The 228,947-nt window shown below is 70.6% G+C and carries 199 protein-coding genes, 3 tRNA genes and 7 pseudogenes (2 of these 209 cut by a window edge); 111 read left to right on the top strand and 98 right to left on the bottom strand.

Annotation, left to right across the window (positions count from 1 at the left end; translation table 11 throughout):
* From ACQ9ZG_RS15550 to ACQ9ZG_RS15535, 4 genes are all read left to right on the top strand, one after another.
* Positions 1-244 carry the final stretch of a sensor histidine kinase gene (locus ACQ9ZG_RS15550; RefSeq protein ID WP_499280680.1) on the top strand. It extends 1,256 nt beyond the left edge of the window, so only the last 244 of its 1,500 coding nucleotides appear in the window; its start codon lies beyond the left edge, outside the window; its stop codon occupies positions 242-244.
* Positions 226-945 carry a response regulator gene (locus ACQ9ZG_RS15545; RefSeq protein WP_219995571.1) on the top strand — a complete coding sequence of 240 codons (720 nt, stop codon included), beginning with the start codon at positions 226-228 and terminating at the stop codon, positions 943-945. The genes ACQ9ZG_RS15550 and ACQ9ZG_RS15545 overlap by 19 nt, the downstream gene beginning before the upstream one ends.
* 313 nt (positions 946-1,258) lie before the next feature.
* Positions 1,259-1,630 carry an RNHCP domain-containing protein gene (locus ACQ9ZG_RS15540; RefSeq protein ID WP_109914070.1) on the top strand — a complete coding sequence of 124 codons (372 nt, stop codon included), beginning with the start codon at positions 1,259-1,261 and terminating at the stop codon, positions 1,628-1,630.
* A 26-nt stretch (positions 1,631-1,656) separates the two neighbouring features.
* Positions 1,657-2,076 (top strand): RNHCP domain-containing protein, encoded by a 420-nt coding sequence (locus tag ACQ9ZG_RS15535; protein ID WP_109914069.1) that lies wholly within the window; start codon positions 1,657-1,659, stop codon positions 2,074-2,076.
* A 427-nt stretch (positions 2,077-2,503) separates the two neighbouring features.
* On the opposite strand, the gene ACQ9ZG_RS15530 is transcribed toward ACQ9ZG_RS15535, so the two are convergent.
* Positions 2,504-3,265, bottom strand: coding sequence for an SDR family NAD(P)-dependent oxidoreductase (locus tag ACQ9ZG_RS15530; protein ID WP_109917015.1), 762 nt, complete (start codon positions 3,263-3,265; stop codon positions 2,504-2,506).
* Positions 3,266-3,351: 86 nt separating this feature from the next.
* Positions 3,352-3,936, bottom strand: coding sequence for a TetR/AcrR family transcriptional regulator (locus tag ACQ9ZG_RS15525; protein ID WP_109917016.1), 585 nt, complete (start codon positions 3,934-3,936; stop codon positions 3,352-3,354).
* Positions 3,937-4,108: 172 nt separating this feature from the next.
* On the opposite strand from ACQ9ZG_RS15525, the gene ACQ9ZG_RS15520 reads away from it, so the two are divergent.
* On the top strand, positions 4,109-4,321 hold the full coding sequence (locus tag ACQ9ZG_RS15520; protein WP_028415968.1) for a DUF4287 domain-containing protein: 213 nt from the start codon (positions 4,109-4,111) through the stop codon (positions 4,319-4,321).
* A gap of 342 nt (positions 4,322-4,663) precedes the next feature.
* Here ACQ9ZG_RS15520 and ACQ9ZG_RS15515 read toward each other — a convergent pair whose 3' ends face one another.
* The 8 genes from ACQ9ZG_RS15515 to ACQ9ZG_RS15480 form a co-directional block, all read right to left on the bottom strand.
* Positions 4,664-4,873, bottom strand: a complete 210-nt coding sequence (locus ACQ9ZG_RS15515) for a hypothetical protein (protein WP_109917018.1) — start codon at positions 4,871-4,873, stop codon at positions 4,664-4,666.
* A 378-nt stretch (positions 4,874-5,251) separates the two neighbouring features.
* Positions 5,252-5,740 carry a hypothetical protein gene (locus ACQ9ZG_RS15510; RefSeq protein WP_109917019.1) on the bottom strand — a complete coding sequence of 163 codons (489 nt, stop codon included), beginning with the start codon at positions 5,738-5,740 and terminating at the stop codon, positions 5,252-5,254.
* Between the two features lie 20 nt (positions 5,741-5,760).
* Entirely contained in the window at positions 5,761-10,494 is a 4,734-nt protein-coding gene (locus tag ACQ9ZG_RS15505) for a putative T7SS-secreted protein (protein ID WP_109917020.1), read from the bottom strand.
* A 3-nt stretch (positions 10,495-10,497) separates the two neighbouring features.
* Complete coding sequence (locus tag ACQ9ZG_RS15500) at positions 10,498-11,142, bottom strand: hypothetical protein (RefSeq protein ID WP_109917021.1); 645 nt, start codon at positions 11,140-11,142, stop codon at positions 10,498-10,500.
* The gene (locus ACQ9ZG_RS15495) at positions 11,139-11,570 is read right to left on the bottom strand and encodes a hypothetical protein (protein WP_109917022.1); all 432 of its coding nucleotides are present in this window, start codon (positions 11,568-11,570) and stop codon (positions 11,139-11,141) included. The genes ACQ9ZG_RS15500 and ACQ9ZG_RS15495 overlap by 4 nt, the downstream gene beginning before the upstream one ends.
* 376 nt (positions 11,571-11,946) lie before the next feature.
* On the bottom strand, positions 11,947-12,348 hold the full coding sequence (locus tag ACQ9ZG_RS15490; RefSeq protein WP_109917023.1) for a DNA-binding protein: 402 nt from the start codon (positions 12,346-12,348) through the stop codon (positions 11,947-11,949).
* Complete coding sequence (locus ACQ9ZG_RS15485; RefSeq protein ID WP_093811914.1) at positions 12,345-12,593, bottom strand: type II toxin-antitoxin system CcdA family antitoxin; 249 nt, start codon at positions 12,591-12,593, stop codon at positions 12,345-12,347. The genes ACQ9ZG_RS15490 and ACQ9ZG_RS15485 overlap by 4 nt, the downstream gene beginning before the upstream one ends.
* A gap of 131 nt (positions 12,594-12,724) precedes the next feature.
* Positions 12,725-13,471, bottom strand: a complete 747-nt coding sequence (locus tag ACQ9ZG_RS15480) for a hypothetical protein (RefSeq protein ID WP_109917024.1) — start codon at positions 13,469-13,471, stop codon at positions 12,725-12,727.
* Positions 13,472-14,096: 625 nt separating this feature from the next.
* Between ACQ9ZG_RS15480 and ACQ9ZG_RS15475 the strand changes: the two are divergent.
* A pseudogene (locus tag ACQ9ZG_RS15475) lies at positions 14,097-14,298 on the top strand (DNA-binding protein); the annotation flags it as partial.
* Between the two features lie 108 nt (positions 14,299-14,406).
* On the opposite strand, the gene ACQ9ZG_RS15470 reads toward ACQ9ZG_RS15475, so the two are convergent.
* Positions 14,407-15,285, bottom strand: a complete 879-nt coding sequence (locus ACQ9ZG_RS15470) for an SMODS domain-containing nucleotidyltransferase (protein ID WP_146225843.1) — start codon at positions 15,283-15,285, stop codon at positions 14,407-14,409.
* A 2-nt stretch (positions 15,286-15,287) separates the two neighbouring features.
* A complete protein-coding gene (locus ACQ9ZG_RS15465) occupies positions 15,288-15,809 on the bottom strand; it encodes an SLATT domain-containing protein (RefSeq protein WP_109917026.1) in 522 nt (173 codons plus the stop codon).
* An 818-nt stretch (positions 15,810-16,627) separates the two neighbouring features.
* Here ACQ9ZG_RS15465 and ACQ9ZG_RS15460 point away from each other — a divergent pair.
* Positions 16,628-17,575 carry a DUF4365 domain-containing protein gene (locus tag ACQ9ZG_RS15460; protein WP_181398230.1) on the top strand — a complete coding sequence of 316 codons (948 nt, stop codon included), beginning with the start codon at positions 16,628-16,630 and terminating at the stop codon, positions 17,573-17,575.
* A gap of 669 nt (positions 17,576-18,244) precedes the next feature.
* Here ACQ9ZG_RS15460 and ACQ9ZG_RS15455 read toward each other — a convergent pair.
* From ACQ9ZG_RS15455 to ACQ9ZG_RS15430, 6 genes are all read right to left on the bottom strand, one after another.
* Positions 18,245-18,640, bottom strand: a complete 396-nt coding sequence (locus tag ACQ9ZG_RS15455; protein ID WP_258312152.1) for a MazG-like family protein — start codon at positions 18,638-18,640, stop codon at positions 18,245-18,247.
* The gene (locus ACQ9ZG_RS15450; RefSeq protein WP_109915345.1) at positions 18,601-19,923 is read right to left on the bottom strand and encodes a UDP-glucose dehydrogenase family protein; all 1,323 of its coding nucleotides are present in this window, start codon (positions 19,921-19,923) and stop codon (positions 18,601-18,603) included. The genes ACQ9ZG_RS15455 and ACQ9ZG_RS15450 overlap by 40 nt, the downstream gene beginning before the upstream one ends.
* Before the next feature lie 107 nt (positions 19,924-20,030).
* The gene (locus ACQ9ZG_RS15445) at positions 20,031-21,263 is read right to left on the bottom strand and encodes an SIR2 family protein (RefSeq protein WP_109915350.1); all 1,233 of its coding nucleotides are present in this window, start codon (positions 21,261-21,263) and stop codon (positions 20,031-20,033) included.
* Between the two features lie 97 nt (positions 21,264-21,360).
* Entirely contained in the window at positions 21,361-21,570 is a 210-nt protein-coding gene (locus ACQ9ZG_RS15440; RefSeq protein WP_257136495.1) for a hypothetical protein, read from the bottom strand.
* Positions 21,567-21,785, bottom strand: a complete 219-nt coding sequence (locus ACQ9ZG_RS15435; protein WP_097981590.1) for a hypothetical protein — start codon at positions 21,783-21,785, stop codon at positions 21,567-21,569. Before ACQ9ZG_RS15435 ends, ACQ9ZG_RS15440 begins: the two co-directional genes overlap by 4 nt.
* A gap of 283 nt (positions 21,786-22,068) precedes the next feature.
* A complete protein-coding gene (locus ACQ9ZG_RS15430; protein ID WP_109915346.1) occupies positions 22,069-23,298 on the bottom strand; it encodes a helix-turn-helix domain-containing protein in 1,230 nt (409 codons plus the stop codon).
* Positions 23,299-23,597: 299 nt separating this feature from the next.
* Between ACQ9ZG_RS15430 and ACQ9ZG_RS15425 the strand changes: the two genes are divergently transcribed.
* On the top strand, positions 23,598-24,440 hold the full coding sequence (locus ACQ9ZG_RS15425; RefSeq protein ID WP_109915351.1) for an NAD(P)-dependent oxidoreductase: 843 nt from the start codon (positions 23,598-23,600) through the stop codon (positions 24,438-24,440).
* Positions 24,441-24,523: 83 nt separating this feature from the next.
* Here ACQ9ZG_RS15425 and ACQ9ZG_RS15420 read toward each other — a convergent pair.
* Positions 24,524-24,594 (bottom strand) — tRNA-Gly (locus ACQ9ZG_RS15420).
* A gap of 699 nt (positions 24,595-25,293) precedes the next feature.
* On the opposite strand from ACQ9ZG_RS15420, the gene dcd reads away from it, so the two are divergent.
* Positions 25,294-25,869 (top strand): dCTP deaminase, encoded by a 576-nt coding sequence (gene dcd / locus ACQ9ZG_RS15415; RefSeq protein WP_019765741.1) that lies wholly within the window; start codon positions 25,294-25,296, stop codon positions 25,867-25,869.
* A 6-nt stretch (positions 25,870-25,875) separates the two neighbouring features.
* Positions 25,876-26,376 carry a phosphoribosyltransferase gene (locus ACQ9ZG_RS15410; RefSeq protein WP_028415993.1) on the top strand — a complete coding sequence of 167 codons (501 nt, stop codon included), beginning with the start codon at positions 25,876-25,878 and terminating at the stop codon, positions 26,374-26,376.
* 69 nt (positions 26,377-26,445) lie between these two features.
* On the opposite strand, the gene ACQ9ZG_RS15405 is transcribed toward ACQ9ZG_RS15410, so the two are convergent.
* The 3 genes from ACQ9ZG_RS15405 to ACQ9ZG_RS15395 form a co-directional block, all read right to left on the bottom strand.
* A complete protein-coding gene (locus ACQ9ZG_RS15405; protein WP_109915347.1) occupies positions 26,446-27,402 on the bottom strand; it encodes a Yip1 family protein in 957 nt (318 codons plus the stop codon).
* 322 nt (positions 27,403-27,724) lie between these two features.
* On the bottom strand, positions 27,725-29,992 hold the full coding sequence (locus tag ACQ9ZG_RS15400; RefSeq protein ID WP_109917337.1) for a (Fe-S)-binding protein: 2,268 nt from the start codon (positions 29,990-29,992) through the stop codon (positions 27,725-27,727).
* A gap of 141 nt (positions 29,993-30,133) precedes the next feature.
* Positions 30,134-31,051, bottom strand: coding sequence for a sugar transferase (locus ACQ9ZG_RS15395; protein ID WP_499280677.1), 918 nt, complete (start codon positions 31,049-31,051; stop codon positions 30,134-30,136).
* 303 nt (positions 31,052-31,354) lie between these two features.
* On the opposite strand from ACQ9ZG_RS15395, the gene dnaK reads away from it, so the two are divergent.
* The 4 genes from dnaK (at position 31,355) to ACQ9ZG_RS15375 (ending at position 35,611) form a co-directional block, all read left to right on the top strand.
* Positions 31,355-33,208, top strand: coding sequence for a molecular chaperone DnaK (dnaK, locus tag ACQ9ZG_RS15390; RefSeq protein ID WP_018489591.1), 1,854 nt, complete (start codon positions 31,355-31,357; stop codon positions 33,206-33,208).
* Positions 33,205-33,867, top strand: coding sequence for a nucleotide exchange factor GrpE (gene grpE / locus ACQ9ZG_RS15385; protein ID WP_018489590.1), 663 nt, complete (start codon positions 33,205-33,207; stop codon positions 33,865-33,867). Before dnaK ends, grpE begins: the two co-directional genes overlap by 4 nt.
* Positions 33,868-33,963: 96 nt before the next feature.
* On the top strand, positions 33,964-35,154 hold the full coding sequence (gene dnaJ, locus ACQ9ZG_RS15380; protein WP_018489589.1) for a molecular chaperone DnaJ: 1,191 nt from the start codon (positions 33,964-33,966) through the stop codon (positions 35,152-35,154).
* A 1-nt stretch (position 35,155) separates the two neighbouring features.
* Positions 35,156-35,611 (top strand): heat shock protein transcriptional repressor HspR, encoded by a 456-nt coding sequence (locus ACQ9ZG_RS15375; RefSeq protein WP_018489588.1) that lies wholly within the window; start codon positions 35,156-35,158, stop codon positions 35,609-35,611.
* Between the two features lie 148 nt (positions 35,612-35,759).
* On the opposite strand, the gene ACQ9ZG_RS15370 is transcribed toward ACQ9ZG_RS15375, so the two are convergent.
* Both ACQ9ZG_RS15370 and ACQ9ZG_RS15365 read right to left on the bottom strand, forming a co-directional pair.
* Complete coding sequence (locus ACQ9ZG_RS15370) at positions 35,760-36,749, bottom strand: helix-turn-helix transcriptional regulator (protein ID WP_109914322.1); 990 nt, start codon at positions 36,747-36,749, stop codon at positions 35,760-35,762.
* A gap of 172 nt (positions 36,750-36,921) precedes the next feature.
* Positions 36,922-37,767 (bottom strand): hypothetical protein, encoded by an 846-nt coding sequence (locus ACQ9ZG_RS15365; RefSeq protein WP_018489586.1) that lies wholly within the window; start codon positions 37,765-37,767, stop codon positions 36,922-36,924.
* 148 nt (positions 37,768-37,915) lie between these two features.
* Here ACQ9ZG_RS15365 and ACQ9ZG_RS15360 point away from each other — a divergent pair, with 148 nt between their 5' ends.
* Positions 37,916-38,221: a hypothetical protein gene (locus tag ACQ9ZG_RS15360; RefSeq protein ID WP_229865776.1), complete on the top strand. Its 306-nt coding sequence runs from the start codon at positions 37,916-37,918 to the stop codon at positions 38,219-38,221.
* Positions 38,218-38,538: a Rieske (2Fe-2S) protein gene (locus ACQ9ZG_RS15355; protein WP_015609572.1), complete on the top strand. Its 321-nt coding sequence runs from the start codon at positions 38,218-38,220 to the stop codon at positions 38,536-38,538. Before ACQ9ZG_RS15360 ends, ACQ9ZG_RS15355 begins: the two co-directional genes overlap by 4 nt.
* Before the next feature lie 143 nt (positions 38,539-38,681).
* Here the strand turns inward: ACQ9ZG_RS15355 and ACQ9ZG_RS15350 are convergent, their stop codons facing one another.
* A complete protein-coding gene (locus tag ACQ9ZG_RS15350) occupies positions 38,682-39,083 on the bottom strand; it encodes a pyridoxamine 5'-phosphate oxidase family protein (protein ID WP_018489584.1) in 402 nt (133 codons plus the stop codon).
* 231 nt (positions 39,084-39,314) lie between these two features.
* Between ACQ9ZG_RS15350 and clpB the strand changes: the two genes are divergently transcribed.
* Complete coding sequence (gene clpB, locus ACQ9ZG_RS15345) at positions 39,315-41,921, top strand: ATP-dependent chaperone ClpB (RefSeq protein WP_109914319.1); 2,607 nt, start codon at positions 39,315-39,317, stop codon at positions 41,919-41,921.
* A 395-nt stretch (positions 41,922-42,316) separates the two neighbouring features.
* The gene (locus ACQ9ZG_RS15340; protein WP_018489582.1) at positions 42,317-42,868 is read left to right on the top strand and encodes a YbjN domain-containing protein; all 552 of its coding nucleotides are present in this window, start codon (positions 42,317-42,319) and stop codon (positions 42,866-42,868) included.
* Positions 42,869-42,940: 72 nt separating this feature from the next.
* Here ACQ9ZG_RS15340 and ACQ9ZG_RS15335 read toward each other — a convergent pair whose 3' ends face one another.
* Positions 42,941-44,116: a pyridoxal phosphate-dependent aminotransferase gene (locus ACQ9ZG_RS15335; protein WP_109914412.1), complete on the bottom strand. Its 1,176-nt coding sequence runs from the start codon at positions 44,114-44,116 to the stop codon at positions 42,941-42,943.
* Between the two features lie 231 nt (positions 44,117-44,347).
* Here ACQ9ZG_RS15335 and ACQ9ZG_RS15330 point away from each other — a divergent pair, with 231 nt between their 5' ends.
* The 17 genes from ACQ9ZG_RS15330 to ACQ9ZG_RS15250 all read left to right on the top strand — a co-directional run bounded on the left by ACQ9ZG_RS15330 (position 44,348) and on the right by ACQ9ZG_RS15250 (position 62,563).
* Positions 44,348-44,611, top strand: coding sequence for a hypothetical protein (locus tag ACQ9ZG_RS15330; protein ID WP_386699019.1), 264 nt, complete (start codon positions 44,348-44,350; stop codon positions 44,609-44,611).
* 355 nt (positions 44,612-44,966) lie between these two features.
* Positions 44,967-45,488, top strand: a complete 522-nt coding sequence (locus ACQ9ZG_RS15325; RefSeq protein WP_109917632.1) for a DUF2617 family protein — start codon at positions 44,967-44,969, stop codon at positions 45,486-45,488.
* Positions 45,489-45,608: 120 nt separating this feature from the next.
* The gene (locus ACQ9ZG_RS15320) at positions 45,609-47,222 is read left to right on the top strand and encodes a polyamine aminopropyltransferase (protein ID WP_499280672.1); all 1,614 of its coding nucleotides are present in this window, start codon (positions 45,609-45,611) and stop codon (positions 47,220-47,222) included.
* Between the two features lie 259 nt (positions 47,223-47,481).
* Positions 47,482-48,645: an SRPBCC domain-containing protein gene (locus ACQ9ZG_RS15315; protein WP_499281606.1), complete on the top strand. Its 1,164-nt coding sequence runs from the start codon at positions 47,482-47,484 to the stop codon at positions 48,643-48,645.
* A 34-nt stretch (positions 48,646-48,679) separates the two neighbouring features.
* Positions 48,680-49,474: an aldose epimerase family protein gene (locus ACQ9ZG_RS15310; protein WP_084994087.1), complete on the top strand. Its 795-nt coding sequence runs from the start codon at positions 48,680-48,682 to the stop codon at positions 49,472-49,474.
* A 70-nt stretch (positions 49,475-49,544) separates the two neighbouring features.
* On the top strand, positions 49,545-50,084 hold the full coding sequence (pyrE, locus tag ACQ9ZG_RS15305; protein WP_070204355.1) for an orotate phosphoribosyltransferase: 540 nt from the start codon (positions 49,545-49,547) through the stop codon (positions 50,082-50,084).
* Positions 50,085-50,236: 152 nt separating this feature from the next.
* A complete protein-coding gene (gene fbaA, locus ACQ9ZG_RS15300) occupies positions 50,237-51,268 on the top strand; it encodes a class II fructose-bisphosphate aldolase (RefSeq protein ID WP_028416005.1) in 1,032 nt (343 codons plus the stop codon).
* A 105-nt stretch (positions 51,269-51,373) separates the two neighbouring features.
* Positions 51,374-52,558 carry a MalY/PatB family protein gene (locus tag ACQ9ZG_RS15295; protein ID WP_109916210.1) on the top strand — a complete coding sequence of 395 codons (1,185 nt, stop codon included), beginning with the start codon at positions 51,374-51,376 and terminating at the stop codon, positions 52,556-52,558.
* A 208-nt stretch (positions 52,559-52,766) separates the two neighbouring features.
* Positions 52,767-54,317, top strand: a complete 1,551-nt coding sequence (locus tag ACQ9ZG_RS15290; RefSeq protein ID WP_499280670.1) for an MFS transporter — start codon at positions 52,767-52,769, stop codon at positions 54,315-54,317.
* Positions 54,318-54,320: 3 nt separating this feature from the next.
* Positions 54,321-54,734 carry a DUF3151 domain-containing protein gene (locus ACQ9ZG_RS15285; RefSeq protein WP_499280669.1) on the top strand — a complete coding sequence of 138 codons (414 nt, stop codon included), beginning with the start codon at positions 54,321-54,323 and terminating at the stop codon, positions 54,732-54,734.
* Between the two features lie 127 nt (positions 54,735-54,861).
* A complete protein-coding gene (locus ACQ9ZG_RS15280) occupies positions 54,862-55,710 on the top strand; it encodes a tryptophan 2,3-dioxygenase family protein (protein ID WP_018489570.1) in 849 nt (282 codons plus the stop codon).
* Positions 55,703-56,932 carry a kynureninase gene (gene kynU / locus ACQ9ZG_RS15275; RefSeq protein WP_109917114.1) on the top strand — a complete coding sequence of 410 codons (1,230 nt, stop codon included), beginning with the start codon at positions 55,703-55,705 and terminating at the stop codon, positions 56,930-56,932. The genes ACQ9ZG_RS15280 and kynU overlap by 8 nt, the downstream gene beginning before the upstream one ends.
* Positions 56,933-57,136: 204 nt before the next feature.
* Positions 57,137-58,039, top strand: a complete 903-nt coding sequence (locus ACQ9ZG_RS15270) for an alpha/beta hydrolase family protein (RefSeq protein WP_499280667.1) — start codon at positions 57,137-57,139, stop codon at positions 58,037-58,039.
* An 89-nt stretch (positions 58,040-58,128) separates the two neighbouring features.
* The gene (locus tag ACQ9ZG_RS15265) at positions 58,129-58,950 is read left to right on the top strand and encodes an SDR family oxidoreductase (RefSeq protein WP_109914538.1); all 822 of its coding nucleotides are present in this window, start codon (positions 58,129-58,131) and stop codon (positions 58,948-58,950) included.
* Positions 58,951-59,216: 266 nt separating this feature from the next.
* Entirely contained in the window at positions 59,217-60,569 is a 1,353-nt protein-coding gene (locus ACQ9ZG_RS15260) for a sensor histidine kinase (RefSeq protein WP_109916427.1), read from the top strand.
* Positions 60,566-61,228: a response regulator gene (locus ACQ9ZG_RS15255; RefSeq protein WP_109916428.1), complete on the top strand. Its 663-nt coding sequence runs from the start codon at positions 60,566-60,568 to the stop codon at positions 61,226-61,228. Before ACQ9ZG_RS15260 ends, ACQ9ZG_RS15255 begins: the two co-directional genes overlap by 4 nt.
* 129 nt (positions 61,229-61,357) lie before the next feature.
* Positions 61,358-62,563 (top strand): cytochrome P450, encoded by a 1,206-nt coding sequence (locus ACQ9ZG_RS15250; protein ID WP_109916429.1) that lies wholly within the window; start codon positions 61,358-61,360, stop codon positions 62,561-62,563.
* Between the two features lie 40 nt (positions 62,564-62,603).
* Here the strand turns inward: ACQ9ZG_RS15250 and ACQ9ZG_RS15245 are convergent, their stop codons facing one another.
* The 3 genes from ACQ9ZG_RS15245 to ACQ9ZG_RS15235 all read right to left on the bottom strand — a co-directional run bounded on the left by ACQ9ZG_RS15245 (position 62,604) and on the right by ACQ9ZG_RS15235 (position 64,447).
* The gene (locus ACQ9ZG_RS15245; RefSeq protein ID WP_109916430.1) at positions 62,604-62,942 is read right to left on the bottom strand and encodes a hypothetical protein; all 339 of its coding nucleotides are present in this window, start codon (positions 62,940-62,942) and stop codon (positions 62,604-62,606) included.
* Positions 62,943-63,220: 278 nt separating this feature from the next.
* The gene (locus ACQ9ZG_RS15240; RefSeq protein WP_109916431.1) at positions 63,221-63,508 is read right to left on the bottom strand and encodes a DUF1876 domain-containing protein; all 288 of its coding nucleotides are present in this window, start codon (positions 63,506-63,508) and stop codon (positions 63,221-63,223) included.
* Between the two features lie 57 nt (positions 63,509-63,565).
* Positions 63,566-64,447: a diacylglycerol kinase family protein gene (locus tag ACQ9ZG_RS15235; protein WP_499280665.1), complete on the bottom strand. Its 882-nt coding sequence runs from the start codon at positions 64,445-64,447 to the stop codon at positions 63,566-63,568.
* Between the two features lie 186 nt (positions 64,448-64,633).
* Between ACQ9ZG_RS15235 and ACQ9ZG_RS15230 the strand changes: the two genes are divergently transcribed.
* The 6 genes from ACQ9ZG_RS15230 (at position 64,634) to ACQ9ZG_RS15205 (ending at position 69,524) form a co-directional block, all read left to right on the top strand.
* A complete protein-coding gene (locus ACQ9ZG_RS15230; RefSeq protein ID WP_026237801.1) occupies positions 64,634-65,917 on the top strand; it encodes an adenylosuccinate synthase in 1,284 nt (427 codons plus the stop codon).
* Positions 65,918-66,151: 234 nt separating this feature from the next.
* Complete coding sequence (locus ACQ9ZG_RS15225) at positions 66,152-66,808, top strand: DsbA family oxidoreductase (RefSeq protein ID WP_109917250.1); 657 nt, start codon at positions 66,152-66,154, stop codon at positions 66,806-66,808.
* A gap of 1 nt (position 66,809) precedes the next feature.
* Positions 66,810-67,925 carry an oxidoreductase gene (locus ACQ9ZG_RS15220; RefSeq protein WP_499280664.1) on the top strand — a complete coding sequence of 372 codons (1,116 nt, stop codon included), beginning with the start codon at positions 66,810-66,812 and terminating at the stop codon, positions 67,923-67,925.
* 125 nt (positions 67,926-68,050) lie between these two features.
* Positions 68,051-68,530 carry a nucleoside deaminase gene (locus ACQ9ZG_RS15215; RefSeq protein WP_018489557.1) on the top strand — a complete coding sequence of 160 codons (480 nt, stop codon included), beginning with the start codon at positions 68,051-68,053 and terminating at the stop codon, positions 68,528-68,530.
* A gap of 175 nt (positions 68,531-68,705) precedes the next feature.
* Entirely contained in the window at positions 68,706-69,026 is a 321-nt protein-coding gene (locus tag ACQ9ZG_RS15210) for a DMT family transporter (protein WP_018489556.1), read from the top strand.
* Between the two features lie 81 nt (positions 69,027-69,107).
* Positions 69,108-69,524, top strand: a complete 417-nt coding sequence (locus ACQ9ZG_RS15205) for a DMT family transporter (protein WP_109917535.1) — start codon at positions 69,108-69,110, stop codon at positions 69,522-69,524.
* A gap of 152 nt (positions 69,525-69,676) precedes the next feature.
* Here the strand turns inward: ACQ9ZG_RS15205 and ACQ9ZG_RS15200 are convergent, their stop codons facing one another.
* From ACQ9ZG_RS15200 to ACQ9ZG_RS15190, 3 genes are all read right to left on the bottom strand, one after another.
* The gene (locus tag ACQ9ZG_RS15200; protein WP_028416018.1) at positions 69,677-70,429 is read right to left on the bottom strand and encodes an SDR family NAD(P)-dependent oxidoreductase; all 753 of its coding nucleotides are present in this window, start codon (positions 70,427-70,429) and stop codon (positions 69,677-69,679) included.
* A gap of 107 nt (positions 70,430-70,536) precedes the next feature.
* The gene (locus ACQ9ZG_RS15195) at positions 70,537-71,283 is read right to left on the bottom strand and encodes an HAD family hydrolase (protein WP_109916849.1); all 747 of its coding nucleotides are present in this window, start codon (positions 71,281-71,283) and stop codon (positions 70,537-70,539) included.
* A gap of 226 nt (positions 71,284-71,509) precedes the next feature.
* Complete coding sequence (locus tag ACQ9ZG_RS15190) at positions 71,510-72,142, bottom strand: ScbR family autoregulator-binding transcription factor (protein ID WP_018489552.1); 633 nt, start codon at positions 72,140-72,142, stop codon at positions 71,510-71,512.
* 254 nt (positions 72,143-72,396) lie between these two features.
* Between ACQ9ZG_RS15190 and ACQ9ZG_RS15185 the strand changes: the two genes are divergently transcribed.
* On the top strand, positions 72,397-73,362 hold the full coding sequence (locus ACQ9ZG_RS15185) for a ScbA/BarX family gamma-butyrolactone biosynthesis protein (protein WP_109916848.1): 966 nt from the start codon (positions 72,397-72,399) through the stop codon (positions 73,360-73,362).
* A gap of 99 nt (positions 73,363-73,461) precedes the next feature.
* Here ACQ9ZG_RS15185 and ACQ9ZG_RS15180 read toward each other — a convergent pair whose 3' ends face one another.
* The 10 genes from ACQ9ZG_RS15180 to ACQ9ZG_RS15135 form a co-directional block, all read right to left on the bottom strand.
* Entirely contained in the window at positions 73,462-74,208 is a 747-nt protein-coding gene (locus tag ACQ9ZG_RS15180) for a 4'-phosphopantetheinyl transferase family protein (RefSeq protein WP_109916847.1), read from the bottom strand.
* 55 nt (positions 74,209-74,263) lie between these two features.
* On the bottom strand, positions 74,264-74,506 hold the full coding sequence (locus ACQ9ZG_RS15175; RefSeq protein WP_018489549.1) for a DUF6253 family protein: 243 nt from the start codon (positions 74,504-74,506) through the stop codon (positions 74,264-74,266).
* Positions 74,503-75,318 (bottom strand): maleate cis-trans isomerase family protein, encoded by an 816-nt coding sequence (locus tag ACQ9ZG_RS15170; protein ID WP_018489548.1) that lies wholly within the window; start codon positions 75,316-75,318, stop codon positions 74,503-74,505. The genes ACQ9ZG_RS15175 and ACQ9ZG_RS15170 overlap by 4 nt, the downstream gene beginning before the upstream one ends.
* A gap of 189 nt (positions 75,319-75,507) precedes the next feature.
* Complete coding sequence (locus ACQ9ZG_RS15165) at positions 75,508-76,227, bottom strand: transglutaminase-like domain-containing protein (RefSeq protein WP_109916846.1); 720 nt, start codon at positions 76,225-76,227, stop codon at positions 75,508-75,510.
* A gap of 15 nt (positions 76,228-76,242) precedes the next feature.
* Complete coding sequence (locus ACQ9ZG_RS15160; protein ID WP_028416023.1) at positions 76,243-77,373, bottom strand: acyl-CoA dehydrogenase family protein; 1,131 nt, start codon at positions 77,371-77,373, stop codon at positions 76,243-76,245.
* A gap of 92 nt (positions 77,374-77,465) precedes the next feature.
* Positions 77,466-77,840, bottom strand: a complete 375-nt coding sequence (locus tag ACQ9ZG_RS15155; protein WP_109916845.1) for an ectoine synthase — start codon at positions 77,838-77,840, stop codon at positions 77,466-77,468.
* Positions 77,841-78,027: 187 nt separating this feature from the next.
* Complete coding sequence (locus tag ACQ9ZG_RS15150; protein ID WP_028416024.1) at positions 78,028-78,288, bottom strand: acyl carrier protein; 261 nt, start codon at positions 78,286-78,288, stop codon at positions 78,028-78,030.
* Entirely contained in the window at positions 78,285-79,733 is a 1,449-nt protein-coding gene (locus ACQ9ZG_RS15145) for an AMP-binding protein (protein WP_109916844.1), read from the bottom strand. Before ACQ9ZG_RS15145 ends, ACQ9ZG_RS15150 begins: the two co-directional genes overlap by 4 nt.
* A gap of 341 nt (positions 79,734-80,074) precedes the next feature.
* Complete coding sequence (locus tag ACQ9ZG_RS15140; RefSeq protein ID WP_018489542.1) at positions 80,075-80,518, bottom strand: MarR family winged helix-turn-helix transcriptional regulator; 444 nt, start codon at positions 80,516-80,518, stop codon at positions 80,075-80,077.
* A 130-nt stretch (positions 80,519-80,648) separates the two neighbouring features.
* Positions 80,649-81,752 carry an IS701 family transposase gene (locus ACQ9ZG_RS15135; RefSeq protein ID WP_499280661.1) on the bottom strand — a complete coding sequence of 368 codons (1,104 nt, stop codon included), beginning with the start codon at positions 81,750-81,752 and terminating at the stop codon, positions 80,649-80,651.
* Between the two features lie 121 nt (positions 81,753-81,873).
* On the opposite strand from ACQ9ZG_RS15135, the gene ACQ9ZG_RS15130 reads away from it, so the two are divergent.
* The gene (locus tag ACQ9ZG_RS15130) at positions 81,874-82,833 is read left to right on the top strand and encodes a TetR family transcriptional regulator (RefSeq protein WP_499280660.1); all 960 of its coding nucleotides are present in this window, start codon (positions 81,874-81,876) and stop codon (positions 82,831-82,833) included.
* Between the two features lie 165 nt (positions 82,834-82,998).
* Here ACQ9ZG_RS15130 and ACQ9ZG_RS15125 read toward each other — a convergent pair whose 3' ends face one another.
* Both ACQ9ZG_RS15125 and ACQ9ZG_RS15120 read right to left on the bottom strand, forming a co-directional pair.
* A complete protein-coding gene (locus ACQ9ZG_RS15125; RefSeq protein WP_499280659.1) occupies positions 82,999-84,243 on the bottom strand; it encodes a serine hydrolase domain-containing protein in 1,245 nt (414 codons plus the stop codon).
* 63 nt (positions 84,244-84,306) lie between these two features.
* Positions 84,307-85,260, bottom strand: coding sequence for an aldo/keto reductase (locus tag ACQ9ZG_RS15120; protein WP_109916684.1), 954 nt, complete (start codon positions 85,258-85,260; stop codon positions 84,307-84,309).
* 442 nt (positions 85,261-85,702) lie between these two features.
* Here ACQ9ZG_RS15120 and ACQ9ZG_RS15115 point away from each other — a divergent pair, with 442 nt between their 5' ends.
* A complete protein-coding gene (locus ACQ9ZG_RS15115; protein ID WP_109916685.1) occupies positions 85,703-86,596 on the top strand; it encodes a glycoside hydrolase family 19 protein in 894 nt (297 codons plus the stop codon).
* A 124-nt stretch (positions 86,597-86,720) separates the two neighbouring features.
* Here the strand turns inward: ACQ9ZG_RS15115 and ACQ9ZG_RS15110 are convergent, their stop codons facing one another.
* Positions 86,721-87,995, bottom strand: a complete 1,275-nt coding sequence (locus ACQ9ZG_RS15110) for a DNA polymerase III subunit beta (protein WP_499280657.1) — start codon at positions 87,993-87,995, stop codon at positions 86,721-86,723.
* A gap of 443 nt (positions 87,996-88,438) precedes the next feature.
* On the opposite strand from ACQ9ZG_RS15110, the gene ACQ9ZG_RS15105 reads away from it, so the two are divergent.
* On the top strand, positions 88,439-89,956 hold the full coding sequence (locus tag ACQ9ZG_RS15105) for a helix-turn-helix domain-containing protein (RefSeq protein ID WP_499281605.1): 1,518 nt from the start codon (positions 88,439-88,441) through the stop codon (positions 89,954-89,956).
* Here ACQ9ZG_RS15105 and ACQ9ZG_RS15100 read toward each other — a convergent pair.
* The 3 genes from ACQ9ZG_RS15100 to ACQ9ZG_RS15090 all read right to left on the bottom strand — a co-directional run bounded on the left by ACQ9ZG_RS15100 (position 89,946) and on the right by ACQ9ZG_RS15090 (position 93,770).
* Entirely contained in the window at positions 89,946-91,961 is a 2,016-nt protein-coding gene (locus ACQ9ZG_RS15100; protein ID WP_258312313.1) for a YncE family protein, read from the bottom strand. The two genes, ACQ9ZG_RS15105 and ACQ9ZG_RS15100, sit on opposite strands and share 11 nt — an antisense overlap.
* Positions 91,962-92,392: 431 nt before the next feature.
* Positions 92,393-92,938 carry a TetR/AcrR family transcriptional regulator gene (locus tag ACQ9ZG_RS15095; RefSeq protein ID WP_028416033.1) on the bottom strand — a complete coding sequence of 182 codons (546 nt, stop codon included), beginning with the start codon at positions 92,936-92,938 and terminating at the stop codon, positions 92,393-92,395.
* Between the two features lie 151 nt (positions 92,939-93,089).
* The gene (locus tag ACQ9ZG_RS15090) at positions 93,090-93,770 is read right to left on the bottom strand and encodes an MFS transporter (RefSeq protein WP_109914035.1); all 681 of its coding nucleotides are present in this window, start codon (positions 93,768-93,770) and stop codon (positions 93,090-93,092) included.
* A gap of 266 nt (positions 93,771-94,036) precedes the next feature.
* Between ACQ9ZG_RS15090 and ACQ9ZG_RS15085 the strand changes: the two genes are divergently transcribed.
* A complete protein-coding gene (locus ACQ9ZG_RS15085; protein ID WP_499280654.1) occupies positions 94,037-95,422 on the top strand; it encodes an MFS transporter in 1,386 nt (461 codons plus the stop codon).
* Positions 95,423-95,427: 5 nt separating this feature from the next.
* Here ACQ9ZG_RS15085 and ACQ9ZG_RS15080 read toward each other — a convergent pair whose 3' ends face one another.
* The 3 genes from ACQ9ZG_RS15080 to ACQ9ZG_RS15070 all read right to left on the bottom strand — a co-directional run bounded on the left by ACQ9ZG_RS15080 (position 95,428) and on the right by ACQ9ZG_RS15070 (position 98,901).
* Positions 95,428-97,188 carry a serine/threonine-protein kinase gene (locus tag ACQ9ZG_RS15080; protein WP_499280653.1) on the bottom strand — a complete coding sequence of 587 codons (1,761 nt, stop codon included), beginning with the start codon at positions 97,186-97,188 and terminating at the stop codon, positions 95,428-95,430.
* A gap of 512 nt (positions 97,189-97,700) precedes the next feature.
* Positions 97,701-98,150 (bottom strand): MarR family winged helix-turn-helix transcriptional regulator, encoded by a 450-nt coding sequence (locus tag ACQ9ZG_RS15075; protein ID WP_258312044.1) that lies wholly within the window; start codon positions 98,148-98,150, stop codon positions 97,701-97,703.
* Between the two features lie 142 nt (positions 98,151-98,292).
* Entirely contained in the window at positions 98,293-98,901 is a 609-nt protein-coding gene (locus ACQ9ZG_RS15070; RefSeq protein ID WP_499280651.1) for a DJ-1/PfpI family protein, read from the bottom strand.
* A 157-nt stretch (positions 98,902-99,058) separates the two neighbouring features.
* Here ACQ9ZG_RS15070 and ACQ9ZG_RS15065 point away from each other — a divergent pair, with 157 nt between their 5' ends.
* The 3 genes from ACQ9ZG_RS15065 to ACQ9ZG_RS15055 all read left to right on the top strand — a co-directional run bounded on the left by ACQ9ZG_RS15065 (position 99,059) and on the right by ACQ9ZG_RS15055 (position 102,246).
* Entirely contained in the window at positions 99,059-100,432 is a 1,374-nt protein-coding gene (locus ACQ9ZG_RS15065; protein ID WP_109917325.1) for an aspartate aminotransferase family protein, read from the top strand.
* A 142-nt stretch (positions 100,433-100,574) separates the two neighbouring features.
* A complete protein-coding gene (locus ACQ9ZG_RS15060; protein WP_028416039.1) occupies positions 100,575-101,267 on the top strand; it encodes a GntR family transcriptional regulator in 693 nt (230 codons plus the stop codon).
* A gap of 328 nt (positions 101,268-101,595) precedes the next feature.
* The gene (locus ACQ9ZG_RS15055) at positions 101,596-102,246 is read left to right on the top strand and encodes a putative DNA-mimic protein (RefSeq protein WP_018489526.1); all 651 of its coding nucleotides are present in this window, start codon (positions 101,596-101,598) and stop codon (positions 102,244-102,246) included.
* A 264-nt stretch (positions 102,247-102,510) separates the two neighbouring features.
* Here the strand turns inward: ACQ9ZG_RS15055 and ACQ9ZG_RS15050 are convergent, their stop codons facing one another.
* A complete protein-coding gene (locus tag ACQ9ZG_RS15050; protein ID WP_499280650.1) occupies positions 102,511-103,500 on the bottom strand; it encodes an SLATT domain-containing protein in 990 nt (329 codons plus the stop codon).
* 322 nt (positions 103,501-103,822) lie between these two features.
* On the opposite strand from ACQ9ZG_RS15050, the gene ACQ9ZG_RS15045 reads away from it, so the two are divergent.
* The 3 genes from ACQ9ZG_RS15045 to ACQ9ZG_RS15035 all read left to right on the top strand — a co-directional run bounded on the left by ACQ9ZG_RS15045 (position 103,823) and on the right by ACQ9ZG_RS15035 (position 105,617).
* A complete protein-coding gene (locus ACQ9ZG_RS15045) occupies positions 103,823-104,164 on the top strand; it encodes a YbaB/EbfC family nucleoid-associated protein (protein WP_078562485.1) in 342 nt (113 codons plus the stop codon).
* A 101-nt stretch (positions 104,165-104,265) separates the two neighbouring features.
* Positions 104,266-104,865, top strand: a complete 600-nt coding sequence (gene recR, locus ACQ9ZG_RS15040) for a recombination mediator RecR (protein WP_019762627.1) — start codon at positions 104,266-104,268, stop codon at positions 104,863-104,865.
* A gap of 92 nt (positions 104,866-104,957) precedes the next feature.
* Positions 104,958-105,617, top strand: coding sequence for a DUF5063 domain-containing protein (locus ACQ9ZG_RS15035; RefSeq protein WP_018489522.1), 660 nt, complete (start codon positions 104,958-104,960; stop codon positions 105,615-105,617).
* Between the two features lie 60 nt (positions 105,618-105,677).
* Here the strand turns inward: ACQ9ZG_RS15035 and ACQ9ZG_RS15030 are convergent, their stop codons facing one another.
* Positions 105,678-106,520, bottom strand: coding sequence for an NAD(P)H-binding protein (locus tag ACQ9ZG_RS15030; protein ID WP_109914933.1), 843 nt, complete (start codon positions 106,518-106,520; stop codon positions 105,678-105,680).
* 420 nt (positions 106,521-106,940) lie between these two features.
* Here ACQ9ZG_RS15030 and ACQ9ZG_RS15025 point away from each other — a divergent pair, with 420 nt between their 5' ends.
* The 6 genes from ACQ9ZG_RS15025 (at position 106,941) to ACQ9ZG_RS15000 (ending at position 113,652) form a co-directional block, all read left to right on the top strand.
* Complete coding sequence (locus ACQ9ZG_RS15025) at positions 106,941-107,459, top strand: SgcJ/EcaC family oxidoreductase (RefSeq protein WP_109914934.1); 519 nt, start codon at positions 106,941-106,943, stop codon at positions 107,457-107,459.
* Positions 107,460-107,590: 131 nt separating this feature from the next.
* Complete coding sequence (locus tag ACQ9ZG_RS15020; protein WP_258312081.1) at positions 107,591-108,442, top strand: DUF1838 family protein; 852 nt, start codon at positions 107,591-107,593, stop codon at positions 108,440-108,442.
* 252 nt (positions 108,443-108,694) lie between these two features.
* Positions 108,695-109,966, top strand: coding sequence for an aspartate kinase (locus ACQ9ZG_RS15015; RefSeq protein ID WP_018489518.1), 1,272 nt, complete (start codon positions 108,695-108,697; stop codon positions 109,964-109,966).
* Positions 109,963-111,045 (top strand): aspartate-semialdehyde dehydrogenase, encoded by a 1,083-nt coding sequence (locus tag ACQ9ZG_RS15010; RefSeq protein ID WP_109914935.1) that lies wholly within the window; start codon positions 109,963-109,965, stop codon positions 111,043-111,045. Before ACQ9ZG_RS15015 ends, ACQ9ZG_RS15010 begins: the two co-directional genes overlap by 4 nt.
* A 415-nt stretch (positions 111,046-111,460) precedes the next feature.
* Entirely contained in the window at positions 111,461-112,036 is a 576-nt protein-coding gene (locus ACQ9ZG_RS15005; protein WP_026237792.1) for a SigE family RNA polymerase sigma factor, read from the top strand.
* A complete protein-coding gene (locus tag ACQ9ZG_RS15000) occupies positions 112,033-113,652 on the top strand; it encodes a hypothetical protein (protein WP_499280647.1) in 1,620 nt (539 codons plus the stop codon). Before ACQ9ZG_RS15005 ends, ACQ9ZG_RS15000 begins: the two co-directional genes overlap by 4 nt.
* Positions 113,653-114,345: 693 nt before the next feature.
* On the opposite strand, the pseudogene ACQ9ZG_RS14995 reads toward ACQ9ZG_RS15000, so the two are convergent.
* Both ACQ9ZG_RS14995 and ACQ9ZG_RS14990 read right to left on the bottom strand, forming a co-directional pair.
* Positions 114,346-115,233: pseudogene (locus tag ACQ9ZG_RS14995) on the bottom strand (SURF1 family protein); the annotation flags it as partial.
* A gap of 62 nt (positions 115,234-115,295) precedes the next feature.
* Positions 115,296-117,089 (bottom strand): S9 family peptidase, encoded by a 1,794-nt coding sequence (locus tag ACQ9ZG_RS14990; RefSeq protein WP_109915596.1) that lies wholly within the window; start codon positions 117,087-117,089, stop codon positions 115,296-115,298.
* Positions 117,090-117,248: 159 nt separating this feature from the next.
* On the opposite strand from ACQ9ZG_RS14990, the gene ACQ9ZG_RS14985 reads away from it, so the two are divergent.
* A complete protein-coding gene (locus ACQ9ZG_RS14985; protein ID WP_109915590.1) occupies positions 117,249-118,091 on the top strand; it encodes a class I SAM-dependent methyltransferase in 843 nt (280 codons plus the stop codon).
* A 130-nt stretch (positions 118,092-118,221) separates the two neighbouring features.
* Positions 118,222-118,632: a nuclear transport factor 2 family protein gene (locus ACQ9ZG_RS14980; RefSeq protein ID WP_018489511.1), complete on the top strand. Its 411-nt coding sequence runs from the start codon at positions 118,222-118,224 to the stop codon at positions 118,630-118,632.
* 109 nt (positions 118,633-118,741) lie between these two features.
* Here the strand turns inward: ACQ9ZG_RS14980 and ACQ9ZG_RS14975 are convergent, their stop codons facing one another.
* A complete protein-coding gene (locus tag ACQ9ZG_RS14975) occupies positions 118,742-119,548 on the bottom strand; it encodes an SGNH/GDSL hydrolase family protein (protein ID WP_028416049.1) in 807 nt (268 codons plus the stop codon).
* 684 nt (positions 119,549-120,232) lie between these two features.
* Between ACQ9ZG_RS14975 and ACQ9ZG_RS14970 the strand changes: the two genes are divergently transcribed.
* The 6 genes from ACQ9ZG_RS14970 to ACQ9ZG_RS14945 all read left to right on the top strand — a co-directional run bounded on the left by ACQ9ZG_RS14970 (position 120,233) and on the right by ACQ9ZG_RS14945 (position 127,130).
* A complete protein-coding gene (locus ACQ9ZG_RS14970; protein ID WP_258312182.1) occupies positions 120,233-120,859 on the top strand; it encodes a Crp/Fnr family transcriptional regulator in 627 nt (208 codons plus the stop codon).
* A 93-nt stretch (positions 120,860-120,952) separates the two neighbouring features.
* Positions 120,953-121,762, top strand: coding sequence for a hypothetical protein (locus ACQ9ZG_RS14965; RefSeq protein WP_109915588.1), 810 nt, complete (start codon positions 120,953-120,955; stop codon positions 121,760-121,762).
* Positions 121,755-124,034 (top strand): hypothetical protein, encoded by a 2,280-nt coding sequence (locus ACQ9ZG_RS14960; RefSeq protein WP_109915587.1) that lies wholly within the window; start codon positions 121,755-121,757, stop codon positions 124,032-124,034. The genes ACQ9ZG_RS14965 and ACQ9ZG_RS14960 overlap by 8 nt, the downstream gene beginning before the upstream one ends.
* Positions 124,031-125,104, top strand: a complete 1,074-nt coding sequence (locus ACQ9ZG_RS14955) for a hypothetical protein (protein WP_099217493.1) — start codon at positions 124,031-124,033, stop codon at positions 125,102-125,104. The genes ACQ9ZG_RS14960 and ACQ9ZG_RS14955 overlap by 4 nt, the downstream gene beginning before the upstream one ends.
* Positions 125,097-126,506, top strand: coding sequence for a DUF4407 domain-containing protein (locus ACQ9ZG_RS14950; protein ID WP_109915586.1), 1,410 nt, complete (start codon positions 125,097-125,099; stop codon positions 126,504-126,506). The genes ACQ9ZG_RS14955 and ACQ9ZG_RS14950 overlap by 8 nt, the downstream gene beginning before the upstream one ends.
* 84 nt (positions 126,507-126,590) lie before the next feature.
* A complete protein-coding gene (locus ACQ9ZG_RS14945; protein WP_240799984.1) occupies positions 126,591-127,130 on the top strand; it encodes a Pycsar system effector family protein in 540 nt (179 codons plus the stop codon).
* A 410-nt stretch (positions 127,131-127,540) separates the two neighbouring features.
* Here the strand turns inward: ACQ9ZG_RS14945 and ACQ9ZG_RS14940 are convergent, their stop codons facing one another.
* Positions 127,541-128,494 carry an SEC-C metal-binding domain-containing protein gene (locus tag ACQ9ZG_RS14940; RefSeq protein WP_219995614.1) on the bottom strand — a complete coding sequence of 318 codons (954 nt, stop codon included), beginning with the start codon at positions 128,492-128,494 and terminating at the stop codon, positions 127,541-127,543.
* 646 nt (positions 128,495-129,140) lie between these two features.
* On the opposite strand from ACQ9ZG_RS14940, the gene ACQ9ZG_RS14935 reads away from it, so the two are divergent.
* A complete protein-coding gene (locus ACQ9ZG_RS14935; RefSeq protein WP_143673651.1) occupies positions 129,141-130,265 on the top strand; it encodes a hypothetical protein in 1,125 nt (374 codons plus the stop codon).
* Positions 130,266-130,679: 414 nt separating this feature from the next.
* Here ACQ9ZG_RS14935 and ACQ9ZG_RS14930 read toward each other — a convergent pair whose 3' ends face one another.
* The 3 genes from ACQ9ZG_RS14930 to ACQ9ZG_RS14920 all read right to left on the bottom strand — a co-directional run bounded on the left by ACQ9ZG_RS14930 (position 130,680) and on the right by ACQ9ZG_RS14920 (position 136,469).
* Entirely contained in the window at positions 130,680-134,444 is a 3,765-nt protein-coding gene (locus tag ACQ9ZG_RS14930; RefSeq protein ID WP_099217476.1) for a caspase, EACC1-associated type, read from the bottom strand.
* Complete coding sequence (locus ACQ9ZG_RS14925; RefSeq protein WP_258047160.1) at positions 134,441-134,677, bottom strand: hypothetical protein; 237 nt, start codon at positions 134,675-134,677, stop codon at positions 134,441-134,443. Before ACQ9ZG_RS14925 ends, ACQ9ZG_RS14930 begins: the two co-directional genes overlap by 4 nt.
* 385 nt (positions 134,678-135,062) lie before the next feature.
* On the bottom strand, positions 135,063-136,469 hold the full coding sequence (locus tag ACQ9ZG_RS14920) for a hypothetical protein (protein ID WP_146225713.1): 1,407 nt from the start codon (positions 136,467-136,469) through the stop codon (positions 135,063-135,065).
* Between the two features lie 291 nt (positions 136,470-136,760).
* Here ACQ9ZG_RS14920 and ACQ9ZG_RS14915 point away from each other — a divergent pair, with 291 nt between their 5' ends.
* Entirely contained in the window at positions 136,761-137,459 is a 699-nt protein-coding gene (locus ACQ9ZG_RS14915; protein ID WP_258312181.1) for a restriction endonuclease, read from the top strand.
* Between the two features lie 41 nt (positions 137,460-137,500).
* On the opposite strand, the gene ACQ9ZG_RS14910 is transcribed toward ACQ9ZG_RS14915, so the two are convergent.
* From ACQ9ZG_RS14910 to ACQ9ZG_RS14875, 8 genes are read right to left on the bottom strand one after another with little or no spacing between them, the layout of a single operon-like run.
* Positions 137,501-138,094, bottom strand: coding sequence for a histidine phosphatase family protein (locus ACQ9ZG_RS14910; protein WP_109915583.1), 594 nt, complete (start codon positions 138,092-138,094; stop codon positions 137,501-137,503).
* Complete coding sequence (locus ACQ9ZG_RS14905) at positions 138,087-138,848, bottom strand: SDR family NAD(P)-dependent oxidoreductase (protein ID WP_109915582.1); 762 nt, start codon at positions 138,846-138,848, stop codon at positions 138,087-138,089. The genes ACQ9ZG_RS14910 and ACQ9ZG_RS14905 overlap by 8 nt, the downstream gene beginning before the upstream one ends.
* Complete coding sequence (locus tag ACQ9ZG_RS14900; protein WP_109915581.1) at positions 138,833-139,969, bottom strand: hypothetical protein; 1,137 nt, start codon at positions 139,967-139,969, stop codon at positions 138,833-138,835. Before ACQ9ZG_RS14900 ends, ACQ9ZG_RS14905 begins: the two co-directional genes overlap by 16 nt.
* Complete coding sequence (locus ACQ9ZG_RS14895; protein ID WP_099217482.1) at positions 139,966-141,126, bottom strand: glycosyltransferase family 9 protein; 1,161 nt, start codon at positions 141,124-141,126, stop codon at positions 139,966-139,968. Before ACQ9ZG_RS14895 ends, ACQ9ZG_RS14900 begins: the two co-directional genes overlap by 4 nt.
* Entirely contained in the window at positions 141,123-141,698 is a 576-nt protein-coding gene (locus tag ACQ9ZG_RS14890) for a phosphoribosyltransferase domain-containing protein (RefSeq protein WP_109915580.1), read from the bottom strand. The genes ACQ9ZG_RS14895 and ACQ9ZG_RS14890 overlap by 4 nt, the downstream gene beginning before the upstream one ends.
* Positions 141,699-141,745: 47 nt before the next feature.
* On the bottom strand, positions 141,746-143,545 hold the full coding sequence (locus tag ACQ9ZG_RS14885; protein ID WP_109915579.1) for a DUF4254 domain-containing protein: 1,800 nt from the start codon (positions 143,543-143,545) through the stop codon (positions 141,746-141,748).
* The gene (locus ACQ9ZG_RS14880; protein WP_099217485.1) at positions 143,542-144,189 is read right to left on the bottom strand and encodes a hypothetical protein; all 648 of its coding nucleotides are present in this window, start codon (positions 144,187-144,189) and stop codon (positions 143,542-143,544) included. The genes ACQ9ZG_RS14885 and ACQ9ZG_RS14880 overlap by 4 nt, the downstream gene beginning before the upstream one ends.
* A gap of 3 nt (positions 144,190-144,192) precedes the next feature.
* Complete coding sequence (locus ACQ9ZG_RS14875; RefSeq protein WP_099217486.1) at positions 144,193-144,660, bottom strand: NUDIX hydrolase; 468 nt, start codon at positions 144,658-144,660, stop codon at positions 144,193-144,195.
* A 207-nt stretch (positions 144,661-144,867) separates the two neighbouring features.
* Between ACQ9ZG_RS14875 and ACQ9ZG_RS14870 the strand changes: the two are divergent.
* The 5 genes and pseudogenes from ACQ9ZG_RS14870 to ACQ9ZG_RS14850 form a co-directional block, all read left to right on the top strand.
* A pseudogene (locus ACQ9ZG_RS14870) lies at positions 144,868-144,996 on the top strand (helix-turn-helix domain-containing protein); the annotation flags it as partial.
* A 162-nt stretch (positions 144,997-145,158) separates the two neighbouring features.
* Complete coding sequence (locus ACQ9ZG_RS14865; protein ID WP_258312184.1) at positions 145,159-146,004, top strand: hypothetical protein; 846 nt, start codon at positions 145,159-145,161, stop codon at positions 146,002-146,004.
* A gap of 22 nt (positions 146,005-146,026) precedes the next feature.
* Positions 146,027-146,596, top strand: a complete 570-nt coding sequence (locus ACQ9ZG_RS14860; protein ID WP_099217487.1) for a cysteine hydrolase family protein — start codon at positions 146,027-146,029, stop codon at positions 146,594-146,596.
* A 4-nt stretch (positions 146,597-146,600) separates the two neighbouring features.
* On the top strand, positions 146,601-147,515 hold the full coding sequence (locus ACQ9ZG_RS14855) for an FAD-dependent oxidoreductase (protein WP_109915578.1): 915 nt from the start codon (positions 146,601-146,603) through the stop codon (positions 147,513-147,515).
* A gap of 53 nt (positions 147,516-147,568) precedes the next feature.
* Complete coding sequence (locus tag ACQ9ZG_RS14850) at positions 147,569-147,973, top strand: NUDIX hydrolase (protein ID WP_099217489.1); 405 nt, start codon at positions 147,569-147,571, stop codon at positions 147,971-147,973.
* A gap of 195 nt (positions 147,974-148,168) precedes the next feature.
* Here the strand turns inward: ACQ9ZG_RS14850 and ACQ9ZG_RS14845 are convergent.
* The 4 genes and pseudogenes from ACQ9ZG_RS14845 to ACQ9ZG_RS14830 all read right to left on the bottom strand — a co-directional run.
* Positions 148,169-148,480 (bottom strand): annotated as a pseudogene (locus ACQ9ZG_RS14845) (ATP-binding protein); the annotation flags it as partial.
* 253 nt (positions 148,481-148,733) lie between these two features.
* On the bottom strand, positions 148,734-149,393 hold the full coding sequence (locus tag ACQ9ZG_RS14840; RefSeq protein ID WP_219995613.1) for a DUF1883 domain-containing protein: 660 nt from the start codon (positions 149,391-149,393) through the stop codon (positions 148,734-148,736).
* A gap of 1,026 nt (positions 149,394-150,419) precedes the next feature.
* A complete protein-coding gene (locus ACQ9ZG_RS14835; protein WP_499280643.1) occupies positions 150,420-151,022 on the bottom strand; it encodes a hypothetical protein in 603 nt (200 codons plus the stop codon).
* Positions 151,023-152,893: 1,871 nt separating this feature from the next.
* Positions 152,894-154,897 (bottom strand): protein kinase domain-containing protein, encoded by a 2,004-nt coding sequence (locus tag ACQ9ZG_RS14830; RefSeq protein ID WP_181398252.1) that lies wholly within the window; start codon positions 154,895-154,897, stop codon positions 152,894-152,896.
* A 348-nt stretch (positions 154,898-155,245) separates the two neighbouring features.
* Here ACQ9ZG_RS14830 and ACQ9ZG_RS14825 point away from each other — a divergent pair.
* A pseudogene (locus tag ACQ9ZG_RS14825) lies at positions 155,246-155,462 on the top strand (site-specific integrase); the annotation flags it as partial.
* A 510-nt stretch (positions 155,463-155,972) separates the two neighbouring features.
* Here ACQ9ZG_RS14825 and ACQ9ZG_RS14820 read toward each other — a convergent pair.
* From ACQ9ZG_RS14820 to ACQ9ZG_RS14810, 3 genes and pseudogenes are all read right to left on the bottom strand, one after another.
* A pseudogene (locus ACQ9ZG_RS14820) lies at positions 155,973-157,075 on the bottom strand (radical SAM protein).
* Positions 157,076-157,128: 53 nt separating this feature from the next.
* On the bottom strand, positions 157,129-157,581 hold the full coding sequence (locus ACQ9ZG_RS14815; protein WP_109915575.1) for an ATP-binding protein: 453 nt from the start codon (positions 157,579-157,581) through the stop codon (positions 157,129-157,131).
* A gap of 22 nt (positions 157,582-157,603) precedes the next feature.
* Entirely contained in the window at positions 157,604-158,017 is a 414-nt protein-coding gene (locus ACQ9ZG_RS14810) for a hypothetical protein (RefSeq protein WP_258312178.1), read from the bottom strand.
* A gap of 154 nt (positions 158,018-158,171) precedes the next feature.
* Here ACQ9ZG_RS14810 and ACQ9ZG_RS14805 point away from each other — a divergent pair, with 154 nt between their 5' ends.
* Genes ACQ9ZG_RS14805 through ACQ9ZG_RS14795 form a run of 3 tightly spaced genes read left to right on the top strand, consistent with a single transcriptional unit; the run spans position 158,172 to position 160,696 of the window.
* Positions 158,172-159,275 carry a helix-turn-helix domain-containing protein gene (locus ACQ9ZG_RS14805; protein WP_109915574.1) on the top strand — a complete coding sequence of 368 codons (1,104 nt, stop codon included), beginning with the start codon at positions 158,172-158,174 and terminating at the stop codon, positions 159,273-159,275.
* 16 nt (positions 159,276-159,291) lie between these two features.
* A complete protein-coding gene (locus ACQ9ZG_RS14800; protein WP_109915593.1) occupies positions 159,292-159,960 on the top strand; it encodes a YdcF family protein in 669 nt (222 codons plus the stop codon).
* A gap of 46 nt (positions 159,961-160,006) precedes the next feature.
* Complete coding sequence (locus tag ACQ9ZG_RS14795) at positions 160,007-160,696, top strand: WbqC family protein (protein ID WP_109915573.1); 690 nt, start codon at positions 160,007-160,009, stop codon at positions 160,694-160,696.
* Positions 160,697-160,726: 30 nt separating this feature from the next.
* Here the strand turns inward: ACQ9ZG_RS14795 and ACQ9ZG_RS14790 are convergent, their stop codons facing one another.
* From ACQ9ZG_RS14790 to ACQ9ZG_RS14775, 4 genes are all read right to left on the bottom strand, one after another.
* Positions 160,727-162,418 (bottom strand): relaxase/mobilization nuclease domain-containing protein, encoded by a 1,692-nt coding sequence (locus ACQ9ZG_RS14790; protein ID WP_109915572.1) that lies wholly within the window; start codon positions 162,416-162,418, stop codon positions 160,727-160,729.
* Positions 162,418-163,080, bottom strand: coding sequence for a MobC domain-containing protein (locus ACQ9ZG_RS14785; protein WP_109915571.1), 663 nt, complete (start codon positions 163,078-163,080; stop codon positions 162,418-162,420). Before ACQ9ZG_RS14785 ends, ACQ9ZG_RS14790 begins: the two co-directional genes overlap by 1 nt.
* Positions 163,081-163,181: 101 nt before the next feature.
* Positions 163,182-164,249 (bottom strand): DUF2637 domain-containing protein, encoded by a 1,068-nt coding sequence (locus tag ACQ9ZG_RS14780; RefSeq protein WP_109915570.1) that lies wholly within the window; start codon positions 164,247-164,249, stop codon positions 163,182-163,184.
* 212 nt (positions 164,250-164,461) lie between these two features.
* Positions 164,462-165,739 (bottom strand): DUF3631 domain-containing protein, encoded by a 1,278-nt coding sequence (locus tag ACQ9ZG_RS14775; protein ID WP_181398254.1) that lies wholly within the window; start codon positions 165,737-165,739, stop codon positions 164,462-164,464.
* 248 nt (positions 165,740-165,987) lie between these two features.
* Here ACQ9ZG_RS14775 and ACQ9ZG_RS14770 point away from each other — a divergent pair, with 248 nt between their 5' ends.
* The 3 genes from ACQ9ZG_RS14770 (at position 165,988) to ACQ9ZG_RS14760 (ending at position 168,587) form a co-directional block, all read left to right on the top strand.
* A complete protein-coding gene (locus tag ACQ9ZG_RS14770; RefSeq protein ID WP_375138310.1) occupies positions 165,988-166,545 on the top strand; it encodes a helix-turn-helix domain-containing protein in 558 nt (185 codons plus the stop codon).
* A gap of 126 nt (positions 166,546-166,671) precedes the next feature.
* Positions 166,672-167,049 carry a helix-turn-helix domain-containing protein gene (locus ACQ9ZG_RS14765; protein ID WP_109915568.1) on the top strand — a complete coding sequence of 126 codons (378 nt, stop codon included), beginning with the start codon at positions 166,672-166,674 and terminating at the stop codon, positions 167,047-167,049.
* A gap of 32 nt (positions 167,050-167,081) precedes the next feature.
* A complete protein-coding gene (locus tag ACQ9ZG_RS14760) occupies positions 167,082-168,587 on the top strand; it encodes a LacI family DNA-binding transcriptional regulator (protein WP_109915567.1) in 1,506 nt (501 codons plus the stop codon).
* A gap of 70 nt (positions 168,588-168,657) precedes the next feature.
* Here ACQ9ZG_RS14760 and ACQ9ZG_RS14755 read toward each other — a convergent pair whose 3' ends face one another.
* The 4 genes from ACQ9ZG_RS14755 to ACQ9ZG_RS14740 all read right to left on the bottom strand — a co-directional run bounded on the left by ACQ9ZG_RS14755 (position 168,658) and on the right by ACQ9ZG_RS14740 (position 171,670).
* Positions 168,658-169,794 carry a hypothetical protein gene (locus ACQ9ZG_RS14755; RefSeq protein WP_109915566.1) on the bottom strand — a complete coding sequence of 379 codons (1,137 nt, stop codon included), beginning with the start codon at positions 169,792-169,794 and terminating at the stop codon, positions 168,658-168,660.
* 1 nt (position 169,795) lies between these two features.
* Positions 169,796-170,299, bottom strand: a complete 504-nt coding sequence (locus ACQ9ZG_RS14750; protein ID WP_109915565.1) for a DUF4365 domain-containing protein — start codon at positions 170,297-170,299, stop codon at positions 169,796-169,798.
* Positions 170,300-170,567: 268 nt separating this feature from the next.
* A tRNA-Pro gene (locus ACQ9ZG_RS14745) sits at positions 170,568-170,641 on the bottom strand.
* Between the two features lie 90 nt (positions 170,642-170,731).
* Positions 170,732-171,670, bottom strand: coding sequence for a metallophosphoesterase (locus tag ACQ9ZG_RS14740; RefSeq protein WP_028416053.1), 939 nt, complete (start codon positions 171,668-171,670; stop codon positions 170,732-170,734).
* 79 nt (positions 171,671-171,749) lie between these two features.
* Between ACQ9ZG_RS14740 and ACQ9ZG_RS14735 the strand changes: the two genes are divergently transcribed.
* A complete protein-coding gene (locus ACQ9ZG_RS14735; protein WP_018489479.1) occupies positions 171,750-172,214 on the top strand; it encodes a GatB/YqeY domain-containing protein in 465 nt (154 codons plus the stop codon).
* A gap of 465 nt (positions 172,215-172,679) precedes the next feature.
* Here ACQ9ZG_RS14735 and ACQ9ZG_RS14730 read toward each other — a convergent pair whose 3' ends face one another.
* Positions 172,680-174,932 (bottom strand): transglycosylase domain-containing protein, encoded by a 2,253-nt coding sequence (locus ACQ9ZG_RS14730; protein WP_499280639.1) that lies wholly within the window; start codon positions 174,930-174,932, stop codon positions 172,680-172,682.
* 663 nt (positions 174,933-175,595) lie between these two features.
* Here ACQ9ZG_RS14730 and ACQ9ZG_RS14725 point away from each other — a divergent pair.
* On the top strand, positions 175,596-175,946 hold the full coding sequence (locus ACQ9ZG_RS14725; protein WP_018489477.1) for a WhiB family transcriptional regulator: 351 nt from the start codon (positions 175,596-175,598) through the stop codon (positions 175,944-175,946).
* Positions 175,947-176,092: 146 nt separating this feature from the next.
* Here the strand turns inward: ACQ9ZG_RS14725 and bagB are convergent, their stop codons facing one another.
* Both bagB and bagA read right to left on the bottom strand, forming a co-directional pair.
* A complete protein-coding gene (gene bagB, locus ACQ9ZG_RS14720; RefSeq protein ID WP_258311958.1) occupies positions 176,093-177,676 on the bottom strand; it encodes an ATPase BagB in 1,584 nt (527 codons plus the stop codon).
* Positions 177,673-178,665: an ATPase BagA gene (gene bagA, locus ACQ9ZG_RS14715; protein ID WP_109914382.1), complete on the bottom strand. Its 993-nt coding sequence runs from the start codon at positions 178,663-178,665 to the stop codon at positions 177,673-177,675. Before bagA ends, bagB begins: the two co-directional genes overlap by 4 nt.
* 72 nt (positions 178,666-178,737) lie before the next feature.
* Here bagA and sp36 point away from each other — a divergent pair, with 72 nt between their 5' ends.
* The 4 genes from sp36 to ACQ9ZG_RS14695 all read left to right on the top strand — a co-directional run bounded on the left by sp36 (position 178,738) and on the right by ACQ9ZG_RS14695 (position 181,362).
* Positions 178,738-178,896, top strand: coding sequence for a Sp36 family protein (gene sp36, locus ACQ9ZG_RS14710; RefSeq protein WP_003967454.1), 159 nt, complete (start codon positions 178,738-178,740; stop codon positions 178,894-178,896).
* Positions 178,896-179,366, top strand: coding sequence for a RidA family protein (locus ACQ9ZG_RS14705; RefSeq protein WP_018489474.1), 471 nt, complete (start codon positions 178,896-178,898; stop codon positions 179,364-179,366). Before sp36 ends, ACQ9ZG_RS14705 begins: the two co-directional genes overlap by 1 nt.
* 257 nt (positions 179,367-179,623) lie before the next feature.
* Positions 179,624-180,535, top strand: coding sequence for an NUDIX hydrolase (locus ACQ9ZG_RS14700; protein WP_109914383.1), 912 nt, complete (start codon positions 179,624-179,626; stop codon positions 180,533-180,535).
* A complete protein-coding gene (locus ACQ9ZG_RS14695) occupies positions 180,532-181,362 on the top strand; it encodes an MBL fold metallo-hydrolase (RefSeq protein ID WP_028416058.1) in 831 nt (276 codons plus the stop codon). The genes ACQ9ZG_RS14700 and ACQ9ZG_RS14695 overlap by 4 nt, the downstream gene beginning before the upstream one ends.
* A gap of 203 nt (positions 181,363-181,565) precedes the next feature.
* On the opposite strand, the gene ACQ9ZG_RS14690 is transcribed toward ACQ9ZG_RS14695, so the two are convergent.
* The gene (locus ACQ9ZG_RS14690; RefSeq protein ID WP_003967450.1) at positions 181,566-182,240 is read right to left on the bottom strand and encodes a Crp/Fnr family transcriptional regulator; all 675 of its coding nucleotides are present in this window, start codon (positions 182,238-182,240) and stop codon (positions 181,566-181,568) included.
* Positions 182,241-182,685: 445 nt separating this feature from the next.
* Here ACQ9ZG_RS14690 and nth point away from each other — a divergent pair, with 445 nt between their 5' ends.
* The 3 genes from nth (at position 182,686) to ACQ9ZG_RS14675 (ending at position 185,911) form a co-directional block, all read left to right on the top strand.
* Complete coding sequence (gene nth, locus ACQ9ZG_RS14685) at positions 182,686-183,549, top strand: endonuclease III (RefSeq protein WP_441350821.1); 864 nt, start codon at positions 182,686-182,688, stop codon at positions 183,547-183,549.
* 345 nt (positions 183,550-183,894) lie between these two features.
* The gene (locus tag ACQ9ZG_RS14680) at positions 183,895-184,620 is read left to right on the top strand and encodes an NUDIX hydrolase (protein WP_499281604.1); all 726 of its coding nucleotides are present in this window, start codon (positions 183,895-183,897) and stop codon (positions 184,618-184,620) included.
* 91 nt (positions 184,621-184,711) lie between these two features.
* Positions 184,712-185,911, top strand: coding sequence for a MarP family serine protease (locus tag ACQ9ZG_RS14675; RefSeq protein ID WP_018489469.1), 1,200 nt, complete (start codon positions 184,712-184,714; stop codon positions 185,909-185,911).
* 114 nt (positions 185,912-186,025) lie between these two features.
* On the opposite strand, the gene ACQ9ZG_RS14670 is transcribed toward ACQ9ZG_RS14675, so the two are convergent.
* The 6 genes and pseudogenes from ACQ9ZG_RS14670 to ACQ9ZG_RS14645 form a co-directional block, all read right to left on the bottom strand.
* Complete coding sequence (locus tag ACQ9ZG_RS14670) at positions 186,026-186,259, bottom strand: hypothetical protein (protein WP_078562486.1); 234 nt, start codon at positions 186,257-186,259, stop codon at positions 186,026-186,028.
* A gap of 115 nt (positions 186,260-186,374) precedes the next feature.
* A complete protein-coding gene (locus tag ACQ9ZG_RS14665; protein WP_499280635.1) occupies positions 186,375-187,397 on the bottom strand; it encodes an alpha/beta fold hydrolase in 1,023 nt (340 codons plus the stop codon).
* Positions 187,394-187,927 carry a phage holin family protein gene (locus ACQ9ZG_RS14660; RefSeq protein ID WP_028416062.1) on the bottom strand — a complete coding sequence of 178 codons (534 nt, stop codon included), beginning with the start codon at positions 187,925-187,927 and terminating at the stop codon, positions 187,394-187,396. The genes ACQ9ZG_RS14665 and ACQ9ZG_RS14660 overlap by 4 nt, the downstream gene beginning before the upstream one ends.
* 40 nt (positions 187,928-187,967) lie before the next feature.
* Entirely contained in the window at positions 187,968-189,380 is a 1,413-nt protein-coding gene (gene nhaA / locus ACQ9ZG_RS14655; RefSeq protein ID WP_109917269.1) for a Na+/H+ antiporter NhaA, read from the bottom strand.
* A 237-nt stretch (positions 189,381-189,617) separates the two neighbouring features.
* Complete coding sequence (gene acs, locus ACQ9ZG_RS14650; RefSeq protein WP_028416064.1) at positions 189,618-191,615, bottom strand: acetate--CoA ligase; 1,998 nt, start codon at positions 191,613-191,615, stop codon at positions 189,618-189,620.
* A 267-nt stretch (positions 191,616-191,882) separates the two neighbouring features.
* Positions 191,883-193,292 (bottom strand): annotated as a pseudogene (locus ACQ9ZG_RS14645) (carbonic anhydrase); the annotation flags it as partial.
* A 451-nt stretch (positions 193,293-193,743) separates the two neighbouring features.
* Here ACQ9ZG_RS14645 and ACQ9ZG_RS14640 point away from each other — a divergent pair.
* Entirely contained in the window at positions 193,744-195,078 is a 1,335-nt protein-coding gene (locus tag ACQ9ZG_RS14640) for a polysaccharide deacetylase family protein (protein ID WP_018489463.1), read from the top strand.
* Positions 195,079-195,307: 229 nt separating this feature from the next.
* Here ACQ9ZG_RS14640 and ACQ9ZG_RS14635 read toward each other — a convergent pair whose 3' ends face one another.
* Entirely contained in the window at positions 195,308-196,303 is a 996-nt protein-coding gene (locus ACQ9ZG_RS14635; protein ID WP_084994190.1) for an ATP-binding protein, read from the bottom strand.
* A 102-nt stretch (positions 196,304-196,405) separates the two neighbouring features.
* Here ACQ9ZG_RS14635 and ACQ9ZG_RS14630 point away from each other — a divergent pair, with 102 nt between their 5' ends.
* Positions 196,406-197,230, top strand: coding sequence for a Fic family protein (locus ACQ9ZG_RS14630; protein WP_028416067.1), 825 nt, complete (start codon positions 196,406-196,408; stop codon positions 197,228-197,230).
* Between the two features lie 427 nt (positions 197,231-197,657).
* Here ACQ9ZG_RS14630 and ACQ9ZG_RS14625 read toward each other — a convergent pair whose 3' ends face one another.
* Positions 197,658-198,497 carry an HAD family hydrolase gene (locus ACQ9ZG_RS14625; protein ID WP_028416068.1) on the bottom strand — a complete coding sequence of 280 codons (840 nt, stop codon included), beginning with the start codon at positions 198,495-198,497 and terminating at the stop codon, positions 197,658-197,660.
* A 502-nt stretch (positions 198,498-198,999) separates the two neighbouring features.
* Between ACQ9ZG_RS14625 and ssd the strand changes: the two genes are divergently transcribed.
* The 7 genes from ssd to ACQ9ZG_RS14590 all read left to right on the top strand — a co-directional run bounded on the left by ssd (position 199,000) and on the right by ACQ9ZG_RS14590 (position 204,524).
* Positions 199,000-200,145, top strand: a complete 1,146-nt coding sequence (gene ssd / locus ACQ9ZG_RS14620) for a septum site-determining protein Ssd (protein ID WP_109917270.1) — start codon at positions 199,000-199,002, stop codon at positions 200,143-200,145.
* Entirely contained in the window at positions 200,142-201,290 is a 1,149-nt protein-coding gene (locus ACQ9ZG_RS14615; RefSeq protein ID WP_499280634.1) for a TadA family conjugal transfer-associated ATPase, read from the top strand. Before ssd ends, ACQ9ZG_RS14615 begins: the two co-directional genes overlap by 4 nt.
* Positions 201,287-202,198 carry a type II secretion system F family protein gene (locus tag ACQ9ZG_RS14610; protein ID WP_499280633.1) on the top strand — a complete coding sequence of 304 codons (912 nt, stop codon included), beginning with the start codon at positions 201,287-201,289 and terminating at the stop codon, positions 202,196-202,198. Before ACQ9ZG_RS14615 ends, ACQ9ZG_RS14610 begins: the two co-directional genes overlap by 4 nt.
* 32 nt (positions 202,199-202,230) lie before the next feature.
* Entirely contained in the window at positions 202,231-203,103 is an 873-nt protein-coding gene (locus ACQ9ZG_RS14605) for a type II secretion system F family protein (protein WP_499281603.1), read from the top strand.
* Positions 203,104-203,187: 84 nt separating this feature from the next.
* A complete protein-coding gene (locus tag ACQ9ZG_RS14600) occupies positions 203,188-203,415 on the top strand; it encodes a DUF4244 domain-containing protein (protein ID WP_234017975.1) in 228 nt (75 codons plus the stop codon).
* A 106-nt stretch (positions 203,416-203,521) separates the two neighbouring features.
* Positions 203,522-203,878 carry a TadE family type IV pilus minor pilin gene (locus tag ACQ9ZG_RS14595; RefSeq protein ID WP_018489454.1) on the top strand — a complete coding sequence of 119 codons (357 nt, stop codon included), beginning with the start codon at positions 203,522-203,524 and terminating at the stop codon, positions 203,876-203,878.
* A 214-nt stretch (positions 203,879-204,092) separates the two neighbouring features.
* Positions 204,093-204,524: an Rv3654c family TadE-like protein gene (locus ACQ9ZG_RS14590; protein WP_499280632.1), complete on the top strand. Its 432-nt coding sequence runs from the start codon at positions 204,093-204,095 to the stop codon at positions 204,522-204,524.
* A 14-nt stretch (positions 204,525-204,538) separates the two neighbouring features.
* On the opposite strand, the gene ACQ9ZG_RS14585 is transcribed toward ACQ9ZG_RS14590, so the two are convergent.
* Complete coding sequence (locus tag ACQ9ZG_RS14585; protein ID WP_109917626.1) at positions 204,539-207,019, bottom strand: DEAD/DEAH box helicase; 2,481 nt, start codon at positions 207,017-207,019, stop codon at positions 204,539-204,541.
* Between the two features lie 79 nt (positions 207,020-207,098).
* Here ACQ9ZG_RS14585 and ACQ9ZG_RS14580 point away from each other — a divergent pair, with 79 nt between their 5' ends.
* From ACQ9ZG_RS14580 to ACQ9ZG_RS14530, 11 genes are all read left to right on the top strand, one after another.
* A complete protein-coding gene (locus ACQ9ZG_RS14580) occupies positions 207,099-207,452 on the top strand; it encodes an STAS domain-containing protein (protein ID WP_003967428.1) in 354 nt (117 codons plus the stop codon).
* A gap of 237 nt (positions 207,453-207,689) precedes the next feature.
* Positions 207,690-208,139 carry an ATP-binding protein gene (locus ACQ9ZG_RS14575; protein WP_109917627.1) on the top strand — a complete coding sequence of 150 codons (450 nt, stop codon included), beginning with the start codon at positions 207,690-207,692 and terminating at the stop codon, positions 208,137-208,139.
* 451 nt (positions 208,140-208,590) lie between these two features.
* Positions 208,591-211,041 (top strand): sodium-translocating pyrophosphatase, encoded by a 2,451-nt coding sequence (locus ACQ9ZG_RS14570; RefSeq protein ID WP_109917628.1) that lies wholly within the window; start codon positions 208,591-208,593, stop codon positions 211,039-211,041.
* Positions 211,042-211,425: 384 nt separating this feature from the next.
* Positions 211,426-212,103, top strand: coding sequence for a hypothetical protein (locus ACQ9ZG_RS14565; RefSeq protein ID WP_028416078.1), 678 nt, complete (start codon positions 211,426-211,428; stop codon positions 212,101-212,103).
* A 126-nt stretch (positions 212,104-212,229) separates the two neighbouring features.
* Positions 212,230-213,768, top strand: a complete 1,539-nt coding sequence (locus ACQ9ZG_RS14560) for a DUF7059 domain-containing protein (RefSeq protein ID WP_109917629.1) — start codon at positions 212,230-212,232, stop codon at positions 213,766-213,768.
* 830 nt (positions 213,769-214,598) lie between these two features.
* A complete protein-coding gene (locus ACQ9ZG_RS14555) occupies positions 214,599-214,796 on the top strand; it encodes a hypothetical protein (protein ID WP_026237775.1) in 198 nt (65 codons plus the stop codon).
* Positions 214,797-215,076: 280 nt separating this feature from the next.
* A complete protein-coding gene (gene topA / locus ACQ9ZG_RS14550; RefSeq protein ID WP_109916180.1) occupies positions 215,077-217,941 on the top strand; it encodes a type I DNA topoisomerase in 2,865 nt (954 codons plus the stop codon).
* A 181-nt stretch (positions 217,942-218,122) separates the two neighbouring features.
* Positions 218,123-221,524 carry a dTMP kinase gene (tmk, locus tag ACQ9ZG_RS14545; RefSeq protein ID WP_109916181.1) on the top strand — a complete coding sequence of 1,134 codons (3,402 nt, stop codon included), beginning with the start codon at positions 218,123-218,125 and terminating at the stop codon, positions 221,522-221,524.
* Positions 221,525-221,632: 108 nt separating this feature from the next.
* On the top strand, positions 221,633-222,847 hold the full coding sequence (locus ACQ9ZG_RS14540; protein ID WP_028416082.1) for a DNA polymerase III subunit delta': 1,215 nt from the start codon (positions 221,633-221,635) through the stop codon (positions 222,845-222,847).
* A 79-nt stretch (positions 222,848-222,926) separates the two neighbouring features.
* The gene (locus ACQ9ZG_RS14535) at positions 222,927-224,459 is read left to right on the top strand and encodes an alpha/beta hydrolase (RefSeq protein WP_109916182.1); all 1,533 of its coding nucleotides are present in this window, start codon (positions 222,927-222,929) and stop codon (positions 224,457-224,459) included.
* 118 nt (positions 224,460-224,577) lie between these two features.
* Positions 224,578-224,651 (top strand) — tRNA-Thr (locus ACQ9ZG_RS14530).
* A 138-nt stretch (positions 224,652-224,789) separates the two neighbouring features.
* Here ACQ9ZG_RS14530 and ACQ9ZG_RS14525 read toward each other — a convergent pair.
* Positions 224,790-226,463 carry a tyrosine-type recombinase/integrase gene (locus ACQ9ZG_RS14525; protein WP_109916183.1) on the bottom strand — a complete coding sequence of 558 codons (1,674 nt, stop codon included), beginning with the start codon at positions 226,461-226,463 and terminating at the stop codon, positions 224,790-224,792.
* Positions 226,460-227,161, bottom strand: a complete 702-nt coding sequence (locus tag ACQ9ZG_RS14520; RefSeq protein WP_109916184.1) for a helix-turn-helix domain-containing protein — start codon at positions 227,159-227,161, stop codon at positions 226,460-226,462. The genes ACQ9ZG_RS14525 and ACQ9ZG_RS14520 overlap by 4 nt, the downstream gene beginning before the upstream one ends.
* A gap of 94 nt (positions 227,162-227,255) precedes the next feature.
* Here ACQ9ZG_RS14520 and ACQ9ZG_RS14515 point away from each other — a divergent pair, with 94 nt between their 5' ends.
* Entirely contained in the window at positions 227,256-227,486 is a 231-nt protein-coding gene (locus tag ACQ9ZG_RS14515) for a hypothetical protein (protein ID WP_037630553.1), read from the top strand.
* Between the two features lie 233 nt (positions 227,487-227,719).
* A protein-coding gene (locus ACQ9ZG_RS14510) for a DUF3631 domain-containing protein (RefSeq protein WP_109916185.1) crosses the window boundary here: on the top strand, positions 227,720-228,947 show its 5' portion. 71 nt of this gene lie beyond the right edge of the window; 1,228 of the gene's 1,299 nt are visible here — the first part of the coding sequence; its start codon is at positions 227,720-227,722; its stop codon lies beyond the right edge, outside the window.

The raw sequence follows: 228,947 nt of genomic DNA, 5'->3' as shown, positions 1-228,947 counted from the left end.
GCTCCCGAACCTGGACGCGGGGCCGGGCGGCGAGCCGGGGACGGGGGCGGGGCCGTACGGGTTCCCGGGCGGTGAGCCGGGATCGTGTCCGGACGCATCCGCCACGGCGGGGTACGGTCTCATCGGCCTGGAGGAACGCGTCACCGCCGAGGGCGGCGTCTTCCGCGCGGGCCCGGACAGCAGCGGCCACTGGCGGGTGAGCGCCCGGATCCCCTTGGAGAGCGCGTGGAGGGACGGCCCGTGATCCGGGTGCTGCTCGCCGACGACCAGGAGATCGTCCGCACCGGCATGGCCATGATCCTCTCCGCCGAGGACGACATCCAGGTGGTGGCCCAGGCCCGGGACGGCCTCCACGCCCTGGAACTGGCCGCGTCGCACCGGCCGGACGTGGTCCTCATGGACATCCGCATGCCCCGCCTGGACGGGCTGGACGCCCTGCGCCACCTCACCCGGCCCCACGCCGCGCACCGGCCGCAGGTCGTGATGGTCACCACCTTCGACGACGAGGACTACCTGACCCGCGCGGTGGCGGCGGGGGCGGCCGGGTTCATCCTCAAGGACTCCGGCCCCCGCCTGCTGGCCGAGGCGGTCCGGGCGGCGGCGGCCGGTGACTCCCTGGTGAGCCCGTCGATCACCGTACGGCTGCTGAGGCGGCTCCGTACGGCTGCTCCCGCCCCGGGCTCCGCTCCCGCCCCGGGCTCCGTTTCCGCCCCGGGGGCCGCTGCCGCCCGGCCCGGCGCCGCCCACCTCTCACCGCGCGAGCGGGAGGTGGTCGTGCTGCTGGCCGAGGGGCTGACCAACGCCGAGATCGCCACCGCCCTCTCCATCACCGTGGGCACGGTCAAGACCCATCTCACCAACGTGCAGGCCAAGCTCGGCGCGCGGAACCGGGTGGAGACCGCGGCCTGGGCGTGGCGCAACGGGATTGCGGGACAAGGGACTTGACCAGGATGGGCGGGCGCCGTGGCGTCGGCCCGCGGAAACTCCGTTGACGCCCCCGAGGGGCACGCTGTTAGCGTTCGGACCTCGTTCCACCGGATTCCGTACATCTCCGGGCTCTCCGCCCCGGAGGAGAGGGTGTTCTATGACCCGGCCCGCGCCGAGTGCGCCTCACCGCACCGCGTAACCGTCCGCCGTTTCCCGCTGCCCGCCCGTCGTCCGGGGGGCCGCTGCCGGACGTGCCCTCCGGTGCCCTGAACCGAGGCCACTCGGCCTGCTCTTGCTGTCATGACCCATTCCCCAGCAAGGAGCACCCCGGGTGTCCAGCCACACCGACCGCACCAGCACCGCCCTCGGCCTCACCACCTTCGCCTGCACGTGGTGCGGGCTGACCGTGTCCGCGTACGCCGCCGACGGCGAGCCGCGCAACCACTGCCCGTCCTGCCTGCACTCCCGGCATGTCCTCGACCACGTCGAGGGCGGCCCGAGCGACTGCGAGGGCCGGATGCCGGCGATCGCCATCGCCGTGCTCCGCACCGGGGACTGGATGGTGATCCACCGCTGCGTACGCTGCGACGAACTGACCTCGAACCCGGTCCGCACCGACGACAACCAGCTCATCCTGATGCGCATGGCGGTCCGGCCGCTGGCCCAACCGCCGTTCCCGCTCGAAGCGTTCGGAACTCTCTGACCGCCCGACCGGAAGGGAACACCGCCATGTCACGCCGTAACACCAGCCGGGGCCGGTCCCGGCGCCCGCAACGCCACAAGGACGTCCTGCACGCCCGGGGCGGCCACCGGGCCGCCGACTTCCGGTGCGCGTCCTGCCGTCTGGACGTCCCGCTGACCGCCCCCGGCACCGCTCACCGCAACCACTGCCCCACCTGCCTGGCCAGCCTGCACGTCGACCGCCGGATACCCGGGGACCGGGATGCGGACTGCCGTGGCCGGATGGAGGCGCTGGGGCTGTCCGTCCGCCCGGACGGAGAGTGGATGATCATCCACGAGTGCGTCTCCTGCGGCGAGTTGAGCGTCAACCGCATCGCCGGTGACGACAACCCGCTCGCCCTGGTCCGCCTCGCCCTCCGCCCCCTCGCCGACGCCACGGCCGCCGGGCGCGCCCTGCTCACCCTGTGAGCGGGGCCCGGGCGCGGGGCGAGCAGCCGCACTCCCCGCGCCCGGGCCCCGCGCCGGAAGGGCCCCGACCACGGTCGTGAGCGGCTCGACCGGCCGCCGGGGCGGTCCGGCAACCACGTCGGGCGGCCCGACCGGCCACCGGAAGCGGCGAGCTGGCCACCGGGCCGCGGCCGATCGGCCACCGGGCGCGCCTACCAGCCGAACAGCCACCGGGCGCGGCGAGATGGCCACCGAGAGGAGGCGGCGGCCCGACAACCACCCTGACGGCCGACCGGCCACCGGAAGCGGCGGGACAGCCACCGGGCCGCGGCCGACCAGCCACCGGGCGCGGCCGACCAGCTACCGGGCCGCGGCACCGACCCGATGGCGCCGCCCGGCTCGGCACGGTGGCGTAACGGTCCACCGACACCCCATGGAGGCCGGGCCGTCAGGCGGACGCACCGCTGTCGACGACGAGGTCGGTCCCGACCGCGGCACCGGCAGCGTCCGAGGCGAGGTGGAGCACCGCGGCCGCCACCTCCTCGGCCTCCGCGACCCGGCCGAGGGGGTTCTCCGACTTCACCCGCTCGGCGCGCTCGGCCTCGGTCTCGCCGGGCAGCAGGGACATGGGCGCGGCGGAGGCCCCCGGGCTGACCGCGTTGATGCGGATGCCCTGGTGGATGTGGTCGAGGGCGGCGGACCGGGTCAGGGCGGAGACGGCGGCCTTGGAGGTGATGTAGGCGGCGGCGTTCTGGATCCGCAGGTGCGCACCGAGGTTGGAGGAGATGTTGACGATGACACCACCGCCGTTCTCCTTCATATGGGCGATCTCGTGCTTCATGGCCAGCCAGACACCGGTGACGTTGGTCCGCAGCACCGCGTCCCAGTCCTCCTCGCTGACCTCCCCGACCGGCCCGGCGCCGCGGAATATCCCGGCGTTGTTGACGGCGATGTCGAGCCCGCCGAAGCGGCTGACGCTCTCGCGTACGAGATCACGGACCCGCCCGGAGTCGGTGACGTCCACCGTGACCGCAGCGGCTCCACCACCGCCCGCCTCGATGAGCCGGACCGTCTCGTCGAGGGAGGCGGCGGTGCGGCCGGCGGCGACCACGGAGGCGCCCTCGGCGGCGAAGGCGAGCGCGATGGCGCGGCCGAGACCGGAGCCGGCGCCGGTGACGAGGACGGTCCTGCCGGTGAAGCGGCGGTTCATGAGCGGAACTCCTTATGACTGAGGCAAAATACTGGACTGATCGATCCACTATCCGGGCAGACGGCCTCCATCTCAGGGTGTGCCCCTCACTCCAGCAGGCTCAGGGCCTGCTCGACCGCGTCCCGTACCCGGGCGGTGTCGCCGGACGCCTTGCCGACCACCCGGACCCCCTGCAGCAGGACGAGCACCATACGGGCCAGCGCGCGCGGATCACGCCCCTCGGCCAACTCGCCCTGGGCCTGCGCCCGTACGAGAGCGGAGTGCAGCAGCGTCTCGAACCGGTCCCAGCTCGACCCGACCCGCCGGGCCGACGCCGCTTCGTGCGGGGCCAGTTCGACGGCCGTGTTGGTGACCAGGCACCCCTTCAGCCGCACGTCCTCCGATCCGGCCTCCACCGCGAACCGCCGCACCACCGCCCGCACCGCGGGCAACGCGTCCCCCGGCTGCGACAACTCGTCGAGCAGCACCGCGTCCCGCCCCTCGGCGTACCGGTCCAGCGCCTTCAGGTACAGCTCGTGCTTGTTCCCGAAGGTGGCGTAGATGCTGGCCCGCCCGATGCCGAGGTGCTCGACGAGATCGGCGATCGACGTCGCCTCGTAACCGCGCCGCCAGAACAGCTCAAGGGCCGACTGCAACGCGGCATCCGGATCGAACTCCTTGGTCCTGGCCACACCGAGGACCGTAGTCCAATCAAGAACGATCGATCAAGAAAACCTCACGGAGACGCGATGTGACCCACAACACGCACACACGACAGATGACTTCGCCTCCCCCTCCCGGTCACCCCTTCGAGGAAGCATCACTCCCGTCCGACGACGACCCGACCAGGAACCGGAGACCCTCATGACCGACGCAGTGAAGGGCCCCGCCAGCTACTTCCCGTCCATCGAGAAGAAGTACGGCCGCCCGATCGCCGAGTGGAAGGACCTCATCCGCGCCTCCCCGCTGACCAAGCACATGGAGCTGGTCAACTGGCTCAAGTCCGAACACGCCCTCGGCCACGGCCACGCCAACGCCCTCGTCGCCCACACCCTCGCCGAGGACAAGGCCGGGTGACCTGACCCGCTCACCCATTCCCGTAGTCCTCGATCAGTCGGGCCACGAGCCGGTGGAGCGCCGGAGGATCGTCGAGGACCACGAGGTCCCGCAGGCGGGTCGATTCCGCCGCCTCGGGGCCGCAGTACAGCACCGTCGTCTGCGCGAGGGAGAAGTCGCTCGCCTCATCGACGCCGACGTCCGCAGCCGGCCCACGCCTGCGTCCCGGTACCTGGTTGGTGGTACGACAGCCGTCGTCCGCAAGCTCCCGACCCCGCCGCCGGCCTCCGATGGATCCGCCCGAGAGAGGCAGTGACGTAGACAGGGCCCCTGTTCGAAAGCCGGACCCTGTCTGCTGACGCCCTAAGAACCCGAGACGTGCTCGTGGAACTCGGGGGCATCCCACTGGCCGAACGGGGTGCCCACGGCATTGTTCTCGAAGTCGAGGGGCACGTCGTTCGACAGGCCGAGGGGGTTGGTCGGCTCGGGGTCGGCTGCGGCCGCCAGGCCGGCGCTGCCGAGAAGGGCAGTGGCCGCGAGGGCGGTGGTGATGAGGGCGGTGCGTACGCGCATGCTCGCCTCCAGGCCGGAAGGATGGCTGCGCACGGCCAACGGCGCCGCCGTGCAGACGGTTACGGACGATCCCCCCCCCCCGCATGGCCGACGGCACGGTCACGCCACACTCTGGTGAACCATCCCAGGCCGAGCGATGAGCCGAACAACGAGCAAGCCCCGGATCTCTGATCCGGGGCTTCTTCGTGGAGCGGGTGACGAGAATCGAACTCGCGCCCTGAGCTTGGGAATCAGCGGTCCTTACGTTGCTGCAGAGGCTCCGACATGCGATTTCGGGGTGGGCAGATCAATGGCTCCCGGTCTCTGGGAGCCATATCCGACCGCTGTTGTCCGCTCCGCTGGGCACGGATGGGGCACGAGCAGAGGGGCAAGGGGTCCTCATGACCAAGCCGAGCAGTCCTCCAGCGAGATCTCCGCGATGGCCGCGTCCGTCACAGTCTCCAGGTTCGGGACGTAAGGGCGAACATCAGGAAGAGGGGTGCAGAAGGTGACGTTCGAGGTGAGCAGGGCCTCCTCGGTATCGGCGAAGGAGAGGGAGACATACGCCTTGACCTGAGTGTCGCGGAACTCCTCCTGTGCCTTCCTGAGGCAGGCGCACGCATACGCCAGGCATCTCCGGACGAGAAGGGGCGTGCGTTCACCCGGTGCGGCCGGGAGGTCGTAGTCGGTCATTCCCCTCCCGTTGATCGTTGTCTCCTCCGCGAGCCGGTCGACGTAGGTGCCAGATGTTTCCGGACGGAGATCGGTCAGTACGCGCCCACCGGCGGCTGTGACGGACCACCCGCGCTCCACAACTTCACGGAACATGGGGGGGATATCTTGATCGCTCAGGTTGGTGATCTCTGTCGTCCGCAGGATCTCCCGCATCCGAGGGTTACTCCGCATGCTTATCCCTCGCCGAGTGCGGCGAGCCCCTTTCTGATCCCTGCGATGAAGCCCGGATTGTTTCCGACGGCTTTCTCGACGCTGCGTGGAAGCCCTTCGAATTTTCCGGTCTCGAAGTCGTACTGGTACTTCGCGCCCTTGTTGCTCTGGTCCTGGAAGTGGAGCTGCCCCGGTCGTCCGCCGGGGTCCGGGTTTTCCACGTCGATCCGGTACGGCCCGTGGTTCCACAACGTCTTGCTGGTGATCTGCGTGCCGTTGGCCCCGATCATCCCCTTGGCGTCAGGGTCCTTGACGCCGTAAAGCTCGCGATTCCCCTCGATTCGCCTCTCGACGACGTCAGGGTGATAGGGGTCCCTCTCAAAGCCCGGTGACGAGGTGTAGCCCTCGCGGAGAGGGTCGTACGGGGCGAGGCCGAGCGGGTCGCACCACCGATAGGGGTTGTGGACGTAGGCGACCGGGTTGGGAGCGGGTCCGAGACCGAGCGGGTCCGGAGTGAGGTAGCGGGCGGTTTCCGGGTCGTAGTGGCGGTTGACGTTGTAATGCAGACCCGTTTCCGGATCGTGGTACTGGCCGGGAAGGCGCAGTGGGGTGTGAGCGGTGCTGTCCCTCGCCCAGGTGGTCGTTCCCCAGAGAGAGCTCCGCGTGCGCCAGGCGAGATCGCCGGACTCGTCGATCAGCTCCGTCGGTGCGCCGATCAGATCGGTGACGATGGCGAAGTACCGTTGATCGATGGTCGACTGGGCGGCGTCCCCGGCCAGGATGCGCTCGCTCTGTGCCAGTGGCCGCACTCCTTGGTGGTCCCACGTCAGGGCGACGGTGTGGGGCATGTCCGTCGAGGTGGTGGTCTGCTCGCAGAGGGTGAAGCCGTCCCAGGTGAACCTGGTCTCCTCGACCACGGTCTGCCCGTCGTCGCCCAGCCGCTGCTTGCGGGTACGCCGCCCCAACGCGTCGTACGCGTAGCGCCAGCGAGTGCCGTCCGGGGTGACGGCCTCCGTGAGGCGGTCCTCGGCGTCCCAGGTGTACCGCCACGTGTCGGGTTTCCGGGACAGCCTGGTCCTCTGCCGCAGGGTGATGCGGCCGAGCGCGTCGTGTTCGTAACGGGTGTCTCCCGCACGTGTGACGACAGTGCCCTCGTAGGAGCGGGAGCCGTTGGCTGCGCCGCCCGCTTGGGACGGCGGCCACGAAGCCGCCGTCTGGTTGCCGGCCGAGTCGTACGCGTACGTCTCTCTCCAGTCCGCCGCGGTGACTGCGGTTACTCGGCCTGCCGCGTCCAGCCGGAACGACCTCCCGCCACGTGCGGTGTCGTCCAGACCTAGGAGATGTCCGTCCGGCCGGTAGCTGTAAGTGCGACTGATGAGCGTTCGGGTGGCGTTGACGAAGCGCTCGGCACAGAGACGGCCTGCTTCGTCGAAGCTCGACGTGAGCGTCACCATGTCACCGAAGGAACGCTCGCGTTCGCGGCCGTTCGCGTCGTAGTCGAAGGCGATCCGATGACCGTCTGTGGTGAGATGGGCGAGACGGTCCGCGTCGTCGTACCCATAGGTCGTGAGCCGCCCCGTGGGAGTGACGCGGCGGCTGCGGCGGCCCCGGGCGTCGTAGGCGTACGTCATGACCTGACCGTCGACCATTTCTGTCTTGACCCGGCCCGATCGGTCGTACTGGTAGATCAGCTCGCTCTGCGGGGCGGCGGCCCGGATCATGCGCCCGGCCTTGTCATAGGCGTACGTCGTGATCTCTCCCGCCACGTTCTTGCGGATCACGCGGCCCAGCAGATCGTGCTCGTAGTCCACCCTGCCACCCAGCACGTCGGTCCGGCTGGTCACCTGACCGGCCGGGTCGACGCCGTACGCAAGGGTGCGACCGTCGAAATCCGTCTCGGCTGTCAGCCGCCCAGCCGGATCGTAGGTGTACGACCAGGCCAGGCCCTGCGGGTTGACGACCGTTGTCAGACGCAGATCGGCGTCGTGGACGAATGTGTGGCGGGTGCCGTCCGGTCCTGTGCGGGCGGAAAGCAGGTCGAAGTGGGTGTACTCGAAACGGCTTGTACCGCCCGCGGGGTCGGTGTGGGTGAGACGGTTGCCCTCACCGTCATAGCTCCAGCTCTCCAACACACCGCCGGGGCCCGTGCGTCGAGCCAACTCGCCGTTGGCCGTCCACTCGAACTCCGTGACGGCTCCCAGCGGATCCTCCATCCGTACGGGACGGCCGAACGCATCCAACTCAAAGCAGGTCGTGGCCCCGAGCGGATCGGTCACACGGAGGGGGGATCCTGCGGAATCACACTGGACCTCCGTCACGGCCCCCAGCGCGTCCGTGACGGAGACGTACCGGCCGTGGTTGTCGTACGAGTAGCGCGTGGTGTGACCGGACGGGCCGGTGAGCGCGACGCGGTTGCCTCGGTCGTCGAACTGCTGTTGCCAACGGGTGCCGTCCGCAAGGGTGTAGGTGGACCGAAGACCCGTCGCGTCCCGCTCGCTGTGAAGTTCGCTGCCGTCGGGGCGGACGACGGTGGTGAGGCGCCCTTCGCTGTTATGGATGAAGGAGGTGGTACGGCCCAGCGGATCGGTACGGGACACCAGGTTGCCGTGCGTGTCGTACGCGAAGCGGCTGGTGTGCCCGAGCGGGTCCGTGGAGGCCACGACGCGGCAGTGGCCGTCGATGAAGTAGCTGGTGGTGTGCCCCTGCGCGTTGGTCAGCGTGGTCAGGCGGTGGCCGGTGGCCGGATCCGGTTCGCTGTAGTCGATGACGACCTGCAGATGTCCGTGCTCGCCGCCTTCAGCGATGACGCGGTCGCGGTCGTCGTAGGCATAGTCGTAGCGACGACGGTTGGAGTCGATCCAGGCCGTGATCCGGCGGTGGTCGTCGTACGTGAACGTGAGGGTGGCGCCGGAGGGCTTGGTGACGGTCGTGAGGTTGCCCTCTGTGTAGCCGTAGGACCTGACGGGGAGCGCCGCCCCGTCCTTGTCCCGCAGGGACACCCCGGTGACCCGCGCTTCGACGGTGGCCAGGACGAGGTGGTAGCCGGCGGAATGTACCAGCGCCAGGGGTGTGCCGTCGTCGGCCCGATCGAAGCTGATGGTGTTGCTGTTACGGTCGCCGATCTGGATGAGCCAGGCGGTTCCGTCCTGACCGGGCTCTGCTCCGTGAGGGGCGGCGAAGTGCTTGGTCAGACGGTTGCCGGGGTCGGTGAGGGTGTAGTCGCCGGCCTCGTCGCGGCTCAGGGTGCTCCGTGAGGTCCCGGAGTCCGGCAGCGTGGTCGTCCCCGGCACGGGGTGCGGGTACGTGACCAGCAGGCCGTCGGCGGTGACGTGGATGACTCCGCCGGCATCGACCTCCAGGCGCTCGTCGACGGTGGAGGACCAGGAGGGGCCGAAGAAGCGTCCGACGGTGTACCCGGACTCGAAGCGACGCGTGAATGTCAGGGGCAGTACGCCGGGGAGCCTCACGTCGGTCTGAGGAAGGAACATGCGGCCGGAGGCGAGGTCGACCGGGTCGGTTCCCCCGCTGGTGCGCTCGCTGTCAGGCCGGTTGTGGGTTCCTTCGGGTGAGCGGTTCTCCAGCTTGCGGGCGTCGGAGGCGATGTCGGCGGCCTCCTTCACCACCCGCGCACCCTTGACGCCTGCCCCGGCGCCGCCGGTGGCAACGGTGAGAGCGGCATCGGGCAGGAGCCGGCCGAAGCCTTCGGCGGGGTCCTTCATGAAGTCGTCGAGCATCTGCTTGCCGGTGCCCCAGGGGTCGTTGGCGACCCGGACGAGCCCGGCGGCGGTGTTGTTGAGCGCGAGCCCGTACTCGGCGGGGTGGGTGATGTTGTACAGATCCATGGGATTGACGCTGCGCGCGAAGGTCAGAATGCCTGCCGCGCCCTTGACGACGCCGCCCGCGAGATGGGTCTTGATCACCTGGTACTCGGCGAGCCCGTCCATGGCCTGCTCGGCGTAGCGCGGCTTCTGAGGGGCGGCGTCCCGGGCCGCGGTCACGGCCTTGCGGGCAGTCTCGGCGGCGGTGTTGCGCTGTTTGCGTGCCTCGGCGAGCAGCTCCTGGGCTTCCTTCATCCGCCCGGTGCCCGGATCGCTGAAGGTGCCCGGCTTGGGCGGCAGGGTGGAGGGGTCGCGCTCGTCGGCGGGTTTGGCGTTGTAGGCGTCGACGGCCTTGTTGTACGTGGTCGTCTTCTCGTTGTACGCGTCCCGGGCCTCCTCCGACGCCTTGGTCCCGGCCTTCCACTTGTCGATCGCGGTCTGCGCCTGCCCCTGGGCCCACTCCACGGTCCCCGCGAAGGCGTCGAGAGCGGCGGCCGCCTTCTCGAAGGCGTCGGCGGCCTTGAACCACTTGGGCGGCTCGACCGATACGGAGTTGCGGAACGCGTCCGCCGCCTGACCCTTGAGCGCGGACGAGTCCACTCCCTTGAGCCCGCCGCCGACCTTGTCGAACGCGCCCTGGAGCTTACGGAGGTGGGTTGCGGTGGACCGGATCTCGGACGGGCTGCCGTAGATGAGCTTGGTCTTGTCCTCGGTCTGCCCGAGGTCCATCTCGTCGACCTCGGCGCCCATCCGGTTCGCCACCGACCGGGACTTCTCCCGGACCCAGTCCGCCCCGGACTCCCAGCCGGCGCCCTCCAGCCGGTCGCCGGTCCAGTTCCCGGCGTCCTCGACCCGGTCACCCACCCACTCGACACCGTCCTCGACCACGTCCTCGACGACATCGGGCGTGAGGTCCCGGACGAAATCCCCGATCCCCATGGCCTAGTTCCCCCCGTCCTGCTGCTGTTGGGCCCGCTCCTCCGGTGAAGGCCCGAACGCCTCGTCCACGGACCGGTCGAACGCGTCCTGGTCCACGCCGAACATCTCGTTCAGCTGGTCCGCCTGACGTCCTCCGTTCCCCTCGGTGACGAGCGCCCTCCCGGTGTCCTTCCAGGTCTGTCCGGCCTCGTCCGATGCCCGCTCGAACGACTCGCGGCTGTAGTCCGGACTCAGGTAGTCCGGGGTGAACACATCGCCCCAGTCCTGCTGGACGATCTCGTCTTCCGAGGCATGCGGATTCCCCACACCCGCGTTCACGGCGATCTTGAACATCCCGTGGACGTACTGGTCCTCCTCCCACACGATCCCCGCCGCGAGCCCCAGCTTCGCCGCGATGGCGTTGGCGTCCTGGACCAGCGCGCGGACGCCCCACTCCCACCGCTCGCAGAAGTCCTCGAAGTCCACCGACAGCCCGTGGTGACCGGCTTCCATCCCGGTCATCGACAGGTCCGAGAGCCCCTTGCCGAGCACCGCGCCGGTACCGGTACCGATCTCCCTCAACTCGGCAACGGCCTCACGCAGCCCGCTGGTGATCTGCTGAACGCTGACCGGATCGACGTTGAGGTCTTCCGCCCCCGTACCGCTCACCGGTGCTGCCCCTCGCCCGGGACATCCGCGTCGACGGCGACGGCATCCGGCACGATTCCCACCACCGGCGGAAACAGCATCGACCCGTCCGGGTCGGCCACGTTCACCGCGACCCCGGCCGGGACCCCCATGGCCGGGATGACCTCATCCAGCAACCGAGCCCCCCGGAACACGGCATACTCCCAACTCCGCGAGGCGACCCCGGCCCCCTCCACCACAGCCCGCTCCTCCGCGAACCGGCCCAACGCCGCCTCATCGGTGAACCCGCACACCCACCGCACCCCACCGAACTCCGCGGTCCACAGCCCACCACGGTCGAACGGCACCAGCACCAACGCCCGCCGCAGCTCACCCACCAAAGCCCTCGGGTCACCGACCCCGGCCCTCCGCTCGGCTATCCGCTCCACCAGCGCTGCCCCGTCACCCACCGGAAGCCTCCCCCGTACGCGAGTCGTCGCCCTTCACTTCCGCACACGCTAGGACACCACGTCCACCCGCAACCACGTGGTTCCAGCCGTCCCCACAGCCTCCACACCACGGACCGCCGCCGAACACGAAGAAGGCCCCGGTCGGAGACCGGGGCCTTTCTGAAAGAGCGGGTGACGAGAATCGAACTCGCGCTCTGAGCTTGGGAATCAGCGGCGCCTGGGCTACCAGATGGGATCTGACCTGCGCTTTCCTGCGAGGAAGTTGGGATTGTCATGGCCTCTGGAGGCTGTACCTGACCGCTGTTGTCCGCTCTGCTGGGCACGGATGGGGCACGAGAGCCGGCAGTGCGACGGGTCCTCCGGGCGGGCCGACTGGTCAGAGGGGGACGATGCGGACTTGGTTGCCGCAGAGCTTGGTCATGTCATCGCTGTCGGAGGTCAGCAGGGCGACGGGTTTCGGCTGGCGGAGCGCGGCCTCGGCGACCGTCGCGTCGATGGCGTACTTGTGCCCGTGCAGTCCGGCACCTTTGAGGAGTTCCGCTGCTGCTTTTGCCGCTTGTTCGGTAACGGGCTCCACCTTGACGCGGGACAGGGCCCAGTTCAGGCGAGGCATGTTGGTGCGGGAGTGGCTCACTTCCACGATGGTGTTGGCCCCGATGACCAGGTCGGCTCCCATGTCGTGGAAGACCTGAAGCATCGCGAGCAGTTTGCGGTCCTGCGCGATCCAGGCGGAGAGCCCCTCGGAGTCTAGGACGACGGTCTCGATGCGCTCGCTCACGCGGCGTCCGCGCCCTTGGAGGTGCTGGCGGAGCCGAAGATCTTCCCGCGTGCCTCGGCGAGCTCCTCATCGCTGAAAGGCCCGTGCTCCTCCTCATGACGGCGAAGATCGTCGCCCAGAAGCTGGTGCCGGATCTGGCGGGCGACGGCTTCCGCCACGTAGCCGGAGACGTTGTCCGTGAGCTTGCGGAGCTCCGCCACCTGGTCGCTGGGGAGCGTGACGGTGATGCGAGTCGTTGAGGACATACGTCAAGCATACTGGAGTATGCGCGACAGGGCTGGGTTTGCGGCACCGATTCTTCCGGTCAAGGTTTCACGACCGGAGGGTGAGGTTTCCAGCGCGGGGAGTACGAGCCCGCCGACCATGCGCGCATCTGTCAGAAGGGCGGTTCGAGATAGCTGCGACCATCACTGTGTGGCTCCCAGCCCCAGGACCCCTCCAGGAAAGGCTCGGAGCCCGGGGCGTCGTGGCCCCACGCTTCGAGTGCTTTCTGGGCAACACGCTGGTTGTGGCCGTTGCCGCTGGTGTCCAGGAGGGAGCGCGCGTGCACGGCGAGGTGATCGCGGTGTTCGGCGAACGCGGGGTGCTCGGCGAGGATGATCGCGGCGATAACGGCGGCTTCGCGCACGTCCTCGTGGCTGTCTCGGAGGAAGGGCGAGACGGCCCGATAGAGCATCGGGCGCAGATCTCGGAAGGACGCCACGATGGTGCCGGGGGCGAGGAAGTCAGGGAAGTGCTGCTCCGTGCGGCCCACAATCTCGTCGGAGGCGTCGTAGGCCGTGGACGCCAACCAGTTCAACAGCGCCGCACGGATGGGGACGTTGCGATAGGGCCGGGGGGTCGTAGCCGCCGGGTGGGTGAGGATGCCGGCGACATACATGGCGGCGGGGGCAGTGGCTTCGTAGATCGTGTTCTGGTGGCCGACCATCTCACCTAGCTCTGACAGGGCGTTGACCTGGACCCTGGGGTCGGGCGTCAGTAGTCGTGAGAGGACCTCGGGGAGGTCCTCACCGTTCCCGAAAGGCGTCTCGAGCGAACCCCAATCAGTCTCCGACAGGACTACCTGGTACGGCGGCAAGTCGGGCTCGCGGGGTGCGCCAGCGTTGGAACGGCTGTGGTTCACAGGCAAAACCTAGACCAGAAGGCGGATGCACTTCTCATGGTTCACGACGGTGCGGACGGACCTCTCGGCCCTCAGGAAGAGGCTCAACTGTGTGAAAGGGCATCGACCTGAACATCTCACCGTCTGTGCCAGGCGGGCCGCGGAGCCGGCCACGGGCAGGCGTGCTGAAGGTGCCACCACGTCGGAAGCGGGCATGCGGGTCGTCGTTCTGTCGGCCTTTCTCACCTGGAGCGGCAGCGCGAGCTTGCGGCCGGCCTCGACCTGCTCGTGCGGGGGGCAGCGTGAAGCCGTGGATGACCAGGCATCTGGCACGGACATGGCACGAGATACCCGAACCGGTCCAGACGACAAAGAAGCCCCGGCCGCTGGCCTGGGGCTCTTTCGTGGAGCGGGTGACGAGAATCGAACTCGCGCTCTGAGCTTGGGAATCAGCGGTTCTTCGGCTGCCAGAGGGGGCCTGAACTGGGGTTTTGCAGTGGGCAGGTGGATGGCCCCTTGTCTCTGAGAGCCGTATCTGACCGCTGTTGTCCGCTCTGCTGGGCACGGATGGGGCACGAGCGGTGGCGGTGCAGCGGTGGCCACCAAGTTGCATGCCCCGTGTCGCCGCACGAGTGCGCCCCGGGGCGGAGCTCCGGCCGTCATGACCGCGGAACTCGAGGTGCCGTCGGCACCCTCCCGCACCAACATCCCACGCTTGAACTGGGCCCCACGGACACAAGTACGCCATCGACGCCACTGTCGCCGAGGTCGCACTGCGCCAGCCGAAACCGGTCGCCCTGCTGACGTTCTACAGCGACGGCATAGGTGCCCATGTACGCCCCTGTCCGGCGCGGTTGATTTCAGCAGCGGATGTCAGAGACCTTCTGATCCGTAGCTCTGGAGAGTCCGGTCGCTGGAGGTCATGCAGGTTGCCGTAAAGAGCGATGTGGGAGTTGTCACCCATACATAGGGAAGTCATTGCCCAGGATGATCCGCCAGAGACGGATGGCTTCACGGTGGTCGCCCCGGTTCTCAGCGGCCAATGCCAAGTCCGCTCTATCCCGAGCACTCTTCAGGCTGTCATTTGCGGCACCCTTGCTCGCCCAACTCAAGTAGGTGGAAAGGTCGCCGCTAAACCCGGCGGGGTCCTGTACGGAGAGATTGTAGAGGTTGTAGTCGAAGAACAATCGCAGCGCTTCCCTTGAGTTGTTTCCCAGAGTTCCGTACGTCCGCGCAACCAACACCTCAAGATGGAAGGAGGAGAGACGCGAACTGTGTGCCTTATTCCATTTCTTGGCGAACCGGATGACTCTCTTGAGGTTACCGCCCAAGGCGTTGTTGCGATCGTCGAGGTATGTCTCGTGTTTATTGGGATTGGTGGTCAACCAGTTACCCGCACCATCAGGGATGCCGAAATCACCACTTGTGTATTTTTCGACCGGAGCCACGTCCACGCTCAAGCCGTCGGCGTAGAAGAACCGCACAGCCTGGCCACGAGCGCCAACCTTGCGTACGGGCGAGTTTTCGTTGAGTACCTTCCGCACCCGATACAGAAACTCGGAGGAGTTGTATCGGTATCTTCGGTTCCACAAGTCTTGGTCGACATGCATATGGACCATGAGGTCAATGTCATCGACAGGATTGCAAGCGGTGTTCCGCCCGAGCGAGCCGATGATCTTGTGGGACTGATAGCGGATGTCGTTACCGGCAGGAAATGCTGCCTTTATGACGTTCACGACTGCATCTCGGCGTCCGTAGACCTTGGTCCGGGTGGCAGATGAGGGCTTCGTCTTGAGGTCGAACTCGTTGAACGCGGCCACGGTGGTCGTTGCCATTTTTACTCCCCCTCGTCCGTGGCGTAGCTCTGGCCACCGCCGCTGATGTTCTTGCTGGACTTTTTGTAGGCCAGGCGGCCCGGTGGGTCTGACGTCTTGTTAAGCTCATCCCGAGTGTTGGTGAGGTTGCGCAAGGTGTCTCGCGCGTCCTCGCGGCTCATATCGACCAGGTCGATCGCGAGAAACTGTCGGGCGGCTGTCTGCAACTGAAGGTAGGCGTTCGCCGACGCCTGCGCCTGTGTCATACGACGCGACGCGTTCACGGTGGTCAGGGTCGCGCTGAACGCGGCCGAGATAAGGGCCAACACCCCCGGCCAGATACCGAGGTTGCCACCGAGGGCAGTTCCGCCAGAGATGGCGGCAAGCGCTGCTGCCGGGACACCGAGCATTAGGTTGATGAGCCGCCACAACTTGGCCTGCTCGAACTGTCCTTGAGCACTCCACAACGCACTCTCGTGGATGCGGTCGGCTTCTTGCGCGATGCCCCTGTGCGACTCAGGGAGGCCGCTGGGAATCAGTGACACGAACACCTCATTGGGTCAGGAACCGCGTGGCAGTGGGAATGGGGCAACTGGGGTAACCGGCCAGTGTAGGCGGGTGGGTTCACCGTGGGCCAGCGGTGTGCATGTGGTGTGACGTTTTGCCATGGCCGCCAGCGTGCAGCATGCTCAGCCGCTCAGAACCAGTCTGAGGGGGGGGGGGGGGGGGGGGGGGGGCGGTCGAGCGGCCGACCTACGGACCTCCACTGCGGGACCGGTGAAGCGACCGTATGCGACCCCTCCGGCGTGAGGGCCACCCACCCACATCACGAACTCTTCGCCGGCCGGCCAGCTCACTCACGTAGCGAACTACGGTCCACGCGCTCAGAACGGGGCCGTCGCGGCGGTGCCCTTCAAGGCCAAATTCTTTCGGGGTGCAGCTCAGAAGCCAGGTGGACACACATCCCCCAGGGTGACTCCGGTGATGGGGTCACTCTAGAAGGCGGCACTGACAAGGCAGTCGAGTTGCCCCTTGATGCGAACTACAGTCACGAGGGTCACTGAGGTCACTCGACCTGGTCGCGGCAACGGTGGTGACTGAGATGGATCAGCTGGGGTTGCGGCGGCTGCTGTACCGCACGGTCGCTGACGACCACCTCAAGAGTGCAGGTCGATACTTGGCGACGACCGCAACAAGAGCGGGACGCCCCGGTCGGTCCCGGTCAGCGGGCGGCCCCGCCCAACTAGTCTCCGAGGAGTTTCGGAGATCGCAACTTCCCATGCCAGACCGTCGTTATCGTGGATGCGACCTTGGGGGGAGCATGGCACGGGTTAGGCCAAACCGCCGCATCGAGCGAGCTGGCGTGAACGCCGTTCGGACACTGCTAGAAGATCATGATCACATTGTCCAAGAGATCGAAGGCGGTAATGACCACGGCGAGGATTTGCATGTCCTCCTGACGAGAGACGGGCGCCGAACCGGGCACGTTCTCGCTATCCAGGTGAAGTCCGGTAGGAAATATAAGCGCGCCAAGGGCTATAGCATTCCGATCGACGATCATTACGAGGACTGGAAAAATAGCAAGATTCCCGTCGTGGGTATTGTCTATGATCTCGAAATGAGGAAACTTTATTGGGTAAACCTGACGGCTGCACTCGAAAACGCCAAGGGTGTCGTCAAGCGCGTAAGTATCCCTCAAGCCTCCCTTTTGAATTCGGGGACTATCCTTGATTTTATCTCCGCGATTGAGTCTTACATCGACTCGACCGGCATGCGTCTGCGGGAATTCACGCTAGAGGAAGCGTTTGCCGCAGTTTCCCGGGCGCTGGACGGCCTTGATCCCAACAATATACCCAACCCGCTCTTCGAGGGATGGGCAGAGCTGCTATTTCGTCACGAGCAATGGGCAAAGCGGGTCGCGCGGTTCATACTTCAGACTTGCCCCCTCTTTCTGCTTGCTAGCCTGCTGGTGTATGAGTGGCCCTATCAGGTGCGTTACGTAAAAAATTACACGGATCTCAGTCCCGTCCTTACTGTAGGAAGCCTGTACATTTTTATCTCCTGGATGACGCTTACGATCTTCTTTGAGTTGCGCGCGGGGCGCCGCCCGGAGGAGACGGGGAACTGGCTGATCGCTGTTTGCGGACTCTACCTATGGATCCCCGTGATGGATGATGAGGGAAGGGGGTCAGAATGGATAGGTGAGGCGTTAGTGGTTTCTAGTGTTCTGATTTCTCATTTCGGTTTGCTCACCCTGTTGACATTTTATATCAAGCGCGAGGTGGCTAGAAAGAAGCGTCGCTCTACATAGCAAAAGGTGGCCAAAGCTTCATGTCGGCAACATCTGAACTGAGAGGACAAGAATGTCGGTGGTAACCCCCGACGCCCATCTCTATCCTTCGGCGGATCGACGGTGCTTCCTGTGCAGCCAGGATTTTGTGGAAGCTCACCCTGTAGTGATTTGGGTCGGTTCGGGCGTCCCTATTTGTCTTCACGGACGACGATGTGCCAGTTCGTTTGTTCTCAGGTTTGCACGTGACGCCTTGGAGGTCGAGCACTCGCTTAAGGGCGATGTCCAGCCCGCAGCGCCGGAGCTCTGACGCTCTGGGCCGCGACTGCTCGGCTCTGCCTGGGCCGAAGGTGGTCGGGATGGGAGCCCACAACGCTCACCACGAATCCGCTGGCACTCGCGTACGGCGCCCCTCCCATCCCGGAGTCTGTGCGCCCCGCCGGAGGCATCATCTTGAAGCCGCGGGCTTGGTTCTCGTCTCATGCCCTCCGGACCTATCTCTCGTGGGCGCGCGTCGTCGGCGGCAGCGCCGAGCGGGCCGGAGGCAGGAGCGTGGGCGCAACCAAAGCTGGGTTCCTTGACGAAGTAGGGAAGATCTACCACGCTGAAGTCAGGCACTGCGTGGGTCGTGCCCGAACATGGCCGTCGACCGCACCTGGTGGGAGCGGCCGACGGCGGGACCGGAGATTGTCAGGCAGATGTGGCGGCCTCACGGCCCCTACGTGCGCGGTGGTGGAGAACTTCGTCGAAGGTGGCGCGGGCGCTCGTGGGGTCGATGTAGTGCATGGCCAGGAGGGCGGCGATGACGGAGCCGACCAGGTCGTTCTGGACCTCGGACCAGGTGTGGTCGTCGCCGCAGGTGGTGAGGCCCTTCAGGCCGTGGAGGGCGTGCATGGCCTCGCCGGCTTCCTCGGCGACCTTGCCGACCTGAAGGGCTTTCAGCTCCTCGTCGGGGAGATGGGCGCTGGCCGCTCGGCAGACGGCAGAGAGCTTCTCGATGTCGTCCCACAGGGCGTCGACGTCGGACCTCCGGTCGATGGGTTCGGTTATTCCTGTGCGGGGCGTCCGAGTTGGCGTACGGTCCATCCGGCCATGCGCCAGGCATCGGCGTCGATGAGGTTGCGGAGGTCGACGAGGACCTGGTCAGCGACCAGTGGGGCGAGCGCCTTGGGGTCGGCCTCGCGGAAGTGGGGCCATTCGGTGGCCAGGACGATCAGCTCCGCCGCCTCGACGGAGTCTTCGAGGGTTTCGCAGTAGTCGAGTTCGGGGTGGCGGCGCAGTGCTGTGGGTACGGCGTGCGGGTCGTGGACGGTGACGGTCGCGCCGCGCTGGTGCATGAGCGCTGCAATCGCCAAGGCCGGGGATTCCCGGACGTCGTCGGTTCCGGCCTTGAAGGAAGCGCCCCAGACGGTGATGCGGACGCCCTCGACGGGGCGGCCGAGTGTCTGCTCGATGAGCTTCAGCGCGGCGGTGGGGCGGGACTCGTTGACCTCCTCCGCCGCGCGCAGCATGGTCGCTGCCTCGGCGGCGCCCAGGGTGTGGGCGGAGGCGGTGAAGGCGCGGACGTCCTTCGGGAGGCAGCCGCCGCCGTAGCCGGGGCCGGCGTTGAGTCCGCCGCGGCCGATGCGGGGGTCCAGGCCGATGGCCTCGGTGAGCTGCTGGATGTCGGCTCCAGCGGCAGTGCACATGTCGGCGACACCGTTGATGAAGGAGATCTTCATGCCGAGGTAGGCGTTGGCGGCGCCCTTGATGAGTTCGGCGGTTGCGGGGTCGGTGACGAACAGCGGGATGCCGTTCGCGAGGAGGGGTGCGTAGACCTGGCGTACCGCGTCCTCGGCGCGGGCCGAGGGCACGCCCACGACGATCCGGTCGGGGCGCAGGGTGTCGTCGATGGCGTGGCCCTCACGCAGGAACTCGGGGTTCCAGACGACCTCCACGTCCTCACCGGCCGGAGAGAGGCGGGCGAGGAGAGCGCCGAGGTCGCGGGAGGTGCCGACGGTGACCGTGGACTTCCCGACGATGACGGTCGGGCGGGTTAGGTGCGGGGCGAGGGCGCGGGCGGCGCCGAAGACCTGTCCGGTGTCGTAGCTCCGCCCGTCCGCGTCGATCGGCGTGCCCACGGCGAGGAAGTGGATGTCGGCGAACTCGGCCGCCTCGGCGAGGCTGGTGGTGAACCGCAGGCGGCCGGTGGCGGTGTGGGTGCTGAGGAGTTCGGGCAGGCCATCCTCGTAGATGGGGCACTCGCCGGCGTTGAGGCGGTCGATCTTCGCCTGGTCCAGGTCCACGCCGATGACCTCGTGGCCGATCTCGGCCATGGCAGCGGCGTGGGGAATGCCCAGGTGACCACAGCCGATGACGGATACGCGCATGGGTCGACGCTCCTTTCCTTGCCTCTCGCCCGCCCAGGGGAGTCCGGGCCGGCCGGGTGCGTCACGCTAGCGCCAACACCCGGCGCGGCCCTCTTCGTGCAGGTGGATCAACCAGCGTGCTGCTTGAACAGGTTGACGAGTGCGGGCAGTGCCTCGGCGGCGGTCGCCCGGCACACCAGGTCGCCGTTCTGGGGGCCTTCCAGCGGGTACGGCATGAACTGGCCGTCGCGCCAGAAGCCCTCCGGGTCCAGGTAGACGACCTGCATGCCGCGGGCGCGGGCTCGGGCCTGGACCTTGCGGCGGTCGGCGTGCAGGCCGACGACGAGAAGGGCCTTGGCGCCCTCGACCCACTCGACATCGGGCACGGCCTGGTCGTACCGGCGCATGAAGCACTCGTCGAGCCCGGCGCGCGCCGCGAGCACGTCGAAGTTGTTGGTGATGACCGGGCCGACGAGGTGACCGGCGTCCTTCAGTTCCTTCAGCGCCCACATCGCTGGAGTCGGTTCGGCCAGGAAGCAGGCACGGAACATCTCCACGAACTCCGCCGTCTTCTCCTCCGGCTCCGTCAGCACCTCGTGGAGGAGCGTGTCCGCGGTCGGGGAGAGGGTGAAGCTGTGCTCCCTCGGCTCGTGACCCTGGCGGTCGGTCACTCGATAGATCTCGTGGAGCCGGTGCAGGGGCGGGATGCCCGCCTCGACCGACGTACCGCATCCGATCTCCACCTGGAACGGCAGCAGGTCCGCGAGGACGGACAGGTCCGGGACGCGGGTCGGCGTACCGGGGCGGTCCTTGCACCTGATCCCGGTGGAGAGGACGTTCCACGGCAGCTGCCGGACAGCGGGCGGCGGTGCGTAGGACACCGAGGCGATCTGCACGTCCAGGCTCCGGTAGCCGACGGGGAGGGTACGGCCCGCCGCCGCGTCCTGGGGGTGGGCGTCGTGCTCGGTGATCCGGCACTTCAGATCCCGGCGTGTCCATAAGAATCCGCCAGGAGCCTCCTTCCAGCCGCCGGTGGCGAGCGAGTCCCACAGGGCGTCGTGGTGCGCGTCGATCTCGTCCGCTGGAGCGGTAGCGGAGTGGTAGAGGTACAGGTCGGTCAGGCCGATGGCCGGCGCGGCGGTGGTGGGGACCAGGCCGTACCGGTAGCGGTAGTGGATGATCCGCCGCCGAGCGTCGTCGGCGGCCGTCCAGCCGCTCTGTTCGGCCGTGGCCTTCTCCTGCGTACGGCGCCAGATGCATTCCTCGATGTAGCGGGGTCGGTCGGCGTCGCCGAAGTAGGTCTTCCAGACCTGCTGCTGGTCGGGGGTGAGCTGGTCGATGACGATGTACGGGATGTCCACGATCTCTCCCTGGAGAATCACGCCTGGATGTTCTGGGTGCATGGCAGGCTCCGTTTGCTGGGAACGTGGTGTGAACGTCCCGGACAGCGGAGCGGAGTCAGTGGTCGGAGGGCGAGCTCGCGTCCGCCCAGACGGCGGCGGTCTGGTGACCGAGGCCGTTGAGAAGCGGGGCGGCCTGCTCGCGCAGTGCCCAGGCCGGTCCCACCAGGCCGGCGACGGCCAGAAGCGTGAGCGCGATGCCTCCGCCTTCGGGGCGTACGGAGCGCGGCGCGGCCTTTCGGGCGTGGCGTCGCCGAGGCTCGGTCACGGGGTGCCGCCGAGGGCGCGTTCGTGTGCGTCGACGAGGCGGCTGGTCTGCTGGTGCAGCCACTCCACCTCGGCAGAGGTGAGGATGAGCGCGCCATCGACGGTCGAGCCGTCATCCAGGTGGAACTCGATGGGAACCGATCCCTGTCGGGCCCTCGGGTCGTACACCGCGTCCCGTCCGGCCGAGAGCGTGGCGTGGGTGGCCCTCACCGGCACGGGGCTGAGCGTCGTTCCGTCGGCGGGCGCGGACCAGGGGGCCCCGCCCCCAGGCGGACGCAGGTGGTACGTCGTAGCAGAGCCCTCACCAGGGAGAGCGACTACGACACCCACACGGCCATCGCGAGCGCTGTCCGTGGCGAGGTCGCCGAGCAGCGGACGGAAGGGTGCTGCCGTACCTAACTCGGTTCCCTGCGAGGGAAGATGAGAAGAACGTCGTCGCGTCATGCCCCGAAGTTAGGGACAGGACGAGCCTCGAATATGAGCCGGAGGAATACGACCCCTATCCGTCCAGGTGAAAGCGGTCGGACATGTGCCGCAGCTTCTCCCTCGTGGCTGCTCGTTCCGCGTAGACGATGCTGCGGAGCGTTGAACGGGCGATGGGATGGTTCCGCACGAGCTGCGGCGCGATCCGCTCAGCCGTCTCCAGCTCGGTGAGGGCCTTTGCCCGGTTTCCGTCCCACAGCCAGGCCCGCGCCACGTCCATGTGGTGGTGTCCCTGACGGGAGTTGGGCAGTGAACCGATCAAGCTCGGGCTGGTGCGGCGGTTTATCTCCAGCGCCTTGCCCTGCTTGCCCATTTCCAGGGCCACGCTGATTGCGTGGATCTGCACGTTCCCGGCGGAGAACGTCAGCGAATGCCGGTCGTACACCGGTGCGCCGACGTACGCGTCCATTCGTTCCGCCGCGTCCTTCGCGTGTCCGATCCGGTCCTCTGCTTCCGATGGGCGGTTGGCCCGAGCAGCGGAGATGGCTGCTCGAAGCTGAAGCGTGCCCCAAGCCCGTACGGCCAGCGGATCACCGTGCTCGTACGGCTGTTGCACTGAGGCGATCGCCTTGTCCGAGAGGGTCAGAGCGTCGGCCCAGTCAGCCGTCGCCCACATGTCCCAGACGCGCATCCAGTCGGCGACGGCAGGCAGCACCGGATCTCCCGACAACCTGGCTGACCACGCGGCCCGTTCGCACGCCATGGCCACCAGCTCGGGGTGCCCGAGGGCGTGCGCGGCGGTGTGCGCGAACTTGCAGCACACGGCGTAAATGGCATACGCCTCTTCCCGCTCGTGCCCGTCCGAGTCCTCCGCCAGGGCGCGCGCTTCCCGGAACAGGTCCGGGAGAACTCGGAGAATCGCGACGTTGGAGGCGGTGTCCCGTAGGCGGTGCAGCCGGGTCACCTCACGCCATAGCTGTGACGCCGGTCGGGGATCCCCGTCGAAGACGGGAACGAGGTCGTAGCGACGCAGCTCGCGCAGAATCGACGAGGCGGCGATCTGCCACTGGCTGTCGTCGGGGGAGCTGCTGTACGGGCGTCCGATCAGGTCGTTCGGATGGACGTGCAGCTCTGCGGCCACCTGATTGAGCAGGCCGACCCGGTCCAGCTCGATCAGGCCACGCTCCATCTTCGACACCCAGCCCTGGGACTTCCCGAGGGCCGTCGCCAGGTCGGCCTGCGGCATGCCCAGTCGCAGCCGCGCCCTGCGAGCGCGCTTGCCGATCTCCTCGGCTTCTTCCAGCATCAGGACACCTCCCAGCCGCCGGACGATCCGGCGCGACCGCCGGTCTGTCCGTACAGAGTTCGTCTCCTGCACGGTACCCATGACGCGGCTTCAGCGTGAGACGAGCTGCCAGGACAGTGGGGGCGACGGGCCGTGTAGCGCTGTCCCGTCCTGAACGGCGAGTCCGAGACCGGAGGCACTTCTGTCCGCCATCAGTGCCCGGACTGCCATCAGGCATTGATTCCGAAGCCGCCGGTGCCGAACGGCAGCGGATCATGGGAATGAGGAACTTCCACGTCGCGTACCGCCGGAGGCAGCCAGTGATCACCGTGACCGTCCTCCACCCTGGAACCATGGGCGCGGCGATCACCGCCGAGCTCGTGGCCGGCGGCCATGAGGTGCTGTCGGTGACCAAGGGCCGCAGTGAGGACACCTGGCTACGCGCGAGGGAAGCCGGTGCCACGGCGTACGACTCGCTCGCGGAAGCGCTGTCCAGAAGCGCGGCCGTTCTCTCGGTCTGCCCACCACAGGCGGTGGAGGACGTTGCGGCGGCGGTGGCAGCGCACGGCTTCGCGGGGGTGTACGCCGATGCCAACGCCATCAGCCCTCAACGCGTACGGCGCATCGCCGACGAGATCCGCCCCGGCTCCGCAGTTGTCGACGGTGCCGTTTTCGGCCAGCCGCCAGGCGAGGGGCGTGCCACACGGCTGTATCTCGCAGGGGCCGACTCTGCCGTCGATCTGGTGGCGTCGCTGTTCACGGACTCTGCGCTGAACGTGTGCCGCGTCGGGGACATACTCGGTTCCGCTTCCGCGCTGAAGATGGCCTTCTCCAGCTACCAGAAGGCCGCCCGCACCCTCGCCGGAGTCGCTCACGCGCTCGCCGACGCCCATGGAGTCGGTGATCAGCTCACAGCCGAAGCCGAGGTCATGATCTCCGCAATCCTCTCCGATCCGGAGTATCTACCGAGCGTGGCAGCCCGAGCCTGGCGCTGGGCGCCCGAGATGGAAGAGGTCGCCGATACTCTCCGCGCGGCTGACCTGCCCACGGACATGGCCGAGGCCACGGCTCGGGTGCTCGCCTACTGGGAGCAGGACAAGGACCAGTTCGACCTGCCGGTTGGGCATGCGCTCTCCCGGCTGCGGACGGAAAGAAACAGCTGACTCGTCAGCGCTGAAGGAAGCGATATCCGGGCAGGTCCAGATAGCAGAAAGGCCCCGGTCGTCGACCAGGGCCTTCATCAAAGAGCGGGTGACGAGAATCGAACTCGCGCTCTGAGCTTGGGAAGCTCATGTTCTACCATTAAACTACACCCGCGAAGCGTTGCCGATGATCATCGGCGCTGCACCGTTCAACACTCTACCCCATGTCAGACCCTCGGCGTAGGAGCCGTAGGGTCCCTGCGTCGTGCCCGTGGTGGAGTGCGGGCGGTGGACGTGGTTGGGGGTGGCGGGAGTTGGGGGCGTAGCGTGGGCGGTCGGAGTGCCGCTTGTGGTGGCGTCCTGTTCATCCCCTAATGTGGCTTTCTCGTCCATATGCGGTTGGGGAAGGGACTTGATGGAGTCGATGGAGCGCACCGTCGTCCGCTGTGCCGAAGGGCACGTTTTCGCTACCTCGTCGTTTCCGATGCAGCAGCTCGGGGCCGGCCGGATCGGGCCGGGGCGGTTGCTCCGGTGCCCCCGGTGCGCCCGGTTGCGGCAGGCCGTTCCGGTGGGGGCCGAGAAGCGGTAGGCCGGAGTGCGTCGGCCGGACGTCTGATGGCGGAAGGCGGTAGCCGGAAGCCGGAGGCCGGAGACCCCGAGGCGGTAGCCGGTGAGCGGTGGACCGGCTGCCGTGGCGGAAGCCGGTGAGCGGTAGGCGCTAGGCCGTGCCGGAAGCCGGAAGCCGGAAGCCGGAAGCCGGAAGCCGGAAGCCGGAAGCCGGAAGCGGCGGGTGCGAGGCCGTGGCGGGGGTGGCGGGAGGTGTGGGGGCCGGTCCGGTTGGGGTGGGGTCGTGGCTTCTGCGTATCCTCGGGGCGTGCTTCTCTCAGACAAGGACATCCGGGCCGAGATCGACGCCGGGCGAGTCCGCATTGATCCGTACGACCCATCGATGGTGCAGCCGTCGAGCATCGACGTGCGGCTCGACCGCTACTTCCGGGTGTTCGAGAACCACCGGTACCCGCACATCGATCCGGCGGTGGAGCAGCCCGATCTGACGCGGACCGTCGAGCCGGAGGGGGATGAGGCGTTCATCCTGCACCCCGGCGAGTTCGTGCTGGCGTCCACGTACGAGGTGATCTCGCTCCCCGACGACCTGGCCTCCCGGCTGGAGGGGAAGAGCTCCCTCGGGCGGCTCGGGCTGGTGACGCACTCGACCGCCGGGTTCATCGACCCCGGGTTCTCCGGGCACGTGACCCTGGAGCTGTCGAACCTCGCGACCCTGCCGATAAAGCTCTGGCCGGGGATGAAGATCGGGCAGCTGTGCCTGTTCAAGCTGTCCTCGTCCGCCGAGTTCCCCTACGGCTCCGAGCGGTACGAGTCGCGGTACCAGGGGCAGCGGGGGCCGACCGCCTCCCGGTCCTTCCAGAACTTCCATCGGACTCAGGTGTGATCAGTCGTGGCCAGTGACGTGCGGGAAAACCTTACCTACGAGGGCTTCGGGCGCGCCGTGCGCGAGCTGGCCCAGGCCGTCGCCGACGACGGGTACGAGCCCGATGTCGTTCTCAGCATCGCCCGGGGCGGGGTCTTCGTTGCCGGTGGGCTCGCCTACGCCCTCGACTGCAAGAACATCCACCTCGTCAACGTGGAGTTCTACACCGGGGTCGGGACGACCCTGGAGATGCCCGTCATGCTGGCGCCCGTCCCCAACGCGATCGACTTCTCCGACAAGAAGGTTCTGATCGCCGATGACGTCGCTGATACGGGCAAGACCCTGAAGCTCGTCCACGACTTCTGCGTCGACCACGTCGCCGAGGTCCGCAGCGCCGTCATCTACGAGAAGTCCCACTCCCTCGTGAAGTGCGAGTACGTGTGGAAGAAGACCGACGACTGGATCAACTTCCCCTGGAGCGTGGAGAAGCCCGTCGTCCGGCGGGATGGGCAGGTTCTCGACGCATAGCCCCGTGAGGCAGCGGTACGTGGAAAGGCCCCGGAGCGCCGTGTGCGCTCCGGGGCCTTTCCCGTGTTCCTAGATCGTGCCCAGCTTGATGATCGACAGCAGTGCGATCAGCTGGATCGCCGACGCTCCCAGCGCCTTCGGCCACGGAAGGTCGTGCGACTTGCTCACCATCGACGTGAACAGCGCGCCCGCCGCCAGCCAGGTCAGCCAGCCCACGATCTGGACCAGGGAGTTCTCGCCGCCCAGGAAGAGGGCGAAGAGCAGGCGCGGTGCATCCGTGATCGACATGATCAGCATCGACAGGCCCACCGTCGGCTGCCACGAGCCCGTGCCGCCCAGCTGGCGGGCCAGGGTGTGGGTCACCGCGCCGAGGACCAGGCCGCCGATGACGAAGCCGACGCCGGTGAAGAGGACGTACGGGACGGCCGTCGAGAGCGTCGCGTTGATCGCCTCGTCGCGGGCCTGGTCGAAGCCGAACAGCGCGAGCAGGCCGTAGAGGAACGTGACGATCAGCGCCGGGCCCCAGACCGCGTAGTCCCGCATCTGCCAGAACGTCGGGCCGGGGCGCATCACGATGCCCGTCAGCAGCTGCTTCCAGTGCAGCCGGGGGCCTGCCGGCTGGGCGGGAGCGGAGCCGGCGTGGTAGGTGCTGCCGTCGCCGTACGGGTCCTCGTCGACGCGGAACGCCTGTGTGTGGCCCGGGTTGTTGGCGTACGGGTCATGGGGCGCGGGGGCGCCGGCGTAGGGGTCGCCGAAGTACTCCGGCTCGCCGTGACCGCCGTGGCCCTGGGGGGCCTGGCCCTGGTGGCCGCCGTGTCCGTGGTTCCCGTAGCTGCCGCCGTTGTTGTTGTACGGGGCGTTGTACGGCGGGGGCGCCGAGCCGTTGCCGCCGCCTCCTGCCGTCGGCCAGGGCTGAGCTCCGTACGGCGGCTGTGGTACCTGCCCTCCGTACGGCTGCTGCCGCTGCTGCTGCGGTTGTTGCGGGGTGCGGTTGTCCCGGCCGCGTCCGATCCTGAATCCAGCCACCCATCGAACGTACCTGGTACTCGGCGCTCGGGAGCGGGGGGCCGGGGAACCCGTCCGCCATTGCGGCCGAGCTGTGACATCCCCTAGGGGGCGTACGCGGGGGAGTTCAGGGGAGTTCAGGGAGTTCCGGGGCGCTCGGAGGGAGATGGGGAGGCAGGTGCGGAGAGAGGTACGGAGGGGTGTTCCGGGAGGAGGGACGTCGGGGTGATCCTCGGGGACGGGTATCGAACCGTGCCCGGCACGGGTACCGCCCCGGGCACGGAAGAGCGGCCGGTCCTGCCCCCGAGGCAGGTCCGGCCGCTCTTCACGTCGATGCGTTACGTCACTTTGCCGGTTCGGGCTCCGGCTCGTCCACCTGTTCCGTGTCGCCGGTCGGGTCGACCGGGGTCTTCACGGACTCCAGGAGGAGCTGGGAGACGTCCACGACCTGGATGGACTCCTTGGCCTGGCCGTCGTTCTTCTTGCCGTTGACCGAGTCGGTCAGCATGACGAGGCAGAACGGGCAGGCGGTGGAGACGATGTCCGGGTTGAGGGCGAGGGCCTCGTCGACGCGCTCGGTGTTGATGCGCTTGCCGATCCGCTCCTCCATCCACATCCGGGCGCCACCGGCGCCGCAGCAGAAGCCGCGCTCCTTGTGGCGGTGCATCTCCTCGTTCCGCAGGCCCGGGACCTTCGCGATGATCTCGCGCGGCGGCGTGTAGATCTTGTTGTGCCGGCCCAGGTAGCACGGGTCGTGGTACGTGATCAGGCCCTCGACCGGGGTCACCGGGATCAGCCTGCCCTCGTCGATGAGGTGCTGGAGCAGCTGGGTGTGGTGGATGACCTCGTACTCGCCGCCGAGCTGCGGGTACTCGTTGGCGATCGTGTTGAAGCAGTGCGGGCAGGTCGCGACGATCTTCTTCGACGACTTGGGCTTCTTCGTCGTCTCGTCCTCGTCGTCCTCGCCGTACGCCATGTTCAGCATGGCCACGTTCTCCTGGCCGAGCTGCTGGAACAGCGGCTCGTTGCCCAGGCGGCGGGCGGAGTCACCGGTGCACTTCTCGTCGCCGCCCATGATCGCGAACTTCACGCCCGCGATGTGCAGCAGCTCGGCGAAGGCCTTGGTGGTCTTCTTGGCCCGGTCCTCCAGGGCGCCCGCGCAGCCGACCCAGTAGAGGTAGTCGACCTCGGTGAGGTCCTCGACGTCCTTGCCGACGATCGGGACCTCGAAGTCGACCTCCTTGGTCCACTCCACCCGGGCCTTCTTGGCCAGGCCCCAAGGGTTGCCCTTCTTCTCCAGGTTCTTGAGCATCGTGCCCGCCTCGGACGGGAACGCGGACTCGATCATCACCTGGTAGCGGCGCATGTCGACGATGTGGTCGATGTGCTCGATGTCCACCGGGCACTGCTCGACGCAGGCGCCGCAGGTGGTGCAGGACCACAGGACGTCCGGGTCGATGACGCCGTTCTCCTCGGCGGTGCCGATGAGGGGGCGCTCGGCCTCGGCCAGGGCGGCCGCGGGAACGTCCTTGAGCTGCTCCTCGGTCGCCTTCTCCTCGCCCTCCATCGTCTTGCCGCCACCGGCCAGCAGGTACGGCGCCTTGGCGTGCGCGTGGTCGCGCAGCGACATGATCAGGAGCTTCGGCGAGAGCGGCTTGCCGGTGTTCCAGGCGGGGCACTGCGACTGGCAGCGGCCGCACTCGGTGCAGGTGGAGAAGTCGAGGATGCCCTTCCAGGAGAACTGCTCGACCTGGGAGACACCGAAGACCGCGTCCTCGGCCGGGTCGTCCCAGTCGATCTCCTTGCCGGCCGTCGTCATCGGCTGGAGCGCGCCGAGCGCGACCTCGCCGTCGGCGTTCCGCTTGAACCAGATGTTCGGGAAGCCGAGGAACCGGTGCCAGGCGACACCCATGTTGGTGTTGAGCGAGACCGTGATCATCCAGATCAGCGAGGTGCCGATCTTGATCATCGCGGTGAAGTAGATGAGCGTCTGGAGCGTGGGCAGGGACAGGCCCTTGAACGCCAGGACCAGCGGGTACGACACGAAGTACGCGGCGTCGTAGCTCTCGACGTGGTGGATCGCGCCCTCGAGGCCGCGCAGCACCAGGATGGCGAGGCCGATGGTGAGGATGACGTACTCGACGAAGTACGCCTGCCAGGCCTTCGAGCCCGCGAACCGCGACTTCCGCCCGGCCCGGGAGGGCAGGTTCAGCAGCCGGATCACCATCAGCGCCAGGATGCCCACGACCGTCATCAGGCCGATGAACTCGATGTACATCTCGAACGGCAGGAACGTGCCGATGACCGGCAGCACCCAGTCGGCCTTGAAGAGCTGGCCGTACGCCTGGAGCAGCGTGGGCGGCAGGGTCAGGAAGCCGACCGCGACGAACCAGTGGGCGAAGCCGACGATGCCCCACCGGTTCATCCGGGTGTGGCCCAGGAACTCCTTGACCAGCGTGATCGTGCGGGCCTTGGGGTCGTCGGTGCGGCTGCCTGCTGGTACCGGCTGTCCGAGACGGACGAAGCGGTAGATCTGCGCGACGGCTCGGCAGATGAGCGCAACGCCGACGACCGTCAGCACCAGCGACACGATGATCGCGGCGAGTTGCATGAGTAGGGCTCCTCGGGCCTGCGAGAGCGGGATCCAGTTGACTACTGCCCACTACTACTAAGCAGTAACTTAATTAGTCTGTGCTGACACTATCCACTTATTCCACCCCGCTGTAGCCGGGCGGGCGGTGATCTGTGTCGCTCAGGTGTGCCTTGGTTGTACGGGGTCCGTGCCGCCACCGGGGCGCGCCCTCCGGAGTGCCGTGCGCAGGGGGTTGCGTACGGCTTCCGCGAGGACCGCCAGGTAGAGCACGACTCCATGGTGCTCTGCGTAGTGCTGGTCCAGCAGGGCGGGGTCGTCCCACGGCATGCCGGAGCGGGCCCGGACCTGTGCGAGCCCGGTCAGCCCCGGCCGCAGTTCCTGCCGCCACTGCCGGGCCCCGGGCGAGGCGGCGCGCGGGTCGCCGGGGGGCAGCGGGGCCGGTCCCACGAGGGAGAGGTCGCCCCGGACGACGTGGGGGAGCCGGGAGAGCAGGTCGAGCCGGAACCGGCGGGTGCGCAGGGAGCGGAGCGTGAAGACCCGGCCGCCCAGGCCCGTACGGGGGCTGCGGTCCCATACGCCGTCGGGGCCGCGCCGGACCGCGAGCGCCAGGGCCCCGGCGGCGAGGACGGGTGCGGTCGCGACGAGGAGGGCGGTGCCGAGGGCCAGGTCCAGGAGGCGTTCGGGGGATGCGCGGGGGGCGATGCGGTCCGCGATCCCGCCGGCCCGGTCGGTCAGGCCCGCCAGGCGTGCGGCGGGGCGCGAGGGGAAGTGGCCGCGCGCGGTGCCGGAGGGGGGCTGGGTGCGGGGGTGTGCGCCGGGGGCGTGCGGGGTGGGGGTGGGTGCGTCAGGGGCGTAGGGGGTGGAGGCGCGTGGGCCCGGGGTGTACGGGTCGGGGCCGTGCGGGGCGGGGGTGCGCGGGTCGGAGGCGTGCGGCCCTGGGGTGTACGGGTCGGGGGCGTACGGCTCCGATGCGTACGGCGGTGGGGTGCGCGGCTCCTCGGGGGGTGGTGTCGGGAGGTGCTGCTGCCGCTCCCGCTGTCTCTGGGTCTTCTTCCTCTGCTGGTTCTTCTGCCGCACGCGCCGCTGTCTCGCGTTCCGCATCGCGCCCGCCCGGGGTTCGGAGTCCGATGGTGTGCCTGTGCCTGTGCCTGCTGTGCCAGTGGTGTGCCTGTACCGGCCGATCGATGGCGTTTCTGACCGGCTCGCGGCATTTTGTGACAGAACGATCCCACGGTGGGATGGTGGGTCGGGGGAGCGGCGCGAGGGGGACGCGTACCGGCATCTAAGTTGAGTCGAGCCGACTCAGGTCTGTTGACTCCATGCTCGGCGTCATGCATTCTTGAGTCAGATCCACTCAAGTAGTCAGTTGGAGGAATTGAAATGGCACGTGCGGTCGGCATCGACCTGGGCACGACTAACTCCGTCGTCAGCGTTCTCGAAGGCGGCGAGCCCACCGTCATCACCAACGCCGAAGGCGCCAGGACCACGCCGTCCGTCGTCGCCTTCGCCAAGAACGGCGAGGTGCTCGTCGGCGAGGTCGCCAAGCGCCAGGCGGTCACCAACGTCGACAGGACCATCCGCTCCGTCAAGCGCCACATGGGCACGGACTGGAAGATCGACCTCGACGGCAAGAGCTTCAACCCGCAGCAGATGAGCGCCTTCATCCTGCAGAAGCTGAAGCGCGACGCCGAGTCCTACCTGGGCGAGAAGGTGACCGACGCGGTCATCACCGTCCCGGCGTACTTCAACGACTCCGAGCGCCAGGCGACCAAGGAGGCCGGTGAGATCGCGGGCCTCAACGTCCTGCGCATCGTCAACGAGCCGACCGCCGCCGCCCTGGCGTACGGCCTGGACAAGGACGACCAGACGATCCTCGTCTTCGACCTCGGTGGCGGCACCTTCGACGTGTCCCTCCTGGAGATCGGTGACGGCGTCGTCGAGGTGAAGGCCACCAACGGTGACAACCAGCTCGGTGGTGACGACTGGGACCAGCGCGTCGTCGACTACCTGGTGAAGCAGTTCGCCAACGGCCACGGCGTGGACCTGTCCAAGGACAAGATGGCTCTCCAGCGTCTCCGCGAGGCCGCGGAGAAGGCGAAGATCGAGCTGTCGTCCTCGACCGAGACCACGATCAACCTGCCGTACATCACGGCGTCCGCCGAGGGCCCGCTGCACCTGGACGAGAAGCTCACGCGCTCGCAGTTCCAGCAGCTGACCGCGGACCTCCTGGAGCGCTGCAAGACGCCGTTCCACAACGTGATCAAGGACGCGGGCATCCAGCTCTCCGAGATCGACCACGTCGTTCTCGTCGGTGGCTCCACCCGTATGCCGGCCGTCGCCGAGCTGGTCAAGGAGCTGACCGGCGGCAAGGACGCCAACAAGAGCGTCAACCCGGACGAGGTCGTCGCCATCGGCGCCTCGCTCCAGGCCGGTGTCCTCAAGGGCGAGGTCAAGGACGTCCTGCTCCTCGACGTCACCCCGCTCTCCCTCGGCATCGAGACCAAGGGAGGGATCATGACCAAGCTCATCGAGCGCAACACCACGATCCCGACCAAGCGCTCCGAGATCTTCACGACGGCCGAGGACAACCAGCCCTCCGTGCAGATCCAGGTCTACCAGGGCGAGCGCGAGATCGCGGCGTACAACAAGAAGCTCGGGATGTTCGAGCTGACCGGTCTGCCGCCGGCCCCGCGCGGTGTGCCGCAGATCGAGGTCGCCTTCGACATCGACGCCAACGGCATCATGCACGTCGCCGCCAAGGACCTCGGCACCGGCAAGGAGCAGAAGATGACCGTCACCGGCGGCTCCTCGCTGCCGAAGGACGAGGTCAACCGGATGCGCGAAGAGGCCGAGAAGTACGCGGAGGAGGACCACGCCCGCCGCGAGGCCGCCGAGTCGCGCAACCAGGGCGAGCAGCTCGTCTACCAGACCGAGAAGTTCCTCAAGGACAACGAGGACAAGGTCCCCGCGGACGTCAAGACGGAGGTGGAGACCGCGGTCGGCGAGCTGAAGGAGAAGCTCAAGGGCGAGGACACCGCCGAGATCCGTACGGCCACCGAGAAGGTCGCCGCCGTCTCCCAGAAGCTGGGCCAGGCGATGTACGCCAACGCCCAGGCCGAGGGTGCGGCGACCGGCGCCGAGGCCCCGGGCGGCGCCCAGGCCAAGGCCGATGACGATGTCGTCGACGCCGAGATCGTGGACGACGAGAAGGACACCAAGGGCGGTGCGGCGTGACCGAGGAGACTCCGGGCTTCGAGGAGAAGCCCGACGTCCCCTCCGGCGCCACCCCTGATGACGCCGAGCCGAAGGCCGCCGCACCCTCCGAGGAGGAGGCGGCGGCCCCGGCCGGGGACACCGACGAGACGGCCGACCGGGCGGTCGGCCTGACGGCCCAGCTGGACCAGGCCCGTACGGCGCTGAGCGAGCGCACCGGTGACCTCCAGCGGCTCCAGGCCGAGTACCAGAACTACCGCCGCCGGGTCGAGCGGGACCGGGTCACGGTCAAGGAGATCGCCGTCGCGAACCTCCTGTCCGAGCTGCTGCCCGTGCTCGACGACGTCGGCCGCGCCAGGGAGCACGGCGAACTGCTGGGCGGCTTCAAGTCGGTCGCCGAGTCGCTGGAGACCGTCGTCGCGAAGCTGGGCCTCCAGCAGTTCGGCAAGGAGGGCGAGCCCTTCGACCCGACGATCCACGAGGCCCTGATGCACAGCTACGCGCCGGATGTCACCGAGACGACCTGCGTGGCGATCCTCCAGCCGGGGTATCGCATCGGCGAGCGCACGATCCGCCCCGCGCGGGTGGCCGTCGCCGAGCCGCAGCCGGGCGCCACGCCCGCAGCGGCCAAGGAAGAGAAGACAGACGACGAGGAGAGCGGTGGCACCGAGGAGGCCTGACGGAAACCCGTCCGGCCACCAGGGTGCACACCGACCGGTCAGGCGGCCGGCCCACGGGCCGGCCGCTCGGCCGATCGTCCGGAAGGAGGGACGTCGATGAGCACGAAGGACTTCGTCGAGAAGGACTACTACAAGGTCCTCGGCGTTCCCAAGGACGCCACCGACGCCGAGATCAAGAAGGCGTACCGCAAGCTCGCCCGCGAGTTCCACCCCGACGCCAACAAGGGTGACGCCAAGGCGGAGGAGCGGTTCAAGGAGATCTCCGAGGCGAACGACGTCCTCGGCGACTCCAAGCGGCGCAAGGAGTACGACGAGGCGCGCGCCCTCTTCGGCAACGGTGGCTTCCGCGCCGGACCCGGCGGCGCGGGCGGCAACTTCAACTTCGACCTGGGCGACCTCTTCGGCGGTGGCGGCCCGGGCGGACAGGGCGGTGCCGGCGGCGGGTTCGGCGGTGGCGGGGGCGGTCTCGGCGACGTCTTCGGCGGGCTGTTCAACCGGGGCGGCGCGGGCACCCGCGTCCAGCCGCGGCGCGGCCAGGACATCGAGTCCGAGGTGACGCTCAGCTTCAGCGAGGCGGTCGACGGGGCCACGGTCCCGCTGCGGATGTCCAGCCAGGCGCCCTGCAAGGCGTGTTCCGGCACCGGCGACAAGAACGGCACCCCCCGGGTCTGCCCGACCTGCGTCGGCACCGGCCAGGTCTCGCGCGGCAGCGGCGGCGGCTTCTCGCTCACCGACCCGTGCGTGGACTGCAAGGGCCGGGGCCTGATCGCCCAGGACCCGTGCGACGTCTGCCACGGCAGCGGCCGGGCCAAGTCGGCCCGCACCATGCAGGTCAGGATCCCGGCGGGCGTCTCCGACGGCCAGCGGATCCGGCTGCGCGGCAAGGGCGGACCGGGCGAGCGCGGCGGACCGGCCGGCGATCTGTACGTGGTCGTCCACGTCGGGGCCCACCCCGTCTTCGGCCGCAAGGGCGACAACCTCACGGTCACCGTGCCCGTCACCTATCCCGAGGCGACGCTCGGCGGCGAGGTGAAGGTCCCCACCCTCGGCGGCCCCCCGGTCACCCTGAAGCTGCCCGCCGGCACCCCGAACGGGCGTACGATGCGCGCCCGGGGCAAGGGCGCGGTCCGCAAGGACGGCACCCGCGGGGACCTGCTGGTCACCGTGGAGGTGGCGGTCCCCACGGACCTCGGCCCGGAGGCCCGGGACGCACTGGAGGCCTACCGCAAGGCGACCGCGGACGAGGACCCGCGGGCGGAACTGTTCCAGGCCGCGAAGGGAGCTTGAGATGGACGGCCGTCGACGCAATCCGTACCAGCTGACCGATGAATCGCCGGTGTACGTGATCTCGGTCGCGGCCCAGCTCTCGGGTCTGCACCCGCAGACGCTGCGCCAGTACGACCGTCTCGGCCTGGTCTCCCCGGACCGTACGGCCGGCCGCGGCCGGCGCTACTCGGCCCGCGACATCGAGCTGCTGCGCACCGTGCAGCAGCTGTCGCAGGACGAGGGCATCAACCTGGCGGGCATCAAGCGCATCATCGAGCTGGAGAACCAGGTCGCCGCGCTCCAGCAGCGCGTCGCCGAGCTCTCGGCGGCGGTGGACGGCGCGGCGGTCGCCATGCAGCAGCGCGAGGCCCAGGTGCACGCCTCGTACCGCCGCGACCTCGTGCCGTACCAGGACGTGCAGCAGACGGGCGCGCTGGTGGTGTGGCGGCCGAAGCCGAAGCGGCCCGCGGGGGAGTAGTCGCCCCTGCCGTACGGCAGGGGCCGGCCCCTGCGGCAACGGCACCACGGAGACGGCCGCAGCCGCGTCTGCTTCTGCGAACAGCGGGGCCGGGAGAGCGTTTTCATCCGCTCTCCCGGCCCCGCTGCCGTACGCGCTTCCCGAGCCCTCACACGCGGCCGTGACCGGCCTCGGCGATGCCGGAGTGGACGAGCAGGGCGCCCAGATGGGTGCGGCTGGTGGCGCCGAGGGTCTGCATGAGCTTGGCGATGTGGGAGCGGCAGGTGCGGACGCTGATGCCCATCTTGCGGGCCACCACGTCGTCGACGTGGCCCTCGGCGAGCAGGCGGGCGATGGTGCCCTGGACGGCGGTGACCCGGGCGTCGGGCGGGGCCGCCTGGTGGTTCTCGGCCAGCGGCACGGCCTGGGCCCAGAGGACCTCGTACACCTGGACCAGATACGCCACGAGGGCGGGGTGGCCGATCCGGAGGGCGGTGCTGCGGTCGGCGCTGCCGGGGATGTAGGCGACCGACCGGTCGACGATGATCAGCCGCTCGACGGTCAGTTCGGTCGTACGCACCTGGAGGTGCTGGGCCGGGACCTGGGCCAGGTAGTCCCTGATGGAGCCGCTGTACCGGGCCGGGTGCTGGTAGATGTGGCGCATCCGGGCCCCGCGGCGGATGGCGGCGCGGGCGTTGGCCAGGCCCGCCCGGAGGCTGCCGGCCGGGCGGCCGCTGCCCGGCTGGGCCGTCAGGATCTCGTCCGTGGCGGTGGCGGTCGCCTCGTCGAGGGAGGCCTGGATGGCCGGGCCCCCCTCCAGCACGGTGATGGCGAGGTTGGGGTCGTCGTGGGCCACGGCGGTCAGGGGGAACAGGGACCGGCTCAGGGCGGTCGCGAGGCGCAGGCGTTCGTCGATCTCCCGGGAGACCGGCTGGAGGATGTGGGCCAGAGCGGCCGAGGGAGGCACGGGCCGCATCCACGCGTCGTCCCACGGGTCGGGGTGGAGCAGGGGCAGTTCGGTGAGGCAGGGAGCGTCGGTGAGTTCGGCGCGCGCTATCCGTCCGGTGCGCAGGGACCGCTCGTAGAGGCGGAGCGCCGCATCGCACAGTACGTCGTTCCGGTGCGGGCTATGTCCTAATCTGCCTTCACTGCTGCCCATTTGGGATCCCCCTGCTTTGTGCAGTGCAACAAGATGACGGTAGTGCCAGCGTAGTTGTGAGGGGAGTGTGGGGGTGTCGAGGAAGCCGGGAACTCCCTCGGCAGGGCCCGGGCGTCGGCTGCCTTCTCCCCCGTTGTGCGGTCGCGCCCGGGTTCGCACACGGGGGGCGCTGTCAGGAGTCCGAATCCAGGATTCCTGACAGCGCGATCAGATAGCCGAGCTGTGCCCGGCTGTTGCTGCCCAGGGTCGCGTTGAGCTTGGCGATGTGCGCCCGGCAGGTCCGTACGTTCATGCCCAGCCGGCGCGCTATGGAGTCGTCCACGTGCCCCTCCACCAGGAGTTGCGCGATGGACCTCTGCACGCCGCTGATGCCCGCGGGCGTGGGGTCGTACCGGATCTCCTCCAGGAGGGGCGTGGCGCGCTGCCAGAGCTGCTCGAAGACTCTGGTGAGGTAGGAGATGAGCCCCGGGTGGCGCAGTTCCAGAGCCGCGGTCCGGTCGTCCTTCGCGGGGATGAAGGCGACGGTCTGGTCGAAGATGAGCATGCGCTCGACCAGTTCCTCGAGCGTGCGGATCTCGACGCCGCTGGCCAGGCGCTCGGCGTAGGCGAACGTTCCCTGGTGGTGGCGGACGGTGTGCTGGTAGAGGGTGCGGATGCTGACGCCGCGGTCCACCACGGCCTTGCCCCGTTCGAGGCCTTTGCTGAGGATGTCCTCGCTCCGGCCGCCGCCGGGCTGCACGGTCAGGACTTCGGTGCGGCACTCCGCGGTGGCCACGTCGATGGCCGCGTTGATGCGGGTGCTGCCCTCCAGCACGGTGATGGCGTGCGTCGTCGGCGGGTCCTGGGCGCTGATGTCCATGAAGGGCTCGAAGGAGTCGACGAGCTCCACGGAATGTCGCCTTCGCTCCTGTATCTCCCGCTCGATGGGGTGGAGCCGCTGGGCGAGTGCGGCGGAAGGCGAAACCGGGCGCAGCCAGCCGGCGTCGTCGGGGTCGGGGTGGAGCAGGGCGAAGTCCATCAGGCAAGGGGCCGGGTCGGCATCCGCGCGGGGGATCCGTCCGGATCGCAACGCGTTGGCGTAGACGCGCTGTCCCGCATCGCATAGTTCGGTGATGCCGTGAGGATGTGCCGCTTTTGACTTGCTTGTTGCCATATGTCCACCCCCCATGTTCCTGAACCTGCAGGAACATGATGCACCGAGCCGGTGGTGTTCGCGTATGCGGATGAGACATCGTCTTGGTGCGGGGGAGATGAATCCATCCAGTGAGGACGAAGCCGAAATGTATAAGCGAATGCTTCGCTCGGTGCTTGCCACGGTGTTCGTGGGGGCTCTGGCATTTGGGACCCTGGCGGCCCAGGGCGCCGAGGACATCACCTGGACCGCACCGAAGCCCGATTCCGGGTCGGCCGCATCGGTCGCGCTCTCCGGTGATATCACCTGGGGTGTCACCTCTAGCCACCCGGTCGCATGACCACGCCGCCGGACGATCGCACCTTCCGGCGCGAGATGGCAACTGCCTATCGCTCAGGGTGGCATTTCATCGATCTGCTCACGGCACTCCCCCGCCGTGGCGACTCGTTGATGGTCACCCTGTTCGGAGAGCCGATCGTCGTCGTGATGGAAGAGGACGAGGACGTCCGCGCCTATCGATGCCTCCGGCGCCCCCGTGGCGCGCCGCAGCCCGTCCGCTGCGCCGTCAGGTACGGGATGATCTTTGTGAACCTCGATCAGCGGGACCACGAGCTGATCGCGTCAGAACCCCTTTCCGCCACCCCCCGCAGTGCCTGAGCGATTCCCCCGTCGTCACCTGTCGCTCCAGGCGCTTCCCCCACACAGCGGCGCCACCGTGACCTGAACACGGTGGCGCCGTTGTGCTGTCCCCGTACAGGGGTCGTGCTGTCCCCGTACGGGAGGGCCGGCCGGTGCGGGTGTCAGGCGTTTCCGAGGGCCCGGTCCAGGGCGATCTCGATGACGACGCGCTCCGGGTTGTGCCTCGGCGTGCGCTCGTAGCGCTCCGCGTAACGGCTCACCGCGTCCGCGACGGCCTCCGGCTCCGTGCGGATGGTCGCGCGGCCCTCCAGCGTGGCCCAGCGGGCCTTGTGCATCTGGCAGACGGCGACCCGTGCCCCCTCCGGGCCGGCGGCCAGGATGTTGGCGACCTTGCGGGTGCCCCCGCCGGTGATCACGCGCGCCACCCCGGCCTCCGGGTCGTACGTCACGCCCACCGGGACCACGTGCGGCGTGCCGTCGGGGCGGAGTGTCGTCAGGGTGCACACATGCCGCTCGCGCCAGAACGCGAGGTATTCGGGGGTGGGGTTCCGTACGTCTGCCATGGGGGAAGCGTAGGCGGCCCCCCGTGCCCGCGCGGTGGCGGGCGGCGCCCCGGCCTCCGTCCTCTGCGCCCGTCCCCTGCCCCACGTGCCGGGCCCCGCGTCCATGGCCCGCGTCCACGGCCCGGAAAATCGGTCCGATTGCCTTGAGCGGAATAGACTCAACTTTGTGTACGCTGGATACATCAAGGGACAGGAACAGTCACCCCCAGCTGCGAGGAGGAGCAAGCACCCGTGGACGCCGAGCTGACCAACAAGAGCCGGGACGCCATCAACGCGGCCAGTGACCGGGCCGTGAAGGACGGGCACCCCGACCTCACCCCCGGCCATCTGCTCCTCGCACTGCTGGGGGGCCAGGACAACGAGAACATCACCGACCTGCTCGCCGCCGTCGAGGCCGACCAGGCCGTCGTGCGCGCCGGGACCGAGAAGCTGCTCGGCGGCCTCCCCAGCGTCACCGGCTCCACCGTCGCCCCGCCGCAGCCCGACCGCGAGCTGCTGGCGGTGATCCAGGACGCGGCGCAGCGGGCCAAGGAGCTGGGCGACGAGTACCTCTCCACCGAGCACCTGCTCATCGGTATCGCCGCGAAGGGCGGCCGCGCCGGTGAGATCCTCGACGGACAGGGGGCCACCGCCAAGAAGCTGCTGGCCGCATTCGAGACGAGCAGGGGAGGGCGCCGGGTGACCACACCCGACCCGGAGGGGCAGTACAAGGCCCTGGAGAAGTTCGGCACCGACTTCACGGCCGCCGCGCGCGACGGAAAGCTGGACCCGGTCATCGGCCGCGACCAGGAGATCCGCCGCGTCGTGCAGGTGCTCTCGCGCCGGACGAAGAACAACCCGGTGCTCATCGGTGAGCCCGGCGTCGGCAAGACCGCCGTCGTCGAGGGGCTCGCCCAGCGCATCGTCAAGGGCGACGTCCCCGAGAGCCTGAAGAACAAGCGGCTGGTCTCGCTGGACCTGGGCGCGATGGTCGCGGGTGCGAAGTACCGCGGCGAGTTCGAGGAGCGGCTGAAGACCGTCCTCTCCGAGATCAAGGAGAGCGACGGCCAGATCATCACCTTCATCGACGAGCTGCACACCGTCGTCGGCGCCGGCGCGGGCGGCGACTCCGCCATGGACGCGGGCAACATGCTCAAGCCGATGCTGGCCCGCGGCGAGCTGCGCATGGTCGGCGCGACCACGCTCGACGAGTACCGCGAGCGGATCGAGAAGGACCCCGCCCTGGAGCGCCGCTTCCAGCAGGTGCTGGTGGCCGAGCCGTCCGTCGAGGACACCATCGCCATCCTCCGTGGCCTCAAGGGCCGTTACGAGGCCCACCACAAGGTCCAGATCGCGGACTCGGCGCTCGTCGCCGCCGCCACCCTCTCCGACCGCTACATCACCTCCCGCTTCCTCCCCGACAAGGCCATCGACCTGGTCGACGAGGCCGCCTCCCGGCTCCGTATGGAGATCGACTCCTCACCCCTGGAGATCGACGAACTCCAGCGCTCCGTCGACCGGTTGCGCATGGAGGAGCTGGCGCTGAAGAACGAGTCCGACGCCGCCTCCAAGCAGCGGCTGGAGAAGCTGCGCCGCGACCTCGCCGACAAGGAGGAGGAGCTGCGCGGCCTCAACGCCCGCTGGGAGAAGGAGAAGCAGGGCCTCAACCGGGTCGGTGAGCTGAAGGAGCGCCTCGACGAGCTGCGCGGCCAGGCCGAACGGGCCCAGCGCGACGGAGACTTCGACGCCGCCTCCAAGCTGCTGTACGGGGAGATCCCGGGCCTGGAGCGGGAGTTGGAGGAGGCCGCCGAGGCGGAGCAGGAGGCCTCCAAGGACACCATGGTCAAGGAGGAGGTCGGGCCGGACGACATCGCGGACGTCGTCGGCGCCTGGACCGGCATCCCGGCCGGGCGGCTGCTGGAGGGCGAGACCCAGAAGCTGCTGCGGATGGAGTCGGAGCTGGGCAGGCGGCTGATCGGGCAGACCGAGGCCGTGCAGGCCGTCTCCGACGCCGTACGCCGGACGCGCGCCGGGATCGCCGACCCCGACCGGCCCACCGGGTCGTTCCTCTTCCTCGGGCCCACCGGCGTCGGCAAGACCGAGCTGGCCAAGGCGCTGGCGGACTTCCTCTTCGACGACGAGCGGGCCATGATCCGCATCGACATGAGCGAGTACGGCGAGAAGCACAGCGTCGCCCGCCTGGTCGGTGCCCCGCCCGGTTACGTCGGGTACGAGGAGGGCGGCCAGCTCACCGAGGCCGTCCGCCGCCGCCCGTACAGCGTCGTGCTCCTGGACGAGGTCGAGAAGGCCCACCCCGAGGTCTTCGACATCCTGCTCCAGGTCCTCGACGACGGCCGGCTCACCGACGGCCAGGGCCGCACGGTCGACTTCCGCAACACCATCCTCGTCCTCACCTCCAACCTCGGCAGCCAGTTCCTGATGGACCCGCTGGTCAAGCCCGAGGTCAAGAAGCAGCAGGTGCTGGACGTGGTGCGGGCCTCCTTCAAACCGGAGTTCATCAACCGGCTGGACGACCTGGTGGTCTTCTCGGCCCTCTCCGGTGACGAACTGGCCCACATCGCGGGGCTCCAGATCGACCGGCTGGCCAAGCGCCTCGCGGACCGCCGCCTCACCCTGGACGTCACCCCCGAGGCGCTCGCCTGGCTGGCCCAGGAGGGCAACGACCCGGCGTACGGGGCGCGCCCGCTGCGCCGCCTCATCCAGACGGCCATCGGGGACCGGCTCGCCAAGGAGATCCTCTCCGGCGAGATCCGGGACGGCGACACCGTACGGGTGGACCGCGCCCGGGAGGAGGACGAGGGCGGCCTGACCGTGGGCCCGGCCCCCCGGCCCTCGTGACATCCGGGAGGCCTTCCCGGGCCTCGTAGCGCCCGGGGAGGCCCTCCGGCCCGTAACGCCCGGGAGGTCTCCCGGCCCTCGCGACATCCGGGAGGCCCCTCCGGGCCTCGTGGCACCCGGGCCGGTCCCGGACGCGCGCGGGCCCGCCCGCACCGCCCCGCGGCGGCGGACCGGTCCTCCACCCCGCCCGCGGCGCCGGGCCGGTTCTCCACCCCCGAAGCCCCGCACCCCGTACGCGGAGCGTCACAACTCCTCGCTCACCGTGCGTAAGCGCCCGCACGGCCCCGTCGCCGCCCGCTCTCTGTCAGCTTGTGGCGGATAGGGGCCGTGCGGGGTTGCCATGCCCCGCCCGCCATGGGAGAGGATGGCCGCCAACCGCACGAAGGGAAATTACGGTGAGCATCGATCCGTCCTCGATTCCTAATTTCGGGGGCCAGCCCGAACCGCAGGCGGCAGGACCGGAGGGCCCCGTCGTCCCTGACCAGGACCTCGTCAAGCAGCTCCTCGACCAGATGGAGCTGAAGTACGTCGTCGACGACGAGGGCGACCTCGCGGCGCCGTGGGAAGAGTTCCGGACGTACTTCATGTTCCGGGGCGAGGCCGAGCAGCAGGTCTTCTCGGTCCGTACGTTCTACGACCGCCCCCACGCGCTCGACCAGCGTCCCGTCCTCCTGGACGCCATCGACGACTGGAACCGCCGCACCCTGTGGCCCAAGGTCTACACCCACTCCCACGAGGGCGAGGAGGGCGAGGCGGGCTCCGTCCGGCTGATCGGTGAGGCGCAGATGCTCATCGGCACCGGCGTCAGCCTGGAGCACTTCGTCTCCTCGACGGTCAGCTGGGTGCGCGCGTCCATCGAGTTCGACAAGTGGCTCCTGGAGCGCCTGGGCCTCGCCCCGGCCGAGGAGAAGACGGACGGCGAGGGCACGGAGTCCGCGGGCGCCTGAGCCCGGCCCCTCGATCCACCCGGGCGGCCCGGGCGGCGGTCACCACGACCACCGCCCGGGCCGCCCGCGTGTTCAGCCCAGCCGCCGCAGCCGCTCCACCGCGGACTCCAGCACCTCGTCCCTCTTGCAGAAGGTGAACCGGACCTGGCTGCGGCCCGCCTCCGGGTCGTCGTAGAAGACCGAGTTCGGTACGGCGGCCACCCCGCACCGCTCCGGAAGGGCCTGGCAGAAGGCGTACGCGTCCTCCTCGCCGAACGGGGAGATGTCGGTGGTGACGAAGTACGTCCCCTCCGGCTCGTAGACCTGGAAGCCCGCGCTCCGCAGCCCCCCGGCGAGCAGGTCGCGCTTGCGGCGCATGGAGTCGCGGAACTCCGTGAAGAAGGTGTCGGGGAGCTGGAGCGCCTCCGCGATCGCGTACTGGAACGGGCCCCCGCTCACGAACGTCAGGTACTGCTTCGCCGAGCGCACCGCCGTCACCAGCGGCGCGTCGGCCGTCACCCAGCCGATCTTCCAGCCCGTGTACGAGTACGTCTTGCCGGCCGACGAGATGGAGACCGTACGTTCGCGCATCCCCGGCAGGGCCGCGATCGGGTGGTGGGCGCCCTCGAAGACCAGGTGCTCGTACACCTCGTCCGTCACCACCAGCAGGTCGTGCTCCACCGCCAGGGCGGCGATCCCGCTCAGCTCCTCGGGGGTGAGGACCGCGCCGGTCGGGTTGTGCGGGGAGTTGAGCAGCAGCAGGCGGGTGCGCGGGGTGATCAGGGTCCGCAGCTCGTCCAGGTCGGGGCGGAAGGCGGGGGCGCGCAGGGTGAGCGGGACGCGCACGCCGCCCGCCAGGGCGATGCACGCGGCGTACGAGTCGTAGTACGGCTCGAACGCGATGACCTCGTCGCCCGGCTCCACCAGGGCGAGCAGCGCGGCGGCGATCGCCTCGGTGGCCCCGGTGGTGACCAGGACCTCGGTCTCCGGCGACCAGGTCAGGCCGTAGAAGCGCTTCTGGTGGTCGGCCACGGCGTTGCGCAGCTCCGGGATGCCGGGTCCCGGCGGGTACTGGTTGCCGTGCCCGGCGCGCAGCGCCCGGACCGCCGCCTCCCGGATCTCCTCGGGGCCGTCGGTGTCGGGGAAGCCCTGGCCGAGGTTGATCGAGCCGGTCCGCGCGGCCAGTGCGGACATCTCCGCGAAGATCGTCGTCCCGAACCCGGCCAGGCGGCTGTTGAGCAGCGGTCGTCCCTGCTGTCCCTGTGTCATGGGCGTCATCCTGCGCTCAAGCTCTGGAGTTGCTCAAGTCTGCTTTGGGGCGCCCGGGGGATGGGGATTTCCCTGGCACGTACGCATCGCAAGGACGCGTACGCATCGCAACGGCGCGAAGAGAAACGCAGAGAGCGCAGAAGGCAAGCGCAGAAGACGGAAGAGAATCAGAGAGAAACGCGAAGGAAGCGACGGGGGAACCGCGCTTCGGGGGAAAGGCGGGTGAGCGGCATGACCGTTCTCATCACGGTGCTGATCGGTGTGGGCATTCTTGTCGGTCTGATGGTGGTCCTGGCGCGGTTGACCAGCGTCAAGCGCGTTCCGGCCCGGGCGGGCGGGGGCCGCGGTGCCTCGTCGGACGGCGGCGGTGGCGGCTGGTGGGCGGGCGGCGGGGACAGCGGCTCGTCCTGCGACTCCGGCGGCCACTCCGGCGGTGGCCACTCCTGCGGCGGCGGCTCGTCGTGCGGCGGCGGTGGCTGCGGCGGAGGCAGCTGAGCGGGCGGCGGACGGCCGCCGTCTCCGGTGCCGGCCGGGGCGGCAGGCCGTCACGGCCGCCGAAGCCGTTCCGCCGCCGGGCGCCCGAGGGCGAACTCCCTTCGGGCGCCCTGTCGTTGAGCCACGCAGGAGAAAACCGTTGAACAGTTGAACCGGGCTGCCCCCGAGGGGATGGAAACCGCGTCAAGTTGGGTAAAAACGCTGCGAGTGCGGCGTACTTCGTGATTCCCTCGTTGAAGAGAACATTCAGCCCTCGGACCCCAGTTGGACCAGATCGGGCGCTCCCCTCCTCCCACACGCATGCCCAGGGGGCGCCCGCTGTCCATGCGTCCATGTGTGTTTGCGGAGCCGACCCATGCTCACCACCCTCCAGACGGCCTACTCCGATACCCGCGCCGCCGACCTGGCCTGGACCCTGGGCCGGGAGCCGCTTCCCGCCCTCGCCGTCCTCGACCTCCGGCTCGGTGGCGCCGAACTCCAGCTGAGGCTGCTCGGCGCCTCCCACCAGGTCCTGCTCCAGGAGGAGCAGGGAGTCTGCTCCGAGACCGTCGCCTGTATGCCGGGCAGCAGCACCCCCCTCCCCCTCGGTGTCGCCAAGCGGCTCGGGGACTGGGAGTACGAATTCGCGGCGCGCGTCGAGACCCTCACGCAGGGGCAGTTCGCGGGGCGGGCCCAGGAACTGCTCGCCCTGGTCAGCGACCATCCGCACGGACTGGCCGGCACCTTCCCCGGCTCCCCGTACGCCTTCACCGCCATGCTCGCCCAGCGCATCGAGGGCCAGGTGCGGTGGCGCACCTGGCACGCGTACCCGCAGGAGGGGCAGTTGGTGGTCACCCGGACCCGGGTGGGGGTGCGCATCCCGGCACCCGCGATGTGAGGGGGGGCGAGCGCACGGGTGCGGGTCCGTACGGGTGTGCGGGTGCGGGTGGCCGCCGGGCGGTACTTGCACCCTTGTGGGTGACAGGCGGCGACCGGGTCGTGACGTAGCGTTCGCAGCATGATCGACCAGCAGGTGTCGCTGCGAGGGGGCGCGGCGCGGCTTCCCGTACGGCCGAGGACCGGCCGGTTCCTCGTCCTCGCCGCCGTCTTCGTCTGCGCGGCCTGCGGTCTCGTCTACGAGCTGGAACTGGTCGCCCTCGCGTCCTACTTGATCGGCGACTCGGTCACCCAGGCCTCCGTGGTGCTCTCCGTGATGGTCTTCGCCATGGGCGTCGGCTCGCTCCTCGCGAAACGTTTACGCTGCCATGCCGCCGTCGGCTTCGGGCTGATCGAGGCGGCCCTCGCGCTGATCGGCGGCTCCTCGGCGCTCGTGCTCTACGCCTCCTTCGCCTGGCTCGGGGAGTCGCGGTACCCGGTCGTCGGGTTCTCCCTGGCCATCGGGGTGCTCATCGGCGCCGAGATCCCGCTGCTGATGACGCTGATCCAGCGCGTCGACCGGCAGGACGCGGGCGGGGCCGTGGCCGACCTCTTCGCCGCCGACTACGTGGGCGCGCTCGTCGGCGGGCTGGCCTTCCCCTTCCTCCTGCTGCCGATGCTCGGCCAGCTCACCGGCGCGCTCGTCACGGGCGCGGTGAACGCCGCCGCGGGCGGGGCGCTGGTCCTGTGGGTCTTCCGCCGCGACCTGACGCCCCGCTCCCGCCGCCTCCTCTTCCTGGTCAACGTCTCGGTGATCCTCGCCCTGGCCACCGCCACGTTCCTGGTCGACGACTTCGAGCGGGCGGCGCGGCGGGCGGTCTACGGGGACCAGGTGCGGGTCGCCGTGCAGACCGGGGTGCAGGAGGTCGTCCTCACCGGCACCGACCGGGACTCCCTCGGCCTCTATCTGGACGGCCGACTGCGGGTCAGCGCCCGCGACGAGCACCGCTACCACGAGGCGCTGGTCCACCCCGCGATGAACGGCCCCCGCGCCCGCGTCCTCGTCCTGGGCGGCGGCGACGGGCTCGCCGCCCGCGAGGTCCTGCGGTACGCGGACGTCCGCTCGGTCACCGTCGTCGAGATCGACCCCGCCGTCACCCGGCTGGCCCGCACCGACCCCGCCCTCTCCGGACTCAACGGCCACGTCTACCGCGATCCACGGGTCACCGTCGTCGGCGCGGACGCCTTCACCTGGCTGCGCGCCGACCGCCACCGCTACGACGTGGTGGTCTCCGACCTGCCGGACCCGGGCGTGACGGCCAGCACGAAGCTGTACTCCGCGGAGTTCTACGGGCTGATCGCCGAGGCCCTGGCCCCCGGTGGGCGCCTGGTGGTCCACGCGGGCCCGCCGGTGGCCCGGCCGCAGACCTTCTGGACGGTGGAGGCCTCGGTGCGGGCCGGGGGGCTCGCGACCCGCCCGTACCGCATCCCGGCCCGCCCCCCGGCCCCCGCTTCCGGCTCCGCCGCGCCCCCCGGCCGGCCCGGCTCCGCTGACGGTCGGGCGCCGGAGGAGTGGGGGTTCCTGCTCGCGGCGGCCGGACCGGTGGGGGAGCCGGGGCTCGGCGCCGGGGCGCCCGTACCGCGCTCGCTGGGGGAGGAGGAGCTGCGGGAGGGGGCGCGGGCGGCGGACCGGCTGCGACTGCCGGACCGGGCACCGTCCACGCTGATCCACCCGCGCTACTGGGAGGACGCGTGAGGGCGGGGCGCCGGCGGTGGTGGGGCGTCAGCGGTGGCGGGGCGGCAGGGGCCGGCGGTGGTGGGGCGGCAGCGGTGGCGGGGCGGCAGGGGCCGGCGGTGGTGGGGCGGCAGCGGTGGCGGGGCGGCAGGCGCCGGCGGTGGCGGGGCGGCAGGGGGAGGCGGGACGGCAGAGCGGGGGGAGCGGGGAGGAGCCGCGCGGGGGGAAGTCCTGACGTGCGGGCCGGGGGCGATTAGGCTCGGTCGGTATGGAGCATCAGGTGTTCGTTCCGGTCCCGGTCCCGGCCCTGCGGCGCACGCTGGGTGACCCCGTCCGGGTCGCCCGCTGCGTACCGGGGCTCCAGCAGGACGCCGACGGATCGGCCTCGCCGCTGGCGGGCCGGCTGAAGTTCCGGGCCGGCGGCCACACCATCACGTACCGGGGCGAGCTGAAGCTCTCCGGCCCCGGGGCGGCGGAGGGCGACCGCTTCACGGTGACCGGGGAGGGCGTGGAGGCCCGGGGGACGGGTGCGGTGAAGCTGGCCCTGACCGTCTCCCTCACGGCGGCGGACGGCGGCACGACCCTCACGTACGGCGGTACGGCGAGCGGTGACGGCCGGCTGGCCGAGCTGGAGGAGGGCGCCGCCCTCACCGCCGCCCAGCGGCTCCTGGACCGCTTCACCCAGCAGCTGGTCACGGAGACCCTGGCTGTAGGGGAGGGGGAGGACGCGGCTCCCGGGAGCGCGGAGGACGTCTCGGCCGAGGGGCTCGCGGGGGACGTCGAGCCGTCTGCCGACGGTCGGGACGGCGAGGGGGCCGGTGCCGGTGCCGGTACGGGCTCCGCCGCTGAGCCCGCCGAGCCCGGTTCCGCTGCCGGGGCTGCTGGGTCCGCCGATGCCGGTTCCGCTGCCGGGACGGGCGCCGCCGGGGCCTCCGAGCCCGCCGGAACCGGCGAGTCCGGCGAGTCGGCCGGGGCCGTCGGCGTTCCGGAGCCCGGGAAGCCCGCCGAGTCCGCCGCAGCGGCCGAGGCCACGAGCACACCCGAAGGCGCTGACCTTCCCGGTTCCGCCGAGCCCGGTTCCGCTGCTGGGGCTGCTGGGTCCGCCGATGCCGGTTCCGATGCCGGTACGGGCTCCGCCGCCGGGGCCTCCGAGTCCTCCTCCGTGTTCGACTCGCCCGTCCCCCCGCCCTCCCTCGACCCCGTCGCGGGCGTCGAGTTCACCGTCCCCGACGAGCCGCCCGCCGAGGCCGCGCACGCCCGGCGCACCATGATCGGGCGCAGTGCGGAGGAGGTCGACCACGCGCCGCCGCGCGGCCGGTACGCCCCCGTGCCCTCGCCGGACGCGGGCGGGGCGGGCACCACCCTGCGCTGGGTCGCCCCGGCCGCCGCCCTCGCGCTGGCCTCCGCCGTCGTGCTGAGCAGGGCGTTGCGGCGCCGTAGGTGAGGCACCGCCAGGAGACCGCCAGTAGGGTCGTCGGGTGAGCAGTAGCGAAGAGAACGTCAGGCTGAGTGCCGGAGACGCCGAGTTGACCGTCGACCCCGCCCACGGCTGCCGGATCGGCAGTCTGCGGATCGGCTCCACCGAGCTGCTGCGCCAGGGCGAGCGGTACGGCTGCTTCCCGATGGTGCCCTGGTGCGGACGGACCGGGTACGGGGAGTTCCACAACGGCGACGTCGCCCACCAACTGCCCCTGAACTCCCCGCCGCACGCCATCCACGGCACCGGCCGGGACACCGCCTGGCGGACCGCCCGTGCGGAGAAGGCGCAGGCGGCTTTCTACTACGACCTCGCCGAGCCCTGGCCGTACGAGGGCCGGGTGACCCAGACCTTCGAGCTGACCGAGGACACGCTGACCCTCGGCCTCGCCGTGGAGACGTACGGCACCTCCTTCCCGGCCCAGGCCGGCTGGCACCCCTGGTTCCACCGCAGCCTCGGCGGCCAGGACGCCCGGCTCTCCTTCGACGCCGCCTGGCAGGAGGAGCGGGGGGACGACCACCTGCCGACCGGGCGGCGCATCGACCCCGTACCCGGTCCGTGGGACGACTGCTTCGGGATGCCCGACGGTGTGGACGTGACGCTCACCTGGCCGGAGCAGCTGGAGCTGACGGTGAAGAGCCGCAGCGAGTGGGTCGTGATCTACGACGAGCAGGACGAGGCGATCTGCGTCGAGCCGCAGTCCGGGCCGCCGAACGGGCTGAACACCGCGCCCCGGCTGGTCACCCCGATCGACCCGCTGGAGATCACGACGACCTGGAGCTGGACGCGGCTCTGAGGCCCGGTTCCGGGGCGCGGCTCCGAGGCTCGGCTCGGGGCCGGGGGCCGCACCGCTTACCCTCGTGACCATGACTGACGTACGCGCTGAGCTGCTCCAGCAGATCAAGGACAAGGCCGTGGTCCACGGCAAGGTGACCCTCTCCTCGGGTCTGGAAGCCGACTGGTACATCGACCTGCGCCGGATCACGCTGGACGGCAAGGCCGCGCCGCTGGTCGGCCAGGCCATGCTGGACGCCACCGCCGAGCTGGACTACGACTGCGTGGGCGGGCTGACGCTCGGCGCCGACCCGGTCGCCACCTCGATGCTGCACGCCTCCGCCGCGCGCGGGCAGAGCCTGGACGCGTTCGTCGTCCGCAAGGCGCAGAAGGCCCACGGGATGCAGCGCCGGATCGAGGGCACCGACGTGAAGGGCCGCCGCTGCCTGGTCGTCGAGGACACCTCCACCACCGGCGGTTCGCCGCTGACCGCCGTCGAGGCCGTACGCGAGGCGGGCGGCGAGGTCGTCGCCGTCGCCGTGATCGTCGAGCGCGGTGCCGCTCCGGCCATCGCCGAGGCCGGTCTGCCGTACGTCCAGGTCTACTCGGTGGCGGATCTCGGCCTCGCCTGAGCCATATCGGGCGGACCGGACGGTTTCACGTGAAACAGGGTCCGCCGGGTGGAGCCGGATGGAGAGTCTGGGAAGATGGGGGCGACGATGACGTCGCCCCCAGGTCAGGGACTCCACAGCCTGCACATCCGCACATTCCAAGGAGCGGTCAGATGCCCATCGCAACCCCCGAGGCTTACGCCGAGATGCTCGACCGGGCCAAGGCGGGCAAGTTCGCCTACCCGGCCATCAACGTCACCTCGACGCAGACCCTGCACGCGGCCCTGCGCGGCTTCGCGGAGGCAGAGAGCGACGGCATCGTCCAGATCTCCACGGGCGGTGCGGAGTTCCTGGGCGGCCAGTACAACAAGGACATGGTGACGGGTGCGGTCGCCCTGGCCGAGTTCGCGCACATCGTCGCCGCCAAGTACGACGTCACGGTCGCGCTCCACACCGACCACTGCCCCAAGGACAAGCTGGACGGTTACGTACGTCCGCTGCTCGCCGTCTCCGCCGAGCGCGTCGCCAAGGGCCTGAACCCGCTGTTCCAGTCGCACATGTGGGACGGCTCGGCCGAGACCCTCGCGGACAACCTGGCCATCGGCCAGGAGCTGCTGGCCCAGGCCGCCGCCGCCAAGATCATCCTTGAGGTCGAGATCACTCCGACCGGCGGCGAGGAGGACGGTGTCACGCACGAGATCAACGACGAGCTGTACACCACCGTCGAGGACGCGCTGCGCACCGCCGAGGCGCTCGGCCTGGGCGAGAAGGGCCGCTACCTGCTGGCCGCCTCCTTCGGCAACGTCCACGGCGTCTACAAGCCGGGCAACGTCGTGCTCCGCCCCGAGCTGCTGAAGGACCTGCAGGCGGGCGTCTCGGAGAAGTACGGCAAGCCGGCCGGCAGCCAGCCGTTCGACTTCGTCTTCCACGGCGGCTCCGGCTCCACCGCCGAGGAGATCGCCACCGCGCTGGAGAACGGCGTCGTGAAGATGAACCTCGACACCGACACCCAGTACGCCTTCACCCGCCCGGTCGCGGACCACATGTTCCGCAACTACGACGGTGTCCTGAAGATCGACGGCGAGGTCGGCAACAAGAAGACCTACGACCCCCGCACCTGGGGCAAGGCCGCCGAGGCGGGCATGGCCGTGCGCGTCACCGAGGCGTGCGCGAACCTGCGCTCCACCGGTACGAAGCTGAAGTAGCACACCGGCGGTTCGGTACGGATGTACGGCGTCGGGCCCGGTTCCCCTTCCCGGGGGGCCGGGCCCGTTGCTGTGCCGAGTGAACGAGAGCAAGGAGGGCCGCTCGTGGCCGCGCTGTACGACTTCGACACCGCCGTCGACCGGCGGGGCACCTGGTGCGTCCAGTGGGACGGGGTCGCGGACCGGTTCGGGGTCGACGGGCTGCTGCCCTTCACCATCTCCGACATGGACTTCACCACCGCCCCCGAGGTGCTGGCCGCGCTGCGGGACCGGCTGGACCACGGTGTCTTCGGCTACACCACCTGGAAGCAGGACGACTTCCGCTCGGCCGTCGCCCACTGGTACGCCACGCGGTACGGCACCGAGATCGACACCGGGAAGCTCGTCTACGGCCCGTCCGTCCTCAACCAGCTCTCCCAGCTCCTCCGGATGTGGACGGAGGAGGGGGACGGCGTCGTCGTCCACACCCCCACCTACGACGGCTTCCGCAAGGCCGTCACCGGGCTCGGGCGCGAGCTGCGCGGGGTGCCGGTGGGGGACGAGGAGGCGTTGGTACGGGAGCTGGCGCGGGCGGACGCCAAGGTGCTGGTGGTCTGCTCGCCGCACAACCCGACCGGGCGGGTCTGGACGGCCGCCGAGCTGACCCGGATGGCGGAGCTCTCGGAGCGGTACGGCGTGGCGGTGATCAGCGACGAGATCCACGCGGACTTCGTCCACGAGGAGTACGCGGGGAGCGCCCATGTGCCGTGGACGCGGGTGGCCGGGGAGAGCGGCGGCGGGGGCCGCTGGGCGCTCGTCACCTCGGCGTCCAAGGCCTTCAACTTCCCGGCGCTGACCGGTTCGTACGGGCTCATCGGGGATCCGGCGGACCGGGCGGAGTATCTGCGGCGGATGGAGACGGGGGAGGGGCTGGCGTCCCCGGCGGTGCTCTCGCTGACCGCGCACATCGCGGCGTACCGGGAGGGGGCGGCGTGGCTCGACGCGGTGCGGGCGTATGTGGCCGGGAACCTGGCGTATGTCGCCGAGCGGCTCGCCGCCGACCTCCCCGAGCTGGGGTGGGAGCCGCCGCAGGCCGGATACCTGGCCTGGATCGACCTGAGGCCGGCCGGGATCGTGGACGACGAGGCGTTGCAGCGGGTGCTGGTGGAGCGGGAGAGGGTGGCGGTGATGGGCGGCGCGGTGTACGGGGCGCCGGGGTTCGTCCGGCTGAACGTGGGGTGCCCCCGGGGGAAGGTGGAGCGGGGGGTGGAGGCGCTGGTGCGGGCGGTTCGGGCGGTGCGGTCCGTGTGAGCCGTGTGAGCCGTGCGGCGGTCGGTGGTGTTCGGGGGCGCTGCCCCCGGGCCCCCGCTCCTCAATCGCCGGAGGGGCTTGTTCGTGCGGGCCCAGCCCCCGGGACGGGCTCTCCTCGATCGCCGGAGGGGCTTGAAACGCGCGCCCAGCGCCCCCGTGACGGGGGCACGGGAGTGCGGGGGCGGGCGCGTCGGGGCAGGCTGACCTCATGGCTGCTGCCCCCTCCGCTCCCGGGGAGATCCGGGTCGCCTCGCCCGTCGGGCGGTGGGTCGTGCTCACCACCGTGCTCGGGTCCGGGATGGCGATGCTCGACTCCACCGTCATCAACGTCGCCCTGCCCCGCATCGGTGCCGACCTCGACACCGATCTCGCCGCGCTCCAGTGGACCGTCAACGCCTACATGCTCACCCTCGCCGGGCTGATCCTGCTGGGCGGGGCGCTGGGGGACCGGTACGGGCGGCGGCGGGTGTTCCTGGTCGGGGTGGTGTGGTTCGCCGCCGCCTCGCTGCTCTGCGGGATCGCGCCGAACGCGGGCGTCCTGATCGCCGCCCGCGCCCTGCAGGGGGTCGGCGGGGCGCTGCTCACCCCGGGGTCCCTCGCGCTCATCCAGGCCAGCTTCCATCCGGACGACCGGGCGCGGGCCGTGGGGCTCTGGTCCGGGTTCGGCGGGGTCGGGGCGGCGGTGGGGCCGTTCGTGGGCGGGTGGCTCGTCGACGGGCCCGGGTGGCGGTGGGTCTTCCTGCTCAACCTGCCGCTCGCCGCCATCTGCGTCCCCGTCGCCCTCCGCCACGTACCGGAGTCCCGTGATCCGGCCGCGCACGGCCGGTTCGACGTGCTGGGGGCCGCGCTCGGGGCCCTCGCCCTGGCCGGGGTGACGTACGCGCTGATCGAGGCGCCGGGGCGGGGCGCGTCGCCGCTGGTGATCGGGGCGGCCCTCGCCGGGGTGGCCCTCGGGGTGGTGTTCGTGCGGGTCGAGCGGCGGCGGGCCGATCCCATGCTGCCGCCGTCGATCTTCCGCTCCCGGCTCTTCACCTCGGTCAACCTGGTCACCTTCTGCGTCTACGCGGCGCTTGGCGGCTTCTTCTTCCTCTCCGCCATCCAGCTCCAGGTCGTCGCCGGGTACTCGGCGCTGGGAGCCGGGACCGCGCTGCTGCCGACCACGGTGCTCATGCTGCTGTTCTCCGCCCGCTCGGGGGAGCTGGGGCGGCGGATCGGGCCGCGCATCCCGCTCACGGTGGGCCCGCTGCTGGCCGCCGCCGGGATGCTCCTGATGCTGCGGGTGGGGCCGGGCAGCGCCTCCTTCGGCGGGTACGTCACCGAGGTGCTGCCCGCCGTCCTGGTGCTCGGCGCCGGGCTCGTCGTGGTCGTGGCCCCGCTCACCGCCACCGTCCTGGCCGCCGTGGACACCGGCCGGGCCGGTCTGGCCAGCGGGATCAACAACGCCGCCGCCCGGGCCGCCGGGCTCATCGCGGTGGCCGCGCTGCCCCTGCTCGCCGGGATGGGCCCGGAGGCGTACCGGGACGCGGGCGAGTTCGCGGCCACCTTCCGGCGGGCGATGCCGATGTGCGCCGGGCTGCTGGTGGCGGGCGCGCTCCTCGCCTGGTGGACCGTCCGCACCCCGCCCGCCCCGGCCGCCGGGGAACGGGAGGAGCGGCCCGAGTGCACCATGCACTGCGGGGTCGTGGCCCCGCCCCTGGAGGATCCCGCTCCGCATGACCCGGGTGAGGCCCCGCCCGCGCCCCGCTCCAGGCACACTTGATCCATGTCCATCCACGAGAACCTGCTCGGGGGCCCCGCCCCGACCCACCTCCCCGACGACCCGGAGCCGCGCGAGCTGCTCGCCGCCGGCACCCCGCCCGCCGGGGTCGCCGCGAAGTACCCCACCTCCTCGCTCGCCTGGGCGCAGCTCGCCGACGAGGCGTACGAGGGCGGCCGGGTCGTCGAGTCGTACGCCTACGCCCGTACCGGCTACCACCGCGGCCTCGACGCCCTGCGCAGGGCCGGCTGGAAGGGCCACGGCCCCGTACCGTTCGAGCACGAGCCGAACCGGGGCTTCCTGCGCGCCCTGCACGCCCTCGCCCGGGCCGCCGGGTCCATCGGGGAGACCGAGGAGCACGAGCGCTGCTCGACGTTCCTGCGCGACTCCTCGCCGACCGCCGCCGACATCCTCAGCTGACCTTCCGGCCCTCCCCGCCCCAGCGCGTCGGGCGGGGAGCGGCTTAGTATGCGAGCAGGGGACCGGAGCCCATCACCTCATGGAAGGGGCGGACCGCTACCCGGAAGCTCGTGTCGAGGAGACAGCGATGTCGACCCATCACCCCGACCCCGAAGCCACCGGTGCGGACACCCCGTACCTGGACTTCGCGGGTACGACTCCGTACGAGGACTATGTCCAGGCGGATGTCCTGACCCACCTCCAGCACCTCCGCTCGGACGACCCCGGTGAGATGGTCTTCCTGGTCACCACCCAGGTCATGGAGCTGTGGTTCACCGTCATCGTCCATGAGTGGGAGACGGCCACCCGCGCCCTGCGCGAGGACCGCATACCCGTCGCGCGCGACGCTCTCAAGCGGTCGCTGCGCGAGCTGGAGGCGCTCAACGAGTCCTGGCGGCCGCTCGCCGGACTCACCCCCGCCCAGTTCAACTCCTACCGGGGCTCGCTCGGCGAGGGCTCCGGATTCCAGTCCGCGATGTACCGGCGGATGGAGTTCCTGCTCGGCGACAAGTCGGCCTCCATGCTGGTGCCGCACCGGGGCGCGCCCCGGGTGTACGCCGAGCTGGAGAAGGCGCTCGGGGAGCCCAGCCTGTACGACGAGACGCTGGCGCTGCTGGCCCGGCGCGGGTACGCCGTCCCCGAGGCCGTGATCAACCGCGATCTGACCCAGCGGTACGTGCCCTCGCCCGAGGTCGAGGCGGTGTGGGCGGAGATCTACGCCTCCGACGACCAGAACGACGAGCTGGTCCGCCTCGGTGAGCTGCTCACCGACGTGGGCGAGCTGGTCTGGCGCTGGCGCAACGACCATCTGGTCGCCACCCGGCGGGCGATGGGCTCCAAGACCGGTACCGGCGGTTCCGCCGGGGTCGCCTGGCTGGAGAAGCGCGCCACGAAGAACGTTTTCCCCGAGCTGTGGACGGCGCGCAGCCATGTCTGAGACCACGACCACGGCGGAAGACCTCCGCGCGCGGGCCCTGAAGCTCGACGCCGCCGACCCGCTGGCCGACCGCCGGAGGCTCTTCGCCCTCGACGACGGCGTCTACCTCGACGGCAACTCGCTCGGCGCGCTCCCCGTCCACGTCCCCGCCCGGGTGCAGGACGTCCTCACCCGCCAGTGGGGCGAGCTGCGCATCCGCTCCTGGGGCGAGAGCGGCTGGTGGACCGCGCCCGAGCGGATCGGGGACCGGATCGCCCCGCTCGTCGGGGCCGCCGCCGGGCAGATCGTCGTCGGCGACTCGACCAGCGTGAACGTCTTCAAGGCCGTCGTCGCGGCCACCCGCCTCGCGGCCCTCGCGGGCGGGGGACGAGACGAGATCCTGGTTGACGCCACGACGTTTCCCACGGACGGGTACATCGCCGCCTCCGCCGCCCGGCTCACCGGCCACCGGATCGTGCCGGTCGACCCCGCCGACGTCACCGGAGCGCTCGGGGACCGTACGGCCGCGGTCCTCCTCAACCAGGTGGACTTCCGTACGGGACGGCTGCACGACCTGCCCGGGCTGACCGCCGCCGTCCACGCGGCGGGCGCGATCGCGGTGTGGGACCTCTGCCACAGCGCGGGTGCCCTGCCGGTCGGCCTGGACGGGCACGGGGTGGACCTGGCCGTCGGCTGCACCTACAAGTACCTGAACGGCGGCCCCGGTTCGCCCGCGTACCTGTACGTCGCCGAGCGCCACCAGGCCGCCTTCGACTCCCCGCTGCCGGGGTGGAACTCGCACGCCGACCCGTTCGGCATGACCCCCGACTACACCCCGGCGGACGGTTCCGTACGGGGCCGGGTCGGCACGCCCGACATCGTCTCCATGCTCACGCTGGAGGCGGCGCTGGACGTGTGGGACGGGGTCTCCGTGGACGCGGTGCGGGCCAAGTCCCTCGCGCTGACGGACTTCTTCCTGGAGTGCGTCGAGGCGTACGTACCGGAGGGCCGGGTCACCTCGGTCACCCCGGTCGCGCACGCCGAGCGCGGCAGCCAGGTCGCCCTGCGCTGCGACGAGGCCGGGCCCGTGATGAGCCGGCTCATCGAGCGCGGGGTCGTGGGCGATCTGCGCCGGCCGGACGTGCTGCGGTTCGGTTTCACCCCGCTGTACGTGGGGTTCGCCGACGCGGAACGGGCGGCGCGGGTCCTGGCCGAGGTGCTGGAGGAGACCCCGGCGGGCTGACGGTCCGGGTGCCGGGGGAGGCCCCGGCGGACTGACGGTTCGTGTGCTGTGAAGACCCCGGCGGGCTGACGGTCCGTCAATGTCTGTACGACCGGGCGGGGGCGGTGCCGATGGCTGGTACCGTCCCCGCAGGTCAACCCAGTCGGGCACTGACACAGGCACAGGACACAGGCGCAGGCCACGGGCATAGGACGGTTGAGCAGCATGTCGGATTCCCCGGGTTTCCCGGACTCTGCGGCGCGTGATCGGGACGAGGCCGAGAGCGCGTCGGCGTTCGCCCATCCCGCCGTCGCCCCCGACCGGACCGCCGCCTACGGCGACCATCCCGACCAGGTCATCGACTTCTACGCCCCGCGCGACGGCCGCACCGCCGCCCCGCTCGTCGTCCTGCTGCACGGCGGCGCCTGGCGGGCCCCGTACGACAGGGCCCATGTCTCCCCGCTCGCGGACTTCCTGGCCCGGCGGGGGTTCGCGGTGGCGAGCGTGGAGTACCGGCGTGGCGGCGACGGCGATCCGGCGCCCGGCGGCGACCCCGTCGCGGGGCGCTGGCCGGAGACCCTCGACGACGTGGCCGCCGCGCTCGACGCCGTACCGGCCCTGGCCGCACGGGAGTTGCCGGAGGCCGACGTGCGCCGGATCGTGGTCACCGGCCACTCGGCGGGCGGACACCTCGCACTCTGGGCGGCGGCGCGGCACGTCCTGCCCGAGGGGTCGCCGTGGCACCTGCCCGCCCCGCCCCCGCTGCGCGGGGTCGTCGCGCTGGCCCCGATCGCGGACTTCGCCACGGCCGTGGAGCTGGGCGTGTGCGGTGGCGCGGTCACCCAACTCCTGGGCGGGGGAGGGGAGTTGGGCGATCCCGGCGACCGTGCGGCCCAGGCCGACCCGGCCGCCCTGCTGCCCACCGGGATCGCCACCGCCATCGTCCACGGCGAGGACGACATCGTCGTCCCGCCGGCCGTCTCGGAGGCGTACGTCGACGCGGCGGCGAAGTCCGGAGAGACGGCCGGGCTCACGCTGCTCGGGGACGTCGGGCACTTCCCGCTGATCGACCCGTCCGCCGACGCGTGCGCGATCGTGGCGGAGGAGATCACGCAGCTGGCGTGGTGAGGCCGTGAGCCCGCCGCGCATCGCGGACGGAAGCTGACCGCAAGGGTCCCTACGTTGGTCGATGTCGAACCGAACGAAGGAGATCCGCCATGACGATCCTGGTGACCGGGGCCACGGGAACGGTCGGCCGTCGAGTGGTCGAGCAGCTGCTGGAGCGCGGCGCGCCCGTCCGGGCCGTGACCCGCGACCCGGCGCGTGCGGAGTTCCCCGCGGGCGTGGACGTGGTCCGCGGCGACCTGGCCGACCCGGCCTCGCTGGAGAGCGCGCTGGAAGGCGTGACCGGGCTGCACCTGATCACCTTCGACGGCGGCCTCTTCGCCCCGCTCACGACCGGCGAGGAGGTCATGAGGCTGGCCCGCGGGGCGGGGGTGCGCCGGGTGACCGTGCTAAACGGGGGCGGGGACACCCCGATGGAGACCGCGGTACGGGAGAGCGGGCTCGCCTGGACCGTCGTGATGCCGGTCGAGTTCATGGCGAACGCCCTGGAGTGGGCGCCGGACATCAAGGCCGACGACGTGGTCCGCGAGCCCTTCGTCGACCGGCTGAGCGCGATGGTCCACGAGTCGGACATCGGCGCGGTCGCGGCGACGGCGCTCACCGAGGACGGCCACGGCGGCCAGGTGTACCTGATCACCGGCCCGCAGGCGCTCACCGTCGGGGACAAGGTGGCGGCCCTCGCGGCGGCGCGCGGCCGGGCGGTCGAGCTGGTCGAGCTGACCGAGGAGGAGGCGCTCGCCGGGTGGCGGGCCAAGGGGATGCCCGAGGACGTGATCGGGTTCCTGATCGCGGTCTACCGGGACACCCCGCCGGAGGGGAGGACGGTGATCGACACCGTCGAGAAGGTCACCGGGCACCCGGCGCGGACGTTCGCGCAGTGGGCCGGGGAGCACGCGGAGTTCTTCCGCCCGTAGGGCCGCGCCGGGTGTGCCGGAGGCGTGGGCCGTGCGAGGCGTACGGGGCGTACGGGGGCGGCGTGCCGTGGGTGGCATCGGGGGTGTGCGGGGGCGGCGTCGGGGGGCGCCGCCCCCGCGCGTGCGCAGGGCGCGAGCGGGGTGTGAGCGGGGCGCGAGCGGCTCGGCACAGCCACCGGCAGGGGGAAGGTAGTCCTTGAGGGGGACGCCCCGGAATCAGCTTCGGTAGGGACGACCCGCACTCCGCCGCCACCTACCGTGGAAACGTGACCGAGACCCAGACGAAGACCAGTAGCCCGGAGATCCGGGCGGCCGCCGGCGCGATGGACGGCCTGCGGGAAGACCTCTTCCGCCATGTGTTCGCCTACCGCCCGCTGCCGCCCCTCTCGCCGGAGGGGCGGTTCATACGCCGGCTGCCCGAGGGGCTGCGGCGGGCCGTCGTGTGGACCCCGCACGCCCTGGTGCTGTTCGCCGCCTTCATCGTGATGATGTCCGGCTTCGCCAGCTGGAACTTCCGCCTCCTCATGGGGCTGGTGCCCGCGATCCCGGTCGCGATGACCCTGGTGCGGCCGGTCGCCGCGTTCTGGGCCTCCTGGGCCGCGACCCTCTTCTGCGCGCTCCTGGGCACCGACGGGCTCTGGGGGGCCAGCGCCTTCATCGCCCAGGTGGTGGTGCTGGTGGTCGTGGCGGCCCGGACCCGGCCCCGCACAGCGGTCTGGATGTGGCTGCTGACCCTGCTGTTCGGGGTGTTCCTGGGGGCCGGGGACCCGTCCGTCACGGCGCCCCTGGCCATCCTGTCCGCCTTCGCCCTGCTCGTCGTCACCGTCTTCCAGGTCCGGCGCGACGCCGAGCGGGAGGTGCGCGACGCCGAGCGCGAGGTCACCGTGCAGCGCACCGTCACCGCCGCCGAGCGCGACCGGCGCACGCTGCTGGAGGAGCGCACCACCATCGCCCGCGAGCTGCACGACGTGGTCGCCCACCACATGTCGGTCGTCGCCATCCAGGCCGAGGCCGCCCCCTACCGGGTGGAGAACCCGCCGCCCGAGCTGGAGCAGGCCTTCGTCACCATCCGCGAGAACGCCGTGGCCGCCCTCACCGAGCTGCGCCGCGTCCTCGGGGTCGTCCGGGCGGAGGACTACGAGGCGCCGGACGCCCCGCAGCCCACCCTGGCCGTGCTCGACGGGCTTCTGGACAACGTCCGCGAGACGGGCCTGGAGACGGAGAAGGTGATCACCGGGGCCGTCCGCGAGCTGCCCCAGGGCGTCGAGCTGTCGGCGTACCGGATCATCCAGGAAGCCCTCAGCAACACCCTGCGGCACGCCCCCGGCGCCACGGCCCGGGTCGAGATCTCGTACGTGCTCGGCGGGATCGGGCTGCGGATCGTCAACGGGCCCGCGACCGGCCTGGTCAAGCCGTCGCCCGGGGCCGGGCACGGGATCACCGGGATGCGGGAGCGGGTGGCGATGCTCGACGGGGTGATGACGGCCGGGGCGACGGACGACGGCGGGTACGAGGTGGCGGTCTTCCTGCCCGTGCCGCCGGCCGAGAGCGAGCCGGAAGGGCCCGCCGCCGCGCCGGGCGCCGAGGCCGCCCCGTACGAGAAGGCGGACCGGGCATGAGCGACATCCGCGTGCTGATCGTGGACGACCAGATGATGGTCCGCGAGGGCTTCTCCGTCCTGCTCAACGCCATGCCGGGGATCACCGTCGTGGGGGAGGCGGTGGACGGCCGGGACGCCGTCGGCAAGGTCGCCGCCCTCCTCCCGGACGTCGTCCTGATGGACATCCGGATGCCGGGGATGAACGGCATCGACGCCACCCGCGAGATCGTCGCGCAGGCCGTGGACGCCAAGGTGCTGGTCCTGACCACCTTCGACCTGGACGAGTACGTGTACCAGGCGCTGCGGGCCGGGGCCTCGGGCTTCCTCCTCAAGGACGCCTCCGCCCGGCAGCTCGCGGACGGCGTACGGGTGGTGGCCTCGGGCGAGGCGCTGCTCGCGCCGACCGTGACCCGGCGCCTGATCACCGAGTTCTCCAAGCTCGCGGAGGCCCCGAGACCGCCCGCCCTCGCCCGGGTCGGGGACCTCACGGAGCGCGAGACGGAGGTGCTCGTCCTGATCGCGCAGGGGCTCTCCAATGCGGAGATCGCCTCGCACCTGATCGTCGCCGAGTCCACGATCAAGACGCATGTGAGCCGCATCCTGGTGAAGCTGGGCCTGCGCGACCGGACGCAGGCGGCGGTGTTCGCGTACGAGGCGAGGCTGGTGACGCCGGGGTAGTGCCGGGCCGGGAGCGGCCCGGGAGCAGGGGCCGGGAGCGGGGGCCGGAGCGGGGCCGGGCGTCGTGCGCGGGCCCCCGCGGTGGGGCGGACCCCTTGCGGTGGTGGTGGACGCGGGTAGCGTCGGGTCATGCACGTGTCCTTCGATCCCTGGTCACCCGCGTTCGTCGCCGATCCCTACCCCGCCTACGCCGCCCTGCGCGCCGCCGGCCGGGCGCACTGGTTCGAGCCGACCGGGCAGTGGCTGATCCCGCACCACTCCGACGTATCGGCCCTGCTGCGCGACCGGCGCCTGGGCCGCACGTATCTGCACCGCTTCACCCACGACGAGTTCGGCCGGACCCCGCCGCCCGCCGCGCACGAGCCGTTCACCACGCTCAACGGGCAGGGGCTGCTCGACCTGGAGGCCCCCGACCACCCCCGGATCCGGCGGCTGGTCTCCAAGGCGTTCACCCCGCGTACGGTCGAGAACCTGGCCCCGACCGTACGGCGGCTGGCGGCCGGGCTGGTCGACGCGTTCGTGGCCCGGGGCGGCGGCGACCTGCTGGCGGAGGTGGCCGAACCGCTGCCCGTCGCCGTGATCGCGGAGATGCTGGGCGTGCCGGAGGAGGACCGGGGACCGCTGCGGCCCTGGTCGGCGGCGATCTGCGGGATGTTCGAGCTGAACCCGTCGGAGGAGACGGCGAAGGCGGCCGTGCGGGCGTCGGAGGAGTTCTCCGCGTATCTGCGCGGGCTCATCGCCGAGCGGCGCACGGCCCCCGGCGACGACCTGATCTCGGCGCTCATCGCCGCCCATGACGAGGGCGAGCGGCTGACCGAGCAGGAGATGGTCTCCACCTGCGTGCTGCTGCTCAACGCGGGCCACGAGGCGACGGTGAACACCACGGTCAACGGGTGGCGGACCCTCTTCCACCACCCCGAGCAGCTCGCCGCCCTGCGGGCCGCGCCCGCCTCGCTGCCCACGGCGGTGGAGGAACTCCTGCGCTACGACACCCCGTTGCAGATGTTCGAGCGGTGGGTGCTGGACGACATCGAGGTCGACGGGCAGGTGATCGGGCGGGGCGCGGAGGTGGCGCTGCTGTTCGGCTCGGCCAACCGGGACCCGGAGCGGTTCGCGGAGCCGGACAGGCTGGACCTGGGCCGGGTGGACAACCCGCACATCACGTTCGGCGCGGGCATCCACTACTGCCTGGGCGCGCCGCTCGCCCGGCTCGAACTGGAGGCTTCCTTCGGGGAGTTGCTGCGGCAGGCGCCCGCGATGCGGATGGTGGCGGAGCCGGAGTGGCAGCCGGGGTACGTGATCCGGGGGCTGAAGGAGCTGGTGGTGGAGGTGTAGGCGGCGGGCCGTTCCCGTCCACGGCCCCGTCAGCGCCTCGTCAGCAGGGGGAGCCGCAGTCCTCCAGGGCCCGGGGGGCGCCCAGCACGTCGAAACCGTAGCCGAGGGCGGCGAGTGCCGTGAGGGCCGCGAGCAGTGCCAGCGCGGGGCGCCACCGGCCCCGTACGAGCGCGAAGAGGGCCAGGGCGGCGGTCGCCCCGCCGAGGAGCAGGACGGGAGCGCCCAGCAGGAGGACCATCGGGGCGGTCTCGCCCTCGAAGGCGCCGGAGAGGCCTCGCCTGCCGTACGGGAACCAGACCGCGATCCCCGCGAGGGCGCCGAGCACGGCGGTCGCGCACCCTGCGGTGCCGGTGAGGGCCTCTCGTCGTCGCGTCTCCATGGGGTGGGGGACGCGGTGGCGTGCGGGCGCGGTTCCGCCCCGGGCTTCGGGGGCGCCGCCCCCGGACCCCCGCTCCTCAAGCGCCGGAGGGGCTGGATATGCCGACCCGGCCCGGAACGCGGGGTGGGAGGGGCGCTGGATATGCGGGCCCGGCCCGAAGCGCGGGGGAGGCGGGACATGCGGGACCGCTCCTCAAGCGCCGGAGGGGCTGAGAATGCCTTCTGGAGCGGCTGGAGGGCCGTCCTGAGGGGCTGGAACCGCCGCCCTGAAGGGCTACTTCAGGTCAGCGGGTACGACGTGCGGCCCGAGGCCTCGTCGATCTCCGTGTGGGCCTTGGTGAGGAGCTTCATGGCCAGTTCGTTGAGGGCGCGGGCCCCCGCGATCTCCTCGCCGACCCGCTGCTGGTCCTCGTCCGAGGGGTGGCGGCTGGCGTAGCCGTGGGCGCGGACCTCGGTTCCGTCGGAGAGGCGGACGAGGGCCGCGGCGCGCGTGCGGTGCGCGTCCTCCTCGAATGCGAGGTCGATGTGCCAGCCGACCGTGACTCTGGGCGTGGCGGTTGCGGTCATGACGGTCACCTCCGCGGCCGATTGCCGTACGTACCCTTTCCTCCTGTACGTACTCTTTCAGCGTGCGCCCGTCGTGCCGTCCGCGCTCGCCGGGAGCGGCAGCATCAGGCCCCAGGCGCCCGCCCGGACGGTCCAGGTCCGGGTGCGGACCGGGCCCGCGGTCTGTATGTCGGCCCGGTAGCGGAAGTCCGCGCCGGAGACGGTGACGGCCTTGGCCTCCACCGTGACCTGCTCGCCGTCCGAGGTGCGGACCACCACGTCGGCCAGGCCCCCGTCGCCCTGGGAGAGCACCGAGACGTCCCGTACCGGCGCGTCCAGGTCGCTCAGCAGCACCCCGTCCGCCTCGACCCGCAGCCGGTACGTCCCCGGGGGCGCGGTGGCGGCTCCGGGGACGGCCGGGCGGACCAGGGAGGTCACCAGGGAGCGGCAGGTGTCCCAGACGGCCGTGACGCCGGTGTGCGGGGCCCCCGGGCCGGGCGCGGGGCCGGGCGCGGGGATGCGGAGGCGGCCGAGCACCACGCCGTCGCTGTCGTCCACCAGCAGGTCCAGCCGGCGCACCGCCCCGTCCAGGGCCGTCCGGGCGGCCGCCACCGCGCCCCGGGGGACGCCGAGGGCGTGGGCGACCTCCAGGGCGTGCGCGGCGCCCACGGGGATCAGGGAGAGGACGCCCCGGGCCAGCTCCCGCTCCCGGTGGAGCTGGGCCACGGCCCGGAGCAGCGCGTGGTCGTCACCGACCACGACCGGGCGGCGCGAGCCCCGCCGGGAGAGGGCGCGGGCGAACTCCTCCGGGGTGTCCGGGAGGCAGATCTTGGCGTGCGAGCCGGCGCTCAGCACGTCCTTCGCGATGCGGACGGACTCGCCGTCGGTCCTGCGGGCGGCCGGGTCGATGACCACGAGAAGCTGGTCGTCGCCGTCGCCGGGGGGCTCTGCAGCCGACACCTCGGTCCTTCCTCGGGTAGCATCTTGGTGCAAGAGCCCCTTGCGCTATTGCGCCAGGGGCTTCGTCTATTCCGGGGCACCCGGTTCGACGGCTCAGGCTGTGCCGTACATCGTCGTGCGGCAGGTACGACCTTGACGTACGCCCCCTGACCTTGGACATGCCCCGCCCGGAAGGGGTGTACGCCTGTGCCCGCACTTGTGCTGCTCGGTGCTCAGTGGGGTGACGAGGGCAAGGGGAAGGCCACCGATCTCCTCGGTGGATCCGTGGACTATGTCGTGCGATACCAGGGCGGTAACAACGCCGGTCACACGGTCGTCGTGGGCGACCAGAAGTACGCACTGCATCTCCTCCCCTCCGGAATCCTGTCGCCGGGCTGTACCCCGGTCATCGGGAACGGTGTCGTGGTCGACCCGGCGGTCCTGCTCTCCGAGCTGAGCGGTCTGAACGAGCGTGGCGTCGACACGTCCAAGCTTCTGATCAGCGGCAACGCTCATTTGATCACTCCGTACAACGTCACGCTCGACAAGGTGACCGAGCGCTTCCTCGGGAAGCGCAAGATCGGTACGACGGGCCGGGGTATCGGGCCGACGTACGCCGACAAGATCAACCGGGTGGGCATCCGCGTCCAGGACCTCTACGACGAGTCGATCCTGGAGCAGAAGGTCGAGGCCGCCCTGGAGCAGAAGAACCAGCTCCTGGCCAAGGTCTTCAACCGCCGCGCGATCGAGGCCGGCAAGGTCGTCGAGGACATGCTCCAGTACGCGGAGCAGATCAAGCCGTTCGTCGCCGACACGACCCTGATCCTGAACGAAGCCATCGACGACGGCAAGGTCGTGCTCTTCGAGGGCGGCCAGGGCACCCTGCTCGACGTCGACCACGGCACGTATCCCTTCGTCACCTCGTCGAACCCGACGGCGGGCGGCGCCTGCACCGGTGCCGGTGTCGGCCCGACGAAGATCAGCCGCGTCATCGGCATCCTCAAGGCCTATACGACGCGCGTGGGCGCCGGTCCGTTCCCGACCGAGCTGTTCGACGAGGACGGCGAGGCGCTGCGGCGCATCGGCGGCGAGCGCGGTGTCACCACCGGCCGCGACCGCCGCTGCGGCTGGTTCGACGCCCCGATCGCGCGGTACGCGACCCGGGTCAACGGCCTGACCGACTTCTTCCTCACCAAGCTGGACGTGCTCACCGGCTGGGAGCGGATCCCGGTCTGCGTGGCGTACGAGATCGACGGCAAGCGCGTCGAGGAACTCCCGTACAACCAGACCGACTTCCACCACGCGAAGCCGATCTACGAGACCCTGCCGGGCTGGTCCGAGGACATCACCAAGGCCAAGACCTTCTCCGACCTGCCGAAGAACGCGCAGGGGTACGTGAAGGCCCTGGAGGAGATGTCGGGCGCCCCGATCTCCGCCATCGGCGTCGGCCCCGGCCGGACCGAGACGATCGAGATCAACTCGTTCCTGTAGGAGCGCGCCCCAGCGGTACCGCGGCGGTGGCCCCCAGCCTTCGAGGCTGGGGGCCACCGCCGTTTCCGCTGCCCCGGTGCGCCGTCGGGTGCGCCCGGGACACGTCCGGGGCGGGTACGGCAGGACTTGACACTAAAGTGCATGATCGTGCAACCTTCTGGGGATCCCTTCCATCTCCCGTCGCCCCGTCGAGAGATGTTGTTGCTTGCGCGATCAATTATCTGGAGCCTGTGCATGGCTGATCCCGTGAAGATCAAGATCTGGTCCGACTACGTCTGCCCCTTCTGCATGCTGGCCGAGGGCCCCATCGAAGAGGCGATCAAGGACGTCGGCGTCGACGTGGAAGTCGAGTGGATGCCCTTCGAGCTGCGGGCCCACCCCCAGCCCACCCTGCGGCCGGAGGACGAGTACCTGCCCGCCATCTGGGAGCGGGCCGTCTACCCCATGGCCCGGCGGCTCGGGGTCGACATCACGCTCCCCACCGTCTCGCCCCAGCCCTACACCGCCCTGGCCTTCGAGGGGTACCAGTACGCGGCCGAGCACGGCCGGGGCGACGCCTACAACCAGCGGATGTTCCGCGCCTTCTTCCAGGAGGACCGGGACCTGGGCGAGGTCGACGTCCTCGCCGCCCTGGCGGCCGAGACCGGCCTGGACGAGGCCGGGTTCCGGGCCGCGCTGGCGGACGGCACCTACCGCGCCCGGCACCAGGAGGCCCTGCGGGAGGCGGCCGCGCACCAGGTGCGGTCCGTCCCCACCCTGCTCGTCGGGGGCATCCGCATCGAGGGCGTCCCGCGCCCGGCCCAGCTGCGCAAGGCGATCCTGGACGCGCAGGCCCGGCAGGCGGAGGAAGCCGGTTACGGCGCGGCCTGCGGCATCGACGGGACGTGCTGACGTGAGCGACGTCCGCACCGGCGCGTTACGCCCCCATCCCGCCCTCACCGCCTGCCGGTTCGCGGGTCTCGACCTGCGCAACAGATTCGCCGTCGCCCCCATGACCCGGGTCTCCGCCACCGCGGACGGCCGGGCCACCGAGCAGATGGCCGAGTACTACGAAGCCTTCGCCCAGGGCGGTTTCGGGCTCCTGATCACCGAGGGGACCTACACCGACACCGCCTTCAGCCAGGGCTATCTGCACCAGCCCGGCATCACGGACGAGGCGCAGGCCGCCGCCTGGCGGGCCGTCGTCGACCGGGCGCACGCCGCCGGCGCGCGCATCGTCCTCCAGCTGATGCACGCCGGGGCCCTCGCGCAGGGCAACCGGTTCCGCGACCGGAGCGCGGGCCCCTCGGCGGTACGGCCGAAGGGCGAGCAGCTCGACAAGTACCGGGGCAGCGGCCCCTGGCCCGTACCGCTGGAGCTGACCCGCGCCCAGATCGCCGAGGCGGTCGAGGGGTTCGCCGCCGCGGCGGTCCGCGCCCGTGACGCCGGCTTCGACGGCGTGGAGATCCACGCGGCCAACGGCTATCTGCTCGACCAGTTCCTCACCCCGTACACCAATCTGCGCACCGACGGGTACGGCGGGGACGCCGAGGGGCGCTCACGGCTCGTGCGGGAGGTGACGGCCGAGGTCAGAGGCGCGGCCGGGCCCGGCTTCACGGTCGGCGTCCGGTTCTCCCAGGGGAAGATCAACGACTTCGGGTGGCGGTGGCCGGGCGGCGACGCCGAGGCGCGCGTCCTCTTCACGGCGGCCGCCGGGGCCGGTGCCGACTATCTGCACCTCGCGGGCAGCGGGCGGGACTGGGCGCCGGACGGGCCGACGCTCCCCGGGCTCGCCCGGCAGGTCACCGGGCTCCCCGTCATCGCCAACGGCGCTCTGCACGAGGACGCGGCGGCGCGGCGCGTCCTGGACGAGGGGCACGCCGACGTCCTGGCCGTCGGGACGGGCGCGCTGGCCAACCCCGACCTGCCGCACAAGGTGGCCGCGGGGGTTCCTCCGGTGCCGTTCGATCCGCGGGTGCTGGAACCGCTGGCGACCTTGGACAACGCCCGTACGCACGCAACCGCTTGACACCAGTTACATGCACATGCAAGATTAAGTCCATCGGGTCGCGTCAACGGCGGAGACTTGTGGAACCATCCGATTGCATGTGCAGGCAAATGAACGTTACAGGGCAACTCGGGAGACGAACTGCCATGGGTACACACGACAGCGAACTGATGGGCTTCGCCCACGAAGCGATCCGGCTCAGCCGCGAGCACGTCGCCCAGGGCGGCATCCCCTTCTCCGGTGTCGTCGTGGGCGGCGGACGGATCCTGGGGACCGGCTTCAACCGGGTCCGCGAGGACAACGACCCGACCGCGCACGCCGAGGTCGTCGCCCTCCGCGAGGCCACCACCCGGCACGGCATCCGCGCCGTGGCGGGGGCCACCCTGATCGCCTCCGGCGAGCCCTGCGCCCTGTGCTACATGGCGGCGCGGTTCGCCGGCATCGGCCACATCGTGCACACCGCCGACCGCCGGACCGCCGCCCGGTACGGCTTCGACTACACCAGCACCTACTCCCTCTTCGCCGAGGACCCCGAGCGCTGGCCCATCAAGGTCACCGCGCTCCAGCTCCCCGAGGCCGAGGCCCCGTTCCAGGACTTCCTCACCATGAGCCGGACCCGGCACTGACCACGGCCCCGGCCCCGGTCGGCGCCCGGTAGGCACCAGGGCCCCGGCTCCGGTACCCGCCGGAGCCCGGGCCCCAGGCCCCGGGCCCGGCCCCGCGACATCGCCGTACACCGCCGCACGCACCGCCTCCCCCACGCCCGCTCCCCTCCTCACCCACCGCACGGAAGGACCTCCCATGCACTGGCTCTACCTCGCCATCGCCGTCGCCTTCGAGATCGCTGTCGCCATCGCCGCCGGAAAGGCGGAGGGCTTCAAGAACCGCAAGTGGACCGGCATCACCCTGGCCAGCGGCGCCGCCGCGACCTTCTTCCTCAGCAAGGCGCTGCTGACCTTCGACGTCGGCGTCGGCTACGCCCTGTGGACCTCCGTCGCGGGCGTCGGTATCACCATCCTCGGCGCGCTCTTCTTCGGCCAGCGCCTGAACTGGAACAAGGCGATCGGCATCGTCCTCGTCATCGGTGGCGTCGTCGGCCTCCAGCTGAGCGGTTCCGCCTGAGCCCGGGTGCACCACCCCCGGCCGCGCACGCGGCGCTCCCCGCACACCATCTGACGCCATTTCAGAGAGGATCCACCTCCCATGTCCAACGCGGTCAAGAACCCCACCAACGCCTGGCTCTCGCTCCTGCTGGCCGGAGTCTTCGAGATCGGATACGCGCTCGCCGTCGGCGGCAGCGAAGGCTTCACCGTCCTGACCTGGTCCCTGGTCGCCGTGGTGTTCTTCCTGCTGACGCTCTACGCACTCAGCCTGGCCCTGCGCACGATCGAGGTCAGCATCGGCTACGCGGTCTGGGCCGGCATCGGCGCGGTCGGCGCCGCCGTCCTGGGCCCGGTCTTCTTCGACGAGACCCTCACCCTCGCCAAGGGCATCTGGCTGGCGGTCATCATCGTCGGTGTCATCTGGCTGAAGCTGGCCGACCGCACGAAGCCCGAGGCGGTCGCCCCGGCCCCGGCGGCCCAGCAGGTCACGGACCGGCCCGGCGCGCTCCAGGTCTGACGCGCCACGACCGTGGCCACGACGGCCGCAGCCACCACGGCCGCAGCCATCGCCACCGTACGCACCACGACCGTACGCCCCAGGCGGCTGCCTCCCATCAGGAATGGGCGGCAGCCGCCGGGGGCGTTCCGTCGTGTCGCGTACCACAGGGGTCACTTGGCGGTGCGCCCGCCGTCCACCGCGAGGGCGGTCCCGGTGGTGAAGGAGGAGGCGTCCGAGCAGAGCCAGGCGGCGGCGCGGGCGATCTCGACCGGGTCGGCCAGCCGCCGCTGGATGCCCTGGGAGCCGAAGCCCGCGCCCACGGCGGGGCCGGGCGGGCGGAGGGCGTCCATCATCTCGGTGTCGGTGCCGCCCACCACGAGGGCGTTGACCCGGATGCCGTGCTCGCCGTACTCGGCCGCCGCCGCCCGGGTGAGGCCGATGACCGCGTGCTTGGCGGCCACATAGGCGGCCGACGCGGCGGTGGCCCGGACGCCCGCGACGCTGGAGGTGTTGACGACCGCGCCCCCGCCCGCCGCCATCAGGGCGGGCAGCTGGGCGCGCAGGCAGTTCCACACCCCGCGCAGATTGACGTCCAGGGTGCGGTCGAAGGCGTCGTCGGGGAGTTCGTGCAGGAGCGTTCCGGCGCTGGCGTGACCGGCGTTGTTGAACGCGCAGTCGAGGCGGCCGAACCGCTCGACCGCCGTGGCCACGGCCCGTTCCATGTCCGCGGGGCGGGTGACGTCGCCCGGTACGGCCACGGCCCGGCCGCCGTCCTTGCGGATGCGCTCGGCGCCCTCCTCCAGCAGGGCGGCCCGGCGGGCCACGAGCACGACGGCGGCGCCCTCGTCGGCGAAGTGCCGGGCCGCGGCGGCGCCGATCCCGCTGGAGGCGCCGGTGACCAGCGCCACCTTCCCGGACAGCAGCCCGCCGCCCGCCGTCGCTCTGCCGGACTGCGGCCCGCCCGCCGCCGCTCTGCCGGACTGCGGCCCGCCCGCCGCCGCTCTGCCGGGCTGCGGCCCTCCGCCCGGCGTCACGCGTACCCGCCCCGGCCGGACGCGGACGCGTACCCGCCCCGGCCCGCCGCGGTGAGGGGGGCGCTCCAGAAGGTGTCCGCGTTCATCTCCTGGTCGATCCGGCGCAGCAGGCCGCCGTCGAGCGTGTCCAGGCGGTCGATCAGGTGCCGTACGCCCGCCTCCCGCATGAGTGCGCGCTGGTGGCTGTGGGCGAAGGCGGAGGGGCGGCCGACGAAGGCCGTGCCCAGCTCGCGGGCCGCGTCCGCGACCCGGGCGACGTCGTCGACGAAGAGGGCCTGGGCGGGGCGGAGGCCGAAGACGTCCTCGGTGATCTCCCGGAGGCCGGGGCGGAAGTCGTTGGTGCAGACATAGCCGGGGCCGTCGAACAGGTGGGCGTAGCGGCTCAGATGGTGGTCGAAGTGCTCCTTGCCCAGGCCGCCGTAGCAGACCGTGCGCAGGCCCGCGCTCCGCAGCCGGTGGAGCAGCTGGCGGGTGCCCGGCGTGATCATGACCGGGTGGCGGTCGACGTGGGCGGCGCGCTCCTCGAAGTAGGCGGCGAGCGCCGCCTCGCCGGTCATGCCTCCGCCCACGGCGGCCGCGAGCCGCCGGCCGGCTATGTGCCGCGGCTGGGAGAAGACGGATCGCTCCAGGGCGGCGGAGTACGTACCGCCCCTGCTGGTGACGAACTGGTGGATGACCGGACTGAAGGTGTCGTTGAGCAGGACACCGTCGATGTTCAGCGCGGCCAGGCGTAAGGAAAGCATGCGGCTCCGTAGGGATCGTCCGGGGCGGGGGGAACGGTCGGCGGGCAGAGCGGTCGTGGGGCGGTCGGGACGTGGGCGGTCGAGGCGTGTGCGGTCGGGACGCCCTCGGCCACGGGCGCCCGTGATCAGGACGCCCGTGGCCGGAGTGCGGTTCGTCGGGTGCGGTCGGGGGAGTCGGGGCGATCGGTCGGTGCGGGCGGTCGGCCCGGTCCGTGGACCGGTGCGGTCAGGGCATCATCGCGGCGCCCCGGGCGGGGGTCGCCTCGGCGCGGGTGATCACGGACGGCACCGCGATACCCGGGAGGATCAGATTCCACATCTGCTGGGTGCGCTCGGGGAGGTCCCGGCGTCCGCTGACGACGTTGGAGTACATCTGCATCCCGGTACAGGCGGCGACCACGAACTCCGCCACCACGGCCGGATCGACACCCGGCTGCAGCTCGCCGTCCTCCTGGGCCTCCTCCAGATAGCCGGTCATGATCGCGCGGAACTTCTCGTACGGATCGGCGTTCGCGGGGCCCTCCGTGGAGGTCTGCTCGTTGGTCAGCCGTACGCCGGCCCGGAGCAGCGGATCGCGCTGGAGCTGCCACGACCAGACGAGCGTGAGGTCGATGAGCCGCTGCAGCCCGCCCGCGGCGACCAGCGGGACCAGGGTCTCCGGCTGGCTGTTCATCACCGCCTTGGCCAGGTCCTCCTTGGAGCCGAAGTGGAAGTAGAGCGCCCCGGCCGTCACACCGGCGCGTTTGAGGATGCGGGTGATGCTGGCTCCCGCGTAGCCGTACTCGTCGAAGACTTCTGCTGCTGCATGGAGGAGAGCGCGACGGGTCTGCTCCGCTCGCTCCTGTTTCGGTTGCGCCATGCCCTTCACCTTCCCGAAAAGAATGCTCCTTATGTTACCTGGCCCGATTGCCGCCAAGTTGAGTGTCTTTTAGCCGAGTTGGGCTGGATATGCGCCCTGCTTGCCTCAGGGGAAACCTTGGCCGCCCAACCCCTTGACCCAGTAAAACAAAAGAAACATTATTTTTGGGTCGGTGCATGGAGTGCCCTGAGCGCGCCTCTGTGTAGTCGTCCACGAGCAATCAACGATCTGGGGGGTCCACGTTGTCTGTTTCCGTGCTGAGACGCGACGCGCAGCCGGTCCGGCAGGCGCCTGTCCGGCAGGCGCCGGTCGAGCGGCCGGCGGTCCGGCGGTCGCCGGTGCACCAGTGGCAGGTGCACAAGCTTCGGGGTGAGGAAGTACTGCTCAGCACGTGGGCCGAGCCGTGCCCGGGACGCTTCGTGATCACGGCGCGCTGGCCGAAGGGGCACGCGTTCTACCGGCCGTCGCAGGGCGCCTACGACCCGCTGCTGCTCGCGGAGACCGTACGCCAGGCGGTTCCGCTGCTCTCCCACGCCGTGCACGGCGTCCCCCGGGAGCACAGGCAGGCCTGGGAATACGTGAGCTTCGCGGTCGAGCCGCTGGCCTCGCTGGTCACCACCGCCGAGGACGAGGTCCGCCTGGTCGTCACCTGCTCGAACGTGGTCCGGCGCGGCACCCGGTTCGCCGGGATGACCATGGACATCGATGTCCACCTGGGGAAACGGCTGATGGGCATCGCGCACACCCGCTTCAACAACCAGCCCGAGGCCATCTACCGCAGACTGCGCGGGAGTTACGCGGACATCCACACCGCCCTGGAGCACTGCCTGCCGGCGGGAGCGCCGGTGGAGCCGCAGCGGGTGGGCCGGTGCTCCCCGGCCGACGTGGTCCTCTCTCCCGCGCTGGGGGGCGAGAGACCCGGCCGGTGGCTGCTGCGCGTCGACCCCGCCCACCCGGTCCTCTTCGACCACCCGGTCGACCATGTGCCCGGGATGCTCCTGCTCGAAGCCGCCCGGCAGGCGGCGCACGCCGTCGACGGCACCGCCGGCGCGGCCGTCATCGGGATGCGTACGGACTTCGTCCGGTACGTCGAACTCGACGCCCCCGCCGTCGTCGTGGCCGGATCCCCGGTCCCCGCCGGTACGGGCCGCCGCCGCGTCCCCGTCTCCGTCGAGCAGCACGGCGTCCGCGTCTTCACCTCCGAGGTCACCCTCGCCTGACCGGCTCCACCGGCTCCACCGGCTCCACCGGCTCCATGACGTGACGCGGCGGGCGGCCCGTACCTCCCCTCCACAGGGGTACGGACCGCCCGCCACTGCTCAGACTCGCTCCAACTCCGGCATCGGATAAGGGAGTTCGTCATGCATGACGACTTCCAGGTGCACCGAGGCCGGGACCGCGAAGCTGGCCTCGTACCCGGGTGGGGCGATCAGCTGCCGCACCCGCCAGCCGAGCGGCTGGCCGGTGAGGTCCAGCCGGTTCATGACGGCCGCCATGCCCTGGCCCGTCGCCTTGGCCATGGCCTCCTTGCGGGTCCACAGCCGGGCGAAGTCCCGGACCAGTTCGTCGTCGGGGCGGCCGCCCAGCCACTGCTGCTCCCTCGGGTGGAGGAAGGGCAGATAGCCGGCGACCGACTCCGGGGTCGGATGGGACTCGATGTCGATGCCGATGGTGGCCTCGGCGACCGCGATGGCGACGTGGTCCCCGCTGTGCGACATCGAGAACTCCGGTGGCTCGCCGCCCCGGTCCGGATCGCGGATGGCCGGTCTGCCGTGCGCCCCGCCGCAGCCGGGGCACGGCTGCCGCAGGAATCCGACGCTCCGGGGCGGGCAGCCGAGCGAGGACCCGAGGACGCTCCGCAGCGCCCAGTGGGCGAAGGCGTAGGCCTCCTTGCCGGAGTGCTGCGGGATCGCGGCCAGCCGGCTCCGCTCCTTCTCGTCGAGCCAGTCGGGCGGGGACCCGTCGGGCGGCAGGCGCTGCCCGGCCGGGGCCCGGACGATCCAGACGGCCACCTGGTCGCGGATCTCGCCCGGAGGCGCGTCGGACCACTTGAGGTCGTGTGTCATGTCGATACGGCTCCTGATGTGGCGGGGACCCGGCCGGTCCCCGCCACGGGTCGGATCAGGCGGTTGCTGCGAGCAGCGGCCACGGGCCGGTCGTGGCGTACTGCTCCAGACCCTCGGCGGCGAGATAGCGCCGGAACCCCGGCACCTGCTCCGCCGGGCGCAGCGCCCCGCGGTACAGCACCAGGCCGCGCACGCCGTTGGCGTCGTCGTGCCAGCACACCAGGGGCATGTGGTACTCCGGCGTGTCACAGGTCTCCTGCACGGCGGCCTGGTAGCCGTACGCGGGCAGCAGGCTCATCCGGTCACGCTCCCGGGTTCCGGGCGGACGCCGAACAGGGCGCCGTAGTCGCTGATCCGCGCGGCCGCCCCGGTGCCGCCGGCCAGGTGCAGCGCGTGCCAGAAGAGCACCTGGTTGGCGGTGAGGACGGGGAGGCCGATCCGCTCCTCCAGGCCCGCGATGGTGCCCACGGCGCGGATGCCGTTGCCGGCGACCAGGACCGCCTGCGGCCGCTGCGGGGCGACGGTGGACTCGATCCACTGCACCAGGGCCTCCGGGGTGATGAGCTTCTGGTTGCTGGGGAGCCCGCAGGGGGCGTGGTGGACGACGTCGAACCCCCGCTCACCGAAGTACGAGGCGCCCAGGGCCGACAGCTCGTCGTCGAACCACGGCGGGTTGACCAGCGCGATCCGCTCGGCGCCCAGCGCGCGGAACCCGGCCGCGGCCGCGTGGGTGGTGCCGGTGAGCGGGATGCCGCGGGTCCGCTCCGCGAGCCGCTCGAAGAGCTTCTGCTCGCCGTCGGCGCCCAGGACGTAGGCGGAGCTGGTGAACCCCAGGGCGATGGAGTCCAGCGGGGAGGCCGCGAGCAGTTCGACGGCGTCGTCGATGAAGGGCGGGTCGATGAAGGCGCGCACCGGGTCGTGCGGGATCTTGGGGTCCATCTCGCCGCCGGGCCGCATCGCCCCGAAGTGGACGCGGGAGCCGTGGATGTAGACGTCGCGCGGGGCCATCGCCTGGAGCTCGGACTCCGGCCCGACGTCCGCGTGCGGAACGACGACACCGACGCGGGCGACGGCGCCCCAGCCGTCCTCTCGGGCCTGGAACTGCGTCATGGGGTGCTTCTCCTCTTCTTCTGCCGTGCTGCTGACGTGACATGACGTGACATGACGTGACGTGCCTGTGGGCGAGCGGGCGAGCGGGCGAGCGGGCGAGCGGGATGTGCCGGTGTACGGGGACGGCGTGCCCGGTACGGAGATGGCGTGCTCGGTACGCGGGTGGCGTGCCGCTCTACGCGGCGGGGCTCAGCTCGCCTCGTCGGCCAGCGAGCCGCCGCTGACCGTGCCGGTGCCCTCCGCGTCGAGGAACTTCGGGTGCTTGCGGCGCATGTTGCCCATGACGAACTCGTAGGGGACGTCGTCGAAGTCGCCGTGGTCGGTGAGGAACTCCATGCTCTGCCGCCCCTGCGCGTCGAAGGGGTGGTAGAGGCTGTCGGAGCGGCCGTCGAACTCCAGCGGGGTCATGCCGTACAGCCGGCACAGCAGCTTGTTGAAGACCGGGGTCACCTGCAGCCACCGGCCTTCCAGGTACACGGTGGCCAGGCCGTGGAAGAAGACGTCGCCGCCGATGTAGGAGCGCAGCCGGTCGGAGGCGAGGTGGTTGCGGACGTCGCTGTAGTGCAGCCGGGCCGGGATGCCGACGGAGCGGCAGGCGGCGGCGTAGAGGACGGACTTGTGCAGGCAGAAGCCCTTGCCGCCGGTGATGATGCTGGACGCCTTCAGCCCCTGCGGCGACAGGTCGGCGCCGTACACCTCGTAGTGGATTCCGTCGCGCACCGCGTAGTAGAGGGCGACGGCGAGTTCGACGGGGGTGGCGGTGGCGCGGTCGACCCCCTGGAGGGCCTTGTCCACGAAGGCGCGTACGGTCTCGTGGTCGTGGTCGAGGAAGTCGGTGGCCGCGGTGAGGCGGTCGAGGTCCTCGGCGGCCGGGGGCGCGGGGACGGCGTCGGTCAGGGTCTCGGTCATGGCGGATGCCTCTCGTCACAGGCCCATCAGGGCGGCGATGCAGTTGCGCTGGATCTCGTTGGTGCCGGAGTAGATGGAGCCGGAGGTGGCGTTGCGCAGCTCGCGCTCGATGCCGGTGTCGGTCAGATAGCCTCGGGCGCCGAAGATCTGGATGGCGTGCTGGGCGGTGCGCTGGTTGGCCTCGCTGACCACGATCTTGGTGGCGGCCACGTCCAGCGAGGCGTCCGTGCCCTGCTCGACCTTGCGCCCGGTGTCGTACAGCCACTTGCGGGCCGTCTCCACCGCGATCCTCATGTCCGCGATCTTGTGGGAGACCGCCTGGTTCTTGCCGATGGCCGTGCCGAACTGCTGCCGGGTGGTGGCGTGTTCGACGACGCGCTTGAGGCGGTGGGTCATCTCGCCGAGGTTGACGGCGAAGGAGAAGAGCACCTCCCGCTTCATCACGTAGTCCATGATCAGGAACCCGGCGCCCTCGCTGCCGAGCCGGTTGGCGACGGGCAGCCGGACGTTGTCGAGCGTGACCTCGCTGATCGGGGAGGTGCGCAGCCCCATCGTCTCCAGCGGCTCGCCGATCCTCAGGCCCGGCGTGTTGCGCTCGGCGAGGAAGGTGCTGAGCCCGAAGGCGCCCGGCTTGCCGGTGCGGACGTAGAGCAGGAAGAGGTCGGCGACGGGGGCGTTGGTGATGAACATCTTGCCGCCGTCGATCACGTACTCGTCGCCCTCGCGGACGGCCGTGGTCCGGATGTTCATGACGTCCGAGCCGTGGCCCGGCTCGGTGATCGCGTGCGCGGTGATGGCCTCGCCCGAGGTGACCCGCGGCAGATGGCGCGAGCGCAGCTCCTCGGAGCCGAACGCCTGGAGCGGGATGCCGACGCTGACGATCTGCGTGGACGCCGAGAAGTTGAGGCCCGCGTCCCGGCTGGTGTGGCCGAGGCCCTCCAGCGCGGCCATGGTCTCGGTGAGCGTCCGGCCGGCGCCGCCGTACTCCGGGGCGAAGGGGAGGGTGAAGAGGCCGGAGCGCTGGAGCGGCTTCCACTTCTCCTGGGGGAACTCGCCGGCCCGGTCCCAGCGGGCGACGTCGTCGTTCAGCTCGTCGCCGTACGGCGCCGTGATGCCGTAGGTGTCTGTGTCCTTCTCTGCTGCCATGAGGGCTCTGCCTTGCCTTTCGCCGGTTCGCCGGTCGCGGGATGGGCCGGGTGCGGGGCCGCGCCGTCGCGGCCCCGCACCCGGCGGCGGGATCAGTAGCGGGAGAAGCCGTCCTCGGAGAGCGAGTGCTTCTCGTCGCCCCGCAGCGCCGGGCTGAAGACGGAGACCAGGAGGAGGTCCTCGTCGTCGGAGGCGATCAGGTGGTGGGCGTCGTGCTGGTCCAGGGCGTAGATGGTCCCGGTCTTGATCTTGTGGCGGGTGCCGTCGGTGGTGACGACCTCGCCCGAGCCGCCTATGCAGTAGCAGGCCTCCAGGTGGCCGAGGTACTGCAGCCCGCTCGTGGTGCCCCGGCGGACCAGCGTCTCGCAGACGGTGAAGCCCATACCGTCCGCCTCGGTGAGCAGGCGGTGGCTGGTGCCGCTGCCCCACTCGACCGCGGGGACCTCGGAGAGAGAACGGACGATCATGGGAGTACTCCTGTCATCGCTGTTGTCTGGACGTGTTCTGGGCCTGTGCTGGTGCGCCTGGTGCGTGTGTGCCGGTGCGTTCGTGCCTCTGTGCGTGCGCGTTCCGTGCGTGCGCGTCCTGCGCGTGCGCGTTCTGTGCGCGTGGGGGGAGGGGTGGTACGGGGATGGGGCGGTGGGGCTCGTGGGGTCAGACGGAGGCCGGGGCGGCCTGCGCGACGAAGCCGCGGATGTCCGCGAGCGTGCGGTAGGCGGCCGGCTCCAGGGGGATGTCGTCGACGGGGATGTGGTACGTCTCCGATATCCAGGAGATGAGGCGGACCAGGCCGAGGCTGTTGACGACGGTGCTCTCGATGAGGTCGAAGTCGTCGGTCAGGTCCTCGGCGTCCTCGCCGGCGAGGAACTCGTTGACGATGTAGGCGCGGATCGGGTCGTGGGCACCGGTGCTCATGGGGCGTCTCCGTTCAGTCGGGTGTTCTTGATCGAGTTGCGGTCGGGCTTGCCGGTCGGGGTCTTCGGCAGCGGGGTGCCGGCGAGCCCGACCGAGCTGGGCACGGCGTGGCGCGGCAGGTGCTTCGCCGCGTACGCCCGCAGTCCCAGCGAGCTGAGGGAGGCCCCGTCCCGGCGCACCACTTCGGCGTGCAGCCGGTTGCCGGCCTCGGGGCAGGGCAGGGCGACGACACAGGCCTCGACGACGTCCGGGTGGGCGCCGAGGACGGTCTCGACCTCCAGCGTGTTGGTGCGCACGCCGCGCACCTTGACCTGGAAGTCGGTGCGCCCCTGGAGGAAGTAGCGGCCGTCGGCGTCGCGGTGGACGAGGTCGCCGGTGCGGTAGAACATGGCGCCGCCGCCGCGCGGGTCGGGCATGAACGCGTGGGCGTTGCGGGCCTGTTCGAGGTAGCCGCCGGTCTGGAAGGGGGTGTGCACCAGCAGTTCACCGGTGCCGGGACCCTGGAGGACCTCGGTGCCCTCGGGCCCGTCGATCAGCAGCACCGCGTCGGTGCCGTCGATCGGGGTGCCGATGGGCAGCGGATGGACGTACGCGTCCGGGTCGACGTCCTCGATGAAGCTGTCGTTGGTCTCGGTGCAGCCGAAGACGTTGTGGAAGCGGGCGTCCGGGCACGCGGCGAACGCGTCCCGCAGCCCCTGCTCGGAGACGGCCTCCCCGGTGAAGACGACCGTGCGGACCGCCGGGTAGCGGGCCCCGTCCGCGGCCAGCAGCCGGTGGAGGAGGGGCACGCCCTGCACGAGGGTCACCTCGTGGGCGAGGGCCAGCTCCCGCAGATAACCGGCGTCCCCGCTGGCCCCGGCGTCGGCCAGCACGACCGTGCCGCCGGCCTCCAGGACCGTCCAGACGTCCAGGAGCGCCAGATCGAAGTTGAGCGGCGAGAAGCTCAGGGCCCGGGTGGAGCCGTCCAGCCCGAACTTCCCGGTGGCCCAGTCGGCGAACCGGTCGAAGGCCTCGGTGCGGATCGGGACCAGCTTGGGGACGCCGGTGGAACCGGAGGTGGTGAGCGTCAGCAGCGACTCGGCGGGGTCGGGGACGACGAAGCCGTCCGCCAGGGCCGGGTCGGTCTCCTCCCGCGCCAGGACCACGCCGCCGCCGGGGACCGCGGTGGCCGTCAGCGGGCCGTGGGCCTGGGCGGTGAGTGTGGCCAGGGCGGCGGCGCCCAGACTCGGGGAGGGGACCAGGGTGTTGATCCCCTGGCGCCAGGCCGCCAGCAGCAGGGCGATGGTCTCCGGCGACTTGTGGGCCGGTACGCACAGGGCGCGGACGAATCCGAAGCCGGCGCCGTCCAGGTCCGCGGCGGCGAGGCGGGTCAGCCGCTCCAGCTCCGCGTAGGTGACCCGTTCGCCGGAGGCGACGAGCGCGGTGCTGTCGGGCTGTTCCTGCACATGTCTGCTGAATGCCTGTAACAGGCGAGGCGATGGCAACGGTCCCCCTCGGTGGTTGGGCGATCTGGCGGCAGGATCCGGCTGTGCGGTCCGGCTGCGCGATCGAGCTGTGCGAGCCGGGTACGCGATCGGGCCTGAGCCGGATGAGCCGGCCCTGAGGCCGCGAGATCTGGCTACGAGAGAGAATCTACGGGTCTCTATTTGCATGGTCAAGCAAATAGATAGAGCGTTCGTGTGATCCAGGCCACACCCTCGCCGGTTGTGGAAGAAGCCCGAACATGCAAAAGACGGCGGGGGTGCCGGGTTACCCCGGCCGCCTCCCGCCGTCTGGCGTGATCGTGTCAGGCGGCGCTGCGCAGCGCCTGCACCGCCCGGGCGAGCTGGGCGTCGGCGCTCGCGGTGTTGAGGGCCGAGCTGAGGACGTCGGCGTACGTGGCGCGGGCTTCCTGGTAGCGCTTGCGGCCTTCTTCGGTGATGACGGCGAAGACCCCGCGCTTGTCGTCGGTGCAGCTGTCCTTGTAGGCGTAACCCGCGCTGTCGAGCCGTCCCACCAGGCGTGTCACCGAACTCTGGCCGAGCCCGATGTGGTCCGCCAGCTCCTGCATGCGGCACTCGCCGTTCTCGGCCTGGTGGAGGGTCTCCAGGGCGCGGTACTCGGACAGGCCGACGCCGTAGCGGCGCTGGAGGGTGTGCGCGAGCTGGCGTTCCACGAAGGCGTGCAGGCCGAGAACGGCCTCCCACATGGTCTGATCGGAGGCGGCGCGTGGCTGCTGGTTGATCGTCATGGAACAGCTCCCCTTCTCGACTGCGATAACAACAAGATACATGCCCATGCAATCATCTGGGGAGTGCCGGAGCCCACGGGGTGAGCTCTGGCCGATATTTATTTGTATGCGCAAGTAAAGCGTCAGGGGGTCATGCCTCCAGGGTGGCGCACGCGTAGGCGGCCGAGACGAGCGTCATGTGCCGGTGCCAGCCGGGGAAGGAGCGGCCTTCGAAGTCCAGGAGCCCGAAGTCCTCGCCCATGCGCCGGACGGCGGACTGCGCCCCCCGGGGCGAGCGGGCCAGCTCCAGCAGTTCGGCCGGATGGCGGTCGGTGATGTTCGTCAGCCAGATCCGGCCCGGACGCCCGGTGCCCGCGTCCCACTCGGCCATCAGCCGGCCCGCCCCCTGGGTGTGCTCACCGCTCGGGCGCACCCCGCGCACGGGGGTCTCGTACGAGATGATCTGCCGGCCCGCGCCCGCCGGGTGCCGCACCCCGCGGCGCAGCAGCAGCGCGCGCGCCGACGGCCTTTCGCCCGGCGGCAGTTCGGGTCCGCCGAGGGCGGTCTGCCCCGGGATGGCGAGCACGAAGGCGTGCCCGCTGCCCTGGAGCCGCTGTGCCAGCGGTGCGATGTCGCACAGGGCCGTCAGGTCGGCCACCACGGGTGCGGTCCGCCCGTCGTCCGTCCAGGACGTCATCTCCTGGACCAGGTGCAGGGCTTGGTCCCACAGCGGCCGGGCCTGGGCCGTCGCGGGGATCTTCGCCCGGTCGCGTACGGCGGGGTCCCGGGTGAACCGGGGAGGCAGGAAGAGCTGCCAGTCGACCGGGATGTGCGCCTGCCCCGCGTCCAGGAACAGGCCCAGTCCCAGCTGGCAGTTGACGGTACGCCCTGACTCCGGCAGGAAACGCTGATGCACTCCGGGCGAGTGGTCGCCCCGCTTGGGCAGCACGGTCGGCGCCAGGGTCCAGCTCCGCACCGGCAGTGTCCGGGCGGTCCAGCGGGCCAGCCGGCCGCGGACCGGGGTCCACTCCCAGGGGCTGGCGTTCACGAACTGGTGCAGCGACGACGACGCCGCCTCGGATCCGGTCACGGTGGCCGCCATGCGGCGCACGGTCTTCTTGCCGTGCGTGCGCAGCAGCCCCTGTAAGTACACATGGCCCCAACGCTGCTGGTCGGAGCGGTGCAAATGGCCGAAGAGGAGGCGGGACAGGTCGTCCAGCGCTCGGCCCGTCGCCATCTCGGGCGTTTCGTGCATCGTCGTCACTGCAGGTCCCTCCCAGGTGAGCGTCGCTGAGCAGACTAACAAACATAGAGAATGTTCGTTATATTTCTGAGGGAGAAGCGCGACGACTTACCGAGGTTCAAGGAGAAGGCGCATGCAGGAACGGGCGGCCAGGACGCGCCAGACCGTGCTGGAGGCGGCGGCCGACGAGTTCGCCGAGCGCGGTTACGAGGGCGCCTCCCTCCAGCGGGTGGCCTGGCGGGCCGCGACCTCGATCGGTGCTCTGACCTTCCACTTCCGCAACAAGACCGCCCTGGCCGACGAGGTGCGCACCACCGGGCGCGACCGCTTCGGCCGCTGCCTGGCGGAACTCGCCCCCGCCGCCGATCCGTTACGGGAGCTGCGCACCCTGATCGCCACGCTGGCCCGGCTGGCGCACGAGGACCGCTTCGTCCGCGCCGCACGCCGCCTGGAGGCCGATCCGCCGGAGGGCGCACCGCCGTTGGCCGAGACCTGGCTCCCCGTCCTCCGCGATCTGCTCGACCGGGCCCACGGCGCCCACCGGCTCCGCCCCGGCGTGGCGCCCGAGGACGCGGTGGCGATGCTGGCCCACCTGGCGGAGGGCGCGATGGCCGCCCACGGCACCCCCCGCGACGCGGCCTGGGACACGCTCTGGGACTCCGTCTGGGACGTGGTCCTGCACGGCCTCGCCGCGGACCGGGGGGAGGGAGGCGGCGGGAACGAGCGGGACGGCCGGGGCGACCGCACCGATGGTGACGACCCGGGCGAGCACGGTGGCCGGGGTGATCGGACCGATGACGACCAGGGGGTCCGGGGAGTGCGGGGCGACCGAGGCGATCGGCGCGACGCGGACGACCGGGGGAACCGGGGCGGTCGCGCGGGGCGGGGCGACGGGGACGACCGGGGCGCCGGGACCGGCCGGGACGACCAGGGCGGCCGGGACGGGCGGGGTGGCCGGGGCGAGCGGGGCGAGCGGGGCGACCGGGACGGGCAGGGTGGCCGGGGTGAGCGGGGCGGTCGGCCTGACCGGGTGGCGGCTTCGGGGGACGCGTCGCCGGACATGACCGCAGCCGCGAGGCGCGGCGGGGGCTGAGCGCGTCGCCGTGCGGGGCGGTGAGCCCGGCCGGGTCGGCCGTACCCGGCGGGCGCTGAGCCCGTCGGTCGTACGGGGACGGGGACGGGGGCGGGAACCCGCGGCGGTGACCCCGGCCGGGTGCCCGCCCCGCGGGCCCGGACCGGTGCCCACCCCGCCCCGTCCTCATCCCGCCCGCAGTGCCCGGTCCACCGCGCCCGCCACCTCGTCCAGGAGGCGGGCGCCCGGGCCCGCCGTCAGGCGGCCGCGGATCCAGGCGGCGCCGGTCCGGGCCTGGGGCCAGGCCTGGTAGGCGATCCCGCCCGGACCCTGGTGCCCGAAGGCCCCGGCGCGGACGGCCGGATGGAGCCCGTCGTCGAGGAGTTGGAGGCCCCCCTCGCCGTAGGCGCTGACCCCGCCGAGCAGCGGGTCCAGCCCCTCGACCCAGAAGCTCCGCGCCTGGTCGAGCGTGCGCCGCGACAGCAGCAACGGCTCCTCGCCCGGAGCCCGTACGGCGTCGGCGGCCAGGACGCCCTGGAGCCGGGCGAGACCACGGGCCGACGCGTACGCCCCCAGCGAGGGGATGATCGCGTACCGCCGCCGGCTCTCGCTCCACACCCCCGCGTCCGCCGGGAACGGCGACGGGTTGTTCCACACCCGCCCGCAGAGGTCCGCCGCGCCACCGTCCGCCCCGCCGTCCGGCGCCGGGAACCGGGAGCGGAAGTCCGCGCCGTACGAGATGCGGGCGGTGTGCGGCAGTTGGTCCGGTACGAGCCCGAAGTGGACGTCCAGGCCCAGCGGACCGGCGATCTCCTCCAGGAAGAACAGGTCGAGGTCGCGGCCGTCGACCCGGCGGACCACCTCCGCGACGATCCACCCGGCGGTCCACGGCCCGTGCAGCACGCCCCCGGCCCGGGGATCGTCCTCCAGGCTGTGCATCTCCAGGAGCGCGGCCATCATGCGCGGGTTCTCCACGTCCCGCTGGTCGATCCCCGCCGCCATGCCCGGCAGCCGGGCGGTGAACGTCAGGACGTCCCGCAGCGTCACCGCGCCCTTGCCCCGCACCGCGAACTCCGGCCAGTACTCCGCCACCGGCCGGTCCAGGGCGAGCGCGCCCATGTCCGCGAGGAGCAGCACCGCCGTGGCCAGCACGGCGTGGGAGCCGGTCAGCAGCGGCACGAGGGTGTCGCCGGCCCACGGCGTCCCGGTGACCGGATCGGCGGTGCCCTGCCAGAGGTCGACGACCAGCTCACCGTCCCGTACGACCGCCAGCGCGGCTCCCTGGGATCCGGGCGTTCCCGCCTCCCGGCAGGCCCGTTCGAAGAAGTGGCGCACGGAGGCGAACCCGGGCGCCGTGGTGCCGTGGACGTCGGTCGTCGCCGCCCGCGGCCGTGGCCGCGGGAGGACCTGCCGTACCAGTGAGGTCGTCATGTCAGGAACTCCAGAAGTGGTGGGGAGTGAGGGACAGCCGTGCGCGGGTGGTCCGGGCCCGGCTCACACCTCGGCCGAACCCGCCGGATAGGGCAGGAACTCCAGGTCGGTCATGTCCTGTTCGGTCAGCCGGATCCGGTCCCCGCCGAGGTTCTCCGCGAGGTGGTACGAGGCCCGCGTGCCGGGCAGCGGCACCACGTGGTCACCGAGCCGGAGCAGCCACGCCAGGGCGACCTGCGCGGGGGTGGCCTCGTGCCGGGCCGCCACCTGGGCGACGGCCTGCGTGAGCGCGAAGTTGTGGCGGATGGCACGCGGAGCGAAGCGCGGCTGGGTGCGCCGCCAGTCGTCCGGGGCCAGGTCCTCGGTGCGGGAGAACGCGCCGGTCAGCAGCCCGCGCCCGAGCGGGGCACCGGCCAGCAGCGCGATCCGGCGCTCCACCGCGTACGGCACGACGTCGTCGAGGCCGCACCGGGTGAACAGCGACACCTCGGCGCCGATCGCCGCCGCCTCGTGCACGGCCTCGGCCTCGCGGGCCTGCTCCACGCTGACGACGGGCAGCCCCAGCATGCGGATCTTGCCCGCCCAGACCTGCTCGGCCAGCGCGCCCCAGCTCTCCGTCAGCGGTACGGCGGGGTCGATGCGGCGCAGGAGATAGAGGTCGATGTGGTCGACGTGCAGCCGCCGCAGGCTCTCGTCCACCGCGGCCCGCAGCGCCTGCGGGCCGCCCGCGGGCCGCAGCACGCCGTCCGGGTTGCCGAGCAGGCCGCCGCCGGTGCAGAGGACCACCTCGTCCCGCCGCCCCCGGATGGCCTCACCGATCAGCCGCTCGTTCTCCCCGTCCGCGTAGGCGTCGGCCGTCTCCAGCAGGTTGACCCCGAGGTCGACCGCCTCCTGGACGAGTGACACCGCCTTGGTCCGGTCCGTCAGGCCGGGCGCGTAACGGTACGAGAGGCCCATCGCCCCCAGTCCCAGCCGGCCGACGACCGGTCCGTCCCTGCCCATCGTTGTGGTCCGCATCGCGGGCGAACCTCCTTCTCCACAGAGGAATGTGACCCCCTCATGGCAGCAGCCCCGGCAGCCGGAGCACAGCATTCCGCTCCTACTTGCCGACCTCCGACGACTTCGGGAAGTCCGATGTGCTCCGGTGCGGGGAGGCCCGGCGGTTTCCCGGTCCAGGGGGGACGGCGGTGTTCCGCATGCTGGACGGCCCGGGAATTTTTACCTCCGGTCTCCACCCCTCCCGGGCCGCCCTCGGGAGGAACATCCGGCGGAATCAGGCCAGTTGAGAGAGGTGATGGCATCGTTGTCAGGAGGGGGCGGTGGCCCGCCGCGACGCGTACGGCAGCGTCACGAAAACTGGTCTAGACCTTGACAGGTCCAGACCATCATCGCTTGAGTGTCGGCACCCCCACGGCGGCGCACGGCCGGACGTAGCGCCGCGCCTAAGGAGTGTGTTCACGTGTTCAAACGTGTCCTCAGCCTGCTGGTCGCGCTCGGCGCGGTCGTCGCGGCGCTCGTCGTCCTCCCCGCCGCCACCGCGCAGGCCGCCACATGCTTCAGCGCCTGGAACTCCTCGTCCGTCTACACCGGCGGCCAGACCGCCTCGCACAACGGCCGGAACTACACCGCCAAGTGGTGGACCCAGAACGAGCGTCCGGGCTCCTCCGACGTCTGGGCCGACAACGGCGCCTGCGGCACGGGCGGCGGCGGCGGTGAGGACCCGGGCCAGAGCAACGGGTTCGTCGTCAGCGAGGCGCAGTTCAACCAGATGTTCCCGAACCGGAACTCGTTCTACACCTACCAGGGCCTCACCGACGCCCTGAGCGCGTACCCGGCCTTCGCCAACACCGGCAGCGACGAGATCAAGAAGCGCGAGGCCGCGGCCTTCCTCGCCAACGTCAGCCACGAGACCGGCGGGCTGGTGTACATCAAGGAAGTCAACGAGGCGAACTACCCCCACTACTGCGACGCCACCCAGCCCTACGGCTGCCCGGCCGGCCAGTCCGCGTACTACGGCAAGGGCCCGATCCAGCTGAGCTGGAACTTCAACTACAAGGCCGCCGGTGACGCCCTCGGCATCGACCTGCTGAACAACCCCTACCTGGTCGAGCAGAACGCCGCCGTCGCCTGGAAGACCGCCCTCTGGTACTGGAACACCCAGACCGGCCCCGGCACCATCACGGGCCACAACGCCATCGTCAACGGCCCCGGCTTCGGCGAGACGATCCGCTCCATCAACGGCGCGATCGAGTGCAACGGCGGCAACCCGGCCCAGGTCCAGAGCCGCATCGACAAGTTCACGCAGTTCACGCAGGTCCTCGGCACCACGACCGGGTCCAACCTGAGCTGCTGATTCCGCGCGCGTTCCACGAACGCTCCCCGCGCGACCCGTCCCGTACGGGGGTCCGCCCGGCTGCTGCCGGGAGGGCCCCCGTACCGGCGTTCCGGGGGCGGCGCGGCCGGCGGGATCGGGTGCGTCAGACCAGCGGCGGCTTCACCGACATCAGCAGATGCCGGTGGCGGGGAGGGGAGACGTCCCGGCCGGGCTCCCCCTCGCCCGTGATCATCGCCCGCTGCCCCGCCCCCATCATCAGCAGCCGCAGCGACGGCTCGTCGAAGGAGGCCAGGGCGTCCGCCAGATACCCCGGGTTGAACGCCACGGTCAGCTCGCGGGCGCCCTCCAGGGTCGCGGGCAGCCGCTGGGAGGCCACGTCGTCCTCGTAACCCGCCCGCAGGTGTACGGAGTTGTCCTCGGCGGAGAACGCCAGCTGGACCGGCCCGTCCCCGTCGGCGACCACCGAGACCCGCTTGACGGCCTCCACCAGCCGCGCCCGGTCCACCACCGCGACGGCCGGGTCCTCCATCGCGAAGAGCTTGTCGTGGCGCGGGAGCCGCCCGTCCAGCAGCCGCACGGTGGTCCGCGTCCCCGCGTGCTCGAACCCGGCGGAACCGGCGTCCAGGGCGACGCTCACCAGCCCGGACCGCCCCAGCGAACGGGCGATCTCGGTCAACCGCCGGGCGGAGACCAGCACATCGGCGCTCTCCCCGGCCCCGGCCCCGTCACCGGCCCTGGCCCCGGCTCGCGCGCCGGAACCCGCCCCCGCGTCCGACCCGGAACCGGCCTCAGCCCCCGAACCCGCCCCCGCATCGGCCTCGGCCCCCTCGCCCGCTCCCGTATCCGCCCCCGCCCCGGCCGCCTTCCACGGCAACGTCCGTACGGCGAACCGGTACCGGTCGGTCGCGGCGAGCGTCATCGTCCCCGTCACCGCGTCGAGCCCCAGCCGGATCCCGGTCAGCGCGGGCAGGGTGTCGTCCCGCCCCGCCGCCACCGCCACATCCGCGACGGCCGCCGCGAACTGCGCCGCCTCCACCGCACCCCGCACCCGCGGGAGCGACGGCAGCGCCGGGTAGTCGTCCAGCGGGAGCACGGAGAGGCCGAAACGGGCGCCGTCGCCCGAGACGGTGAACCGCGACCCCTCCACCGCGCACTCCACCGCCCCCTCCGGCAGCACCTTGCAGATGTCGAGCAGGCGCCGCCCCATGACGAGCACCTTCCCGGGCCGCAGGATCTCGGCGTCCGCCACGTCTATGCGCGCGGACGCCTCGTAGTCCAGCCCGCTCACCCGCAGCCGCCCGCCCTCCGCCTCCAGCAGCAGCCCACCGAGGACGGGGACGGGGGAGCGGACCGGCAGCACCCGGGCGGCCCAGGCCACCGCTTCGGCCAGGGCACTGCGCTCGATACGGAACTCCATGGCGGGGCCTCTTCTCCCAGTCGTCCGGACACCCACGACGGTAGAGGCCACCACTGACAACGCCCCTGACATGCGGGAACAGCAGCCGGTACGCGCGCGAACAGCGCGAACACCCGGAACAGCGCGACAGCGGGCTCCGGGCCCCAGGCACCCGAACACCCGGAACAGCGCGACAGCGGGCTCCGGGTCCCAGGCACCCGGGCACGCGGAACCCGACGACAGCGACCACCCCCGTGAGCCGCTGCCGCCGGAACCGCGAGTGCCCCGGACGGCGTGTCCCTACCGTCAGCCGTACCGGACCACCACGTTCGGACCATAGACCGGTGGGTAGGGGACGGGGAGGATCAATGCGCCCAGTGGGGCGCCGGCAGAGGTAACAGTCCGCACAGTGGTGATCGGGGGATCATGTGCGAGCGCGGCATCGGGCCGACGACGCCCTGAGGATGCAGCGGCTGGCCCGCAATGGCGGCACGGCGGAACTGCTGCGGTGGCTCGCGGGGCGGGCCGACGGCTGGGCCGGAATCGTGGGCTCCGGCGGTACGGTGCTGAACGCGTCGGGCACGGTCCCCGGCGACGCGGGCCGGGCCCGGCACACCTACGTGCCCGATGTGGCCTCCCTCGTCGCCGAGGGCGTACGGGCGCTGACCGGCCGCGGGGCCCTGGCGTACTCGCACGACACCGGCACGCACACCACGCTGCTCTTCCCGCTGCACGAACCCGTCGCGGCCCCCCGCGCGCGCGATGGCCAGGAGGCCCCCGCCCCGCTCCTCGCGGTCGTCACCCCGCGCCCGGTCGCCGCCGGGCTCGCCACGCTGCTGGCCGACGCGCTGATGCCTCTCTCGCTGTGCCGCGAGGCCGAGGCGGTCGAGCGGAAGCGGCGCCGGGTGGACCTGGCCGATGCGCGCGGCCGGGAGGCGGTGCTGCACCTGCTGATGACGGGCCAGCTCTCCATCGCCCACCAGGTGGCCGGTGCGCTCCGCCCCCGGCTGCCCGATCCCGTACGGGTCTGTGTCGTGGAGTGCCACCGGGGCAGCCGCGACGAGGTGGCCCGGGTCTGCGCGGAGGCGGACGGCGGCCGGTCCTGGATCGTGCGCTGCCCCGTCTACGCCCGCCACCTCATCCTGGTGCTGCCCGCGGACGGCACGGAGGAGGGCGCCGGTACGGCCACCGACGAGAAGGTCGCGGCCCTGGTGGCCGAGTGCGTGGTCGGGATCAGCGAGCGGGTGCCGCTGGCCGAGACCGCGACCGGGTACCGCCAGGCCTTCCACGCCCTGGCCGTGGCCCGCGAACTCCCCGGCCGGCACGTCCGGTTCGGCGCGGCGCCGGAACCGGCTCTGGTCGTCGGCGAGCCCGGGCGGCAGTGGGCCGAGGCCCTGCTCGCCCCGCTCCTGACGTATGTGCCGCGCCGGACGCAGGACCCCGGGGCCCAGGAGCTGGTGGCCACCGCCACGTCCTGGCTGGCGTTCTCGTCGCACGCGACCGGTCATCTGAAGGTCCACCGCAACACCCTGGCCGCCCGCCTCAAGCTCATCGGCGAACTGCTCGGCCTGGACCTCGACCGGCTGGCCGACCAGGCGGCGCTCGATCTGGCCCTGCGCGTCCGGGCGACCCCCGCCCCGGCCTGCACGCCGTCCGCCGTCCCCGTACCGCCGGAAGGGGCGGCGCACGGCCTCGACGAGGTCCTGCGCCGCCCCGCGGTCCAGGAGTGGGCCTTCCACCAACTGGCCCCGCTGGAAAGGGCGCCGGGCACCGGGACGGCCGCCGAGACCCTGCGCACCTGGCTGGCCTGCGAGGGCCGCATCGGCCCGGCGGCGGCCGAGCTGGGCATCTCCGTCCCCGGCGCCCGCAAGCGGCTGACCCGGCTGGAGACCGTGTTCCAGCGCTCGCTGCTCCGTCCCCCGAGCGCCCGCTACGACCTGTGGCTGGCGCTCAGGGCCCGGGAACTGGGGGCTACTTCGTGAAGATGAAGTACTTCCAGGCGGAGTGCGTCGTGGAGTTGACGCTGTCGCCGGAGGAGCCGTTGACGTACGAGGCGCGCACCCGCATCTTGTAGCCGGTCTCGTGCGGCCCCGGGAGCGTCACGACGGACTTGCCGTCGGAGGCGAGCGGGAAGTACTCCTGGCCCAGGTCGTACCACCGGCCCTGGTAGTTGAACTGCAGGGTGAGCCGCTGGGCGCGGCCCTTGTAGTAGGTCATCGACGTGGTGAAGTCGGGGTTCTTCTTCTTGCTGTAGTACGCGTAGGAGGTCTTCCCGATCTTCGCCGTCCTGTAGTGCTTGGACAGCTTCACCGAGACGTTGACCTTGGCGTACGCGGTCGACTTCACGGTCTTCGGCGCGTACCGGGCGTCACCCGCGAAGACGGCCGTCACCGCGGTGTCGCGCTTCATGTTGACGGTGACGGACAGGTTGCCCTTGGAGTTGACCTTGGCCTTCTTCAGGAGCTTCTTCGGCTTGTCGGCGCCGAAGGGGTCCGCCCACAGCTCGACGACCCGGTTCTTGTGCGTCGTGCCGAGGGTGGCGGTGAAGGAGACGTTCTTGTTGTACGCGTGGGTCGAGTTGTTCCGGTTCAGCTTCAGCGAGGTCGCGGCCCGCGAGACGTCGACGGTGGCGGAACGGGAGGCGGGGGAGTGCGTGCCGCTGCCCGCGTAACTCACCTTGTACGTCACCTTGCCGCCGACGTGCGGGGTGTCGGTGAAGGAGAAGGTGCCGTCCTTCTTGGGCGTCACCGAGGCCAGGGACCTGCCCTTCGGGGACTCCAGGTCGGTCCGTACGACGGTGGCCCTGGCCCCGGCCGGGAGCGCCGGGTTGGTCGTGAGCCTGCCGGTGACGGTGAGCTTCTTGGCCCGGGTGGCCTTGGACGGGGCCTTGACCGAGACCGTGACCGCCGACCTGGAGGCGTCGGTCAGCGTGCGCAGCCTGAAGACGTCGTTGTAGACGTTGGTGGTGACGGCGAAGACCCGGCTGCGGTCGGGCGCCCAGGCGAGTCCCGCCTCGCGCAGGTCGTAGCTGGTGGAGGTGGTGCCGTCGTACGCCGGGAACGTGTACGTCCGGTACGGGGACCTGCCCCCCTGCTTGTAGACGAGGACGTTCGGGGACTGCCAGGAGCCGAGCGCCAGCGTCCCGTCGGGCGCGACGGCCAGGGCCCTGCCGCCGGCGTTCGTCGCGAGGGTGTTGGTACGGGAGAGGTCGGCGGTGGAGTACGACTGCGCCGCGTACGGGGTCCCGCCGCCGCCCACCAGCACGCTCTTGCCGTCCGGCGTGATGTCGAAGTCGCTCAGGTACGACTGGTACTGGGTCCCGCCCGTCGGGCCGGTGGTGCTCGGCCCGTGCGCCACCCGCGTCCGGGTGCCCGTCGAGACGTCGTACACCGAGAGCGTGATGAAGCTGCTGCCCTCCTGGGCGGCCGCCAGCACGTTCGGGGCGCCGGGGTCGGCGGCGAGGCGCGGCGCCGAGTACCAGCCGTCCTCCATGCCGCTGCCGAGCGTCACCGTCTCCTCGGGCGAGGAGAGGTCGACCGAGCCGATCTGGCCCCGCTGGCCCGGCTCGGGACTGTCGAAACCGAACCAGAGCTTCCCCCCGGCCACCGCCGGGTACTTGGGCGTGACGCCCTCGCCCAGCGGGTAGCGCTTGGTCTCGGTGAGCGAGGCCGTGTCGATGGCGGCGATGGCCTCGGCGCCCGGCACGGCCGCGTAGACGGTCTTCGAGTCGGGCGAGAGCTCCAGCCCGATCACCCCGGGCAGCGAACCGATCTGCCGGATGACCTTGCCGTTGTAGTCCGTCGCGACGATCTTGCCGGAGCGCGGGTCGCTGATGAAGACCCGCTGGTGGACGCCGTCCACGACGATGTCGCCGCTCGACTTGACCGGCAGCGAGGCGCTGGAGTCGGCGGCTGCCGGGCTCGCCGCCCCGCCGACCAGCACGATGGAACTGAAGAGGACCGCGAACGCCGTTGCGGTAGCGGTCACGGTCGGAATTCTGCGCGTACGCACAGTGAGTGATACCCCCACGGTATGAAAGGGGCCGCGCGTCACCCGAGACGAGAGAAAGAAGCGTTGGGGCGCGGCCAGGATCGCAGGGTATGGCATGCCGGTGACATGTGCGCGCCTCTTATCGGACCAGTGTCTGAATTAGCGCGTTAGTGGCCGAAATGGCGGGCCATTCGCGACTGTTGACGCAGGTCGTGCCGGCATCCGCCGGGGGCCCGGCCGCGTCGGCACCCGGCGGCCCGCTGACGTCGGCGCGCAGAAGCCCGCTCACGCCGGCACCCGGCGGCGGCCCGGTCACGCCGACGTGGTGATCCGGGGTCCGGTCACGCCGGCGTGGTGATCCGGGGTCCGGTCATGCCGGCGTGGTGATCCGGGGTCCGGTCGCGTCGACGTGGTGATCCGGGGTCCGGTCATGCCGGCGTGGTGATCCGGGCGATGGCCTCCACCGTCAGGGCCCGGTCGTGCGGCTCGGTCTCCAGGGCGCGGTGGATGGACAGGCCCTCGATGAGGGCGTCGAGCTGGCGGGCCGTGGCGGGGTCGAAGTGCCACTCCAGGGCGCGGCGGCTGCGGCCCATCCAGGTGCGGGTCAGCTCGCGGTAGGCGGGCTTGCGAGCCGCGAGGGTGTACAGCTCGTGGGTGAGGACCAGCTCGCGCTGGTTGCCGCCGGAGAGGTGGTGGACGAGGTCGGCGACGGCCGCGCGGGCCTCGTCGCGGGTGGTCGCGGCGCCGAGGCGCTCCTCGAAGACGGCCACGATCGTGCCGGAGAAGCGGGTGAACGCCTCGTGGAGCAGCTCGTCCATGCTCGCGAAGTGGTACGTCATCGAGCCGAGCGGCACCCCGGCGCGCGCCGCCACCTTGCGGTGCGAGATGCCTGCCACGCCCTCGTCGGCGATCACGTCGAGCGCCGCGTCGATGATGCGGTCCCGCCGGTCGGGGTCGGTGCGCCCTGTCGCCACCCGGCGCCTCCTCGTTCGGCGTGTGTCCGTTCCGGCTCGCAGCATAGAGCGCGGGCGGGGTGGTGAGGCCGGACGCGGGCGGGCGGCGCGGTCGGACGCGGGCGGGGGAGCGGGGCCGGACGAGGCCGGGCGGTGCCGGCGGGGCGCGGGGTCAGATGAGGTCGCCGAGGGAGACGTCGAGCCGCACCTCGCCGTTGACCTCGGCCACGTTGACGCAGAGGTCCCGCCGGTCCAGCAGCCAGCCGTTGGCCCGGCAGGTCCAGCCCGAGGGGTGGTCCAGCCTGCGGATGATCTCCGCGTTGGTGAGCCCGTCCCGGCTGCCCACGATCACCGTGCGGGCGCAGCTCGACGACCCGCAGCTCGTGTCCTCGGAGAGCGCCACGAGGCCGGGCGGCAGCGCGGGAACGGCCTCCTTCGGCGGGACGTTCGCCTCGCCCGCGAGCAGGAACGCGACGAGCGAGCCGACGACGGTGAGCCCGGCGTACGCCCCGAACACCCCGGCGGACCTGCTCCGCCGGCGCTCCCACTTCTCGGACGCGGGCCCACGCCGCGCGCGCTCCCACCGGACCCCGCACCAGATGACGAGCGGCGCGGTGACGCCGAAGAGGAGGTGGGCGTCGGCCCGGGGGACGCCGGTGACCCATCCGTGCTGCACGGCGACGAGGAGGGCGCCCGCCGCGGCGAGGACGGCCCCCACCGCCGTACCCCCGTTCCGGGTACGGGCGGTGCGGGCCCAGGCGACGACGGGGGCGGCGGCGAAGACGAGGCCGAGCAGCGACCAGACGAGAGAGTCGGTCGGGGCGGCGGACGGCAGTGCGAGGGCGGACTGCACGGGGCTCCTTCGGTCGGGGCGGCCCGGGGAGGGGAGCGGTACGGCCCCGGGGACGTCGGCGGCGCACGGATGGTTCCGGGGCGGACGGTTGCGGGCTGGGTGCCGGGGGCGACGGCGTACCGGTCGCGCAGAGTATGTACGAACGTACGCTTCAGGTGTACGGTCGTACGCTCCACGGTCCGTCCCTCCCGCGCCTTCCCGCGCCCCTGCCCTTCCCGCTCCCCCGCTCCCTCCATCCCTCTCCCGTCTGCCGAGGCTCCGTTTCGATGAAGGTCACTCCGGTCGTCGACGCCCGTACCCGCCGCTGGCGGGCCGCGCTCTTCCTCTTCATGCTCGCCACCGGGGTGAGCATGGCCTCCTGGGTGGCCAGGACCCCCGCCGTACGGGACGCCCTCGACGTCTCCACGGGGGCGATGGGGCTCGTCCTCTTCGGGCTCTCCGTCGGTTCGATGGCCGGGGTGCTGGTCTCCGGCGGGCTGGTGCGCCGGCACGGCGGCCGGACGGTGATCACGTTCGGCGCGGGGCTGCTCGTCGCCGGGCTGCTGGTGATCGCCGGGGGCGCGGCGCTGGAGATCTCCGGCGGGGTCTTCGGCGGACTGGCGCTGTTCGGCGCCGGGCTGGGGCTCGCGGAGGTGGCGTTCAACATCGAGGGCGCCGCCGTGGAGCGGACCGTGGGGCGCCCGGTCCTGCCGGTGCTGCACGGCTGCTTCAGCCTCGGCACGGTGGTCGGCGCGCTGCTGGGGATGGGGCTGACGGCGGTACGGTTCCCGGTCGGCTGGCACCTCGCGGCGGTGGCCGTGGCGGTGGCGGCGGCCGGGATCTGGACCGTACGGGCGATTCCGCCGGGCACGGGACGCGAGGACGCGGAGTCCCGTGCCGGTGGGTCCGGTGACGGTGGCTCCGGTCGGGGCGAGCGCGCCGGGGGTCGTGGGTGGCGGGCCCAGGTGGAGGTCTGGCGGGACCGGCGGCTGGTGCTGATCGGGCTGATCGTGCTGGCCATGGCGTTCGCGGAGGGCTCGGCCAACGACTGGCTGCCGCTGCTGATGGTGGACGGCCACGGGACGAGCGCGACGGCCGGTTCGCTGACGTTCATGCTGTTCGCCGTGGCGATGACGACGGGCCGGTTCGCGGGCGGGCCGCTGCTGGTGCGGTACGGGCCCGCGGCCGTGGTGCGGGCGAGCGCGATCGTGGCGGCCGTGGGCGTGGCGCTGGTGGTGTTCTCGTCCAGTGCGCTGCTCGCCGGGGCGGCCGTCGTGCTGTGGGGGCTCGGGGCCTCGCTGGGGTTCCCGGTCACGGTCTCGGCCGCGGGGGAGGGCGAGGGGGAGCGGGAGGCCTCGGCCCGGGTCGCGGCGGTGTCGACGGCCGGGTACGCCGCGTTCCTGGTCGGCCCGCCCTCGCTGGGCTTCCTGGCCGACCACGTGGGGCTGCGGGCGGCGATGATCGTCGTGCTGGTGCTGCTGGGAGGGGCGGCGCTGATCACGGGGGCGCTGCGGCGGCGGACGCCCGCCCCGGTGGCCGGGGACGGCGGGGAGGCGGCGGGCGGAGGCGCCGAGGGCGGGGGACCGGCGAGCAGGGGCGCGATGGGCGGGCGCGCGGTGGGCGAGGGTGCGGTGGGCGAGGGTGCGACCTCCGCTCACTCCGACCCGGTGTAGCCGGGTCACTCCGCCTTCGTGTAGACGATGCTCTCGCCCGAACCCGTCGTCGCCCGGCGCAGGGTGCCGTCCGGGAGGAGCGTCAGCTCGGTGGACTTGCCGGGCGAGCAGGAGGAGGCGGGGCGGCCCACGGAGACCGCGGAGGGTCCGATGAGGACCGGTTCGTCCTCGTCGGCGGAGGGCCGGGCGGCGAGGGGGGCGGTGAACTCGCAGTGGTACGTGGCGCCGAGCGCCAGGGGGCCTTCGGCGGTGAGGGAGAGGACCTGGTCGCCGACAGCGCCCTGGCGAATAATCAACTTCCTTGTGGAATCGCCCCGTTCGCCGGGGAGGGAGGCGGTCCAGGTGCCGAGGTAGTCCTCGGGCACGGCCCCCTCGTCGCCGGTGCCGGCCGGGTCGCCGGACGATCCGGTGGAACTCCCGGCTGAACTCCCGGCGGAATCGCCGGTGGAGGCGGACGGGTCGGGGGTGGAGGTGTCACCGCTCCGGTGGTTCATGAACGCGTACACGGACCCGCCCGCCCCGATCGCCACGGCTATCGCCACCGCGACGAGCGCGACGGTCGCCCCGGTGGAGCGGCGTACGGGCGCGGGGGCGGCCGCCGGGGTGAAGTAGCCGGACGGGAGCGGGGTGTTGTAGGCCGGGCCGGTGGTGTAGCCCTGCCCGTACGGGGCGTGGGTCCCGGGCTGTCGCGCGTACGGGGGCGGGGTCGGGGCCGGCGGGGGAGCGGCCGGCGTGACCGGCGCGGCCGGGGGCGGAGTGGCGGGGCCCGGGGCGACCTGGGTGGGGAGCGCGTGGACGGAGGCGGGAGGGGTGGCGGGCGGCGTCGGCTGCTCCGGGTCCTCCGCGTCGAGCAACCCCACCGCCTGGCGGCCGAGTTGGGCGAGGAGGGTGGCGGGGAGCCAGGGCTCGTCCGCCTCCGCCTCGCCCAGCCGGGCCAGGAGGTCGTCGGTGGAGGGCCGGGCGGCCGGGTCCTTGGCCAGGCACTCCCGTACGACGTCGGCCAGCTCCGCCGGGACGCCGGTCAGGTCCGGGTCCTCCTGGGTGATCCGGAACATCAGGGCGTGCACCCCGCCGCTCTCGGCCGCGCCGAACGGCAGACGGCCGGTCGCCGCGTACGCCAGCACGGAACCGAGGCAGAACACGTCGCACGCCGTCGTCACCCGCTCGCCGCGCACCTGCTCCGGGGCCATGAACCCCGGCGAGCCGATCATCGCCCCGGTGCGGGTGAGGTCGCCGTCGGCCAGGGACTCCAGGGCGCGGGCGATGCCGAAGTCGATGACCCGGGGGCCGTCGATGGTGAGCAGCACGTTGGAGGGCTTCAGGTCGCGGTGGATGAGCCCGGCGCGGTGGATGTGCTGGAGGGCGTGGGCGAGCCCGGAGCCGAGGAGCTGGACGGACCGGGTGGGCAGCGGGCCGTACGCCCCCGAGTCGGTGAGGGGCGCGCCGGGGCGGCCGGAGACGACGCGGTGGAGGGAGGGCCCGGCGACGTAACCGGTGGCGACCCAGGGGATCGGGGCCTCGGTGTCGGAGTCCAGGACCGGGGCGGTCCAGGCGCCGCCGACCTGGTGCGCGGCCCGGACCTCCTGGCGGAAGCGGGCGCGGAACTCGGGCTGTTCGGCGAGTTCGCGGCGGACGAGCTTGAGGGCGACGGTGCGGCCCCGGTCGGAGCGGGCGAGGAAGACCTGGCCCATGCCGCCTTCGCCCAGGCGGCCGAGGAGGCGGTAGGCACCTATGCGGTGCGGGTCGTCGGGCCCGAGCTTGTCCATGTGCGCTTCCTCCCCTGCGGCCCGCACGAGAATAGCCCCGCCGTCACGGGGCCGCCGCCGCCCTCTACGACACGTCCCGCCACCGCCCCGGTTCCGCCGGGCCACACCCGGTCCGGCGCGCCCCCCACCCGCCGCCGCGCGCCCTCCCGACCCGTCCGGCGCACACCCCGGCCCGCCCGGCGTTTGAGGCCGGAACCGTCGGCTCGGCGGGGTTCGGTGCGCCACCCCAGCCCGTCCGGCACGCAACCCCACCTGGTCGGGCGCGCTCTCCCGGCCGCCCCGCGCTTGAGGCCGGAACCGTTGCCTCGGCGGGTTCGGTGGGCCACCCCGGCCTGCCCGGCGTTCGAGGACGGACCCGTCGGCTCGGCGGGGTTCGGCGCACCAACCCAGCCCGTCCGGCGTTTGAGGACGGAACCGGGGAGCACGGGTCCGGTGCGCGGGCAGGGGCGCTGCCCCGGGGAGCGCAGGCATTCAGGCGCGCCCCGCCCAGGCGGGAACGGCCCCGTCCCGGGCTAAGGGCGGGCGCCGGCCCCGCCGGAAGGCGCGGCCACCGCCTCCTCCACCGCCCCCGCCAACCGCTCCAGCACCCCCACCGTCTCCGCGAGCGCCTCCACCCCCAGCACCTCCGCCAGCCGCGCGGCGAACTCCGCGTGGGGCGGGTCGATCCGTGACACCGCCTCCCGGCCCGCGGCCGTCACGCGCACCAGCTTCGCCCGGCGGTGGGCCGGGTTCTCGACGTACTCCGCGAGCCCCCGCCCGACCAGCAGGTCCGCGATCCGCTGCACGCTCTGCCGGGTGATCCCCATCTCCCGCGCGATCCCCGCCACCGGCAACGGCTCCCGCAGCACCGCGCCCAGCACCTGCCACCACGCCGCGGTCAGCCCGCTCGGCCGGGCCAACTCCTCGGCCACGCCCAGGAACTGACCGTTCAGCCGGAACACCGTCAAGGCGGCCCGGCTCAACAACTCCTGCCGTGAAGGGAGCTCCTGCGGGAACGGCAACTCCTGCCGGGACGGCGATTCCTGCGGGGACGGCAACTCCTGCCGGGAAGGGAGCTCCTGCCGGGAACGGACATCCCCCACGTCCTCCGTATCCACCCTCCGCTCACTCACCCTCCAGCACCTCGTACGCACTCGGGTCCGAGTCGTGGAACAGCCGGTACCAGGCCCCCAGCTTCTCCGGCCCGTACACCCCCAGCAGCCCGAAGACCTCCCGCGCCAGCGCCACCGGCTCCGTCGGCCCGGCCGTGATCAGCCCGCCGTCCGTCACCGCGTCGGCGTCCACGTAGTGCGCGCCGCCCCCGTATCCCGTTGCCGCCAGGTAGAAGGAGACCGCGCTCGTGTGCGCCCGGTCGTCGAGGAGCCCCTCGCGGGCCAGCCCCGCCGTCGCCCCGCAGATCGCCGCGACCGGCACCTCCGCGTCGAGGAAGGCGCGCGCGGCCCGGGCGAACGGGGCCAGGTCGTCGCCCGCGTCCCAGAGCCCGGCCCCCGGAAGGATCAGCAGCGCGCTGTCCTCGGGCCGCAGCTCCGCCAGCGCCAGATCGGGCTGGACGCGCAGCCCGCCCATGGTCGTGACCGGCTCCCGCTCCGGCCCCACGGTCCGGACCCGGTAGCCGTTCTGGGCGAGGAAGGCCGTGGTGTACCCGGTCTCCCAGTCGGCGAGGGTGTCGTACACGGCGAGATGGACGACCGCTCTGGCGCTGGTGCTGGTCATGATGACCTCCCGGAGTAGATGACAGAAGCCTGTCATGACGACAGCATGCTGTCAATGGGGAGGGAGGTGCCCCGACCCGACACCCTGCCGACCCCCGCGCCCAACGCCGTACAACATGGCCATGGAGACCGCCCCCACCAGCGCCTACGCTCCCCGCATGACCCCTCATGCCCCTCATGCCCCGTACGCCGACCCCGCGGCCGGTGCGGCCGTGAAGGCCGCGGACCGCGCGCACGTGTTCCACTCCTGGTCCGCCCAGGGCCTCATCGACCCGCTCGCCGTGGCCGGCGCCGAGGGGGCCTACTTCTGGGACTACGACGGCAACCGCTACCTCGACTTCACCAGCGGGCTCGTCTACACGAACATCGGCTACCAGCACCCCACCGTCGTCGCCGCGATCCAGGAGCAGGCCGGGAAACTCGCCACGTTCGCGCCCGCGTTCGCGATCGAGGCGCGCTCCGAGGCCGCACGCCTCATCGCGGAGCGCACCCCGGGCGACCTGGACAAGATCTTCTTCACCAACGGCGGTGCCGAGGCCGTCGAGAACGCCATCCGCATGGCCCGGCTGCACACCGGGCGCCCCAAGGTGCTCTCCGCCTACCGCTCGTACCACGGCGCCACCTCCACCGCGATCAACCTCACCGGCGACCCCCGCCGCTGGCCCTCCGACAACGGTTCGGCCGGCGTGGTCCACTTCTGGGCGCCGTTCCTCTACCGCTCGCCGTTCTACGCGGAGACCGAGGCGGAGGAGTGCGCCCGCGCGCTCCAGCACCTGGAGGACACGATCGCCTTCGAGGGTCCGGCGGCCGTCGCCGCGATCATCCTGGAGACCGTCCCGGGCACGGCCGGCATCATGACCCCGCCGCCGGGCTACCTCGAGGGCGTGCGCGAGATCTGCGACCGGTACGGGATCGTCTTCGTGCTCGACGAGGTGATGGCCGGATTCGGTCGCACCGGCGCCTGGTTCGCCGCCGACCACTTCGACGTCGTGCCGGACCTGCTGACCTTCGCGAAGGGCGTCAACTCCGGTTACGTACCGCTCGGCGGCGTCGCCATCAGCGCCGAGATCGCCGCGACCTTCGAGACCCGCCCCTACCCCGGCGGCCTCACCTACTCCGGCCACCCGCTCGCCTGCGCGGCCGCCGTCGCCACCATCGGCGTAATGGAGGACGAGAAGGTCGTCGAGAACGCGGCCCGGATCGGGGAGACCGTCCTCGGCCCCGGCCTGCGCGAACTGGCCGAGCGCCACCCCTCGGTGGGCGAGGTGCGCGGCCTCGGCGCCTTCTGGGCGCTGGAGTTGGTGCGGAACCGGGAGACCCGCGAGCCGCTCGTCCCGTACAACGCCTCGGGCGGGGCCAACGCCCCGATGGCGGCCTTCGGGGCGGCCGCGAAGAAGCAGGGGCTCTGGCCGTTCATCAACATGAACCGCACCCACGCCGTCCCCGCCTGCAACGTCACCGAGGCCGAGGCGAAGGAGGGGCTCGCGGCGCTGGACATCGCCCTCGCGGCGGCCGACGAGCACACGGTGTAGCCGTACGGCCACTCTCGCGTACGTCATCGCCCCCCGCCGTGCCCGAAATCGGGCACGGCGGGCACCTGCCTTAAGGTGACCCGAGCCGGAAGACGGCCGAATCCGGCTGAACACGGCTGACGAACGGGAAGGGCGGCCGCCCATGGGGCCGAGCGGAGGTGTGACCCGCAGTACGCTGCGCCAGCAGATCGCCGACGCGCTGCGCGACGAGGTGCTGGCCGGGCGGCTCCGTCCGGGCCGGGCGTTCACCGTCAAGCAGATCGCGGAGCAGTACGGGGTCTCCGCGACCCCCGTCCGCGAGGCGCTCTTCGACCTCTCCGCGCAGGGGCTGCTCTCCTCCGACCAGCACCGCGGCTTCCAGGTCCACGAGTTCACGGTCCGGGACTACCGGGCGATGGTGGAGGCGCGCTCCCTCGTCGTCGAGGGCATCTTCCGCTCCCCGGCCGACCAGGTCGCCGTCCGGGCCGAGGCGCTCCCTCCGATCCGGCGCCGGGCCGCGGAGGCCGTCCGCGCGGCGAAGGGCGGCGATCTCGACGTACTGATCGGGTACGACCTCCGCTTCTGGCGGGAGCTGGGGGCCTTCGTCCTCAACCCGTACATCAGCGCCTTCCTCACCAAACTCCGCGTCCAGGCCTGGGTGTTCACCGTCCACCGGCTGCGCGGCGAGCACGCGGACGAGCATGTGCTGTGGTTCGGCCACGAAGACCTGGTCGAGGCCATCGCGGCCGGCGACGAGCCGCGGGTGCTCGCGGTGATGCAGGACTACTACGCGCACGCCCTGGCCTGGGCGGACCACCTGGAGACCCGGGAACGAGGAAACCCGGCCCCGGAGTAGCGCCCGCCGCACCCGGTGCCCGACCGGCGATCCCGCCCGCCGTGGGCTTCGTCCCACCCGCCGCTCACGCCACGCTGCCGGAGCGGGGCCGGGACCGGGCCGGGATAGGGACCGGGCCGGGATAGGGACCGGGCCGGGATGGGGACCGCGCCCGGGGCGGCGTCCGGGACCGCGTCCTGGACAGTGCCCGGGACCGCGCCCGGACCGCGTCCGCGCTCGCTCGTGTCGGTGTCGTGGCCGCCCGCGCGCTGCCGGGGCCCTGTGCGCGGGGTTCACCTCCCATTACGCTGTTCCGACGATCGTCGAACCCGTTGGAGAGCGAGACTTCGTGGCCTGTGACCTGTGGCTGGTCCCCCTCGTCGATGTGCTGTGCCACAGCCCCGACAACCCCTTCGCCGAAGAGATCGCCGTCTACGACCGGGCGCTGAGCGACGCGGGCCTGCCGCCCGTCCCGGTCTTCGCCTACATGCCCGGCCTCAACGGGGACGTGGCCCCGGTGGCGGGCTTCGACTACGACGCCCTGCACTATCTGCGCCGCGCCTATCTGCTCCAGCTGAGCGGCCTGGCCGTCACCCCGGTCGAGGGCCTCGGCGGTGACTACGAACAGCTGCTGGAGATGTTCGAGCAGACGGCCCAGCAGTCGCACCTGGTCTGGCACTACGACCACGCGGGGGCGTACGTCCCGCTCGACTTCCCGGCCCCGCTCTCGAACGACGCCCTGCTGGCGGGCGGCGGCCCGCTGGGCTCCGCGCACGGTCTGCTGCGGGAGCTGGAGTACGTGGCTCCGGTCATCGGCATCGACCCGGCCAACCCCCCGGCCGCCCCGCAGCCGCCCCCGGGCCCCACGACCCTGGAGGAACCGGCGAGCCCGGTTCCGTACGACGACAGCCCGTTCGCGAGGGAACGCCATGTCTGGCTGGGCCTGCACGCGGCGGCGACCCGCTCCCTGGCCCAAGGCTCCATGATCATCTTCAGCTGAACACTCCTGCGGGCCTGCCCACCCCGACCACACAACTCCCGCCCGCACACGCCCCCGGCCCGCCTGCGCCCCCCCGGCCCGCCCGCGCACCCCCAGCCCGTCCGGCGTTTGAGGACGGAACCCTCACGAGGGGGCTCCCGCGCCGACCGATCCGGCTCGGGGGGGGGCAGACCCAGCCCGTCCGGCGCTTGAGGACGCGGGCTCTGGGGCCCCGGGGGGCGCACCCCCGTACCGCCCCCAGCCCGCCCCAAGCCCCGCCCCCGACTACCGCGGCGCCTCCGGAGGCCGCTGCCGCGGCATGTTCGGCCGGGCCGCCACGGACGGCATCGAGAACCGCCCCGGCGGCACCCCCGGTTCGGCCCGCCCGCCCGCGCTGCCGGAGACGAGCGCCTGCGTCCCCATGGGCGCGGGTCCCGCCCGGAACTCCACCATCCAGTCCGCCGTCTCCGACCTCACCAGCTCCGTGATGTCCTCGGAGAACCGCCGCAGCACCCCCAGGCACCGCTCCGCCGCCTCGCTGGCGGTCCCCTCGGTGGGCCCCAGGGTCTCCCGTACGCACTCCGAGGCCCAGTCGAACTGGAGCACCTGGAGCCGCCGCTGCACGGCCTGGGCCGTGGCCAGGTTCCTTATCCAGCCGGAGGTCAGCCCGAAGTACCGGTCGCAGGCCATGCAGGCGGCGCCCAGCAGCAGCGACAGATACCCCCATCCCGCCGAACCGCCGAGCGTCCCGGTCAGGTCGAGCAGCGGCAGCGCGGCCCCCGTGACGACCCCTGCGGCGGTGCCCCACCGCAGGGCCCGGGCCCCCCGGCGCTTCCAGACCCGGTCCTCCAGATACCAGCCGGCCGTCGCGAGGGCGCCGGACTCGACCCAGCGGTACAGCTCGTCGAGCCGCTCGGCGGGCTCGCCCCAGTCACCGAGAGGAAAGGGCCGCCCGGTCAGATCCCGCCCACCGGACCCACCGGACCCACCGAATCCGCCGGACCCGCCGACCCCATCGAATCCGCCGGACCCGCCACCACTGCCCGGCTCGCCCCGCCCGTGGCCCCCGCCGCTGCCCACCCCGCGGCCACCACGGCCACCGCGCCCGCCGGCTCCACTCGCCCCGGCAGTCCCTCCGGCGCCCCCGACCCCTCCGGTCCCCGCGGTCCCCCCGGCCCGTGAGCCAGAAGTGGAGCAATCCATTCCGCTCTCACCGGAACCCGCATCGGACTCCTTGCGGGGCGGCCCCCCGGGCTGCATCTCCGGCTGACTCACCGGGGCACTCCTCTGCGCTCTGTGAAAGTAACTGTGCGTCACCGGCCATGCGCGCACGCGTATCGATGTGCACGCCCTTCCTACCGCCGAATGGTGGGCTGTGATGCCGAAAACGAGGGATTCTCATCCGCATGGGGCCGCTGGTCAGGTATAGGACCATCGGTTACGGCCGCGAATCTCACCCGAAAGAGTTGGTCCGCCGCCGGTCCGCCATCGATCCGCACCGCCCCCTCGGAGATCCCCGACGGGTGGAGCGCGGTGACCGGGGAGCACGTAGGCTCGGCTTACCGAAACATTTGTCGTCGAAATGCCAGGAGTGACCGTGATTCCCGGTGGTGGCCAGCCCAATATGCAGCAGTTGCTCCAGCAGGCCCAGAAGATGCAGCAGGACCTCGCCGCCGCCCAGGAGGAGCTGGCGCGGACCGAGGTCGACGGCCAGGCGGGCGGAGGCCTTGTGAAGGCCACCGTGACCGGCTCCGGCGAGCTGCGGGCCCTGGTGATCGACCCGAAGGCGGTGGACCCGGAGGACACCGAGACGCTCGCCGATCTCGTGGTGGCGGCCGTGCAGGCGGCCAACGAGAACGCGCAGGCGCTCCAGCAGCAGAAGCTCGGCCCGCTGGCGCAGGGCCTGGGCGGCGGCTCGATCCCGGGCCTGCCGTTCTGACATCGCCGGTGGCCGCCCGGAGCTGACGCCGGGGGCCTATTGGTACCGCCCCGTACCCACTACCGTACGGAGCGGAAAGCAGAGGAAAGAAAGGCGTTCCGTTGTACGAAGGCGTGGTTCAGGACCTCATCGACGAGTTGGGCAGGCTGCCCGGCGTCGGTCCCAAGAGCGCGCAGCGGATCGCCTTCCACATCCTGCAGGCCGAGCCCACCGACGTACGCCGTCTGGCCCATGCCCTCCTGGAGGTCAAGGACAAGGTCCGGTTCTGCGCGGTCTGCGGCAATGTGGCCCAGCAGGAGCAGTGCGGGATCTGCCGGGACCAGCGCCGCGACCCGAGCGTCATCTGTGTGGTCGAGGAGCCGAAGGACGTCGTGGCGATCGAGCGGACGCGTGAGTTCCGCGGTCGCTACCACGTCCTGGGCGGGGCGATCAGCCCGATCGAGGGCGTCGGCCCGGATGATCTGCGCATCCGCGAACTGCTGGCCCGGCTCGCGGACGGCTCCATCACGGAGCTGATCCTCGCGACCGACCCCAACCTGGAGGGCGAGGCCACCGCGACGTACCTGGCGCGGATGGTCAAGCCGATGGGCCTCAGGGTGACCCGGCTGGCCAGCGGTCTGCCGGTCGGCGGCGACCTGGAGTACGCCGACGAGGTCACGCTGGGCCGCGCGTTCGAGGGGAGGCGGCTGCTGGATGTCTGAGACCGAGGCCGTCCGCACCGCCCGCCCTCGGCGCTCCCCCGCACCGCCGTCCGCTTCACCGTCTGTGACCGCGCCCACGGGAGGTCCCCTCGATGTCTGACGCCACGCTGAACTCCGTCACGCAGGACCCGGGCGACTTCGCCGTCCAGATCGCGGACCAGATCAAGACGTTCATCGTCGCGGTCACCGAGGTCTCCAAGGTCGAGGAGCCGGAAGAGGCCGTTCCGGTCCTGCTGCTCCAGGTCTCGCAGCTCCTGCTCGCGGGCGGCCGCCTCGGCGCGTACGAGGACGTCCTCCCCGACGAGCGGTACGAACCGGACCTCGGCGCCGAGCCGGACGCGGACGGACTGCGCGGGCGGTTCGCCGCCCTGCTGGAGCCGATCGACGTCTACTCCGAGGTCTTCGACCCGTACGAGCCCCGCAAGGCACCGGTCCCGCACCGCATCTCCGACGACCTGGCCGACCTGGTCACCGACCTCTCCCACGGCCTCGCCCACTACGAGGCGGACCGCACGGCCGAGGCGCTCTGGTGGTGGCAGTTCTCCTACTTCTCCAACTGGGGCTCCACCGCCTCCGCCGCCCTCCGCGCCCTCCAGTCCCTGGTCGCCCACATCCGCCTCGGCCAGCCCCTGGAGGAGCTGGACGGCCTGGACACCGACCAGGACCCGGGCGAGGACGACCTCGCCGAGGAGGCGGGCCGCGTGATGCTGGAGGAGATCGCGGGGCCGCTGGGGCTGCGACCGGTGAAGTAGCCGGGTCCCCGGCCTCGGGCTTCCCCGTCAGGCCGGATTCCCGGCCTCCGGCTTCCCCCGTCACCGGAACGCGTCGGCGTTCTCCTCGGCCCACCGGCGGTAGGGGCGGGCGGGCGAGCCGGTGACCTGGGCCACGGTGTCCCGTACGGCCAGCAGGGCGTCGTTGACATCGCCGCCCATCAGGTCGAGGACGCTGTCGGCGACCTCGGCCCCCGTCATCGCGGCCAGCGGCCCGTAGGCCTCCTCCCGTCCGATCCCGACGCAGGCCACCTCCCGGCCCAGCACCCGCCCCAGCTCCCCGGCCTGCTGCCGCGGGGTGATCCGCTCCGGCCCCGTGAGCGAGTACGTCCGCCCCCGGTGGCCCGGCCCGGTCAGCGCGGCGCGGGCCACCGACGCGATGTCGGCCGGGTGGACCGTGGGCAGCCCGGTCTCCGCGTACGGCACGCGCACCAGGGACTCCTCGCGTACGGACTCCGCCCACCAGAGGGTGTTGGAGGCGAACTGCGTCGGCCGCAGGACCGTCCAGGCCATCCCGCTCTCCCGCAGCCGGCGCTCGACGGCGGCGTTCGCCCGCGCCGGGCCCAGGTGCGGATGGGTGCCGACGGTGATGGAGGAGACCAGCACCACGTGCTCCACCCCCGCGCTCCGGGCGGCGTCCAGGATGGACGCGTCGGCGCCGACGCCCGCGAGCAGGAACAGTGAGCGCACCCCGGCCAGCGCGGGCTCCAACGTCTCGACGCGGCCCGGATCGCCCTCCACCACCGCGACCCCTTCGGGCACCACGGGCCCGGCCCTCCCCGCGTCACGGGTCAGTGCCCGGACGGCGGGCGCGAGCCCGTCCGCGTGCAGCTGCCGCAGCAGCTCCCTGCCGATGTTTCCGGTCGCCCCGGTCACCAGGATCATCGTCACGTGCTCCTCGTCGTCGTGGGCCTGTCCGCCCCGGCCCGTTCGATCGCGACGACGCTAGAACCTCAACCGGCCTTGAGATCAAGCCGGTCGGGTGGTCGTGGTCGGTGGGACCCCTTGACCTCAATCGCGCTTGAGGGTGGAGGCTCGGCCTGTCCGAACCGGCCGGCACTCCCCGGCACACGTCTGTCCGGTGCGAACGGCACGGCTCGGCACAGGTCCATCCGGTGCGCTCGGCACCGCTCGGCACACGTCTGTCCGGACCGGCCGGCGTCGCTCGGCACATGCGCGTCCGGACCGGCCGGCGTCGCTCGGCACATGCCCGTCCGGACCGGCCCGCATCGCTCGGCACATGCCCGTCCGGACCGGCCCGCATCGCTCTGTAGAACCGGCATCGCTCTGTAGAAGGAGACCCGCATGAGCACCAACAGCCCGGCAATTCCCACCGTTCTCGGCGTACCCGTCCCGCAGGAGGACGTCGACGCGATCGTCGCGTTCGTGGCAGGGGTCCAGGAGGCCCAGCGGAACGCACAGCCCGACGCCTTCCTCAGCGGCTTCCGCGAGGACGCCATCTGGACCACGGCCCACGGGAAGAGGCTGACCGGCCTGCCGGAGATCAGCGCCTTCACCCGCAAGGTGCTCCCGCCCCAGGCGGGCTCCCCGGTGACCGCCGCGTACACCGTCACGCTCATCCTCTTCATCCGCTCCGACGTGGCCGCGGTCAAGGTCCGCCAGCGGCCGGCCGCCCGTGACGGAGGGGAGTTCCTGGACGAGATCTTCCGGGGCGTGGAGGATCCCTCCGAACTCGTCGCCGCCCACCCCGAGTCGGTCCCCGGCACCCCGACCTACGTGCTGGCCAAGGACGACGGGGTCTGGCGGATCGCGGCCGGGCAGAACACCTTGGTCATCGACGCGGAGTCGTTGGCCGCCGGTTAGTGCCTGTCCGGCGGATCGGGGCCGGGTCCGCGGCGCCTGGCACGGCACCTCGCGGAGTCACCGGCCGCCGTTCAGGGGGCGGGGAGGTGCCCCGTCCGGGCCCGGGGCGGCGATGGCGCACAGTGGGACGTATGACGACACCCGCAGGAACGACCCCCGCCGAGCCGACTCCCGCGCGGCCCACTCCGGCCGAGCCGACTCCCGCGCGGCCCACCCCCGCCGAGTCGGCCTCCGCACGGCCCACCCCCGCCGAGCTGCTCCGCTCGCTCGCCCGTACCCGGGCCTCGCTGGACGGTGAGGAGGTCACGTACTGGTGGTCGGGAGACGTCTACTCCTGGGCCCCCGACGAGCCCTACCAGCGGATCTTCGGCTTCGAGGGGCTCAACGTCGCCCGACTCGTCCAGGACGCCGAAGCCGGGCCGGACGCCTACCAGCTCCTCACCCGGGAGGCCGCCTTCTACCTGGACCCCGCCACCCGCGAGATCCTGGAGACCTGGCAGGACCGGCCGGTGGTGCACGTCTGGAACGACCCGGCCAACCAGAAGTGGCGGCCCTTCCCGGTCCCGGTGACCGAGCTGGGCGGGCAGGTCTGCTTCAGCCTGGAGATCCCGCTCTCCTACCCCTCGCCGCTGCCGGTCGGTCAGTACCCGGACCACTCGGCCGGGGACACCTACAAGGCGCTGGAGCTCTTCCAGTTCTTCGCCGACCGTGCCGACCTGGCCGGCCCGGAGCCCAGCGTTCCGGCCACCATGTCGTGGTCCCGGATGTCGCCGTGGCTGCCGTGGATGGCCCAGGGGCAGCGGCCCGGCGGGCTCACCTTCCACTGCCGGGGGCGCAAGCTGGGCTCGTACGACGAGGTCCCGGAGCGTACGCGCGCCTACATCGCGGACCGCCATCCGGAGTTCGCCCACGCCCCGGAGGCGTGGAGCGAGCCGAACGAGACGAGCTGGACGTACTTCAGGAAGCTCCACCCGCCGCGGTAGTCCCCGCACGAGGGGTGCAGGCGTACGCCGACCGGCGCCTCCCCGCTCGCGCGATCCGCCCCGAAGGTGTGGGCTGGGACACAAAAGGGAGTGCGCTCCTCCGGGATGGGCAGCAGCCCCGTACGAGCAGTTCGGGTCGACACGCCGTACCGGGTTGTGGGCGGGACATCTCACCATCTGGTAAGGACGGGTCGATTCCGGGCTGCTCGTTAAACTGAGCCGACCGCAGTAATGACTGAGCGAGGAGCGCACGTGGGCCTTGTCGTGCAGAAGTACGGAGGCTCCTCCGTAGCCGATGCCGAGGGCATCAAGCGGGTCGCCAAGCGAGTCGTCGACGCCAAGAGGAACGGCAACCAGGTGGTTGTCGTGGTGTCCGCGATGGGCGACACGACGGACGAGTTGATAGACCTCGCCGAGCAGGTGTCTCCGATGCCTACCGGCCGCGAGTTCGACATGCTGCTGACCGCGGGTGAGCGGATCTCCATGGCCCTGCTGGCGATGGCGATCAAGAACCTGGGCCATGAGGCCCAGTCGTTCACGGGCAGCCAGGCCGGTGTCATCACCGACTCGGTCCACAACAAAGCGCGCATCATCGACGTCACGCCCGGCCGCATCCGGACCTCGATCGACGAGGGCAACATCGCCATCGTCGCCGGGTTCCAGGGCGTGAGCCAGGAGGGCAAGAACATCACGACGCTCGGCCGCGGCGGGTCGGACACGACCGCCGTCGCGCTGGCGGCCGCGCTGGACGCCGAGGTCTGTGAGATCTACACGGACGTCGACGGCGTCTTCACCGCGGACCCGCGGGTCGTGAAGAAGGCGAAGAAGATCGACTGGATCTCCTTCGAGGACATGCTGGAGCTGGCCGCGTCCGGTTCCAAGGTGCTGCTGCACCGGTGCGTCGAGTACGCACGCCGTTACAACATCCCGATCCACGTCCGCTCGTCCTTCTCCGGACTGCGCGGAACCTGGGTCAGCAACGAGCCGCAAGGGGACCAGAAGGTGGAGCACGCGATCATCTCCGGAGTCGCCCACGACGTCTCGGAGGCCAAGGTCACCGTCGTCGGCGTGCCGGACAAGCCGGGTGAGGCGGCCGCGATCTTCCGCGCCATCGCCAACGCCGAGGTCAACATCGACATGGTGGTGCAGAACGTCTCCGCCGCGTCGACCGGCCTGACGGACATCTCCTTCACCCTTCCCAAGGCCGAGGGCCGCAAGGCCATCGACGCCCTGGAGCGGGCCAAGGGCCCCATCGGCTTCGACTCGCTCCGCTACGACGACCAGATCGCCAAGATCTCCCTGGTCGGCGCCGGTATGAAGACCAACCCGGGCGTCACCGCCGGTTTCTTCGAGGCTCTCTCCGACGCGGGCGTCAACATCGAGCTGATCTCGACATCCGAGATCCGCATCTCGGTGGTCACCCGTGCCGACGACGTCAACGAGGCCGTGCGCGCCGTGCACACCGCCTTCGGTCTCGACAGCGACTCCGACGAGGCCGTCGTCTACGGAGGCACCGGCCGATGACCGCACGCCGCCCCTCGCTCGCGGTCGTCGGTGCGACCGGGGCGATCGGCGGCGTCATGCTCCGGATCCTCTCGCAGCACGCGGACGTCTGGGGCGAGGTCAGACTCGTCGCCTCACCGCGCTCGGCCGGCCGCAAGCTGGTCGTGCGCGGTGAGGAGAGCGAGGTCCTCGCGCTGAGCGAGGACGTGTTCGACGGCATCGACGTGGCCCTCTTCCTCGTACCGGACGAGGTCTCCGCCCGCTGGGCCCCGATCGCCACCTCCAAGGGCGCCGTCGTGATCGACGACTCGGCGGCCTTCCGGCTCGACGACGACGTACCGCTGGTCGTCCCCGAGATCAACCCGCACGCCGCCCGGCTCAGACCGCGGGGCATCGTCGCCTCCCCGAACTGCACCACGCTCTCGCTGATCGTCGCGGTCGGCGCGCTCCACGCCGAGTTCGGGCTGCGCGAACTGATCGTCTCCTCCTACCAGGCGGTCAGCGGCGCCGGCCGGGACGGGGTCACGGCCCTGCGCGAACAGCTGTCGCTGGTGGCCGGTACGGAACTGGGCACCCACCCCGGAGACGTACGCCGTGCCCTCGGTGACGGCGCGCCCGCATCGGCCGGCCCCTTCAGGCCGTTCGCCGCGCCCGTCGCCCTGAACGTCGTGCCGTGGGCCGGTACGGACGCGGGCGACGGCTGGTCCTCCGAGGAGCTGGCCATCCGCGAGGAGTGCCGCAAGGTGCTGGGGCTGCCGGAGCTGCGGACCAGCGCGACCTGCGTGTACGTCTCCGTCGTCGCCGCGCACTCCATGTCCGTCCACGCGCGCTTCGAGAACGAGGTCGCCGTCGACCGGGCCCACGAGATCCTGGCCACCGCGCCGGGCGTCGTCCTCTTCGACAGCCCCGCCTCCGGAGACTTCCCGACCCCGTCCGACGTGGTCGGCACCGACCCCACCTGGGTCGGCCGGGTACGGCGTTCGATGGACGATTCCCGGGCCCTGGAAATGTTCATCTGCGGGGACAATCTCCGTAAAGGTGCGGCTTTGAACGTCGCGCAGATCGCGGAATCGGTGGCCGCCGAAATTACCTCCGCCTGAGCAGGCCCACCGCACGGACCTGCGGCGCGGATCTCGTTCGTACGGATCGAACCTGTTTTGTAGAATCTGTGAACGCCCTATGAGCAATTACCTGGTCTGAACCTCTTGAGCTGGGGCGTTGTCGTATCCGACGATGAATTACCGGCCGCCTGCAACCACGCATGGGCCGGGGTGCGTCTATGCCGTGACTTCTTGTGCGGCGGGGGCGCATATACGGGGCGTACGGGGCATTCGGGGAAGAGCAGGTGCGTATGAGGGCGTGTCGCACAGCGTCGAACGTGACGCCGTACGCGTACAACCCTGGCGGGGGGAAGCGTGTCCAACAGGCGTGGCAGAGGTTCTCGACATCACAGTGGCGGGCCCGTTGCGGGGTGCGGTCGTGCGTCCGCTCCGGCGTCCCCGCGCTCCCGGCGGCATGCCGGTGATCGCGCCCATGCCCGCCGCGCGCCCGGCCCAGCTGCCCTCGCAGCGCGGGGGTGCTGAGGAGACGGTGGCAGCGGGAACCACGGTCGACCACCTCACCGAGACCTACCGCGCCCACTACCGCTCCCTGCTCGGCCTCGCGGCACTGCTGCTGGACGACACCGCGTCCTGCGAGGACGTGGTGCAGGAGGCATTCATCCGCGTGCACTCCGCGCGCAACCGGGTCCGGGAGCCGGAGAAGACCCTGGCCTACCTCCGCCAGACGGTCGTCAACCTCTCGCGCTCCGCGCTGCGCCGCCGCATCCTCGGGCTCAAGCTGCTCTCCAAGCCGATGCCGGACATGGCGAGTGCGGAGGAGGGCGCGTACGACCAGTTGGAGCGGGACGCGCTGATCAAGGCCATGAAGGGGCTTCAGCGGCGCCAGCGCGAGGTGCTGGTGCTGCGGTACTTCGCGGACATGACGGAGGCCCAGGTCGCGGAGACGCTGGGAGTCTCGCTGGGGTCGGTGAAGGCGTACGGTTCGCGCGGTATCGCGGCGCTGCGCGTCGTGATGGAGGCCCAGGCATGAGCGGGCACCACCACCGGCATGAGCGCGAGCATGAGCACAGGCACAGGCACGAGAATGACCCGACGGGAAACGGAACTGTGAACGACGGGCCGGAGAAGACTCCGCACACCGATCCGGACCGAGCGGACGGAACGACCGCGCCGGACCGGTCGGATCAGCCGGGCGGACCGGACCGGTCGGGCGGACCGGACCAGCCGGGCCGACCGGACGGTGAGCGCGACGAGGCGGCGTCGGGGGAGTCGGACGAGCCGGGCGCGCTGGGCGGCCTGGGGAAGTCGGGCGAGCTGAGGGAGTCGGAGAAGCCGAGGGAGTCGGGCGAGGCTCCGGAAGCGGCGCCGGAGCCGGAGCTGAGGCCGGGGCCGTCATCGGCCGAGGCCGGTGCGACGGCCGGGGGCGGCGCGGGGCCGCGGGCCGACGGCGACGCCGCCGGGGACGACCTCGCCGGTACGCTGACCGACCTCTTCGCGGGTCGCCGGGGCAGATCCGGGCCCGGTGGCGGCCCGAACGGCACCCCTGACCGGGACGGCTCCGCTGCCACCGGCTCTGGCACCGTCGGCTCTGGGGCGGACGGCTTCGGGGCGGGCAGCTTTTCCGTCGGCGGCTTCGGCGCCGACGGAGAGCTGGACGAGGTCGCCCTGCGCCGGATGCTGCACGGTGCCGTGGGAGGCCTTGAACCTTCCGACCGGACCCTGGAGCATCTGCGTCGCGCGGTGCCCGCCCGGCGTGCCAGGCGGCGACAGGCCACCGTCGGCGCTGCCGCGGCGGCCCTGCTGATCGGCACGGCGGTCCCCGCCTTCGTGCACGTGGCGAACTCGGACAGTACGTCCACCGCGTCCCCCGCCATCGTCGGCCACGGCGAGCAGGCCCAGGGCGGCAACGGCGAGGCGCCCGGCCCCGAGGCCCCGGGCTACCGGACACCGGAGCCCACCGACCAGGAGAGCCAGGCCGGCGCGGACGAGCCGGACCCCTCCGCGAGCACCTCGCCGGACAACTCGGAGGACCCGGGCAGCGGGACGGCCACGGGCGGGGTCTCCGCGCCCCCCAGCTCCGACTTCGCCGCGCTGCGCGCCTGCAACCCGGGCCAGCTCGGCGTCGTCTCCGCGGCGGCGGGCGCCCCGAACGCCGAGGGCAAGGTGTACGGCAGCTTCCGTATCGCCAACGTGTCCGGCACGGACTGCACGGTCAGCAGCAACGGCACCGTCGGTGTCACCGCCCTGGGCGCCGCCGACCCGCTCAAGATCAACGTGGTGCAGCACACGGCGGGCGACGCGGCCTCCGGCCTCCCCGACCCCTCGCAGGAGCCGGGCACTGTGCTGTTGAAGCCCTCCATGGCCTACGAGGTGCAGTTCGCGTGGGTGCCGGCCGACACCTGCCCGACCGTCGCTCCCTCGCCCTCCCCGACCCCCACGCCGGACGGCTCGGGAGGATCGACGGGCGAGGCATCGGGCCCGTCCGGCACCGAAACGCAGTCGCTGCGGCAGGACGGCGCCACGATGGACGGCAGCATCGCCGTCACCCACACACCGGAGTCGGGCGCACCCACAGCCGAGACGAAGATCAACAACGCCTGCTCGGGCACGATCTACCGAACAGGCGTCCTGCCCACCGCGCCGTAGCCTCAGGAGCGACGGCAAGGGCGACGGCAAGGGCGGGCGACGGCAACAGCCAATGCCACTCCGACTGCGACGGCAACGGTGCAGCAGGGCCGAGGCGAGCCGGGGAGATCGACGCCCCCGGGGCTGCACCTGGAGCTGAGACAGAGCCGAAGCGCATGCCCAGGCTCGGGCCACAGGGCGTGACCCGCCCCCGAGGACGGGACCCGGGCCCGGCCTGGGATCGCGGCCCCGGCAGATGCACGCGATCCGCACCCGGATACCAGCGACGACGGACCAGGAGCAGCCCTACGGAGGGCGGCCAGCACCTCCGTACGGTGACCAGGGCCCACGTACGACAACCAGGCGCTACGGACCAGGACCAAGGCCTACGGGAGGGCGGCAGCCACTGCGGACGGTGGCCTACGAACCGTGCGAGGTCCCTGCGGTCTTCGACCCCTGAGCCTCCGGTACGGCGCCCCCGGAGCCCTCCCCGCCCCCACCGGCCTCAGCAGCACCGGCACCAGCGCCAACCTCGACGACGGCCCCACCGGCGGCTACGGCAACCTCATCGGCCCCACTGCCCTCGGCTCCACCGACGGCCGCGACAGCCCCACCAGCCTCACCGTCCGCAGCAGCCCCACCAGTCCCACCGTCCGCAGCGGCCCCACCAGTCCCACCGTCCTCGGCAGCCCCACCAGCCTGAGCCCCACCAGCCTGAGCGTCCGCAGCAGCCCCAGCAGCCCCAGCAGCCCCAGCAGCCCCAGCAGCCCCCGAGGCCCCTGGAGCCTCTCCGGCCCCACCAACCCCCGGCTCCCCGTCCTCCGTGACCAGCCCGAGGGCTACGTCGCGGGCGGTCTCGGCCTCGCGTCGGACCAGGCGGAACCACATGAAGAGCACGAAGCCGGCGAACACGAACCACTCGCCCGTGTACCCCAGGTTCTGGAACGCCTTCAGGTCGAGCCCGCTGCCCTGCGGAGCCGCAGCGGGGACCGGCTTCAACACGTCGTCCGGGCCCGCCGCCCCGCCGGCCTCCGCTTCGGGAAGCGTGATCCAGGCGTCGTACACGTCGTAGTCGACCAGGTTCACCAGGGACGCGGCGCTGATCATGCCGAGCTGGCCCTCGGGGAGCCCGCCCCGTGCGTTGACGCCGTCGCTGTGGATGTTCTCGGAGGCCTGGAGATCGCCGGTCACGGTGACCTCGCCCTGCGGCGCGGCCGGAACGGGCACGTCGCCCGCGGTGCCGGGCAGCCAGCCGCGGACGACCGGCAGGGCCTTGCCGCCGCCCTCCGTACGCAGCAGGGTCAGGACGTAGAAGCCCCGGCGGTCGTCCAGCTCACGGCCGGGGACCAGGAACTGGTCGCCGTACGTCCCGGTCGCGACGGCCGGGCGGCCGGACGTCACCTTGTCGACGGGCAGCAGCTCGTCCAGCGGTTCGGCGGCCCGGGTACTCGGATCGGGCTGCTTCGTCGCCTGCTCGTGCGACTGCACACGGTCCTCGAAGCGGCCGAGCTGCCAGGTGCCCATGAACACGCAGAACGGGATGGCCAGGACGACGAAGAGGTTGATCCCCCACCATCGCGGGGTCAGCAGGAACCGGTACACCCCTCCAAGGTACGGTTCCCCGCTCCGGCCCCCCGGAGCGGGGTCGCCCATTTATCCGGCCCTTACGCCCCCTGGACGGCACCACCACCCAGATGCCTGAGGGCGAACTCCAGCTCCAGCCGCACCTGCTTGATGCGCTCCTCCACCACGAGCGAGCCGTGCCCCGCGTCGTACCGGTAGACCTCGTGCACCGCGCCGCGCGCCGCCAGCCGGTCCACGTAGTTCTCCACCTGACGGATGGGGCACCGCGGATCGTTGACGCCGGCCGAGATGTAGACGGGGGCGCGCACCGCGTCGACGTACGTCAGCGGGGACGAGGCCTCGAACCGCTCGGGCACCTCCTCCGGCGTGCCGCCCAGCAGCGTGCGGTCCATCGCCTTCAGGGCCTCCATCTCGTCGTGGTATGCCGTGACGTAGTCCGCGACCGGCACCGCCGCCAGCCCCAGGGCCCAGGCGTCGGGCTGGGTGCCGAGGCCGAGCAGGGTGAGATAGCCGCCCCAGGAGCCACCGGCCAGGACCAGGCGCCGCGGGTCCGCGAGCCCGGAGGCTACCGACCACTCCCGCACGGCCGCGATGTCCTCCAGCTCGATGAGTCCGACCCGGTGCTTGAGCGCGTCCGTCCAGGCTCGGCCGTAGCCGGTGGAGCCGCGGTAGTTGACCCGCACGACGGCGAAGCCGTGGTCCACCCAGGCAGCCGGGCCGGAGGCGAAGGCGTCGCTGTCGTGCCACGTCGGCCCGCCGTGGATCTCGAAGACGGTGGGGAAGGGCCCCTCGCCCGTGGCGGGCCTCTGCACGAGGGCGTGGATCCGGCCGCCCGGCCCCTCGACCCACGCGTCCTCGACGGGCACGGACGCCGGGGCCTTCGCACCCGGCGGGTCCAGGACCACCGCACCGCTGGTCGAGCGCACCACGGGCGGCTGCGCGGCTGAGGACCAGAGGTACTCCACGGTGCCGTCGGGGCGGGCCGTGGCGCCCGACACCGTCCCGGCGGGGGTCTCCACCCGCACGGGCTCCGCGGCCCCCGGCTCGTACCGCCACAGCTCGCTGCGGGCCTCGAAGCTGTGCTCGATGAGCAGCGCGGAGCCGTCCGGATACCACTCGGCGCCCACGTCACCGGGCAGATCGACGGGCAGCGCGGTCTCCGTGCCCGCCACCGGGTCCCAGATCATCGGCTCCCAACGGCCCCGGCGCTGGTGCCCCACGAGGAGCCTGGTGTCACCGGCCACCGGCGCGAAGCCCAGCACGGCGAGCCCCAGCTCCTTGGTGCCGCCCTCGGTGTCGTCCAGCTCGGCCACCGTGGAGCCGTCCGGACGCACCACGCGCAGGGCGGAGTGCATGGCGTCGCCGTGCTCGGTGTGCTCCAGGGCGATCAGCGTCCCGTCGTGCGACAGGTCCCCGACCCCGGCGGACTCCCGGTGCCGGTAGATCTCGACGGCTTCGCCACCGCCCGGGGTCGGCACCAGGTGGATGGTCGTCCCGTCCTCATCGGTGGAACGGCCGATCACCGCGGACCCGTTCCGCCCGATGGCGAGGCCCGCCGGATACGAGGGGGCGAGGCCCGGGACGGCGGGCTCGTCCTCCCCGCCGCCGAACGGCTGGCTCATCCACACACCGAACTCGTCGCCATCGGTGTCGCTGAACCACCAGATGGCCTGGCCGTCCGGCGTCAGCACCCCGTCGGTGGTCCCGTTGGGCCGGTCGGTCACCTGGCGCTGCCGCCCGCTCGCCCGGTCCCACGCGTACAGCTCATAGGTCCCGGTCGCGTTGGACACGAAGAGGGAGCGGTCAGGCGCGTCCTCGGCCCAGTCGGGCAGGGACACCCTGGGCGCGCGGAACCGCTGCTCCCACTCCGGCATGGTCGAGACGTTCTCCGATTCGCTCATGCCTCCATCCAACCCGATCCCGAGTCCGGCCGGAGCGGGCTGTCCACAACGCCCCTGTGATGATCGGACCGGCCGTGTCCGCCTGTGGATAACGGCTCGCGAGGCTTCTGTCCGGTGGGTAACTTTTCGGATATGTACTCCCCGACTCCGGACGACTGGCAGGACGCCAACCGCGCACGCTGGGACGAGCGTGTGCCGATACACGCGGCGAGCGACTTCTACGACCTGGAGGCGTTCCGGGCGGGGAAGGACGCCCTGCGCCCCTTCGAGCTGGCGGAGGTCGGTGACGTCACGGGGAAGACCCTGCTGCACCTCCAGTGCCACATCGGCCTGGACACCCTGTCCTGGGCGCGGCACGGCGCCGCGCAGGTGGTGGGGCTGGACTTCTCCGAGCCCGCCGTGGAGACCGCCCGGGGCCTCGCGGAATCGCTGGGCCTGGGACCCGACCGTGCGGCGTTCGTGGCGGCCGATGTGTACGACGCCCCCTCGGCCGTCCCCGACTCCTCGTACGACGTCGTGTACACGGGCGTCGGCGCCCTGAACTGGCTGCCCGACATGGAGCGATGGGCCGAGACGGCGGCCTCGCTGGTGGCACCCGGCGGGTTCCTCTACCTGGCGGAGTTCCACCCGCTGACCGACACCCTGGACGACGGGACGGGCTCGGTCGTCACCCACGACTACTTCAGCCGCGAGGCCTGGGTGGACGAGACTCCGGGGACGTACGCCGACTTCGACGCACCGACCGTGCACAACCGCAGCGTCGAGTGGCAGCATCCGGTGGGCGAGGTGGTGACGGCGCTCGCGGCGGCCGGCCTGCGGATCGAGTTCCTCCGCGAGCACGACGTCTCGCTCTTCCCGCGCTTCGGCACGCTGGAACGCCAGTCGGACGGCTACTACCGCTTCCCGGCGGACCGTCCGCGCATCCCGCTGATGTACTCGCTCAAGGCGACCCGCCCCAAGCCGCACGAGAGATGAGACGACACCGCGGCACAGGCATGACGGCGGCCCACGACCGCTCCCCGGACGACCTGCCACCCGACCACATGAGCGCAGGTCAGTGGTGCCTCTCCAGGGGATTGTCAGTGCCGAGGTCCACACTCTTCCCATGACCGACGACACGAGCAGAAGCACCACCACGGCCGGCCTGCGCACGACGGTGGAGGCGTACTGGGCGACGGCCGACGCCCGGGACTGGGAGGCGTTCGCGGCGACCCTGGCGGACGACGTGGTGTACGAGCTGCCGCAGACCCGCGAGCGCATCCGGGGCAAGGATCGCTACCTCCGGTTCAACCAGGAGTATCCGGGTGACTGGCACGTCCGGATCGAGCGGATCGTCGCCGACGCCGAGGGCCACCAGGCCGCCGCCCGGACCGAGTTCACGGTCGGCCCGGAGGAGCTGCACGCCATCCACTTCTTCACCTTCGACGACCGGGGCCTGATCACCGGGGTGACGGACTTCTGGCCGGAGGCGTACGAACCCCCGGCGGGGCGCGAGCACTTGGTGGAGCGCTTCTGATCGGCCGGGCGGGCGGCACCGGGCCGACGCGCGGAGGCGGCCCGCCAGGCCCCGCCCGGCGAGCCGCCTCGACCACTCCGTCAGGCCGCTACAGGTGCACGTGCCCTGGCTACAGCACCGACCGGAAGGCCGGCAGATAGCCGCCCGACTGCCCGGCGGCGGTGGGGTGGTACGAGTTGTAGACGGGCACGGTCACGCTGTGGAGCCAGGCGTCGCCGGAGCACAGCTCATGCCCGGTGAACTCGTCGACGACACTGGAGAAGGTGAATCCGGCATCGGCGGCCCGCTTGGCGAGCACTCCGTTCAGGACGTCCGACGCGTTGTTGATGGCCGCCCGCTCCGCTTCGGTCAGCCCGGCGATGCAGCTCCCCGACAGCTGGTAGAAGCGCGGATACCCGAGGACCACGACCTGGGCGGAGGGAGCACCGGCGCGGATACCGGCGTAGAGCGAGTCGAGGCTCCCGGGAAGGGAGTTGTTCATCTGGGCGATCGCCGCGTCCACACTGCTGATGCAGGTGGCCTCGCTGCCCAGCACGCAGTCCTGCATGACATCGGCGAACCCGACGTCGTTGCCTCCGGCCGTCACGCTGACCAGCGCGGTGGACGCGTCCAGCGCCCCGAGCTGACCACTGGCGACGGAGGACGTGGTGGCTCCGGAGCAGGCGACGAAGGCGAACGAGGTGGGGGAGTTCGCCGCCGCCCACAGCTGCGGATAGGCGTTGGCGCTGCGCCGGCAGTCGCCGCTGTCGGGCAGATAGTCACCGGCGCCGACTCCGGAGGAGTAGGAGTCGCCGAGTGCGACATAGCCACCGGCCGCGGCGGAGTCCGCCGCGACGGCGGTCCCGGCCATACCGAGCGCGGCCGCGGCGGCGAGTGTGAGGGTGGAGAGGGATGCCCAGATCCTGCGTACGGACATGGCTGCCGACCTTCGAATTGTGGGGGGTGGGGGGAAGGTGCGATGCCGTGTCTAGCAGCACTTGGCACCCACCGGTAATGCCCATGCGAGAAGTCGTCTGATATGGCCGGATGGTCGTTCGGCACCCGATGCTCCGCGCGTAGATAAACCCTCAACTCTGTGTCAGAACAGCGGAATTCGGGGAAATGTCGTGCGTCGGCCCGCTGCCGGTCTCCATGGCGGTCCCGCCCACACGAAGGACGGCGTGTGCTCCCTGTCCACTCCGAAGTTCAGCCGAACGGCGCACAGCGCCACTCACCTGAGACGGCGCTCCGTCCGGTCCGCACACTCGCCGCCGCGTCGGCTCGTTGGGCTGTGATCCCCTGTCGGTGACGCGCGCGGGACCCGAGTCCCACCTGATGGGCGCGGCCGGGGGCCCTCACAGACCGCACTCGGGCCCAGTTGATCTCTTTGATGATCAACATGTATTCGATCGTTTCTGGATGAGATGTTGGGAAACAGGCCATATTCGGTCCGGCTCGTTTGCGACACCCCACCTCGGCGGAAGCATGATCAGGCGTGAGACGCGCGTTGTGTCGCGGAGCGGGAACGTCGGGGGTGCTAATGAATCACGCGTGGCAGCCGTCCACATTTCTTGGCAGATTGCAGAGGGCGACGCGGGAACAACTGCTGGAACAGGGGACCTTGCTGACCTATCCGCCGCATCGTGCCTTGCTGCACCAAGGCGATGACAGTCGGCACGTCCTGTTGATCACCAGTGGTGTTGTGAAGGTCGTCGCCAGCGCGGAAAGTGGCTACGACATGCTCCTTGCCATCCGCATAGCGGGGGACCTGGTCGGTGAGATGGCGGCCTTCGAGGAGCGCCCCAGGTCGGGCACGGTGATCGCCTGCAGTGAGGTGACCGCCAGAGTCATTCAGGTGGGTGCGCTGGAGGCGTTCCTCTCCCGCCACCCTGATGCCATGCGAGCCATCCTCCACATGCTGTCCGCCCGGCTGCGCTGGGCCAACCGGCGTCGGCTCGACTTCAAGGCCTATGACTCGCTGACCCGACTGGCCAGAGTCCTGGCTGAGTTGGGACAGGCATACGCCCAACCGGTTCCGGACAGCGACGGTAAACGGTGCGACCTCGGCGTGACGCTGACGCAGAAGGAACTTGCGTCGCTGGCCGGCCTCAAGCTCAACACGGCCGAAAAGAGCCTGGCCGCACTGACCGCCCAGGGCCTGGTGGAACGCAACTACCGAAGCATAACCATCTGTGACGTTCCGGAGTTATTGAAATTCGCCAAACTCCTCGCTGACAACCCGTACTGATACGGATTCAGCTCGCGCTCCCTCTCCTAGCCTCTCGGGCAGTACTTCGTGGGCAGTCACTGCCCACCGTCTATCCAGAGAGGAAGAGATCGGGTGGCTGCGTGGCCTGACTTCTATCCCTGCACCTGTATTGCCGTGGACGCCCAGGCCTACGGGAGCAACAACGACCGTAGGCAGTCCGAAATCCAGCACGACCTGCCGCGCCTTCTCGATCACGCCGCCAGGAGGGCTGGCCTGGACCGTGACCAGTGGCAGATCCAGCGCAAGGGCGATGAGCAGTTGGCGGTGCGGCCTGTCGACGGCAGTGAACCCCGCCTGGTCGACGACTACATCCGCCACCTCGTCGCCGAGCTGCGTGACTACAACGCCCAGCGAGTCCCCGAGGCCCGCATGAGGCTTAGGGCGGCCATTCACCAGGGGCTGGTGGAACTGGCCGACAACGGCTTCGCCGGCACGGCCGTGGTGGTCACGTCACGTCTGTTGAATGCGAGGCCGCTTTACGAAGCGCTGGCCGAGCACCCCGGTGCGGACCTGGTTCTGGTGCTGTCCGACGAGGTCTTCCGTTCCACGGTGGTCGGTCGTCATACGTCGTTGCTCCCGGAGGACTTCACCCGTGTGGATGCGCAGGTGAAGGAGTACGGCGCTGCGGCATGGCTACGCGTTCCCGAGATCGGGTTATCGGCTGCGTTCGCGCGTGCGTCCGGGAAAGCGGAATCCTCGAGGCACGCTGATCACGCGTCGGAGGGATCGGCAGCGGCCAGGTCCGGCTTGGACGTTGCCAGCGGATCCGGCAGGGCGGGAATCAGCAACGAGTACCAGGCCGACCAGGTGAGCGTGAACAATCTCTCCGGCCCTGTGGATGCCCGGGGTGCCGTCTTCGGCTTCGGGAGCGCCGGTGGCTGAGGAACCGGCGACGGCCCATGAGCCCGTCCCACCTCCTGCACCTGTCCCTGAAGACGGCGTTGGACCCCTTGCACCTGAGAACGTCGCGGCAGGCGTGCCGGAGTGCGGGGACGACATCCTTGGCGCGGAGACCGCGCCGCGGACGGCTGACCCGCGGCGGGCGGAGTCGGACGAACGCGAGGAGGACGACCGGGGCTACGACGACCTACGTCGCGTCCACCAACTCGTCAGCAACAACTTCTACGGTGTCGTCGATGCCTCCGGAGCGGCGTTCGGCTTCGGATCCGGCCCGGCGCCTGGCCTCGCCCCCGGCGTCATCGAGCCCGATGAGATGGACCGCGCGTTGCGGTTCTATGTCGCGCCTCAGCCCTGCTTCGGTGAGGCGCTCGACAAGCTGCGTGATGACGCTCTCGTCGTCCTGACAGGGCAGGACAACTGCGGGCGGGGCGCGGGCTCCCTGGCCCTGCTCAGGGAGGTCCTGGGTGACAAGGCCAGGTTGCGGAGCCTGTCACCCGCTAATTCCCTAGCCGATCTCGCCGCGTCACGGGAGCTCAAGCCCGGGCAGGGGTACGTCATCCTCGACTATGTCGGCGAGCTGCACGTGGAGGCTGTGCAGGCGTACTCGATCGGTCGGCTCAGGGAGGAACTGCGCCGCAAGGGGTCGTATCTGGTGATCACGGCGGGCGGCACGATCCGTCGGAGGCTGGCCCTCCAAGACCATTGCGTGCCCTGGGGAGCCCCCGACCCCGTGGTGCTTTTCGACCACTGCCTGGAGTCGTTGCCGCATGGTGTCCTGAGTCCTGAGACCGAGAATGAACTGCGGGAGCGCGTCGGCGAACAGCGACGGCCTGCGGACATCGTCGCCGCAGCTGTGGTCCTCTCGCAGGAGGGCGTGGTGAAGGCGCTGGAGACCCTGCGGGACACGTGCCGGGAGCTGGTTCAGGGACTGTTCCGGAAACAGCCCGCTCCGGAAGATCTGATTCCACTCGCGGCCTTGGCGTTTCTGGAAGGCATCTCGGAGCGAACGTTCGAGAAGGAGTGTGCCGGCCTCGCCGCCTACGTAAGACGCTGGGAGGAGAGCGGCGGGGTGCCCGCAAGCGAGCCGGAGGACCTGGTCAGGTCGGCGCTGTCCGGTGCGGTATCCCAGCAGTCACGCGCCAGATGGAGGGACCGGGCGGAGGGGCTCGTGACAACCGAGCACCGCCTGAAGCCCGGTCACAGCGCCGGGCGCAGCGAGCGGTGTCTGGTCTTCACCGAGCCCCGTGTCCGCGAGTTCATCATCGCGGAACTGCATGACCTCTACGGATACGAGCTCTGGTACCCGCTGCGTCAGTGGCTGGGCGAGCTGGCCCTGATGGGCGACCTGGACACACGTACGGAGGTCGCGCGGGGCGTGGCACTTCTGGCCAGGCACGCACTCGTCGAGGTGGACGAGACCATGCTGAAGGCGTGGTCCGGTGGGCCCATCAACCAGCGCGTGACCGCCGCGTTGACGTTGCAATTCATGTGCGACGTCGAGCACCTCGCGCCGCAGGCCCTGACCATCGCCCTGAGCTGGACGGACAACAGCGGACCTGAACGGGCGCTGACGGCGGCCATGGCTCTGACCGGCAGCCTGGGCTCTCTGTACCGCTTGGATGCCCTCAAGTGGCTGTGGTTCCTGATGCAGCGTGGGGAGCGGATCGCGTTCTCCGCCCACCGATCACTGGTCCTGCTCCTGCAGACCGCCGAAGAGGACGCGGAACGGGCGGTGTTCATACTCCGGTACGTGCGGACCTTGCTCGTCCATGCCGCGCCGGGCTCTCGTGAGCGGTCGATCCTGCTGCGCGCCACAGTCCAACTCCTGCAGACCAGAAGCCTGCAGAGTCTTGAGCCCCTCACCGCGGCGTTGCTGCGGACCACCCCGGAGAGCGCTCGCCACCTCGGTCTCCTGTGGCCGTACGTCCTGCACAGCAGCCACCGGAGTCGGGCGATCAGCGCGCTGTGCCGGACGCTGGTCCAGCTGCGGGACACCCCGTCGGTCGTCAGCACCGTGAACGAACTCGGCGAGACCATGCGCAACGCCATGAGCGAGCGCCAGTGGACCGCGCTGCGCCATCACCTGTCCATCGCCCTGCAGCACCCCGACTACGCGACCCCCGGCGCTAACGAACTGGCGCAGGTGCTCCTCGGATCACTGCGAGGACGGCCGTCGGCCGACTTCCGGCGCTCAGCCACGGCTCCCATATCCGTCGCTCCCTTCACCCACGCTCAAGGAGGCCGAAGCAAGTGAACTACCCCGTCACCGCCGAGCAGGTCCTGGCCACGGTCCAGGGCACATGGTGGTCTCGCCGTCGCCGACGCGACGACGTACCGCACCTGCCGCCCGGCGCGGTCTACGTCTTCAGAGTCGGCGGAAACTACCGCGCGTACCCCGAGGGCATGGTGTTCGACCCTTCCCACCCCGATGTCCTCGACGCCTCGTCGGTCAGCCTGGTCGACACCCGGGCACGTCTGGTCGAGGTGGAACGCACTCTGCCGTCGGTGAGCGAGGCGGACAACTTCACCGTGAGGGCTTCCTTCACCTGTCAGGTGACCGACCCGGCCGTCATCGCACGCCATGGCGTCGTCGACGTGACCGTTCCGTTGCGCACCTACCTGCTGGGAGACGGCGACCTCCCGAGGGTGAGCGCCGGGCACCGGGTGGAGGAGGTGAACGCGGTGCGCACGGAGGTGAGCCACCGCATGACTGCCTACAGCGCGATTGTTCCGCCGCGGATTTCCGGGATGAGTGTGGAGTTCGTCAGCGCGGAGGTGCATACGTCGGATGATCTGCGGGACTGGGAACAGAGGATGCGCGATGAGCGGCGCTTCCGGGAACTTCAGAGGGGACAGCGCGACTTCGAGACTCAGGACGTCCTTCGCGTCGCGGAGCTGCTCTCCCAGGGCTCCGACCACGCGGATGCTGTCGGCATCGTTCGGAATGAGATTGGCGTCACCGACGCGGCGGCCCGCATCCATCGGATCACCGACGAGGAGTCGGTTCGCCGGCATCAGGCCGAGACGTCGAAGCGCGCCCACGACCAGGCCAAGGAGACGGCGGAGACGCAGATGCGCCGTGACATGCTGTTGACGCTGTTGCGGCACATGGGCGGCAGCGAGTACGTCGACTATCACCAGGTCCTGGAACAGGTCCTGCGCGAGACGGGCGGCCAGACATCCTCCGGTCTCGCGACCGCACCCGACATCGGCCGCATGGTCGAGTCGGGTCCGGCTCGCCCCGATCACCAGGTGGCGGGGCGTGGCGGTCCGCGCGATCCGCAGAGTGGGTTCGTCAGGGACGAGGACGATCTCGTTGACTGACTTTCTGACTGATCGTGTGGTGGAACACGGCTCGGAGAAGGGCAAGGGCGCCGACGACGGCTCCGCCGTGCCTCCCGGGCACGACCTCCGCACTACTGAGGACGGGGCTGCCTGTACCGCTCTCCGACCTTCCGGGCTCGACGTCGCACGACGGCTGCGTGCCCTGACCGGGGTCGACGAGGAACTCCTGGCCAGAGTGAAGTATGAGCGGAGCAAGTACACGGCACTCGGTGGGGTGGTGCTCGGAACCTCTGTCATCGCGGCGTTCTCCATGTGGAACTTCACGACCGAGGCGCTCGGCAGGGTCTCCTTGGTGGCCCTGGTTCCGACGGTCATCTGGATGCTGTTCGTACTCAACCTCGACCGCTGGCTGGTCACGCCACAGCCCAACACGCGGCGGCGGCTGGGTCCGGTTCTCATGCGCCTTCTGGTCGCCCTGATGCTCGGTGCCGTGATCGCCGAGCCCCTGGTACTGCGCATCTTCCAGACGGCCATCGAGCAGCACGTCGCCGACGAACGTACGAGTGCGATCGACCGGTTGCGGACCAACTTGGTCCGGTGCAACCCCGTACCGTCCGCGCCGCAGAGTGTCACGCCGCAGGGCTGTGACAGCACGTTCGTCCTCTCCTTCGGCAAGACACCCAGTGAACGGGTGGAGGAACTGACCGCCGTGCGTTCGGACGCCGCCGCCCTGCAGAAGCGAGTGGATCGGGAGACCGCCAGGCTGGAGACCCTCGACTCCGAGGTGCGGGACGAGTGCCGCCGACTGATCCGCATAGCGGCCACTGGCCTGTACCAGCGGACGTCGGAGTGCCTGCGCCTGCGCGCCAAGGCACGGGACTACCGGACGACACACCGCACTGAGGAGAACGAGCAGCGACTGGCCGGGATGAACAGCCGTATCTCGGAGATCGAGGCCCAGCAGACCACGTCACGTGGCGCATTTCTCAGGGACCGGGCTGATGGCATCGAGCGGCGTCTGGGCGAGGAGCGCGCCAAGCACAAGGAAATCGGCTTCCTGGAGCGAATGCGCGCGCTTGATCAGCTGGCGGCCGGGAACGCTGTTCTGTTCGTGGGCGTCTGGCTGGTCCGCTTGCTGTTCGTTTTCCTCGACGTACTTCCCGTGCTGGTGAAGTACCTGAGTGGTGATTCGGCATACGACCGGATGCTCACCAGCGCGAGCAACAGCGCGGTCAAGATCCATGACGGGGAGGTCCGGCTCGCCGAGCGTCGGGCGGAGGCGAACCTAGAGATCGCCCAGAGCACCATCGAGCAGCAGGTCCGGCGTCACCGCGCCGAGTCGGAGGCAGCGCTCAGGGAGCACACTGCGGCGATGAACATCCGTGTCCGGCAGGCGGTGAACGCGCTGGAGGACGAGATTCGCCGCTCATCGACTGTCTGATCCACGTCCGTACACGAAACGCGACACCTCGGCCGCCCCGTCCAACGGGGCGGCCGTCCCACACCTATGGAACGGAGGGGATGCGTGACCATACCTGGAGGCGACGCCGACCCGGACCTGGATGTCGACACCGAGACCGACCACGGCACCGGGCTTGCCAGAGTGCTGCTGTCCGAAGTCCGTGAGGAACTCGTCAAGGCGGACAACAAGGCCGGCCTCATGCTGGCGTCCGTGGGCGGAGCCTTGATCGCCCTGCTCGGCGCGATCGGTAGCGGCGGAATCCCCCTGAGGCAGTACGACCTGGTTCCGCAACTTCTCATATGGGCGGGCTGCGCGGCGTGTGTGCCGACGCTAGTCCTGCTGGGCTTGGCCGTTACGCCACGGCTCGGCAGCCCGCACTACTCCCGCACCCACTATTTCGGTGATGCAAGGCTCGCGAGGTCAGTCGCGCGGCTGGAACACACGATTCGCCGTACAGACCTCGTATCCAGGGACTTGCACCAACTGGCGATCCTGTCCCAGATCGTTTGGACCAAATACCGCTGCATACGCCACGCATTTGGTTGGGGGGCCGCTTTCCTCACGCTCACGCTGCTGGGCATCGTGATAGGAGCATCGTCTTAGCTGTGCCCGAGTGGAACGTCGGGGCATCTCCATGCCGTACGCGCAGCGGGGGCGGCTAGCGGGCGATTGCCGAGGGCCGCTCGGCCCAGAAGCCGACTGCGGCTTGGAACCAGTCAGGGGCCTGACTCGATGACTCGAGTCAGGCCCCTGACCTGGTACTTCACTGTCGGGGTGGCGGGATTTGAACCCACGACCTCTTCGTCCCGAACGAGGGTCGGGCAGGATCGGCACCTGGTCGCCTCGCTAACGGTGCAGGTCAGGGCCAAGTTTCGGGTTGGTGTGGCAAGGGCTCGGTCGGCCTGCGGAGGATGATCATCTCCCAGAATTCTCCCAAGCCCTGATGCTGTGACCGCCTCGCGAAGCGGCGCTGTTCCCGTCGGCCGCTTCGCAGAGGCGAGTTTGCACGCTCCTTAGAGGGACTCGGGTACTCCTGCAGGGTGGCATCGTCGGGCTTTGCGTCCCGACCCGCATGGGCAGGGAGTGTTCTTGCCAACGCTGCGGCCCGGCCCGACGGGCCTTTGCTTGGGAATCGTGCGCCCGGACACCCGCTGCTTCCCGAGGTCTCGCCACAGCGACAGCACAGCAGGGGCGTCATCGCCCTTGTCCAGGAGCCATTGTGCTGCTGCTTTGCCGGATGCGTCAGGGAAGGTCGCTGCGGCTTCAGTAAGCCCGCTGCGCTCCAGGAACTGCCGAGCGATAAGCCCGTACGAGTCGCGTTCGTCGAAGCGTTGCATCCCCTGGACCCGAAAGATGTCGGGCGCGAAGCCGGCGCCGATCATGACGGCGGCGCCAGCCACCACCGCGCCTGGGTCACCGGTCGGCTCATCCGGGGTGCTCATCGCGTTGAACCGGTCGATGAGTACCTTCTCCGCCGCCGAAATTTCGATCCGCAGTTCTGCTGCCAGGAGATCCTCGTACCGTTCCTTGACCTCCTCGGGGCCACTGTAGGAGAAGGAGTCGATCACCTTGTCGTGGAGAAAGTGCAGGACGAAGAGATCGTCCTGGAGCGAGGAACGGAACGCCTCGACCGACTTGGTGCGGCTGTATCCCACAACCTGAACGGTTTCCTCGCGACGCGTACCGCGGCGCTTGTCATCCCCGAGACGTGCGCCCTGCGACGACAGGAATGGGCACACCTGCGCAGAGTAGACAGCGCAGATCTCGTGTACGGGTGCCTCTGCGAGCCCAACTTCTTCTGGAAGCGGTATGTCGCCGAAGTGGGGGAGGACTTGCCATCGTGCTTCGTCTCCGAAGGGAAGCCCGCAGACAGCGCACCAGTCGAACGTGGCCAGTACGAGCTTTCGCCGCTCATCGATCGCTCCGAAGTTTGCCCCCTCCGCGTCACGCCCAACCGTTGCGATCACGGGATAACCCCTGGACTCGCGTCCGAGGTGGCTTAGGCGTTGCGGTGGTATCACCTCTTGCGGCCTCAAGGCCACCTCCAAGCGTCGTACGGTCGAACCAGGTTAGCGGTGAGGAGTACGTCACCTACCGAAAACCGGTCAGGCCGGATGGCCGGTGTTCGACCACTCTCGGCTGCTTAGTGTGAGTAAGCTGGGGAAGCCAGGTCCGGACTCCCGGTAGCACCGGGGGAACCAGCCGAGGGCACTAATCGTCGCCGTCCGGAGGCGCGTCAGCAGCGTGCCCACCAGCGGAACTCCACTCGCTTCCGCGCACGGTTTCGTGCGTCCACTGTTCGGAGTCCTCCGCATGCCCGCTCAGCCGATCATGGCCGCGCTCCGCGGCTTCTACTGCGAGCACACCCCTAGCAAGAGCCGCATCCTCGCTCTCGTCCACCATCGAGATGGCCCTGCCTCACTGCAGGCCGTTCTCACTTGTCGGCACCCCGAACTCGCGCAGCAAGCGGTGGGCATCCTCCAACAGGCCATCGGTTCTTCCGCCGATGCTTGGAATCCCGAGCCGCTGGAGAGGCTGTGCGCCCAGCTGCCGGATGCTCCGGCTTCCTCCCTTCGCAGTGCCGCACGGCACGCTCTCGCGGGCGTCTGGCCCATGCCTGCCGGCAGCTTCCTGAAGTGGGAGCAGATCGCCGATGGCGACGGCGACGTGTACGAGGGCAATGACGTCGACGCGGTCACGCGCGCCGTGCGCACCCCGAACGCCGCACGGCTCGCTGATTTGGCTGGTCCGGTCATCCGGGTAGAGGTACTCCGAGAGTTCCACGTGCATGACCAGCAGGCCGTGTTGAAGGCAGCTAGGAGCGCGGGCTGGGAGCCTCAGCCACACGACGACCTTGAGGGCGAGGACCCTGAGGATGTCGTCGGGGCCATCATGTGGCTGGGGGAGTCCGACAGCGAGATCGAGGGTGCGGACACGGTCACCGATACCTCTCAGGGCCTGCGGCTGCACACCGAGAACGGGCACGAGGTCGCCGACTGGAGCGAGGAAGCGGTGGTCGCCGACTTCGGCGCGGGCTGGCGGTACACAGCGGCTGTCCGCCGAGGTGAGCTGGCGACGCCGTCGATGAGGAAGAAGACCCCGGACTTCGCGGCGTTGTTCGCGACGGAGGCGCTGCACTGCGACGACCCGGAGTGCGAAGAGGAGCGGTGCCAGTGGCAACTCACCCCCCGAACCGCCGACATCCTCTACACGGAACTGCGCGTGCTCGCCGATCAGGCGTACGAGGACAGCGAGGAACTTGGTGACAGGCCGGTGGTGCCAGACCAGCACGACGGCCAATGGGGCGTTTTCGCCTATCTCCCGAAGCTGACCTTCGCGGCCGACCTCCAGTGGCGCCGCCGGTTCGCCCGGGCGGCCGACGACCTTGCCGGTGACCTCGAACGCGGGCAGTGGCCGGAGCCCACCTGCACGGCCGAGGAACTTGCCCTTCACCTCGCCATCCGCGACGCGGGAGACCGCGGGGACGAAGGCGATGACGCTGGTGACCACGGGAGGCTGCCCACCCACCGTGACGACTACGACTTCGACATGTGCTCCGAAGTGTTTTTCCAAGACACCGACGTGCTGATGCTCTACAACTCTCGCTTCGACGGAATCGAGGACCCGGACGGCGAGACGAACCAGCACATGGGCATCGGTGATCTCCGTGTCGCTGCCTGGTTCGAACCGTTCCTGAACGTCCAGGCGCGAGATCCCCGCCGTGGATTCCGCCGCTGATTGTCAGGCAGCGTCTTAGTGGATCCTGAGCGGGATACTTCAGCCAGTCAGGCTCTTGCCGCGCCGCAGGCCGGGAGGAATCCGTGGTGCCTCGGGTCTGCTGCAGCGGATCCACCCGGGTGAAGTGACCACAGCGTGCCCCTCGTCCTTGCAGCCGCGCGGCAATCGCACCGAAACTCTCGATTCTGCACTCGCATTCCAGCACGTCCGCGATGGCTGCACAGCCGTATGCGGCACTCGCGTCGTTGTGCGCAGACCAGGAAGGGGGCGGCTCTCAACGACTTCCGGAAGCCGGTCAGTGGCTCCGGTCGAGGTTGAAGCAGAGAGCTTCCTGGTCAAGCGCTGTCCTGTAGCCCCTGGCGAGGCATGACGTCAGACGCGGCATTTCGTGGATTCGTCGGAACGCCCGAAGGATCACCCCCGCTGCTTGTCGGTGTCGTACAGCCGCCAGGCCGGCCAACGCGCCGCTTCGGCTCCACCGTCACCATCGCTCAGCAGATTCCGGCGGTGCAACATGAGCCGGAGGTGGCGTGCCGCGTCGCCGTTCTTTTCCATTCCCCGATCGAGAAGTACGGGTTGGGGGGTAGCTCCGTCGGCGCGTATCACGGCGTCCGCGGGATATCCGTGAACGGTTTCCCCCAGCGTGACAGTGGCTTCTTCCGCGAGGGAGAGGGTCTGGTACAGGCGTTTGAGCAGCACGTCCTTGTCTTCGCCTCCCGGGGCCAGGCCGTCCCGCTCCGCAGCCTCAAGCAGTGCGGCGCCCACGCCTCCCCGCTTCCGCCAGAGCTTCTTGTCCCCGACCACGACCAGGTGACTGCGGGCCCGGGTGATGGCGACGTTCCACAGGTTCAGCTGTTCACCGACCCATGCGACGGAGCCCGGGTGCATGCCTTCGCCGACGACGAGGGAGAACACCATGACGTCGCGTTCACCGCCCTGGAAGGTGTGCACCGTACCGATGCGCAGACGCTCCTCGTCGTACGGGCGTAGCCGTTTGCGCAGGGTTTCGGCCTGTGCCGTGAAGGGGGTGACGACACCAACGGTGGCCTCGGGCGGCAGATGTTCCAGCAGGTAGCGGACGCTGTCGTGCACCTTGCGGATCTCGTTCTCGTTGACCCAGGAGCCACCGAACGGAGGCCGGGCGGCCCGCCCGGCCACATCCGTCCAGATCACGGCGGAGCGGTTGGCCAGAGCTGGACGGCCACGGGTGTCGGTGAGAACGGTCAGCCCACCGTCGTAGAAGAACTCGTTGGAGATCCCCGCGATGTGAGGATGACAGCGGAAGTGCTCATCGAGAAGCAGCGTGCCGCCCGCGGACTGCTCGGCCGCGTGGAAGGCGGAGTGGCGCCGGTAGGCGAGGTGGTGCTTCTCCAGCCAGTCGGACCGCAGCCCGTGCCCGCGCCGGATGAGAGCCTCGCGGTGCGGGCTGGTCTTCGTGATGTGCGTCAGCTGCATGGGGTCGCCGATGACCAGGGCGCGCCGTGCGCGGAACAGCAGGGGCAGGACTTGGGGGATGGCGCATTGGCTGGCCTCGTCGATGACGACCAGGTCGAACAGGGCCGGGTCCGGTGGGAAACGCCGGGCGGAGAGGCTGGTGACCGCCCATCCGGCCACCGCGGGCGCGGTCATCGAGGTTCCCGAGCGCCCGAGGACCTTTCCCAACTGCGGCCAGTCGCCGCGTTTGCCCTCCCGGGCCGTCAACAGCTCCATGATGCGGCGGCGTCCAGCCCAGGCGGCAGCTTGGACCTTGGTGGCGAGGAACGTACGTGAAGCGTCCTGGACGGCGCTCTCCGCATCGCGGAGGTCACGCGTGAGCGCTGTGTCGTCAACGACGGCCGCGCGCTCGCGCCCGTCACGCCATTCCGCCTCGGCCGCGGCGAACCCGGCGAGCGCGAGGCAGCCCGTGACGGGATCACCGGCGTACCCCTCCAGGCCGACCTTGCGCAGAAAACGGGATCGGCGCCACGATCCGAGGAAGCGCGCGCGGGAGCGGCGGCGTGCGCTGTCCTCCAGCTCCCTCGGCAGTTGCGGGCCGCCGAGCAGCTCCCGCAGTTCGGTGACGGTGATCCCGAGCTGTCCCGCGTAGTGGACTCGCGCCTCGCCTGCCTGGCGGAGCTTCAGCTCGGTCTCGGCGATATGGGCAAGATGCCGCCGTACCGCTGCCAGGCGGTCGGCGGCCAGCATGGTCTCCATGGCTGCCGTGGCCACGGTGGTGGACGGCTCCGGTCCGGTACGCAGCGCGTGGAGCGCGGCGGTCTCGTGCTCCGCGTTGCTCTTGCCGGTCTTCCGTGCCGAGCCGGTGCGTACGACGCTGCCGGGCACCAGCTCGTCGCAGCGGCGCCATACTTCGTCCACGGCATCGTTGTTTGTGGACGCAACGAGCACGGTCTGGCCTGCCGCGATCGCCGTGGCTACGAGATTGGCGACCAGTTGGCTCTTGCCGGTGCCGGGCGGGCCCGTGGCCACGGTGAGGCGACGGGTCATGGCGGACCGGAGAACCAAGCTCTGCGCCTCGTTGCAGGGCAGCGGAGTCACGAGGCCTGTCGGCTCGGGATCTGTGTGGGCGAGGCATCGAATGCGCTGCGAGGGGTCGGGCGCGAGCACCCCGAGGGCGGTATTTCCGATCTGGTCCGTCTGTTCGGCGATGCGGGCGAAGTCGTTGAGAAGTCCCTTCGTGAAGTTCGTCTGGGGGCGTGCCGAGAACAGGACCGCGGTGTTGCGGGCCCCGTGGCCGGGTGTGCGCACGTCGATGTGGTCGGCGAGCTGGTCGGGGCGGAGCTCCTGTACGCACGGCAGCTCGAACTCCTGGGTGAGGAGGTTGCGTACCTCCACCGCCATACGGTCGTGCTGTCCTCGATGCCAGGACGGCTGAAACGTGTCGATGAGCTGGTTGGCCTCGTCCTCGCCCAGCCAGTCGTGGGCCAACTGAGGGTGTGGCTGGACCGGCCCGAACGGCTTCAGTCGCACTTCGCCCTCATCCTGGACGATCTCGACCCGGCGTACCAGCAGGGGCGCGAACTTCGGCTGCTGCCAGGGGCTTCCGGTACGAGGCCCGGTGAGCAGCACGGCCGGATAGCCCGCCCACAGCTCGGCATCCTCCTCTGCCGCTGAATCCACCAGCGGGCCCGCTTCCTTGGGGAGCGCGACGCAGCCGTCGTCGTCGACGTCGCCGGAGATGAACCTCTCCGCGCCGTCCAGACACACGTACGACGTGCCCTGCCGACTCACGTCCATGAGAGGTGTCTCGGCACTCTCGGCCAGGACGCACTCGCGGTAGTAGTCCAGCAGGTTGGTCCAGGTGGGTTGTGCGTGAGCGGACTTCACGGCGTGTGGCGGTGCAGCTTCTCCCGCGGCTGCCCGGGGCCGGGGGCTCAGAGGATTCAGGATGGGGGCTCGGCCGAAGGGGCTGTCCGCGATGACGATGCGGTCGTCGACGCCGAGCGCGGACTGCACCGGCACCTGACGCCCGCTGTCCTGGGCACGCATACGCCGGTTGACATAGTGGAACAGGTCGCTGACCGTCACCGCGCTGCCGCTGTCCTTGCTGACCTTCCCTGTGCGCAGCGCCTCGATGACCTCGCCGGTGAATGCTGACGGCTTCACATCATCGCCGCCGCCCGCGTCCGCGTACGAGTCCTCCCCGGCCCGCGAGGACGACAGGACGTACACGCCCCTGCTCGTCAGCGGGGGCCGCTCGCCGGACTTGGCCACGGAGCCGTCACCTTGCCGGTCCGACGTACGCAGACCCACAGCGAACCCGCCGCTGCGGCAGCAGTCGATCATCACGATCTTCTGCGGTGCGACGCACTCCTCCAACGCGTCGTTGAGAAACCCGGCGCTGACTCCGGTCGCGGCCACCCGGTCGTAGTCGGTGTCCTTGGCGACGAAGTGGAACTCGCCGCCGTCACGTACGGTGCGCACGCCGTGCCCGGAGACGTACACGAACGCGAGTTCGTCCTCGTCGCGCTCCTGGAGGAACTCACCGATGACTGCTCGCATGTCATCGGCGGCGAGATCGGATTCTGTCTGTACGGAGACGAAGTTTCCGATCTTGTGGTGCTTCAGGACCTGGGTGAGTCCCCATACGTCCGCCCTTACGGAAGCCAGCGAAGAGAAGCGGCCATCGTCGTAGTGCTCGTTGCCGATCAGGAGAGCTCGGCGCTTGTGGAAGCGGGTCACGTCGCGTCGTCGTCCGATGCGGTGCCGTCGTCGCCGGCGACCCGATCCTGGAACTCCCGGACCATGCGCTCCTGTGCGGCGTCCGGACGGCCGGTGATCTTGATGGAGTCGTCCCCGACGGTGACCACGACCTTGCGGTGCCGCTCCTTAGCGCACCACTCCTTGATCAGGGTGATCAGGACTTGGGACGCCGGACGGGCGACTGCCGCGGTGGTGGCGGCCCAGAGAGCCACCTCGCCGACACCTGTGCCCTTACTGCCCGGTTCGGCGGGCTCTTCGGCGTCATGGAAGCCGACGACGAGATCGTCTGCCCTCCGAAGACTGTCGTGCAGATCCCGGGTGAGACGCTCCTGCCGGAGTGTGTCACCCCCTGTGGGCACAGTGAGTGTCCATGGCGATCCCCCGTTGTGCATGTGCCGCTCCTTGCCTTCGCGTATGCGCTTGCTGGCCCGTCCAGCGACTTTGGCACGTAGGCCGTCGAGTGGGACAGCCAGGGATGAGCTGGAGGGACGGCATCCGGCCACTCCGCCCAGCGCCGGAGGGGAGGCGCCGGACCAGCTCGAGTCGGCACGGACCGGCAAGAGCCGGCTTCTCCTCCGGGACTCTCCTTCGTACGGATCAGCCTCGGGAACGGTCGTCGGACGATGCCGGCTCCGGCACCACCCTTATCGCGAGTGCGGTGCCGTCCGGCCGGATGGAACTCGCGCCCCAGTCGTCGATGTCGTCCGGCTCAGGCCAGTCATTCCGCCGCTCGTAAGTCCGTCGGCGATACTCCTCCACCTTGCCCTTCGCGAGCAGGGCGTAGAGATCTGCAGCCATGCCTGAAAACGCCTCGACCCGCGTGCCGTTGACACGGAAGACCTGGTCAGTGCCGACGTACTGCTCGCCGGCGAAGCAGGCTTTCGCGTCGTGGACACTGGCAGTCCCGGCGTAGGCGGTCTCGCTGAAGTGCTTGCGGCCCTGCTCGTCGATCAAATACTGGCCGACAGTCCCACCGCCGCCGGCCAGGGAGAGCTGCCCGGCGGCGTGCGCCCGGGCGACAACGCGGCTGAACCACGAGAACTCCTTCTCGGGGATCAAGAATGCGTTGTGCCGTTCCGCCCCCAGCTCCTTGGGGAGGACCACGGAGTCCACGTACGGCAGGGTCCGGCGGCCGATGGCCGTATCGGCCGAATCCGCACCGGCCGCCGGTCGTAAGGGAAGCTCGACACCTCCATCCGTGTGCAGGACATGCACCGTCACACCGGCGGCGGCCAGGAACTCGGTCGAGGTCGTGAGCGCGGGAGTCGCGTTCCGCTGCCCCAGATGGAATCGCTCCACGCGCTCACTGCCCCGGGCCAGCTGCCTGTATGTCGTGCGAGAGCTTGCGGAGGTCTTCGGCGTCACGGCCTGGTGGTTGCCGTTCACGGTCACCACGAAGACTCGGGAGCCTTCACCGGGACGCCATGCCTCCAACAGGAAGTCCGGCCGCGGCCTCGCGCCCAGAGTCCCGGCCGGCTTTGTTCGCGCGAAGCCGGGAAGCAGGACGGTTTCCGCGTCGACAATGCTGATCAGGTGGTCCGGATACCTTTCGCGAAGCGCCCACTCAGCGACGGCGAGCCCGAACGCTCGGCCCAGCTCCCTTGCCTGCATGGCCCGATAGGACAGTTCGGGCGCTTTTCCCTCATCGGTAAGGCGCAGACTTCCGTGCCGGTCGGCGGCGAAGGCGCGGCAGTATTTCAGCCCCTGCCAGTGCTCAGCCAGTCCCCTGCCTCGTCCTTGCCGCGCCAACGCCGTACCGCGCGCGAATGTCGCGAGCACATCCCATGGAGTCACCCATAGGGGATCACGCTCGGCCCGGGGTAGTTGGCGCAGACCCGGCTTGCGCGGACCATGACCTTCGTTCGAGGTCTTCTTTTTCGCCCGCTCGCGGTCGACGGCGCTGGCTGCTTTCTCCACTCCGGCGCTGAGTTCGGTCGATGAGTTCACCTGCACGGTCAGAAGGTCACCGAGACGCTTGATCACGTCGAAGGCCGTGGAGTCCATGCAAAGGGACGGTAGGAACTCCCGATGTCGACGACAAGAATGCGATTCAGGCCATGGTGGCGCAGTCGCCCGACTCCGTGAGTAGCTGGACGAGGTTCTTCTGGTTGTACGCAGCAATGCCGTGGTGCCCCCGGCGCGTATCCCGTGCGGCCATGGCGAGGCTCCGCTCTTGTGGCCCGATAGCCAGGTGGGCGAAGAGTTGCCAATCAGCCAATGGCTGATTGGCAACCTGATGCTTCGGCGCTGCTTCCTTGATCCTGCTGTGCCAGAGCACATGGGAGGAGCACGGCAGTGGCACGGAAGTTGCGGACCTCAGCTGCGCGTAGACGTCGGCAGCTGCATCTCAAGATCGGGGCCACCGCCGGGGGCCTCGGTCTTGTCGCGGTAGTGGCGTTTTGGGGCGTGATCTGGCCCTATCTCGTCGGTGCACTTGCTCTCAGTAGCCTCGGCGGTGGCGGGTGGTGGCTGTGGCGCACCGATCGGTTCATCAGAGGCGGTGATCGGCAGTGGCGGCATGACGAGGCCGTGCGGGCAGGGCAGCGGACGCTTGCCGAGATTGACGTGATGACGGGGACGGAGTTTGAGGACTTCGTCGTAAAACTGTGCCGTCGTGACGGGTGCACTGATGTGCGGAGGGTCGGTGGCTCACACGACAATGGGGCTGACGTGCTGGGGCACCTTCCCGATGGGCGGAGCATGGTGATCCAGTGCAAGCGATACGCGCCCAAGCGCAAGATCCCCAGCCGGGAGGTCAGGGATCTGCTAGGCGCGAAGGTGCATTTCAAGGCCGACGTGGCGATCTTCGTGGCCACCACTTACTTCAGCGGCCCGGCGGAGATGTTTGCCGCGGAGAACAACATCCTGGCGGTCCACCGTGATCACTTCGGTCTGTGGAACAACGGTGCCTCGCTGCTGTCGCTCAGTGCGGTCAACGGTACGGGGCAGGGAGACCGTCGGCACCGGGAGCGCTGGAAGGAGACGTACGGGTAGGAGCGTCTTCCACCGGGCGTAGTAGTCGGATCGCCAGTCGTTTACCGGGCAGGTCGCCGAACATCAGGTCCCACGCGTTGGTGGGCGGGTAAGAGACGGGTCTCGGCGAACTGCAGGGGCGCCTTTGCCGCAGTGGTGAAGGCGGCGGGGCCTTCTTGGAGGTGGGAGAGTACGCCGAGGAGGAGTGCGTGGGAGACGGCCAGGAGGGAGCCGTGGCGCCCAGAGGTGTGGTGGAGGAAGGCGGCGCAGCGGCGGGCACGGGTGTGAAGGTCGGTGAGGCTTTCGCCGTCTTCGCAGCGTAGGGAGGGGTTGGCGAGGCGGCGGGCTCGCCAGGCGCGGTAGGCCGGTGGGTAGGTCTCGGCCGTGCGGCCGAGAACGATGCTCGGGGCGCGCCATTCGGCAAGGAGGCCGGAGGTGGCCACGATCGGCAGGCCCGTGAGGTGCGAGACGAGGGTGGCGGTCTGCCGGGCACGGGGGATGGGGCTGGTGACGATTGCGGTGATGTCGTCGGGGAGGGGCAAGGAGCGGCGTACCTGCTCGCGCCCCTCCTGCGTGAGGGCGGCTTCATGCGGGGCGTGGTAGCCGGGGCGGTGACCTTCGTAGGCGCCGTGGCGCATGAGCCAGATGTCAGCCAAGGATCCAGCCTCCGTCGACGCGCAGGGTCTGGCCGGTGATGAAGCCGGCGTCCTCGGTGGCGAGGAAGGCGACGGCTGCGGCGATGTCCTCCGGGCGGCCCCGGCGCTGGACGCACTGGCGGGCGAGCTGCCGGGCGGTCATGGCTTCCGGATCGTCGACGACGGTGTCCTCAGCGGGGACGCGGATGGAACCGGGGGCGACACAGTTCGCGGTGATGCCGGCGGGGCCGAGTTCGCGTGCGAGGGCACGGGTGAGTCCTTCGAGGCCGGCCTTGGCACTGATGTAGCCGGCGAGGTCGTGACGGCCCGCCGTGGCGAGGACCGAGCCGATGGTGATGATCCGGCCCCAGCCGGCGGCCGTCATGGCAGCGGTCAGCTCGTGGGCGAGGAGGTAGTGACTGGTCAGGTTGGAGGCCAGAGCCCCGTCCCAGTGAGTCGGCGTTGTCTCCGCCCACGGGTGGCGCGGGTAGGCGCCGGCGTTGCTGACCAGGATGTCGATCGGGCCGAGCTGGTCGTGGGCCTGGTGACAGAGGGCGCGTACGGCCTCGGCGTCGCGGAGGTCGGCTGCCAGGCTGATTGCGGCGCCGCCGCTGCCGGCGATGTGGGCGGTGAGCTCGGCTGCGGCCAGGTCGTCGTCGAAGTGCGCGAGGGCGAGGGTGGCGCCGTCGGCGGCGAGACGGCGGGCGATGGCCGAGCCGAGGCCGCCGGTGGCTCCGCTGACCAGGGCGGTGCGACCGTTCAGGGGGCCGGGCATGGCGACTCCAGCGGGCAGAAGTAGGTGGTGGGGTCGAAGGCGGGGCTCATGGCCTCCGCAAGACGGGCGAGCAGGACGAGCCGGTCCTCGGAGGCCAGGTCGGCCAGGTTGTAGACGCCGAGGATGCGCATGGCGAGGTAGGGGCGGAGCAGGTTCGCCAGGTCCTCGCCTGGCCAGAGACGGTCCGCGACTGGTCGTACGAGCTTGTTCCAGTACGCGGTCACGGCGGCTCGCCGAGGTGCAGAGAGGCGCGGCGTGTAGTCGATGTGGATGGTGCTGGTGGTGTGGTCGATCGCCGCTCGTCGGATCTCGGGGGTGTTGGCCGGGACGTGGGTGAAGGTGGCGGGGTGGTCGGCGAAGGCAATCGGGTTGTAGGTGGGTACGAGCCAGCCGCCGAGAGCGGAGGCGTACCAGAGGAAGTTGGCGAACTCGCCGGGGATGCTGTTCATTCCCGCGGTGTCGTAGTCGAACCAGGCGAGCGGATGGGCGAGGTTGACATCGGTGGGGTCGCCTTGGGTGAGGGCCGCCCAGACCGACTCTGCCGTAGCGAAGTGCGCGCGCAGCCAACGGAGGGCGGCGGCCCAATCCAGGTGGTGTCGGCGGCCGTTGATCTTCAGGGCGTAAGTGCTGAGGCGGGATACCGGGATGTCGACGAGGCCGTCGGCGATCAGGAAGTCCTTGCCGGCGTAGTACGTGTCGAGTCGGCCGCCGGGTGCCGCGCGGTCCCAGTACAGCTTGCGGACGACGTGCGCCGGATCGGTCGGCCATGCCGTTGTGAGGATGACCTCCTGGTACGCAGCCGTGAGCTGGTCCATGTAGGTGTGGAGGTGGCTGGTCGGCCCGACTGTGTTGAGGAGGTCGAGCAGAAGTCCCTGGTCGGTGCCGCCCGGCAGGCGTTCGTACGCGAGCAGGTACCCGCCCGGCACGCGCAGGTGGGAGTGGAGGGCGGGGACGCGGTAGTGCCGGGCCAGGCGGGCGTGGCCGTTGATCTCCTCGCCAGCCTCGGCCCGGTTGCGGGTGTACTTCAGGAGCAGCGAGTGGCCGAAGAGGTCGAGCGGGCAGAGCAGGTTGCGGGTGAAGTGCCGCACCGTCCCGACCCGGAAGAGAGGCTGGGAGGTCATCGCCCCACCTTGTTGAGTAGTTCGAGGCCGACCTGGGCCAGCGTGGCGGGCGGGAAGGCGTCCATATGCCTGTCTGTGTCCGGGGCGATGGCGTCTCGGACGGGGCAGAGGTCGCCCTGATGCATGCGGTCGGACAGGTTGGTGGCGACGGCATGGTGGTGCGACAGGCCGGTGCGCCACTTGCTGTGGCTGTGGCGCGCGTACAGGCCGATGACCGGCGGTCCGCCGCGATCCTGGTCGCCGCGCGTCATCGCGGCGAGGTGGGTGAGGCCGGTGTCGTTGCCGACGATCAGGTGGCAGTGCGGCAAGAGGTCGACGAGGCCGTCGGCTGGCATCCCGTTGATGTGGAGGGCTTGCACGTGACGCCGGGGAGCCTCCGCCGTGACGCGGAGGCCGTGGCCTGGGTTGCCGCCGATGAGCAGCAGCCGGGCCTGGGCCTGTTGTGCCTCGGCGATGTGCTCGGCAAGGGCGATGTAGCGCTGGGCGGTGTAGTCCTTGCGCTCCGGCCAACTGGTGGCGGTGATGGCGGCGATGGTCAGACTGCCCAGCCAGCCCACGGAGCGCAGCTCCTCCACGAGGTTGTTCGGCCCGGTCGCGAGGGTGGGAGCGAAAGGAGCCGCGCCGGGCAGGCGGATGCCTAGGCGGCGCTCCAGAGCCAGGTAGTGGCGGGCGGGCAGGTCCGGGTGGGCGCGGCCGTCGCTCGACCAGCACGGTGGGGCGGCTGGGTCGAGCACCAGGCTCACCGCCTCCTCCGAGCCGTGCGCCTCAACGCCCGTGCGGTCGCCGATCACGGCTCGCCAGCCGTTGGGAGCGGTGGCCTGGGGCTGCGTGATCAGCCCCGTGCGGGCGATCAGCCCTGCGTACGGACCCACCGCCCGGATGGCCACGCGTACCGACCGCAGCCGCAGCCAGTCGAGGACCGCGCGGACCCCCGACAGTGCGAGGAGCGTGTCACCGAGCTTCCCCTCGAAGGCCACGACGATCTCGCCGCACCCGCTCAGGCGGTGGACAAGCTCGGCGGAGGCAGCCAGGGGTAGCGGTGCGCCGACGGGAACGCTGGCCCGGTCGTACCCGAGCGGGGTGGTGTGGACGGCCCCGGCGGGGATGATCAGGGAACCGTGGTGGAACCGGATCCCCGCCGGGGCCAGAGCTGTCATTCCGCGCCCTCGATCGTGGTGAGCGAGACGAGCGGCAGACCGAGGTCGGTGAGCAGGTCGCGGGCTCCGCGGGTCGTGTCCTCCACCAGGCAGGCCGCCACCAGCGGGACGGCGCCGGCCTCGCGGAGGCGGCGGGTGAGGTCAGCCAGGGTCCGGCCGGTGGTGATCTCGTCGTCCACGATGACGATGCGCTGGCCGGGAGTGATGCCGTACGCGAAGACGTCGGTGCGCATCGCGTGGGGCTCGCTGAAGCGGACCGCCCCGTCGAGCGGGAGGTGCAGCTTCCAGGCGATCTTGTACGGGAGCTGAGCGGCGCTGGCGAGGGAAACGGTCGGCAGGATGCCGCCGGCGTCCAGGCCGAGGAGGAAGTCCACGGAGCCGAGCCCGTCCGGCACCTGCTCCTGAAGCAGACGCCACAGCTCGGCTCCGGTGTTGGCGAGGGTGTCGGGGTGGACCGGGTGCTCCAGGCCGTCCAGGGAATGGATGACGCGCTCGCGGCGGCTCGTAGCTCCGACGCTGAGCCGTTCGACGATCCGGGCGGTGAAGGACGGCGCGGCGATGGTTTCGGGCATGGCGAAGCTCCTGTCGGACGGAGAACGAGGAAGGAGAGGGGAACTGTTCAGGCGGCGAGCTGGGCGGCGTACCAAGTGAGGAGCTGGTCGACGGCCACGGTGACGGGCTTGAGGACGAGCTCGACCTCGCCGTCGCGCCAAGCGCTGGAGATCTCGGCCAGGGAGGGCACCGAGAGGGCCGTCAGGCCCGGCATGCGGGAGGCCGCGGCGAGGATCCGATCGGGTCCGGACTCCCACTGGTTGTGCTCGCGCAGGAGGAGGCGGTAGGCGAGCACGAGGTGCTTGTAGAGCTGCCGCAGTGCGGTCGGCCCCGCGTCGGCGCGCAGACGGCGCATGGTCAGGATGACCTGGGGGAGTTCCCGGACAGCGGCGAACGCCAGCTCGCCTCTGCTGATCTTCGGCAGTTCGAGGCCGGGTGCGGCATGCAGAACAGGGCTGCCCTGCTGGAGCTGGTGGAGGACGAACGCCAGGCGCGGGGTGAGGCGCCGGGCGGTCAGTTCGCCGGGGGTGATGAGGGTGGGGCCGAGGGAGGCCGCACCGCCCAGGGCGGTCCGGTACTGCTCCAGGGCCTCGTGTACCCGGCCGATGGCCTCGTGCTCGGCGATTACGAGGAGGTCCAGGTCGGACCAGCCGGCGATCCAGCTGCCCTCGCCGGGGCTGCCGGTCAGGGCGGCGAGCCGAACGCTGGGGCCGTAGGCCCGTACCGCATCGGTGAAGTCGGCCGTCGCCGATGCTATGGCGGCAGGCAGTCCCAGCCCGTACGGAGTGGCCGCGCGCAGCGCCGTGGAGGCGGGCGGGGAGGCGATGCGCCGGAGCCGGGCGCGGAGGGCGGCGATGCTGCCGGTGTTGTCGATGACGTGGTCGGCGAGCTCGGCCACCTGGTGGGCGCCACGGCTCATCTTGATCTCGTCCTTCGCGGCGACGGCCTGCGCCGGAGTGCCGGACCGCTCGACGCGAACGGCGAAGGAGGCGTCCAGGTAGACGATCTGGAGTGCGTCGCCCATGAGCCGCTTGAGCTCGGTGATCGAGGCGTCGTCGTGGACGGACTCGATGGTGAACAGCTCCGTGTCGACGTGCGCATCCGCGAAACGGTTCAGCTCACCGAGCAGCAGCTCGGCCTGCCGACGGGACGACAGGGCGTACGGGTCCGCGAGACTCTCCCGGTGGGCCGCCTGCCGCAGCAGGAAGCCGATCTTGAAGCGTTGCGCACCGCAGGTGCGCTGGACGAACTCGGCGCTGGTGCTCTTGCCGCACTCGCTCAGTCCACCGAAGGCGAGGACCCGGCGCAGACGCCGACTCGGCTTGATCTCTGCGGGGGCAGCGTCGTCCCGGCCGTACAGCTTGAAGCGAGCCGGTACGGGGAGCCGGCGGCGGCCTGCGACGACGTCGGAGACCAGCGCGTCGAGGGCGGCGCACAGTTCCTCCCGTTGGCCGTGAAGGGCGGGGACGCGTCGGCGGGCCAACTCGTCCCGGGCAGCCGCCCGCTCGCTGTGCCAGATCCTCAGTGTCAGCACCGAGAGGCGGTCGACGACGGAGGCGAGCGTCTCGGTGTGCAGCGGTACGTCGGCGCGGCCCGCGTCGGCCAGCGATCCGAGGACCTCGTCAGCCCGCTCGGCGAGCAGGTTCCGTTCGGCGTTGAGCTGATCGATCTCCCGCTTGCAGTCGGCGACCTGGGCGGCGGAGAGTAAGGCGCCGCGCACCCGGTCCTCGGTGTCCCACAGGCGCCCGTTGACGGTGTGGAGCCGGGTGATGGTGTCGTTCAGGCGGTTCCTGTCCTTGTCCGGGAGCGCTGCCACGGTGCGGGACAGACTGGGTGGTAACACCAGGGGCGGGGAGTTCTGCGTCATCCGGGACTCCCGTCGGTGAGTCGGCTGAGGCCGATGCGATCGAGCACGTCGCTGTGCACGACGTCCAAGGAACGGTCCTCGCAGTCGACGACCGCGGCGAACGCACCGTGGTCGACCTGGTGGAGCAGGACCGCGTGCAGCGTCTTCTGGTACTCCGGGTAGATCCCGGTCCAGGGGCGGCCCTCGCGGGCGCTGGTGATGGCGTAACTGCGTTCGGCGTCGAATGACGGGAGCAGGAGGATGGAGGTCTCGGGTGTGGCGGCCCGCGAACCGGCAATTCCTGTCACGGTCTTGAACGCTTCGCCGACGGTCAGCCCGTCCTTGACCACGCAGGTCGCAGCGGCCACGGCGAGAAGCATGGGCAGGCCCCGGTCCAGCAGACCCGTTCGTCCGTTCTCGCGTGCGGCGGCCCGTATGGCATGACCGGCGAGCAGCATCTCGGTCAGCTCGACGGTCGTGGACGTCTCGAACCACCACCGGGCGTAGTCGCCTGCGGCCACCCGTGCCCAGGGCTCGGGATCGTGCTCGTGGACCGCGCCCAGCGGCTGGAAAGCGTTCCACCGTTCGGCCAGCCGCACCAAGTGGGTCGTCTTGCCGACGTTGTCAGGGCCGTTGAGGCTGACGAAGTCCGGAGCTCGTGTCATTGCTCACGCCTCGCGGATCGGGGTGTCGAGGACGGAGGTGATCGCGTACGTGTTGGCGGCGATGAACTCGGCGAGCTCCGGGGGCATCAGGTTCAGTTCGCTGACCGCCTCGCCGGTGAACGGGACGCGTACCATCTCGTACTCGCCCCGTTCCGGCTTGGCGAACTCCGTTCCCGTACGCGCGGCCAGGTCCATCGACTCCAGGCGTGCGGCGAAGATGTGCTGGACGCCGATGCCACCCTCCAACTGGTCGGTGATCAGGTGGATCAGTTCGGCGCGCGCCAGCTTGCCGCCGAGCTCCTCGAACACCTCGCGGTGCAGAGCCGATTCGATGGTCGCGTCGTCCGTCTCGACCCCTCCGCCGACCGTCACCCAGTACGGCTCCCTGCCCGGCTTGGTGCGCTTGATCAGGACCAGTTCGTCGCCGTCGAGGAGGATGGCGCGGGCGTTGCGCTTGACGATGTCGGTCATGCCGGTTGCTCCTTCTGGTGGTGGTGCAGGAGGGAACGGCGGAGGGGTTGCCTGGTGGTGGCCGGCCCCGGCGCGGTGGATTCAGCATGGAGCAAGACGGTTGCGGAGTGTGATGTACGGATGCTGCAGCAATGCCGCACTGTTGCTGAACAAGGCTGGCTACGCTGGTCGTTCGGTCGTTCCACCGGGTGATGGACGGGGGGTGCCATGGTGGTCACGGTGCAGAGATGGTCCGGTCGGGAAGCCCGGCTGCTACGCGACGCCCTGCGCATGAGCCTGCGGGACTTCGCCGCGTACCTCGGGGTCAGCGACCGCACGGTGTCGAACTGGGAGGCAGGCGGCGCCGGCTATCAGCCTCGCGCGGAGTCTCAGGGAATTCTTGACACCGCGCTCGGTCGCGCACCCGACGACGCGAGAACCCGGTTCGCGGAAGCGCTGGGAATGAGCGACAAGGCTGCACCTGTCACGGGACGGATAGAAGTCGATTCCCATAAGTTCTTGCCGGTCTTCATCGGTGTCGAGCGCGCCGGCCGACTCCGGGAGTATCTGACACCGAGTGAGGGCGCTCAGTGGCTGGAGTCCTCCTCGACCCGACTGGACCACCCCGAGGCGCAGAGCTGTGTCCTGCACGTCTTCGCATGCGGGGTGGCCGTCTTCCACCTTGTCCAGCCGCACGAACCTGCCGCGTTGACCGACCTGGCCGTCTGGCGCTACCGCTCCTACGCGTCCGACCTTCCGTGGGCTCGGGACAGGATCCGCGAACTCCTCGAAGGGGACCACGCCGGGGCCCCCAACCCTGAATACGTCCTTTCCCTCTACTGCCTCACCTCCGGTCCGTGGGCCGGGGACGCCTACGACACCGCGCTGCGCCTGCTCTCCACTCCCTCGGTTCTGGTCGACCGCGGGGCCCCGGGTGGTCCCGCGCCCTTGGCCTGCACGGTCGAGGAGTCTCTTCTTGCCACGGGCTTCGACCACCCGGACATCGTTTCCTTCGGCGTACGGGGAGTGTCCACCGCCTACGCCGGCTGGTCCGGCGTCGCTTACGCCTCCCACTCCAGCGAGCGCAGCCTCACCACCGATGAGCTGGTCGCCTGCGAGCTGACCGTCCAGGCCCTGTGGTGTTTCACCCGCCACATCCAGCAGATGGTCGAGGACGGCCAGGACCCCTCCATGCCGGAGCGGTACGGCTGGCGATTCCTGCGTGCCGCCGCTTCCCGGCTCACCACCGCCCGTGCTCAGGAGACCGCGCAGCACGTCCTGATGCGGGAGGCCATCATGAAGACCAGCGGATTGGCCGAACGGCTGCGCACCGCGCAGGAAGCTCTACGCGAGAGCGCCGGCTGAGAACGGGCAGGAGTGAGAGCCGATGGACATCAGCAGTGCCGCGCTGGTCGTGATCGACATGCAGAACGGCTTCGTTAACCACCACAGTCGCCACGTCGTGCCCGCCGTCGCCGACCTCGTCGCCAGATGGTCCGCCGCCGGGCGCCCTGTCGTCTTCACCCGGTACTTCAACTATCCCGACAGCCCCTACGAGCGCTTCTTCCAGTGGCGCCGGCTCCAGGAACCACCCGAGACCGACATCGTTCCGGAGCTCGCCGAGGCGGCGGGCCACGCGCACGCAGGCGTCGACAAGACCGGATACACGCTCTTCACACCCGAGGCCGCAGAACTGATGCGACGGGCCGGCTGGACCGACCTCGTCTTCTGCGGAATCGCCACCGAGAGCTGCGTTCTGAAGTCCGCTGCAGACGCCTTCGAGCACGGGTACGCACCCTGGATCGTCACGGACGCCTGTGCCAGCGACGCCGGCCCGGACGTCCACGACGCCGGTCTGCTCGTAGCTCGGCGCCTGATCGGAACAGGCCAACTCGTGGACGTCGAGCATGTGATGTGCCAACTCGATACGCGTGGGGCCGACCCGGTGCTGGAATAGCCTCATGGCCGACACACCGCTCGACACCGACCTGATCATCATCGGCGGAGGACCGGCTGGCTGCGCCGCCGCCCGCATGGCCGCCGGCGTGGGCATGCGCTCGATCCTGGTCGAGCCGGACCGGCTGTGCCGCAATCTCTATCGGATCCCGGCCCTGAACAACGTCCTCGGCGGCCACACCAACGGCCCCGACCTGGCCGACGCCATCGTGGCGGAGCTGAAGAGCACCGAGCTGTGCCGGCTCGAACTCGGCAGGCGGGTCACCGAACTCCGCGCCGAAGACGACCGGGTCACCGCCACGGTCGACACCGGTGTACGTCTCACAGCTCCGTACGCCGTCGTCGCCACCGGCGTCGGCCCCCTCCAGCCCCACGACGTCACCTGGATCACCGCTCCCGGCGGCGGTGTCCTGCCCCCGCTCTGGGAGGCCGAAGCCGACGACGCTCAAGGGCACACCCTCCTCGTCCTGGGCGGCGACCGCCCGATCGGCACGTTCCTGCGCGCCCACCCGACCACAGACACCCGCCTGCTCGTGGCGTACCCGGCAGCCGACGCGTACAAGATCGAGGAGATCCGGGACGATTCCCGGGTCACCCTCGTTCCCGTCGAGCACCTGACGTTGAAGGCCGAAGAGGGCACATCGGTGTGGGCGGAAGCAGTGAGCCAGGACGGCACGCGGCGGACGATCACAGCGGATGCGGCCTACCTCAGCATCGGCAACGCCCCGACCGCCCCGCTCGGCGATCTGACCCGGGGCCCGGACGGGTACTGCCCGCCGACCGACCAGCACCCCCGCATCATCGTGGCCGGCGACCTCCGCTCCGCCCGCTTCCAGCGGATCATGACCGCTCTGGGGTCAGGCAGCGAGGCCGCACTGCACGCCTACTACGCGGCCAGGGACGTGCCCACCAAGGGCTGAGACCACAGCGGTGGGATACGCGCGACGACCCAGGTACTCGGGAAGGGATCTCGATGACCACTGAGGTCAATCCGGCGGTTGCAGCAGCCGTCGTCGTGCAGGACGGGCGGGTGCTGCTCGTGCGACGGCGCGTGTCGGAGGGCGCGCTTTCGTGGCAGTTCCCGGCAGGGAAGATCGAATCCGGCGAGAGTGCGGGGGAGGCGGCGGCGCGCGAGGCCCGGGAGGAGACTGGGCTGCTGGTGACTCCCCAGATCGTGCTCGGGCAACGGGTTCACCCCATGACCGGCTGGGAGATCCACTACATCGCGTGTAGACGCTCTGGTGGCGAAGCGGGCATCGCGAGTCCGGGCGAGGTAGCCGATCTGGCTTGGGTCGCGCACGGTGAGATCCCGCATTACGTGCCCTACGGACTGTTCGAGTTGGTACAGGACTATCTCGATGAGGCTCTGCTCTCGTGATCCGGGCCAAGCCGGACACCGCTCTTCGGGGTTCACTGCGGTAAGGGCGAGAGACGTTGAGGTCCAGAGCCCGATTGTGAGCAGGGCGAGTTGCGTCATACAGGGGTTTCCAGAGAGGCCCGCCGCGCCGTTCGGGCAGGCGTAGGCTCAGACGGGCAGCATGGGCAAGTGGTGAGGTGGATCGGCGCCGTCTGGTCAGGCGCGGGACCGGCTCCTGCGGGCTGTGCCGGTGAGGACGACGGTTGTGGTCATCTCGGCGAGACGGGAGGCGACGCGGTCGCCGACGGCGTCGCGCAGCGCGGCGGTCGGCGGATTGGTCGTGATGAGCGGGGGGAGCAGATCGGTGTAGCGGCGGTTGATCAGCCGATACGTGATCTCCTCGGTCCACTCCGACTGCTTGGCCGCGCCGAGGTCGTCCAGGATCACCAGCGGGCAGGTGCTAAGAGTGGCGAGGTCTCGCTCGGCGTCGTGGCCGGCGCGTGGGCGCAGGCGGGCGTACAGGTCCGGCGATCGTGGCCATGCAATTCTAAAGGGGTGTCGGCAGCTCGTGGTCCGACAAAAGCTGCGACAGCACAAGTCGTGTGCGTCTGCCTCCTTGGATGCGCGCCGAATCGGCCAAAAGAGCTGCGGACTCAGGCCACGCCGTCCTCTCGCACCACGTCGGCGATCTGCTGTGCGATCTCCTCGATGGAGTATTCACCGGTGCTCATTGCCACCTTGTCCGCGAGGGAAGGGCTGTAGCGGCGAACATCGTCTGCGCTCAGGTTGTGCCAGATTGGCAGGAGCGACTGCTCCCCAGCCACGTTGCGGGTGACGATCCGTCAAGTTCGTGATTGGTCCAGCCCTTGGAGATGAAGGGCTCGGAGAGCACTACGACGCCATATCGGCTTGCGCTGATCCCTTCATCGATCTTGCGACGGAGGCTGTGCCCGATCCGCATCTGAGCTTCATCTAGCCAGACAGTCACGCCCAACTTGGTAAGCGCGTCCCGGAGGGGCCGGGCAACAGCTGCCTTGTCCTCGGACGCGTGCGAGATGAAGACGTCCCAGGTCTGGCCGCCCAGCACGTCTCCGGCTGGTTCCTCCGGCTCATGGACTGCGACGGAGCGGGCTGGGTTGCCCTGCGACTCCCGGGCCATCGGGAGGGGCCCGCGCGGAGGTGGCTGCACCTGAACAGATGCTGCGATGCGGCCAGCATTGCCGCCGAGGTCGATAGCCACGACCCAGTGTCCGTTTCTCGGGATGGTGATCCGGTGAGGAGAGCGAGTGACACGACCACCGAGGTATTGGTACCTCCTCCCCGACTTGTACTTGGTGTACTCGCTGCGAGGCATCACCTGGACGTTGGCTTGCTTGCGCAGGGTGACGACGACTACGGAGCCTCTCTTGAGGCTGCCGAGATCTTTGACGAGGTGGTCCACGGGCTCTCCTGGGACGTGCGGCGAATCACCTCTCACGGTAGGGGCGGCCACTGACAGTCAAAGGTCAGCGAAGTCTGATCGGTGGATGCCCTGCCGACTGAAACTCCCCAACCCACTGGCGTTCTCGTGCGAGCTGTCCGGGGAGCCGCCTCCCGCACTTGGCTCCCGAAGCGCTCGAGGAAACCACTTATGGGCCTGATCCGCTAGGCGGATCAGGCCCATAACCTGGTGTTTCATCTGTCGGGGTGGCGGGATTTGAACCCACGACCTGTTCGTCCCGAAGTAACTCGGGATGCTTGCTGACCGTGGGCTGCTCCACTCGTTACCTGCGGTGGTGGTCCGCTGACGTCCATGGGTGTTCGCGGTTGTGCGGCGTGGTTGTCACGCAGTTAGACACTCGGCGCTCATCCCTCGGCCGTGCGTACGACACAGCCGAAACACAAAGGAGCTGTGCTCAGCTCGACACTGCCCCACCCGCGAAGCCAACTGCAAGGTCTCCCAGTACGTCACACAGAGCGCTAGCCCACTGCTTCATCCTGCTTGACTTCGGTTCTTCAGCCATGCGGTTCTCCTCACGTTCGTTCGTCTCCATGCCCTGGTCGTTGTCGTTCAACTTCGATGCCAGGACCTTGCAGATAACGGCCGCGGAGAGGGACAGCGCGAGACCCGGCAATGCCGAGCTCAGCACAGCTCCGAGATGATTTTAGCGCGTGCGCGCGGTCGCCGGAGTTCCGATGGCTACTCACCGGCCGGCCATCTGGAAAACCGTAGTGGCGCGAGTCACCGTGGGTTGAAATCCCACACCCACCGCCAGATGAGCTGCCCCTGGGCAGGCACATTTTTCAGGGGCGCTCACGTGCTGCCTGACCCCTCGTTCCTGTGGTTCACCGCCGGAGGGGCATGGCCGGCATGGCCAACCTCTTGGTCTGTACCCGCATGTCACCTCCGAGGCCATAGCTTTCTGGTGACCCCTGCATCGCCAGTTCGCACCTGTTGACGTCGGTCTCTGATGTCAAGAGACCACGATCACTCCTTCGGTGCGCCAGTTTCCCTGCGCCGTCGCGGCAGCACTTTGTGTAGCTGGTCCAGCGGATCGATGGTCTGCCCTCGGCGGCGCCGAACGCAGCGATCGCGCGTGGCGCGCAGCTCGTAGCCATCCTCGTCTTCGTCAAGGTCCCCGTACATCTCCGGATGCAGTTCTGCACTCTTCACGAAGTCCCTCATCCGTGTGTACTGATCCTCCAGGGTCTGCGCCCGCTCCGCAGTCGGCGCTCCACCGAAGCGCTTCTGCGCCGCCGTCCTGGGCACCCCCAGCTGTTCCCCGATGCGTCCCCACGAGTACCTCTGAGTGCGAGCTTCGGCTACTACATCGGCCATCACTCGCTTGGCGGCCGCTTCAACCAACGCTGCCGAGCGGCAGATCTTCACGTTCGGACCCGTCTGGGAGAGGAGGTACCGGATGGCTAGGCGAACCGCGGCGTCGGCAAGGTCTTCATCGGAGGCCACTTCCCAGGGCGTCGCATACCAAGCTGGGTCGTGGTACGACACCCAAGGCCAGGGGCGAGAAGGGTCCAAGGCAGACCTGGGCGATGAAGTGACGGATAATTTTTTCGCAGCTTCTGGCTCCATGCGTCCACGCTAGGTGGACAGGTAGGGCCAAGAAAAGCCGTTGACGTCAAAGTCGCCCGATATGCTTTCGCTGTCTGCTTCCGATCCCTCCTAGCTTCGGACCTCAGAGCCGAAGGCCCCGGAGATGAAGGGGCGTTGCACTACCTGATCGGAAGTGGGACATGGCAGCGGAGCGGGAGCCTGAAGAGGCGGAGAACAGGCAGAGCAGGGGCCCCACGAAGGCCCAGCTCTTGATCGCGATTCTCACGGCTGTGACGGCGATCGCAGGCTGCGTGGAACAACTGGCGCGATAGCGCTTGAACGAAGTGGTGCCGGACGGCAGGGCCATGCGAAACGGGCCCGACCGCCAACAATTCGGCCGGACCCGCTTCGGCAACTCCACGCATGAGCCCGGCCCTGGCTTAGGCCCCAGGACCGGGCTTCTGCGTCGGAGGTCTATGTGAACCATCTCGGGCTCACTGCCCAGACTCGGTTGGACAACCCGACTTGGACAACCTCTGTTGGCCAAGTCTGTTTGCCACTATAACGGCCCTAGCTCTAGTTAGCCTTAGCGATTCTTAGGGATCTATAGAGGAAGCTAGAGTTCTCCATCGTCGCCTTTTCCCTGGTCAGAGCCTTGCAGTCGCCCCCAACCCACCGCCTCGCTCGGCTCCCATCCCGTCCGCCTTCGACCCACACCTCGTGGAGCGGTCCTGGTTCAGGGCGTCAAGGTGGAGCGCGCCACTGTACGAACGACCTTGACGCCCTGGGCCGCGACTGCTCGGCTCTGCCTGGGTCGGAGGTGGTCGGGATGGGAGCCCAACGACGCTCGCCCCGCTCCGGCCGGCACTCGCGAACGGTTCCCCTCCCATCCCGGAGTCTGAGCGCCCCCGCCGGAGGCGTCCTCTTGAAGACGCGGGTTTGGTTCTCGTCTCATGCCCTCGGGCCTACACAGTGGGCACGCGTCGGCGGCGGCAGCGCCGAGCGGGCCGCAGGCAGGAGCGCGGGCGCAGCCAGAGCCGGGAAGCGCGCCCGGCGGAGCGGAGCGCAGCCGGGTGCCTTGATGAGGTAGAGAAACCTGTTACAGCTCTCGTCTTCAGGCGGGTGCCACGAAGCAGACGGCGTCGACCTGCTTAATCCGTGCTGGTCGTCTCCGGACCGTCAAGGAAGGGCGGATCCGCCTCGTTCCGGCTTCCGCTCTACGCATACGTCGTGGTCTTGCTCCTCACCGGTAGCCGTACCGAGGAGATGCGTCCGTTGCGCTGGGATCATGTCGACCTTGACGGAGATCTGACCGTCACTCCGGAGGTCCCGCCGCACATCGCCGTTTGGCGCTCGGTCCGTAGCTCCGGCGACACCAGGACGAGCAAGTCCCGCCGTACGCTCGCGCTGCCGGGTCGGGCCGTTGACGCGCTCAAAATCCAGCGTGAGCGTCAGGGCTGGCAGCGTGTCGCGGCCGGTGATCAATGGCAGGATTCGGGGCTCGTCTCACTTCGGCGGTCGCCACGGCGCTGGGCGCGGCGAACGTCCGGCGAGAGTTCCGCAGGTTCCTGGCTGGGGCCGCGCAGATGCCCGGTGTCGACCTCAAGCCCCACGAGTGGAGCATCCGGGAAACTCGTACGTCGTTGTCCCGTTCCACCGGGACTCGCGCCCCACCGCCCTGTTCTCGCGCACGTGACGTCCGGCATGCGCCGGCGCCTCCTGGGCCCAGCACGCTTTCCAAATGTTCGTTTGGGGGTCCTGGGGCGTACGGGAGCGTTCTGACCTGCGGTGCGGCCGGTGCGGGTCGGGCTTCTGAACGGTGCTGTACGGCGGTGAATGCAACCAGAACTGCAACCACGGCAGTGGCGCTGAGCGGGTGTACTGACCCGTGTATCGAGCCGCGGCTGGTGCTAATGGCTGGCCTGGCGGGGTCTCTCAACAGCGGTCCGGACGGCCTGTCGTATGCCCAGGTCGACAGCTTGCTCGTCCGCCAGTGCCGCGAAGTGGCGTGCTGAGCCCGGATGATCTCGGAACGCAGATGCCATGATGCTTGCGGCGTCTCCATCCAGCAAGCGCAACCAGGGCCGGACCACGTCCTGCGGGTCCCACTGGTTCCAGGACTCATCCCACCAGCACATGGTGCGGACGGCCTCGTCAAGCAGGTCCCATTCGCTCCGCTCAGCTGCGTAGGCAGACACAGCATGGAGCCAGGAGACAGCACGTGCTGCCTCACCGAACTGCACTAGCCTCGTGCCGACTCCACCCACATGTCCCGCGAATGCGTGCATGAGTGCGTTGGCCAGCTGGGGGTTGCGGGAGAGGGGTGGTGCTGCCAGTTCTGGAGGAAGCCGGGTCAGAACGTCCAGATACAGGTCATAGTCGTCCGGGTAGTCCGAAATGAGTACGAGCAACGCGTCAATGGATGTGGAGTCACCTGTACAAGCGGCGGTGAGTAGTGGTGCCGCCTGCTCAACGGGTGGGCCTTGGGGCACGCTGAATTCCCGGGCGATCAGAGTGAGTAGTTCTTCGATGCTCTGGGGCCTCAATGCGGGGTCCGGCTGAGTAGCGGCCCTGACGATGCTGCGCCATGGGCCCGCGGGTGGGAGCAAGAGCACGTTCGCCTGGGGCGCCTGGCCGGTGAGTGCCCACGCAATTACTCGTCCAAGGCTGTAGATGTCGCTGGCATGAGTGGTGGTCTCATGAGGGTCCATGGACAGTTCGGGGGCGGCGAACCCCTCGGTACCGATGTAGCGGCCTGTCCGACCGGGCATAGTTGTCTGCCCCCGAGGTCGACGGCCGATTCCCCAATCGGCGAGGACCCAACGCCCCTGCAGGCGGAGGATATTAGAGGGCTTGATATCGCGGTGCACCCAGTCCCGCTTGTGGGCTTCTGACAACACGGATGCCATTGCATTAACCAGGTCGCGCAGCTGCTCAGGATCTCGGAGTTGCTCGTGATGGTCCTCTGCCGTCGCGTCAGCCATAGGCATTACGAACCAAGCGCCATCAGGCTCGGCATCAAGTACTGGCATGGCGTGTGGATGGGTACTCAGTAGACGGGATATCTCGATCTCGCGCTGCATTCGCGAGACGGCGAGATCACGCTTGGAGCGGCGACGCTTGAACGCGACCTCTGTCTGTGAAGACTTATGGACGGCGCGAAATACTTGCGCCTGGCCGCCCTCTCCCATCGGTAGTCGGTCGAGTGCGTAGGCGGCACGATCTCCGTGCGCATTACGGAGGACTTCTTTGTAGCGGTTGAGGTTGTCTGAGGAGACTTCAGATAGAGCATGCGGTGTGTGTATGGATGCCGGGGTCGAAGTTCCCGCAGATAGTGCTGCAACATACGAGAGTATTCGCGTCGCGAGAGCATCGACGAACCCGTTGACTGACATGTCTGGACGAGGCTCTTCAAGCGATGGGTTCTCGTCCTTGCTTGCAGATACGTAGGCGATTCCATCGTAGAGACCGTCGCTGCGGAACTGTGCAAATGTCTCGCCCAGTCGCTCCTTATAAGAGAGCCCCCAAATGGTATCCGTGGAGGAGCCCCGCGGCCTCTGGAGGGGCCTATTTGCGCCTTCGCCCTCCTGGATGATGAAGAAGAGGCCAAGGTAGGGACGGAATCTCTCGATACTCTGGCCATCATGCTGCCTGACGGCGAAGGCGTTTCCTGTGAGCTCTTGAATCCGGTTATTGAAGTTATTTCCATAGCTTGGTCCGCCGAGGGTTTTAATGGTGACGGCGGCAAGCGGGATGTCGTCCCTGAATATAGCTAGGTCCCATGCGGCGCGTCCGAGGCCATAGGAACCCGGAAACTCGGCAGCCCGGCCGATCCGGATCCATGCTGGGTCAATGCCGCGAGTGGTAAGAGAGTCGACTACAGCTGTCACCAGCTCGCCGTACCGGTTGCCCACTCTTACTTCTTGAAGGTCGCGTCGCTCACGCACAGCCCAGAAGGTTCGAGCTGCTTCCTTAACCGGCTCGGCCATACTCCCCCGCTCAGCATTGATCGTGACTACTACCCAAGAGGCTACAGACCGGCTTCGACGCTGAGTTGAGCAGCGCGACTGCCCACTCGCTGGCTGACTGCGGTGGGAGCGCCTTGCGGATGCGCGCCGACAGATGTGGTCCCACCAGGGAACCGAGTCTGGGACGGTGATGTCCACGTAGCCAAACGCGATGTCGTGTGCCAGGTCGACGAATCCGAGGGAGCCTCCTAGGCCGGTGTGGCCGAACGAGCCCGGCCCGGCCGTCGGGACGCTATCGGTGGGCAGCTGGTACCCGGAGCTGAAAGCGGCTCGGCGCTACCGGTACCTAGTCTGAAAGCGGTGCTTCGGGACGCGGGGTTACGAGACGGCCGTCTTCGTGACGCTCGCCACACCGCCGCCACCATGCTCTTGATCCTCAGTGTTCCGGACGTCGTGATCGACGCGATCACGGGTTGGGAGCGGGGGCGCGGCGAGGATGCGCGCTCGCTGGCCCAGGGCGCGGCTATCTTTGCCTAACACTACAGAAGTGATCACATCCATGCGTCCCGCCCCAACAGGGCTTGGGGTCAGTCAATCCTGACGCCTGGACCCTACGGCGGGGGTCTGACAGTGACCCCTGATCCCGATGCACATGCGCTCGGGTCTGCCTCCGAGCTGGCGAACGAGGTTTACGTGACCACGATGAGGCTGCCCCAGGCGTTGGATGCGCGCCAAGAGGGCGAAAAGCTGGCCGCCCCCGAATACTGATGCTGCTCCCCAGCTGAGGGCCATCCTTAGATGGGAGAAGTCAGCGCAGCCGGTCCACATCTGGCCGCAACGCGCGGCTGACAGACCCATCACTCGGGGTGGACCTGACCGGTGGACAGGACGCAGCAGGTCGGAGCCAGCTCAGAGGCCCGTGACGGGCTGCTCAGTGAGTGCTTGGGCGATCTGCCAGAGCTGGCCGCCGCGGGACGCCTTCATGAGGACGACGTCGCCGGGGCGGATGTGGTGGGTGGAGTCATGATCCGTAGCCTCCGTGTTGGCAGTAGAGCTCTCGTCGGTCCCCCGCCTCCTGATAGAGCTTGGCCAGCGGCCGGCAGGTACGGCAGGTGCCGACCTTCGTGCAGCCGGAGCATCCACCGGTGCGGAGCTGTAGGGACTCGGCGATGGTGCCGAGCCGGGTGAGGGCGGCGACGCCCTCGGTGGCGAGATTCATGCTCGGGTCGCGGCCGACCTTGCAGACAGATGCGATGCCGTGCGGGTTGACGTGGAAAACGTCCGGCCCGCGTTGCAGCCGGTGAAGATGCTCCGGGCCTTGATGTGGTCCTCGGCCTGGGTCGCCAGCGGGTTCGCCTCGCCGTCGATCGTCGGCGACATGTTGGTGAACACCTGGTGGGGGAAGCCGTAGCGCCTGCATAGGGCGACCATGGCGTCGAGTTCGTGAGCGTTGTCGTCGGACACGATCACGTTGAGCCGGACCGGCAGCCGGTCCTGGCGGGCGGCGTCCAGGCCCTGGATGAACCGGTCGAACGCGCCGCGGTTGCGGGTGACCCTGTCGTACGTGCCCGCGCTCGCGCCGTAGACGCTGAGTGTGAGCCGGTACGGGCGGCGGCGGGCGAACAGGTCCCGGATCGGCTGCTTGCGCAGGGACGAGCCGTTCGAGGAGACCTGCACCATCATCCCGAGCTGGTGGCCGTACTCGTAGGCCGCGCCGAACTCGTGGTCGATCAGCGCCTCGCCGCCGGTGATCTGCAGCCAGAGCACGCCCGCGTCGCGCATCGTCGCCAGGAGCTGCTGCTTGCCCGTCCAGTCCAGGCCCTCGAAGCGCTTCTCGCCGAGGTAGCAGAACTCGCAGTCGTAGTCGCAGCCGAGGTTGATCTCCCAGGACGCCTTCGCGTACCCGTACGGCGACCGCTCGCGCACGAGGACGACATCGCCGAGCGGGGACGCAGGAAGCGTGGTGCCCCACGCCTGCTGTGCCGCGTCGACCAGCCAGGCCGGGACGGGGCCTCCTTCGGCGCTGGCGGTGCGCAGCTCCTCGTAGCGGGACTCGGGGAGACGGACACCGGCTGCGCGTCCGGGCTGCAGAAGAAGATGCTGGGCGAGGAACGGACTGGCCACGAGACGCGTGCTTGACGCGGCAGACGCCACCCGCTCCGGTGTGCCGGTTACGGTCATCGGACCTCCATAGGCTGGTCGTCGTGGTCTGAGCCGGAACGGCTGATCGGATGCACGGCGTCGCCCACGGTCTTGAAGCGGGACCAGATGATCTTCCCGAGCGGGGTGCGGTCCCTCACTCCCCACTCGTCGGAAAGCGCGGCCACCAACGTCAGGCCCCTTCCGGAGATATCTGTGGCGGTCGGCTCGCGTACGACCGGCTGCTGGCGACGGCTGTCGTGCACTTCCAGGCGTACGCAGTTGTCGTCGATGTCGAGCCGGACGAGGAAGCCGTGCCCGCGGGCGGTGCCGTGGAGAACGGCGTTCGTGGCGAGTTCGGAGACGCACAGGCGGATGTCCTCGGTGCGGCTCGTCAGGCCCCAGCCGTCCAGCGCTCTGGTGGCGAACTCCCGTGCTTTGCGTACGGACTGGCGGCGGGCCTCGAAGAACTGCTGAAGCGACTCGGGCATGGGGTGCCTCATGACTCCGTGCTCAGGAGGAGGAGTGGCGCGGGAAGCGGCGGCGGGCGGTCTGCTGACGAGGTACGTGGCCAGGCCCGATGCGGGGGCGGCGGGCCAGCAGCAGGCGGGCGCCGGCGGCCTCGATAAGGCGGGTGCGTTCGGCGGCGAGGTGCTTCGGCCCCAGATGAGACAGGGCGGGAGCGATGACGCCGTAGACGTCAGGAAGGGCCAACGCGTCCAGCAGGCCGGTGAACGCGGTGGAGCTCGGTTCGGTCGTCGCGAGCCTGTCTTTGAAGGCGCCGGAGAGCTGCAGCTCATGGATCCGGCAGTACTCCGTCAGTGACGCCTGTAACGCCGTTTGACGGGCTGCGGAGACTCCGGCCAGCCGCAGGAAGCCGTAGACGACGGGCCCGTTGACCGGGCGGTGCTCGGTAAGGAGTTCCATGCTGGTGACCGTCCAAGGGACTCGGCGAAAAGAGACCCCTTGAGGGTCGCCGTACCTCAATGCGCAGGGAATCACCGGCTGTTCCACTTGCGCTCTACTTCCGCCCCACCGGCCGCACGCTTCTGCTTCCATGGCTGGTGGAAGGGAGCGACGCGTGGCGACCGTGCACCATTGGACCGGCCTGGAGGCCAGAGCTCTACGGCTCGCCCTCCGCCTGAGCGTGCGTGCTTTCGCCGAGCGCCTCGGTCTCGCCGTCGCGACCATCTCGAAGTGGGAAAAGCTCCGGTCCGCGACCGAGCCCCGCCCTGACACGCAGGCCATTCTCGACACCGCGCTCGGTCGCGCCGATGCCTCCGTGCACCTGCGCTTCGAAACGCTCCTGTCGGAGATGGCCGGCCCCGGGCAGGTGGCAGCCGGACGCCGGGTGACGGCCGCCGGGCCCAGAGCCTGGGAGTACGAGTCGTGGACCGATGACCTGGACCGTGCCGTCGTCGCCTTGTCCCGGCAGAACTTCACCTTCGCCGACAGCCTGCTGGGCCGATGGCTCAACCGTTTCACGGCCGCCGAACTCGATGACAAGGGCTTGTACCTCTACGCCCGATCCACCGCGTTACTCGGAGACCTCAAGCGCGATCAGGGCGCGGTGCTCGGACCACTGTCCGCACGCCACTCCTACGCGGGCGCGCGCTCGATCTTCACCCAGCTCGGCATTCCCCGCCGTGTCGCCCAGCTCGATCTGTCCCTCGCGGTCGTCGCGGAGATGTCCGGTGACCTGGAGACGTCGGCCCGTATGTACGAGACGCTCGCCGTCGACGACCGGCTCTCTCGCCGTGACCGGGCCAGAGCCCGTCTGTGGGTGGGCACCGCACTCAGCAAGGACGGCAACCACGACTACGCGACCCGCGTGATGCAGGCCGCGACCCGTGATTTCGAAGACCTCACCGAACCCGACGATTGGTCGGTGGCCCATCAGAAGCTCGCCCTGGCCCGCCGGGGCGTCGGGGACCTCACCCAAGCCCTGCACTTCATCGACATCGCCCGAAGCAGCGGGAGCAGCGACTCACCGATGCAACGTGTACGACTGGACACCGCTCACGGCCACATCCTGCTGTCCGACGCGGCGACCCGCGATGATGGGTTACGCGTTCTCGGCCAGGCCGCTCGGACGGCCGCGCAGTACGGCCTCGTGCACCAACTGCGCAGTATCGAGAGCGTTAAGGCCAGCAGTGAAGGGCGCCCGGGGCCCCGCCGACGGTGATCAGGGAGACGAACGCATGAGTGACAGCCAGCAGGTCATCACTGAAGACCAGTGGCACCAGGCCAAGGCGATCTGGGACTACCACCAGATGCACCACCAGGCCCATCCCGCGGACGTGGCGATCGGCCTGGGCAGCCACGACCTGGGGGTGGCCACGCGCGCCGCCGAGCTGTACCACGCGGGTCTCTTCCCCACGCTGGTCTTCACCGGCGGCAACAGCCCGACCACCGCCAAGGTCTTCCCACGCGGCGAAGCGGTCCACTTCCGCGAGCACGCCATCGACCTCGACGTTCCCGCCTCAGCGATCCTGCTGGAGCCCCACGCCGCGAACACCGGGCAGAACATCACCCTCGCCCGCGAGGTCCTGGCCGACGCCGGCATCACCCCGGAGAAGGTGCTGCTGGTCTCCAAGCCCTACATGGAACGGCGGTCGTACGCCACCGCCCGCAAGCTGTGGCCCGAGGTCGAGATGGTGTGCGCCTCGGAAACCCTGGAGTTCGACGACTACCTCAAGTCCATCGGCGACGAGAAGCTAGTGGTGGACATGCTCGTCGGCGACCTCCAGCGGGTGATCGAGTATCCGAAGCTCGGGTTCGCCATCGAGCAGGAGGTCCCGGAGGACGTGCATGGTGCGTATGAATCCCTCATCCACGCCGGCTTCACCAGCCGCCTTATCGCTTCCTGAACTCTCCTCCCCGGGCAGCCTGTGCGCCATCCACCAGCCCAACTTCATGCCCCGGCTGACCACGCTGGCCAAGCTGTTCGCGTCGGACCACTGGATCGTCCTGGACGACGTGCAGTTCGCCCGCCGCGACTACCAGCATCGCGCCCGCGTCGCCACACTCGACGGCCTCGGCCCGAACCGGTGGCTGACCATCCCCACTCACCGCCCCTCCGGGCGCGCCACCCTTATCAGAGACACCCTGATCGCCGACCCTGCCGCGGCCCGACGCAGAGCCTCATCGATCCTGCGCCAGCAGTACGGGACCAGTCCTCACTGGCCCGCACTTGACCGTGCCCTTCAGCCGGTCTGGAATGCGTTCGATACAGGAAGGGTCGCACCGGTCGCCACGGCCTCGACTCGCGCCCTGCTCGAGCTGCTCGGCTGGCGGAGGCAGATCTTCACCAGCAGCGCCCTGCCCGCACGCACGGGTCGGTCCGAGCGGCTGACCGACCTGGCCGACGCCACCGGCGCACGCGTGTACCTGTGCGGCACCGGCGGCATGACCTACCTGGACCATGCCTCCTTCACCGAGCTGGGCGTAGCCGTCGTCCCGTTTCTCTCGCCGGCCACTGGTCTGTGGGCCTCGGGGCGACAGGTCAGTGCTCTGCGGGCGTTGGCCTTCCGTGGCCCCGACGCTGTGGGAGCTCGGTTTCGGGCTCTCGCGTTCGCCCACGATGCGCTGGGGTGCGCGGCCTGACACCCGCTTCGGGTACGGAAGCGGGTGTGATCAACGTCGACGTGCCTGTGGCGGCTGTGGCTGGGAGGCCGGCGCGACCGCTGCCGGGCTGACCGATGTGCCTTGCCGCCGTGCCGCGCTCCGCATCCGTGCCACTCGTGCACGGTCGCTCGGAACTGGCCTGGTGCTGAGCCGCTCGACGCGCCAGGTCACTACCCGTGCGGGGCTTCGGGCGTCGTTGAGTGCCCGTTCGTCGGTGGCCTGCTGCAGCAGCTGCTTCGGATCATGCCCGGCCTTCTCGGCGGTCGCGAGGGCGGCGGTGAGGGCGTCGAAGGCCGGGTCCCTGACCACCTGCTCGGCGTGGCCAGGCATGGCCTGTCGGATGAGGAGGATGTGCCGTTCCACCGTCTGCTGGGGTGGCCGGCGCTGGGCGAGGACGGTCAGTGGTGCGGTGGCTGTCTGCTTGTAAGCGGCCTGCAGGTGGATCAGGGTCTGTTGGGCTGCGGCCACCTGTTGGTCGTGGCGGCGGAGCTGGTGCCAGCGGGCGGCGGCGATGACGGCGAGGATTGCGGCGTCGAGGAGCATCGCCAACAGCGCGCCGTCCTTGGGGGCGGGCTCGCGGACCATGGCTCGTACGGCGCTACGCAGGGCGCGGGCGTGCTGGTGCTCGGCCTGGACGCGGGAGCGGGTGGCGCGCTCGAACGCCTCGGCGGCCTTCCATAGCTGGGGACGAATTTCCTGGGGTGCGCGCATGGGCAGGGCGTCGAGGGCTTCGCCGAAGGCGGCCAGGTGGGCCTGAGCGGCTGCATTGTCATCGCCGTCGAGGTGGTGGGGGATGCGCTCCGCAGCGGCGGTTGCCTGGTGCCACGGGTTCACCCGACGGGGGCTGTGCTGGGGTTCGGTGGCTTCTAGACGCTTGCGGATCTTGGGGAGGGACAGGTCGGGGGAGAGTTCGGAGCCGGAGTACCAGATCAGCTCCTGCTGGGCGTTGACGTCGCCGTCGAGGGCGACGGTGTAGCCGCGTACATCACCGGACGGGAAGTGCTTGATGTCCACGAGGATGCCGTCGGTGTGCTCCAGCAGGTGGACGAACTCCTCGGTGCTGGTGGCGGCGGCCACGGCGGTGCGCACGGTGGTGCGCAGGTGTTCGCGGGCGGTGCGGGCTTGGCCGGCACGCTTGGCCTTCTCCTGCTCGGCACGGGTAGGCCGTTTCGCGGCTGTGCGATCCCCGCGTATGACCTGGAAGAGGCCGTACTCCTTTTCGACGGCTGCGAGTTCGCGGTCGGCGGTGAGGTAGTCGTTCCAGTGCCGGGCGGTGCGCAGGTCGGCGCGGACTGTGGTGGCGGCGATGTGGATGTGGTCGGGGGCGTGGCGGACGGCGACCCAGCGGCAGCCGTCCGGATCGCCGTCGGGTGCGATGCCGGTGGCGGCGACGATGCGGTGGGCGATGTCAGCCCAGCCGTCGTCGCTGAGGTGGCGGTCGGCCTTGGTGGCACGGATCGAGCAGTGCCACACGTGCTTCTCGGGTGCGCGGTCGAGCCGCTCGGCCTGCTTGACGTGCAGGTCGAGGTCGGCGACGAGAGCCCGCTTCGTGGCATCGACATCATTGGTGCGGCCGGGGTCGGGGGCGAAGCCGTCCCAGGAGGCGACCAGGTGCGGGTCGGTGTGGCCCTTCTTCTTCGTGTCGTAGAGGTAGCGGATCAGGTTGGCGGTGTCCTTGCCTCCGGTGATCTTCGCGATCATCACGGCGCCTTGTGGCTGACGGCCTGGTTCGCGGCGGCCGCGATGTGGCTCACCGTCTCACCGACCGCGTCCAGGGTCCGGTCGGTCTGGGCGAGGAGAGCGCTGTCCCCAGGGTGTGGATGGCCGCCGGAGTTGAGCTTCTTGGCGATCTGGTTGACGTTGCGGCCGATGGCGGTGACCTGCTCGCGCAGGGCGTTGATCTCGTCGATGTAGTCGTCGAGCTGGGTGCGCTGGCCGGCCAGGGTGAGGTCGCCGTGGACGTGGGCCAGAGTGGCTGCGGCAACGTAGTGGGCGCCGCTGAGGTTCAGCGACGTTGCCTTGGCGCGTATGACGGCCTCTTCCTCTTTGCTGTAGCGGACGTCGACTCGTCCCTCGCGACGGCCGTTGGGGTCGGGCTTGCGCCGTTGGGCGACGCGGTGCAAGGCGGCTGCTTCGGCGGCACGCGGCAACGGCATCTCGACGGCAGCAGTGCTGTCGGCGATGGCGGTGGGCTGTTCCTGCTCAGGCACCCCCTGGTGCCCGCGTGCCTCCGCCACCCCCGGGGCGGTGGCTTCACCGTGAGACCGGCCCTTGGACGGTCCAGCGGGATACCTTGCTGCGCTGTTCAGGCCGGTGGTCATCTCCTGCTGTGGGATGGCGAGTTCGTGGTGCGGGTCGTGCATGGGCTGGTTCTCCGTGGAGTGCTGGGGGCGAGTGTTCGCTGTATGTGGGTGCCCCCCTCGTGCTTGTCGGCATGGAGGGGGCGGCCAGGGCGTGCGCTGGATCAGGCGGTGGCGGAGGGGGCTGCGGCGGCTTCCCTCTGCTGGAACTTGGCGTCGTCGTACGTGCCGAGACGCTGGCCCCCGAAGCCATCGTCCGCGACAGGCTCGGGCCGACTGGCGCGCTCGGCCCGCAGCCGGTCGCGCACGGCGCCGGCGCGCGTCTGGGCGATCCGCAGTTCGCTGCGCAGGCGCTTGGCGGTCAACTGGTCGTCGCTCCAGTCGGCGGTCAGGCGGCGGCCTTCAGCGAGCACTTCGGCGTCGGTGCGATGGCGATTGGTGGTCGACTCAGCGTTGGTGAGACGCCTACCGGCCTTCTCCGGCGGGGCGGCTTCGGTCGACTTCGCCATGGTGGTCGACCGGGGCGGTCGGGCAGTGAGGGCCGACTCGTCGGCTCCGGTCGATCCGGTCATGTGTGCCTCGTCGACCTTCACGGAGGTCGACTCGGGCGGCTCCTCGGGGACCGGTTCGGCTCGGTCGGCCACCGACGGTGCGGCCTGCTCACTGGCGCGCTGGCCAGCGGATTCCTCTCGTTGCCGGGTGGCCGACTGGGTCGAGTCGGCCGACTCGTGCTTGCGGTGCAGCACCTTTGCCACGAGGTCCGAGCCGAAGTAGATCGACCCGACTGGGAGTGACGTGGCCAGCAGTACGAGGGCCCAGTTCGCAGGGTCCCAGCTGGTGAGTCGACCCAGCCGGGTCGACTCGGTGTGCAGGGTCGGTATGAGGCCGTGGACGTAGTTCAGCAGGAGGCTGGCGATGGTGTAGGTCGCCAGTACTCGTAGCGCGAATGTCCGATCGGGGCCGGCCAGCACGAGTGTGGCGATGAGCGCGAGGGCCATGAGCCCGTCGACCACGATCGGGTAGAGCAGGGCGGCGGTGGGATCGGCGCCGATGGCGCGGGCCACGTCGGACAGCGCGTTCCACGAGACTCGGAAGGCCATGAGGACGACGGCAATCAGGCCGAGGACGAGGGTGGCGCGTGCGCCCGCCCGGCGTCCACTTCCAGGATCGGCAGCGGGGCGACGCTGATGCGAATCAGTTCGGCTGAGCAGGGCGGTGATGCGTGCAAGCAAGCGGGGGTGCTCCAGGTGGGCTTGAGGCGGCGGCCTTGGTGCGGGGGAGGGCAGGGCGTGGCCGCCGTGAGGTGCGGGGACTCGTACCACTCGTCGCGTGCCTGGTCAGCACAGGTACGAGTGGCGTGGCGATGTCGAGACGACTCGTTGCGAGGCGTTCACTCGTCCCCGTGCTGACCTGCGCGGGGACGAGTGGTGCGAGTGAAGTCGGGTCAGGCTGGGGTGCCGGGTAGGGGACCGTCGGCTGACGAGACGGACGCGTCTGCCGCCTTCGGCTCAGGGCAGTAGCGCGCCCAGGTGTCGAGGAATTGGTTGCGCGCGAAGCCCTTGGCCTGGGTGCCCTCCGGGAAGCGGCGGTTGGCCGAGCCGATGCCGTACGGCTTGAGCAGCAGCTGCAGGCCGCGCGGGGTCAGGCCGTTTGCGCCGTACTCCGCCCACGGTGCTTCCCTGTCTGCGTTCAGGGATTCCAACAGGTGTTTCGTGCTGAGCACGGCAGGGTCGCCGACGGCGGCGAAGGCGCGGCGGATGCCGACCAGGAGGCGGGTGCGAAGACCGCCTTCCTCGTCCTGGCCGGCCTCGTAGTCGGTCATGGTGCGGCAGGCGGTGCGGGCCAGCGCGGGCCAGTAACCTCCGGCGAGATCGGCGACGATGACCAGCGGTTCCCAGGTGTCCGCCGCGCGGTCCTCGACCGGCATCGGTGGCTCCATCTCCATGGCCAGTTCATAGAGCGGCTGGAGCCAGGCGCGGAGGCGATCGCGGATCGCGTTCAGGGCGGGTGTGTCCCGGCCGGTGCGGAAGGACGCCACCTTCTCGCCCGCTGCTCGGCGGCGCATTCGGATGACCACCGCACGGTCCATGATCGTGTCCGGCAGGTCACCGATCCCCGCCAGGGCCGCCATGGCGAAGGTGGGGAACTCCTGCACCTGGTGCTCGGGGCCGGACACTCGCAGTGTCGGCCGGCCGCGCTGGTGTCCGGCGTTGATGAGACCGCGGACCTCCTCGTTCTTCTCCGCGGCCTTGGTGGTGCTGAACATGGTGTCGGCCTCGTCGACCAGGAGAGTCGGCGGGTCGTTCCCGTCGATCGACCGGAAGATCGCCGCCGCGCTGGCGTTGACCGTGATCAGCCGGTTGTGCACGGTCTCGGTGACCACGTCCAGCAGGCGGGACTTGCCGCACCGCTTCTCCGGCGCGACGATCGCCAGGCGCGGCGCGTGCTGCCACGTACGCTGAAGATGCGTTGCCGCGACCCACAAGGCCACCGCCGTGACGGCCTCCTCGCTCGGCATCGCCACGTACCGCTTCAGCTGCGCCCGCAGGTCGTCCAGGATCTGCACCCCCTCGGATAGCGGCGTAGGCGAGGCGGTGTCGTCGGGGTCCTCTTCTGTTGGAGGCGCAGCAGCGCCGGACGGTTGGCCGGGGACGGCGACTGGGGGCCACGACGTGCCGGAGTCGTCCGGGAGGGATGGCGTATTCGGCTGGGCATCGGTCATACTGGGCATCAGCTCCTCTGCTTGCGGGCCATATGGGACGGCAATCCCGGACTCCGCGGGTTGATCGCTAGGGATGGCGGTTGAGAGGTTTGCGCTTGAGCCCCCGGCATCGCCGGGGGCTTCTTTCATGTGACGTGTGGGCGTGCGGACTCCTGAGGTCAGTGGGGTGGGGGCCACCACTATGCCACACGAATTGCGGATCGCAGAAGTATTTTGCATCTCGCAGTGACGATGCTACTGTTTAGGCTGTGCTGCAAACCGCAGTGCATTGCTACGAACGGAAGGGCGTGTCAGTGGCGGAGGAGGAGTCGTCCGAGGGCGTTCTGCTCAGCGGTGAGGCGAACGTCGCGACCCGCATCAGGGTGGAGCGCGAGGCGCGTGGCTGGAGTACCAATGCCCTGTCCGACCGGCTCAACGAGGCCGGCTTCGACATGAACCCATCCGCGGTCTGGCGGATCGAAAATGGCAAGCGCCGCATCAACCTCGATGACGCCATCGGCTTCGCCGAGGTCTTCGGCATTGACCTGCGCAACCTCGTCGGGCCACCTCAGCTGGCGGCCAAGGCCCGAGCTATGGAGCTCATCGACGAGGTCTTGGACGCTTTCCGCGCGACGCAGAGGGCCAACATGGCCTTCACCAAGGCGCGCGACGCTCTCGACGCCTACCTGACCGAGCACCCTGACATCCGCGAGGAGGCCGACCTCATGGTCCAGTCCGCCATCGCAGAAGAGGCCAACAAGACCATGCTGAAGATGCACGGCCCTCGGCCCGGTGGCCGTGACGGTCACTCCACCGACGGGGTATAGCCTCCGGCACCCCCTCCCGGCCTGGAGCCGCAAACCCCCAGGCCGGGCAGCTCACCCACATCCCTAGTGATCAACCGGCGGGTAGGCGTTGCCGCGCCCCATGCCCGCCAGAAGAGGACCCACCCCTTGCGTCAACCCGCGATAACCCCTGCCTCCGAACCGACTTCGCCCGCCGAGGTCGGCCTGCCGCGCCTCTACGTCCCCGTGGAAGTCGCCGCCGTACTCGGCTGCTCCGTTTGGTGGGTCAAGGACCGCGCTCGCCGTCGGCTCATCCCGTTCACCCGCGTCGGCCGTGCTTACCGCTTCTCGGACGAGCACCTCGCGGAGATCATCCGCATGCACGAAGAGCGCCCCGCCGTGAATGCGCAGCGCACCGGCGGCGCTCCTGCGCCGACGCGCAAGCCTCCCGCTCGGCACCGGCCCGATGTGGCTGTACCCACCGTCCGGCTCCAGGCCCGGCCACCGCGCCGGATGGCCAAGTCCCAGTACGGAACTGCTGCTTAACGCACCCCACACGACGGAAGGGAGGGAAAACCGTGGGGTACGCAGAGAAGCGCAGTGGCTACTGGCGTGGCCGTTACAAGATCGAGGACGGCAAGTACGGCACCGTCGCCGATTCCATGGGCACCGTGGCCAAGTTCGCCACCAAGCGCGAGGCCAAGCAGGCCGCAGACGCCGAAGAGGTGACCGTTCGCCGTGGTCAGTGGCGCGATCCGGGCCTCGGCCAGGAAACCTTCGGCGAGTACGCGAGCCGCTGGTACGCCGCCCAGGACCTGGCCGCCTCGACCATGCAGAACTACAAGCGCCACATCGAGGAGCACCTGCTCCCCGACTTCGAGCACAAGGCGCTCGCCAGCATTCTGCGCACGGACGTCGAGCTGTGGGAGAAGAAGGAGCGGGCGGCGTACGCGGCCTCCAGCGTCAAGACGTGGCGCGCGACGCTCCACCTGATCTTCGAGGACGCGATCGACGAGGGCCTGATCACGTCGAACCCGGCGGCCAGGCGGCGCGGACGGGGCAAGCGCGCCGGCCGCTCCCGCGACCGCGGCCCGGAGAAGGTCGTCACCGACGCGCTCGGCATCCTGCTTACCGCTGAGCGGGCGGCCCTGCTCTCCGGCCGCGACGACGAGTTCATCGCCACCGTCCTCAAGGGCTACACCGGTAAACGGTGGGGCGAAATCGTCGGCTTGGAAACGGAGTTTGTCCGGCCTGGCGCGGTCCGCGTCGAGTGGCAGCTGTACGAACTGGACACCGGCGAACTGGTCCGCTGCCCGCCCAAGGACGACAGCTACCGCGACATCGACTCGACGGACTGGCTGTCGGCCCTGATCTTCAACCACATCGCCCGTACGAAGCCGACGCCCTGCCCCTGCCATGGCAGGACGTACGTCTTCCGAGGCCAGGGCAAGGCGCGCACAGGAGGCCACCAGGGCGCGAAGCTCGTCGACGTCGCCCGCCGTGCCGAAGTTTCCACGGGCACGGTCTCGAACGTCCTCAACCATCCCGACCGCGTACGCGAAGACACGCGCGTACGTGTTGAACTCGCCATCGCAGAGCTGGGGTTCGTACGCGGCGGAGCCGCGTCAGAGCACGCGGCGCACTGGCGCCGAAACGGCTTCGCCACCTGGCTGTTCACCCCGGCGACCTCCGGCTGGTACCCGAAGAAGGCGCCACAGGAGGCCCGCCCGGTACCGATCCTCGGCGAGCCGTGGCCCGGCATCCCGGCCAGAGGCCGAGGCGCTGCTGCTCGGGCCGACGCCTGCTGGCTCCCGATCGCCAAGGGCCTCACACCCCACGGCCTCCGCCATACGCACCGGACGATGATGGAGGACCTCGGCACCGAGAAGGTCCTCATGGATGAACGCATGGGCCACATCGACGGCTCGGTCTCCGCGCGCTACGCCCATGTCACGCCCGGCATGCGTCGACGCCTCATGCTCGGCTTGACCGAGCAGTGGGAGGCCGCGCTCGACGTGCGTCGCGCTCTGTGCCCCACCTCGCCGGTTCGAGTTCTCGATCGCCTGCTGAGGCCGAGGGGATAGACCGGGGGCGGCGTTGGGCCGAGAGGTGGGACTGTCATTGAGACAGTCCCACCTCTCCAATTTTGGGCTGTTAGTCGTTTGCTCCCAGCGACGGGTCAGGGCCGAAGGCAGTGACGACCATCCGGGCGAGTCCACCGGGTGGGCTGGTCAGCGTGCCGCTCACGCGCACCGGTATTCCGGCATCGTGACAGTGCACGGCTGCGTGATAGTCCCGGTCGGCAAGGTCCATCCATACCGTGCGGCTGCGGCGCTGGATGAGCGTCTGGACTCCGACTCGGCCGGTCTCGTCATCGGGGTGGCGACTGAGGTCTGTGACCACGCCGTAGATCAGGTGCTCTCGTGTGTAGACCTTGGTCTTCAGCTGTTCGGACACCAGGTCCACAATCTCGATCGCATCGCGGTTGAACTCAACATGTGCTGGCGTACCGGGAGGTGGCGCAGCCACGCGGGACCAGTTGAAAGCAACGTCGAGCGCGTTGACGGCCTCTGTATTCACGACCTTGGCGAGAGCCTGGCATAGCTCGTAGGAGACTCCTTCACTGATGGAGTCGTTGATCTCGCTTGCGGTGGGCGCGTGTTCGGCGCCTGCCATTTCTTCCAGTACGCCGAGGGCGCGAGACATCGTGGCCGTCACCCGGCGGTCAAAGAGAGTCTCCTCGATCTGAACGTCGATGTGATCCTGCCGGGGTGAGTAGACGTCCTCGGGCGAGCGTGCCTGGCTGATGATGGGCACGATGTAGGAGCCTCGACGAGTCTGGCCCAGGCGGACTTCCCGCGCTTGATCACGTGCCCGCGTGGGGAAGTTGCGGAAGTGCCCCTGGCGTCGGATGGTAGCCGCAGCAGAGGCCACGCGGAGACGCTTCGCGGAGACGAAGAGCTCATACCCGGATTCAAGCGGGATCGATCCGTCGCTCATCGACGGGTGGGAGGCCCGGAGATCAGTGACGTCGTTGTAGACCGTTGCGATGGCGTCGTGAACTGTTTGAACGTCTTCGCTTTCGACTCTCGCCAGGTCCTGGATGAGGATGCGTGCCCTCTTGGCGAAGTCTGGTGCGCCGGGCTTCATGGGGACGAGGACGACTTCGTCCGCTGGCCCTGGGAGCCTCCAGAGTTCGGCTACGTCCCCGCCCGATACCGGGGCCCAGCCGGTGACCTTGAGATAGCTGAGAATCTCTTTGGGACCGAAGTCTGGGGTGTTGTCCGCCATGTCAGCTCAACCCCAGACCGGTGCTGTTGGTCATGCGTCGAGCAGCATCGAACATGGTCCCCATGGCCTTCACGGTGAGCTCTTGGTGCTCTGGAAGGTGGATCGCAGTAGTTGATCCACCAGGGGCTTGTCCCATTCCGCAGAGGGAGGACCAGTAGCCGTGGCAAGCAAGGACTATCGAATCTGGCTGGTGGGTCACCCAGCGTCCGATGTCGGGCGGGACTATGAGCAGCGCAAGGTGACCAGGTGCTGAGCGCTCTGGGTCACGTAACTTGTCGTAGGTCTCGATGTCGAGGTCGAAGCTGTAGCCGCTTCTGATGGTGCGTGGGTTCTGCGTGCACTTGAGCTGGATATCGACCATGAGGCCGCGCGAGCGGAGCGTGACGTCGACCCCGTCTTTGTCTACGTTCCAGTCGCAGATCGTGTATCCACCTTGCGTTGCTAGGGCGTGCACGTACGCGCGACTGACTTGTTCCTTCTGCCAGCTCGTTGCCTCAGCAGCCATGCCCACCCCCCGGTTGCGTGATCGCGAGGATAGGTGCGATCGGAGGGGCGAGGGAATACCGCGTCGGCGGCCGGGCACTATGGATGCCGATTGGCGAGTGCACAGGGTCAGCCGCGCGATGGCTGCCGGTCGCGGGCTTCGAGATGCAGGACCGTCGGGGATAAGCCGACCAAGATCTTCTCCCAGTATTCTCCCAAACGATCACCAGAGACGCAGGAGGGGCCTGACCCGCGATGCGGATCAAGCCCCTGACCTGGTGTTTCAGCTGTCGGGGTGGCGGGATTTGAACCCACGACCTCTTCGTCCCGAACGAAGCGCGCTGCCAAGCTGCGCTACACCCCGATGCCCACCGGTCTCCCGGCGACATCGATTACTTTAGCCCACCTGCGGCCGGAGGCGAAATCCGCTTTCTCCGGCCCTGGCCCCGGTCCCTCAGTCCCGCCCCACCAGCGTCAGCAGGGTGACCTCCGGGGGGCAGGCGAAGCGGACCGGGGTGTAGCGGTTGGTGCCGCAGCCTGCGGAGACGTGGAGGTAGGCGCGGTGGCCGCCCGCTGTGTGGGTGGACAGGCCCTTGACCCGGTCGGTGTCCAGGTCGCAGTTGGTGACCAGGGCCCCGTAGAAGGGGATGCACAGCTGGCCGCCGTGGGTGTGGCCCGCCAGGATCAGGGGGTAGCCGTCGGCCGTGAAGGCGTCGAGGGAGCGCAGGTACGGGGCGTGGACCACGCCGATGGAGAGGTCGGCGCCGGTCTCCGGGCCGCCCTGGACCTCCGCGTACCGGTCCCGCTTGATGTGCGGGTCGTCCAGGCCCGTGAAGGCGATCTCCATGCCGTCCAGCTTGAGCCGGCCCCGGGTGTTCGAGAGGTCCAGCCAGCCCGCCTCGTCGAAGGCGTCCCGCATCGGCTCCCACGGATTGTGGACGGCTCCGACGACGGGCTCGTTGCCGTTGAGGCCGTGCTTGCCCTGGACCTTCTCCAGGAGGTAGCGGCCCGGGTTGCGCAGCCTCGGCCCGTAGTAGTCGTTGGAGCCGAAGACGTACACCCCCGGGAACTCCATCAGCGGCCCGAGCGCGTCCAGCACCTCCGGTACGGCATCCGGGTCGGAGAGGTTGTCGCCCGTGTTCACCACGAAGTCCGGGCGCAGACCCGCCAGCGACTGGAGCCAGGCCCGCTTCTTGCGCTGGCCGCTCACCATGTGGATGTCGGACACCTGGAGGACGCGCAACGGACGTGCCCCGTGCGGGAGTACGGGAACGGTCACCCGCCGCAGGCGGAACGAGCGGGCCTCGAACCCGGCGGCGTAGGCGAGGCCGGCAGCCCCGACCGCCGCGCCGACTGCCGTGACTTTCAGGGGAACTCCGTAGCGTGCGCGCATGCTTCCATCGTCGCAGACCCGGTGCGGCCCGAGGAAAACCGGAGGGCGGCGTACGCCCCGTACCTGACACAATCACGGCATGACCACGCTCAAGTCCAAGCTCAAGGAAGACCTCCACACGGCCATGAAGGCGCGTGACGAGCTGACCTCGTCCACCCTTCGGCTCACCCTCACCGCGATCACGAAGGAAGAGGTCAGCGGCACGTCGGCGCGCGAGCTCTCCGACGACGAGGTGCAGAAGGTGATCGCCAAGGAGGCGAAGAAGCGCCGTGAGGCGGCCGAGGCGTTCGCCCAGGGTGGCCGCGCCGAGCAGGCGGAGCGGGAGAAGGCGGAGGGTGAGCTGCTGGAGCAGTACCTGCCCAAGCAGCTCTCCGACGACGAGCTGAACGCGATCGTGGCGTCCGCCGTCGAGGAGGCCAAGGCCGCCGGAGCCGAGGGGCCGCGTGCCATGGGCGCTGTCATGAAGATCGTCAACCCCAAGGTGGCGGGTCTCGCCGAGGGCGGCCGCGTCGCCGCCGCGGTGAAGAAGCTCCTCGCGGGCTGAGTCCGGGAGGCTGGGCTTGCCGGAGTTCCCCCGCGAGCCGACTCCGTCGGGGAGGCCTGGCCTGCTGGAGTTCCTTGCGGGCTGACCCCGGTAGGGAGGCCGGGCCCGCTGGAGTTTCTTACAGGCTGAGCCCGGCAGGGAAGCCGAGCCCGCCGGGGGAGCACGGCCCGCTGGAGTCCCTCGCGGGCTCGGCCCGGCAGGGACGCCGCCCGGCCCGGAGACCGGCCCTGTCGAGAACGGCTGCCGAGCCTCTCAACCCAACCCTCAGGGGCCGTGCTCGAGCCCAGCCCCCAAGGGCCCCAGGGGCCCTCATGGGTCCCAAGGCCCCCAAGGCCCCCAAGGGCCCTCATGGGTCCCACTCAAGCCCAGCCCCCCAAGGACGCCGCGCCCACCGAGGGAGACGAAAAAAGGGGGCGCCCCGGTCCATCGACCGGGGCGCCCCCTTTTCGTACGTACTTCTGCGGCTCAGGGGCCGGACCTGCCGCCGCCCCGCTGGTCCTCGCCGCCGCCGGGGCCGCCGATCAGGCCGGGCGGGAGCTGGCCGCCGGGCGTCCGGTCGCGGCCGGGCTTGCCGTCCTCGCGGTCGCCGTCGCCGCCACGGCCGCCCTCACGGTCGCCGTCGCCCTTCTCCTTGTCCTCCTTCTCCTTCGCCCGGGGGACGGAGACGGGGTTGAACGAGGGGGTCTCGGAGGCGTCGAGCGCGCCGGTCATGGCGATCTTCCAGATCGGGCCGGGGAGGCAGCCGCCGCAGACCTTCGGGTAGTACTGGCCGCCGATGGTGACGTTGAACATCGAGCTCTTCTCGCCGATGTCGTCCCCGACCCACACCGCGGTGGAGAGGTTCGGCGTGTACCCGACGAACCAGGCGTCCTTGCGGTCGTTCGTCGTACCCGTCTTGCCCGCGTTGTCCCGGTCGCTCAGCCCGGCCTGCGTACCGGTGCCGTCCTCCACCACGCCCTTGAGCATCTGGTTGATGGTGTCCGCCGTCTTCTCGCTCATCGCCCGCGAGCAGGCCGACTGGGGGACCTTGAGCTTCTTGCCGTTCGGGTCGGTGATCGACTCGATGGCGATCGGGGTGCAGTACGTGCCCCGGTTGGCGAACCCGGCGTACGCGGCGGCCATGGAGAGCGGAGTGCTCACCTCACTGCCGAGGGTGATCGAGGGGGCCTCCACGATCTTCTTGCCGTCCCCGCGCTCGTAGCCGAGCTTCTTCGCCATCTCCACGGTCTCGCAGAGGCCGGCCTTCTGCTCCAGCAGCGCGAAGTAGGTGTTGATGGACTTGCCGAGCGCGCTGGTCATGTCCCAGGAGCCGGTCTCGGACTCCAGCTCGTTCTGCAGGGGCCACTCCGCGTAGCCCGCCGGGGAGCCCGAGCAGTTCCGGAAGTCCTTCTCCTGGAGGGTGATCTTCCAGTCCGTCGAGAACGAGGTCTCCGGGCCGATGCCCTTCTCCAGTGCCGCCGCCGCGGTGAACGGCTTGAACGTCGAGCCGACCTGGAAGCCGTACGTGCTGCCGCCCATCCGGTTGCTGACGGCGAGGTTGAGCACGGTCTCGTTCTGCTTCTGGTCCAGGCCGTACGGGCGGGACTGGCCCATCGAGAGGATCTTGCCGCTGCCCGGCTGCACCTGGACCACGGAGGCCGCGAACTTGTCGTCCTTGTTCACCCGGGCGGTCGCGGCCTGGTTGGCGGCCTGCTGGGCGCGCGGGTCGAGCGTGGTCCTGATGGTGAGCCCGCCGAGGTTCCAGAGCTTGGAGCGCTCCTCCTCGGTCTCGCCGAACGCCGGGTCGGTCAGGATCGTCTTGCGTACGTAGTCGCAGAAGAACCCGGAACCGCTGACGGCCGTGATGCAGCCGTTCTTCGGCTTGCTCACCTTCAGCTTGATCGGGGTCTCCATGGCCTTGTCGGCCTCGGCCTGCGTGATGGCGCGGGTGGCGGCCATCCGGGCCAGCACGGTGTTACGCCGCTTCGTGGCCTCTTCCGTGTCGTTGACCGGGTCGTAGCGGGTCGGCGACTGGACGATGCCGGCGAGCAGCGCGGCCTCCTCCAGCTTCAGGTCCTTGGCGCGCTTGGAGAAGTAGCGCTGGGACGCGGCCTCGACGCCGTACGCCTGCTGCCCGAAGAACGTGATGTTGAGGTAGTTCTCCAGGATCTTCTTCTTGCCCAGCTCCTCCTCGACCTGGATCGCGTACTTCAGCTCGCGGACCTTGCGGCCGATCGTCTGCTGGGTGGCCTGCGCGACCTTCTCCTGGTCGTCGCCCGCCTCCTCGACGAACACGTTCTTCACGTACTGCTGGGTGAGGGTCGACGCGCCCTGCGCGGTCCCGCCCGTCTGCACGTTGCGGTTCATCGCGCGCAGGATGCCCTTGAGGTCGACCGCCCCGTGCTCGTAGAAGCGGGAGTCCTCGATCGCGATGATCGCGTCCTGCATGTACGGGGAGATGTCCTTGAGCGGGACCACCGTCCGGTCGCGGGAGTAGACCGTCGCGATCGCACCGCCGTCGCGGTCCAGGATCGTGGTCCGCTGGCTGAGCGGCGGAGTCTTCAGATTGGAGGGGATCTCGTCGAACCCTTCGACCGTCCCCTTGGCGGCGAGCCCCAACGCTCCGGCCGCGGGCAGCGCGATGCCTGCCAGGACAGCTCCGGAGAGCGCGGCGACACCGAGGAACTTGGCGGCCTGCTGGGTCGTGGTGAGACCCCCGCCCGAGCGCTTCTTTGGCATGGGGGCAGCCTAATCCGTAGTGATGAGCGTTCTGTAGGAACGGGGGGCCCTCGGAGCGTTCGCGTACCAGACCGTGACATCCGGCGGGGGGTGACCGCCCCGAAGGCCGGGGGTGGACCGCCCCGAGACCGGGGTGGTCACCTCGAAGACCGGGGGTGGCCACCCCCGAGGCATGGACGGGGACGCATGGGGCGCGTGGGTGGGACCGCGTGGCCATGACGGCAGGCATCCGCGTTCTCGTGCCGACGTTGTCATTCGCCGGACAGGCGGACAGGCCTTGGCCTAAGCTGCTCTCAACTGTCACAGCAGTCCGGTTCCGTATCAACCCCCCTGCAACCCCATGCACCTCTTCTGGTCATTCTTCTCCCGGCCGACGCACAGGTGAATCGCACATCGCGGCGTTCCCGAAAACGCCCCGTGTGTCACTGAACGCCCCTTGCCATTCGGGTGTACTGTCCCGATTTCGCGGCGTTAGTCGTGCATGTCTTCCCCTCACTCCCCTGGGTGATCTGCCGCATACGCATAGTCCGTTCGGACCATTCAAGATTGGGCCCGAAGGGGGTGTTGTGCTGTCCCCACCTTCCGTAACGTCCTCAACTGGCAGCGGTGAATATGCCTCTGCCGCCGTGGGGGAGCCTCGATTCGGGAGAGGACGGCGCCGGCATGGGCTGGGTAACCGACTGGAGTGCGCAGGCAGCCTGCCGCACTACCGATCCGGATGAACTGTTCGTACAAGGGGCAGCGCAGAACAGGGCCAAGGCGGTGTGCACCGGATGCCCGGTGCGGACCGAGTGCCTGGCCGACGCGCTGGACAATCGCGTCGAGTTCGGCGTGTGGGGCGGAATGACGGAGCGGGAGCGCCGCGCACTGCTGCGCCGCCGGCCCACCGTCACGTCCTGGCGTCGCCTGCTGGAGACCGCACGCAGTGAGTACGAGCGGTCCACCGGCATGCTGCCCGCGGTGATCGGGCTGGAGGACGACGAGCTTCAGGAGACGTACGCCGCGGTGGGCTAGACGCCCGCGTGGTTCAAAGGGGCGGGCAGCCCCGGAGGGCAGGCGGCTCGGGCAGGGCCGCCGGTCGATCGGATCAGGGCTGCCGGCTGATCAGGGCGGGGCTGCTCGCTGATCGGCGGAGTCGCGGGAGCGCGGGAGGCCGAGGGCTAGGCCGCTCCGGCCGGGGCCGGGGAGGAACCGGTCGCCAGTCGGTCGCCGATGGCCCGCAGGCCGTCCAGGTCGTGCACATCGCCCGGCAGCGCCGCCACCGCGGTCACCGGGACCTCGGGGTGCAGCTCGGTGAAGCGGTCGCGGGTGTGCTGTTCGCGCGCGACCACCTGCATGCGTTCGGCGTGCAGACGCAGCAGACCGGCCGTCAGTTCGTCGATGTCCAGCGGGGCTTCGGCGGCTTCGGCGGGTGCTCCGGATGTGCCGGTGGCGACGCCTGTGCCGCTGTCGGTGGCCGAGCCGCCGTCCGTCGTCTTCTCGGCGTCAACGGAGTGACCGGCGTCTCCGGTGCTCTTCGCGGGCTGGTCCGCGTGGTCGTGCCCGTCAGCGGATTCGTCGTGCTCGTGCGTGGAGTCGTCCTGCTCGTGCGTGGTCTCGTGGTCGTGCGGGAAGTCGTCGTGCTCATGTCCGCGCTCGGGGGAGAGCGGCGCGGCGGCTTCGGGGTGGGTGGCCGTGGGGGCGGGGGGCTCTCGGTCACCAAGGCCAGCCTTCCCGGTCGCCTGATCCACAATGCGGGCGGCGTCAAGATTTTCTGCGGCGGACAGCGCCTGTTCGGCGGAGAGCCGGGACGCCTCGCTGCCGTGCGCCCTGTTGAGGACGAGGCCGGCCAGCGGCATGTCCTCCGCCGCCAGCCGCTCCACGAAGTACGCCGCCTCGCGCAGCGCGTCCCGCTCCGGGGTCGCGACCACGAGGAACGCCGTACCGGGGGCCTGGAGCAGCTTGTACGTGGCGTCGGCGCGGCTGCGGAAGCCGCCGAACATGGTGTCCATCGCGGCCACGAACGTCTGCACGTCCCGCAGGAACTGGCCGCCGAGCAGCTTGCCCAGCGTCCCGGTCATCATCGACATGCCGACATTGAGGAACTTCATCCCGGCCCGGCCGCCCACCTTCGCGGGCGCCATCAGCAGCCGGATGAACTTCCCGTCCAGGAACGAGCCGAGCCGCTTCGGCGCGTCCAGGAAGTCCAGCGCGGAGCGCGAGGGAGGGGTGTCGACGATGATCAGGTCCCACTCGTCGCGCGCCCGCAGCTGCCCGAGCTTCTCCATCGCCATGTACTCCTGCGTACCGGCGAACCCGGCCGACAGGGACTGGTAGAAGGGGTTCTCCAGGATCGCGCGGGCCCTCTCGGCGTCCGCGTGGGCCTCGACGGTCTCGTCGAAGGTCCGCTTCATGTCCAGCATCATGGCGTGCAGTTCGCCGTCGCCCGCGATGCCGTCGACCCGGCGAGGGACGTTGTCCAGCTGGTCGATGCCCATGGACTGGGCGAGGCGGCGGGCCGGGTCGATGGTGAGGACGACGACCTTCCGGCCGCGCTCGGCCGCCCGCACGCCGAGGGCCGCGGCGGTCGTGGTCTTGCCGACACCGCCGGAGCCGCAGCAGACGATGATCCGGATCCCCGGGTCGTCGAGCAGCGCGTCGGTGTCCAGCCCGGGAAGCCCCTCCGTGCCGGGGCCGGTGCCGGTTCCCGTACTGGTGTCGGTGCCGCTGCCCGTGTCGGTCTCTGTACCGGTGTCCGTGCTCATGAATCCGCTCCCCCCGATGAGTCCGCCCCTTCCCCCACGCCCTGCTTACGGAGTTCCGTGGCCAGGTCGTGCAGGGCCGCCGGATCCACCCCGTCGCCGGCCAGCGGCAGCTCGGCGGTCGGCAGGCCGAGGCTGGCCAGCACGGCACGCTGCTCCCGCTCCAGGCCGACCCGCTGGGCGTGCTCGGCGGCCTGCTCGATCAGGGGCCGTACGAGGGCGGCGGAGCCGGTCACTCCGGCGCGGGTCAGCGTCTTGGCGATCTCCTTGCGGCGGCCGGTCGCGGCGGTGCGCAGGGTCTCCTCGTCGACGACGTGCGGGCGGACCATGTTCACGATGACGTGGCCCACGGGGAGGTCGGCGGCGCGCAGTTCGGCGATGCCGTCCGCGGTCTCCTGGACCGGCATCTCCTCCAGCAGGGTCACCAGGTGGACCGCGGTCTGCGGGGACTTCAGGACCCGCATCACGGCCTGGGCCTGGTTGTGTATCGGGCCGATCCTGGCCAGCCCCGCGACCTCGTCGTTGACGTTCAGGAAGCGCGTGATCCGGCCGGTCGGCGGGGCGTCCATGATCACGTGGTCGTAGACGTACCGGCCCTGCTTGTCCTTGCGGCGTACGGCTTCGCACGCCTTGCCGGTCAGCAGCACGTCCCGGACCCCGGGCGCGATGGTGGTGGCGAAGTCGATCGCGCCGAGCTTCTTGAGCGCCCGGCCCGCACTGCCGAGCTTGTAAAACATCTGGAGGTAGTCGAGGAGCGCCTGCTCGGCGTCGATCGCCAGCGCGTGCACCTCGCCGCCGCCCGGCGCGACGGCGATCCTGCGCTCCTCGTAGGGCAGCGCGTCGGCACCGAAGAGCTGCGCGATGCCCTGTCTGCCCTCGACCTCGACGAGGAGGGTGCGCCTGCCCTCGGTCGCGAGGGCGAGCGCGAGGGCGGCGGCGACCGTGGTCTTACCGGTACCGCCCTTGCCGCTGACGACCTGGAACCTGCTCACGTATTCGAGCCTAACCAGTCCGGCCCCGGGCTACGCACGGGACCGTACGTGCCAGGCGTTACAGTCAGGCCCATGACCAAGTGGGAATACGCGACCGTGCCCCTTCTCGTGCACGCGACCAAGCAGATTCTGGACACCTGGGGCGAGGACGGCTGGGAGCTGGTCCAGGTCGTGCCCGGGCCGAACAACCCCGAGCAGCTCGTGGCCTACCTGAAGCGGGAGAAGGCGTAGTGGCGGGCGCCGTCGAGGCACAGCTCGCGGAGCTGGGCCTGACCCTGCCCGCCGTCGTGCCGCCGCTGGCCTCGTACCAGCCGGCCGTGCAGTCCGGGGTGTACGTCTACACCTCCGGCCAGCTCCCGATGGTGGACGGCAAGCTCGCCGTCACCGGCAAGGTCGGCGCCGAGGTGACGCCGGACGAGGCCAAGGAGCTGGCGAAGACCTGCGCGCTCAACGCCCTGGCCGCCGTGAAGTCGGTCGCCGGTGATCTGGACCGGATCAAGCGCGTCGTGAAGGTCGTGGGCTTCGTCGCCTCGGCCTCCGACTTCACCGGGCAGCCCGCCGTGATCAACGGTGCGAGCGAGCTGCTGGGCGCGGTCCTCGGCGACAAGGGCGTGCACGCGCGCAGCGCCGTGGGCGTCGCCGTGCTGCCGCTGGACGCGCCGGTCGAGGTCGAGGTCCAGGTCGAACTCGTCGAGGCCTGAGGACCGACGTCGAGGCCTGAGAGGATCCACGTCGAGGCCTGAGGGCCCCTTCCCGTACGTGCTCCTCCCTTACGTCCTCCTCGTACGCCTTCGTCTTCCGCGTACGTTCTCCGATCCCGTCCGGTCCCCGTGACCGGGCGGGATCGTCGTGTGCGCGGCGCGTGGTCCGGTGTACGGCGCCTGCCGGTCCGTGTCGCGGCGCTGCGATGATCACGGTGCCTCTCGAACATCGGCGCGGTTCCGGATAGCCTCCGGCCATGTCCCAAGGTCAGTGGTACCCCCCGGAATGGCCCGACCGGATCCGGGCGCTCGCCGCCGGTGAGCTGACGGCCGTGACGCCCCGGCGGGCCGCCACCGTGATGCTGCTCCGCGACCCCGGGCACCGGGCCCCGACGCCCGGACCCGTCGTGCACATGCTGCGCAGGCGGACCTCCATGGCGTTCGCCGGGGGCGCGTACGCCTATCCGGGTGGCGGTGTCGATCCGCGCGACGACGACCGGCTGATCGGGTGGGCGGGCCCCTCCCTGGAGCACTGGGCCGCCCGGCTCGGCGTGGCGACGGCGGCCGAGGCGCAGGCCGTCGTCTGTGCGGCGGTGCGCGAGACGTTCGAGGAGGCCGGGGTGCTGCTCGCCGGGGAGACCGCCGGGACCGTGGTCAGCGACACGACCGGGGCGGACTGGGAGGCCGACCGCGAGGCGCTGGTGGCCCGGGACCTGTCCTTCGCCGAGTTCCTGGACCGGCGCGGGCTGCTGCTCCGCTCGGACCTGCTGGGCGCCTGGGCACGGTGGATCACGCCCGAGTTCGAACCGAGGCGGTACGACACCTGGTTCTTCGTCGCCGCGCTCCCCGAGGGGCAGCGCACCCGTGCCGTCTCCACGGAGGCGGACCGTACGGTGTGGATCGCGCCGGGGGAGGCGGCCCGCCGCTACGACCTGGGCGAGCTGCTGATGATGCCGCCCACCGTGTCGACGCTCCGGGCCCTGACGCCGTTCAGGACGGCCGCCGAGGCGCTCGGGGCGGCGGATGCCCAGGACCTGACCCCCGTACTCGCGCAGGCCCGTCTGGAGGGGGACGAGCTGGTGCTGAGCTGGCCGGGGCACGACGAGTTCACCAAGCACGTGTCCCCGCACCGGCCCGGATCGGGCCACGACGACGGAGGTGCGGCATGAGCGACGCGGCCGCCCTCCCGGGACAGCCGCGCGGAGCGGTCTCCTCCGGGCCCGCCACCGCACGTACGGTCAACGTCCTCGCGCCGAACCCGTCCGCGATGACGCTCGACGGCACGAACACCTGGATCGTCGCGGAGCCCGACTCGGATCTCGCGGTCGTCATCGATCCCGGGCCGCTCGACGACGTACATCTGAGGGCCGTCGTCGACGCCGTGGAACGGTCCGGGCGCCGTGTCGCCCTCACCCTGCTCACGCACGGCCATCCCGATCACGCGGAGGGCGCGGGCCGGTTCGCGGAGCTGACGCGGACCAACGTACGGGCGCTGGATCCGGCGCTCAGGCTGGGGGACGAAGGCCTCGGGGCGGGCGATGTGATCACCACCGGCGGCCTGGAGCTGCGGGTGGTCCCGACGCCGGGCCACACCGCCGACTCGCTCTCGTTCCACCTGCCCGCCGACCGGGCGGTGCTGACGGGCGACACGATCCTGGGCCGCGGTACGACGGTCGTCGCGCACCCGGACGGGCGGCTCGGGGACTACCTGGACTCGCTCAGGCGGCTGCGTTCGCTGACGGTCGACGACGGCGTGCACACGGTGCTCCCGGGCCACGGGCCGGTCCTGGAGGACGCCCAGGGGGCCGTGGAGTTCTACCTGGCCCACCGCGCGCACCGGCTGGCCCAGGTGGAGACGGCGGTGGAGGCCGGGCACCGTACGCCGTCGGAGGTGGTGGCCCGGGTCTACGCCGACGTGGACCGCTCCCTGTGGCCGGCCGCCGAACTGTCGGTACGGGCTCAGCTGGAGTACCTCGCGGGGCACGGGCTCATCTGAGGCCGCCCCTGTAGAGGCTTCCCCGAACGTGAGAGGTCCCCCGTAGAGGCCTGCTTGAGCGTGAGCCCCTGTAGGGGCCTGCTTGAGTGTGAGGGGTCCTGATTAGAGACCTGCTTGAGCGTGAAGGGTCCCGTAGAGGCCCGCTGAACGCGAGGGGCCCGTGCCCACCGGAGTACGTCCGGGTGGGCACGGGCCGCTCGCGTTCAGCGCGAGCGCTTCGCCAGCCGCTCGACGTCCAGCAGGATGACCGCGCGGGCCTCCAGCCGCAGCCAGCCGCGGCCCGCGAAGTCCGCGAGGGCCTTGTTGACCGTCTCGCGGGAGGCGCCGACCAGCTGGGCCAGCTCCTCCTGGGTGAGGTCGTGGACCACGTGGATGCCCTCCTCGGACTGGACGCCGAAGCGGCGCGACAGGTCCAGGAGGGCGCGGGCGACCCGGCCCGGCACGTCGGAGAAGACCAGGTCGGACATCTGGTCGTTGGTCTTGCGCAGCCGCCGGGCGACCGCGCGCAGCAGCGCGGTGGCCACCTCGGGCCGGGCGTTGAGCCAGGGCTGCAGGTCGCCGTGGCCGAGGCCGAGGAGCTTGACCTCGGTCAGCGCGGAGGCGGTCGCCGTACGCGGGCCGGGGTCGAAGAGCGACAGCTCACCGATCAGCTCTCCGGGGCCGAGCACGGCCAGCATGTTCTCGCGCCCGTCGGGCGAGGTGCGGTGGAGCTTCACCTTGCCCTCGGTGACCACGTACAGGCGGTCACCCTGGTCGCCCTCGTGGAAAAGCGCGTCGCCGCGCGCGAGGGTCACCTCACTCATCGAGGCGCGGAGCTCCGCGGCCTGCTCGTCATCGAGCGCCGCGAAAAGCGGGGCGCGCCGCAGAACGTCGTCCACGAGTTCTCTCCTTGTCGGCCTGTTCAGGGAACCGTGGTCCCCATCATGCCGGACGGTAAAACAGTGCGATCAATCACAAACCAGTTTGACGCACGGGCGTGCCGTTCCCTACGGCAGGGGGCCGATCGGGGGTGGATACGCGGTGACCGGGGCGGTTGTCAGTGGCGGGCTCTAGGCTGGCCGGGTGTCCAGAACGCCGGGGAGAACGCGGACCGAAGGGGCTGATGGGGTGTCGGAGAAGCGTGATTCCGCCGTGGGCGAACACTCCCCGGTTCGCCCGGAGAGTGCCGCAAATGGCTCCTCGGGAGGGCCGGGGAAGCCGGTCCGCAAGACGGCCAGGAGGCCCGTAGTGACATCGCCGAAGTCCGGGACGAGGGCCAAGGCCGCCAAGGCGCCCGCCAAGGTGTCCGCCGAAGTGCCCGTCAGGACCCCGGGGGCCGCCAAGGTGGGCAAACCGGCCAAATCCGCCAAGGTCGCCGCATCGAGGAGAGCGACCGAACCGGCCAGGGCCCCCAAGACCGTCAAGGCCCCCAAGGTCCCCGAAGGCGAGTCGCACCTCGCGCTGGTCCGCCGCGCCCGCCGGATCAACCGGGAGCTGGCCGAGGTCTATCCGTACGCCCACCCCGAGCTGGACTTCCGCAACCCGTTCGAGCTGCTCGTCGCCACGGTCCTCTCCGCCCAGACCACCGACCTGAGGGTCAACCAGACCACCCCCGCGCTCTTCGCCGCCTATCCGACGCCCGAGGACATGGCGGCGGCCGTCCCGGAGGAGATGGAGGAGCTGATCCGGCCGACCGGCTTCTTCCGGGCCAAGACCAAGTCCCTCCTCGGCCTCTCCGCCGCCCTGCGGGACGACTTCGGCGGCGAGGTCCCCGACCGCCTGGAGGACCTGGTCAAGCTGCCCGGTGTCGGCCGCAAGACCGCCAACGTCGTTCTGGGCAATGCTTACGGCGTCCCCGGCATCACCGTCGACACGCACTTCGGCCGCCTCGTCCGGCGCTGGAAGTGGACGGACGAGGAGGACCCGGTGAAGGTCGAGGCGGTGGTCGCCGACATCTTCCCGAAGAGCGAGTGGACGATGCTCTCGCACCGGGTGATCTTCCACGGCCGCCGCATCTGCCACTCCCGTAAACCGGCCTGCGGCGCCTGCCCCATCGCCCCGCTCTGTCCTTCGTACGGTGAGGGGGAGACCGACCCGGAGAAGGCCAGGAAGCTGCTGAAGTACGAGATGGGCGGCCGGCCTGGCCAGCGGCTCAGCCCGCCCCCGGACTTCCCGGGCAAGCCCGCTCCCGCGCTGGGAGCCGCCTGAGGCAGCTGAGGGAGCGTCGCATCGAGCGCCCGCCCGACGAACCACGGAATGGCTCGGAACGAAATGGCCGACGACAGGCGTTGTGAAACCAGGGGAACGAGGGGGGTGCCCATGACGCACACGCAGACCGACACACACGCGGACACCCGCACGCCCGAGAGCCGCCTGCCCGGCAACGGCACGCCCGAGAACCGGCCGCCCGGGAACCACCCGGCCGATGTCCGCCCGTCCGTCACCCGCGCGGACGACACCCGTACGGCGGTGAACCGCCCCGCAGCGGACCACCCGCCGACGGACCGCACGGCGCCAGGCCGCCCCGCGACGGACCGTACGGTGACGGACCGCGTGGCGGCGGACCGCGCGGCGGCCACGGCAGACCGCGCGGTGCCCACGGCGGACGGTGCGGCGGTCGACGTGACCACCGCCGGTCTGCCCGCCTGGCTCGACCCCGTGGCCGAGGCCGCCCGCAGCGTCCGCCCGCACCAGCTCAGCCGCTTCCTGCCGCCCAAGAGCGGCGCGGGCAGGCAGTCCGCCGTCCTGGTCCTGTTCGGCGAGGGCGCACGCGGCCCCGAGCTGCTGCTGATGGAGCGCTCCGGCACCCTCCGCTCCCACGCCGGCCAGCCCTCCTTCCCCGGCGGCGCGCTCGACCCGGAGGACGGCGACCAGGCCACCACCGGTCCGCTGCGCGCCGCGCTCCGCGAGGCCGAGGAGGAGACCGGGCTCGACCCCCGGGGCGTCCAGCTCTTCGGCGTGCTGCCCCGGCTCTACATCCCGGTCAGCGGCTTCGTCGTGACGCCCGTCCTCGGCTGGTGGCGTGCGCCCACCCCGGTCGGGGTAGTGGACCCGGCGGAGACGGCCCGGGTCTTCACCGTTCCCGTGGCGGATCTCACGGACCCGGCCAACCGGGCCATGGCCGTCCACCCGAGCGGGCACAGCGGCCCGGCCTTCCTGGTCGAATCGGCTCTGGTCTGGGGGTTCACCGCCGGAGTGATCGACCGGATCCTGCACTACGCGGGCTGGGAACGCCCGTGGGACCGGGAGAGACACGTGCCGCTCGACTGGCGCGCATGACACCCTTGCTGTCCTGCTGCGCTGGACCGGGCCCGGCCCGGACCCCGTCACCCCCGACGGGCCAGGTGACGAAACTGCGAGGCTATTGACGGTGAACGTGCTGGACATCCTGCTGCTGCTCGCCGCCGTATGGTTCGCGGTCATCGGCTACCGACAGGGTTTCGTCGTCGGCATCCTGTCGGTGATCGGCTTCATCGGCGGCGGTCTCATCGCCGTCTACCTGCTCCCGATCATCTGGGACCGGGTGACCGAGGGGGCGGAGGTCTCCACCGCGACCGCCATCGGGGCCGTCGTCGTCGTGATCGTCTGCGCCTCGATCGGCCAGGCCTTCACCACCCACCTGGGCAACAAGCTCCGCAGACACATCACCTGGTCGCCCGCCCGCGCACTGGACGCCACCGGCGGTGCCCTGGTCAACGTGGTGGCCATGCTGCTGGTCGCCTGGCTGATCGCCCTGCCGCTGGCCCGCACCTCGCTGCCGACCCTCGGCAAGGAGGTCCGCAACTCCTCGGTCCTCCTCGGGATCTCCCGGGTGATGCCCCAACAGGCGCCGCCGTGGTTCCGGGACTTCTCCTCCGTCCTCGCGCAGAACGGCTTCCCGCAGGTCTTCAGCCCCTTCGCCAACGAGCCGATCACCGACGTCCAGCCCCCGGACCCGGCCCTCGTGGGCAGCCCGGTCGCCGCCCGCGCCAAGAAGTCGATCGTCAAGGTCGTGGGTACGGCCCCGAGCTGCGGCAAGGTCCTCGAAGGCACCGGCTTCGTCTTCTCCGAGCGCCGCGTGATGACCAACGCCCACGTCGTCGGCGGTGTCGACGAGCCCACCGTCCAGATCGGCGGCGAGGGCAGGCTGTACGACGCCAAGGTGGTCCTCTACGACTGGCAGCGCGACATCGCGGTCCTGGACGTCCCCGACCTCCGTGCCACGCCCCTGGAGTTCACCGGCGACGACGCGAGGACCGGCGACAGCGCGATCGTCGCGGGCTTCCCGGAGAACGGCGCCTACGACGTGCGCTCCGCCCGTGTCCGCGCCCGTATCGACGCCAACGGCCCCGACATCTACCAGCGCGGCACCGTCGTGCGCGACGTCTACTCCCTCTACGCGACCGTCCGCCAGGGCAACTCGGGCGGCCCGCTGCTCACCCCGGACGGAAAGGTGTACGGGGTGGTGTTCGCCAAGTCGCTCGACGACCCGGACACCGGTTACGCGCTCACGGCCGACGAGATCCGCGAGGACATCGAGATCGGCCGCACGGCCAATCAGCAGGTCGACAGCCAGGGCTGCGCCCTCTGAGGCCGGCTGCGGGGCCCCGAGGCCGGTCACGGACGCTCCGGAACCCATGAAGACCCCCGCCGGCCGGTGTGCGCCGATCGGCGGGGGTGGGGTTGTCAGGAGATACCGGAGAGGTCAGCTGCGGGTGTGGCGCAGCCGCGCCGAGACCCAGCGGGCCCGACGGCGGAGGATGCGCGAGATCCCGAGCCGGTGTTTCCCGGGCTGGTGAGCCCCGGGCCGGTGATGATGAAGGTCCTGCACTTCGTGCACCCGGCCCAGAGGGCCGCCCCCCTCATGAGTGCTCGCACCGGCTGCGGCGGTGGAGCGGCGGTTGCGTGCTTCGTCAGTGAAGTCGTGCGTCCAGCCCATACCCCGACGTCTGCCCGTGACCCAAGGTCGGTAATCGTGCGCGAGTCAGCCAATTGGCTTATGCGGCAGGCAAGTGGCCGTTCGTCGGACAGCTGTGCCCCGGGCGGGTGCGCGGCTACCGGTCGGGCTCGGGATCCTTGAGCCAGTTGATGAGTTCGGTGGAGAAGCCGATCGGATCCTCCTCGTGGGGGAAGTGACCGACACCGTCGAAAAGTCGCCACCGGTAGGGCGCCTCGACGTACTGCCCCGACCCCGCCGAACTCCGGGTCCGGACCGCCGGATCGAGTGACCCGTGCAGGTGCAGTGTGGGGACGCGGACGGGCCGCTTCATCCGCCGGTTGAACTGGACCCCGTCGGGACGAGCCATCGAGCGGACCATCCAGCGGTACGGCTCGATCGAACAGTGGGCGGTCGAGGGGATGCTCATGGCCCGCCGGTAGACGGCGAGGGTCTCCTCGTCGGGGAACTCCGGGTTCCGGGGTCCGGCCCACTCCTCGACCAGCCTCCCCACCAGGGCGGCGTCGTCCGCGACGAGCTGACGTTCCGGCAGCCAGGGGCGCTGGAAGCCCCAGATGTACGAGCCCGCCCGGGACTGCGCGAAGTCCGACAGCATCGAGGAGCGCCAGCGGCGTGGGTGCGGCATGGAGGAGACGGCGAGCCGGCGCACCAGCTTGGGCCGCATCACCGCGGCCGTCCAGGCGAGGTAGCCGCCCAGATCGTGGCCGACCAGGGCCGCGTCCGGCTCACCGAGGGAGCGGATCACCCCGGTGACGTCGAGCGCCAGGTTGGCGGGGTCGTAACCGCGGGGCGTCCGGTCGCTGCCGCCCACCCCGCGCAGGTCCATCGCGACGGCCCGGAAGCCCGCCTCCGCGAGGGCGGGCAGCTGGTGGCGCCAGGTCCACCAGAACTGCGGGAACCCGTGCAGCAGCAGGACCAGCGGCCCCTCGCCCATCTCGGCGATGTGGAACCGCGCCCCGTTGGCCGCCACATCGCGGTGGGTCCAGGGGCCGTCGAGCCGTACGGGGCCTCCGGCACCGGCCGGGCCGGCCGGACTCGTCGATGAGCCCGCCGGGGCGGCCGGGCCCGGCGGGCGCACCGCACCCGCCGGGCCGAATGCGCTGGAATCGGGAACCGTCATGTGGACGAGCGTGCCACAGAGCCGGCCTTGTCCCCGCCCGGCAGGCTCTCGACGCCCTTGCCCGCCGCGAGGCTGGAGCCGGAACGCCGCAGGATCGCGTCGGCCTCGATCGCCGGGCGCGGGTGCGGCTTGGCGTTCTGCAGGACGGCCGCGGTCTGCTTGGCGGAGGCGATGGACTTCTCCGGCGGCTTGATCTTCTTGAACTTCCGCAGCCCGATGAAGCCGATCAGGGCCGCCAGCAGGATGAAGGCGCCCGCCACGATCAGGAACGACCAGGCCAGGCCCAGGCCCAGGTTGTGGATCCCGTACGCCGCCGCGAAGCTCAGCATCGGCATCGTGAAGAGGAGCAGCACCCCCGCCGCGATGAACGCGGCGCTGCCGATCACCCCGCGCTTGACGTCCTGGCGCACCTCCGCCTTCGCCAGGGCGATCTCGTCGTGCACCAGCGCGGACATCTCGGCCGTCGCCGCGGCGACCAACTGCCCGATGCTGCGGTCCGTGCTGCCCGCGTAGTTGCCGGGGTCGCTCATCCCTGACTCCCTCTCCGTCTTCGACACATCCGATGTCAGATCATGCCGGACTCTCCGGTCCGTTGCCCGCCGCCCCGGCCTGTTCGGCGCGACGGCGGTGCTCGGCCGCCTTCTCCTCGTGGATCGCGGCCATCCGCAGGTGGTACCCGGGATCGTCCTGTTCATAGATGTCGGGCACCCCGGAACCGTCCTCGTCCCGCTCCTCGGCGTCGTAGAGGGAGCGGTACCGGCGCACGCGCATCCTGAGCAGGACGCAGGCGAACAGGGCCGCTGTGAGCGAGCCGATGAGGACGGCGGCCTTGATCTCGTTGGTCATCTCCGCGTCGTCCGTGAACGCCAGCTCGCCGATCAGCAGGGAGACGGTGAAGCCGATGCCCGCCAGCGAGGCGAGGGCGAGCACGTCGGCCCAGGCCAGGTCCTTGTTCAGCTCGGCTCTGGTGAAGCGGGCGGCGAGATACGTACCGCCGAAGATACCGACGGTCTTGCCGACGACGAGTCCGAGGACCACGCCGAGGGTCTCGGGCCGGGTGAAGACGCCCGCGAGGGCTTCTCCGTTCATGGACACGCCTGCCGCGAACAGCGCGAACAGCGGCACGGCCAACCCGGCCGACACCGGCCGGACCAGGTGCTCGATGTGCTCCCCCGGGGAGCGCTTCTCGCCCTCCCTGCGTGTGCAGCGCAGCATCAGGCCCATGGCGACGCCGGCGATGGTGGCATGGACGCCGCTGTTGTACATCAGGCCCCAGATGGCCAGGGCGAGGGGAACGTACACGTACCAGCCGCGGACCTCGAAGCGCAGCAGCAGGTAGAAGACTCCCAGCCCGGCCAGGGCGCCGCCCAGGGCCAGGAAGTTCAGATCCGACGTGAAGAAGACCGCGATGATCAGGATGGCGAAGAGGTCGTCGACGACGGCCAGGGTGAGCAGGAAGGCGCGCAGCGCGGACGGCAGCGAGGTGCCGATCACCGCGAGGACGGCCAGGGCGAAGGCGATGTCGGTGGCGGTGGGCACGGCCCAGCCGGCGAGGGAACCGCCGCCGACCACCGCGGTGAGCGTGTAGACCAGGGCCGGGACCGCCATGCCGCAGATGGCCGCCACCACGGGCAGGGCGGCGGCCTTCGGGTCACGGAGCTCGCCGGCGACCAGCTCTCGCTTCAGTTCGACGCCCGCCACGAAGAAGAAGACGGCGAGCATCCCGTCCGCTGCCCAGTGCGCCACGGAGAGGTCCAGGCCGAGGAAGCCTGGGCCGAAATGGAAACCGCCGACCGCTTCGTACGAGCTGCCGAAGGTGTTGGCCCAGATGAGCGCGGCCACGGCGGCGACCAGGAGCAGCACGCCGCCGACCGTCTCGGTGCGAAGGGCTTCGGCCACATAGCTCCGCTCCGGGAGCGGAAGCCGTCCGAGCAGGGTGCGCTGGGACGGGGGAGGGGTGGGAGTGGGGCTGGGCGGGGCCACGAAGGGATCCTCCGAATCGGAATGGCGAAAACGGCACGGCTGATGACACGTGCCGACCAGACTTCCCGGCGCCCCTGTGGATATCTGTATGACGTTATGGCTGGAAGCGCCCACTCTACCTGGGGTGCTGCCAGTGACTACCGGTGATCATCCACTACCCGGTGACCGCCTGGGCAGACGCCGATGGGCACCCGGCGTGCGGCCGGGTGCCCATCGGAACCGTACGGGAGAGAGCTGTCAGTCCTCGGAGGGTGCCGACGGCAGCTGCGTGGTGATCAGGTCCATCACCGAGGAGTCGGTGAGCGTGGTGACGTCGCCCAGCTCGCGGTTCTCGGCGACGTCGCGCAGCAGGCGGCGCATGATCTTGCCGGAACGGGTCTTGGGCAGCTCGGCCACCGGCAGGACGCGCTTGGGTTTCGCGATCGGCCCGAGCGTGGCCCCGACGTGGTTGCGCAGCTCCGCGACCAGCTCGTCGGAGGCGGTCGCACTGCCGCGCAGGATCACGAACGCGACGATCGCCTGGCCGGTCGTCTCGTCGGCCGCGCCGACCACGGCCGCCTCGGCCACCGACGGGTGCGAGACGAGCGCCGACTCGACCTCGGTGGTCGAGATGTTGTGGCCCGACACGAGCATGACGTCGTCGACCCGGCCGAGCAGCCAGACGTCGCCGTCCTCGTCCTTCTTGGCGCCGTCGCCCGCGAAGTACTTGCCCTCGAAACGCGACCAGTAGGTGTCGAGGAACCGCTGGTCGTCGCCCCAGATGGTGCGGAGCATCGACGGCCACGGCTCGGTGAGGACCAGGTAGCCGCCCCCGCCGTTGGGCACCTCGTTGGCCTCGTCGTCCACGACGGTGGCCGCGATGCCCGGCAGGGCGCGCTGGGCGCTGCCCGGCTTGGTCTCGGTGACGCCCGGCAGCGGCGAGATCATCATCGCGCCGGTCTCGGTCTGCCACCAGGTGTCCACGATCGGGCACTTGTCGGCGCCGATGTTCTTGCGGTACCACATCCACGCCTCGGGGTTGATCGGCTCACCGACCGAACCGAGGACCCGGAGGCTGCTCAGGTCGAACTTGGCGGGGATGTCGTCTCCCCACTTCATGAACGTACGGATCGCGGTCGGCGCGGTGTAGAGGATCGTGACGCCGTACTTCTGCACGATCTCCCAGAAGCGCCCCTGGTGCGGGGTGTCGGGCGTGCCCTCGTACATGACCTGGGTCGCGCCGTTGGCCAGCGGCCCGTAGACGATGTACGAGTGGCCGGTCACCCAGCCGACGTCGGCGGTGCACCAGTAGACGTCGCTCGAAGGCTTGAGGTCGAAGACCGCGTGGTGCGTGTACGCCGCCTGGGTGAGGTAGCCGCCGGAGGTGTGCAGGATGCCCTTGGGCTTACCCGTCGTGCCCGAGGTGTAGAGGATGAAGAGCGGCTGCTCCGCCTCGAACGCCTCGGGGGTGTGCTCGGCGGACTGGCGGCCGGTGATCTCGTGCCACCAGACGTCCCGGCCCTCGGTCCAGGCGGTGTCCTGACCGGTGCGGCGGACGACGAGGACGTGCTCGACGCTCTCGATACGGGAGACGGCGTCGTCGACCGCCGGCTTGAGCGCGGAGGGCTTGCCCCGGCGGTAGCCACCGTCGGCGGTGATGACGACCTTGGCGTCCGCGTCCTGGATGCGGGTGGCGATGGCGTCGGCGGAGAAGCCGCCGAAGACCACCGAGTGCGTGGCGCCGATGCGGGCACAGGCCAGCATCGCGACGGCGGCCTCGGGGATCATCGGGAGGTAGACGGCGACCCGGTCGCCCTTGGCGACGCCCAGCTCGGTCAGGGCGTTGGCGGCGCGGGAGACCTCGTCCTTCAGCTCCGCGTAGGTGATGGCGCGGCTGTCGCCGGGCTCGCCCTCGAAGTGGATGGCGACCCGGTCGCCGTTGCCCGCCTCGACGTGGCGGTCGACGCAGTTGTACGCGACGTTCAGCGTGCCGTCCGCGAACCACTTCGCGAAGGGCGGGTTGCTCCAGTCGAGGGTCTCGGTCGGCTCGGTGGCCCACGTCAGGCGGCGGGCCTGCTCGGCCCAGAAGCCCAGCCGGTCCGCCTCGGCCTGCTCGTACGCCGCTGCGGTGACGTTGGCGTTGGCGGCCAGCTCGGCAGGCGGAGCGAACTTCCGCTCTTCCCGAAGCAGGTTGGCCAGGCTCTCGTTGCTCACGACTTCTCCCAGTCCCAGGGTGTCCGTTGTGTCCCGGGGCATAGCTCATCAGGCGCGGGGCCGGGTGACAAGTGTCTGCCGGGAATTGGTTTAGACCTGTGTCTTCGTGTATGGAAGCATGATCCCGCTCCGCTGGTCAGGACGGCTTTACGACGTGTGTTCACGGCGTGTGGCGCAAAGTCGCCCTGTCGGATTTCCCTGCTGTTGTCGGGTGTGCGGCGTGGAGGTGTCCGGTGCAGGGGGTGTCCGCTCGCGGAGTGGGGTCATCAGGTTCCACGGACCCGGGGGCTGTCCGGTTCAGACGGTGGATCAGGCCGTGGTGCAGGTGGTGGGGCGGGTGGCGGGTCGGGCGGTGGTGAAGGTGGCGGGGCGGGGGGTGGTGGGCTCCGGTTCTTCCGTGCCGACCCGGTCGAAGACGTCGTCCCGGCCCGTTCTGGAGCCGCCCCCCTCGGTCAGCAGATACGCCTGCGCCTCACCGACGTGGAAGTACATGCCGTGCAACTGGAGCGTCCCTTCGGCGAGCCGCCGCGCCACGGCCTCGTGCGCCCGTAGATGCTCCAACTGCTGGACCACATGAGTGAGACAGAGCTGCTCGACCTCGTCGGCGGGCAGCCGGCCGGAGAGCCGCGGCCGGGAGTGACGGCGTGACGCCATCCGCTCCAGGCTCGGCAGACCGTGCCGCAGCCATCGCCACAGCGGGGTGCGCGGCGCGTCCGGACCGGCCTCCGGCTCGCCCCTGAGCAGCGCCTGCATGGCACCGCAGCCGGAGTGCCCGCAGACGGTGATGGACTCGACCCGCAGCACCTCCACCGCGTACTCGATCGCGGCGGCCACCGAGTCGTCGCCGCTGGTGGCGGGCGTGGCGGGGATGGCCGGGGTGTCGGTGGACGGAGAGCCGGTGGGCGGGGCGCCGGGTGGGGGCACGAGGTTGCCGACGTTGCGCACGGTGAAGAGGTCGCCGGGCCCGCTGGCGGTGATCATGCTGGTGACCAGGCGGGAGTCGGCGCAGGTGATGAAGAGCTGCGAGGGGCTTTGCCCTTCGGAGGCGAGCCGGGCCAACTCGTCGCGGACCAGGGGCGCGGTGTTCCGCTGGAACGAACTCAGGCCGCTGAGTAGGCGATGGGTGCTCTCAGGGCTTGTGGTGTCCGGTGCGGGGCCGGGCGCGGAGGTGACCGCTTCGGTGATGCCGGTCCCGGTGCTGGCGCTGCTGGTGTGGGTGCTCGTGCCGTGGGTGGGTCCTGCGGGGTGGTCGTGGCAGTGGTGGTTGCGCCAGGGGGTCCAGGGGCGGCAGCACGAGTGGGCCGCTGCGGCGGTCGGCGCGGTGGCGGCGACGTCATCGGGTCGGCCGGGGAGGGTGATGCTGCCGCCGGGTCGACCGGCGGGGGCGAACGTGCCGCCGGACCGGTCGGTCAGGGCCACACTGCCGCCCTGGGTGATCTGTGCGCCGCGCCATGCCTGGATCGCCTCGTGGGCGGCATGGTCCACGAAGGACACGTCCAGTTCGACGGCCGCGTCGGCACCTGGTGGCAGCTGTCCGAGAGCCCGGGTGAGCCGGGGGACGGACAGGAAGGTCAACTGGCCGCGGACGGTGACCACATGGCGTCCGTCCTGCTCGCTCACGGTGATCTTCGTACGGCCCGACCGCCGCAGTGAGACGACCATGGCAACCGTCAGCCCGAGCGCGACCCCCGCCGGCGCGCCGAAGCCGATGACCCCGAGGGCCGCGGCCACCGACCCGGCCTCCAGTGGGGCGCCCGCGGCGAGGGAAAGGCCGAGCGCCATCGGGACGGCGATGAGGAAGACGGTGATGGAGGCGGACACGTCCGCGCCCGCGATGCGTGAACGGAGGCGGGGCGGTCGCCCGGGCGACGGGTGAGGGGTGCCGCGGGACGCGCTGTCATGCCGAGTGGGGGCGTGGGCCGACACGTTCCTCCTCCCCTGGGACGCGGTGCTTAGCAGTGGAATCCTCAACTCTCGGTAAATGAATGGTAATGGAGAGTAAAGTTCAGTGGTTCGCATATGCGGCATTTAGGTCATCACGTCACTCCTTCAAGTGAATAGGCAGCTTTTCATTCGGCCTGTCGCCCTTCTCCCCGCCGAGGCGCGTGCGAGTTTGACCGCGCCGTGTCGGCACTCGACGCAAACAGAGCTGCAGGGAAGAGGTGGGCGGATGATGGCCGCCACGAAGAGGATCGCCTTGGGCGTGATGACCACGGTGCTGGTCGCCGTACTCGCGGGCTGTTCCGGTGCGGGATCCGGCAGTTCCGCGTCCGAGGGTGCCGGTGCGGGAGCCGAGAAGGGGGCCCACGGCGCGAAGGAGAACGCTCCGGAGGCCGCCCCCAAGGGAGCCGTCAAGCTCATCGGTGACGGCTCCACCGCCTTCACCGGAGTCCAGCCGAACATGCCGGCCGTCCAGCGCCTGGCACCCGGTCAGAAGCCCCCGCAGTTCGTCGTGTTCTCCTGGGACGGCGCCGGAGAAGACAGCCAGAAGCTCTTCTCCCACTTCCGGAGCGTCGGCAAGAAGTACGACGCGAAAATGACGTACTTCCTCAGCGGTGTGTATCTGCTGCCTGAAGAGAAACGATCCCTCTACGCCCCGCCGCAGCACGCGGCCGGCCGGTCCGACATCGGCTTCAACGACACCGACGGCATCCGAGACACCCTCGCCGAACTGCGCGCCGCCTGGAAGGACGGCAACGAGATCGGCACCCACTTCAACGGCCACTTCTGCGGCAAGGACGGCGGAGTGGGCACCTGGTCCGTCGAGGAGTGGAAGAGCGAGATCAGTCAGGCGAAAGCTTTCGTCAAGAACTGGAAGACCAACGCTCCCGAGCTGAAGAACGAGGCGCCGCTCCCCTTCGACTACGACCAGGAACTGGTCGGCGCCCGCACCCCCTGCCTCGAGGGCCAGAAGAACATGGTCGCCGCGGCCCGGACCATGGGCTTCCGCTACGACTCCAGCGGCGTCGGCAACCAGGTCTGGCCCAAGAAGAAGGACGGCGTCTGGGACATCCCGCTCCAGCTCGTCCCGATGCCCGGCCGTGCCTTCGAGACCCTCTCGATGGACTACAACTTCATGGTCAACCAGTCCGGCACGAAGACCCAGGGCGACCCCTCCCAGCACGCGTACTGGGGCAACCAGATGCGCGACGGCCTCCTCCAGGCCTTCGACCGCTCGTACAACGGCAACCGGGCGCCGCTGATCATCGGCAACCACTTCGAGTCCTGGAACGGCGGCACCTACATGCGCGCCATCGAGGAGACCATCGCGAAGGTGTGCACCAAGAAGGACGTGCGCTGCGTGACCTTCCGGCAGCTCGCGGACTGGCTGGACGCGCAGGACTCGCAGGCGCTGGCCAAGCTCACCACCCTCGGCGTCGGCGAAGCGCCCAAGCAGGGGTGGAAGACCTTCCTGGGTGCCCAGGCCGCCGCTGCTCAGCAGGGTGAGAAGGACAAGGCGGCCGGACCGGAGGCCGCGGAGCCGGCGCCCCGTAACGCGGGCTGACCGACCGCCCCCGCGCTGCCCTGTGCCGTACAGGCCCGCGCCCTTCCCGGGCCGCGCCGGTGCCGGTGCGACGGCACCGGCACCGTGACGATGCCGTGCCGACGCGGTGACGCCGCCACGGTCGCACCTCCCGTCCCCCTCTGACTGCGGTCGTCGGGGGCGGGAGGTGCGCGTGGTGCAGACCCGTCGATGCAACGGCCGGATGTCCGGCCGGGCGGTCGGCGTTCCGTCAGACGGCCGCGGGGACGGACGCCTCCGTACGCGGTTCACCGAGGACGAAGGAGGGGTCGACCTGGGCGGCCAGGTCGGCGCCCGTCTTCTCGTTGCCCCAGCTCTCCGCGTTCTTCAGGTGGAAGTGCACCATCTGCCGCGTGTAGCGCTCCCAGTCACGCAGCTCGTACGAGTCCTCGGCGGCGTCCTGGAGGGCCTGGAGTGCCATCCGGTTGTCCGCCTCCAGCAGTTCGAACCGTGATGGCCGCCCCTTCTCCATGGACCGCACCCAGTCGGAGTGCCCCACCCCGATCAGCAGGTCGTCGCCGACCTCCGCGCGCAGGAAGTCCAGGTCGTCCTGGCCCTGCACCTTGTTGCCGACGACCTTCAGTGCGACGCCGAAGTCCCGCGCGTACTCCTTGTACTGGCGGTACACCGACACCCCCTTCCGGGTCGGCTCCGCGACCAGGAACGTCATGTCGAAGCGCGTGAACATCCCCGAGGCGAACGAGTCCGACCCCGCCGTCATGTCCACCACGACGTACTCGTCCGGGCCGTCGACCAGGTGGTTGAGGCAGAGTTCGACTGCCCCGACCTTGGAGTGGTAGCAGGCCACCCCGAGGTCGGACTCCGTGAACGGGCCGGTGGCCATCAGCCGGATCTCCCCGTCGTCGAGCCGGACCGTACGCGCGCAGGCGTCGAAGACCGGGTTGTCCTCGCGGACCCGCAGCAGCCGGGAGCCCTCGCCGGGGGGAGTCGTCTTGATCATCGTCTCGGCGGAGGCGATACGGGGGTTGGTGCCGCGCAGATGGTCCTTGATGAGGGGGAGGTGCGCCCCCATGGCGGGCAGCGCGGCGGCCTCCGCCTCGTCGAGACCGAGGGCGGCCCCCAGATGCTGGTTGATATCGGCGTCGACGGCGATGACGTGGGCTTCGTTGGCGGCGAGGTGGCGGATGAAGAGCGAGGACAGCGTGGTCTTTCCGCTGCCGCCCTTCCCGACGAAAGCGATCTTCATGTTCACCTAGGGTAGTGGGTCGATCGCTTTGCGCTGTCGATGTTCGTGAAGATGGCCACTTGGGCGCGGTCCGGGTGCAGGGGGCGCGTAGCCTCGCTACTTATGAGTACGACTCCCTCGGATCCGCTCGCCACGCTCGGTTCTCTGCCCGGAGTGCCTGATGCCGTGGACTCCGTACGCAAGGCCGTCGACCGGGTCTACGGCCACCGCGTCATGCGCCGCCGCAGCAACGAGGTCACCGCCGAAGCCGCGCTGCGGGGCTCCCGGGGGTCGGCCGCGCTCGCCGGTGCCGACTGGAACCTGGAGGAGGTGCGCCGGCGCACCGACTTCAGCGGTGAGGCCGAGGCGCGTACGGTCGGCGCCGCGCTGAGGCTCACCGCCGAGGCCGGTCAACTCCTCTCCATCTGGCGGCAGTCGCCGCTGCGGGTGCTGGCGCGGCTCCACCTGGTGGCGGCCGGGGGTGCCGCGCCGGACGACGCCGTCGGCCGTCCGCGGCTGGCCGGCGAGACGGTGGACGAGCCGCTGATCGAGGGGCCGCTCCCCAGTGCCGACGAGGTGGCCGGGCGGCTCGAAGGGCTCTCCCGGCTCATCATCGCGGGAACCACGGCCCCCGCACTGGTGACGGCCGCGGTGGTGCACGGCGAGTTGCTGGCGCTGCGCCCCTTCGGTTCGCACAACGGCCTGGTGGCGCGTACGGCCGAGCGCATCGTGCTGATCGGCAGCGGACTGGACCCGAAGTCCATCTGTCCGGCCGAGGTGGGCCACGCGGAACAAGGGCGCGCGGCGTACGTCGCGGCGTTCGAGGGGTACACGGCCGGGACCCCGGAGGGCCTGGCGGCGTGGATCGCGCACTGCGGGCGCTCGGTCGAGCTGGGTGTGCGCGAGTCGACGGCGGTCTGCGAGGCCCTGCAGCGCGGCGCCGCGTAGGCGCCCCCCGGAGCGGGCGGCAGGCGGCGGGCTGTGCGGGTCGGGAAAGGGTTGCGGCGGTACCGCACTGCGGTACCGCCGCTGGCACGTCCGCCCAGTTACCAAGCGTCCTCGTGAATTGCCCATCAGGTCGGGTGCTTTGCCCGTCACCTGGTGCGGCTGGCCCGTAATCGACGGGTCGACGTCGCGTGGGTGCTCGGCTTTCGTGCTCGGTCCGTGGGGCCGTCACTGCGTAAACAGGTCATCCTCCCGGATGTCCTTGGTCTCGCGGGCCGTTGACTCCTTTGTACTCCAGGGCCGAGTGAAGCGAAAGCCCTGGCCGGACTTCTTTACTTTTAGGTTCAATCAAGAGCGAATCGGACGCTGCTGTCCGATAGTGCTGCTCGGGGGCGTGACTGCTCCGTCGCAGGCTCTGTCGTGGGCCGGTTCAGCCGGGCAGTGCCGCGGTGCGTCGGCGGCTGGCGTACCAGACCAGCCCCGCCGTGACGGCTGCGGCCCCGACCGCGGCGGCGGCCACGAGTGCCGGTCGCGGCGGCATCGAGAAGGCGGGCAGCCGCTGCTTCAGTCGGACCGGGCGGTTGAAGACGAGAATCGGCCACTCGCGAAGGGTCGCTTCGCGGCGCAGCGCGCGGTCGGGATTGACCGCGTGCGGGTGGCCGACCGCTTCCAGCATCGGTACGTCGGTCGCCGAGTCGCTGTAGGCGTAGCAGCGTGAGAGGTCGTACCCCTCCGACACCGCGAGCGCCCGGACCGCCTCGGCCTTGGTCGGCCCGTAGGCGTAGTACTCGATCTCTCCCGTGAAGCAGCCGTCGTCACCGACGACCATGCGCGTGGCGACGACGCGGTCGGCGCCCAGCAGTTCGCCGATCGGTTCGACGACCTCCGCGCCGGAGGTCGAGACGATGACCACGTCACGGCCGGCCGTGTGATGCTCCTCGATGAGGGTGGCCGCCTCGTCGTAGATGATCGGGTCGATCAGGTCGTGCAGGGTCTCGGCGACGATCTCCCTGACCTGCTGGACGTTCCATCCCTTGCAGAGGGCGGAGAGGTAGGCACGCATCTTCTCCATCTGCTCGTGATCGGCGCCCCCGGCCAGGAACACGAACTGTGTGTACGCGGTGCGCAGTACGGCGCGGCGGTTGATCAGCCCGCCTTGGTAGAAGGACTTGCTGAAGGTCAGCGTCGAAGACTTCGCAATGACCGTCTTGTCCAGGTCAAAGAAGGCTGCTGTGCGCGGCGAGAAGCAGTTTTCCACAACGCTGAGCATAGGGGCCCGCCATTCGGCGTAAAATCCGGCGCGTGGGTTTGCCTGAGAAGGCCCTCGGGTACACCATGGAAGTCACGGATCGTTCGCGACCGTGCTAACCCCGGTCCGGCTCCTCCCCCCCCGAGTCGGCCGTGGGGACGACCCCCGCTCTCCCCCCCGGCGGGGGTCGTCGCATGTCCGGATGCGTTTCCGATTCCCGGGCCCAGCGTTTCCCTCCCTTCCGGGCCTGATGAGCCCGCTCTTGCGACGCGATGGCGCCGACTCCGTCTCGTCACAGTGTGTAGCAGCGGCGCTGCGCTCCGGAAGTCGCTGGTTCGGGTGACGGAGATATTCACAACGCCGAAGTTGTCCACAGTTTTGGAGCAAGATCCACATCTTTTTCCGGGGTGCTGCACGTTGATTCCTCCCGCGAAGTCCGCGGGTACCGGAATCGCGCATCTCGGAAACGCTCCGAGATCGCCGCGAACCGCACTGGACGGGCAGTGAGAAGGGGGCGGAGATCGTGGCTGGATCCCTTGCGCGAGAAGGGCTGACGGTCGCCGGAGGGCGACGCGGCGGGCCGCTGATCGTGACGGAGGACATGGAGTTGCTCGACGACCTGCTGCGGCTCTGCGCGGCCGCCGGGGCGGAGCCGGAGGTCCATCACGGGCCGCCCGAGCAGCCCGGGCGGCGTGGCGGCTGGGAGCAGGCCCCGATGGTCCTGGTGGGCGACGACGCGGCCGCGCGGTGTCGCGGGGCTGCCCGCAGAAGGGGGGTGATGCTGGTCGGGCGGGACCAGGACGACCCGGACGTCTGGCGACGGGCGGTCGAGATCGGGGCCGAATACGTGCTGCGGCTGCCGGAGGCGGAGGGCTGGCTCGTCGACCAGATCGCCAATGCGGCCGAGGGCGTCGGCCAGCCGGCGCTCACCGTCGGGGTGATCGGCGGACGGGGCGGCTCCGGCGCATCGACGCTGGCCTGCGCCCTCGCCGTCAGCGCCGCGAGGGCCGGACGGCGGACGATGCTGATCGACGCGGACCCGCTGGGGGGCGGCATCGACGTCCTGCTCGGCGGGGAACGGGCAGAAGGCATGAGGTGGCCTGATTTCGCCCACTCGAAGGGGCGGCTCGGCGGCGGGGCGCTGGAGGACTCCCTGCCCGCGCTCCACGGACTGCGGGTGCTGAGCTGGGGCCGCGACGAGGAGACGGCCATCGCGCCCCAGGCCGTCCAGGCGGTCCTGGCCGCCGCGCGCAGGCTGGGTGGCGCGGTGGTCGTGGATCTGCCACGCCGGGTGGACGAGGGCGTCGCGGAAGCCCTGGCCCAGCTCGACCTGGGCCTGCTCGTCGTGCCGGGCGAGCTGAGGGCGGTCGCGGCGGCGAAACGTGTGGCGTCCACGGTTCGCACGGTGCTGGACGACGTGCGGGTGGTGGCCCGGGGACCGTACGCGGCCGGTCTGGACGAACGCTGGGTCGCCCAAGCTCTCGGTCTGCCACTCATCGGTGAACTGCCTCTGGAACCCGGCCTCCTGGCCGCCCAGGACAGCGGGACACCACCCGGAGGCAGCGCCCGGGGTCCACTGGCCCGCTTCTGCGCGGAGTTCTGGGAGCAGGCGGAGGCAGCGGGCGGGCCCGGCTCCGCCGCCGCCCCGGCCGGGGGTGGGGCGCCATGACCGATGCGCTGCTCGACGCCGTGAGGCAACGGCTGGCGCGCAGTGGGGACGCGCCGACGCCCGCCGGAGTGGCGGCCGCGCTGCGGGCCCAGGGGCGGCTGCTGGGCGACACGGAGGTGCTCGGGGCGGCGGCCGAGCTGCGCGGTGAACTCGTCGGGACCGGAGTGCTGGAGCCGCTGCTCGCGGACCCCGAAGTGACCGATGTGCTGGTGTCCGCGCCCGACCGGGTGTGGGTGGACCGGGGAGGCGGCCTGCAGCTGACCGGCATCACCTTCGCGGACGCCGCGGCGGTGCGGCGGCTGGCCCAGCGGCTCGCTGCGGTGGCGGGCCGACGCCTGGACGACGCCCGGCCGTGGGTGGACGCCCGCCTCCCGGACGGGACGCGGATGCACGCCGTGCTGCCCCCGGTCTCCGTCGGCTCGACCTGTCTCTCCCTGCGGGTGGTGCGCCCGCGGGCGTTCTCCCTGGCTGAGCTGGTGGCGGCCGGGACCGTTCCGCCCGGTGGCGACCGGATCCTGCGCGCCATGGTGCAGGCCCGTCTCTCCTACCTGATCAGCGGAGGCACCGGAGCGGGCAAGACGACGCTCCTCGCCAGCCTGCTGGGCGCCGTCGGCGCGGACGAACGGATCGTGCTCGCCGAGGACTCCGCGGAACTGCGCCCCGACCACCCCCATGTGGTGCGCCTGGAGTCCCGCCCCGCCAACCAGGAGGGCGCGGGCCGGGTCACCCTCCGAGATCTCGTACGCCAGGCGCTGCGGATGCGTCCCGACCGGCTGGTGGTGGGAGAGGTCAGAGGCGCTGAAGTGGCCCAATTGCTGGCCGCCCTGAACACCGGTCATGAAGGAGGCTGCGGCACGGTCCACGCCAACGCCGCCGAGCATGTGCCCGCCCGGCTGGAGGCGCTGGGGACCGCCGCCGGGCTGGACCGGACCGCCCTGCACAGCCAGTTGGCGGCAGCGCTCTCGGTGGTCGTCCACCTCGTACGGGACCGGGCGGGCCGACGCAGGATCGCCGACGTACACGTCCTCGAACGGGACGCGGCCGGGCTGGTGTTCACCGTGCCCGCCCTGAGCTGGGGTGCCGACGGCTTCGTCCAAGAGCGGGGCTGGGCGCGGCTGGAGTCGCTGATCGGGGGTGCGATGTGAACGGGGGAGTGCAGGGCTCCGCGATCCATCTGGCGGCCCTCTGCGCGGGTGTGGCGGTCTGGTTGGTCGCGATACGGGAGCCCGGGGTGCGGAGGGCGCGGGTCCTGTTCGTGGACGGGCCGGTCGAGCCGCGGCCGGGCTGGCGACCATGGCCTTCTCTGCTCAGGGCCCGGGAGCTGGCCGGAGAGCGGCGCGAGTGGTGGTGCGTCCCGGTCGCGGTGCTGCTTGCGGTGCTGGGGGAGTCGGTGCTGCCACTTCTCGCGGGCGCCGTGGCGGTGCCGTTGGTACGGAGGTGGCTGCGCGGTCGTGCCCGGCGGCGGCAGCGCGAGCGGGCGGCGGACACCGTGGCGGCGCTGTGCGGGGCCGTGGTGGGGGAACTGCGCGCCGGACAGGAGCCTGGCCAGGCCCTGTTGGCCGGATTGCGGGAGTGCGCGGCGGTGGAGCCGCAGGCCGGGGGCGGGCCGGGAGTCGGTGCGTGGCTCGGGGACGCGGAGGCCGCCGTGCTCGCGGCCGCCCGCTTCGGAGGTGATGTGCCCGCCGCGTTGCGGCGGGCGGCGGACGGGCCGGGGCTGGAGGGCCTGTCGGGGATGGCCGCGTGCTGGCGGGTGGCGGTGGACGGGGGCGCCGGGCTGGCGGCCGGGCTGGACCGCCTGGAGGCGGCGTTACGGGCCGACCGGCGCAGACGGGAGGAGTTACGGGCCCAGTTGGCAGGGGCCTGGTCCACCGTCGTGGTCCTGGCACTGCTGCCGGTAGCCGGTCTGGGGCTGGGCGCCGCGCTCGGGGCCGAGCCGTTGCGGGTGCTGCTCCACACGCCGGGCGGGCTGCTCTGCCTGGTGGTCGGAGGGTTTCTGGAGGCGGCCGGGCTCTTCTGGGCCGGCCGGATCGTGCGCGGAGGGGAGGCGCCGTGAGTGCAACCGCAGAAGTTCTCCACAGCCTGGGGATGCCGGTGGCGCTGGCGGGCGTCACGGCGCAGCTCGTCCTCGCCGTGACGGCACGGCACCGGGGACGAACGGTACGAGGCCGGGGCGCCGCGCTCCTGGACGCCACTCCGCTCCCGCGAGCCGGCTGGTGGTCCCCGGCGGCTGCCGGACGGGACCGGACGGGGAGCGGCGTCCGGGCGGGCGGGGGTGCACGAGCAGCGGGTGGGTCCGGGGCGGGTGGCGGCGCTGATGCCGGGCCCGGGCCCCGGGCTCGGAAACGTGCCCGTGTGAGCCTGTGGGGGGCTCCGGTGGGGGCCTGGCTGACCGGATGGGTCCTGTTCGGCGGCTTGCCGGGGTGTGCCGTCGGTTCGGCCGCGGCGTACGGGATGTGGCGCTGGCAGCGCTCCCGGCCCCGGGCGGGACCGGGCGGGACCCGGGAGGAGCAGGCCATGATCGCCGGGCAGCTTCCCCTGGCCGCCGATCTGCTGGCGGCCTGTGTCGCGGTCGGCGCCGGACCCCGCGAGGCGGCGGAGGCCGTCGGGGAGTCCATCGGCGGCCCGGTCGGAGACCTGCTCGCCCGCGCCGCTGCCGAGATCCGCCTGGGCGGGGAGCCCGCCGAGGCGTGGGGGCGGCTCGGGGAGATACCGGGCGCGGGCCCACTCGCCCGCTGCCTGCACCGGGCCGCCTCGACCGGGGCCCCGGCGGCAGAACCGGTGTCCCGGCTGGCCGAGGCGATGCGCGCCGAGCGGGCCGGTGCGGCCGTGGCGCGGGCTCAGAGGGCCGGGGTGTTGATCACCGCGCCGGTCGGGCTCTGCTTCCTGCCCGCCTTCCTGGCGGTCGGGGTGGCGCCGGTGATCATCGGCCTGGCCGGTGGGCTGCTGGCGGCGGGTTAGGCCGGTCCGGCTCTCGCCCGAGGGCGGGAGCCACTCTCAACATTCGTGATCCACAGGATCCATCCATGTCCATCGGGGGATGAAATGAACAAGAAGATCACAGAGCGAGCCGTCGGGACGATGGCAGGGTTCGCGCGGTGGGCGGCAAGGCTCGCGCGTTCGTCCGATCGCGGAATGACCACTTCCGAATACGCCGTCGGCACCATTGCGGCCTGTGCCTTCGCCGCCGTGCTCTACAAGGTGGTGAACAGCGGGCCGGTGCTGTCGGCGCTGCAATCCCTGGTCGAGGGCGCGCTCGATGCGAAGTTCTGAGGGCGGGACGGGCCAGGGGGCGGTTCGGCGGCACAGTCCGGCGGGGGCCCACGGCCGGAGGCGGGCGGGAGACCCGGGCCGCTTCCGGAGCCGGGACCGTGGCGCGGTGACGGCCGAGGCGGCCGTGGTGATCCCGGTGCTGGTGGCCTTCACCATGGCGTTGCTCTGGGCTCTGGTGGCGGCTGCGGACCAGATCCGGTGTGTGGACGCGGCACGGGCGGGGGCACGGGCAGCGGCACGTTCGGAGCCCGAGGCGGTGGTGCTGGCGGCGGCGAGGGACACAGCGCCCCGGCGGGCCCGGGTCGAGGTGGGGAGAGCGGGGGACCTGTGGCGCGTCCGGGTGGAGGCACCCACTCCGGGCCCCGCCGTGCTGTCCCTGACGCTGCGAGCCGAGGCAGTCGCCCTGGCCGAGGACACGGTGGGAGGTGTCGGCCATGACGTGGTTGACGTCGATGGGCCCTGAGCGCGGCGGGTATCGGTCACGCTGCCTCCGGCACTGGGCCCGCCTGAGCCCGAGGATTCGTCTGTGCCCAAAGACCCAACTGCGCCCAAGGGCCCAACTGTGCCCAAGGGCCCAACTGCGCCTAAGGACTCGCCTGCGCTCAGGGGCTCGCCTCCGCCGCCGTACCCGGCCCCGTATCCGGGACCCGCTCCACCACTGGGCCCGGCTCCGGACCATGCTCGGACGGTCGGCCGACAGGCGCTCCTGGGCGGCGGCGCGGACGGGGGAACAGGCAGCGGGGCGGGCGGCGGACCGGGGAGTGGCGACCGTGTGGGTGACCGTCACCGCGGCTGCCCTGTGTGGGGTGTTCGCGCTCGTCCTGGCGCTCGGGCAGGCGGTGGCTGCTCGGCACCGGGCCGGTGGTGCCGCGGATCTGGCGGCACTGGCGGCCGCCGACCGGGCGTTGGAGGGGCCGGAGGCCGCCTGCGGGGCGGCCCGGCGGGTAGCCCGGGCGCAGGAGGCGGTGATCGTCCGGTGCACGGTTCACGGGGACATCGCGGACGTGGTCGCCCGGTCGGGCTTCGGGCCCTACGAGCCCGCGGTCAGGGCCCGCGCCGGTCCTCCGACGGCAGCGCCGCACGGGGAGGCGGGCCGGCCGCCCCCGTGATCGGGCGGAACCCGTCAGGTGTCGGGCCGATCCGTCGCGGGGGGTTCCGGCGGTGCCGCCCTGAGGAGTTCGGTGAGCAGGCGTACGGCACCTCGCTTGTGCAGGGGCTCGTTCCCGTTGCCGCACTTGGGGGACTGGATGCAGGAGGGGCACCCCGCCTCGCACTCGCAGGAGGCGATGGCCTCGCGGGTCGCGGTCAGCCACGCACGGGCGGTGTGGAAGGCGCGCTCCGCGAACCCGGCGCCGCCCGGGTGGCCGTCGTACACGAAGACCGTCGGCAGCAGGGTGTCCGGGTGCAGCGGTACGGAGACGCCGCCGATGTCCCAGCGGTCGCAGGTGGCGAAGAGCGGGAGGAGGCCGATCGAGGCGTGCTCGGCCGCGTGGAGGGCCCCGCCGAGGATCTCCGGGTTGATGCGGGCGGCGTCGAGCTGGTCCTCGGTGACGGTCCACCAGACGGCACGGGTGCGCAGGGTGCGGGGAGGCAGGTCGAGCTTGGTCTCGCCCATGACCTCGCCGGTGATGAGTCTGCGGCGGAGGAAGGAGACGACCTGGTTGGTGACTTCGACGGAGCCGTAGCAGAGCCGTCCCTGGCCCCAGGGGATCTCGGTGTCGGTCTCCAGGACGGAGATGGCCGTGGTGTCGCGGGCGACGGTCGAGTACGGGGGGTCGGCCCGCTCGACCAGGGCGACGGAGTCCTCCAGGTCCAGTTTGCGGACCAGGTGGGTGCGGCCTTGGTGGAGGTGGACGGCGCCCTCGTGGACGGCCGTGTGGGCGGCGGCCGCGTCGACCGTGCCCAGCAGGCGTCCGGTGCCCTCCTCGACGATCTGGACGGGGCGCCCGCCCCCGCCCCGGATGTCGGTGAGGTCGGCGGCCCGCTCGCGGCGGGTCCAGTGCCAGCCCGACGCCCTGCGCCGCAGCAGCTTCGCGGCCTCCAACTGCGGCAGCAGCTCGGGTACCGCGGGTCCGAAGAGCGCGATGTCGGGCTCGGTGAGCGGCAGTTCGGCAGCCGCGGCGCACAGGTGGGGGGCCAGGACATAGGGGTTGTCCGGGTCCAGCACGGTCGACTCCACGGGCTGCCGGAACAGCGCCTCGGGGTGGTGCACCAGATAGGTGTCCAGCGGGTCGTCCCGGGCGACCAGGACGGCCAGGGAGCCCTGCCCCGACCGGCCGGCGCGGCCCGCCTGCTGCCAGAGGGAGGCCCGGGTTCCCGGATAGCCGCAGATGACGACGGCGTCGAGGCCCGAGACGTCGATACCCAGTTCGAGGGCGGTGGTGGCGGCCAGCCCGAGCAGTTCGCCGGAGTGCAGGGCCCGCTCCAGGGCCCGGCGCTCCTCCGGGAGGTAGCCGCCGCGGTAGGCGGCGACCCGCCCGGGCAGGGAGCGGTCCACCTCCGCCAGGCGCTCCTTCGCGATGACCGAGATCAGCTCGGCGCCGCGCCGGGAGCGGACGAAGGCGACCGAGCGGACCCCCTGGACGGTCAGGTCGGTGAGCAGGTCGGCGGTCTCGGCCGTCGCGGTACGCCGTACGGGGGCGCCCTTCTCGCCGTGCAGCTCGGTCAGCGGGGGCTCCCAGAGGGCGAAGGCCAGCTCGCCGCGCGGGGAGGCGTCGTCGGACACCTCCCTGACCCGCAGGCCCGTCAGGCGCCCGGCGGCGACCGAGGGATCGGCGGCGGTGGCGGAGGCCAGCAGGAAGACCGGGTCGGCCCCGTAACGGGCGCAGAGACGCCGCAGCCGCCGCAGGACCTGGGCCACATGGGAGCCGAAGACGCCGCGGTACGTGTGGCACTCGTCGATCACCACGAAGCGCAGGGCGCGCAGGAAGGAGGACCAGCGTGGGTGGGACGGCAGGATCCCGCGGTGCAGCATGTCGGGGTTGGTCAGGACGTAGTTCGCGTACTGCCGCACCCACTCGCGTTCCTCGACCGGGGTGTCGCCGTCGTAGACCGCGGGCCGGACGGCGTTGCCCAGGGGCGCGGCCAGGGCCTTCACGGAGCGGCGCTGGTCGGCGGCGAGCGCCTTGGTGGGGGCGAGGTACAGGGCGGTCGCCCCGCGGCCGTTGGGGGCCTCGGAGCCGTCCAGCAGGGTGCTGAGGACCGGAGCGAGGTACGCGAGCGACTTGCCCGACGCCGTGCCGGTGGCGATCACCACCGATTCGCCGTCCAGCGCGTGCTCGGCGGCGGCCGCCTGGTGGGCCCACGGAAGGTCGATCCCGGCCTTCCCGATCGCCGAGATCACTTCTGGCCGGATGCGATCCGGCCAGATGGCATGGGTTCCCGATCTGGGGGGCAGGTGCTCCGTATGAGTGATGCGCGCGGCCCGGCCCGCCCCTGTGGCGAGCCGGTCGAGGATCATGTCGGGAGAGGGGCGCGTGTCCCCACTCTCGGGTGGTCGTCCGGGACGGTGATTCTTGGCCATCGGCACCGAGTGTGTCACTGGCGTGACGGACAATGGTCCCAAGGCGTCGTGCATGGCTGCTGGTAAGTGATTGAATGCCATCGCGGCTGGCGATCCGTCCCCTGGCCTCCGTCGGGGAGACCGAGGGGCGACCGCTCGATAGCAAGGTGCTGGAGGATCCGTGGACCTGTCCCTGTCGACTCGCAATGTGTCCGGACCTGGTGGCGACCGTACGGTCGTCGAGGTCGGTGGCGAGATTGATGTGTATACCGCGCCCAAGCTGCGCGAGCAGTTGGTCGAGTTGGTGAATGACGGCAGCTACCACCTGGTTGTCGACATGGAAGGTGTCGACTTCCTCGACTCCACCGGCCTCGGCGTGCTCGTGGGCGGCTTGAAGCGTGTCCGGGCCCATGAGGGCTCGCTGCGCCTGGTCTGCAACCAGGAGCGCATTCTCAAGATCTTCCGGATCACGGGTCTGACCAAGGTGTTCCCGATTCACACCACGGTCGACGAGGCCGTCGCCGCCACCGACTGAGGTCGGCTTCGACCGGTCCCCGGGCCGGTCGTCAGGCAGTGGATCGAACCGACAGCGGCAGCGACCGGGCCGCGACGGGCAGGCGGTCGGCCTTCGGGCCGGCTGTCGGTTCCGTCGATCCCCCGGCGGTGGATCACCGCGGTGGATTCTGTCGGCCTCCGGAGGAGGAGAACAGGGGTGCCGGGCTGTAGGCCCGGGGCCTCTGACGCGTACGCCCGAACGTTCCAGGGGGATGGCATGGCCACCGTTGAACTCCGCTTCAGTGCCCAGCCTGAACATGTCAGGACGGCCCGTCTGGTGGCGGCCGCCGTGGCACGCCGGGCCGGTGTCGACGAGGCGGTGCTCGACGAAGTCAGGCTCGCCGTCGGTGAGGCGTGCAGCCGTGCCGTCGGGCTGCACCGCAGCCACGGCATCACCGAGCCGGTCAGCGTGGTGCTGACCGAGGAGGAGAAGGCGTTCTCCATCGAGGTCGGCGACGGTGTCCCCGGCCCCGGGAGCGACTCCGCCATGCCCGGGGCGCACGGCGCGTCCGGAGGCCCGGACGAGGCCGAGAGCGATGGCGGCGAGGACGAGATGGGCCTCGCCGTGATCAGCGGACTCGTCGACGACGTGGAGGTCCGGTCCGGTGCGGGCGGCGGGACCATCCGGATGAGCTGGCCGACGGCCCTCGCCGCGGTGCACCCCTGACGCGTACCCCCCGGGACGTGCTGTCCCGTACGGCGTGGCCCGTGCCGTCCGCGTCGCGCTGACCTGTCCTGCTTTCCGTGCTGCGTACCCCTGCCGGGCTGCTCCGTGCCGTACGGCGTGGCCCGTGACGTGACGGACGGCGGCTCCTGCTGCCCGTGCCGGTTTTTCCGAGGCCCTGCCTGCCCCCCGCAGGGCCCTTTCCATGTGGGCCCGTACGGACCCTGTGGTCCACATGGTCAGTACGGCCGGGGCGGGCTCGCCTCCCCGTAATTCGGCCACGTAATTCCCCTGCGTAATGTTCCCGCCCCATTACTGCATTCGGGAAGGATCATCCGTCGATCTTTCGGTGTTGGGGGGAGCGCGATCAATTCTCTTCCGGACCACTGTTTTGATCCGGTTCCGCTCCCTACAATCCGTCCACGTCTTGAGCGCTGAGCGTCAAGGAGGACGTATGGCGGAGTTCTTCACCACCCCAATGGCTGCACCGGCCGCAACGGCTGCACCGACGCAAGAATCCGCACTTTCCGACGGGCCCGTCTCCCTCGCGGCGGCGGTCCTCACCGACGACAACCGGCTGATCGTCATCATCGTGGCGGTCGTGGCCGTCGCCGCGCTCGCCCTCGCCCGGCTGCTGGTGCGCCAGGTCATGGCCGCCGGTGAGGGCACCGAGCGGATGAAGGAGATCGCCGCGGCGGTCCAGGAGGGCGCCAACGCCTATCTGGCGCGGCAACTGCGCACGGTCGGTGTCTTCTCCGTGATCGTGTTTTTCCTGCTGCTGGTGCTGCCGGCCGACAACTGGTCACAGCGCGCGGGGCGTTCGCTCTTCTTCCTGGTGGGTGCGCTTTTCTCGGCGGCGACCGGATACATCGGTATGCGGCTCGCCGTGCGGAGCAATGTGCGCGTGGCCGCCGCCGCGCGTGAGGCGACTCCGGAAGAGGGCGAGCCGGAAAAGGATCTCACCGCCGTCGCCCACCGGGCGACGAAAATCGCTTTCCGTACCGGCGGTGTGGTCGGAATGATCACCGTGGGGCTCGGGCTCCTCGGTGCCTCCGTCGTCGTTCTCGTCTACGCTGCCGACGCGCCCAAGGTGCTGGAGGGCTTCGGCCTCGGCGCGGCGCTGATCGCCATGTTCATGAGGGTCGGTGGTGGGATCTTCACCAAGGCCGCCGACGTGGGCGCCGACCTCGTCGGCAAGGTGGAGCAGGGCATTCCGGAGGACGATCCGCGCAACGCCGCCACCATCGCCGACAACGTGGGCGACAACGTCGGGGACTGCGCGGGCATGGCCGCCGACCTCTTCGAGTCGTACGCCGTGACGCTCGTCGCCGCACTCATCCTGGGCATGGCCGCCTTCGGCGACTCCGGCCTGGCCTTCCCCCTGATGGTCCCGGCGATCGGCGTCCTCACCGCGATGATCGGGATCTTCGCCGTCGCCCCGCGCCGCGCCGACCGCAGCGGGATGACCGCGATCAACCGGGGTTTCTTCATCTCCGCGGTGGTCTCGCTCGTCCTGGTCGCCGTGGCCGCGTTCGCCTACCTTCCGTCCTCGTACGCCGAACTCAGCGGGGTCACCGACGAGGCGGTCGCGTCCCACGGCGGTGACCCGCGGGTCTTCGCCCTGGTCGCGGTGGCCATCGGCATCGTCCTGGCCGCGCTGATCCAGCAGCTCACCGGCTACTTCACCGAGACCAAGCGCCGCCCCGTCCAGGACATCGGCAAGTCCTCCCTGACCGGCCCGGCGACCGTGGTGCTGGCCGGCATCTCCATCGGCCTGGAGTCGGCCGTGTACACCGCCCTGCTGATCGGCCTCGGCGTCTACGGGGCGTTCCTGCTGGGCGGTACGTCGATCATGCTGGCGCTCTTCGCGGTGGCGCTCGCCGGGACCGGGCTGCTCACCACGGTCGGCGTCATCGTGGCCATGGACACCTTCGGACCGGTCTCCGACAACGCCCAGGGCATCGCGGAGATGTCCGGGGACGTCACCGGAGCCGGGGCCCAGGTGCTCACCGACCTGGACGCCGTCGGCAACACCACCAAGGCCATCACCAAGGGCATCGCCATCGCCACCGCCGTCCTGGCGGCGGCCGCCCTCTTCGGCTCCTACCGCGACGCCATCGCCACGGCGGTGGCCGACGTGGGCGCGGGGGCGGGGGAACTGGGGCTGAGCCTGGACATCTCGCAGCCCAACAACCTGGTCGGCCTGATCCTGGGCGCGGCGGTCGTCTTCCTCTTCTCCGGGCTGGCCGTCAACGCGGTCTCCCGGTCGGCCGGAGCCGTCGTCCACGAGGTCCGGCGGCAGTTCCGCGAGCACCCCGGGATCATGGACCGGACGGAGAAGCCGGAGTACGGGCGGGTCGTCGACATCTGCACCAAGGACGCCCTGCGCGAGCTGGCCACGCCCGGCCTCCTCGCGGTCCTGGCGCCGATCGCGGTCGGCTTCACCCTCGGTGTCGGCGCGCTCGGCTCGTACCTCGCGGGCGCCATCGCCACCGGCACGCTGATGGCCGTCTTCCTCGCCAACTCCGGCGGCGCCTGGGACAACGCCAAGAAGCTGGTGGAGGACGGTCACCACGGCGGCAAGGGCAGCGAGGCGCACGCCGCGACCGTGATCGGGGACACGGTCGGTGACCCGTTCAAGGACACGGCGGGCCCGGCGATCAACCCGCTCCTGAAGGTGATGAACCTGGTCGCGCTGCTCATCGCCCCGGCGGTCGTGCAGTTCAGCTACGGAACGGACGCGAACCCCTGGGTACGGGCGGTGGTGGCCGTCTTCGCCATCGCGGTCATCGTCGGCGCGGTGTACGTCTCCAAGCGGCGCGGCATCGCCGTGGGTGACGACAGCGGTGCGCCCGGGGGCGACGGCCCGTCGCTCCCGGCGCCCGGCCCAGCGGCGGCCCCGTGAGAGGGGTGCGCGGGGACGGGTGAGTGTGCGGGCGCGGTCACGGAAGGGGATTCGCCGCTTCCGGACCGTTCGGGCTCCCCGCGTGACGGGAGGTCACCTGGCGGGTGGGCGGCACGTGTTGACGGGCCGCCCGCCCGCCCGTTCGTCTCGTCGTGAGGCGGCCGGTCCCCATGAGGGGCCGCCTCACGGGTGCGGTCCCCTGACGGAAACCATCGTTCCGGTGAGTGACCGTACGGGCGTCGGATTCCTCGGCGGAGTGGCGTCTCCCTCATTTCCCTTGGTGCAAATGGCTTCAAAAGGGGGTGTACCAGATGCCCGGCACCCGGATGGAGCCCTCCCGGCGTGTAAGTTCCGGGGCCGAGAGCCTTGGAAGGGACCCATCCGGTGAACAAGAAGCTTGCGGCCGCCCTGTCCGGCGGTGCGGTACTCGTACTGACGCTGTCGGGCTGCAGCGACGACAGCGGCGACAAGGTGAACGACTGGGCCAAGAAAGTCTGTGACCAGTTCCAGCCCCAGCTCCAGAAGATCACCGACGCCAACGCCTCCATCCAGAAGCAGACCGCCGACAACAGCAAGCCCGCTGATGTCCGGGAGGCCGACTCGATCGCCTTCCAGCAGATCTCCCAGGCGTACAAGGAGCTCGGCGAGGCCGTGGAATCGGCCGGTCCGCCGCCGGTCGACGACGGCGAGACCATGCAGAAGGAGGCCGTGAAGGAGCTCAACGACGCCTCCAAGGCCTACGCGGCTCTGAAGGTCAAGGTCGAGGCCATCGAGATCAAGGACCAGGCGAAGTTCGCCGACGGCCTCAAGGGCATCGCCGAGGAGCTGCAGAAGATCGGCACCAACGGTGACCAGGCGCTGAAGAAGCTGGAGTCCGGTGAACTGGGCACGGCGATGTCCAAGCAGAAGGGCTGCCAGAAGTCGGCGGCCTCGACCGGACCCGCCAGCCCCGGGGGATCCGCGGCGCCGGACGCGGCGGCCACTCCCTCGGCGTCCGCCTCGGAGGACAAGGCTTCGGAAGACAAGGCTTCGGAGGAGAAGCCGGAAGAGAAGAAGTCGTAGCCCGCGGCCTTCGGGGATCCCCGGTGGCCTGAGGGCCGGCGGAACGGTCCCGGCGCGGGGCGGCCCGGACACCCGGTGGGTGGCCGGGCCGCTGCCGTTGTCAGTGGGACCGGCCACAATGGTCGGGTGAGTGAGACCAGCCTTCCCGCACCCGACCACACCGCCACCCTCCGCGAGGCGCTGCTCGCCGCGGACTTCACCGCCGACGGCCTTCTCGACCGGCTCGGCGCGGCCGCCTACGCCGCGCTCGCCCGCAGCGAGACGGTCCCCGCCCTGCGCGCCACCCGGGGAGCGTCACCGCTCGACACGCTGGTCCGGCTGTTCCTCCTCCAGCGCCCCGTCCCCCAGGAGCAGGCCCGCGCCGCGCTGCCGCTGGAGGAGTGCGTCCAGGACGGCTGGGTGCGCCTCCAGGACGACCAGGTCCGCGCCACCGTCGACGTACGGCCGTACGGCGGGCCGGACGGCGAGGACTGGTTCATCGTCTCCGACCTCGGCTGCGCGGTCGGCGGTGCGGGCGGGATCGGCTCCCGCGAGGAGGGAGTCGTCCTCGGCGTCGGCGGGGCCTCCACCACGCTCGCCTCCATCACCGTCCGTACGCCGGTCGCCTCCGCCCTCGACCTCGGTACGGGCTCCGGCATCCAGGCGCTGCACGCCGCGCAGCACGCCACCCGGGTCACCGCCACCGATCTCAACCCCCGTGCCCTGGAGTTCACCCGGCTCACCCTCGCCCTCTCCGGCGCCGCCCCCGCCGACCTCCGCGTCGGCTCGCTCTTCGAGCCGGTCGGCACCGAGACCTTCGACCTGATCGTCTCCAACCCGCCCTTCGTCATCTCGCCCGGCGCCCGCCTCACCTACCGGGACGGCGGCATGGCCGGTGACGAGCTGTGCCGCACGCTGGTGCGGCAGGCGGGCGACCACCTCAACGAGGGGGGATACGCCCAGTTCCTCGCCAACTGGGAGCACGTGGAAGGAGAGGAGTGGCAGGACCGGCTGCGCTCCTGGGTGCCCGCCGGGTGCGATGCCTGGATCGTCCAGCGCGAGGTCCAGGACGTCACGCAGTACGCCGAGCTGTGGCTGCGCGACGGCGGCGACCACCGCAGCGACCCGGCCGTGTACACCGAGCGGTACGAGGCCTGGCTCGACGAGTTCGAGGCGCGCGGGACCACGTCCGTCGGCTTCGGCTGGATCACCCTGCGCCGCTCCGCCGCCGCGGCCGGGGGACACCCGTCGATCGTCGTCGAGGAGTGGCCGCACGCCGTGCAGCAGCCCCTCGGCCGGGCGGTGGAGGAGCACTTCGCCCGCCAGGACTATCTGCGCGACCAGGACGACGCCGCGCTGCTCGCCGGGCACTTCACCCTCGCCGCCGAGGTGGTGCAGGAGCAGGTGGGCCTGCCCGGGGCGGAGGACCCCGAGCACGTGGTGCTGCGCCAGCACCGCGGGATGATGCGGGCGACCAAGGTGGACGCGGTGGCCGCCGGGTTCGCCGGGGTGTGCGACGGTTCGCTGCCCGCCGGGCGGATCCTGGACGCCATCGCCCAGCTGATGTCCGAGGACCCGGTGCTCCTGCGCGACCGCACCCCGCAGGCGATCCGGCTCCTGGTCGAGGAAGGCTTCCTGGAGCCGGTGCCGGTGGCCGGGGCGGTACGGGAGGAGGGGCTCGGCTGAGGGGCCGTCATGGAGGAACGGGGCCCCGGGTGGCGGTCGTACCGGCCTTCTCCCTCGGCCTCCGGGGGCGCGCGCCCCGTGCGGTACGCATGGCCGACGGCCCACCTCTCTCCGCCGCGTGACGCGGTGTCGGGTCCGGTCGCCGTCCGCGTCCACGGCGGCGCGGCGGTGATCTCCGGCGAACGCAGGTACGGCTCACCGGGCGCCGGTCGCCCCGGCCGCCCCGCCGCACTCCGCTCCGGAACGGACCGGCGCCACCCCCTTCTCCCGGCACCCCCTCCACCAGCCCCTTCGCGTTCGCCGTCCTCCCGTCCCGGTCCGTTCCACTGATTCCGCTCCCGGGTTCGCGGGCGCTCCGCCGGGGTCCGTCCCGGTGCCTCTCGCGGCCGCGCGAGGGGGCTCGGTGGCCGGGGCCGTACCGGGGGATTCCGGGCCCTGCCCCGATGACGTGCCCCTGACGTCCGGTGTGGCCGGATTCGTACGGCGTAGGGCGGCACCCGCGCGTGCCATCACCGGCGTACAGCGCCACCGGGCGCATCCCTGCGCGGGCCTTGCGACCACCGCCGGGCGGCGACCACCACCGGGCGGCGACCCGCCCCCAGGTCACGTCCCGGGCCCGGTCCCAGGCTCCGCCCCAGGCCACGGGCCCCGGGCCTCGCCCCCCGACCGCCCTCACGGCTGGTGACAGCGCCGGTACTCCCGGTGGGTGTGTGCTGTTCACCCGGGGTTCGTGTCGGCGACGCTCCGGGGTGGCAGCCTCCCTCATGATCGAGCGGTACGACGACGTGCTCGGGCGGTACGAGAGGGTTCGGAAGGTCGAGAGGTACGACATGGAGAGCGTCGCAGCAGTCTTCGCGGGCACGGCCTTCGCACTGTTCGGTGCCGCCCTCCTCGTCTGGACCGGGGCGCGCGCCCTGCACCGTGCGCCGGTGCTGCACGGTGTGAGCCCCGTCGCCTCCACCGCTCTCACGACCCTCTTCGGCGTACTTTTCCTCGCTCTCGGCGTCTGGTGCTTCACGCTCGCCTGACCCCTCCTCCGCCGGGGCCGCGCCCCGGTCCCGGTGCTGCTCCGCGCACACCTCCGCCCCTTCCTGATATCCGTAGGACAGGGCTTCGCACGGCGCGGACCCGACGGTCCGGGCGGCAGGAATGGCGGAAGTCGGGTTACCGTTCGAGTGGCCGTTGCGGGCTTTTGCCGTTTGACACGGGGGCGGGTTGTACCGTCACACTCCGCAGCGACAGCACCGCGGGAAGCGCTACGGCGCTGCCCGGATGCCCATCGAGTGTCGACCGGAGAGAAGAGCGAAGTTGTCCCCGACCAGCGAGACCGCACAGGGCGGCCGCCGACTCGTCATCGTCGAGTCGCCTGCCAAGGCGAAGACGATCAAGGGCTATCTCGGCCCCGGATACGTCGTCGAGGCGAGCGTCGGGCACATCCGCGACCTCCCGAACGGCGCGGCCGAGGTCCCGGACGAGTACACCGGCGAGGTCCGCCGCCTCGGCGTGGACGTCGAACACGACTTCCAGCCCATCTACGTCGTCAACGCCGACAAGAAAGCCCAGGTCAGGAAGCTCAAGCAGCTGCTGGCCGAGTCCGACGAACTCTTCCTCGCCACCGATGAGGACCGCGAGGGCGAAGCCATCGCGTGGCACCTCCAGGAAGTCCTGCGGCCCAAGGTCCCGGTCCACCGGATGGTCTTCCACGAGATCACCAAGGACGCGATCCGGGCCGCCGTCGCCAACCCGCGCGAGCTGAACCAGCGCATGGTCGACGCCCAGGAGACCCGCCGCATCCTCGACCGCCTCTACGGCTACGAGGTCTCGCCGGTCCTGTGGAAGAAGGTCATGCCGAAGCTGTCGGCGGGCCGCGTCCAGTCCGTCGCCACCCGCCTCGTCGTCGAGCGGGAGCGCGAGCGCATCGCCTTCCGCTCCGCCGAGTACTGGGACCTGACCGGCACCTTCGCCACCGGCCGTACCGGCGACGCCTCCGATCCCTCGACGCTCACCGCCCGCCTCAGCGCGGTCGACGGCCGCCGGATCGCCCAGGGCCGCGACTTCGGCCCCGACGGGCAGCTCAAGGCCGGCTCCGCCCAGACGCTCCACCTGGACGAGGCGAACGCCCGCGCCCTGGCCGCCGCGCTCGCCGACTCCTCCTTCGCGGTCCGGTCCGTCGAGTCGAAGCCGTACCGGCGCTCCCCGTACGCCCCGTTCCGCACGACCACCCTCCAGCAGGAGGCGAGCCGCAAGCTGGGCTTCGGGGCCAAGGCGACCATGCAGGTGGCGCAGAAGCTGTACGAGAACGGCTTCATCACCTATATGCGTACGGACTCCACGACCCTGTCCGACACCGCGGTCGCCGCGGCCCGGGCGCAGGTCACGCAGTTGTACGGGGCGAACTACCTCCCCGAGAAGCCGCGTACGTACGCCGGCAAGGTCAAGAACGCGCAGGAGGCGCACGAGGCGATCCGCCCCTCCGGCGACCGCTTCCGCACGCCCGCCGAGACCGGCCTCACCGGCGACCAGTTCCGTCTCTACGAGCTGATCTGGAAGCGGACCGTCGCCTCCCAGATGAAGGACGCCACCGGCAACTCGGTCACCGTCAAGATCGGCGGCCGGGCGAGCGACGGCCGGGACGCCGAGTTCTCCGCCTCCGGCAAGACGATCACCTTCCACGGCTTCATGAAGGCGTACGTCGAGGGTGCCGACGACCCCAACGCCGAGCTGGACGACCGCGAGCGCCGGCTGCCGCAGGTCGCCGAGGGCGACGCGCTGACCGCCGACGAGATCACGGTCGACGGCCACGCCACCAAGCCCCCCGCCCGCTACACCGAGGCCTCGCTGGTCAAGGAGCTGGAAGAGCGCGAGATCGGCCGCCCGTCGACGTACGCCTCGATCATCGGGACCATCCTGGATCGCGGTTACGTCTTCAAGAAGGGCACCGCGCTCGTCCCGTCCTTCCTCTCCTTCGCCGTGGTCAACCTGCTGGAGAAGCACTTCGGCCGGCTCGTCGACTACGACTTCACCGCCCGCATGGAGGACGACCTCGACCGCATCGCGCGGGGCGAGGCCCAGTCCGTGCCGTGGCTGAAGCGTTTCTACTTCGGAGCGGCCGGTTCCGGCGACGACCCGGCCGGTGCGGGCTCCGCGTCCGACGCGGGCAACGGCGACGGCGACCACCTCGGCGGTCTGAAGGAACTGGTCACCGACCTCGGCGCGATCGACGCCCGGGAGATCTCCTCCTTCCCCGTCGGCAACGACATCAAGCTCCGCGTCGGCCGCTACGGCCCCTACATCGAGCGGGGCGAGAAGGACGCCGAAGGCCACCAGCGCGCCGACGTGCCCGAGGACCTGGCCCCCGACGAGCTGACCGTCGAGCTGGCGGAGGAGCTGCTGGCCAAGCCGAGCGGCGACTTCGAGCTGGGTACGGATCCGGGCAGCGGCAACCAGATCATCGCCAAGGACGGCCGCTACGGCCCGTACGTCACCGAGGTGCTGCCCGAGGGGACGCCGAAGACCGGCAAGAACGCGGTGAAGCCGCGGACCGCCTCCCTCTTCAAGTCCATGTCCCTGGACACGGTCACCCTGGAGGACGCCCTCAAGCTGATGTCGCTGCCGCGCGTCGTCGGCACGGACGCCGAGGGCGTGGAGATCACCGCGCAGAACGGCCGCTACGGCCCGTACCTCAAGAAGGGCACCGACTCCCGGTCGCTCACCTCCGAGGAGCAGCTCTTCGACATCACCCTCGAAGAGGCCCTCGCGATCTACGCCCAGCCCAAGCAGCGCGGCCGGGCCGCGGCCAAGCCGCCGCTGAAGGAGCTGGGCACCGACCCGGTCAGCGAGCGGCCGGTGGTGGTCAAGGACGGCCGCTTCGGCCCGTACGTCACCGACGGCGAGACCAACGCCACCCTGCGGACCGGCGACAGCGTCGAGGAGATCACTCCGGAGCGCGGCTACGAGCTGCTCGCCGAGAAGCGCGCCAAGGGACCCGCCAAGAAGAAGACGGCGAAGAAGGCCCCGGCGAAGAAGGCGACGGCCAAGAAGACGGCCGCGAAGAAGACGACGGCCACCAAGACCACGGCCGCCAAGAAGACCGCTGCGAAGAAGACGACGACGGCCAAGAAGGCCACGACGGCCAAGAAGACCGCCTCCGCGTCCGCTTCTTCGGAGGACTGACCGAAGAGACCGGCCGAGGACCGATCCCTTCGGCCGGCGCGTGATCCTGCCCGGCACCTGCCTATAGAGGTGCCGGGCAGCGTCACGTCAAGAGGGCGTGAGCGAGTCGGCCGGAAGTGATCTGCGGCCATATGTTCGGACGGGCCGACAGCCACCGTGTCGCTGCCGATAGGCTGGGCGGATGACGCGAGCCGAGCAGCCAACGGTCGTGAGCCCCACCTCCGACACACTTGCCGCAGACTCACGCGAGCGCGCCGTACGGGCCCTGCTGCGTGTTCCCCCGCTGAAGCGGTTGTGGAGCGCCCAGCTCGTCGGCGGTATCGGCGATGCAGTCGCCCTTCTCGTGCTGGTGCTGTTGTCGCTGCAAGCAGCGGTCCTGGAGGGCTCGTTCGGAGCCGGATACCGCGGGGCGGCCTTCGCCGTCGCCGCTGTGTTCGGTGCCCGGATCCTTTCCACCGTGCTCTTCGGAGCCGTACTCCTGGGGCCCCTGACGTCGCTCACGGCGCCCGGCGGGAAGCTGGACCGGCGGTGGCTGATGATCGGGACGGACGGGCTGCGGCTCGCCCTGCTGATCATCGCCCCGCTGTGGATCGACTGGGTGCCGGACAAGGCGCTCATGATGGTCCTCATCACCGTCTTCGTGACCGGTGCGGCCGAGCGCCTGTGGGCGGTGGCCAAGGAGAGCGCCGCCCCGGCGCTGCTGCCGGCCCCGCCGCTCGAAGGCGCCGCCGTCCGCCCGCTCCCCGACCACCTCGACGCCCTGCGCAGGCTGTCGCTCCGTACGAACTTCCTCGCCGTTCCCGTCGCCGCGGTGGTCCTGCTGGTCGCCACGCTGATCGGCAACCTCCTGGGCACCGGCCTGGAGTGGTTCTCCTTCCACCAGGCGGCGCTGGGCTCCTATGTGGCGGCCGGTCTGTTCTCGGCCTCCATCTCGACCCTGTACTTCCTCGAACTGCCCGACACCGCCACCCCCCGGCCGCGCTCGCCCCTGGAGGGGCTGCGCCGCCCCACCCACGACGGCCGCCCCGACAAGGGCCGCACCGGCGCGCTCCCGCTGACCGTCGCCGTCTGCGCCGCCGTCGCCGGAGCGATCGCCGCGGCCGCAGCCGTATCCGTCCTGCACGCCTACGACCTGGGCGGCGGGCCCGTCACGTACGCGCTGCTGATCCTCGCGCTGACCGGCGGCACCGCCCTCGGCATCCGTACGGCGCAGAAGGTGCTGCCCGCCCTGTCGCGGCGGCGCCTCCTCGCACTGGCCACCGCCGTCACGGGCATCGCGCTCCTCGCGCTCGGCCTGGTGCCGGACACGGCGACCGGGATCGCGATCGCGCTGCTCGCCGGTTACGCGGCCGGCGTCACCGCGGGCGTCGGGCACGCGATCATCGACCAGGAGACCGAGGCGGCCCGGCAGACCCGGACCACCGAGCACCTCCAGGCCCTCGTCCGGGTGCTCGTCGCGCTCGGCGCGGTCGCGGGTCCGCTGCTCGCCGCCGCGATCGGGCAGCACCGGCTGGCCTCCGCCTCCGGCGACTTCGTCTTCGCCCACGGCGGCGCGGCCTTCACCCTGATGCTGGTCGGCGCGCTGCTGCTGCCGCTGGCCGCGATCCTCGTCGCGAAGACCGACGACCGGGCGGGTGTACCGCTCCGCCGCGATCTGCGCGAGGCGCTGCGCGGCGGCGACCCGGCGGTCGCCCCGGCGGCCACCGGCTTCTTCCTCGCCCTGGAGGGCGGCGACGGAGCGGGCAAGTCCACCCAGGTCGAGGCGCTCGCCGACTGGATCCGGTCCAAGGGCCACGAGGTCGTCGTCACCCGCGAGCCCGGGGCCACCCCCGTCGGCAAGCGGCTGCGGTCGATCCTGCTGGACGTCTCCTCCGCCGGTCTCTCCAACCGCGCCGAGGCGCTGCTGTACGCGGCCGACCGCGCCGAGCACGTCGACTCCGTGGTCCGCCCGGCGCTGGAGCGGGGCGCGATCGTCATCTCCGACCGCTACATCGACTCCTCCGTCGCCTACCAGGGCGCGGGCCGCGACCTGGCCCCGACCGAGATCGCCCGGATCTCCCGGTGGGCGACGAGCGGCCTCGTACCGCATCTGACGGTGCTGCTGGACGTCGACCCGCAGACCGCGCGGGAGCGGTTCACGGAGGCGCCGGACCGGCTGGAGTCGGAGCCCGCGGAGTTCCACGAGCGGGTCCGGTCCGGTTTCCTGACCCTGGCCGCCGCCGACCCGACGCGCTACCTGGTGGTGGACGCCGGGCAGGAGCCCGAGGCGATCACCACGGTCGTACGGCACCGGCTCGACCAGCTCCTCCCGCTCTCCGAGGCCGAGATCCAGGCCATCGAGGAGGCCCGGCGCAAGGCCGAGGAGGAGGCGCGGCGCAAGGCGGAGGAAGAGGCCGCCCGCAAGGCCGAGGAGGAGCGCCTGGAGAAGGAGCGCCAGGAGCAGCTCGCCCGGCTGCGCGCCGAGGAGGAGGAGCGCAAGCAGCGCGAGCTGGAGGAGGCGCGGCAGCGCGAGGCCGAACGCCAGGCGGAGGAGGCCCGGCAGCGTGCCGAGGAGGCCCGCCGCCGCGCCGAGGAGGACCGCCGCCGGCTGGAGGCCGAGGAGCGGGCCCGCGAGGCCGAGCAGGAACGCCTCCGCAAGCAGGCCGAGGAGGAGGCCCGGCAGCGCAAGGAGGCCGAGGCGCTCCGCCTGGAGAAGCAGCGGAAGGCGGAAGAGGCGCTGGTACGGGCCGAGGAGGCCCGCCGGAGGGCCGAGGCGGAGGCCGCGGCGCGTACGGAGGCGGCTCGGGCGGAGGCGGAGCGTACGGAAGCGGCGCGCGCAGAGGCGGAGCGCGCTTCCCGTGACGCCCGGTCCGAGGCGTCCTCGCGGTCGGAGGGGCACGGGCCGACCGTTCCGGAGAACGAGCTGACGGTGCCCACGCCGATCGTGAACCCGAACGAGATCACTCAGCCGGTGCCGACGGCGCGTCCGGGGGCGTCGGGTCCGGAGAGGGCCGGATCGCAGGAGTCCGGTTCGGGGGCGTCCCGCCCGGACGACGACGTGACGGCGATGCTGCCGCGGGTCACGGAGGAGCGCCGGGGCGGAGACGCCGGGGGCGACCGTGCCGCGCGGGACTCACGTGACGCCGGTGGCGCTCGTAGCTCCTGGGGCGCACGTGAGGCCGGGGACTCCGACCTCACCAACCCCCGGGACTCGCGGAACCCGGGGGACGCGCGGGACTCCCGGGACCCGCGTGCCGCCGGTGCCGACCGTGACGCCGACGAGACGGCCGTGCTGCCGCCCGTACGGGGCGATCGGCCCTCCCGTCCCGCCGACCGGGTGCCCAAGGGCTACTTCCGGGACGAGGCGCCGGAGCCCTCCCCGGCGGAGAGCGAGAACGAGCGCACCCGGGAGCTGCCGCAGATCGAGGACCCGCAGGCGGCCGCCCCGGCTGACAGCGGTTCCCGCGGCCGCCGCAAGCGCCCCCGTCCGGACTGGGCCGAGGAGACCCCGCTCGACGACCTGCCGACGCTGGCGGACGAACTGCTCGGCGGGCACGACGACGACGGCCCCACCGGTGGCCGGGGGCGGCGCCCGCGCGGCTGACGCACCGGCACACCGACGTCCGGCACCCGGCCCGTCCGCCCCCGAGGGGGTGGGCGGGCCGGACTGTCAGTGGCGTCCCCCACAATGGAATCCGAAAGGCGGTGACCGATGACCGTATGGGACGACCTGGTCGGGCAGGACCGGGTGAGGGAGCAGCTCTCCGCCGCCGCCAGGGATGCCGACGCGCTGGTCACGGCGGTTTCCGACGGCAGGCCGGCGGACCCCGGGGCGCAGGGCTCGAAGATGACCCATGCCTGGCTGTTCACCGGACCGCCGGGTTCCGGGCGGGCCACCGCCGCCCGGGCCTTCGCCGCCGCCCTCCAGTGCACCAGCCCGGACCGGGCGCTGGGCGGGGAGCCGGGCTGCGGCTTCTGCGACGGCTGCCACACGAGCCTGATCGGTACGCACGCCGACGTCCAGGTCATCCGCACGGACCTGCTCTCCATCGGTGTGAAGGAGACCCGCGACCTGGTCCGCCGGGCACAGCTCTCCCCGGCGGTCGGCCGGTGGCAGGTCATCGTCATGGAGGACGCCGACCGGCTCACCGAGGGCGCGGGCAACGTGCTGCTGAAGGCGGTCGAGGAGCCGGCGCCCCGCACGGTCTGGCTGCTCTGCGCGCCCTCGCTGGAGGACGTGCTGCCCACGATCCGCTCCCGCTGCCGCCACCTGAGCCTGAGCACCCCGCCGGTGGAGGCCGTGGCGGACGTCCTGATCCGCCGCGACGGCGTCGACCCCGAGCGCGCCCACGCCGCGGCGCGGGCCACCCAGGGGCACATCGGCCGGGCGCGCCGGCTGGCCACGGACGAGCGGGCGCGGGCACGCCGGGCGGCGGTGCTCAAGGTTCCGCTGCGGGTCGCCGATGTCGGCGGCTGCCTCAAGGCGGCCCAGGAGCTGATCGACACGGCCACCGAGGACGCCAAGCAGCTGGCTGAGGAGGTCGACGCCAAGGAGACCGAGGACCTCAAGGCGGCGCTCGGCGCGGCCGCGGGGGGCCGGATGCCGCGCGGCACGGCGGGGGCGATGAAGGAGCTGGAGGACAAGCAGAAGCGCCGCAAGACGCGTACGCAGCGCGACAGCCTGGACCTGGCGCTGACCGAGCTGACCGGCTTCTACCGGGACGTGCTGGCGCTCCAGCTCGGTTCGCGGATCGCGATCGCCAATGTGGACGTGCAGGACACGCTGGACCGGATCGTGGAGTCGTCGACGCCCGCGCAGACGCTGCGCAGGATCGATGCGGTGATCGCGTGCCGACGGGCGATGGACCGCAACGTGGCACCACTGCTGGCGGTGGAGGCGATGACGATGTCGCTGAGAGCGGGCTGACGGACCTGGGGGCCGGATCCGGTTCACCCGAATGAGCAGGGAATCGGACGACTCGTCACCTGCCGGATACGCTCCCAGAATGAACACCAGGCGCCTGCTCCGCACCTTCGCCATCGGGATCGGCACGGCCGGTCTGCTCGCTTCCGGTTGCAGCGGCGGAGGCTCGTCGCCGAGCGCCTCCGCCACCGGCACGGCCGCCCCCGCCGGGCTGGACCCGTACTACGCGCAGAAGCTGAGCTGGCGCGACTGCGGGGTGGAGGGATTCGAGTGCGCGACGATGAAGGCGCCGAGGGACTACGACAAGCCGGCCGACGGCGACATCGACCTCGCCGTCTCGCGTAAGAAGGCCACCGGCCCCGGCAAGCGGATCGGCTCGCTCCTGGTGAATCCGGGCGGCCCCGGCGGCTCCGCGATCGGCTATCTCCAGGGGTACGCGGCGCTCGGCTACCCGGCCCCGGTGCGCGCCCGCTACGACATGGTGGCCATCGACCCGCGCGGTGTGGCCCGCAGCGAGCCGGTGGAGTGCCTGACGGGCAAGGAGATGGACGCCTACACCCAGGTCGACCAGACCCCGGACGACGAGGCGGAGGTCCGGAAGCTCACCGACGCCTTCGAGAAGTTCGCGCAGGGCTGCGAGAAGCGGAGCGGCGAGATCCTCCCGTACGTCTCCACCGTCGACACGGCCCGCGACATGGACGTGCTGCGCTCCCTGCTGGGCGACGAGAGGCTGAACTACGTCGGCGCCTCGTACGGGACGTTCCTGGGCGCCACGTACGCGGACCTCTTCCCGGACCGGGCCGGCCGTCTGGTCCTGGACGGCGCGATGGACCCGTCCCTCCCGGCGGTCGACATGAACCGCGACCAGACGGCGGGGTTCGAGGGCGCGTTCCAGTCCTTCGCCGCCGACTGCGTCAAGCAGCCGGACTGCCCGCTGGGCACGACGTCCACGGCGGACGCGGCGGCGGCGCTGAAGCAGCTCTTCAAGGACCTGGACGCCGAGCCGATCCCGACGGGCGACGAGGACCGCGAGCTCGGCGAGTCCCTGGCGACGACCGGAGTGATCGCGGCGATGTACGACGAGGCGGCCTGGCCCCAGCTCCGCGAGGCGCTGGAGGGCGCCCAGCGCAGTGACGGCTCGGGCCTCCTCTCGCTGGCCGACAGCTACTACGAGCGCGACCCGGACGGGAAGTACGCGAACCTGATGTTCGCCAACGCCGCCGTGAACTGCCTCGACCTCCCGCCCGCCTTCGACGGCCCCGACGCGGTGGAGAAGGCGGTCCCGGACTTCGAGAAGGCCTCCCCGGTCTTCGGCCGGGGCTTCGCCTGGGCCTCCCTGAACTGCGCCTACTGGCCCACCGAGCCCACCGGCACCCCCCACCGCACCGAGGCGAAGGGCGCCGCCCCGATCCTCGTGGTCGGCACCACCCGCGACCCGGCCACCCCCTACAAGTGGTCCGAGGCCCTCGCCGCCCAGCTCGACTCCGGCACCCTGCTCACCTACGACGGCGACGGCCACACGGCGTACGGCCGGGGCAGCGACTGCATCGACACGGCGATCAACACCTACCTCCTGGAAGGCACCCCGCCCACCGACGGCAAGAAGTGCACCTGACCTCCCCACACCGGCCCTGACCAGCACAGACGACCCCGGGGGTGCGGTGTGCGGAGCACCCCCGGAAACTGTGTAGACTTGGCCCCGCTGCTGATCGCACCATAGTGCGACAGGGTGTGCCGCCTTAGCTCAGTTGGCCAGAGCAACGCACTCGTAATGCGTAGGTCTCGGGTTCGAATCCCGAAGGCGGCTCAGAAGAACCCCAGGTCACATAGCCCGTGACCTGGGGTTTTCTGTTGCTCGGGGCATGGTGGGTCATACGGCCGGGTTGCCGTGACGTTGCTTGCGTGAGCGATGCGTGAGCGATGCGTGAGCGGAGCCGCTCGGGACCTACTTTGTGGGCTTGCGGCGTGTGGCCTTCTTGGCTGCCTTGGCCTGGGCTTTCGCCTTGTCCCGCTTCGGCTTGCCGCTGCCCTTGTTGCCCTTGCCGACGTCGGCCGCCTTGGCCGCAGCCTTCCTGGCCTTCTCCTTCTTCGCGGCCTTGCGCGCGGCTTTCTCGGCCTCGGCCTTGCGCTGGAGGGGGACGAGCTTCGCGGTGGCCTCGGCGGCGCTCTTGCCGACGTGGGGGAGGACGCTCTGGTAGATGTCCCGCGTGATGCGGGTGTCGCTGTGCCCGAGGGTGTCCGACACGATCTTGATGTCAATGTCGGCGGCGAGCATGAGGGTGGCCGCGCCGTGGCGCAGATCGTGCAGGCGGATCGGCGGGAGACCGGAGGCGCCGACGAGGCGCTCGAAGAGGTCGGTCACCTTGCCGGGGTGGAGCCAGGAGCCGTCTTCCTGGGTGAAGACGTGGCCGGTCTCGACCCAGGCTGTGCCCCACTCTTCGCGGGCCGTTTCCTGCCGTTCGCGGTGGTGCTTCAGGACGTCGACGGTGTCGTCGTCGAGGGCGACCACGCGGGAGCCGCTGTCGGTCTTGGGGTCGGACGCTTCCACCTCCCAGCCGTCCTGGACGAGTTGAGAGGAGACGGTGAGGACGTGGGTGTCGAGGTTCGTCTCCGACCACGGCTGGCCGCACGCCTCGCCTCGGCGCAGGCCGCGGAACGCGATCAGGTGCCACATCGCGTACAGCCGGTCCTCGGCGACGAAGTCGAGGAAGGCACCGGTCTGTTCCGGCGTCCAGACCATCACGGGCGACGGCTTCTCGCCCGTCTGCTCCCACTTGGCGACCCGCTCGTCCGTCCACACGAGCGCCTTCGGCTTGCGCACGGGGTCGATCTCGACATGGGCGGCCGGATTGAACGTGATGATCTGCTGCCCGATCGCGTCGTTCAGGGCTGCTCGGAGGGTGGCCTTGACGTGCAGCCGCGTGGCAGGGCCGGTGACGCGCCGAAAGGGCGGCATCTCGTCGATCGCGGCTTTCATGGCCTTGCGACGAGCCCGGTTCCCGACACCCTTCCACGGCACCGTCGCCAGCTCGTCGAGAGCGGCTCGCCGCTGGGCGTTGTCCTCCAGGATCTGGGCGTTCGCCTCGCGAATGTCGGTGAACATCTCGCTGAGGTGGCTGACGCGCAGCCGGTCCAGGCGCCGGCTGCCGATGCGCGGCTTCAGATGGACGCGGATATCGGTCTCGTAGCGGTTGAGACCGGACTTGCGTATGCGCTTGCCGGCCAGCCACCGGTCGAGCCATTCGGCGACGGTCAGGCTGCCTATGAGGTCCTGACCGGAGTTGAGGCGCCGCCGCGTCTCCTCGACCTCGGGCAGAGATGACCGCTCGCGGCTGACCTCGGCCAGCATCTCGGCGATGAGTTCGGTGCCCTCGGGGTCGTCCGAGTCGGCGAGCCCGAGGAGGGCGCGTACGTGGTCGAGGTCGGCCTGGGCTGCCCTGAGACTGGCGTACCCGCCACGGGCGAAGGAGCGGCGGCTGCCGTCCTCGCGGGGTGAGAGCTCCTGTCGTACGGAGTAGGTGCAGTGGTTCCTGCTGCTGCGCTTGGGGCAGGAGGTGCCGAGTTCCTTGCCGGTCTTCGGGTCGCGGCAGGAGCAGCGGCGGTAGGTGGAGCCCTTCAAAGATCATTCTCCTCGCTGGTTTCGGGATCGCTCCCGGATGAGTCGATTACGTCGGCCAGGTCGGGCCACAGGAACGGGGGCGTGACGCCCTCTTCCTCGATGAAGGCGCGAACTCTGCGCAGGCGGTCTTCGGCGTCGTCCGCCGTCTCGGCGGCGCGGGCCTGGGAGCGGAGGGCCTCGGCCTTCCGGTCGGCATTCGGGGCGGTCTGGGCGTGGTAGCGCGCGTACTCCTCGTCGCGTCGCGCACTTCGCAGCCGCTCCTGAGCGGCGTGATGGGCTCGGAAGTAGCGGAGCATGTCGTCGTCCGCGCCGAGATCGGTCTCCTCTCCCGTGAACCAGCGCAGTGCATCCAGGGTGGAAGTGGAGTCCTGGAGCGGGAGCCGCTGCACATCCTCGATGTAGCCCACGGGATAGAGGAGGCAGATGGGTGGGGTGTTCAGGGCTTCGGCCAGCACCATGACGTCGACCAAGGGCAGGTTGGAGCGGCGTCCGGACTCCATGTTGGCGATGACGTTGCGGGGGATCGGATGGCCGATCTCCGAGCACCTGTCGGCCAAGTCCTGTGCGCTCCAACCCAGTTCCTTCCGTCGTCTGCGGACCTCGGCGGCCACGGTGGCCATGACCTGGTCCACCCACTCCGGGACGTCGTCCTCGTCGTCGGCCTTGCTCGATCCATGGTGACTTCGGCGTTGTGTCATACAGACACATTAGCTCGCTTAGCGTTGATTCCAAGACCTGGAGACGGACGCGGAGGTCGCGTTCGCCGTGGGCTCAGTCATGGATGGAGTGCGCATGCGCCAGAACGAGGACGCCGGAGGGGCGAAGGGGATGAGTCGCGAGGAGCTTCTGGGGCTCCCGGCGGCCGTTGACCTGGAGACGGGTAACCGCGCGTTGGGGCTCGGCCGGAGCAAGGGCTACGAGTTGGCCAAGCGCGGCCAGTACCCGTGCAAGGTGCTCAGGCTCGGGAACGCCTACCGGGTGGTGACGGCAGACCTGTTGGCTTTGCTGGGGCTGGCCGCATGAGGCGTCTGATGCGCCGTAGGCGCTTCTGCGCTGAGCTGACACAGAAACGCTGGACTGTGGCACGCCGTGGACGTACTGTCCGTGGTCGCTCGCGGTACCGAGACCCCCGCGAGAAGAGGGAGAGCCTCCGACGGTGCAACGTCGGAGGCTCCAGGACTCCCCAGCAATCCCGTGAGATCCGACCCGGCGGCAAGGGCGTGCAAGCCCGCAGCCGCCAGACGAGGAGCCGCCCAGTGCAACCCGAGAACCCCGACTCCTATTCCACCCCCGCCCGAGCGGCCTGGCCCGCCACGGCCATCCCCGGCCGGCCCGGCGCTCATCTGGGTCCGGCCCAGGCCGCCTATGCCACACCGGAGATGCACGATGGTCCGGCTGACGGCAGCGAGGCGGACCCGGCAAGCGGCCTGGAGACCATTCCCGACGCGGAGCCGACGCCAGGCTCGGATCTGCTGGACGAACTGCGCTCCCAGATAGCCCAGTTCGTGATTCCGCCCTCTCCCGAGGCGCTGGACGCGACCACCCTCTGGGTGGCGGCGACGCAGCTCCAGCCCGCCTGGCAGCACGCCCCTCGGCTGGCAGTGGTGGGACCTGCGAAACGGTGCGGGAAGTCGCGGCTCCTGGACGTGCTGACCGAGACGGTCCACGAGCCGATGCTCACCATCAACACCACACCAGCGGCCATCTTCCGCTCGATCAACGAGGAGGAGCCACCGACGCTGCTGGTGGACGAGGCCGACACCATCTTCGGCCCCAAGGTCGCGGAGAAGAACGAGGAGACACGCGGACTCCTCAACGCCGGCCACCAGCGCGGCCGGTACGTCACCCGGGTCGTCGGCAACGACCACACCCCGCACAGGTTCGCCACCTTCGCCATGGCGGCCATCGCGGGGATCGGTGACCTGCCGGACACCGTCATGGATCGATCCGTCGTCATCCGTATGCGCCGCAGGGCCGAGGGCGAGAAGGTCAAACCCTTCCGCTCGCGACGCGACATCCCGGCCCTGCACGAACTGCGCGACCGTATCCGTGCCTGGGCTCTCCCGCTACTGGAGGACGCTTCGAGCCTGGAGCCGGAGATGCCGGTCGAGGATCGAGCCGCCGACACCTGGGAGCCTCTGGTGATCATCGCGGACCTGGCCGGCGGTCGCTGGCCACGGCTTGCGCGGATCGCGTGCGCACGGATGGTCGCGGCCGAGGTGGCAGCTGAGGAGGACCACCCGAGTGGGGCGCGGATCCTCGCTGACATCCGACGGGTCTTCTTCGCGCAGCGGGAGGCGGACAGCCTCTCCACCGAAGACCTCCTGCACCATCTGAACGCGGATGCCGAAGCCCCGTGGGGAGAGCGTGGACGCTACGGCCTGACCTCCCGGGAGCTCAGCGGGATGCTGCGCGACTACGACATCCGGCCCGGCAACGTGCGCATGGCCGACCGGACTCAGCGCAAGGGCTACACGCGCAACA

The sequence above is a fragment of the Streptomyces araujoniae genome (genome assembly GCF_050871195.1).
Classification (GTDB): Bacteria; Actinomycetota; Actinomycetes; order Streptomycetales; family Streptomycetaceae; genus Streptomyces; species Streptomyces bacillaris.
The sequence above is the reverse complement of the archived record's forward strand: the minus strand, read 5'-3'. Positions and strand labels throughout refer to the sequence as shown.

Coding starts and splice junctions, on each gene's coding strand:
- ACQ9ZG_RS15520 (WP_028415968.1), top strand. CDS start 4,109: ATGACCGACGCAGTGAAGGGCCCCGCCAGCTACTTCCCGTCCATCGAG.
- ACQ9ZG_RS14575 (WP_109917627.1), top strand. CDS start 207,690: ATGGCCACCGTTGAACTCCGCTTCAGTGCCCAGCCTGAACATGTCAGG.
- ACQ9ZG_RS14835 (WP_499280643.1), bottom strand. CDS start 151,022: ATGGAGCCAGAAGCTGCGAAAAAATTATCCGTCACTTCATCGCCCAGG.
- pyrE (WP_070204355.1), top strand. CDS start 49,545: ATGACTGACGTACGCGCTGAGCTGCTCCAGCAGATCAAGGACAAGGCC.
- ACQ9ZG_RS15165 (WP_109916846.1), bottom strand. CDS start 76,227: ATGACCGAGACCCTGACCGACGCCGTCCCCGCGCCCCCGGCCGCCGAG.
- ACQ9ZG_RS15105 (WP_499281605.1), top strand. CDS start 88,439: ATGCAGCGGCTGGCCCGCAATGGCGGCACGGCGGAACTGCTGCGGTGG.
- ACQ9ZG_RS15110 (WP_499280657.1), bottom strand. CDS start 87,995: ATGGAGTTCCGTATCGAGCGCAGTGCCCTGGCCGAAGCGGTGGCCTGG.
- ACQ9ZG_RS14785 (WP_109915571.1), bottom strand. CDS start 163,080: ATGCACGACCCGCACCACGAACTCGCCATCCCACAGCAGGAGATGACC.
- ACQ9ZG_RS15025 (WP_109914934.1), top strand. CDS start 106,941: ATGAGCACCAACAGCCCGGCAATTCCCACCGTTCTCGGCGTACCCGTC.
- ACQ9ZG_RS15065 (WP_109917325.1), top strand. CDS start 99,059: ATGACCCCTCATGCCCCTCATGCCCCGTACGCCGACCCCGCGGCCGGT.
- ACQ9ZG_RS14980 (WP_018489511.1), top strand. CDS start 118,222: ATGACCGACGACACGAGCAGAAGCACCACCACGGCCGGCCTGCGCACG.
- ACQ9ZG_RS15080 (WP_499280653.1), bottom strand. CDS start 97,188: ATGGACAAGCTCGGGCCCGACGACCCGCACCGCATAGGTGCCTACCGC.
- ACQ9ZG_RS14895 (WP_099217482.1), bottom strand. CDS start 141,126: ATGACAGCTCTGGCCCCGGCGGGGATCCGGTTCCACCACGGTTCCCTG.
- ACQ9ZG_RS14795 (WP_109915573.1), top strand. CDS start 160,007: ATGCCCCGGCTGACCACGCTGGCCAAGCTGTTCGCGTCGGACCACTGG.
- ACQ9ZG_RS14660 (WP_028416062.1), bottom strand. CDS start 187,927: ATGAGCGACCCCGGCAACTACGCGGGCAGCACGGACCGCAGCATCGGG.
- ACQ9ZG_RS14905 (WP_109915582.1), bottom strand. CDS start 138,848: ATGCCCGGCCCCCTGAACGGTCGCACCGCCCTGGTCAGCGGAGCCACC.
- ACQ9ZG_RS14625 (WP_028416068.1), bottom strand. CDS start 198,497: ATGCTCAGCGTTGTGGAAAACTGCTTCTCGCCGCGCACAGCAGCCTTC.
- ACQ9ZG_RS14730 (WP_499280639.1), bottom strand. CDS start 174,932: ATGCCAAAGAAGCGCTCGGGCGGGGGTCTCACCACGACCCAGCAGGCC.
- ACQ9ZG_RS14605 (WP_499281603.1), top strand. CDS start 202,231: ATGCCGGTGGCGCTGGCGGGCGTCACGGCGCAGCTCGTCCTCGCCGTG.
- ACQ9ZG_RS15515 (WP_109917018.1), bottom strand. CDS start 4,873: ATGCGCGTACGCACCGCCCTCATCACCACCGCCCTCGCGGCCACTGCC.
- ACQ9ZG_RS15215 (WP_018489557.1), top strand. CDS start 68,051: ATGGGTACACACGACAGCGAACTGATGGGCTTCGCCCACGAAGCGATC.
- ACQ9ZG_RS14540 (WP_028416082.1), top strand. CDS start 221,633: ATGACCGTATGGGACGACCTGGTCGGGCAGGACCGGGTGAGGGAGCAG.
- ACQ9ZG_RS15195 (WP_109916849.1), bottom strand. CDS start 71,283: ATGCTTTCCTTACGCCTGGCCGCGCTGAACATCGACGGTGTCCTGCTC.
- ACQ9ZG_RS15020 (WP_258312081.1), top strand. CDS start 107,591: ATGACGACACCCGCAGGAACGACCCCCGCCGAGCCGACTCCCGCGCGG.
- ACQ9ZG_RS14740 (WP_028416053.1), bottom strand. CDS start 171,670: ATGCGCGCACGCTACGGAGTTCCCCTGAAAGTCACGGCAGTCGGCGCG.
- ACQ9ZG_RS15330 (WP_386699019.1), top strand. CDS start 44,348: ATGACCGTTCTCATCACGGTGCTGATCGGTGTGGGCATTCTTGTCGGT.
- ACQ9ZG_RS14520 (WP_109916184.1), bottom strand. CDS start 227,161: ATGACACAACGCCGAAGTCACCATGGATCGAGCAAGGCCGACGACGAG.
- ACQ9ZG_RS15505 (WP_109917020.1), bottom strand. CDS start 10,494: ATGGGGATCGGGGATTTCGTCCGGGACCTCACGCCCGATGTCGTCGAG.
- ACQ9ZG_RS15070 (WP_499280651.1), bottom strand. CDS start 98,901: ATGACCAGCACCAGCGCCAGAGCGGTCGTCCATCTCGCCGTGTACGAC.
- ACQ9ZG_RS15255 (WP_109916428.1), top strand. CDS start 60,566: ATGAGCGACATCCGCGTGCTGATCGTGGACGACCAGATGATGGTCCGC.
- ACQ9ZG_RS15225 (WP_109917250.1), top strand. CDS start 66,152: ATGGCTGATCCCGTGAAGATCAAGATCTGGTCCGACTACGTCTGCCCC.
- ACQ9ZG_RS15430 (WP_109915346.1), bottom strand. CDS start 23,298: ATGCTGGAAGAAGCCGAGGAGATCGGCAAGCGCGCTCGCAGGGCGCGG.
- ACQ9ZG_RS15125 (WP_499280659.1), bottom strand. CDS start 84,243: ATGACGACCTCACTGGTACGGCAGGTCCTCCCGCGGCCACGGCCGCGG.
- ACQ9ZG_RS15360 (WP_229865776.1), top strand. CDS start 37,916: ATGTTCCTGAACCTGCAGGAACATGATGCACCGAGCCGGTGGTGTTCG.
- ACQ9ZG_RS15265 (WP_109914538.1), top strand. CDS start 58,129: ATGACGATCCTGGTGACCGGGGCCACGGGAACGGTCGGCCGTCGAGTG.
- ACQ9ZG_RS15155 (WP_109916845.1), bottom strand. CDS start 77,840: ATGATCGTCCGTTCTCTCTCCGAGGTCCCCGCGGTCGAGTGGGGCAGC.
- ACQ9ZG_RS14725 (WP_018489477.1), top strand. CDS start 175,596: ATGGGCTGGGTAACCGACTGGAGTGCGCAGGCAGCCTGCCGCACTACC.
- ACQ9ZG_RS15320 (WP_499280672.1), top strand. CDS start 45,609: ATGATCGACCAGCAGGTGTCGCTGCGAGGGGGCGCGGCGCGGCTTCCC.
- ACQ9ZG_RS15365 (WP_018489586.1), bottom strand. CDS start 37,767: ATGGACTTCGCCCTGCTCCACCCCGACCCCGACGACGCCGGCTGGCTG.
- ACQ9ZG_RS15470 (WP_146225843.1), bottom strand. CDS start 15,285: ATGGCAACGACCACCGTGGCCGCGTTCAACGAGTTCGACCTCAAGACG.
- ACQ9ZG_RS14850 (WP_099217489.1), top strand. CDS start 147,569: ATGACCACTGAGGTCAATCCGGCGGTTGCAGCAGCCGTCGTCGTGCAG.
- ACQ9ZG_RS15205 (WP_109917535.1), top strand. CDS start 69,108: ATGTCCAACGCGGTCAAGAACCCCACCAACGCCTGGCTCTCGCTCCTG.
- ACQ9ZG_RS14885 (WP_109915579.1), bottom strand. CDS start 143,545: ATGACGCAGAACTCCCCGCCCCTGGTGTTACCACCCAGTCTGTCCCGC.
- ACQ9ZG_RS14800 (WP_109915593.1), top strand. CDS start 159,292: ATGAGTGACAGCCAGCAGGTCATCACTGAAGACCAGTGGCACCAGGCC.
- ACQ9ZG_RS15370 (WP_109914322.1), bottom strand. CDS start 36,749: ATGGGCAGCAGTGAAGGCAGATTAGGACATAGCCCGCACCGGAACGAC.
- ACQ9ZG_RS14555 (WP_026237775.1), top strand. CDS start 214,599: ATGGAGAGCGTCGCAGCAGTCTTCGCGGGCACGGCCTTCGCACTGTTC.
- ACQ9ZG_RS15240 (WP_109916431.1), bottom strand. CDS start 63,508: ATGACCGCAACCGCCACGCCCAGAGTCACGGTCGGCTGGCACATCGAC.
- ACQ9ZG_RS14990 (WP_109915596.1), bottom strand. CDS start 117,089: ATGCCGGAGTGGGAGCAGCGGTTCCGCGCGCCCAGGGTGTCCCTGCCC.
- ACQ9ZG_RS15150 (WP_028416024.1), bottom strand. CDS start 78,288: ATGAGCACCGGTGCCCACGACCCGATCCGCGCCTACATCGTCAACGAG.
- ACQ9ZG_RS15485 (WP_093811914.1), bottom strand. CDS start 12,593: ATGTCCTCAACGACTCGCATCACCGTCACGCTCCCCAGCGACCAGGTG.
- ACQ9ZG_RS14815 (WP_109915575.1), bottom strand. CDS start 157,581: ATGCCCGAGTCGCTTCAGCAGTTCTTCGAGGCCCGCCGCCAGTCCGTA.
- ACQ9ZG_RS14640 (WP_018489463.1), top strand. CDS start 193,744: ATGATGGCCGCCACGAAGAGGATCGCCTTGGGCGTGATGACCACGGTG.
- ACQ9ZG_RS14630 (WP_028416067.1), top strand. CDS start 196,406: ATGAGTACGACTCCCTCGGATCCGCTCGCCACGCTCGGTTCTCTGCCC.
- ACQ9ZG_RS14890 (WP_109915580.1), bottom strand. CDS start 141,698: ATGCCCGAAACCATCGCCGCGCCGTCCTTCACCGCCCGGATCGTCGAA.
- ACQ9ZG_RS14670 (WP_078562486.1), bottom strand. CDS start 186,259: ATGGGCTGGACGCACGACTTCACTGACGAAGCACGCAACCGCCGCTCC.
- sp36 (WP_003967454.1), top strand. CDS start 178,738: ATGACCAAGTGGGAATACGCGACCGTGCCCCTTCTCGTGCACGCGACC.
- ACQ9ZG_RS15180 (WP_109916847.1), bottom strand. CDS start 74,208: ATGACACACGACCTCAAGTGGTCCGACGCGCCTCCGGGCGAGATCCGC.
- ACQ9ZG_RS15135 (WP_499280661.1), bottom strand. CDS start 81,752: ATGCACGAAACGCCCGAGATGGCGACGGGCCGAGCGCTGGACGACCTG.
- ACQ9ZG_RS15375 (WP_018489588.1), top strand. CDS start 35,156: ATGGACGGCCGTCGACGCAATCCGTACCAGCTGACCGATGAATCGCCG.
- ACQ9ZG_RS14900 (WP_109915581.1), bottom strand. CDS start 139,969: ATGACCTCCCAGCCTCTCTTCCGGGTCGGGACGGTGCGGCACTTCACC.
- ACQ9ZG_RS15085 (WP_499280654.1), top strand. CDS start 94,037: ATGAAGGTCACTCCGGTCGTCGACGCCCGTACCCGCCGCTGGCGGGCC.
- ACQ9ZG_RS15035 (WP_018489522.1), top strand. CDS start 104,958: ATGTCTGACGCCACGCTGAACTCCGTCACGCAGGACCCGGGCGACTTC.
- ACQ9ZG_RS15355 (WP_015609572.1), top strand. CDS start 38,218: ATGACCACGCCGCCGGACGATCGCACCTTCCGGCGCGAGATGGCAACT.
- ACQ9ZG_RS15010 (WP_109914935.1), top strand. CDS start 109,963: ATGACCGCACGCCGCCCCTCGCTCGCGGTCGTCGGTGCGACCGGGGCG.
- ACQ9ZG_RS14985 (WP_109915590.1), top strand. CDS start 117,249: ATGTACTCCCCGACTCCGGACGACTGGCAGGACGCCAACCGCGCACGC.
- ACQ9ZG_RS15450 (WP_109915345.1), bottom strand. CDS start 19,923: ATGCGCGTATCCGTCATCGGCTGTGGTCACCTGGGCATTCCCCACGCC.
- ACQ9ZG_RS14600 (WP_234017975.1), top strand. CDS start 203,188: ATGAACAAGAAGATCACAGAGCGAGCCGTCGGGACGATGGCAGGGTTC.
- ACQ9ZG_RS15170 (WP_018489548.1), bottom strand. CDS start 75,318: ATGACGCAGTTCCAGGCCCGAGAGGACGGCTGGGGCGCCGTCGCCCGC.
- ACQ9ZG_RS15510 (WP_109917019.1), bottom strand. CDS start 5,740: ATGCGGGAGATCCTGCGGACGACAGAGATCACCAACCTGAGCGATCAA.
- ACQ9ZG_RS14810 (WP_258312178.1), bottom strand. CDS start 158,017: ATGGAACTCCTTACCGAGCACCGCCCGGTCAACGGGCCCGTCGTCTAC.
- ACQ9ZG_RS15335 (WP_109914412.1), bottom strand. CDS start 44,116: ATGACACAGGGACAGCAGGGACGACCGCTGCTCAACAGCCGCCTGGCC.
- ACQ9ZG_RS15000 (WP_499280647.1), top strand. CDS start 112,033: ATGAGCGGGCACCACCACCGGCATGAGCGCGAGCATGAGCACAGGCAC.
- ACQ9ZG_RS14665 (WP_499280635.1), bottom strand. CDS start 187,397: ATGACGGTTCCCGATTCCAGCGCATTCGGCCCGGCGGGTGCGGTGCGC.
- ACQ9ZG_RS15190 (WP_018489552.1), bottom strand. CDS start 72,142: ATGGCGCAACCGAAACAGGAGCGAGCGGAGCAGACCCGTCGCGCTCTC.
- ACQ9ZG_RS15175 (WP_018489549.1), bottom strand. CDS start 74,506: ATGAGCCTGCTGCCCGCGTACGGCTACCAGGCCGCCGTGCAGGAGACC.
- ACQ9ZG_RS14585 (WP_109917626.1), bottom strand. CDS start 207,019: ATGGCATTCAATCACTTACCAGCAGCCATGCACGACGCCTTGGGACCA.
- ACQ9ZG_RS15285 (WP_499280669.1), top strand. CDS start 54,321: ATGTCCATCCACGAGAACCTGCTCGGGGGCCCCGCCCCGACCCACCTC.
- ACQ9ZG_RS15270 (WP_499280667.1), top strand. CDS start 57,137: ATGTCGGATTCCCCGGGTTTCCCGGACTCTGCGGCGCGTGATCGGGAC.
- ACQ9ZG_RS15280 (WP_018489570.1), top strand. CDS start 54,862: ATGTCGACCCATCACCCCGACCCCGAAGCCACCGGTGCGGACACCCCG.
- dnaK (WP_018489591.1), top strand. CDS start 31,355: ATGGCACGTGCGGTCGGCATCGACCTGGGCACGACTAACTCCGTCGTC.
- ACQ9ZG_RS15160 (WP_028416023.1), bottom strand. CDS start 77,373: ATGGCAGCAGAGAAGGACACAGACACCTACGGCATCACGGCGCCGTAC.
- dnaJ (WP_018489589.1), top strand. CDS start 33,964: ATGAGCACGAAGGACTTCGTCGAGAAGGACTACTACAAGGTCCTCGGC.
- ACQ9ZG_RS15350 (WP_018489584.1), bottom strand. CDS start 39,083: ATGGCAGACGTACGGAACCCCACCCCCGAATACCTCGCGTTCTGGCGC.
- ACQ9ZG_RS15120 (WP_109916684.1), bottom strand. CDS start 85,260: ATGCGGACCACAACGATGGGCAGGGACGGACCGGTCGTCGGCCGGCTG.
- ACQ9ZG_RS14750 (WP_109915565.1), bottom strand. CDS start 170,299: ATGGCTGCTGAGGCAACGAGCTGGCAGAAGGAACAAGTCAGTCGCGCG.
- ACQ9ZG_RS15250 (WP_109916429.1), top strand. CDS start 61,358: ATGCACGTGTCCTTCGATCCCTGGTCACCCGCGTTCGTCGCCGATCCC.
- ACQ9ZG_RS15030 (WP_109914933.1), bottom strand. CDS start 106,520: ATGATCCTGGTGACCGGGGCGACCGGAAACATCGGCAGGGAGCTGCTG.
- ACQ9ZG_RS15140 (WP_018489542.1), bottom strand. CDS start 80,518: ATGACGATCAACCAGCAGCCACGCGCCGCCTCCGATCAGACCATGTGG.
- ACQ9ZG_RS15455 (WP_258312152.1), bottom strand. CDS start 18,640: ATGGACCGTACGCCAACTCGGACGCCCCGCACAGGAATAACCGAACCC.
- acs (WP_028416064.1), bottom strand. CDS start 191,615: ATGCCCCGGGACACAACGGACACCCTGGGACTGGGAGAAGTCGTGAGC.
- ACQ9ZG_RS15210 (WP_018489556.1), top strand. CDS start 68,706: ATGCACTGGCTCTACCTCGCCATCGCCGTCGCCTTCGAGATCGCTGTC.
- ACQ9ZG_RS14700 (WP_109914383.1), top strand. CDS start 179,624: ATGTCCCAAGGTCAGTGGTACCCCCCGGAATGGCCCGACCGGATCCGG.
- tmk (WP_109916181.1), top strand. CDS start 218,123: ATGACGCGAGCCGAGCAGCCAACGGTCGTGAGCCCCACCTCCGACACA.
- ACQ9ZG_RS15400 (WP_109917337.1), bottom strand. CDS start 29,992: ATGCAACTCGCCGCGATCATCGTGTCGCTGGTGCTGACGGTCGTCGGC.
- ACQ9ZG_RS15060 (WP_028416039.1), top strand. CDS start 100,575: ATGGGGCCGAGCGGAGGTGTGACCCGCAGTACGCTGCGCCAGCAGATC.
- ACQ9ZG_RS14975 (WP_028416049.1), bottom strand. CDS start 119,548: ATGTCCGTACGCAGGATCTGGGCATCCCTCTCCACCCTCACACTCGCC.
- bagB (WP_258311958.1), bottom strand. CDS start 177,676: ATGAGCACGGACACCGGTACAGAGACCGACACGGGCAGCGGCACCGAC.
- ACQ9ZG_RS15005 (WP_026237792.1), top strand. CDS start 111,461: ATGCCGGTGATCGCGCCCATGCCCGCCGCGCGCCCGGCCCAGCTGCCC.
- ACQ9ZG_RS14790 (WP_109915572.1), bottom strand. CDS start 162,418: ATGATCGCGAAGATCACCGGAGGCAAGGACACCGCCAACCTGATCCGC.
- ACQ9ZG_RS14920 (WP_146225713.1), bottom strand. CDS start 136,469: ATGGACTCCACGGCCTTCGACGTGATCAAGCGTCTCGGTGACCTTCTG.
- ACQ9ZG_RS15535 (WP_109914069.1), top strand. CDS start 1,657: ATGTCACGCCGTAACACCAGCCGGGGCCGGTCCCGGCGCCCGCAACGC.
- kynU (WP_109917114.1), top strand. CDS start 55,703: ATGTCTGAGACCACGACCACGGCGGAAGACCTCCGCGCGCGGGCCCTG.
- ACQ9ZG_RS15530 (WP_109917015.1), bottom strand. CDS start 3,265: ATGAACCGCCGCTTCACCGGCAGGACCGTCCTCGTCACCGGCGCCGGC.
- ACQ9ZG_RS14755 (WP_109915566.1), bottom strand. CDS start 169,794: ATGGCGGACAACACCCCAGACTTCGGTCCCAAAGAGATTCTCAGCTAT.
- ACQ9ZG_RS14880 (WP_099217485.1), bottom strand. CDS start 144,189: ATGACACGAGCTCCGGACTTCGTCAGCCTCAACGGCCCTGACAACGTC.
- ACQ9ZG_RS14570 (WP_109917628.1), top strand. CDS start 208,591: ATGGCGGAGTTCTTCACCACCCCAATGGCTGCACCGGCCGCAACGGCT.
- ACQ9ZG_RS14695 (WP_028416058.1), top strand. CDS start 180,532: ATGAGCGACGCGGCCGCCCTCCCGGGACAGCCGCGCGGAGCGGTCTCC.
- ACQ9ZG_RS14535 (WP_109916182.1), top strand. CDS start 222,927: ATGAACACCAGGCGCCTGCTCCGCACCTTCGCCATCGGGATCGGCACG.
- ACQ9ZG_RS14735 (WP_018489479.1), top strand. CDS start 171,750: ATGACCACGCTCAAGTCCAAGCTCAAGGAAGACCTCCACACGGCCATG.
- ACQ9ZG_RS14775 (WP_181398254.1), bottom strand. CDS start 165,739: ATGACCGATGCCCAGCCGAATACGCCATCCCTCCCGGACGACTCCGGC.
- ACQ9ZG_RS14855 (WP_109915578.1), top strand. CDS start 146,601: ATGGCCGACACACCGCTCGACACCGACCTGATCATCATCGGCGGAGGA.
- ACQ9ZG_RS15130 (WP_499280660.1), top strand. CDS start 81,874: ATGCAGGAACGGGCGGCCAGGACGCGCCAGACCGTGCTGGAGGCGGCG.
- ACQ9ZG_RS14590 (WP_499280632.1), top strand. CDS start 204,093: ATGCTCGGACGGTCGGCCGACAGGCGCTCCTGGGCGGCGGCGCGGACG.
- ACQ9ZG_RS14635 (WP_084994190.1), bottom strand. CDS start 196,303: ATGAAGATCGCTTTCGTCGGGAAGGGCGGCAGCGGAAAGACCACGCTG.
- ACQ9ZG_RS14935 (WP_143673651.1), top strand. CDS start 129,141: ATGCCTGCCGGCAGCTTCCTGAAGTGGGAGCAGATCGCCGATGGCGAC.
- ACQ9ZG_RS15325 (WP_109917632.1), top strand. CDS start 44,967: ATGCTCACCACCCTCCAGACGGCCTACTCCGATACCCGCGCCGCCGAC.
- ACQ9ZG_RS15245 (WP_109916430.1), bottom strand. CDS start 62,942: ATGGAGACGCGACGACGAGAGGCCCTCACCGGCACCGCAGGGTGCGCG.
- ACQ9ZG_RS15290 (WP_499280670.1), top strand. CDS start 52,767: ATGGCTGCTGCCCCCTCCGCTCCCGGGGAGATCCGGGTCGCCTCGCCC.
- ACQ9ZG_RS14860 (WP_099217487.1), top strand. CDS start 146,027: ATGGACATCAGCAGTGCCGCGCTGGTCGTGATCGACATGCAGAACGGC.
- fbaA (WP_028416005.1), top strand. CDS start 50,237: ATGCCCATCGCAACCCCCGAGGCTTACGCCGAGATGCTCGACCGGGCC.
- ACQ9ZG_RS14515 (WP_037630553.1), top strand. CDS start 227,256: ATGCGCCAGAACGAGGACGCCGGAGGGGCGAAGGGGATGAGTCGCGAG.
- ACQ9ZG_RS14875 (WP_099217486.1), bottom strand. CDS start 144,660: ATGACCGACATCGTCAAGCGCAACGCCCGCGCCATCCTCCTCGACGGC.
- ACQ9ZG_RS14615 (WP_499280634.1), top strand. CDS start 200,142: ATGACCGATGCGCTGCTCGACGCCGTGAGGCAACGGCTGGCGCGCAGT.